This is a genomic window from Kitasatospora sp. NPDC023176 (genome assembly GCF_055560495.1).
In genome coordinates this window covers 1-198,745 of record NZ_JBVHIP010000015.1, presented here as the reverse complement: position 1 = coordinate 198,745, position 198,745 = coordinate 1, and the positions used below count along the sequence as shown (strand labels likewise).

Genomic DNA, 198,745 nt, shown 5'->3' with positions numbered 1-198,745 from the left:
TTCTCACCCCCCCAACCCCCCCGCCCCCCCCCCCCCCCCCCCCGGCCCCCCCCCCGGCACCCACCCACCCTCCCGAGAGCCCACCCCCACGAACACACCCCTTCACCGCGCAGCGGAAAACGCCAACGGCCCGCCACCCCCCAAAGGGCAACGAGCCGTCAGCCAGGACTTCTACCGCGCGTCAGCGCCTCCGCACACCCACCGCAAGCTCACCCGCAAGCGCCCGCACCGCACCCAACGCAGCCTCCTCGTCATCCCCCGCGGAGAGGATCCGCTTGACGAACGCCGACCCCACGATCACCCCGTCCGCGAACCGGGCGACCTCCGCCGCCTGCACCGCGTCGGAGACCCCGAGCCCGACGCACACCGGCAGATCCGTCGTGGCCCGGGTCCGGGCGACCAGGTCCTCGGCCAGCGAACCGACCGCTGACCGGGTCCCCGTCACCCCCATCACCGCGGCCGCGTACACGAACCCGCTGCCCGCCGCCGTGACCTCGGCCAGCCGCGCGTCCTTGCTGCTCGGCGCGACCACGAACACGGTGTCCAGCCCGTGCTCGTCCGCCGCCTTGCGCCACTCCCCGGACTCCTCGACCGGCAGGTCCGGCAGGATGCACCCCGCCCCACCCGCTGCCGCCAGGTCGGCCGCGAAGCGGGCCACCCCGTACCGGTCGACCGGGTTCCAGTAGGTCATCACCAGCACCGCCGTCCCGGGGTGCGCCGCGGCGACCTCCTGGACGGTCCGCAGCACGTCCTTGATCCGCACCCCGCCCCGCAGCGCGATGTCGTCCGCGGTCTGGATCACGGCCCCGTCGAGGACCGGGTCGGAGTGCGGCAGCCCGATCTCGACGACGTCGCAGCCGCCCTCGATCAGCGCGTTGACCGCCCGGATCCCGCCGTCGACCGACGGGAAGCCCGCCGGCAGGTACCCGATCAGCGCGGCCCGGTTCTCACCCTTGGCAGCCGCCAGACTGGCACTCAGCTTGCTGGCGCTCAGCTTCGAAGCCATGATCACTTACCCCCCTCGGCCGCGCCGCCGGCCGGCGAATCGTAGAGCCCGAAGTACTGGGCCGCGGTGTGCATGTCCTTGTCGCCGCGCCCGGAGAGCGAGACCAGGATGGTCGCCTCCGGCCCGAGCTCACGGCCCAGCTCCAGCGCCCCGGCGAGCGCGTGGGCGCTCTCGATGGCCGGGATGATCCCCTCGGTGCGCGACAGCAGCCGCAGCGCCTGCATCGCGGCATCATCGGTGACCGGCCGGTACTCGGCCCGCCCGCTGTCCTTCAGCCAGGCGTGCTCCGGCCCGACGCCCGGGTAGTCCAGGCCCGCCGAGATCGAGTGCGACTCGATGGTCTGCCCGTCCTCGTCCTGGAGGACGTACGTCCGGGACCCGTGCAGCACCCCCGGGTCGCCCTTGGTCAGCGTGGCCGCGTGCCGGGGGGTCTCAGCCCCCTCGCCGGCCGCCTCGCAGCCGATCAGCCGCACGCCGGCGTCAGGGATGAACTCGTGGAAGATCCCCATCGCGTTGGAGCCGCCGCCGACGCAGGCGACCACCGCGTCGGGCAGCCGCCCGGTCCGGTCGAGCACCTGCTGGCGGGCCTCGACGCCGATGACCCGGTGGAAGTCCCGGACCATCATCGGGAAGGGGTGCGGTCCGGCGACCGTCCCGAACAGGTAGTGGGTGGAGTCGACGTTGGCGACCCAGTCGCGGAAGGCCTCGTTGATGGCGTCCTTGAGCGTCCGGGACCCAGACTTCACCGCGACGACCTCGGCCCCGAGCATCCGCATCCGGGCGACGTTGAGCGCCTGGCGCTCGGTGTCGACCTCGCCCATGTAGATGGTGCAGTCGAAGCCGAACAGGGCGCAGGCGGTGGCGGTGGCCACCCCGTGCTGTCCGGCGCCGGTCTCGGCGATGATCCGGGTCTTGCCCATCCGCCGGGTGAGCAGTGCCTGGCCCAGCACGTTGTTGATCTTGTGCGAGCCGGTGTGGTTGAGGTCCTCGCGCTTGAGCAGGATCCGCGCCCCGCCCGCCTCGGCGGAGAAGCGGTGCACGTCGGTCAGCGGGCTCGGGCGCCCGGTGTAGTCCTTGAGCAGCCCGTCGAGCTCGGCGGTGAAGGCCGGGTCGGTCTTGGCCTTCTCGTACTCCTCGGCGACCTGCTCGACCGCGGCGACCAGCGCCTCGGGGATGAAGCGGCCGCCGTACGCGCCGAAGTAGCCGCGCGCGTCCGGCACCTGGGCACCGGGCAGGTAGTCCTTCTCGGACATGGTGGTTTCCCTTGGACGGAGATGGATGACGAACGACGTCTGATCGGCTGGTGTCAGCCGTGCGTCACGCGCCATCGCCGTCCCGGCACCTGTCCGGGCTCGCAGCCGATCACGTACCGCACCCGACGCCCCAGCACCCGGCGTGCGGGCGCGCGGCAGCCGCGCGGGCGGCAGCCGGGGGCGAGTCGGGTGGCGATCTTCATCTGGCGGCGTCAGTCCTTGTGCCGGACGGCGGGGTGGGCGCCGGCCGCGACCAGGTCGGCGACCGCGGCCCGCGGGTCCTTGCCGGTCACCAGCGACTCCCCGACCAGCACCGCGTCGGCGCCCAGGTTGGCGTAGTTGATCACGTCGAGCGGGCCGCGCACACCGGATTCGGCGATCTTGACGATGCCGTCCGGGATGGCGTGCACGACGTTCTCGAAGGTGTTGCGGTCGACCTCGAGGGTCTTCAGGTTGCGGGCGTTGACACCGATGATCCGCGCTCCGGCGTCCACCGCGCGCTTGATCTCGTCCTCGTCGTGCACCTCGACCAGCGGGGTCAGGCCGATCGACTCGGCGCGCTCGATCAGCGACACCAGGGCCGGCTGGTCGAGGGCCGCGACGATCAGCAGCGCGAGGTCGGCGCCGTGGGCGCGGGCCTCCCACAGCTGGTAGGCGGTGACGATGAAGTCCTTGCGCAGCAGCGGGGTGTCCACCTCGGCGCGAACGGCGTCCAGGTCAGCGAGCGACCCGCCGAAGCGGCGCTGCTCGGTCAGCACGCTGATCGCGGCGGCACCGCCGGCCGCGTAGTCGCGGGCCAGGGCCGCCGGGTCGGCGATCGAGGCCAGGGCGCCCTTGGACGGGCTGGAGCGCTTCACCTCGCAGATCACCCGGATCCCGTCGCCCTTGAGGGCGGCGACACCGTCCTTGGCCTCCGGGGCCTTGGCCGCGAGCGCCTTGAGTTCGTCGAGCGAGACCCGGGCCTGCCGCTCGGCGAGGTCCTCACGGACCCCTTCGATGATCGAGTCGAGCACACTCACTCAGGAGCCCCCATCATTTCTGCTGGTTCGCCAGCGCGAGCCGGACGGGCGGGGGCCCGTCGGCCCTTCGATGGTATCGGCACCCGGGTGCGCGCAGCGCATCCGCCCGGCTCGCGTCTCGCGGAACGGGACGCTCCGTACGGCGGCTCCCAACTGCGGCTTCACCGGCTCTCCACCGGGCGGGCCGCCCGGGCTCCGCGCCGGACAGGGCCGCTCAGACCACCGGCGGCGCCAGCCCGGCCCCCACCGGCAGGTTGCGCACCACCGCGAACACCAGCACCAGCAGGGCGATCAGCGCCCAGCGGCGGCCCCCCACCGACACCCGGACCGGCGGGCCGCCGGTCAGCGCGGCCCAGCCCCAGCGCAGCCAGAGCAGGGCCAGGACACCGAGCAGCAGGACGGCCACCGCGTTGTCGTGCAGCGCGCCGGTGAAGTCCCCGTGGGCCAGCGCGTGGACGCAGCGCAGGCCCCCGCAGCCGGGGCACCACCAGCCGGTGGCGGTCAGGAAGGGGCAGTCGGGGTAGTGCCCGGGGGCGTTCGGGTCCACCACCGCGACGTACCCGGCCGGGACGGCCACCGCCGCCAGCGCGGCCAGCGGCGGGCTCATCCGGCGCAGCACGGGCGGTGGGGCGGAGGCGGCGGGGGCGGCGTTCACGCCCCCGATTGTGCCGCGCCGGGCCCGGACAGAACGAAACGGCGGGCGTGGCGCGCCCGCCGTTCGGTTGTGCGAATACCCGCTGGTCAGGCGGCGACGGCGGCGGCGCGGGCCTCGATGACCGCCTTGCGCGCCGCGGCCTGCTCCTCGACCGACTTGTAGACGTTGGTGCTGGGCTGCTTGCCCATGCCGGCCATCGACATGGCCTTGCCGACGATGCCGCCCACCAGGACGACCGCCAGACCGGCCCAGACCAGCAGCGGGGACGGCAGGATCATCGCGACACCCGCGATGCCGAAGCCGACGAAGGAGATGACGACGCCGGTCCAGGCGGCGGGGTTGTGGCCGTGTGCTGCTGCTGCCATCGATGGTGCTCCTAGGCTCTCGGGGCCCGGCCGGGCCTGCGGGGCCGCCGGCGGGTTGACGGGTTCCATTGTGCCGGGCCACATACGGACGGCCCAAAGCGGGTGGCGGGTCTATCGCGTCACACCCGCCGTCCGGACCGGCGGACCGTCAGAGCGCGGTCGGGTCCTCGCCCCGGTCCAGGGCCTTCCACAGGTCAGCGGGGGTGTCGGTCTTCGCCGGGGCCTTGCGGGTCGGCGCCTCGTAACGGCTGCCCATGGCCGGCCAGCCACGGCCGTAGCGCAGGGTGATCAGCCCGGCCACGGCGAGCAGCAGCCCGCCGGCCAGGGCGATCCAGGGCCAGGCGGTGTGCGAGACCTCGGTGGCGGTCGAGCCGGCCAGCGCCAGCTTGCCGGAGGCGGCGGAGTCCAGGGCGGCGGTGTCCGAGGCCCCGGCCACCGAGGCGGCGGCCGCGCCCAGCCCGGCCAGCAGAGTCAGCGCGCCGACCGCGAGCCGGCCGACGCCGCGCACCGCGAACACCGCGACGGCCGCGGCCAGGCCCACCAGGGCCAGCCCGCCGGGCAGTTCGGAGATCCTGCCGCCGGTGACGGACACGTCCAGGGTGCCGGCCCGCCCCTCGGCCCAGACCCGCCCGGCCGCGGTCAGCACCAGCACCGCGCTCAGCACGGTCAGCAGCAGCATCACGCCGAGGGTGCGGCGGCCCGCCGTGGGCGTCGCGGGAGCGTCGGGGGCGGGGGTCTGGTCTGCAGCGGTCACCCGTCCACTATCCCCCGGGCCACGCCCTACGCCGTACCCGGGGTGGGGAACTCGTCCGTCCGCAGCACCACCGTGCGACCGCCCAGCGGCAGGAACAGGTCGTTGCCGAAGGGCACCCGCTCGGCCTCCCGGTACACCCCGCCGGGGGACGGCGCGGTGTGCACGGTGCAGACCGCGGCCGCCGGGTCGACCACCACGTACAGCGGCACGGCGCTCTCCGCGCAGGCCCGCGCCCAGGCGTGGTCCCGGCCCGGGTGCGACACCTCCAGCACCGCCTCGACGTCGGCGGCGGCGTACCGGCCCCGGGCGTGGTGGACGGCGTCCGGGGCGAGCACCGCCAGGTCCGGGGCGAGCGGCCCGTGGGCGGCCGGGAAGTCGACCAGGACACCGGACAACACCCGCCCCCGGACCCCGAGTTCACCCTCGACCTGGACGGCCGCGCCGAACACGACCCCCCAGCGCAGCTCGTCGTACGGCACCTCGGGCATCCCGGCCGCCTCCTCACGCCTCAGGACAGTTCCGGCCTCCGCAGCGTATTGGCGGTGGCGACGGCCCGCAGCACGGCGGCCGCCTTGTTGCGGCACTCGGTGTCCTCGCCGTGCGGGTCCGAGTCGGCGACCACGCCCGCGCCCGCCTGCACGAACGCGGTGCCGTCGCGCAGCACCGCGGTGCGGATCGCGATCGCGGTGTCCGAGGCCCCGGCGAAGTCCAGGTAGCCGACGCAACCGCCGTACAGCCCGCGCCGGGTGGGCTCCAGCTCCTCGATGATCCGCATCGCCCTGGGCTTGGGCGCGCCGGAGAGCGTCCCGGCCGGGAAGCAGGCGGTCAGCACGTCGAAGGCGCTCCGCCCCGGGGCGACCCTGCCGGTCACCGTCGAGACGATGTGCATCACATGGCTGTAGCGCTCGATCTGCATGAAGTCGACCACCTCGACGCTGCCCGGCTCGCAGACCCGCCCGAGGTCGTTGCGGCCCAGGTCGACCAGCATCAGGTGCTCGGCCCGCTCCTTGGGGTCGGCGAGCAGCTCGGCGGCCAGCGCCGCGTCCTCGTGCGGGGTGGCGCCCCGGTGCCGGGTGCCCGCGATCGGGTGCACCATCGCCTCGCCGTCGGTGACCTTGACCAGCGCCTCCGGGCTGGAACCGACCACGTCGAAGCCGCCCTCGGCGCCGCCGTCCGGGCCCGGGAAGCGGAACAGGTACATGTACGGGCTCGGGTTGGTGGTGCGCAGCACGCGGTAGACGTCCAGCGCGGAGGCCGGGCAGGGCGCCTCGAAACGCTGCGAGGGCACCACCTGGAAGGCCTCGCCGGCCCGGATCCGCTCCTTGATCTCCTCCACCGCCGCCCGGTACGGCTCCCCGCCGAACGGCGAGCGCACCTCGCCGGGGCCCGCCGGGGTGAACGTCGCCAGGCCCGGGTCGACGGGCTTCAGCAGACCGGCCTCCATCGCGTCCAGGCGCGCCACCGCGTCCGCGTACGCCTCGTCCACGCCACTGGCCAGGTCGTTGTGGTTGACGGCGTTGGCGATCAGCAGCACCGTGCCGTCCGCGTGGTCGAGCACCGCCAGGTCGGTGGCCAGCAGCATGGTCAGCTCGGGCAGCTTGAGGTCGTCCGGGTTGAGGTCGGGCAGCTTCTCCAGCCGGCGGACGATGTCGTAACCCAGGTAGCCGACCAGGCCGCCGGTCAGCGGCGGCAGGCCGTCGTCGGCGTGCCGCGGGGTGTGCAGCGCCTCCAGGGCGGCCCGCAGCACCTCCAGCGGGTCGCCGCCGGTCGGGATGCCCACCGGCGGGGTGCCCAGCCAGCGGGCCTCGCCGTCCGGGCCGGCGGTCAGCGCGGCCGCGCTGCGCACGCCCACGAAGGAGTAGCGCGACCAGCTGCCCTGCTCGGCGGACTCCAGCAGGAAGGTGCCCGGCCGCTCCTCGGCGAGGCTGCGGTACAGGCCGATCGGGGTGAGGCCGTCCGCGAGGAGCCTGCGGGTGACGGGGATGACCCGGGTGTCGACGGCGAGCTTGCGGAAGGCTTCGAGGTCCATGCGGGGCGGCACCTTCTGGGGTTGTGGACTGGGGGTCAGGAGGTCTGGAACAGCACGTCGGCGTCGAAACAGGTCCGGTCGCCGGTGTGGCAGGCCGCGCCGGTCTGGTCGACCTTCACCAGCAGGGTGTCGCCGTCGCAGTCCAGCGCGACCGACTTGACCGCCTGCGCGTGGCCCGAGGTGTCGCCCTTCACCCAGTACTCGTTGCGGCTGCGGCTCCAGTAGGTGCAGCGGCCGGTGGTGAGCGTGCGGTGCAGCGCCTCGTCGTCCATCCAGCCCAGCATCAGCACCTCACCGGTGTCGTACTGCTGCGCGATGGCCGGGAGCAGGCCGTCCTCGGTGCGCTTGAGGCGGGCGGCGATCGCCGCGTCGAGGGACGTGGTGCCGGGGGCGGCGGGTGTGGTGGACATGGGGCCATTGTGTCAGCCCCTCCGGGCGGCGAACCGTTCGCGGGCCGTTCGCAGGCGTCCCGTTCGGGCCCACTTCCGCCAACCACCTGCCGCGCGCGGCCCCCGTGGGCCATCCTCGGGCCATGACCTCCGAGCAGCAGCCGCCCGAAGCCGCCGCCACCCGTCCGCCCCGGAGCCTGGTGATCACCGTCGCCGCCGTGCTGGCCGTACTGCTCGCGGTGGTGGCCACCGTGCTGCTCTGGCCGGAGGACGACCGCAAGCCCGCCGCGGCCCCGCCCACCCCCACCGCCACCCCGACACCGACCCCGACCCCGACTCCCACGCCCACCCCGACCAAGCCCCAACCCCCGTACGCCTTCTTCCCGGTGGGCACCTGCTTCGACCACCCCCAGCTCAGCCCCGTCATCACCAAGGCCGAACAACGCCCCTGCACCGGCGACCACGACGGCGAGGCCATCGCCGACCTCAAACTCCCCGACAACCTCACCGGCGAGATCCCCATCGCCCTCGCCATGCGCGACGGCTGCAAGGACGCCGAAACCACCGCCAAGTCCCACCAGCCCGACGGCAAGACCTACTACCCCCGCCAGTTCGGCCCCGCCCTGGCCAACTACCAGCAAGGCTGGCGCGACTACACCTGCACCCTCACCGCCGGCAACAAGCCGGGCGGCCCCAAGCTCACCGCCCAGCTCCACCCCTGAGCCGACACCGGCCCGGCCACGATTGGCCGGGGCCGCCGAACCAAGAACAGCCAGCACTACAGCCAGCACTCCAACTCAATGGTCTTCCTCATCGGCCCGTCGCTTCTTCGGCAACGCCGAAGAAGCGACGAAACTACCTGCCGCCCTTTCTCTGCATGAGAATCGGCCATATCGACGCCCTATACAGAGAAAGAGACGGCCGCAAGGTTATTGGCGAGGGAATGCATCACGACGTGGGGCAGAAGAACCCTCGATCACCCCTACCATGAGTCAAGGGAGATGCTCGGACCGTTGTTGAGATATCCGAGCAGAGCTTCCCTGGTCGTGGAAACGAACTCCTCCGGTACGACGTCGACGCCGGTCCACGCAACATCCGAATGCTTCGCTGGTTCCCGGTTCACGAGTTCGCCGGACCACCGGTGGGCCGCGAAGACAACGGTCAGGAAGCCGTTGGGTGCCTCGACACCCCGAGCCCCATGGATGACGTGAACCAAGTTCAGGTCCCCGGGAGCTACGACGAGTCCGGTCTCCTCCTTGAGTTCGCGGACCGCCGTTTCGGTAATCGGTTCGCCAGGTTCGCTCTTGCCGACGGGCAGGTCCCACATGCCTTGCGCGAACTTGGCCTTGGGCCCTCGTCGGAGGAGAATGACGCGCCGGGCCTCGAGGTCGTGGACGATGACAGCGGCGACCAGCAGGGTCATCGACTCCGCAGCGGGCATGAGAGCGGCGGTCTGTTCGACGGTCGGTTGAGTCACGTCGGTCCGGTCCTTCCTGCGGTGTGGCTGCTATGTCAGTGCTCGCGTGCGCGGCGGTCCAGGTCAACGGCTCCCGGAACACCGCGTCTACGGTAGATCGCCAAGTGGGGGCGGATTGATGAGATCGCCTTTCTCGTCCGGTCCGAGGTCATGCCGTCCATGAGCTCGAGCGCGCGCCCCCAGGTCGCCACCGCTTCGTCCGCTCTGGCCTGCGCCGCCATGCTGTCCCCCAGGTCCGCGTAGGTGAGGGCGTGAACCCGCTTGTACCTCTCCGCGTCCCAACGGATCAGCGCGGCACGGTGCTGGTGTTCGGTTCCCGTGTGGTCTCCGAGGTCAGTGAGTGTGCGCGCCGTATGACTGGCGACGGTGCCGGCTGCCGGGCCGCTGACGAGTGAGAAGCCGGCCTGCGGGTCACCGTCCCGAACGAGGGCGTTCTCTGCGACGAGCAGTGCCCTGGCCGCGGCGGACTTGTCGAGGGTAGCCGCGAAGGCGCGGGCGTGGGTGATGTGAAGGAGCGCCTCGGTTCTTCCGTCCACCCGGCCGACGCTCCGGGCGAGTGCGTTCTCGATCAGCGCCACACAGTGGCGGGGCTGCTTGAGGCTGAGCGCCTGATGGGCCAGGGCCCGCATCATCCATCCGGCGTGGCCGTGTGGATCCGCCTCCACAGCGAGCTGATAGCCGACCTGATAGTAGCGCTGGGCCGCGCCCTCCTGGCCGAGATCGTGGTGCTTCCACCCGGCGAGGTAGGCGAGTTCAGCCACAGCTCCGAAGGCTCGCCGCCGCGTTCTTTCGTCGGGGAAGCGGCCGTTGAGCATCGGAGCAGCCGTATCGGCGAGGTATGCGGTCACCGTGGTCAGCCCGTGTCCACCACCGAGCCGTTCATCTGCCGCACTGAATACGGCAGTGATCTGCCTGACGACCTCGATCTCCTCGCAACCCACCCGCGCCATGCCGGTCCGAGCCCGCATCAGACGGGAGATCGGCTCGGGGTCGTAACGCAGCGGCATGGCCACAACTGCGGTAGTGAATGCGGCAACCGCGAGGAACGTGCGTCGTTCGACATCCGCGCGACCGAGGTTGGCAGCCGCCTCGACCGGATCACTGCTGGCCGCCAAGGACTCCTCCGGGGTGGCGAAACCGAGATCGGCGAGCGTGATCCGACGCCCCGAGCGGCGGGACAGCGCCTCCGCGACGTACTGGCCCACCTGCCCCGCGGGCTGCGCACCGCTGATCCAGTGAGCCACGGCGGACTTGTTGGTGAGCAGCGTCTCGCCGTTCTCCGCGCCGACGCGCCGCACGGCCTTGGCCAACGCTTCGTAGGTCCATCCGACAGTCGAAACCGCCTCTCTGAGGCGCTGGTTGGGCTCCCGGCGAATAGCCACGATCGATCCCCTGGGGTCGAGGTGTAAACCGCGTAAACCACTCTACGTATCAACAAGCCTACCGACAGTGCCGCCGGTCCCGGTTCACTGAACGTGAGCCGCCTGGAGCGTCACGCCCGGCTTCTCAGGGTCGGCCCGCCAAGCGGCCTTTCACCGCTTCACCGATCAACTCCTCAGCCTGGGAGGACTGATGAACACCGACGACTGCACTGCGCTCTCAAGGTGGAAGACATGGGACGTACAGCCGGAAACAGCCGCAGTGCGTTCCACCCGGCAGTCGATGGGTCGCACACTTCAAGCCTGGCCGGTACCGCTCTCCGAGGCATCGCTGCGGGACGTGGAGCTGTGCGCCGACGAGTTGCTGGCCAACGCCGTTGAACACACCGGGGAGCCCTGCCGGGTCACGGTCCGGTGGACCGGCGTGCGCCTGCGGGTCGAGATCGCGGACCGGAGTGCGCAGCCGCCGGCAAGGAACACGGTCGGCGACCTGGCCACCGGCGGCCGCGGCCTCGTCCTGGTGGAGGCGTTGGCCCACTCCTGGGGCTGGCACCCGGAGGGCGCGGGCAAGGTGGTGTGGTTCGAGGTCACGCCCGACCAATCCGTGACGGGGGACGCCCGGCTCGCCGCACTGGTCTTCGCGGCTCAGGTTCATGCCACCCCCTTCCCTGCGCCCCAGTACGAAGTCCGCCTGATCGACTGCCGGAGCCCCCACTTCCGCCTGCTGGAGTGCTGGGGGATCTACGACCATGAGCAGCACAAGTACATGCGCGTTCCTGGCTCCTCGGACCGGATCAGGCGCTTCTACACCAGGTCGGTCGCTGAGGCGCACCTTCGAGTCCTGTGCGCAGCCGACCTTCCTGCCCGCGCGGTTGCCGACGCAGAACCACCGATTGAAGGAGGAGTACGTTGCATGACCTGATCGCGAGTCCGTTCCTCGACTGCTTCGTTCTGCTGCGGCCGGGCCGGTTGGAGGGCATCAACCTGCCCGAGCGGCGGTTCCGGGAGCTGGAGCAAGCCCGCACTTCCAGGCGTGATCTTCCGTCCTGGCTCTCCGACGCCGCCCGCGCACGGTGGGGCGTCGAGCTGGCCCCTCGACGTGTCGACGAAACCGTTCTGATCCGCGACGCCCCCGTGTACGGGCACAGCCGGGCGAGCTGGGAGATCAATCTCGGCTGCGATCTGGACTGCGAACACTGCTACCTCGGGGAGAAGCGGTTCGCCGGCCTCAATGCCCTTGGCAAGCAGCGGCTGCTCCTGACCCTTCGGGACGCCGGAGTGCTGTGGCTCCAGATCACCGGGGGCGAGGCGCTGATCGACCCCCACTTCGCCGCCTCGTGCCGACTCGCGCACGACCTGGGGATGATGACCGAGGTCCTGACGAACGGCACCCGGCTGTCGAACCCCGCCACGCTGGAGGCACTCACCGTCGGCCGGCCGTACAGGGTCACCGTCTCCCTCTACGGGGCGACCGCCGAGACGTACGACTCGTTCACCCGCCGCCGGGGCGCCTTCAAACGGGTCGCGCGCGGCCTGATCGCCGGGATCGAGGCCGGCCTTCCCCTGCAACTGGCGTTGATCGTCACCGCGCAGAACGCGCACGAGCACCCCGGGATGCGCGCGATGGCCGGCCGACTCGGGCTCCCCTACAAGGAGTACACCCACATGTCGCCGACGATCTACGGCGGCGCCGAATCGCTGGCGTCCCAGTCGCCCACGCACCTGAAACCGCTTGAACGGTTCGCGGGGTGCAACGCCGGACACACCTTCCTGCACGTCGACCCGCACGGGCAGGCCTCGATCTGCAAGGTCGGCCGAGACGAGCAGATCGACCTCATGACTGAAGGCGTACCAGGCCTCGGCCGGCTCGGCGTGATCGCCGATCGCCTCATGCTTCGCACCGGTGGCTGCTCCGGCTGCCAGCTCTCCGAGAACTGCTCGGTGTGCCGACCGCTGGCCAAGCGCTACCAGGAGGCGAAGGCACCACTGAACACCTACTGCCAGCACGTACGGAAAGGAAGCGCAGGATGACCGCTGTCATGATCGAGATGACCGCCACCCGCACGAAGGACGACGAGGACGAGATCTCGTTCATCGACGACATGGAGGCCTTCGGCGCCGACGCCCTCCCCGGGTGCAGCGACGACAACCCGTACCGGTAGCGCACGACCTCGAAGGCCGACGGCCCAGTTGCCGTCGGCCTTCGAACCGACTCTGGGAGCCTGTAGGCCGTGACCACCATCCGCATCCATTGGGCGGACCTCCCCGACTCCGTGCACCGGGCCGTCGCCGCCCGCCTCGGCACACCAGTGGTCGCTACGGAGACCGTCTCGACCGGGTTCAACTCCGAGATCGCCGTCAAACTCACCACCTCCAAGGGCGCTGCCTTCGTCAAAGGGATGCGGTCGAGCCACCCGCGCGCGTGGACGCAGCGGCGTGAGGCCGAGATCAGCCCCCATCTGGCAGGTCTCGCTCCCGCACTGCTCTGGCACCTTGAGGTCGACGGCTGGAGCCTCGTCGCGTTCGAATACGTCGAGGCCCGCCACGCCGACTACAAGGCGCTCGGGGACTTGGAGCTGATGGTCGACGCCCTCAGCCGGCTCGCCCGTACCCCGTGTCCCGCGATCGCACTTCGTCACGCCGAGCAGCGATGGGCCGCCTACGTGGACGATCCGGAGATCCTGGCCCGGTTCGCCGGCGATTCGCTGCTGCACACCGACCTGAACGACGCGAACGTCCTGGTCCAGGGCGACCGCGCGCTACTGGTCGACTGGGCGTGGGCGACCCGCGGCGCCCCATGGATCGACGCCGCCCTATGGGTGATCTGGCTGATCGCCGCAGGCAACTACAGCCCGGCCACAGGGGAAGCCTGGGCGGCCAGGGTCCCCACCTGGGAGACCGGCGACCCGCTCATGGTGAACGCCTTCGCGCAGGCTCAGGCCCGGATGTGGGCCGACATCGCCGGAGACGATCCCGACCCCTGGACCGCCGAGCTGCACCGGGCGGCTCGACTATGGGCCGACTTCCGGTCCTGAAGAGCCAACCGGTCAGCCACCGAGCCTGCGCCCCACGGCGTCGGGCCGTGGGGCGCAGGCTCAACCCGCCTACGGGGTGAGCCGGTTGGGCCCGCGGAAGAGGAAGGTCGCCTCGCGGATCGAGGTCAGGCCGAGCAGGACCATCAGCACCCGGCCGAGGCCCATGCCGAGGCCGCCGTGCGGGGGGCAGCCGTAGCGGAAGGTGTTGAGGTAGTCCCGCATCGGTTCCGGGCTCATGCCCTTCTCGGCGGCCTGCTCCAGGAGTACGTCGTGGCGGTGTTCGCGCTGGGCGCCGGTGGTGACTTCCAGGCCGTTCCACAGCAGGTCGAAGCTCAGGGTCACGCTCGGGTCGTCGGCGGGCCGCATGTGGTAGAAGGGCCGGATGCCGACCGGGTAGTGGGTGATGAAGGCGAACTCGTGCCCGGTGGCCTCCTTGAGGTGGGCCGAGATGGCCCGTTCGCCCTCCGGGTCCAGGTCGACCTTGACCCCCTCCGGGTCCCAGCCGCCCTTGCGCAGGATGCGGTGCGCCTCGGCCATGGTGATGCGGGGGAAGGGCGTCGTGGGCACGGTGACCTCCACGCCGAAGTGCTCGGCGATCGCCTCGCCGTGGGTGTCGGCGACCTTGGCGATGGCGTGGGCGAGCATCTGCTCCTCGAAGGCCATCACGTCCTCGACGCCGTCGATCCAGGCCAACTCGACGTCGACGCCGGTGAATTCGGTGGCGTGCCGGGAGGTGAAGGAGGGTTCGGCACGGAAGACAGGACCGATCTCGAAGACCTTGTCGATGCCGGCCGCGATCGCCATCTGCTTGTAGAACTGGGGCGACTGCGCCAGGTACGCGCTGCGGCCGAAGTAGCCGAGCTCGAAGACCTCCGCGCCGGACTCCGAGGCGGTGCCCATGAGTTTGGGGGTGTGCATCTCGGTGGCGCCCTGCGCGTAGGCGTACTCGCGCATGCCCTGTTCCAGGGTGGTCTGCACGGCGAACACCAGCTGGGTGGCGGGGCGGCGGCGCACGTCCAGGAAGCGCCAGTCGAGCCGCTGTTCCAGGCCGGTGTGGTCGTCGATCGGCAGCGGCGTGGCGGCCGGGTTGAGGATCTCGACCGTCTCGGGGACGAGCTCCAGGCCGCCGAGCTTGACCTGTGCGGCGTCGACGACGCGGCCGGTGATCCGCACGGCGGACTCGGGGGTGAGGGCTTCGAGTCGGGCCTCCAGCGGCCCGCCGTCCCGCTTGTGGGTCACCTGCACCAGGCCGGTGGCGTCCCGCACGAGGACGAACTGCATCGTGCGCTGGAGGCGGAGGGTGTTCACCCATCCGCAGACGGAGACGGTACGGCCGAGGTGTTCTCGCAGTTCGGAGACACGGACGCGGCTGTGGATCATTGAGGTCCTCCGGAGGACATCGTCATGATCCCTTGGGAGTGCGGGCGAGAAGGGTGACTCGCGGTACCACCGCACTTTCGCCGCCACACAGGTGGCGGCCTCGTTCGGGCCCGGTGACGGGGGCCGGCCGGCGGGGCATTGGACCCGGGTGGGGTCGTTCCTCCCCGCGCTCGGGAGGGTCTTCGCCTCGGGGCGCGAGGCCGCCTTCACAGCTTCCGGCGGCTCTCTCTGCTCGCGTGATCCCTGGCTACTCGTCTCCGTCGACGCGTTGCCCAGCAGGATACGGAGTGTGTGGCGGCCACGGCAATCGAATAACCCCACACATGGGTGGGAGGACCTGCCGTGAGCTCGACCGTGCGAGTGACCGTGGCCGCCGGTCCCGAGGGACTCGCCGTGACGGCGAAGACGTGACCTGTGCCCGGAACCGCGCGCCCCGCCGGTGCGGCGGGGCACGCGGCACGGAGTCGATCAGTCCGACCGGGCCGGGGCCGCGCCGGCCCTGGGCAGCATGGGACCGAAAGCGGTCCGGACGTCGGCCATCGTGCGCCCGGCCTCCCGGAGTGCCCGCGGGAGGTGGTGCGCCACGGCTTCGACCAGTCCCCGGATGTGGTCACGGCCGACGTGCCGGGTGAGGGTGAAGCGCAGGCCCGACTTCTTCAGCGGCACGAGCGGGAAGGACGACTGGTTCACGTAGAACCCGTCGTCGAGCACGCGCCGCACCATGCCGTAACTCACCTCGGGCTCTCCGAGTCCGATGAAGTAGACCGGCGTCCTGGGGTCGGAGACGACGGGCAGGCCCGCCGCGGCGAGGAGCTCGTTGCAGTACTCCCGGCGCTCCGCCAGCTCCGCCTGGAGGGCCCCGATCCGGGCGGAGAGGTGGATCCGGGCCGAGGCGATCGCGGCCCCGAGCATCGGGGGCGGCAGCGGGTGGGAGTACATCAGTGGTCCACCGTTGACCTCCACCCGGTGGAACGCCTCCTCGGTGGGGAACACGGCGACGCCGCCGATGGTCCCGAAGCCCTTGGCGAGCGTCGTGACGAGCACCACGCGGCCACCCAGGTGCCGGCCGAGCTTCTCGAAGACGTAGCCCGCACCGTGCCGCCCGTACCAGCTCATGCCGTGCGCATCGTCGACGTAGAGGTGGAGCGCGGGGTACGCCGCCATCAGCCGGGCGAGGTCCTCGACCGGAGCGACGTCGCCGAACATCGAGTACACGCCGTCGATCAGGTACCAGACCCGCTCGCCGGTGCCCTCCGCACGCCGCAGCCTGCGCTCCAGCGCGCCGAGGTCGTTGTGCCGCACCATGGCGAGCTCGACCCCCTGCTGCCGCCCGAGCTGAGCCGCTGTCTGGACGCTGAAGTGGACCTGTTGGTCCAGCACGGCGAGGTCGCCGGCCCCGAGCAGCGCCGGCAGCACGGAGATGTGGCACAGCGAAGTCGACGAGTACACCAGCACGGGGTGACCGTCGTACATCTCCCGTAGCAGTCCTTCGAGTTCGAGGTTCAGGCCGGAGGCCACATACCCCCGTGAGACCGAGAACTGAACGCCGAAGCGCTCGGTCGCGTCCACGGCGCCACGCCGGATCTGCTCCTCCTGCTCGAGCGAGAGGTAACCGCAGGTACCGAAGTTGAGCAGGTCCCGGCCTCCGATCCGCAGATACGTGCCCGGCGGCGCGTCGAGCCCGGTCGCCAGATGGCTGGTGCCCTGCCTCATCGCTTCGGCGATCAGCCGCTCGGCGGTGTCGGCGGAACTCTGGTACGGCACGGTGGCCATAGTGCAATCCCCTCAGACCATGGGGTGGTCGGACCATGGGATAAACGCCGCAGGTCCGAGGAGGTTACGGGAGTAGGGGGCAGCGGCACCCTAGGCTTGCGGCATGTCGAACCATGCACTCGCCGAACGCCACCGCCTCGCCCAACTGCTCACCGACGCCGGGCCGGACGCGCCCACGCTGTGCGCCGGGTGGAGCACCCGGGACCTGGCCGCCCACCTGGTGATCCGGGAGCGCCGTGCCGATGCCGCGGCCGGGATCCGGGTCGGCGCCCTGGCCGGTCACACCCAGCGGGTGCAGGACGGGTACGCGGAGCGGCCGTACGAGGAGTTGGTGCGGCTGTTCCGGGCCGGGCCGCCGGTGTTCTCGCTGTTCGCGCTGCCCGGTGCGGACGAGGCCGCGAACACCGTGGAGTACTTCGTGCACGCGGAGGACGTCGCCCGGGCGGGCGAACAGTGGAGCGCGCGACCGGTGCCGCCCGGCCGGTCCGAGGCGCTGTGGCGACGGCTGCCGATGATCGCCCGCTTCGAGGCGGGCCGCCGCTCCCCCGTGCGCCTGGCCCTGACCCGCCCGGACGGGCAGTCGCTGACGGTCGGCCCGGCCGGCGCCCCGACCGTCCAGGTCACCGGCGAGCCGGGCGAGCTGGTCCTGTTCGTCTACGGCCGCGGCGCCCGCACCGACCTCACCGTCGACGGCGACCCGAACGCCGTCGAGGCCCTCCGGCACGTCCTGCCGCTCCCGTAGGCGACGTCGCCCCTCGACGCGCCGAGGCAAACGGAAGCGGACCGAGGCGCGCGAGGACCGGCCGGCCGGACGAGGCGCGCGCAGGTCCAGCACGAACCACAGCGCCAGGGCGGCGCCCCTACCGCCGGTCGACCGGGCCCTACCGCCGGTCGACCGGCCCGGTGCCGCGCTCCGGGTGGCGGACCAGCCACTCCCCCTCGCTGCCCGGCTCGGCCTCGGTGGCGCCCGCGAAGCCGTAGTGGATCGGCCCGCCGTCGCCGTCGCCCAGCCAGCGGGCGTCCGCGAGCTGCAGCGAGAGGGCGGACGGGCCGGCCGGGGCGGGCTGCTCCAGCACCAGCTCGTACGTGGTCTCGCCGGGCCGGAAGGTCACCGCGGTCTCGGTGCTGGGCCGGCGGTGGAAGGCTCCGTCCGCGTCCGACCAGTACGCGGCGACGGTGACGACGAGCGTGCCGTCCAGGCTGCCGGTGTCCGGCTGGACGTACTCCTCCTCGGGGACCCAGCGCGCGTGGTGGCGGAGCTCCTCGCCGGCCCGGCGTTCGTCCCAGCGCACCCAGTAGCCCGCGACCCGCTTGACCGTCATGCCCTCGCGGACGACCCGGACCGCCGTCCGGGCCGGGCCGACCGGGGCGAAGGCCGCGAGGGAGACCACCGTCACCTGCTCGTAGGTGACCTCGCCGTCATCGGCGTTCTGCTCCGTCATCGCTGAACCACCTTGCCGGATAGTCGAGTTCGTCCGCGGCTGCGGCCGCTTGGGACGAGCGTAGGACAGCGGCGGAGCACTCCGGACGATTGCGCGGTTCCGGCCCCGCGGGCCCGGGCGTCCGGCTACCCTGCCCGCCACCGGACCGGCCGTCCAGCCGTCCAGCCGTCCAGCCGTCCAGCCGTCCAGCCGTCCAGCCGTCCAGCCGGAGCGGAGCACGCGAAGCAGCCCCGCCCAGCCGCGCCCCGGCTGCGGATGCCGGTGCCCGGGTGCAGACTCGCAGGTGGCCGGGGAGGGGCGTGTGCGCGCCCGACGGAAGCGCCCCGGTCACTCTCCGTCGAAGGGGCACCACCTCATGCTCACCACCGACTTCCCCATCGGCTCGCCTTGCTGGATCGACCTGGGCAGCCCCGACATCGCCGCGACCGCCGCGTTCTACGGCAAGGTCTTCGGCTGGACGTTCCAGGAGGTCCCGGAGGCGATGGGCTACGGCTTCGTCCAGCTGAACGGCAAGACCGTCGGCGCGATCGGCCCGCTCGATCCGAGTGACCGGTCGTCCTGGACGACGTACTTCCGCACCGCCGACGTGGACGCGACGGTCGCCGCCGCCCAGCAGGCCGGCGGCAAGGTGCTGGTGCCGCCGATGGACGTGATGGCGGAGGGCCGGATGGCCCAGCTCGCCGACCCGCAGGGGGCGCGGTTCGCCGTCTGGCAGGCCGGGAACACCCTCGGGCTGGACGCCGTGTCCGAGGACAACACCCTGGTCTGGTCGGAGCTGCACACCCAGGACCAGGACGGCGGATTCTCCTTCTACCACGGGCTGTTCGGCTGGCGGATGGAGGACTTCGAGCCGTCCCCGGGCATGAGCTACCGGGTGATCTCCACCGCCGACGGGGACCAGCAGCAGACGAGCTTCGGCGGCATCGCCCCGACGATGCAGGAGGGCCAGCCCTCCGCCTGGACACCGTACTTCGCGGCCGGCGACGTGGACGCGCTGGTCACCAAGGCGACGGCGGCGGGCGGCACGGTGCTGATGCCGGCCGCGGACGTGGAGAACGTCGGCCGGATCGCCTGGCTGGCGGATCCGAACGGTGCGCCGTTCGCCCTCATCAAGGGCGAGCCGCGGGAGTCCTGAGCACGGAAACACGAGGTACGCCGTTCGCCCTCATCGAGGACGGGCCGCGGGAGTCCTGAGCACGGAAACACGAGGAGGGCCCGCCACTGGCCGAGGCGGGCCCTCCTGCACGTCCGACGGTCACCGCACCGGGTGTCCGGCCTCCCGCAGCGCGTTCTTGACCTCGCCGATCCGCAGGTCCCCGAAGTGGAACACGCTGGCCGCGAGCACCGCGTCCGCGCCCGCCTCGACGGCCGGCGCGAAGTCGCCGAGCCGCCCGGCCCCACCGGAGGCGATCACCGGCACGGAGACGGCCTTGCGCACGGCGCGGATCATCTCCAGGTCGTAGCCGTCCTTGGTGCCGTCCGCGTCCATGGAGTTGAGCAGGATCTCGCCCGCCCCCAACTCGGCCGCGCGGCCCGCCCATTCGACCGCGTCGAGGCCGGTGCCGCGGCGTCCGCCGTGGGTGGTGACCTCGTAGCCGGACGGCGTCTCGGCTCCTTCGGCGCACCGCCGGGCGTCGACCGAGAGCACCAGCACCTGCCGTCCGAACCGCTGGGCGATCTCGCGGATCAGCTCGGGCCGGGCGATGGCCGCGGTGTTGACGCCGACCTTGTCGGCGCCGGCCCGCAGCAGCTTGTTGACGTCGTCGACGGCGCGGATGCCGCCGCCGACGGTGAGCGGGATGAACACCTGCTCGGCGGTGCGGCGGACCACGTCGTAGGTGGTCTCGCGGTCGCCGGAGGAGGCGGTGATGTCGAGGAAGGTCAGCTCGTCGGCGCCCTCGGCGTCGTAGAGCTTGGCCATCTCGACCGGGTCGCCGGCGTCGCGCAGGTTCTGGAAGTTGACGCCCTTGACCACCCGCCCGGCGTCCACGTCCAGGCAGGGGATGACACGTACTGCGAGGGTCACGGCTGCTTGCCTTCCAGGGTCTTTGCCAGCCCGGTGCGGTACGCGTCGATCTCGACCTCGACCATCATCCGGGAGTCGATCAGTCCGTCGACCACCACCAGGGTGGCCACCGGCCGTACGGCGTCGAAGAGTTCGCGGTGGACCCGGCCCACCGCTTCGACGTCGCGGGCGTGGGTGAGGAACATCCGGGTGCGGACCACGTCGTCCGCCGTCAGGCCGTACGCGGCCAGCGCCTCCAGCGCGTTGCCGAACGCGACCCGGGCCTGCTCGTAGGGGTCGCTCTCGCCGTGGAGGACGCCGTCGACCAGCGCGCGGGCGCCCGCCACGTGTACATGGTCGCCGGCGGCGACCGCCTGCGCCGTGCCGATGACGTCCTCCCAGGGGGAGAATCCGATGACCCGACCGCGTACAACCTGACGTTCCGTCATCCGGAAACCGCCTCCAGGGCCTCTTCGAGGGTGAACTTCTGCTCGTAGAGTGCCTTGCCCACGATGGCGCCCTCGACACCCTCGCCGACCAGCGTGGCGATGGCGCGCAGGTCGTCGAGCGAGGAGACGCCGCCGGAGGCGACGACCGGGCGGTCGGTGGCGCCGCAGACGTCGCGCAGCAGCTGCAGGTTGGGGCCGGTCAGGGTGCCGTCGCGGTTGACGTCGGTGACGACGTAGCGGGCGCAGCCCTCGGCGTTGAGCCGCTCCAGGACGTCGAAGAGCTGGCCGCCGTCGCGGGTCCAGCCGCGGCCGCGCAGGGTGGTGCCGACCACGTCCAGGCCGACGGCGATCTTGTCGCCGTGCTCGGCGATGGCCTTGGCGACCCACTCGGGGGCCTCCAGGGCGGCGGTGCCGAGGTTGACCCGGGTGCAGCCGGTGGCGAGGGCGCGGGCGAGCGACTCGTCGTCGCGGATGCCGCCGGACAGCTCGACCTTGATGTCCAGCTGACCGGTGACCTCGCGCAGCAGCTCGTAGTTGCTGCCGGTCCCGAAGGCGGCGTCGAGGTCGACCAGGTGCAGCCACTCGGCGCCGGCGTTCTGCCAGGCGAGGGCGGCGGCCAGCGGCTCGCCGAAGGAGGTCTCGGTGCCGGAGGCACCCTTGACCAGGCGGACGGCCTGGCCGTCCCGGACGTCGACGGCAGGCAGCAGCTCAAGGCTCATCAGTAACAACTCTCAGACGGTCAGAGGGTGTTGACCCAGTTGGTCAGGAGGGCGGCGCCGGCGTCGCCGGACTTCTCGGGGTGGAACTGGGTGGCCCACAGCGGGCCGTTCTCGATGGCGGCGACGAACGGCTGCCCGTGGGTGGCCCAGGTGACCAGCGGCGGGTTGATCCGCGCGCTGTGGGTCTCCAGCTCCCAGTGCCGCACGCCGTAGGAGTGGACGAAGTAGAAGCGGGTGTCCTGGTCCAGGCCGGCGAACATCCGGCTGCCCTCGGGCACGTCCACGGTGTTCCAGCCCATGTGGGGGACGACCGGGGCGTCCAGCGGCTCGACGGTGCCGGGCCACTCGTCGCAGCCGGGCGTCTCGACGCCGTGCTCGACACCCTTCTCGAAGAGGATCTGCATGCCGACGCAGATGCCCATGACCGGGCGGCCCCCGGAGAGCCGGCGGCCGATGATCCAGTCGCCGCGGACGGACTTCAGCCCGCGCATGCAGGCCTCGAAGGCGCCGACGCCGGGCACGAGCAGGCCGTCGGCGGCCATCGCGGTGTCGTAGTCGGAGCTGACCGTGACGTTCGCCCCGGTCCGCTCCAGGGCGCGCTGCGCGGAGCGGAGGTTGCCGGAGCCGTAGTCGAGGACGACGACGTTCTTGCCCATGTTCAGGTGTCCAGTCTCTCTACGAAGCCAGGCGGATCTAGAGGCGCATGAGCCCGGAGCCCAGGCACATCACGGCACCGATGGCCAGCACCAGGATGACGCCCTTCGGCAGCTTCTGCTTCCAGAACGAGATCACTCCGCCGGCCAGGAAGAGGCCGACGAAGAGGAGGATCGTCGCGGTCTTGTTCACAGCGCGCCCTTGGTCGACGGGAGGATTCCGGCCGCGCGCGGGTCACGCTCGGCGGCGTAGCGCAGCGCCCGGGCCAGGGCCTTGAACTGGCACTCCACGATGTGGTGCGCGTTGCGCCCGTACGGGACGTGCACGTGCAGCGCGATCTGGGCCTGGGCCACGAAGGACTCCAGGATGTGCCGGGTCATCGTGGTGTCGTAGCTGCCGATCATCGGCGCCATGTGCTCGGGCTCGGTGTGCACCAGGTAGGGCCGGCCGGAGAGGTCGACGGTGACCTGGGCGAGCGACTCGTCCAGCGGCACCGTGCAGTTGCCGAAGCGGTAGATGCCGACCTTGTCGCCGAGCGCCTGCTTGAAGGCGGCGCCGAGCGCGAGGGCGGTGTCCTCGATGGTGTGGTGGGTGTCGATGTGCAGGTCGCCGTCGGTCTTGACGGTGAGGTCGAACAGACCGTGCCGGCCGAGCTGGTCGAGCATGTGGTCGTAGAAGCCGACGCCGGTGGAGATGTCGGTACGGCCGGTGCCGTCGAGGTCTATCTCGACCAGGACGGAGGTCTCCTTGGTGGTGCGCTCGACGCGTCCGATGCGGGACATGAGGGGTTACAGCTCCTGACTGGCAGCGCGTGCGGAGCGCGCTCGATCAAGGGTGGGGGTGGGAGACGGGAGGGCGGTGCGGACGGCGTCCAGGAAGGCGTCGTTCTCGGCGGGCGTGCCGGCGGTGACGCGCAGCCACCCGGGGACGCCGTTGTCACGGACCAGGACACCCTGGTCGAGGATGGCCTGCCAGACGGCGTGGGTGTCGGCGAAGCGGCCGAACTGGACGAAGTTGGCGTCCGAGTCGGTCACCTCCAGGCCCAGCGCGCGCAGCGCGTCGACCAGCCGGTCGCGCTCGTCCTTGAGCCGGCCGACGTACCCGAGCAGGGTGTCGGTGTGCTCCAGGCAGGCCAGCGCGGTGGCCTGGGTGACGGCCGACAGGTGGTACGGCAGCCGGACCAGCTGGACGGCGTCCACCACGGCCGGGTCGGCGGCCAGGTAGCCCAGCCGCAGTCCGGCGGCGCCGAAGGCCTTGGACATGGTGCGGCTGACCACCAGGTTGGGGCGGCCCTCGATCAGCGGCAGCAGCGAGGCGCGGTGCGAGAACTCGACGTACGCCTCGTCGACGACCACCAAGCTGGGCCGGGCGGCCTGGGCGGCCTCGTAGAGCCGCAGCACGGTGTCGACGGTGACCGCCGTCCCGGTCGGGTTGTTCGGCGAGCAGATGAACACCACGTTGGGCTTGTGCTCGGCGATCGCGTCGACGGCCGCGTCCACGTCGATGGTGAAGTCGTCGCGCCGCGGGCCGGAGATCCAGGCGGTGCCGGTGCCGCGGGAGATCAGCGCGTGCATCGAGTACGAGGGCTCGAAGCCGAGCGCGCTGCGGCCGGGGCCGCCGAAGGTCTGCAGCAGTTGCTGGAGCACCTCGTTGGAGCCGTTGGCGGCCCACACCTGCGCGCGGGCCACCGGGAAGCCGGTGGTGCGAGTCAGGTACGCCGCCAGGCCCTCGCGCAGCTCGACCGCGTCCCGGTCGGGGTAGCGGTTGAGCCCGCGGGCGGCCTCGGCGACCCGCTCGGCGATCCGGGCCACCAGCTCCTCGGGCAGCGGGTACGGGTTCTCGTTGGTGTTCAGCTGGACGGGGACGTCCAACTGCGGTGCGCCGTACGGGGACTGGCCGCGCAGCTCGTCCCGGATCGGCAGGTCGTCGATGCGCGTCTCGGCGGTCACGAGCCCGACACCGTCCAATCGCTGTGCCAGTTGCGTTCGTCTCCGACGAAACGTGCCTTGATGGCGTCCCCGTGCCCGGGGAGGTCCTCGGCGTTCGCCAGGTTGACCACGTGGGCGGCGACGTCCGCCAGCGCCTCCCGGTCGTACTCGACGACCTGGACGCCGCGCAGGAAGGTCTGCACCGACAGCCCGGAGGAGTGGCAGGCGCAGCCTCCGGTCGGCAGCACGTGGTTGGAGCCGGCCGCGTAGTCGCCCAGCGAGACCGGGGTCCAGCGGCCGATGAAGATCGCGCCGGCGTTGACGACCTTCGCCGCCACGGCGTGCGGGTCGCGGGTCTGGATCTCCAGGTGCTCGGCCGCGTACGCATTGACCACGGCGAGGCCCTGGGCGAGGTCGTCCACCAGGATGATGCCGGACTGCCGGCCGCCGAGCGCCTCGGCGACCCGCTCGCCGTGCTTGGTCCGGGCGACCTGCACGGCCAGCTCGGCCTCGACCGCGTCGGCCAGCGCCGGGGAGTCGGTGACCAGCACCGAGCCGGAGGTGGGGCCGTGCTCGGCCTGGCTGATCAGGTCGGCGGCGACGTCGGACGGCAGCGCGCTGTCGTCGGCGAGGACGGCGATCTCGGTCGGGCCGGCCTCGGAGTCGATGCCGATCCGGCCGGCGAACAGTCGCTTGGCGGCGGCCACGTAGATGTTGCCGGGGCCGGTGACCATGTTCACCGGCGCGCACTCCTCGGTGCCGAGGGCGAACATCGCGACCGCCTGGGCGCCGCCGACGGAGTAGACCTCGTCCACGCCGAGCAGCGCGCAGGCCGCCAGGATGGTCGGGTGCACCCGGCCGCCGCACTCCTTCTGCGGCGGCGAGGTCACCGCGATGCCCGACACGCCCGCCTCCTGGGCCGGCACCACGTTCATCACCACGGAGGACGGGTAGACCGCCAGCCCGCCCGGCACGTACAGGCCGACCCGCTCGACCGGCACCCAGCGCTGGGTGACCGTGCCGCCCGGCACCACCTGGGTGGTGTGCCCGGTGCGGCGCTGGTCGGCGTGCACGGCGCGGGCCCGGCGGATGGACTCCTCCAGCGCGGCCCGCACCTTCGGGTCCAGCGTCTCCAGGGCCTCGGCCAGCTGCTCGGCGGGCACCCGGGTGGACTCCAGCCGGACGCCGTCGAAGCGCTCGGTGATCTCGATCAGCGCCGCGACCCCGCGATGGCGTACGTCCTCGGCGATCGGTCGCACCTTCTCCAGGGCGGCCGCGACGTCGAACTCGGCACGGGGCAGCAGGTCACGCGGGTCGTCCAGCGAGCCGCGGAGGTCGATTCGAGAGATCACGCCACCCAGTGTAAGGAGTGGCCGGAACGGCTGGTCCCACATTTCAGTCCGTGATACGAAAGGCGAGACGACCGGGGGACGGGGGAAACCATGGCGGAGAGCGCCCCAGAAGGCTGGACCGACACGGAACGGGAGCTCTGGGAGGCCTTCCGGGAGGGCGAGGTCCTCGACCGCCGGTGTGGCCGGAACGACATCGACGACCCCTTCGGGGACACCCCGTGGGGGCCCGAGCGGACGGTCGGCGCCGACGTCCTCGCCCACCTGCTGCTGGCCGGCCCGCAGCCCACCGCCGGGCGGGTCGCCTCGCTGCGGATGAGCGGGGTGTACGTCACCGGCGCGCTCAACCTGGCCGGCGGCCACATCGAGCGGTACATCGAACTGCGCGGCTGCCGCTTCGAGCACAAGGTCCTGGTCTCGGAGGCCTCGGCCACCACCGTGCGCATGGTCGAGTGCGCGATCCCGCGGATCGAGGCCTCCCGGCTGTCCACCACCGGCGACCTCCACCTGGCGCGCTGCCGGATCCCCGAAGGCGTCCGGCTCACCGACGCCAAGATCGGCACCGACCTGCTGCTCAACCAGGCCGTCATCGGCGGCGACCGCTACGGCCGCGCCCTCTCCGCCGACGGGATGACCGTCCACCAGGACTTCGAGGCCGAACGCCTGGAGACCCGCGGCGAGTTGAGCGTCCGCACGGCCCGAATAGGCGGCCGCTTCTCGCTCCGCGGCGCCCAGCTGCACTGCGACCCGCAGAACAACCGCACCTGCCTCAACGCCGTCCGGCTCAACGTCGGCCACACCCTCTACCTGACCAGCTCCGCCGACGGCGGCTGGTTCGGCTCCCGCAGCTACTACGGCTCCGGCTACGGCCAGAACCCCCCGCCGGGCGCCCCCACCACCCCGTTCCGCGCCTTCGGCCAGGTGCGGCTCTCGGACGCCCGCTTCGACGCCGCCTGCCTGATCTCCGGGGAGTTCCACCTGGAGGGTGACGACGAGCTCTCGCTGCGCCGCATCCACACCCCCGAACTGCGCTTCACCTGCCGGGTCCGGCCCACCGGGACGGTCTCGCTCTCCCGCGCCCGGGTCGGCAACCTGGTCGACCGCCCGGAGTCCTGGCCGCGCGGCAAGCACCTGGGCCTGACCGGCTTCGTCTACGAGAACCTGCGCCCGGTCGACCAGTTCACCGTCCGGCAGCGGATCGCCTGGCTGGAGGGCTCCGCGGTGGACTTCCAGCCGGAGTCCTACGAACAGCTCGCCGCCGCCCTGCGCCGCGACGGCGCCGACGACGACGCCCGCGAGGTGCTGTACGCCAAGCAGCGCCGCCGCCGGGAGACCCTGCCGCTGCCCGCCCGGATCTGGGGCCTGGTCCAGGACGTCACCGTCGGTTACGGCTACCGCCCCGGCCGCGCGGGCCTGTGGCTGCTGCTCGCGTGGGCGCTGGGCAGCATCTGGTTCGCCACCCACCAGCCCGACCCGCTCAAGGCCGACGAACGCCCGCACTGGAACGCGGTCCTCTACACCCTCGACAAACTGCTCCCCATCGTCGACCTCAACCAGGGCGCCTGGAACCCCGGCGGCACCAGCCAGTGGATCGCCGCCGGCCTCGTCGTCGTCGGCTGGCTCCTCGCCTCCACCGTCGTCACCGGCGCCACCCGCCTCCTCCAACGCGGCTGACCCCGCCCGCCGCCTGATTGCGCAGGAAGCGGCCGCACCGACTTCCTGCGCAGAGTGCCCACAACTCCAGGGCCAAGCCCCGATGAGCCCCCAGGCGGCCCTACACCCAAAGGCGCGGGCCTACCCAAACACTCGCCGTCCCGCCCACCCCTGTCAGGAACCCACGATTCGGCGGCGGCCCCGGCCAAAATGGCCGGGGCGCACGAAAGACACTTACCGGAAAAGTGGAAACGACCCGAAGAAGGCAAGAAGGCAAGTACGGATGAGCGCAACCGAGTTCGAGGCAAAGATCCTCAACATCATCCCGGAGAAGATCCGCGCACTGCTGACCGAATCCGGGGCCGAGCACGTAGCCGACCGACTCCAGCGCCGCTACGTCTACGACATCCCGGGCCGGCCCGGGACATGGGTCCGACTGCGCGACACCGGCACTGAGGTCACGCTGTGCGTCAAGGAGATCCGCTCCGAGGCGATCGACGGCGTGACCGAGACGGAGACGACGGTCGGCGACTTCGACACCACGAACACACTCCTCGGCAAGCTCGGATACCGACCGAAGGCGTACCAGGAGAACCGCCGGTCCTCCTGGACGCTGGGCGGTGCAGCCATCGAGATCGACGAGTGGCCGCTGATCCCCCCGTACCTGGAGATCGAGGGGGAGAGCGCCGATCACGTCCACGCAACAGCGGCCTCACTCGGGTTCCCTGTCGCCAAGCTGACGAGCGAGAACACGACCAAGGTCTACCGCCGGTACGGGATCGACATCGAGGCGATTCCCCGGCTCACCTTCGACTAAACGAGAAACCGATGACCGTCACTTCGCCCCGTCGCCGCTTCGACGAGGCCGAAGCGGCGACGGCTACTTGCACAGAAAATCGGCCAGGCCGACCTCCTGTGCAGAGCAAGGGAGAACTGCGGCACTGTTGGACTCCGTTGGAATTGGTCCAGCTTCGTTTCGCTGCCCCGCCGGACAAAGCCGGCGGGGCAGCGAGCAAGAAGCGCCACATGCCCAGCGGACTCGGAAGGTCCGCGTGGTGTTCAGCATGGGAGCTCCTTTCCCAGTTTCCGACATTCCGTCGGAAACCGGGCGTGTTCGATACGGGTAGCATGCGGTCAACATCTCGTCAGATACGGGGAGTTGGCGTATGAGCACACTGGTGGTGGGGTCACGGGCCAGTCACTTGGCACGGGCCCAGGTCAGGGAGTTCCTGGCGCCGCTGCGGGAGCGCTTTCCTGACGTGGTCTTCCGCCAGCGGGTGATCACGGAGGCCGGCGACCAGGACCGCAGGTCGGCTCTCCGCGCCGTGTCGGAGCGCGGCGGCGGCTCGGCGTTCTCAGTGAACCAGGTGAACGCGCTCGTGTCCGGTCAGGTCGATGTGATCGTGCACTCCCTCAAGGACCTGCCGACCACGAACCCATCCGGCCTGATCCTCCTGCCCCCGCCCACCCGTGCGGATGTGCACGACGCGCTGTGCGGCAATACCCTCGCCGATCTCCCGCACGGCGGCAGGATCGGCACCTCCGCATCACGTCGGATCGCCCAGCTGCTGCACATTCGCCCGGACCTGGTGCCGGTGCAGATCCGGGGGAACGTCCCGACCAGGCTCGGCAAGCTCGAAACACAGCGGCTGGACGCCGTAGTCCTGGCGGCCGCCGGGATCAAGCGGCTCGGTCGCGGCGAGGAGATCAGCGAGATCCTGCCGATCGGGCTGTTCCCCCCGTCGCCCGGCCAGGGCGCCCTGGGCATCCAGATCCGCGAGGACGACGAGCTGGCCCGCGAGATCCTGGGCGGGGCCGGCGACCCGGTGACCGACGCGGAGGTACGGGCCGAGCGGGCGATGCTGGCCGAGCTCCACGGCGGATGCAGCGTGCCGGTCGGCGCGTTCGGCAAGGCCGACGGCGACGTACTGACCCTGCACGGGCAGGTCACCTCCCTGGACGGCAGCCGGCAGGTGGAGGCCCGCCTCTCCGGCCCGCTGGGCGAGCCGGAGAAGCTGGGCGTGCAGGTGGCCGACCTCCTGCTGGACCAGGGAGTGGAGGGGATCCTGGCGGAGGTCCGGCCCACCGCTTAGGCGCGCAGGCGGGCCAGTCCCAGGGCCGCGTAGGTGATGATCCGCTCGGCGCCGGCCCGCTTGAGCATGGTGAACAGCTCCGCCAGCGGGCGGAGGTCCCGCTGCCCGGTGGCCGGATCGAGCGGCGACGGGTGCCGCGCAGGAAGTCGACCGGACCGACTTCCTGCGCAGAGTGCCCGCAAGCCCAAGGCCAAGACCCGGTGAGAACCCAGGCGGGCCCGCACCCAAGGGTGCAGGCCCGCCCAAACACTTGATAGCCCGCCCACCCGCCCCTTCCACACACCCCAATGCGCGGTCGGCCTGGCCGTGAAACGGTCAGGCCGCCCGAATAAGAAGGAGATCCGAGAAAAACACTCTTCGGAACTCGCGAAATCCGATCAAGCGGTTTGCCCTGCAGATTCGGCGGCGGCCCCGGCCAAAATGGCCGGGGCCGCCGAAACAGGGCACACCTCGCCAGCCTTCTCCTCGAACACCACCGCCGCATCACCTCGGGTTCGTCTCGAAGTCGCTCGGATCAACACTGAGAGCGTCATGGCGGCGGGTTCCTCTTTGCGTTTGCGCTGCGGGCAAACTACGCCTCCGGCGGCACGCTGTATCGACTCAGGACGTCGTTAGCCGTGGACTTGTCCAACAGACGCAGCTCCCACGGCCCGGAGTTGACGTCGAAGTCCTTGCCGAAGCCGACCCACTTGCCAGCCATACGGCGGCCGGTCGGATCGACCAGCAACTGAATGGCGCCGTGGTACCTGGCCCCCTGGTAGTAGCCGTCCTGTGCGGTCTGTTCCACCCAGGAGCCCGTAACGACGTTTCGATCAACAGTGAGATCGAATGACAGCGGCGAGTCAGGGTTGGACGACGCACCGGGGAGGGATCGCCCCGTGATCCGGTTCCCGTTCTGGGACAGCACGACGTGGTGAAGGCCGGCGAACGTGTTCTCCCGGCTACTGCTGTAGAACTCGTAGTGGCTGACCCATACCCCCGAGTAGTCCTCACCCGTGGGCGCGGGCGCAGCCTGCACGGGCACGCCCGGTTCATCACTGGTCACGTCGTGCCCTCCCGTACCGTCCACGCTGACCCTTGGCGGCAACTGTGGCGAGTCGAAGCCGAGGCGGTCAACGGGAATCTTGGTGACAGCCTCAAGGGCTCGAACGTACACCGGGCGGGGAGACCTCACCTCCCCTGACTCCCAGCGCTGAACCAGGCGCTTGCTGGCGTCGTTCGGCTCCCCTTGGTCCTCCCCGACTGCCCGCAGCCGCTTCGCGAACTCGTCCTGGCTGAGGCGGAGCCCGAGGCGTACGGCCCGAAGGGTCTCGTTCGGCGTAGTCATGGCTAGACGATAGGCCCAAACGTCGCCTAACGACGCCGAAATGACGTCTTGTCAGGCCTCCGGAGTGACGCCTTCACGCCGTCGCAATGGTTCGCGGGGTCGGGGCACGATCGGCCTGCTGGCAGTCGGGGGACACGGGACCGGAGTCGGAGAGCGACAACGATGACACGCGAGGTACACGAAGCCGATCGGCACATCCGGCCCCCCGGCAAGCGCGCCAGCGCGGCCCTGATCGCCGCCTGTCGTGCCGAGTACCGGCAGGCCCGGGCCGAAGCCGCGAACAAGCCGACGGAGCCGTTCAAGTACGCGCCGCTGGATTGGGAGGAACCCCATGACGCAGCCTGACTGCGCCGTGTGCCACGCGTTCCGCCGGATCATGCGGGCAGAGCTGACGAGGAGGTACCCCGAACTCCGCTGCCCCGCCGTGGTACGGGAGATCCAAGCGCTTCGTACGCAGCACCGGCAGGCGTGCAAGGCGGTGGCCCGTGTCCCTGCATGAGATCGCCCGGCGAACGCCGGACAGGCCCGCGCCGGATGCCGACGACTGTCCCAGCTGCCTGTACTTCGATGGGCTCGACGCCGACCACATCGAACACCCGACGATTCGGCGCAAGATCGCCAAGTGGCGGGAGCAGCACATCGCTGACGGCGAATGCCTGGCGGTGACCGATGGGGAGTAACCCGAATGTCCCACCCCTGAGTTGGACTCACTTCCTCGGGGGGCCCGTGCCCTACGACGATGACCAGGGCGACGACCCGCCGCCGCTCGAACCCGTCGCCGAGTCGCTCGCGTTGCGGCGTCTGCGGCACGAGGTGTGCAAGGTCAACGACCGCCCGCACTACCTGCCGGCCCACAGCCGGTGCGAGAGGGCCCCAGAGGCGGGCGACGACCGCCGGATCCCGAACGGCCCGGAGGCGACCACCTGGACCCCCGTCCCGGCTGTCTGGGAATCCGGCCGGGGTGGGCCCGCAAGTGCACGACGGCGCGCGGAAGTTCCTCGTGCTGACTCAAATGAAGGGAACAGCAAATGACCAAGCGTTCCGACTTCGAGTTCGTCGCCATGGCGGCCTGCCAGAACACCGTCCGCAAGGCGTGCCCCGAGGTGGCCACCAACGTCCCCGGCATCGTCGCCTTGCGCGACAGCGAGCGGCCCGGTGAGGTGGTCACCATGACCCGCGAGGCGTGGGCGGAGTTCACCAGCGCCATCAAGGACGGGGAGTTCGACCTGAGCGCGTAGGAGACCCGTGGACTGTCCGCTGTGTGATCAGCCCATCGCGTTGGACCCGGAAGTGGGAGAGGCCTTCTGTTTCCGGTGCAACCAGTGGGTGACCCGCTATCCGGACCAGCCGGAGCCGTTCCGGTACACGGCGAAGGGCCGTCCCTACCGACCACGGAAGCACCGGCCCGACGGCGGACACGCCGGCGGGCAGTCCGCACCCGCATGACCCAACCAGCCCCGTCCGGGTGGAAGAAGTGCAGGCGTTCAAGGATGCCGTGGCGGCAACCGTGGCCCGGGCCACGGCTTTTCGCGAACTCTTCACACTCAGCGTGATTGCCGTGCTACGTTGCGCATCATCAACAGAACATAGTTGACCCCGGCGGTGCTGGAACACCCCGGGGTCCGGCACAGGAGCCAACACTCCCAATGCAGATTCATCGTAGCGCCCACGCGCGCGCTTTCACCGTGCTTCCCAACGGCCTGTTGCAGGACCGTCGCCTCAGCTACACCGCCCGAGGCCTCCTCGCCGACCTCCTCTCCCGCCCCAACGGATGGCGCGAGGACGGTCGCCACATGGCGGACACCAGCCCGCAGGGGCGCGGCGCCCTCCGCCGGGCGCTCAAGGAACTCAAGGACGCCGGGTACTACCGGGTCGACACCGTCCGGATGCCCGACGGGACCCTCCGCTCCGAGGCCCATGTCTTCGACACCCCGCAGCTCGCCCCGACTGTCCCCCGTCCGGCCTCCGGTGAGCGGGACACCGGCCGCGCTGCCACCCCTCCCGTAAAGGACCCGGGAGAAGAACCCACCCTCCCGGATGAACGGACCCGCGCCGCCGTGGCCGCGCTGTTCCGGGTGATTCGCCCCGAACCACGGCTGCGCCTCGGCGAGGCCGAGGCGCAGACGCTGGCCCCCCTCGTCGCCCGATGGCTCGAACGGGGCAACAGCGAAGCCGAGTTGGCCCACGCACTGCTGCCCGGACTGCCGCAGCCGATGCACTCCTCGGCGGCGATCCTGCGCGACCGCCTCCAACGCAAGATGCCACCCGTCCGAGCGCCACGCCCCGAACCCGCAGAGTGCGCCAAGTGCCACGACCCCGTGCCCCGGCCCGGCATCTGCCGCCCCTGCGCAGGTCTCGGTGACGCCAGGACCCCCGCGCTCGGCACGGGCGCCGCCGCCACGCCCAGCGGCGTCGCCCGCGCCCGCGCCGCCCTGCGCGGGCACCGCCTGCTCGCCCCCGCGTGAACACGGTGCGTGTCCAAAGATCGGCACTGCGGTAACCGCGCGACACGGGCGGGCCCCGGGGAACTACGCTGTCCGCCGTGACAGAACGGCTGCCGCTCTTCCCGCTGAACACCGTGCTCTACCCGGGCCTCGTGCTGCCCCTGAACGTCTTCGAGGAGCGCTACCGCCGTCTCGTCGCCGATCTGCTCGAACAGTCCGAGGACGAGCCGCGCCGCTTCGGCGTGCTCGCCATCAAGGACGGCCGCGAGGTCTCCCCGGTGCGCCCCGGGGAGGGCCCGGCCGGCCCGCTCGACGGTCTGGGCACCGTCACCGGGGACCCGCTGGAGGCGGTGTACCACGTCGGCTGCGTCGCCGACCTCTCCTCCGCCCAGGCCCAGCCCGACGGCCGCTACGAGCTGCTGGTCACCGGCACCACCCGGTTCCGGCTGCGCTCGGTGGACGTCACCGGCCCGTACCTGACCGGCGAGGTCGAGCCGATCGAGGAGAGCCCCGGCGAGGGCTCCGGCGCGCTCGGCGCCGAGGTCGAACGGGCCTTCCGGGTCTACCAGAAGCGCCTGGCCGGCGCCCGCGAGGCCAGCACCCACGGCCGCCAGGAACTCCCCGACGACCCCCAGGTGCTCTCCTACCTGGTCGCCGCCGCCTCGGTGTTCGAGACCGCGGTCAAGCAGCAGCTGCTCGCCTGCCCCGACACCGCCCAGCGGCTGCGCACCGAACTCGACCTGCTGCGCCGCGAGAGCGCCGTCCTCAGCTGGCTGCCCTCGCTGCCCGCGGTCGACCTCACCCGCCAGTCCTTCAGCCCCAACTGAGCCGAGGCACTCCCCCCATGGCCAAGAAGCCGAAGAAGGGCGGCCAGGGCACCCCCGCCACCGTCGCCCTGGAGACCGCCGCCGTCCCCTTCACCGTCCACGCCTACGCGCACGACCCGGCCGCCGCCTCCTACGGCGGCGAGGCCGCCGAGGCTCTGGGCGTGGCCGCCGAGCGCGTCTTCAAGACCCTGGTCGCCGACGTGGACGGCGCCCTCACCGTCGGCGTGGTCCCGGTGGCCGGCCAGCTCGACCTCAAGGCCCTGGCGGCGGCCGTCGGCGGCAAGCGTGCCGCCATGGCCGACCCGGCCGCCGCCGAGCGCAGCAGCGGCTACGTCCGCGGCGGCATCTCCCCGCTGGGCCAGCGCCGCCCGCTGCGCACCGTGATCGACGCCAGCGCCCTCACCCACCCGACCATCTACGTGTCGGCGGGCCGCCGCGGCCTCGAAGTGGAACTGGCCCCCGCCGACCTCGTCGCCCTCACCCGCGCCCACACCGCCCCCATCGCCCGCTGAGGTCGGCTGAGGTCGGCCGAGGTCGGCTGAGGCCACCCGTACAGACGGAATCCCCGCGCCCCGAGCGGGGCGCGGGGAACCACGCGGGGCGGAAGGCCCCGGCCTGTACCCGGCCGCCGACCTCCCGCCCCGCTCACGCAAACTCAGCCCTGCGGCCGGTCCTCCGTGGTCGGCACCACAGGAGCCGCGTCCACCGGAGCCTGCCCCGCAGGGTCCCCGTACGTCCCCGCCGGCACCCCCCAGTACGGCGGCGGGTCCTCCTCCCGCTTCCCGAACGCCGCCGACAGCGCCAGCAGCACCACCATCGCCGTCATCGGCCACACCAGCAGCGCCCCCAGCGCGCCGAGGTCGATGCTCGCGTCGAAGTGCCCGCCGTTGCCGACCCGCCGGGCCTCGGCGATCAGGTTGTCGCTCGGCCCGAGCCAGCGGCCGAGCTTCCAGGCCCCGTACGAGCCGAACAGTCCGCCGATCGCCAGCCCGAGCGCGACCGAGATCCCGCCGCCGCGCTTGCGGGTCACCAGGAAGGCGCCGAGCGCGGTGAGGATCCCGGCGCCCAGTCCGATCAGCACGAAGACCGCGTCGGCGCCGGCCCGCTGCTCGCCCTCGGGGTCCACGTAGAGGATCCGGTCCCCGTCCACGACCAGCGGCACCTTGGGCGCCAGCCAGGCCCAGAGCGCGGCCATCACCAGTCCGACCAGCAGGCACGCGAGCACGACCCCGGAGCCGATCCGCAGCTCGGCCGGCACCTCGCGCCCGCCGGTGGACGGCGCCGCCGGCAGACCGGCGGGCGGCTCCTCGGCGGAGACCGGCGGCGGTGCGAACGGGTCGGGTACGGTTCCCGGCTCGGCCGGCACGTCGGCGCGGGCGGGTTCCGGAGGTGTGTTCGGTACGGTCACAGGCCCCATCGTTTCACGACCGCCGTGCGAGCGGCCCCACCGCCCGGGCCGGACGGCGGCCGGAGAGGGCTACCGCGCGACGGCCCGCCGGTACGCCCAGGTGGCCAGGGCCAGCGACACCACGCCCACCGCCGCGCAGACCCCGAGGTCGGCGAGCACCATCCCCCAGTCCGGGTCGGGCGCGAAGGTCCGGGCGAAGGCCTCCACCCCGTACGTCGAGGGCAGCAGGTCGCGCAGCCACAGCACCGGCTGCGGCAGGTGGTCCACCGGCAGCACGCCGAGCAGCAGCGCCGCCGACATGCCGAGCTGCCCGAGCATGGTCGCGATCTCCTGCCGCGGCGCGAGCAGCCCGCAGGCCGCGCCGAGCCCGGAGAGGGCGGCCCCGGCGAGCGGCACGACGGCCAGCAGCACCCACAGCTGGCCGAGCGGCAGTCCGAACATCACCGCGCCGATGCCGGCCGTGACGAGCGTCCCGGGCAGGGTGAAGGAGGCGTACGCGGCGGCGGCGCCGAGCACCACGGAGGCGGCCGGCACCGGCAGCGTCGCGTAGTGGTCGAGGCCGCCGGTGGCCCGCAGCTTCCCGAAGTACTGGGCCAGCAGGTTGAGGGCGACGAAGGCCACCACCAGCACGCTGGACCCGGCGACCACCGAGCGGGCCGCCGAGGTCTGCCCGGCGTCCACGACGCCCCGCATCATCACCAGGATGCCGACGGACTGGAAGGTCGCCACGAACAGCAGCGGGATCCGGGCCACCTTCGCCCGGGTGAGCTGCGCCCGGTACACCGCGGCCAGCGCGGGCAGCAGCCGGGCGGCCGGGGCGAGCGGGGCGGCGGCCGTGGGCCGGCGGGTCTGCGGGGGCACCGAGAGCAGCGTCACTTGGCCAGTCCTCCGTGGCGGCCGCCCAGCTTGAGGTAGGCGTCCTCAAGGCTGGGGGTGGCGAGGGTGAAGTCGTCGAGGGCGGCGAAGGCCGGGCCGGTGGTGACGGCGGCGACCAGCTCGCGGGCCTGCTCGGGGGTGGTGCGGACGGTCCAGCGGCGCCCGGTGCGTTCGGCCCGCTCGGCCAGTTCGGCGACGGCGGGCACGCCGATCGGCGCCTCGTCCCGCCAGACCAGGTCGAGCCGGACGTCGCCGTCGACCAGCGCCTTGAGCCCGCCGGGCGTGTCGCAGGCGATCACCCGGCCCTCGTCGACCACGGCGACCCGGTCGAGCACGGTCTCCGCCTCGATCACGTTGTGGGTCACCAGCAGCACCGTCGTGCCGTGTTCGGCCCGCCGCCGGTCGACGGCCGACCAGACGGCCCGCCGGGCGACGGGGTCCATGCCGGTGGTGGGCTCGTCCAGGACGAGCAGCGGCCGCTCCCCCACCAGGGTGGCCGCGAAGCAGGCGAGCCGCCGCTGCCCGCCGGAGAGCTTGGCGAGCGGCCGCGCCGCGATCGGTTCCAGCCCGAGTTCGGTGAGGACGTCCGCGGCCGCGGCACGGGCCCCGGAACGCGAGAGCCCGCGCAGCCGTCCGGTGGTCTCGGCGGCGAGGGCGACGGTCAGCTCGTCCAGCGCGGTGGACTCCTGCCCGAGGTAGCCGAGCAGCCGGGCGGCCCGTTCCGGGTGGCGCACGATGTCGTGCCCGAGCAGTTCGACCGTCCCGGAGTCCGGACGCAGCAGCCCGGTGAGCTGGCGGACGAGGGTGGACTTCCCGGCGCCGTTGGGCCCGAGCAGCCCGAAGACCTCGCCCTGCCGGACAGTCAGGCTGATCCCGTCGTTGGCCCGGATCTCGGTGGCTGCGGCGCCGCGCCCGGTGCGGTAGGTCCTGACCAGGTCGCGTACGGCGACGCACGGCGGGGTGTCCTGGGGTGCTCGCCCGGCCGTCTCTTCCACGACCGGAGACTTTACGCGCTCACACGGGCGAACCGGACAACGGGGCCCGCTCGCCGCAACCCGCCGAAGACAGCTAGGGCCTGTCTTCACACTCCCGTCGTCCGCCCGGAGGGCGGGCGGGGCGGCGTTGGGGTGCGTGCATCGCAAGGCGGAGGAGGACGACAATGCAGCGCATTGGCAACCGACGACAACGCGGCGAGGTGCGTGCCCCAACGTCGCCCCGCAGGCGGGAGTGTGAAGACAGGCCCTAGTCGTCCACCACCATCGACCCGCCCGGCACCCGGAGCGCCAGCTCCTTCCAGAACCCCGCCCGGATGGCGTAGCGGTCGTGTTCGTCGATCTGGTCGTCCTTGTGGGCGAGCAGCCCGAAGCGGGCCGCGTAGCGCAGCAGCTCGCCGTCGACCCGGTGCGGGATGCGCGGGTAGTCGGGCCAGAGCAGGGTGAGGCGTTCGAGGTCGCCGAGCCGGTCGCTCCAGCGGCGGGCGAAGACCTGCCCGACCTCGTGGGCGTCGCCGCCGATGGTGGTGATGTCCTCCTCGCGGTCGGCCCAGCGCTGTTCGGCGGTGGTCAGCTGGGCCAGGGTCGGCAGGCCGTCCCCGGCGGTGGTGGAGGGCTCGGGGACGGGCCGGTCGACCCAGCCCCGGTCGGAGGACCAGCGCAGCACCGGCCCGCCCGCCGGGTGTCCGTTGGCGGCGTGGCCGTTCGCGTGGCCGTTGGCCGGTACGCCCGCCACCGGGGTGATCGGGGTGACGGCCGGGATCCGCCCGGCGAGGTCCTTCGGGGTGGGCACCACCCGCAGCGCCGCGGCCGGCTGCGGCCGCCCGTTGGCGGCGGATTCCTCGGCCGTCGCGGCGGCAGGCCGGACGGCCGGGGGCGCCACGCTCGGCGGGGAGGCCGGCGGGGCGGCGAGGATCTTGGCGATCTCCTGCCGGGCGCCGCCCGTACCGGGGGCGGGGAACACGGTGGAGTGGTCGCGCAGCGAGAAGGAGCCCTCGATCCACTCGCGGTCCAGTACGCGCCGTTCGTCGGCCTCGCCGACCAGGTCCTCGGACTGGTTGAAGTCCCCGTCAGCGGCCTGCAGCGCCCACAGGTGCACGGCCACGCCGTGTTCCTTGGCGGTCATCATGCCGGGCAGCAGGTCCCCGTCGCCGGTGATCAGCACGACGTCGGCGCAGGCCCGGTTGCGGGCGAGTTCGGAGAGTTCGGCGTGCATCGCGGCGTCCACGCCCTTCTGCACCCAGCGCCCCTCGGCCCGGGTGAGGGCGCCGAGCCGTACGGTGACCCGGGGCAGCACGCGCAGCCGGCGGTGCTCGGGCATCGGGCGGCGGTCGGGGGCCGCGTCGAACCAGTAGATCCGCAGCAGCGGCAGCCCGGTCTCGGCCTCGGCGCGTTCGCGCAGGGCGCTGATCAGCGCGGTGTGGTCGACGGTGACCTTGGAGCGGGACGGGTCGCCGGCGAGCAGACTGGCGGCAGCGCCCAGCAGGTATCCGGCATCCACCAGGACGACACAGCGGTCCATCCGCGCACCTCTTTCCGCTCGCCCTCGAAGGTCGGTCTGGGTGGGCGGTCCGCCCGTCGGCCGGACGTGTGGGGTGAGGGGCCCCCTTGTCCGCCCGATCGTTGGGTCACCTTTTCCCCCTGGTTCGCGGCCCGAACCTCGGCAGATGTCCCGGTCCCGCAACAGCGGCCCCAATGAGTCGCAAAGAAACACGAAGGCGGGCCCCGTTCAACGACGGGGCCCGCCAAACGTCACGTGACGCTACGCCGGGGTGCTCGGCCGGGGTGCCCGGCCGGGGTGTCAGCCCTTGAGCTCGGCGGCCACCAGCTCGGCCAGCTGGACGGCGTTGAGCGCGGCGCCCTTGCGCAGGTTGTCGTTCGAGACGAACAGCGACAGGCCGTTCTCCACCGTCTCGTCGACCCGGATGCGGCCGACGTAGCTCGGGTCCTGCCCGGCCGCCTGCAGTGGGGTGGGGATCTCGGACAGCTCGACGCCGGGGGCGGCGGTGAGCAGTTCGACGGCCCGCTCGGGGCTGATCGGGCGCTCGAAGCGGGCGTTGATCTGCAGCGAGTGGCCGGAGAAGACCGGGACGCGCACGCAGGTGCCGGCGACCTTGAGCTCGGGGATGCCGAGGATCTTGCGGCTCTCGTGGCGGAGCTTCTGCTCCTCGTCGGTCTCGTTGGAGCCGTCCTCGACGATGGAGCCGGCCAGCGGCACCACGTTGAAGGCGATCGGCCGCCGGTAGACCTTGGGCTCGGGGAACTCGACGGCGGAGCCGTCGTGGGCGAGGGCGGCGGCGCCGTCCACGACCTTGGCGGCCTGGTCCCGCAGCTCGGCCACGCCGGCCACGCCGCTGCCGGAGACGGCCTGGTAGGTGGAGACGACCAGGGCGGCGAGCCCCGCCTCCTGGTGCAGCGGGCGCAGCACCGGCATGGCCGCCATGGTGGTGCAGTTGGGGTTGGCGATGATGCCCTTGGGGCGGTCGGCGATGGCCTCCGGGTTGACCTCGGAGACGACCAGCGGGACCTCGGGGTCGCGGCGCCAGGCGGAGGAGTTGTCGATGACGACGGCACCGGCCGCGGCGGCCTTGGGGGCCAGGGCCTTGGAGGTGGAGCCGCCGGCCGAGAAGATCACGATGTCCAGGCCGGTGTAGTCGGCCGTGGCCGCGTCCTCGACGGTGACCTCGGTGCCCTGCCAGGGCAGCGTGCGCCCGGCCGAGCGGGCCGAGGCGAACAGCCGCAGCTGTTCCACCGGGCCGATTCCACCGGGAAGTCCAGCGCGCTCGGCCAGGATCTCGCGGACCACGCCGCCGACCTGGCCGGTGGCCCCGACAATGCCGATCTTCATTCCGACTACTCCTCTGAATGGTGCTGCCTACCGTCGCACTCTGCCCATCATGCCTTGTCACGGGTGTCGCACGACCTGCTGTTCCACGGTGTGAGAGCGCTTAGTGGTCCAGACCATTGACGAGGGCCAGCGCGGCCGCGACCTCCGCCTCCCCGGCCGGCAGCAGCGGCAGCCGCACATCCGGGGTCGGGATCCGGCCCTGGGCGTGCAGCACGCCCTTGGTCACCGTCGGGTTCGGCGCGGTGAACGCGGACAGCGCCAGCGCGGTCAGCCGGTGCCCGAGCGTCCGGGCCCGCTCGACGTCCCCGGCCCGCCAGGCCTCGTACAGCTCGACGAACCGGCCGGTCGCCAGGTGCGCAGAGGCGAGGATGCCGCCGGCCGCGCCGATCGCCAGCATCGGCGACAGGAAGGCGTCCTCGCCGGTGAGGAAGGCGAACCCCTCGGGGGCGTCGGCGAGCAGTTCGGCGGCCGTCTGGTCCAGCCCGCCGGTCGCGTACTTGACGCCCACCACGCCCTCGATCGCGGCCAGTTCGCGCAGCGCAGCGGTGGAGAGCTGCTGCCCGGTGCGGTACGGGATGTGGTAGACGACCAGCGGCAGCGGGCTGCTCGCGGCCAGCGCCCGGAAGTGCGCGACCGTCCCGGCCTCGCCGGCCCGGACGAAGGCCGGGGTGGTGACCAGCGCCGCCGCCTGCGGCACCCGCGCGCCGAGTGCGGCGAGCGCCTCGCCGACGGCCCGGGTGTCGCCACCGGAGGCGCCGACCGTCAGCTGCGCCCCGCGCGCGGCGCAGGCGGACGCGGCGACGTCGACGACCGCGTCCCGCTCCTCGGCGGTCAGCGCGGCGGGCTCGCCGGTGGTGCCGAGCGCGACCAGGCCGGCCACCCCGGCGTCCAGGACCTCGAGTGCGAGCTTCTCCAGCGCGTCGAGGGCGACGGAGCCGTCGGCGGCGAAGGGGGTGATCAGGGGGACGTGGATGCCCTTGGCTTCCATGCTCGTGAGTGGCATGGCAACGATCCTGCGGCCCGCCGATAGCACAGGTCCAGTTCACATTTCCGAAGCTTCTCGTAAGCTGAGCCGATGCTCGACGTCCGACGCCTGCGCCTGCTGCGCGAACTCGCCCACCTCGGCACCATCGCGGCCGTCGCCGAGGCGCTGTCCTTCAGCCCCTCGGCGGTGTCCCAGCAGCTGTCCGTCCTGGAGAAGGAGGCCGGCGTCCCGCTGCTGGAGCGCACCGGCCGGCGGGTCACCCTCACCCCGGCCGGGCTGGGCCTGGTCCGCCACGCCGAGGCCGTGCTCGCCCTGCTGGAACAGGCCGGCGCCGAACTCGCCCACGCGAAGCGGGGGTTGGCCGGGCCGCTGCGGATCGGCACCTACCCCTCGGCGGCCCGCGCGATCATCCCGGCGGTGCTCGCCGGCCTCGCCGCCTGGCACCCGGGGCTGGAACCGATGGTCACCGAGGTGGATCCGGCCGCCGTCGGCGCGGCGCTGCGCGCGGGCGAGCTGGACGTGGCGCTGGTCCACGAGTACGACCTCGTCCCGGCCGACCCCGAACCGGGCCTCGCCGTCACCCGCCCGGTCTTCACCGAACCGATGTACCTGGCCGCCCGCACCCCGGGGGTGCTCGCCGAGCAGAGCGGCGCGCCGTGGATCCTGTCCCCGCCCGGCACGCTCTGCCACACCATGGCCGTCCGCGCCTGCGAGGCGGCGGGGTTCGCGCCCCGGGTCCGGCACCAGATCGACGACTTCACCACGGTGCTCTCGCTGGTGGCCGCGGGCCAGGGCGTGGCGCTGGTCCCCCACCTGGGCACCGCCGGGCCGCCGCCCGGCGTCGTCCTCACCCGGCTGCCGATGTACCGCCGCACCCGCGCCGCGTTCCGGGCCGGCGCGGGCTCCCACCCGGCCATCTCGGCCTTCGTCTCGGCCCTGCACACGGCGGTCCCGCCGGGGCTGGGCAGCGGGGCCTGAGCACGCGGAAGGGCCCGGGGCGGCACACCCCGGGCCCCCGTCGGGACGGCTGACCGGCGGCTAACCCGCCAGGCAGCTCGGCCCGAGCAGCTGCTTGAGGTCCCCGAACAGCGCCGGGTCCGACTTCACCCGGTGCCGGTCCAGCCGCAGCACCGTGGTCTTGGTGCGGCTCTCCAGCCGCACCCGCACCTCGGTGGTGCCCTTGTGGTGGGTCAGCACCTCGCTGAGCCGGGCGATCAGCGGCGGGGTGACCTTCCCGCTCGGGATGTTGATGACGATCGGCGCCTCGGCGTGGGCGTTCGAGAGGTCCGGGATGGACAGCTCCATGCCCATCAGCCGCGGCACGTCCTCCCGCTTGTCCAGCTTGCCGCGCACGAACACCACGGCGTCCTCGACCAGTTGGGAGGAGACCAGCTGGTAGCTCGCCGGGAAGAACATGCAGTCGATCGAGCCCGCGAGGTCCTCGACGGTCGCGATCGCCCAGGCGTTGCCCTGCTTGGTCATCTTCCGCTGGAGGCCCGAGATGATGCCGCCGATGGTGACGATGCTGCCGTCCGGCCGCTCCGCGAGGTCCGCCACCGCGCAGTCCGACTTGTCGGCGAGCACGTGCTCGATGCCGTGCAGCGGGTGGGAGGAGACGTACAGGCCGAGCATCTCCCGCTCCTGGGTGAGCAGGAAGGACTTCTCCCACTCCTCCTCGGAGAACACGACGTCCAGCCCGAAGCTCGGCTCGTCCGAGGTGGTGTCGCCGCCGAAGAGGTCGAACTGCCCCTCGGCCTCCTTGCGCTTCACCCCGACGACGTTGTCGATCATCGGCTCGAACTGCGCGCTCAGGCCCTTGCGGGTGTGCCCGAGCGAGTCGAACGCCCCGGCCTTGATCAGCGATTCGACGGTCCGCTTGTTGCAGACCACCGACTCCACCTTCTCCAGGAAGTCCGGGAAGGAGGCGAACTTCCCCTTCGCCTTCCGGGTGCGGATCATCGACTCGACCACCGGCCCGCCGACGTTGCGGATGGCCGTCAGACCGAACCGGACGGTCTCGCTGCCGTGCGGCGTGAAGTCCGAGTCCGACTCGTTGACGTCCGGCGGCAGCACCTGGATGCCCATCTTGCGGCACTCGTTGAGGTAGACCGCCGACTTGTCCTTGTCGTCCCTGACGGAGGTCAGCAGGCCGGACATGTACTCGGCCGGGTAGTTGGCCTTGAGGTACGCCGTCCAGTACGAGACCAGCCCGTACCCGGCGGTGTGCGCCTTGTTGAACGCGTAGCCGGAGAAGGGGACGAGGACGTCCCACACCGCCTGGATGGCCGCGTCGGAGTAGCCGCGCTCGCGGCAGCCCTTCTGGAAGGGCACGAACTCCGCCTCCAGGATCTCCTTCTTCTTCTTGCCCATCGCTCGGCGCAGCAGGTCGGCCTGGCCGAGCGAGTAGCCGGCCAGGATCTGCGCGGCCTTCTGCACCTGCTCCTGGTAGACGATCAGGCCGTAGGTGGGCCGAAGCACCTCCTCCAGGGGCTTCTCCAGCTCCGGGTGGATCGGGGTGATCTCCTGCTGCCCGTTCTTGCGCAGCGCGTAGTTGGTGTGCGAGTTGACGCCCATCGGGCCCGGTCGGTACAGCGCCAGGACGGCGGAGATGTCCTCGAAGTTGTCGGGCTTCATCAGGCGCAGCAGCGAGCGCATCGGCCCGCCGTCGAGCTGGAAGACGCCGAGCGTGTCGCCGCGGGCGAGGAGTTCGTAGGTGGGCTTGTCGTCGAGCGGCAGCTCGAGCAGGTTGATCTTGACGCCCTTGTTCTTCTCGATCGCCTTGACGGCGTCGTCCATGATCGTCAGGTTGCGCAGGCCGAGGAAGTCCATCTTGAGGAGGCCGAGGCCCTCACAAGTGGGGTAGTCGAACTGCGTGATGGTGACGCCGTCGGTGTGCCGGGTCCAGACCGGGATGTGGTCGGTCAGCGGCTCGGCGGACATGATGACGCCGGCCGCGTGCACACCGGGCTGACGGATCAGGCCCTCGATGCCGCGCGCGGTGTCGATCACCTTCCGCACGTCCGGGTCGTTCTCGTACAGCGCGCGGATCTCGCCCGCCTCGCTGTAGCGGGGGTGACTGCTGTCCGTGATGCCGGACAGCGGGATGCCCTTGCCCATGACGTCCGGCGGCATCGCCTTGGTGATCCGGTCGCCCATCGCGTACGGGTAGCCGAGGACGCGCGAGGAGTCCTTGATGGCGGCCTTCGCCTTGATGGTGCCGTAGGTGACGATCATGGCGACCTTGTCGGATCCCCACTTCTCCGTCACGTAGCGGATCACGTCACCGCGCCGGCGCTCGTCGAAGTCGATGTCGACATCGGGCATCGAGATGCGCTCGGGGTTGAGGAAGCGCTCGAAGATCAGGCCGTGCGGGATGGGGTCGAGGTCGGTGATGCCCATCGCGTAGGCGACCAGCGAACCGGCCGCCGACCCGCGGCCCGGGCCCACCGCGATGCCCTGGCTCTTCGCCCACATGATGAAGTCGGCGACCACGAGGAAGTACGCCGGGAACCCCATCTGGATGATGGTGTCCATCTCGTACTCGGCGAGCTTCTTGTGCTCCTCGTCGTACCCGCCCGGGAAGCGCCAGTCCATGCCCTCCCAGACCTTGGACTTGAAGAAGTCCGCCTCGGACTCGAAGCCCTCCGGGATCGGGAACCGGGGCATCAGGTTCCTGAACTTGAACATGCCCTCGGTGTCGACCCGGGAGGCGACCAGCAGCTGGCTGTTGCGGCAGCCCTCCTGCCAGGCGTCCGAGGAGTCCAGCGCGTACATCTCGGCGGCGGACTTGATGTAGTAGCCGGTGCCGTCGAAGCGGAAGCGGTCCGGGTCCGAGAGGTTCTTGCCGGTCTGCACGCAGAGCAGCAGGTCGTGGGCGCCGGCGTCGGCCTCGGTGGTGTAGTGCGAGTCGTTGGTGACCACCGGGGGGATGTTCAGCTTCCGGCTGATCTCCAGCAGCCCGTCGCGGACCCGCTTCTCGATGTCCAGGCCGTGGTCCATCAGCTCCAGGAAGTAGTTCTCCCTGCCGAAGATCTCCTGGTAGTCGGCGGCGGACTTCAGCGCCTCGTCGAACTGCCCGAGCCGCAGCCGGGTCTGCACCTCGCCGGACGGGCAGCCGGTGGTCGCCATCAGACCGCCGGACAGCTCCGAGATCAGCTCCTTGTCCATCCGGGGCCACTTCACCAGCCAGCCCTCGGAGTACGAGCGCGAGGTCAGCTTGAAGAGGTTGTGCAGGCCCTCCTTGTTCCGGGCCCAGATGGTCTTGTGGGTGTACGCGCCGGACGCCGAGACGTCGTCCCGCTTCTGGTGCGGCTGGCCCCACAGGATGCGCTTGGTGTTCGAACGGGACTCGGGAGCGACGTACGCCTCAATGCCGATCACCGGGGTGATCCCGGCGTCGGTCGCCTGCCGGTGGAACTCGGCGGCGCCGTACATGTTCCCGTGGTCGGTCATCGCGACATGGGTCTGGCCCAGCCGCTCGACCTCCTTGAACATCTGCTTCAGCCGGGCGGCACCGTCCAGCATCGAGTACTCGGTGTGGACGTGCAGATGCGCGAACGGCTGGTCGCTCAAGGCGGGGCCTCCGGAGGCTCTGGTGCTGATCTGGTGGGCCGGCGAACGCTCGGGTCACAGGGGAGAAGCCCTGGAAATGAATGTGGCCCGGAACACCTCTCGGGGTCCGGACCATCACTCACGCGTTCACGCGTCCACTCTAGCCCTCTTCGAACAGCTCCCCCACGCTGTCGGAAGGCTCCCTAGGTCAGCCCGGCGAGTCGCTCCTCGGCGGCGTTCTTGACCCTCGACTCCTCGATCGGATCGTCCAGCAGGTACGCCAGCCGGGCCCGCACCTGGGCCGTGTCGGGGGCGTGCCGGGCCCCCAGCAGGCGGGCGTCCGCCTCGCAGTCCCAGAGCGACTCGGTGAAGGCCTGCTCCACGCCCGCCGACCCCAGCGCCGCCAGGGCCTCCAGGTACCCGGCCCGCTCGTACGAGTGCGGGGTGTACAGCCAGAACCGGCGCAGCAGCGACACCGCGCCGGCCGCCCCGGGGCCGAACCGGGCCAGCCCGCGGGCCGTCCGCACCGGGCCGCACCAGGTGCGGTCCACCCAGGCCCGCTCCAGCTCGGCGACCAGCGCCGGGACATCGGGCTCCTCGCCCCGCTCCGGCCCCACCAAGGCCTCGGGCTGCTCGACCTCCCGCGTCGGCTCGGACCCGTCCTCTTCGGACGACCGCTCCCGCACGACCTCCTCCAGGTCGCCCCACCACTCCCACGGCCAGGCCTCGGCCACCCACTCCAGGACGTTCAGCCAGTGCTCGCCCTCCCGGATGTACGCCCGCAGCGCCTCCCGGGCCTCGACCGAGCCGCCGAGCGCCAGCAGCTCCAACACCCGGGCCGCCCGCTCGCAGGCCTCCTCGCCCCCGGCCAGCAGCTCGACCACCGGCCCGAGCGGCAGCTCCAGGTCCCGGACCAGCCGGGCCAGGTACAGGTGCCGATCGTCGACGGTCGCATCCCAGCGCCACTCGTACCGGATGCACCCGTACACCAGCTCGGCCGCCGACGCGGGATCCTCCGCCGCCATCAGCGCCCCCAGCCCCCGGCCGCGCTGCAACAGCCCCGGAAGCGTCCCCGCCGGTGCGTACTCGTATCGCCGCTCTGCCATGACCCCCATCGTGCCGCACGGCGCAAGCACTCCGCTCTTGACCTCAAGTCGGCTTGAGGGACGAGGGTGATCCACATGACCGATGACACCGTCACCCTCCGGTGGAACCCCGCTGTACGTGATGTCCCGTACCGAGGACGGCCGCTGGCCGCTGCACGCCTGCCAGAACACCGGCGTGCAGGCGTCCCAGGCCGATCGCCGTGACACGCCCCGCGCGGGAAGTCGACCCCCGTCCGACTTCCCGCGCCGCCCGCCGGGCGCCCGCCTGCGCTCAACTCCCCTGGTAGTAGGCCTCGATCGGCACCCGCGCCGCCTCGAACAGCGCCGGCCCGTCCTCCGCCAGCACCGGCCACGCCCCCGCCTCCGGGTTGAGCTCGACCAGTTGCTCGGTCGCGAGCGCGTACACGACCCGCCCGATCCCCGACCGGACCAGCGCCCCCGCGCACATCCCGCAGGGCTGGCAGCTGGTGTACATGGTCGTGCGGGCGGCGGTCTCGCCGTCCAGCTCCCGGGCCGCCCAGCGGGCGAGCTTCAGCTCCGGGTGGGCCGTGATGTCGTCGTCGCGCCGGACGGTGTTGTGCGCCTCGGCCAGCACCGCGCCGTCCGGCCCGGCCAGCAGCGAGCCGTACGGCGCGTCGCCGAGCTCCACCGCCCGCGCCGCGATCCCGATCGCGCGTCGCAGCAGCGCCTCGTCCGCAGTCGTGATCACGACGTCCTCCTCCACTCCTCGGCCACGACCGTCAGTGCCCGCCACGCGGTCTCGGGGTGGCGGGTCTCCTCCGGGTCGGCCTGGTACGGGTCCAGCACCACGGCCTCGGCGCCGAGTCCGCGCAGTGCCCGCAGGTCACCGATGACCTGTTCCAGGGTGCCGACCCCAGCGGGCCGTTCCGGGTCGTCCAGCGGCCGGTCGGTCAGCCGCAGCGCGATCCGCGGGGCGAACCCCGGCAGGGCGTGGCTTTCCAGCACGGACCGCATCCGCCCGAGCGTCAGCCGCAGCGGGTGCCACGCGTCGCCGAACTCGGCGGCCCGCCGGAGCGCCGCCGCGCTGTGCCCGCCGACCCAGACCGGGGCGGCGGCGCCCTCCCCCTGCTGTCCCCAGGCCTCGCGGACCACGCCCAGGTACTCGTCGGTCAGCCGTCCCCGCGCGCCGAACGGCACTCCGAGCGCCTCGAACTCCTGCCGCGCCCAGCCGGCCCCGACGCCGAGCACGAACCGCCCGCCGCTGAGCCGGTGCAGGCTGCTCGCCATGCGCGCCACCAGCAGCGGGTTCCGGTACGGCAGCACCAGCACGGTGGTGCCCAGCCGCAGCCGCCCGTCGGTGACCCCGGCCAGCCAGGAGAGGGTCGCGAAGGGGTCGTAGAAGGGTTCGGGGTAGCGCTCGGAGACGTCCGCCGTCAGGGCGACGTGGTCCGAGACCATCAGCAGGTCGAACCCGAGGCCCTCCGCCACCCGTGCCCAGTCGCGCAGCATGCCGGGGTCGGTCCCGGGCCCGAAGTTCGGTACGTTGACGCCAAGTTGCATGCCACGAGGCTATTCCCGGGCGGATCCCGTACGGAACCCGATGCTCCCGGCAGAACCCCCACCCGGCCACGAATCCCCCGGTAATATCGCCGGATGGCCGCGAATCTCGACGACACCGACTGGGCGATCATCGACCAGCTCCAGCAGGAGGCCCGGATCTCGCTCAGCGAGCTGGGCCGCCGGGTCAACCTCAGCCCGTCCGCCACCACCGAGCGGGTGCGGAACCTGGAGTCGCTGGGCGTCATCACCGGGTACCACGCCACCGTCGACCTGGCCAAGGTCGGCTACCCGGTGCTCGCCGTGGTCCGGCTGAAGTACCCGGGCAACCGCCACCAGCCGCTGCACCTGCTGCTCGCCCAGCGCCGCGAGATCCTGGAGTGCCTGCGCACCACCGGCGACGACTGCTACACCCTCAAGGTGGCCGCGACCTCCATGGAGCACCTGGAGACCCTGGTGGACTCGCTCGCCGGCTTCGGCAGCACCACCACCAGCGTCGTCTACAGCCAGACCCTCCCCCGCCGCGGCCCGGCCCGCCCGTAGGCCCACCCGGAACCCGGACCGCTCGCGCTCCCCCCGATCACACTCCCCGATCGCCGCCGGCATGCGCCGGGATGCGTCCGTCGATCGTCCACCCGTCGAAGCAGAGTGCGCCGTCGCCGTCGAGCTCTGTCGACGACCCACCGTGCGGGCACGAAGTTCGGTCGTTCCCGGAGGCCCTCCGTCCGACGCATCGTGCCCGCACGGCCCTGGGCCGGCCGGTCAGGCCTCCAGGTCGGCGAGGAAGTCCAGCGCCGCCGCCCAGGCCCGCTCGGCGGCGTCCGCGTCGTAGTCGTCCAGGTCCGGGTCGGTGAACAGGTGCCCGGCGCCCTGGTAGCGGTGCACCTCGACCTCCGCGCCCGCCCGCCGCATCCGCAGGTACCAGGCGTTCAGCCAGTCCTCCGGCTCGAACGGGTCCGGGTCCGCCATGTGCAGCTGCACCGGGATCGCGGTTGCCGCGTCCTCACGCAGGTCGGAGGTGCCGTGCAGGAGCAGCAGCCCGCGGGCCTTCTCGTCGGCCAGCGCCAGGTTCTGTGCGATGGCGCCGCCGAGCGAGAACCCGGCGTACACCAGCCCGCCCTCGGAGAGCGGGGCGGAGGCGGCCACCGCGCGGCGCAGCAGCTCGTCCCCGCCGCCGGTCTCCTCCTGGTAGGCCTGCGAGGCCTCGTTGTCGTCGAAGGTGCGCCCCTCGAAGAGGTCCGGGGTGTGCACGGTGTGCCCGGCGGCGCGCAGCCGGTCGGCGGCGGCCTGGACGGCCGGGCGCGGGCCGTAGGCGGAGTGGAAGAGGACGATCTGGGCCACGGTTCGGGGTCCTTCGGCAAACGAGATCAGGGATACCCACCCATGATCCCGCACCCGCCGCCAAAGCCCCCGCCATAGCCCCCGCCACCCCCCGGCCGCCGAACCCCGCCCTCGGCCCCGACCCCGGCCGCCGGCCCCGGCCCCGGCCCCGGCCCCGGTCAGGCCTGCGGTGTCCAGGCCGCCACCAGCGCGAGGAGCCCGGGGAAGCGCGCGTCGAGGTCCTCGACCCGTACCTGGCTGCGCCGCTCCAGCCCGTACTGGCGCTGGCGCGTGATCCCCGCCTCGCGCAGCGCCTTGAAGTGGTGGGTGAGCGAGGACTTGGGCCGGTCGAGGCCGAACCAGCCGCAGGTGTGGTCGAAGTCCTCGGATTCCAGCAGGAGTTTGCGGACGATCGTCAGCCGCAGCGGGTCGCTGAGCGCGCCCAGCACGGTTTCCAGGCGCAGTTCGTCGATGCCCGGTTCGGGCAGCGGTTCGGGCAGGTCGGACGGCGCGGGAAGGATCTTGACGGCGGGCGCACCGGTCGTGGTCGCGGGCATGGGCGGCTCCTCAACTCCTCGTGGCGTCACATGACTTCAGCGCCTCGCGGCGATGCGACGCGACTTCGATTCTCAGTACGACTCCGATCGTACTGCATGCTAAGTTCGACTCGACTCGTACTGTCGCGGAGTCCGCGGCACACCTCGGGAGGGAACAGTCATGCCCGTCACCCGGACCACCCCCGTCCAGACCGCCACCCCCGGGCCGGCGGCCCGGGCCGCCGCCACCCCCCTGTGGTGGATCTGGCTGGCCGCCTGGCCCGTCACCGCGGTCTTCGTGCTGTCCAACGCCGCCACCCCGCTGTATGTGCTGTGGCAGCACGACATCGGCTTCTCCAAGGGCACCCTGACCGTGGTGTTCGCCTGCTACATCGTCGGCCTGATCGGCTCACTGCTGGTCTCCGGCGTGCTCTCGGACCGGGTCGGCCGCAAACCGGTCCTACTGCCCGCCCTGGCACTCGGCCTCGCCGCCTGCCTGATCTTCGGGACGGCCACCAGCGTCGCCGCACTGATCGTGGCGCGGCTGTTCACCGGCATCGCGGTCGGCGCCGTCGTCTCGGCCGGCATGGCCGCGGTCACCGATGTCGCCGGGCCCGAGCGCAAGCGGACCGCCGCCCTACTGGCGTCCTGCGCGATGGTCTTCGGCGCCGGACTCGGCCCACTGCTCGCCGGGGCACTCTCCGAACTGGCGCCCGCGCCGACCGGCACCGTCTTCGCGGTCGAGGCCGTGGTCCTGGCCAGCGCGGTGCTGGTGGTGCTGCGGATGCCGGTGCACCGCCCCGAGGCGCGCGCCGCCGGCTCCTGGGTCCGGGTGCCCGCCGTGCCGCGCGGCAGCGGCCGCCAACTCGTCCTCGGCATCGCGGTGTTCGCGCCCGGCATCACCGCGACCTCGTTCGTGCTCTCGCTCGGCCCCTCGCTGCTGTCCGGCCTGCTCGGCACCACCGACCGGATCGTGGCCGGCGCGATGGCCTTCGTGATGTTCCTCGCCGCGACCGGGGTGCAGTTCGCCGTCCAGCGGCTGCGCCGCCGCACCATCCTGACGGCGGGCGCGGCGGCCACCGCGCTGAGCATGGCCACCCTGATCGCCGCCGTGCACACCGAGGCGGTGGCGGTGCTCGTCCTCGCCGCCCTGCTGGCGGGCGCCGGCCAGGGCATGGGCCAGCTCGGCGGACTGTCGCTGCTCAACGCCGGCATCCCGCCGCAGCGCCTCGCCGAGGCCAACGCCGCGCTCAACGTGGGCGGTTACCTCCCGGCCGGCCTGCTCCCCGTCTCGGCCGGCTACCTCAGCGACGCGGTGGGCCTGACCGACGGCGCGACGATCTTCGGCGCCGTCCTGCTGGCCCTGGCCGTCCTCGGCGGCCTGGTGGCCCTCAGCGCCAGGCGCGAGGTGACGGACCCGGCCTGACGGGCCGCCGGCAGGCCGGGGGGCGGTGCACTTCGGTGCACCGCCCCCCGGTCGCGTCGCGCCCCACCGCCGCGCCCGACGACCGCGCCCGACCGCCGCGCGCCGCCCCACGCCCTCTCGCGCCGCTCCGCGCCGTTCACATGTTCGTAAGATTCCTTCCTTTAGGAATGTTTCTGGGCCTCGATCCGACGAGCGAGGACAAGCGCACTCCCTCCGAGAACGAAAGCCTTGCAACAACATTCCATCCCGATGGTATGTATGAGCTGACGTCAACCACGGAGGGCAGGAACATGGCAAAGCAGGAACGGGCGCGCCGCACCCGGGAGAAGGTCCTGACGGCCGCGGCCGAGATCTTCGCCGCCCAGGGCTACGAGAGCACCACCCTGAACACGGTGGCCGACCGCATCGGCATGACCAAGGGCGCGCTCTACGGTCACTTCCCCTCGAAGGGATCCCTGGCCCGCGCCCTGATCGACGAGTCCCGGACGGTCTGGACCAGCCTGCGCGCCGAGTACGACACCCCGGGCGCCGACGCCGCCGAGGTACTCCGGGGCGTCGTGGTGGGCTTCGCCGACCGGCTGCGCTCGGACGTCCGGCTGCGGGCCGCCCTCCGGCTGGCGGCGGACTGTCCCAACCTGACCCAGGCCCCCGCCGACGTCCTCGCCGAGATGCACGTCGCCCTGACCGACCTGGTCCGCCGGGCCCAGCGCGACAGCGGCTTCCCCGACCACTGCCCGCCGCTGGTCGCCGAACTACTGCTGATCGTGATCCGGGGACTGCTGAACACCCGCACCGAGTGCGACGACAGCACCCGCGCCCCCGGCGGGGAGCCCCTGTGGCGGCTCCTCTTCACGGCCCTGTCCGGCAGCACGACCCCGTCCACCGGCACGACCCCGTCCGCGGGCACGACGTTGTCCGGTAGTGCCGCCCACCCCGGCAGCCCCGCCCCGGCCGGGTGCACCGCCCCGAGCCCCGCCCACCCCTGAGCCCCCGCCCCCGATGCCCCGCTCCCGCTTCCACCCCGCTACGACACCACGTCCTTGCGCGCGAACCCGCGGAAGGCCAGGGCCAGCAGCACCACCGCGTACGACAGCGACAACGAGACCCCCTGCAGCATGCCGCCCCACTCCAGCTGCGGTTGCAGGGCGTCCGCCCAGGCGTACTGCCAGTGCGCCGGCAGCCATTCCCGCAGGCCCCCCAGCGCGGTGACGGCGTCCAGCACCCCGGTGATGATCGACAGGAACACCGCCCCGCCGACCGCCCCCAGCGGCGCGTCCGTCGCCGTCGACAGCCAGAACGCCAGCGCGGCGATCACCATTTCACTCAGGAACACGAACGCCACCGCGATCGCGATCCGGGGCAGCGCCTCCCCGGCCGGCAGGCTGGCCCCGGCGGGCAGCTTGAGGTCCCCCCACCCGTACGCCAGGGTCCCCACGACCAGCCCGATCGCGGGCAGCATCACGACCGCGACCGCCGAGAACGCCAGCCCGACCACGAACTTGCGGGCCAGCAGCCGCGCCCGTGGCACCGGCGCGGCCAGCAGGTAGCGCAGCGAGGACCAGCTGGCCTCCGAGGCCACGGTGTCCCCGCAGAACAGCGCGACGGGGATCACCAGCATGAAGCCGGTGCCCACGAACAGCATGGTGACGGCGAAGTTGGCGCCCGAGGCGGTGGCCAGGTCGATGAAGGTGGTCCGGTCGGGGCGCCCGGGGGTGCCGCCGAGCTGGAACGCCGCCAGGATGACGAACGGCATGGCGGCCAGCACCGCACCGATCACCAGCGTGCGACGCCGGCGCAGCTGCCGCATCGCCTCCACCCGCAACGGCAGGGTCCGGCGCGCCCGGTACCCCTCCGCGTGGTCCGCAGAGACGTGGTCCGCGGAGACGTGGTCCGCAGAGACGTGGCCCGCCGCGGCGCGCTCGCCCGGGCCGGGGTCCGTGGAAACGGCACTCACGCCGCACCTCCGATCAACGACAGGAACGCGTCCTCCAGGCGCCGCTGCGGTCCGGCGCTCTCCACCGGCACCCCCAGCCGCACCAGCTCCACCAGCAGTTCGCTCGCCGGCAGCCCGTCCAGCCGGACCAGCAGCCCGCCCTCGACGGCCTCCGCCGAGCCGACCCCGGCCAGCGCGCCGACCTTCTCGACGACCGACTCCGGGTCGCCGTGCGCGGCCACGCCGATCAGCAGCAGCTCGCCGGCGCCGACGATCTCGCCGACCGGCCCGGCCGTGACCAGCCGCCCGCGGTCCATCACCACCAGGTCCGTACAGCTCTGCTCGACCTCGGCCAGCAGGTGGCTGGACACGATGACGGTCCGGCCGGCGGCCGCGTACCGGATCATCACCTCGCGCATCTCGCGGATCTGCGGCGGGTCCAGTCCGTTGGTCGGCTCGTCCAGGATCAGCAGGTCCGGCATCCCGAGCATCGCCTGGGCGATGGCGAGCCGCTGCCGCATGCCCTGTGAGTACGTCCGCACCGCGCGGTCCAGCGCCTCGCCGAGCCCGGCGATCGCGAGCGCCTCGTCGAAGCGCGCGTCGGCCTCCGGCCGCCCGGTGGCCTGCCAGTACAGCCGCAGGTTGGCGCGCCCGGTGAGGTGCGGCAGGAAGCCCGCGCCCTCGACGAACGCCCCGACCCGCGAGAGCACCGGCGCCCCGGGGCGGATCAGGTGCCCGAAGACCCTGATCTCCCCGGCGTCCGGCCGGATCAGGCCCATCAGCATGCGCAGCGTGGTGGTCTTGCCCGCGCCGTTCGGCCCGAGCAGGCCGAGCACCTGGCCCCGCTCCACCCGGAAGCCCAACTCCCTTACGGCGTAACGGTCCTGGGAGCCCTTGTAGCGCTTGCTCAGCCCGCTGATGACCAGCGGCACCCCGGCCAGTGCCGGATCGAACGCGGGCCCCGCCGAGCCGCCCACCGCCGCACCACGTCGCAGCCGCCGCCGTACCAACGGCAGCAGCACCAGCCCGGCGGCCACCACCACGGCGCCCACCGGCAGCATCCAGGTCCGCGCGGGCAGCGGCGCCGCCTCCGTGACCAGCTCTGCGACGGTCGGCGCGGTGAGCGCCCCGGCCACCGCCACCCGGTAGGTGGCCGGGTCGGCCGGCGAGGCGTACGCCAGGTCGGTGGTGGCCAGCACCAGCCGCAGCCGGTGCCCGGCCGGGAAGTCGTGGTCCACGGCGGGCAGCCGTACGGTCACCGTCCGCCCCGCGTCGGCGCCCGTGACCCGCAGCGGAGCGGCGAGCTGCTGCGGCAGCACGGCCTTGCCGTCCGGCCCGACGTCGTACAGCTTCGCGAACAGCACCGCGTCCGGCCGGTCCGCCGTCACCCGCACCGGTACGGTCGGCTGTCCGGTGAGGTGCAGCGGCTTGTCCAGCGGCGCCGATTCGAAGGCGGCGTTCTGTCCGGGGAAGTCCAGCGAGAGCCCGGCCCCGAGCGAGGCCGCCTGGCTCAGCGCGCCGATGCCGGGCAGCGTCGAGATCCCCGGCGGCGCCCCGCCGGGCGGATTGGCGACGGCCTGCTCCCCGCCGGCCAGCTCGATCGAGCGGGTGGCCGTCCCCCCGAGCCCCGGGTACCGGTCGGCGTCGGCGCCGCGCAGCACGGCCTGGAAGCCGGTCGAGTCCACGCCGCCGGTCCGGGTCACCCGGAACTGCGGCCCGGTGTCGTCGCCGCGCCCCCGCAGGCCGCGATTCTTCAGGAAGTGGTCGAACCAGGCGGTCACCCGGTCGTCCACCCGGGCGCTGGTGTCCGTCCCGCCGTCGTGCCCGCCCGCGAACCAGTCCACCGAGACGGGCGCGCCGTTGGCCGCGACCGCCCGGGCGATCTGGTCGCCCTGGTCGAGCGGGAACAGCGAGTCCTGCTGCCCCTGCACCACCAGGGTGGGCGCCTTGAGCTGCGCCGCCACCGAGGACGGGCTCGACCGGTCCAGCAGCGCGACGGCCTCCGGGTCGGCGTGCCCGGCGGTCGCGACCCGGTCGTACATCTGGCAGAGCGAGTCCAGGAACCGACCGCAGCCGACCTGCCCGTCGGCCGGGGCGGCATCCGGCTTGGTCCCGTTGCGCGGCGCACCGCCCGAGGGCCCGAGACCGCCCGCCGAACCAGGGGCGGCCGAGCCGGTGGTGAAGAAGATCCCGGCCCACAGCTTCTTGAACACGCCGTCCGCCGCGCCCGAGCCCTCCACTCCCTGCGGGAACAGCGCGTCGGCCAGGTTCCACCAGGTGATCTGGGTGGCCACCGCGTCGATCCGGTGGTCGTACGCCGAGGCCAGCAGCGAGATCGCCCCGCCGTACGAGGCGCCGGTGATCCCGACCCGGGGGTCGCCGGGGCCGTCGAGCTGCACCTCGGGCCGCTGGGCCAGCCAGTCCACCAGGTGCTTGACGTCCTCGACCTCGCGGTCGGGCGCGTTCAGCCCGATCTTCCCGCCCGAGTGCCCGAAGCCGCGCGCCGACCAGGTCAGTACCGCGTAGCCCTGCCGGGCCAGCTGCTGGGCGCGGTCCCGCTCGCCCTCCTTGGAGCCGCCGAAGCCGTGCGCGAGCAGGACGGCCGGGCGCGGGCTGGTGCCGGTGGTGAAGAACGAGGTGTCCAGTCGGACCTGCTCGGGGCTCCCGGGCGTCTCCGGCATGCCGAGGAAACGATCCTCTTGATGGACCGCCTGCTCACCGTCGGACGCCACCGCCACTGTGCCGACCCCGGCCACCGCCACCAGGGCCACCACCCCGGCCAGCAGCCTGCGCCGCACCGACGTGCCCCGGCCGCGCCATCGACGCCATGCCCCACCGAACTCCATGGGGGCAGATCGTATCCGCCGCACGGGTAGGTGTCCGATAAAGCCATCACCCCTTTTCATCCGTTTCAGCCCGCTAAGCGCCGGTATCGTACGGCTCACCCGCCTCTCCCACCCCGAGAAGGTCTCCCGTGCCCTGGCCGCTGATCACCGTGCTCGCCACCGTCGCCGCCACCCTCGCGGTCGGCTGGATCGTCGACCAGGCCCTCCAGCGGATCAGCGCGGGCCACCCCGGGGCACCGGTCTGGGCGCTGCTCCGCCGCTGCCGGATCCCCCTCCAACTCGCCTTCGCGTCAGCCCTGTTGCTCGCCGCCGACCCACTCAGGCGGATCTTCCACATGCCCGACGACGAGGGCGCCCACCACCTGCTCCAGCTCTTCCTGCTCGCTTCTCTCGGCTGGCTCACCGTCCGTGTGGTGGGCGCCGTCCTGGAGGCGCTGCTCCGCCGCTACGAGACGATCACCGACGACCCGGCCCGGTTGCAGCGGGTGCGCACCCAGGTCGGCATGCTGCGCCGGGTGGTCGGCGCGGTGATCGTCGTGGTCACCGTCGCCGTGATGCTGCTGACCTTCTCCGCCATGCGCACCGTCGGCGCCAGCCTGCTCGCCTCGGCCGGCCTGATCGGCATCGTGGCCGCCATCGCCGCCCAGAGCATCCTGGGCAACTTCTTCGCCGGCCTGCAGATCGCCTTCGGCGACACCGTCCGGATCGGCGACACCGTGGTGGTGGACGGCCAGCAGGGCACGGTCGAGGAGATCACCCTCTCCTACCTGGTGGTCCGGCTCTGGGACTACCGCCGGCTGATCGTCCCGGTCTCCTACTTCGTCAACAAGCCTTTCGAGAACTGGACCCGCCGCGACCCCGGCCTGCTCGCCGCCGTCCTGCTCCACCTCGACCACACCACCCGGGTCGACGACCTCCGCACCACCCTGCACACCCTGCTGGAGCAGCACCCCCACTGGGACGGCGACGCATGGGCCCTCAACGTCACCGACACCACCCCCAGCACCATCGTCGTCCGCGCCACCATGACCGCCCGCACCCCCGACGACGCCGCCCGACTCCGCTTCGACATCCGCGAACAGCTCATCGCTTACCTCCGCGACGAGCGCCCCCACGCCCTTCCCCGCCTCCGCACCACCGACAGCTGACCCCCGCGCCCGCCCCCGCGCCCGCGCCCCAACAAGAATCCCCGCGCCCCGACAGGGGGGCGCGGGGAACCGCGCGAGCGGAAGGCCGAGACCCGCACCGACCTCCGACCGCGAAAAAACCCTACGAACCGCTACAGAAGCCTCGTCATCGTCCGATGCGGAATCCCGGCATCGTCATACACCGGCCCCTCCGCCACGTACCCCAGCCGCTCGTAGAACCCGAGCGCCTGCACCTGCGCGTGCAGCTCGACCTCGACGGCCCCGCGCTCGCGCCCCGCCGCCTCGATCGCCCGGACCAGCTCGACCCCGAGCCCGGTCCCCCGAGCCGCCGCGACGACGGCGAGCCGCCCGAGCAGCACCCGTCCCTCGGCGCCCCCGGTCAGCTTCAGCGCCTGGTCACCGAAGATCAGCCGCCCGGTCCCGAGCCCCGCGCCGTCCGTGCCCACGGCCAGCACGTGCACCGAGGTCGCGTCGTACTCGTCGTACTCCAGCTCCTCGGGCACGTTCTGCTCGACGACGAACACCTCGCGCCGGACGGCCCGCACCAGCTCCAGGTCGGCGTCGCCCGAAGCGACCCGCACGGAGACGGCCATCTCAGCTCTCCGAGGCGATGATGTCGAGCGCCTTCTGCAGGTCCGCCGAGTACTCGCTGCTGAACTCGACCCACTGTCCGTCCGACGGGTGCTCGAAGCCGAGCGAGACGGCGTGCAGCCACTGCCGGGTGAGCCCGAGCCGCTTGGCGAGCGTCGGGTCGGCGCCGTACGTCAGGTCGCCGACGCAGGGGTGGCGCAGCGCGGACATGTGGACGCGGATCTGGTGGGTGCGGCCGGTCTCCAGCTTGATGGCCATCAGGGAGGCCGCCCGGTACGCCTCGATCAGGTCGTAGTGGGTGACGGACGGCTTGCCGTCGCGGGTCACCGCCCACTTCCAGTCCGAGCTGGGGTGCCGCCCGATGGGCGCGTCGACGGTGCCGCTCAGCGGGTCCGGGTGGCCCTGGACGAGCGTGTGGTAGCGCTTGTCGGTGATCCGGTCGTGGAACTGCCGCTTGAGGTCGGTGTAGGCCCGCTCGGACTTGGCGACGACCATCAGGCCCGAGGTGCCGACGTCCAGCCGGTGCACGATGCCCTGTCGCTCGGCCGCGCCGGAGGTGGAGATCCGGTAGCCGGCCGCGGCGAGCCCGCCGATGACGGTGGGGCCGGTCCAGCCGGGGCTCGGGTGTGCGGCGACGCCGACCGGCTTGTCGATCAGCACGATGTCGTCGTCGTCGTGGACGATCCGCATGCCCTCGACCGGCTCGGCCACGATCTGCACGGGGGCGGCGGGGGCGGGGATCTCGACCTCCAGCCAGGAGCCGGCGGTCACCCGGTCCGACTTGCCGGCCACGGCGCCGTCGAGCGTCACCTTGCCCTCGGCGGCCAGTTCGGCGGCCTTGGTCCGGGAGAAGCCGAACATCCGGGCGAGGGCGGCGTCGAGGCGCTCGCCCTCCAGGCCGTCGGGAACGGGGAGGCTTCGGATCTGCGCTGCGGTACTCACCCGTACGAGTATGCCGGAAACGCGCGGCGCCCCCTCCCCCGCCGGGACCTGCCCGGTCCCGGCGGAGGGCGGCCCGCTACTTGTCGCCCTTCTCCGCCTGCTGGTGCACGGTCCCGTCCGGGTTGCTGCCGCGGAAGGAGAGCAGCACCACGAGGATGCCGCCGCAGACGATCGCCGAGTCCGCGAGGTTGAACACCGCGAAGTGCTGGACCGAGATGAAGTCCACGACGTGACCGCGGAAGACGCCCGGCGCGCGGAACAGCCGGTCGGTGAGGTTGCCGAGGGCGCCGCCGAGCAGCAGCCCGAGCGCGATCGCCCACGGGAGGCTGTACAGCCGGCGGGCGATCCGCCAGATCACCACGATGACGGCCGAGGCGATCATGGTGAACACGACGGTCAGCGCCTGCCCCATGCCGAAGGCCGCGCCGGAGTTGCGGATCACCTGGAAGGTGACGACGTCGCCGATCACCTTGATCGCCGCGTGGTTCTCCAGCTTGGCGACGACGAGCAGCTTGCTGGCCAGGTCGATCAGGAACGCGAGGACCGCGATGACCAGCAGCACCCCGACCCGGCGCCGGCCCTTGGGCGCGTCCATCGCCGTGGCCCCTCCCGCGGTGGCACCACTCGCGGGGACCGCCCCGTTCTCCGCGGAGCCCGCCCCGGAGGGCCCGGTGGGTTCGGCCACAACCGCCTCCGCGTCATCCGCGGGGTTCGGGACGGCGTCGTCCCGGGTCTGGGGGGAACCTTGCGTACTGATGATCCGCTCCGCTGCCGATGTGAGCCGATGAGGGCCTGAACGCGTCCGTACCGACGAGTCAGGCGACGTTACGGGGTCGAGCGTACGGCAAGCCCGACCCCCCGCGTCGCCCCGGTCGCCCGGCCCGGTCGCCCGGATGGCCCCCCGTCAGCGGCGTTCCTGCTTGGCCTTGCACTGCACGCAGAGCGTGGCCCGGGGGAAGGCCTGCATCCGGGCCTTGCCGATGGCCTGTCCGCAGGACTCGCAGGTGCCGAAGCCGACGCCCTCCAGGCGTTCCAGGGCGCGCTCGGTCTGGGCGAGGCTGTCCCGGGCGTTGTTGGCGAGGGCCAGTTCGCTCTCCCGCGAGATGTTCTTCGTACCGGCGTCCACCTGGTCGTCGCCGGCTCCGTCGTTGGAGTCGCGCATCAGCCCGGAGATGGCGGCCTCGGCGGCGTCGATCTCGCCGCGCAGCCGCTCCAGGTCGCTGATCAGTTCGTCGTGCAGCTCGTGGACCTCCTCGGAGGTCCAGGGATCCTCGCCCGGTCGGACCGGCAGGGTCGCCGGGTCGACCGACTCGGCTCCGCGCGGCACGGTGACGGTGTCGGTACTGGTGTTCTGAGGTGCGGTAGTGGTCACGGTCCCCTCCCCTGGGTCGGCCGCCACGGCCTTGCGTGCCCGCTTGGTGGCGGTACCCGCGCTGGTTGCCTTCTCAGCCATGGCTTCGACCCCATCTACGAACGAATCGAGCCGCCGGTTCCCGGCGGCTTCCAGTGCCGGAACGATAATCCCGATCAAAACCGGTCACAACCTGACATACCGACGCCTCACGATGATCCCACCCAGGCAGCCGCCCCGAGCGCCCCGCCCCGCGAGCTGAGAGACTTGTGCCCACCTCACCCCCGCCTAACCGCCCCCGCCGACCAGCCCGGACCACACCCCCGGACCGGCCTCCCCCGAAACCGTTTGGACAAACCGTCTCGCCCGGCCGATAGACTGACCCTGCAAGGCGCAGATGGGACGAGTACCGACGTACGCAGCCACCAGCGACCCGGGGACGGTGTGAGCCCGGGGGCGTGCACGACGGGAAGATCACCCCGGAGCCGCCGGAAGAACGGTCACCGCGCAGCCCGCGGCGGCCCACTAGACCCGGCAGCAAGCCCAAACAAGAGGGCCGCAGCGCAGTATCCGCGGCCAAGGAGGGTGGTACCGCGGGGCGGCCAGGCCGTCTCGTCCCTCCGGAGGATCCAGTCCCAGCATCCGCCGGAGGTAGACGCCCGCGATGAGCAGCTCCTACAACCCCGTCCCGGCGCAGGTGGACCTGCCTGCCCTGGAGCACCAGATCCTGTCGTTCTGGCAGGACAACAAGATCTTCCAGCGCAGTCTGGAGCAGTCCGAAGGCCGCCCCGAGTGGGTCTTCTACGAGGGCCCGCCGACCGCCAACGGCATGCCCGGCGCCCACCACATCGAGGCCCGGGTCTTCAAGGACGTCTTCCCGCGCTACCGGACGATGAAGGGCTACCACGTCGCCCGCAAGGCCGGCTGGGACTGCCACGGCCTCCCGGTCGAGCTGGCCGTCGAGAAGGAGCTGGGCTTCTCCGGCAAGCAGGACATCGAGGCGTACGGCATCGCCGAGTTCAACGACAAGTGCCGCGACTCGGTGACCCGCCACACCGACGCCTTCGCCGAGCTGACCACCCGCATGGGGTACTGGGTCGACCTGGACGAGGCCTACCGCACGATGGACCCGTCGTACGTCCAGTCCGTCTGGTGGTCGCTCAAGCAGATCTTCGACAAGGGCCTGCTGGTCCAGGACCACCGGGTCGCCCCCTGGTGCCCGCGCTGCGGCACCGGCCTCTCGGACCACGAGCTGGCCCAGGGCTACGAGACCGTGGTCGACCCCTCGGTGTTCGTCCGCTTCCCGCTGACCAGCGGCCCGCTGGCCGGCCGGGCCGCCCTGCTGGTCTGGACCACCACCCCGTGGACCCTGGTCTCCAACACCGCCGCCGCCGTCCACCCGGAGGTCACCTACGTGGTGGCCACCGACGGCGACGAGCAGCTGGTCGTCGCCGAGCCGCTGCTGGCCAAGGCGCTCGGCGAGGGTTGGGAGAGCACCGGCGAGTCCTTCACCGGCGCCGAGATGGAGCGCTGGGCCTACCGCCGTCCCTTCGACCTGGTCGAGATCGAGAACGCCCACTACGTCCTCAACGCCGACTACGTCACCACCGAGGACGGCACCGGCATCGTCCACCAGTCCCCCGCCTTCGGCGCGGACGACCTCGCGACCTGCCGCAAGTACGGCCTCCCGGTGGTCAACCCGGTGCTCGCCGACGGCACCTTCGCCCCCGAGGTCCCGCTGGTCGGCGGCCAGTTCTTCAAGAAGGCCGACGAGGCCCTGGTCGCGGACCTCAAGGAGCGCGGCCTGCTCTTCCGCCACCTGCCGTACGAGCACAGCTACCCGCACTGCTGGCGCTGCCACACCGCGCTGCTCTACTACGCGCAGCCGTCCTGGTACATCCGGACCACCGCCGTCAAGGACGCGCTGATCCGCGAGAACGAGGCCACCAACTGGTTCCCGGAGACGGTCAAGCACGGCCGCTTCGGCGACTGGCTGAACAACAACATCGACTGGGCGCTCAGCCGCAACCGCTACTGGGGCACCCCGCTGCCGATCTGGCGCTGCGAGGAGGGCCACCTCACCTGCGTCGGCTCGCTGGCCGAGCTGTCCGAGCTCACCGGCACCGACCAGAGCGGCCTCGACCCGCACCGCCCGTACATCGACGAGGTCACCTTCGCCTGCCGCGACTGCGGCGGCACCGCCACCCGCGTGCCCGAGGTCATCGACGCCTGGTACGACTCGGGCTCGATGCCCTTCGCCCAGTACGGCTACCCGTACCAGAACAAGGAGCTGTTCGAGAAGCGCTACCCGGCGCAGTTCATCTCCGAGGCGATCGACCAGACCCGCGGCTGGTTCTACACGCTGATGGCCGTCGGCACCCTGGTGTTCGACAAGAACAGCTACGAGAACGTCGTCTGCCTGGGCCACATCCTGGCCGAGGACGGCCGCAAGATGTCCAAGCACCTGGGCAACATCCTGCAGCCGATCCCGCTGATGGACCAGCACGGCGCCGACGCCGTCCGCTGGTTCATGGCGGCCGGCGGCTCGCCCTGGTCGGCCCGCCGGGTCGGTCACGGAACCATCCAGGAGGTGGTCCGCAAGACCCTCCTCACCTACTGGAACACCGTCGCCTTCCAGGCCCTGTACGCCCGCACCTCGAACTGGGCGCCCTCCGCGGCCGATCCGGCCCCGGCCGACCGCCCGCAGCTGGACCGCTGGGTGCTCTCCGAGCTGAACACCCTGGTCCGCGAGGTCGACGCGGCCTTCGAGGCGTACGACACCCAGCGCGCCGGCAAGCTGCTCTCCGGCTTCGTCGACGACCTCTCCAACTGGTACGTCCGCCGCGGCCGCCGCCGCTTCTGGCAGGGCGACGCCGCCGCGCTCGCCACCCTGCACGAGGCACTGGAGACCGTCACCCGTCTGATGGCCCCGCTCACCCCGTTCATCACCGAGCGGGTCTGGCAGGACCTGGTCGTCCCGGTCGCCCCGGAGGCCCCGGCCTCGGTGCACCTGGCGAGCTGGCCGGTGGCCGACGAGGCCCTGATCGACACCGAGCTCTCCCGGCACATGGCGCTGGTCCGCCGCCTGGTCGAGCTGGGCCGGGCCACCCGCGCCGAGTCCGGCGTGAAGACCCGTCAGCCGCTGTCCCGCGCGCTGGTCGCCGCCCAAGGCTGGGAGGAGCTGCCGGCCGACCTGCGCGCGCAGATCGCCGAGGAGCTCAACGTCTCCACCCTGGAGTCGCTGTCTGCGTCTTCCCCGTCCGGGGCGGGCGGCAGTTCACTGGTCGACACCAGCGCCAAGGCCAACTTCCGCGCGCTGGGCAAGCGTTTCGGCAAGGGCGTGCAGGACGTCGCCAAGGCGGTCGCCGCCGCCGACGCCGCCCGCCTGGCCGCCGAACTGCGCGCCACCGGCGAGACCTCGGTCGAGCTGGACGGCGAGACGGTCACCCTCTCCCCCGAGGAGGTGATCATCACCGAGACCCCGCGCGAGGGCTGGGCCGTCGCCAACGAGTCCGGTGCCACCGTCGCCCTCGACCTGGCCATCACCCCGGAGCTGAAGCGCCTCGGCATCGCCCGCGACGCCATCCGCCAGATCCAGGAGGCCCGCAAGAACTCCGGCCTGGACGTCGCCGACCGCATCGTCCTCCGCTGGCGCGCCACTTCGGAGGAGACCGCCGAGGCCATCGCCGAGCACGGTCCCCTGGTCGCCGAGGAGGTCCTCGCCACCGACTTCGCCGCCGGCGCGGCCGACTGGGAGTCCGAGACCTTCACCGACGAATCCCTGGGCCTCGCCTTCCAGCTCCGCAAGGCCTGACCCACCCCGAAGCCGCCGTCACCCCTCCGGGCGACGGCGGCTTCGCCGTACCCGCCCCACCCTCGGCTCCCCCGGCGCACCCGCCCCTGCCTTCCTCCCCTCCCCCACTCCCGCGCCCCGACAGGGGCGAGGAACTGTGCGCGGCGCAAGCCCCCGCCCCGCCTCTGCGCGCCCTCCCCCGATCCGGCCCTCGCCCCACCCCAACACCAAGAGGGCGCCCCCTCCCCGATCCGGAGATCAGAGAGAGGGCGCCCTCAAAAGGCCTTGCTACAACCTCAGTTGTCGCCGTCCTCGTCGATCAGGAAGCCCCGCATCGGCGCGGGAGCCTGCTGCATCGGCTGCGGCGGCTGCGGCCGGACGGCCGCCATCGGCTGGGTCATCCCGGCCGGCTGCATCTGCGGAGCACCGCTGTTGCCACCGCCGGCCTGCCCGCCGAAGCTCGGCGCCGGCACGTTCCCGCCGAAGGAGCTCTGCCCGCCGAAGGACGGCGAGTTGCCGCCGAAGGAGGGCTGGTTCCCGCCGAACGAGGGCGCACCGGAGGTCATCGCGCCGGCACCGGCCGGCGCCATCGACGAGGCCGCCGGGGGCAGCGACGCGGTGGCGGGGATCCGCGGCGGGGCGAGCGAGTCGTCCGCCTGCGACTCCAGCTGGCGCAGCTGGGTCTCCAGGTAGGACTTCAGGCGCGTGCGGTACTCACGCTCGAACGCCCGCAGGTCCTCGACCTTGCGCTCCAGCGTGGCCCGCGCGGACTCCAGCGACCCCATCGCGACGCGGTGCTTCTCCTGCGCGTCCCGCTCCAGGGCGTCGGCCTTGGCACGGGCGTCGCGCTCCAGACCCTCGGCCCGGCTGCGCGCCTCGCCGACGATCTTGTTGGCCTCGGAACGGGCCTCGGAGATCGCCTGGTCGGCGGTCTGCTGGGCGAGCGCCAGCACGCGGGCGGCGCTGTCGCCACCGGGGCCCTGCTGCTGCATCGGGCCGCCGAGCGGGCCGCCCATCTGCTGCTGCTGGCCGCCCATCTGCTGCTGGCCGCCCATGGGGCCACCCATCGGCTGCATCTGCTGCTGCTGGCCCATGCCCTGGCCCATCGGGTTGCCCATCTGCTGCGGGCCACCGGGACCGCCCATGGGCTGGAGCATCTGACCGCCCATCGGCTGGACCAGCTGCTGCTGGCCGCCCATGGTCTGGCCCATCTGCTGCTGCTGGCCGCCGGGGCCCATCGGGCCACCCGGGCCGGCCGGGAGCTGCGGCGCGCCGGAGGGCAGGCCGAGGGGCTGGTTGCCCATCTGCTGCTGCTGGCCACCCGGACCCATCTGCTGCGGACCGCCGGGGCCCATCTGCTGCTGGCCACCCGGACCCATCTGCTGCTGGCCACCGGGGCCCATCTGCTGCGGGCCGCCCGGGCCCTGCTGGCCGGGGACCGGCGGGCCGGATATGGCGGCCGGGACGGGCGCGGCCGGACGCTGGGCGTCCTGCGGCGGTTCCTTCCGCATGTTGGCCTGGTTCTGCGCGGCGGCGCGAGTCGCGGCGGCCAGCTTGGCCCGCAGGTCCTCGTTCTCCCGGAGGAGGCGGGTCAGCTCCGCCTCGACCTCGTCGAGGAAGGCATCGACCTCGTCCTCGTCATAGCCTTCACGCAGGCGGACGGTCGTGAACTGCTTGTTCCGAACGTCCTCGGGGGTCAATGGCATCTCTTCACCTCAACGTGATCGTCGGCACACCGGCATCCTGTCGCATCGCTCACCTACGACTAGGGGTGCACAAGCGAGATCAGGACATACACAATGATCATCAGTACGAAGAAGGACAGGTCGAGCGCCACGCCCCCGAAACGCAACGGCGGAATGAACCGCCGAAGAAGCTTGAGCGGCGGATCCGTGACAGTGTACGTGGCCTCCAGGACCAGGACCATGGCCTTGCCGGGCCGCCACGAACGCGCGAACTGGAAGACCCAGTCCATGACCAGTCGTACGAGCAGGAACACCAGGAAGACGGTCAGGGCGTAGTAGAGCACCGCCCACACGATGTCCATCGCGTTTTCCCTCTCCCCGGTCACGGGCCCTAGGGCCTGCCGCTCATCACCTGTCGCCAACCACTGTTGATCAGATCCACACGTAAAGTCGTGGCCGGGTCAGCTCTGGTTGAAGAACCCACCCTCGGCGATCCGAGCCTTGTCCTCCGCCGTGACATCGACGTTAGCAGGCGACAGCAGGAACACCTTCTGTGTCACGCGCTCGATACTGCCGTGCAGACCGAAGACGAGTCCAGCGGCGAAGTCTACGAGCCGCTTCGCGTCCGTGTCGTCCATCTCGGTCAGATTCATGATCACCGGGGTCCCGCCACGGAACTGTTCCCCGATGGTACGGGCCTCGTTGTAGGTCCGGGGGTGCAGCGTGGTGATGCGGTAGGGCTCTCGTTCGTTCACTACCTTGGGCATGATCACCGGGGCGCTCTTCTCCAGGTTGTGGCGGCGTTCGGGTGTGATGGACGACACGGGGGCCATCCTCGGGGTCTCCTGTCGGATCGGCACCGCCGCCGGGACCGGCTGCGGGGCGATCGAGGAGACCGGAGCGGGCGCGGGGGCGGCGGCCGGCCGGGGAATGTCCTCGGTCCGCTGCCCGGTACGGATCGGCTCGGGGTCCGCGTCGTAGTCGTCGTCGGGGTCGTACCCCTGGCCGTCGTACGTCTCGTCCTCCACGAGGCCGAGGTAGACCGCCATCTTGCGCATTGCGCCGGCCATGCTCCTGTCTCCTCCGCTCATGGCCACCTCGCTGACGCTCGGTGGCTGCTTCGCGAAACGTGCGCCTTCCGATGGTCGCTCGCTTCGCTCGCCCCTGAGGACCGTCCCCGGCGGCCGGGCCGTCGAGGGCCCCGCCTGCGGATTCCGCGATCCCCCCACGACGGCGCGTCAGGTCGACAACCTGTCAGAGTACGTGGAGTGGGGGCCGCGGAGCTGCGATCCACGGTTGGCTAGCGCTTCGGAAAGCTGCTAGCTTCTGTCCTATTTTGTCCTGCAGTCTGATCTACTACCCGGTGACGTTACCCGAGGGGTGACCTCACTCCGAGTACCGCCGTTCCGACGCGTACATGTGTCGCTCCGGCGGCAATCGCCTGCTCAAGGTCACCGCTCATGCCTGCGGAGACCATGGTGGCAGCCGGATGGGCCGCCCGTACGGCGGTTGCGATTTCCGTCAGCCGGTCGAAGGCACGGGCCGGGTCGCCGGCCAGCGGGCCGGCCAGCGGAGCGACCGTCATCACACCGTCCAGACGCAGTCCGGGCGTGTCGGCGATCGCGTCGGTGAGTTCCGCGACGTCCTCGGGGGCGACCCCGGCCCGGTGCCCGCCCTCCCCGTGCTCCTTGTCGAGCGCCACCTGCACCAGGCAGCCCAGCTCCGGGCGCTCGGACTTGAGCACGGCCGCGGAGAGCGACTCGACCAGCCGCAGCCGGTCCACCGAGTGCACGTGGTTCGCGTACCGGACCACCGAGCGGACCTTGTTGGTCTGCAGCTGTCCGACGAAGTGCCAGTCAAGAGGAAGGTTTCTGCACTGTTCCGCCTTGGGCGCGGCGTCCTGGTCGCGGTTCTCCGCGACATCCGTCACACCCAGTCCGGCCAGCAGCGCGGTGTCCTCGGCCGGGTAGGTCTTGGTGACGACGATCAGGGTGACGTCCTCGCGCGGGCGTCCGGCGGCCGCACAGGCGTCCACGATCCGGCGCTCCACCACGTCCAGATTGGTCCCGAGCTCCTCGTACCGGGCCCGCTGGCCCTCGGTCAGGGCCTCGGTGAACTCAGGGCTTCCCGGGAACGGTCCGTAGATGTCGTTCGTCATCAGTGATCAGAGCCCAACCAGACATAGCTCGCGAGCCGGCCCGTGCGCTGCTCGCGGCGATAGGAGAAGTGATCGGCGGATTCGAGGGTGCAGACCGGTGAGCGCACCAGGTCGGTGACGCCCACCGCGGCCAGCTGGGCCGCGACCCCCTCCGGCACGTCCAGCGCCGGGGTCCCCCAGGAGGTCTCGGCGAAGGCCGCCGGGACGGTTCCGGCGACCTCGGCGCGCAGTTGGGCCGGCACCTCGTAGCAGCGGCCGCAGACCGCGGGGCCGGTGGCGGCGGTGATCCGCGCCGGCTCGGCCCCCAGCGCGACCATCGCGCCGACGACCGCGGGCACCACTCCGGCCGCGAGTCCGGGCCGGCCCGCGTGGGCCGCGCCCACCACGCCCGCCACCGGGTCGGCCAGCAGCACCGGGGTGCAGTCCGCGGTCAGCACCGCGAGGGCGAGCGGGCGGTCGGTGACCACCGCGTCCACCGTCGGGGCCTCCCCGAGCGACTGGCGCTCGGTCACCACGGCCACCTCGGCGCCGTGCACCTGGTTCATCCAGACCACGTCGGCCGGGTCCAGCCCCAGCGCCCGGGCCGCGACGGCCCGGTTCTCCCGGACGGCCGCGGGGTCGTCCCCCACCGCACCACCGAGGTTGAGCTCCCCGTACGGCGAAGTGCTCACCCCGCCCCACCTGTCGGTGAAGGCGAAGTGAGCACCCGCGCGTACGGCGTGATCGATCACTTAAGGAAGTCCGGCACGTCGAGCTCCTCGGCCGGGCTCTCGACGAACGGCTGCCGGGCCGGCTGCACCTGCGGCGGCACCGGGGCGGCGGCCGTCGTGGTGGCCGAGGTCTCGGCCTGACGCGACGGGGTGGCCGAGGCCTCCGCCTCCGAACGGGACGTCACCGAGCCGATGTTCCCGTAGGACGGACGACCGGCCGGACGCTCCGGGGCGGCCGGCGGGGTGGCCGGGGCGGCGGGGGTGGTGGACTTCACCACCGGGTCGCGGACGATCGCCGGCGGCTGACCGCCGTCGAAGCCGGCCGCGATGACGGTGACCCGCACCTCGTCGCCGAGCGCGTCGTCGATGACCGCACCGAAGATGATGTTGGCCTCGGGGTGGGCGGCCTCGCTGACCAGCTGGGCCGACTCGTTGATCTCGAACAGGCCGAGGTCGGAGCCGCCCGAGATGGACAGCAGCACGCCGCGGGCGCCGTCGATCGAGGCCTCCAGCAGCGGCGAGGAGATCGCCATCACGGCGGCCGCCTTGGCGCGGTCCTCGCCGCGGGCCGAGCCGATGCCCATGAGCGCCGAACCGGCCTCCGACATGACGGACTTGACGTCGGCGAAGTCGAGGTTGATCAGACCCGGGGTGGTGATCAGGTCGGTGATGCCCTGGACGCCGGAGAGCAGGACCTGGTCCGCCGAGCGGAACGCGTCGAGCACGCTGACCTGGCGGTCCGAGATGGACAGCAGGCGGTCGTTGGGGATCACGATGAGGGTGTCGACCTCCTCGCGCAGCGAGGCGATGCCGTCCTCGGCCTGGTTGGCCCGGCGACGGCCCTCGAAGGTGAAGGGGCGGGTGACCACGCCGATGGTCAGGGCGCCCAGCGAGCGGGCGATGTTGGCGACGACGGGCGCGCCGCCCGTGCCCGTGCCACCGCCCTCGCCGGCGGTCACGAAGACCATGTCGGCCCCCTTGAGGACCTCCTCGATCTCCTCGCGGTGGTCCTCGGCGGCCTTGCGGCCGACCTCGGGGTTGGCGCCGGCGCCGAGGCCCCGGGTGAGTTCACGGCCCACATCGAGCTTGACGTCGGCGTCGCTCATGAGGAGGGCCTGCGCATCGGTGTTGATCGCGATGAACTCGACGCCCTTGAGACCGACCTCGATCATCCGGTTGATGGCGTTGACACCACCGCCGCCGATTCCGACGACCTTGATGACTGCGAGGTAGTTCTGCGGTGCTGCCACGTCGAAGGCCTCTCGCCTCGAATTTCCGGGTCGGCCCGGCCCGACGGGGGCCGTACCGACGGATGTCGATGGGTAGGGAGCCTGGTTTCTGACTGAATGTCCGAAATGCCGACCGCCGACCCCAACCCTAAACTTGACCTTTAGGGTTAGTTCTGTGTCTCCGTCACATCACCAATGGACACAGTCTGGTGACACAGGACACTAGGTGGCTCCGGGCACGCGTTTCAACGAACACGCCGAGCTTCCCTTTTTCTTTTGAGCCTATGTGATCATCGGCCGGCAATGGAAACCGGGGTGACCACCAAGGGTCGGGCCGACACTTCGAGGCGTCAACCCCTCCCTCGGGCACAGAATCTAGCGGATCAGCCGGACACCGCCGGCGCCTCAGGCGCCGTCACGTCGAAGTTGGTGCCCTTCTGCTTCATCAGCGCCAGCAGCACCCGGGCCTTCCGGTCGGTCTCCTCCGGGCTCCCCCAACGCACCGTCGCACCCCCGCTGAGCTGCAGTTCGATGTCGTCGTAGGAGTGCACCAGGACGGATCCGGCGCGCTTGGCGATCTCCGGCGGGAGCCCGGCGGCCACCGCCACCGCACCCTGCACCAACTGGGGCCGGGAGATCACTCCGTCCACGTCCTTCGCGGACTGACTGAGCCGCAGCTCCACCACCGGCACGCCCTGGGGCGGCGCCGCCTCGGTGGCGAAGCTCACGCCGGAGGCATCCACCTGGGTGAACTGTCCGTCATCCCCCTTGACGGCGGCGGCCGCCGTCCGCTGCACCACTTTGACCTGCAGGGTGTGCGGCCAGCCCCGCCACACCTCGGCCTTCGCCACCCGGGGGATCGCCTCCACCCGGTGCCGGACGCCGTCCAGGTCGACCCGGGCCAGCGGGCCGTCGGCCGTCCCGCCGATCGCCTGGCGGACCTGGTCCGACGTCAGCTTGTCGTCCGTCGCGCCCTGGACGGCGACGTCGCGCACGTCCAGCACCGAGGAGAAGAACACCACCCAGGCCAGCCCGCCCAGCACCGCGGCGCCGAGCACGCTCAGCACCACGATGCCCCGCCGGGAGAGCCGGAGGCGGGGAGCGGACTCCTCCTCCAGCTCCTCGTCCAGAGGGTCGGCGAGCCGGCCGTCAGCCACGTCGGCGACCACCCCGGTGGGCCTGGATCGCCTCGTACACCATGCCGACCAGCAGGTCGTCGGCGTCCCGGCGGCCGAACTCGGCGGCGGCCCGGCTCATGTCCCAGAGCCGCTGGGGGTCGGTGAGCACCGGCAGCACGTTCTGCAGCACCCAGTCCGTGGTCAGCTCGGCGTCGTCCACCAGCAGGCCACCGCCGGCCTTGACCATCGGCTGGGCGTTCAGCCGCTGCTCGCCGTTGCCGATCGGCAGCGGCACGAACGCGGCGGGCAGGCCGACCGCGGCCAGCTCGGCGACGGTCATGGCGCCGGCCCGGCAGAGCATCAGGTCGGCCGCGGCGTAGGCGAGGTCCATCCGGTCGATGTACGGCACCGGGCGGTACGGCGGCATCCCGGGGACGTCCGCGACCTGCGGCAGCTCGTTCTTCGGGCCGACCGCGTGCAGGATCTGCACGCCGTACTGCTGCAGCCGCGGGGCGATCGCGGTGACCGTCTCGTTGAGCCGCCGTGCGCCCTGGGAGCCGCCGGAGACCAGCAGGGTGGGCAGCCGCTGGTCGAGGCCGAAGTACTGGCGGGCCTCCGGCCGGGTGGCGTTGCGGTCCAGGGTGGCGATGGTCCGGCGCAGCGGGATGCCGATGTACCGGGAGTCGCGGAGCTTGCTGTCCGGGGTGGAGACCGCGACGAAGTCGGTGTAGCGGGCGCCGATCTTGTTGGCCAGGCCCGGGCGGGCGTTGGCCTCGTGCACCACGATCGGCACGCCGGCCCGCTTGGCGGCCAGGTAGGCGGGCATCGCGACGTAGCCGCCGAAGCCGACCACGGCGTCGGCGTTGACCCGCTCGATGATCTCCTGGGCGGCCCGCACGGTGCCGCGCAGCCGGCCGGGGACGGTGATCAGTTCGGGGGTGGGCTTGCGGGGCAGCGGGACGGCCGGGATGAGCTCCAGCTGGTAGCCGCGCTCGGGTACCAGCCGGGTCTCCAGCCCCTTCTCGGTGCCCAGGGCGGTGATCCCGATGGACGGGTCGTGCCTGCGGAGTGCGTCCGCGAGGGCCATGGCCGGCTCGATGTGACCGGCGGTCCCCCCGCCGGCGAGTACGACATGCACCGAAATTCACCGCTCCCTGCGTGCCGGCCCGGGGGCCGGGCGCGCTGTGGTTCGTCGTCGTGGCAGCACCCGGGCCAGTCGCTTCCTGATCCGGGAGTTCTTGCTCCGGGCGGCCAGGGCCGCCTTCGCGCCCGAAGAGCTGCGTGCCAGGCACAGCAGCACTCCGATCGCGGACATGGCCGACAGCATGGCGGAACCGCCGTAGGAGAACAGCGGGAGCGGGACGCCCGCGATGGGCAGCAGTCCCAGCGCCGACCCCAGGTTGATCATGGCCTGCGCCATGATCCAGGTGGTGGCGGCTCCCGCGGCGTACCTGACGAAGGGGTCCTTCGTACCGATGGCCACACGGATACCCGCGTAGCCTAGTGCCGCGAAGAGACCGATCACCGACAGCGTCCCCACCAGACCGAGTTCCTCGCCGGTCGCGGCGAAGATGAAGTCGGTGTGCGCCTCGGGCAGCTGGCCCCACTTCTCCACGCCGGCACCGAGGCCGGTGCCGAAGCCGCCGCCGAGGGCGAACGAGTACGCGCCGTGCAGGGCCTGGAAACAGGTGCCCTCCGGGTCGAGCTTGGTGACGCCGATGCAGCCCAGGCGCTCGGCCCGGTGCGGGACGGTGATCACCAGGGCGGTGCAGACCACGACCGCCACCCCGAGGGTGGCCACGAACAGCCGCAGCGGTGCGCCGACCATCCAGAGCAGCGCGAACACCATGGCCACCAGGATCATCGAGGTGCCCATGTCACCGCCGATCATGATCAGCGCGAGCAGCAGCAGGGCGCCCGGCACCAGCGGCACCAGCAGGTGCTTCCAGGTGGTGAGGGTGCCGGCCTTCTGCTTGCGGGCGAGCAGGTCGGCGCCCCAGAGCACCAGCGCGAGCTTGGCGAACTCGGAGGGCTGGAACTGGAAGAACCCGAAGTCCAGCCAGTTCTGGTTGCCGTTGATTCGCACCCCGATGCCGGGCACGGCGACCAGCGCGAGCGCGCCGATCACCCCGAACATCACCGGGTAGACGATCACCCGCAGCACCGCCACCGGGACGGAGGCGAAGCCGACCAGCAGGACCAGGCCGAGAATGGCGGCGATCAGCTGCTTGAGGAAGTAGTACTGCGCGGTGTGGTGCTGGTTCAGCGCCAGGATCTGCGAGGCCGAGAAGACCATCATCAGGCCGAGCACGACCAGCAGCAGGGTGGTGCCCACGATCAGCAGGTACGGCGTGAGCGGCCGGTCCAGCCAGTACCGGACGCGGGCCCGGAAGGCCTGCAACCGTCCCAGCGGACCGGCCGACTTGTACTTGGTCGTGGTGGCGGAGATCACTCGCCACGGCTCGGCGGCGTCCTGCTTCGTCGCACCGGAATCCGCCCTGCCCTGCCCCGCCACCGCTCCCCGCTCCCACTCTTGTGGCCCGTTCGCCTCCGGGCGCCCCGACCGGCCGCCGACGGGTCGTCGGCGCGGCCCTTTGGCTCACTCCCCTGCGGCCAGCTCCCGGACGGCCGCCGCGAACAGGTCGCCGCGCTCGCCGTAGTTGGTGAACATGTCCATCGAGGCGCAGGCCGGGGCCAGCAGCACCGTGTCACCCGATCGGGCGAGCGATGCGGCCGTTCGAACGATCTCGGTCATCGCCACCGCGCCAGTCTGGCCCTCGGCCGCCTCGATCACCGGCACATCCGGAGCGTGTCGCTCCAGCGCCTCGCGGATCACCGCCCGGTCCTGCCCGATCAGCACGACCGCGCGCAGCCGCTCGGCCGCGCCCTGGACGAGGTCGTCGAAGGTCGCGCCCTTGGCCAGCCCTCCGGCGACCCAGACGATCGGCCGGTAGGCCGCCAGCGAGGCCGCGGCGGCGTGGGTGTTGGTGGCCTTGGAGTCGTCGATGTACGTGACCTCGCGGACGGTACCGACCTCGGCGATCCGGTGGGAGTCCGGGCGGAAGGCCCGCAGGCCCTCCCGGACGGCCTTCGGCTCGACCCCGTACGCCCGGGCCAGCGCCGCCGCGGCGAGCGCGTTGGCGATGTTGTGCGGGGCCGGCGGGTTGACGTCCTCGACGGAGCCCAGTTCGGCCGCGTTCTTGGCCCGGTCCGCGACGAAGGCGCGGTCGACCAGCAGGCCGTCCACCACGCCGAAGTTCGACAGGCCGGGCGCGCCGAGGCCGAAGCCGACCGCCCGGCAGCCCTCCTCGACGTCGGCCTCGCGGACCAGCGCCTCGGTGGCCGGGTCGGCCAGGTTGTACACGCAGGCCACCACGTTGCCCTCGTAGATCCGGCCCTTGTCGGCGGCGTACGCCTCCATCGAGCCGTGCCAGTCGAGGTGGTCCGGGGCCAGGTTGAGGACGGCCGCCGAGTACGGGCGCAGCGAGGGCGCCCAGTGCAGCTGGTAGCTGGAGAGTTCGACGGCGAGCACGTCGTACGGCTCCTCGGCGAGCACCGCGTCCAGCACCGAGACCCCGACGTTGCCGACGGCGGCGGTGCGCTTGCCGGCCGCGGTGAGGATCGAGGCGAGCATCTGGACGGTGGTGGTCTTGCCGTTGGTGCCGGTGACGGCCAGCCAGGGGGCGGGCTCGCCGGTGCCCGGCAGCGGCTTGCGCAGCCGCCAGGCCAGCTCGACGTCGCCCCAGACGGGGACGCCGGCCGCCTCGGCGGCGGCGAACAGCGCGCTGTCGGGGGCCCAGCCGGGCGAGGTGACGATCAGTTCGGTGCCCTCGGGCAGGCTCGCGCCGTCGCCCAGGCGCACCGCGACGCCGAGTGCCTCCAGCTCGGCGGCGCGGGCCGTGAGGCCCTCACCGCTGCCGCCGTCGACCACGGTGACGCTCGCACCGAGCCCGTTCAGGACCCGCGCGGCGCTGATGCCCGAGACGCCGAGGCCGGCGACCACCACGGGCAGGTGCTTGAAGTCGAAGTTCGTCATCCGGTCCGGTATCCCGCGTAGAAGAGGCCGAGGCCGACGGCCACGCACAGGCCCTGGATGATCCAGAAGCGGACCACGACCAGGACTTCGCTCCAGCCCTTGAGTTCGAAGTGGTGCTGTAGTGGCGCCATCTTGAAGACGCGCTTGCCGGTCATCCGGAAGGAGCCGACCTGGATGATCACCGACAGGGTGATGATCATGAAGAGGCCGCCGAGCAGGATCAGCAGCAGCTCGGTGCGCGAGCAGATCGCCAGACCGGCCAGGGCGCCGCCGAGGGCGAGCGAGCCGGTGTCACCCATGAAGATCTTGGCGGGCGAGGTGTTCCACCACAGGAAGCCGAAGCAGGAGCCCATCAGGGCGGCGGCCACCACGGCGAGGTCCAGTGGGTCGCGGACGTCGTAGCAGGCGTTGGTGGCGGAGAGGAAGTAGGCGCAGCTCTGCCCGTACTCCCAGACGCCGATGAAGGTGTACGCGCCGAAGGCCATCACCGAGGCACCGGTGGCGAGGCCGTCCAGACCGTCCGTCAGGTTCACGCCGTTGGAGGTCGCCGCGATCATGAAGTACGCGAAGATGACGAACAGCACCGGGCCGATCGACCACTTGAAGTCGCGCACGAAGGACAGCGACTGGGAGGCCGGGCTGAGGCCGCGGTCGTCGTGGAACTGCAGCGCCAGGATGGCGAACACCAGACCGACGATCGACTGCCCGGCCAGCTTCGCCTTGGCCCGCAGGCCCAGCGAGCGGCGCTTGACGACCTTGATGTAGTCGTCCAGGAAGCCGACCAGGCCGAGGCCGGTGGTCAGGAAGAGCACCAACAGCCCGGAGGCGGTCGGGCTCTCGCCCGTTATCGCCTTGGTGCCGAAGTACGCGATCAGGGTCGCCAGGATGAAGGCGATGCCGCCCATGGTGGGCGTGCCCTTCTTGCTGTGGTGCGCCTTGGGCCCGTCGTCACGGATGTACTGGCCGTAGCCGCCCCGGGCGAGCAGCTTGATCAGGGCGGGCGTACCGACCAGCGAGAGGATCAGGCCGATCATCCCGGAGAAGAGGATCTGCTTCATCATCGGGCAGCACCATCCGTCAGGAGGGCCTCGGCCACCTTCTCCAGCCCCACCGAACGGGACGCCTTCACCAGGACCACATCCCCCGGCCGCAGCTGACTGCGCAGCAGTTCGACCGCCGCGTCCGCGTCGGACACCAGCACCGACTCCTCACCCCACGAACCTTCGTTCCTCGCGCCGAGTTCCATGCAGGCCGCCTCGCGTCCGCCGACCGCCACCAGCTTGGTGACGTCCAGCCGGACGGCGAGCCGTCCGATGGCGTCGTGCTCGGCCAGACTGTCCTCGCCGAGCTCCCGCATCTCGCCGAGCACCGCCCAGGTGCGGCGGCGCTCCGGACCGCGGCCGCCCATCGAGACCAGCGCCCGCAGCGCGGCCCGCATCGAGTCGGGGTTCGCGTTGTAGGCGTCGTTGACGACGGTGACACCATCGGCCCGGTCGACGACCTCCATGCGCCAGCGGGACAGCGCACCCGCCTCGCCCAGGGCTGCCGCGGTGTCGTCGACGGTCATCCCGAGCTCCGTCGCCACCGCGGCGGCGGCGAGGGCGTTCGAGACGTGGTGCTCACCGTACAGGCGCAGCTGCACGGGCGCGGAACCGGCCGGGGTGGTGAGCGTGAACGATGGCCGCCCGGTGGCGTCCAGGCGAACATCGGTCGCCCGGACGTCGGCGTCCGGGGACTCCCCGAACAGGACGACCTTCGCCTTGGTGCGGGACGCCATCGCGCGCACCAGCCGGTCGTCCGCGTTGAGGATCGCGGCGCCCTCGGCGGGCAGCGCCTCCACCAGCTCGCCCTTGGCCTCGGCGATCGCCTCCTGGGAGCCGAACTCGCCGACGTGGGCGGTGCCGACGTTGAGGACCAGGCCGATCCGCGGCGGGGTGATCGAGGTGAGGTACTCGATGTCGCCCTTGTGCCGGGCACCCATCTCCATCACCAGGTGCCGGGTGCCGTCCTCGACCCGCAGCGCGGTCATCGGGTGGCCGATCTCGTTGTTGAGCGAGCCGGGCGGGAAGACGGTCTCGCCGTGGCGCTGGAGCAGCTGAGCGATCAGGTCCTTGGTGCTGGTCTTGCCGGCCGAGCCGGTCAGCGCGACCACCGTGGTGCCCTCGGCGCGGGCGACCACGGTCCGGGCCAGCCGGCCGAGCGCCTCCACCACGCTGTCGACCAGGACGGCGGGCACGCCGACCGGGCGGGAGGCCAGCACCGCGACGGCGCCGGCGTCGACCGCCGTGGCCGCGTAGTCGTGGCCGTCCACGCGCTCGCCGACGAAGGCCGCGAACAGGCAGCCGGGGCTCACCTTCCGCGAGTCGACCTCGACCGGGCCGGTGACCAGGGTGTCCGGGTCGGCGCCGTCCAGCGTGCCTCCGACGGCGGCGGCCACCTCGGCGAGGGTCAGTGCGATCACTGCTGCTCTACTCCTCGGTCGCCCCGGTCGGCCGTGGCCCGCGCGATAGCTTCGCGCAGTACCTCCCGGTCGTCGAAGGGGCGGATCTCGTCTCGTACGTACTGGCCGAGCTCGTGGCCCTTGCCGGCCACCAGCACGGTGTCCCCCGCCAGGGCGCGGGCGACCGCGAGCCGGATCGCCTCCGCCCGGTCGGGGACGACCAGGACGGCACCGCGCTCGGCCTCGGGCACCGCGGCGGCGCCGGTCAGCATGCTGGCGAGGATCGCCAGCGGGTCCTCGCTGCGCGGGTTGTCACTGGTCAGCAGGGCGGTGTCGGCGAGCCGGGCGGCGATGGCGCCCATCGGGCCGCGCTTGTGCGGGTCACGGTCGCCGCCACAGCCGATGACGACGTGCAGCCGGCCCTTGGTGACCTCGCGCAGCGAGGCGAGGACGGCCTGCAGGGCGTCCGGCTTGTGGGCGTAGTCGACCACGGCGACGAACGGCTGTCCGCCGTCCACCCGCTCCAGCCGGCCCGGCACGCCGGGGACGGCGGCCACTCCGGCCACCGCCCGATCCAGCGGCAGTCCGGCGGCGACCAGCACGGTGATCGCGGCCAGCGCGTTGGCCACGTTGAACGGGCCGGGCAGCGGGACGGAGGCGTCGGCCTCGGCGCCGTCCGGGCCGACGACCCGGAAGGTGGAGCCGGCCGGTCCGAGCTGGACGTCCACGGCCCGCCAGTCCGCGCGGGCGTCACCGGTCGCGGAGAAGGAGGTCACCGGGATCTCGGCCTCGGCGGCGAGCCGGCGGCCGTACTCGTCGTCCAGGTTGACCACCCCGTGGCGGGACTTGCCGGGCTGGAACAGCCGGGCCTTCGCCTGGAAGTAGTCCTCCATGTCCGGGTGGAAGTCGAGGTGCTCGGGGGTGAGGTTGTTGAACAGCGCGACGTCGTACGCCACCCCGTCGGTGCGGCCGAAGACCAGGGCGTGGCTGGAGACCTCCATGGTCACCGCGTCCGCGCCGCGCTCGGCCATCACACCGAGGATCGCGTGCAGGTCGGTGGCCTCGGGGGTGGTGCGCTCGCTCTTGATCCGCTCCTCGCCGACCCGCATCTCGACGGTGCCGATCACCCCGGGGCTGCGCCCGGCGCCGCGCAGACCGCCCTCGACCAGGTACGAGGTGGTGGTCTTGCCGTTGGTGCCGGTCAGCCCGAGCATCAGCAGCCGCTCGGACGGGTGGCCGTAGACGATGGCGGCCAGCTCGCCCATCCGGGCCCGCGGCCGGTCCACGACCAGCAGCGGCAGGCCGGTGGGGGCGGCCAGCTCGGCGCCCGCCGGGTCGGTCAGCACGGCCACCGCGCCGGCGTCCGCGGCCTTGGCGGCGAAGGCCGCGCCGTGGTGGTTGGCGCCCGGGAAGGCCACGTACACGTCGCCCGGGCGCACCGCGCGGGAGTCGTGGGTGACGCCGGTGACGCTGCCGCCCTCGACGGGCGGCAGGCCCAGCCGGGCGGCCAGCTCGGCGAGCGGCAGGGCGGCGGCCCCGGTCGGGCGGGGCGGACTCACGGTGGTTTGATCGGGTTTCGGCACGGCGCGAAGGCTATCCGCCGAAGGGTGCCCAGGGCCAAACCGGGCCTTCGCCGCGCCGCCGTCCGCACCGGCCCGCTGGTTGCTCATCCTCGTTCACGGCTTCCACTCGACGGGCAGGTTCGGCGCCTGGCTTCCGCTCGGCGGGACCTGCATGGTCTTCAGGGTGAACTCCATCACCTGCTTGAACACCGGGCCGCACAGCTGGCCGCCGAAGTGCCCGTTGACCGGGCCCTGGAGGGTGCAGGAGACGGTGTAGCGGGGGGCGTCGGCGGGGGCGAAGCCGATGAAGGAGGCGGTGTAGCCGTCGTAGCCCTTGCCGTCGGCGGCCCCCCGGTTGGCGGTACCGGTCTTGCCGGCGACCCGGTAGCCGGGGATGGCGGCCTTGCCGCCGGTGCCCTGCTCGTCGTCGACGACCGACTCCAGCATCGAGGTGAGGGTCTTGGCGGTCTGCTCGCTGACCACCCGGCTCTGCTCGCCCGGCGGGGTCGGGGTGTACTTGCCGTCCGCCCCGGTGACGCCCTGGACGATGCTCGGCGCGACCCGCACCCCGCCGTTGGCGATGGTCGAGTACACCGAGGTGGCCTGCAGCGCGTTCATCTGCATCGGGCCCTGGCCGAAGGAGATGTTGTACTTCTCCGAGGCGACCAGGTCCTCCGGCTTCTTGAGCATCCCGGCTGTCTCCCCGGGGAAGTTCAGGCCGGTCGGCTGGGCCACGCCGAACTTGCGCATGTAGCTGTCGAGTACCTGGTTGGCCTTCAGCTGGTCGCCGTCGCCGAGGGTCTCGATCGCCTCGATGGTGCCGATGTTGGAGGACTTGGCGAGCACCCCGGCCAGGGTCAGGTACCAGGTGCCGTGCTCGACGTCGTCCTTGAACTGCTGCCCGGCCCGGACCAACGGGTACGGGACGGTCACCTTGGTGTCCCAGTTGGCCTTGCCGGAGTCGAGGACGGCGGCCAGGCTCATCAGCTTGGCGGTGGAGCCCGGCTCGTAGGCGTCGACCAGGGCCGGGTTGCCCATCTGGGACTGCTTGGCGAGGCTCAGGTCGTTCGGGTTGAAGCCGGGCGCGGAGGCCATCGCGATGACCTGGCCGGTCTTCACGTCCTGGACCACCACATAGCCCTTCTCCGCGCCGGAGTTGGCCACCTGGTCGGTGATCGCCCGCTGGGCGGCCCACTGGACGTCCCGGTTGATGGTCAGCTTGATGTCGCTGCCGGGCACGGCCGGGTCCATCGAGCCCCCGGCGGTGGGGACCAGCCGCCCGCCCGCCTGGGCGTAGCTGCTGTGGCCGTCCTTGCCGGCCAGCTGCTTCTGGTACTGCAGCTCCAGTCCGCCGGCGCCCTCGCCCTCGCCGTTGACGAAGCCGACCAGGTTGGCGGCCAGGCCCTCGGCCGGGTAGATCCGCTTCTGGGTCTCCCGGTTGAACACCCCGGCCAGCGGATTGGCGCACTCGTTGTCCACCCGGGTGCGCCCGCCCTGGTCGGCGGGCTTGCCGAGCAGCTTCTTCTGGGCCTGGCAGGTACGCGAGCCGGCCTTCTTCTCCAGACCCGCCTTGAGGTCGCTGATCTGGTTCTTGGCGGCCGGGGTCTGCTGCGCGGCGAGCCGCTTGTAGCGGGTCTTGGGGGTGTGCAGGTCGGCGGCGATCTTCTCCTTGGCGACGCCGACGATCGGCGACAGCAGGGCGGCCGCCTGCTCCGGCGCGTCCGGGATGCCGGTGGCCTCGGGGGTGAACATCGCCGGGTCGGCGGTGATGTCGTACGCGTCCACCGTGGCGGCCAGCGCGACGCCGTCGGAGGACGTTATCGAGCCGCGCTCGGCGGTGATCGGGATGTTCAGGTAGCGGTTGGTGTTGGCGTCGGCGGCCAGCGCGTCGGCGTCCACCAGCTGGAGCTGGACCAGGCGCCCGGCGAAGACCGAGAACACCAGCGACAGCACCACGCCGATCACCCGCAGCCGGCGCTTCGGCTCGGCCAGCCGCAGCGCCTTGGGGCGCAGCGGCAGGCGGGGCTTCGGGCGCGGCCGCACCGCCGCCTGGCTGCGGGCCGGCGGGCGGCCCTCGGGGCGGCGCTGCTGCGGCGCCCGCGGGGTCCGGGCGGCGGCGCCCTTGGCGGGCTGCGCCTTGGCGGACTGGCCGCGCGCGGTCGAGCCCTTCGCCGGCTGCGCCTTCGGCGGCTGGGGCTTGGCGCTCTGACCCTTGGCCGGCTGCCCCTTCGCGGGCTGGCCGCGCCCGGCGGCGGGCCGGGCCGTCCCCGGGCGCGGCGGCTGCCGGCGGCCGGCACCCGAACCGGAGCCTGACGGCTGACGAGGTGTCGTCATCGGGTACCACCCCCGTGCTGGGCCGGTGCGGATGTCACCGGGTTGAGCTGGATCACCGAGTCACCGGCCGAGGCCGCCGGGGTCGGCGGCGGCGCCTGGGTGTTCGGCTGCGCCGGAGGCTGGGCAGTGGGCGAGGCGCTCGGCGCGGCGCTCTGCTGGGCCGGGGCCTGCGCGCCGGGCGAGGCCTTCATCGGCCACGGCTCGACCGTCGACTTCTTCACCGGCGGGCTGTCCTGTGCCGGGCCGGGCGTGCCGATCACCTTGCCGCCGTTCGGCACGTCAAGGAAGGCCATCCCGCCGGCCGGGACCATGCCCAGCTCGGCGGCCCGCTTGGCCAGCGCATCCGGGGCCGAGCTCTGGTCGATCTCGTGCTGGAGGCTCTGCTGTTCGTCGGTCGCCTTGGTGGTCTGCTTCTGCAGCCGGGACAGCTCGAAGGAGCCCTCGTTGAGCGCCGTGTTCAGCGCCAGCAGCCCGAGCAGCCCCGCCGCCAGCAGCACCACGACGAGCACCGCGAACGGTGTGCGCCCCCGCACGGGGCGCCGCCCCGGCCGGACCGTGATCCGCGCCCTGCCCTGTCCGGGCAGTCCTCCCCGCCCCGCCCGGACCTCACCGGCCACCGGCCCCACTGCTCTCCTCCACCCTTCGGACCCCGCCGGACCGTTCCTCAGCCCCGCTTGCTTCGGTCCCTGATCCTCTCCGCCACCCGCAGCCGTACGGGCGCGGCGCGCCGGTTCTCCTCGATCTCCTCCTCGGTGGCCTGCTCGGCACCGCGGGTGATCAGTTTGAGCCAGGGCTGGTGCTCCTCCGGGATGAACGGGAGCCCCGGCGGGGCCGTGTTGGTCGAGCCGGCGGCGAAGTACTGCTTCACCAGCCGGTCCTCCAGCGACTGGTACGACATCACCACCATCCGGCCACCGATCGCGAGGACGTCCAGCGCCCCCGGGATCGCCCGGTCCAGGACCTCCAGCTCACCGTTGACCTCGATCCGCAGCGCCTGGAACGTCCGCTTGGCGGGGTTGCCCCCGGTCCGGCGGGTCGCCGCCGGGATGGCGTTGCGCACCAACTCGACCAGACGCGCGCTGTTGGTGAACGGTTCCTTCTCCCGCTCCCGCAGGATGACCGAGGCGATCTTCCCGGCGAACCGCTCCTCGCCGTACACCTTGAGGATCCGGGCCAGGTCGCCGTGGCTGTAGGTGTTCAGCACCTCCGCCGCGCTGATCCCCCGGGTCTGGTCCATCCGCATGTCCAGCGGCGCGTCCTGGGCGTAGGCGAAGCCGCGGTCGGCCTCGTCCAGCTGCATCGAGGAGACGCCGAGGTCGAACAGGACGCCGTCCACCTCGTCGATGCCCAGGCGCTCCAGCACCTCGGGGATCTCGTCGTACACCGCGTGCACCAGGGTGGCCCGGTCGCCGAAAGGGGCCAGCCGCTCGCCGGAAAGCTTCAGCGCCTGCGGGTCGCGGTCCACCGCGATCAGCCGCACCTCCGGGAACTGGGTCAGCAGCGCCTCGCTGTGCCCGCCGAGGCCGAGGGTGGCGTCCACCACCACGGCACCGGGGCGCGAGATCGCCGGGGCCAGCGCGTCCATGCACCGCTGCAGCATCACCGGAACGTGCTTGGGACCCGGTTCGTTGGTGGTCATGCGCGGTGGCGCCCTTCCTCGGTGCGGAGCAGCCCGACGACCGGGAGCTCCGACCATTCTCGCCCACCGCCCGTCGGCGCGACGACGCGGCCCGTGGTCCCCGCCCGCTCTGGGGGAAGGTCGTGGACGCCCGGCGCCGGGGAAGGTGCGCCAGGTGAACACGGAGCGGGTGGAGGCCACGAGCCGCATCGGCCGGGCCGCGCACCGGCCGGAACGGCCCGGTTGACGGGCTGCGGCGGGTGTGCTTCAACGCGGCGCAACTCTATCGCGCGGACCCTTCCAGTCAATGGTCCGCTCCGGCGCACCACCCGGGCGGCGGTACGGATCACCGCAGGTCGTGGCCGTCCGGGCGGTCCGGCGAGGGCACCGGCCGGGGGCCTTCGGCGAGCGCCACGCGCCCCCGTCGAGCGACCGGGTACGAACCCACCGCGGGACCGGCCCCGGCACCGGCCACAGGACCGCTCCGGGACGACTCCGGCACCAGTCCGGACAAACCCGCCCGTTGTCGCTATGCGCTCGATCACAGCGGTGCGTTCTGTAGCTCTCCGCCCCACCGCGGGGCCCCGGATCGCACTAACGTCGCCCCCATGACAGTGACCCCCGACCGGCCCACGCCGAACGCCGCTGCCGACTCCACCGGACCCACCATCATCGACCGCTTCGTCACCTCCAACCGCGAGTACGCGGTGACCTTCCGGGACGGCGGCATGGACGCCCGCCCCGTCCAGAAGATCGCCGTGGTGGCCTGCATGGACGCCCGTCTCGACCTGTTCGCGGCGCTCGGCCTCGAACTGGGCGACGCCCACGTCATCCGCAACGCCGGCGGCGTCGTCACCGACGACACCATCCGGTCCCTGACGATCAGCCAGCGCGCCCTGGGCACCCGCTCGATCGCCCTGATCCACCACACCGGCTGCGGCCTGCTCGGCCTCACCGAGGACTTCCGCCGCGAGCTGGAGCTGGAGGTCGGCCAGCGCCCGCAGTGGGCGGTGGAGGCCTTCGTCGACCTGGACAGCGACGTCCGCCAGTCCATGCAGCGGGTGCGCACCTCCCCGTTCCTGCTGCACACCGACGACGTCCGCGGCTTCGTGTTCGACGTCCACACCGGGCTGCTGCGCGAGATCCGGTAGCGCCGCCCGCTCGCCCGCCCTTCGACCCGGGGCGGGACCCCCACCACCTCCCCCTCCGGGCATTCGGAGACCGCCGAATGGTGACTTCTGGCCGCCGAACGGGGGAGAATGCGCCTGCCGGTCGGACCCCGAACCACCTGGGTCGGCCGGGCCGCAGGCCGCCCACCGGCGCCGGATCCTCCTTCGGAACCGCCCCCGGGACGGCCGCGTCAAGCATGGGTGGGGTCCGGCCTCAGGTGGGGCGGGCGCAGCGTGCCAGGGAGCGTAAACGGGTGACGAGCTACAACGATCAGGCCGGTCTCGGCAGTCCTGCGGGGGGCGAGCAGAGGGCGAACGGGTACCGTCCGGTCGGGCTCTCGGAGCTGGCCGCAGTGGTGGACCGGGTCCGGACCAACATCGAGAGCGTGATCGAGGGCAAGCCGGAGGCCATCCGGATCGCCCTGACCGTCCTGCTCGCCGAGGGCCACCTGCTGCTGGAGGACGTGCCCGGCGTCGGCAAGACCATGCTGGCCAAGGCGCTCGCCAAGTCCGTCGACTGCACCGTGCGCCGCATCCAGTTCACCCCCGACCTGCTGCCCTCGGACGTCACCGGCACCAACATCTACGACCAGCAGCGGCACGACTTCGAGTTCCGCCCGGGCGCGATCTTCGCGCAGATCGTGGTCGGCGACGAGATCAACCGCGCCTCGCCCAAGACCCAGTCCGCGCTGCTGGAGTCCATGGAGGAGCGCCAGGTCACCATCGACGGCACCAGCTACGAGCTGCCCTCGCCGTTCATGGTCGTGGCCACCCAGAACCCGGTCGAGATGGAGGGCACCTACCCCCTCCCGGAGGCCCAGCGGGACCGCTTCATGGCCCGGATCTCGATCGGCTACCCGAGCCCCGAGGCCGAGTTCGCGATGCTCGACGTGCACGCCGGCGCCAACCCGCTGGACGACCTCCAGCCGGTCGCGCACGCCGCCGACATCCTCAAGCTGGTCGAGCTGGTCCGCACCGTGCACATCGCCGACCCGGTCCGCCGCTACGCCGTCGACCTGGTCGCCGCCACCCGTACCAGCCCCGAGCTGCGGCTGGGCGCCTCGCCGCGCGCCACCCTGCACCTGGTCCGGGCCGCCCGCGCCGCCGCCGCGCTGGACGGGCGCGACTACGTCACCCCGGACGACATCCAGCGCCTGGCCGTCCCGGTCCTCGCGCACCGCCTGATGCCGACCGCCGAGACCCAGCTCGGCCGGCGCACCTCCGAGCAGATCGTGACCGACCTGGTCGCCCGGCTGCCGCTGCCGCGTCCGCAGGGCGGCCCGGCCGTCCGGAGGGGCTGAGGTGGCCTCATCCGACCCGACGGGCGGACTGCGGGCCGGACTGCGCGGCCTCACCACCCGGGGCCGCTCCTTCCTCGCCGCCGGTCTGACCGCGGTGGTCTGCTCCTACCTGCTCGACCAGGACGCGCTGCTGCGGGTCGGCGTGCTGCTCGCCGCGCTGCCGCTGGCCGCCGCCGTGGTGGTCGCCAACACCCGCTACCGGGTGGCCAGCGGACGCCGGCTCAGCCCGCACCGGGCGATCGCCGGCCAGGAGGCCCGGGTCCACCTGCGGGTGGACAACGTCTCCCGGGTGCCCACCGGGCTGCTGCTGCTGGAGGACAAGGTCCCGTACGTGCTCGGGCCGCGCCCGCGCTTCGTGCTGGACAAGGTCGAGCCGCGCGGCTTCCGCGAGGTCTCCTACCGGGTCCGCTCCGACCTGCGCGGCCGCTACCCGCTCGGGCCGCTGCAGCTGCGGCTGTCCGACCCGTTCGGGATGTGCGAGGTCAACCGCGCCTTCGCCGCCGCCGACGTGCTCACCGTCGTCCCCCAGGTGCAGGCGCTGCCGCAGGTGCGGCTCACCGGCGAGTGGATCGGCCAGGGCGAGAGCCACACCCGCACGCTGGCGCTGGCCGGCGACGACGACGTGATCCTGCGCGAGTACCGGCCCGGCGACGACCTCCGCCGGGTGCACTGGCGTTCCACCGCCCGGTACGGCGAGCTGATGGTGCGCCGCGAGGAACAGCCGCAGAAGGCCCGCGCCACCGTCCTGCTGGACACCCGCGAGGTGGGCCACCGGGGCATGGGCCCCGCGTCCTCCTTCGAGTGGGCGGTCAGCTGCGCCGCCTCCGTCGCCGTGCACCTGCTGGAGCGCGGCTACCAGACCCGGCTGCTCACCGACACCGGCCAGTGGGTGCCCGGGCCCGGCAGCGGCGGCCACAACGTCGCCGCCGACACCTCCGGGCTGATCCTGGACGCCCTCGCGGTCGCCGACCTGTCCGACGGCGCCGGGCTCTCCCGCGCCGAGGAGCCGCTGCGGTCCGGCGGTGAGGGCCTGCTGGTCGCCGTCCTCGGCGACCTGGACCAGGCGCAGACCGCCCGGCTGGCCCGGCTGCGCGGCCGTACCGGCGGGGCCGTCGTCTTCCTGCTCGACACCGGCACCTGGGCCGGTCTGCGGATGCTCGCCCCCGGCACCGGCGGGGACGCGTTCCGCGAGCGGGTCCGGGAGCTGCGCCAGGCCGGCTGGACGGTCCTGCCGGCCCGGGCCGGCGACTCCGTGCCGGACCTGTGGCGGGCCGCCGACGGCGCCAAGACCACCGCCCCCTACCGAGAAGAGGCCGGCGCGTGACCCCCCGGGCCAAACTGACCGTCTACTCGGCGCTGGCCACCGCCCTCGCCTCTCTGTGCATGCTGCCGCTGCTGACCACCCGCAGCTGGCTCACCCACGCGTTCCTGGTGATCGCCGTGGTCGCGGGGGTCGGCGCGGGCCTGCGCCGTTCGCCGCTCTACCGCTGGTCGGTGCCGGTGGCCCAGGTGCTGGTGCTGCTCCTGCTGATGCTGATCGGCTTCGCCGGCTCCGGGATGACCGCCGGCGTGCTGCCCGGGCCGTCCGCGATGCGGGTGCTCAGCCAGGTCTTCTCGGCCGGCGTCGACGACATCACCCAGTACGCCATCCCGGCGCCGCCGACCGCCGGCCTGCGGCTGATCCTGGTCTCCGCGGTCGGCCTGATCGCCGTGCTGGTGGACGCCATCGCGGTGACGTACCGGCGTTCGGCGCTGGCCGGGCTGCCGCTGCTGGCGCTCTACTCGATCGGCAACGGCCTGGCCGGGGAGCACAGCAGCTGGGTCTGGTTCGGCTGCGCCGCGGTCGGCTACCTGGTGCTGCTGTTCGCCGAGGGCCAGGACCGGGTCTCCCGTTGGGGCCGGGTCTTCCGCGGCGGCCCGCGCGGCACGGTGACCTCCACCCAGGTCGGCCTGGGCGGCCAGCAGGTCGGCGTCCTGGCGCTGGCCCTGGCGCTGCTGCTGCCGGTCTTCCTGCCGCGCTGGGACCTCGGGCTGTTCGACTCCGGCTCCGGCGGGTCGTCCGGCAAGGGCACCGCCGGGAGCCTGACGAGCCTCGACCCGTTGGTCAGCCTGGAGGCCTCGATCACCAAGCCGTCCGACACCGAGCTGCTCTCCTACAGCCTGGACAGCGACCTCGCCGACCAGACCTACCTGCGCACCGGCTCGCTGGACCAGTTCGACGGCACCTCCTGGAAGCTCAGCAGCACGGCGGTCATGAGCCTGCCGGTCACCATGCCCGCCCCCGAGGGTCTGCGGGACACCGACGTCGCCCGCTTCAAGGGCGACTTCCAGGTCAGCGAGAAGCTGGACAAGAGCTGGCTGCCGATGCCCTACCCGGCCGCCTCCGTCCAGGTCCCCAACCGCGGTGACTGGGGGTTCGACCCGATGACCCGCACCGTCCTGCCGGCCAACGACAAGGCGATGCGCGGCCTGCACTACACCGTCAGCGCGCTGGACCTGCGGCCCAGCGCCAACGAACTGCGCACCGCGCCGCTCGCCCCGCAGGACGTCCGGGACCACTACACCGCCCTCCCCTCCGACCTGCCGTCCGTGGTGGCCGAGCAGGCCAAGGCGGTCACCGCCGGCGCGCGCAACGACTACGACCGGGCGACGGCCCTGGTGAAGTGGTTCACCGGCCCTCAGTTCACGTACGACACCGCAGTCGAGGGCGGCACCGGCAGCGACGCCATCGCGGTCTTCCTACGCGACCGCAAGGGCTTCTGCGTGCACTTCGCCTCCACCATGGCCGCGATGGCCCGGGTGCTGAAGATCCCGGCCCGGGTCGCGGTCGGCTTCACCCCCGGCGACAGCAAGGGCGGTGGCACCTACTCGGTGACCGGCAAGATGTACCACGCCTGGCCGGAGCTGTACTTCTCCGGCTACGGCTGGCTGCGCTTCGAGCCGACCCCGAGCCGGGGCATCCCGACCAACTACAGCGAGGCGTCCAGCACCCCGACCACCGCTCCCACCCAGCAGCCGACCGCCGCGGCGACCAGCACGGCGGCCGTCCCGGCGCCGAGCAGCAGCTCCGACTGCACCGCCAAGCAGCACCAGCTGGGCGACTGCGGTCCCAAGAGCAAGACCGTGAGCACGGCCGCCGAGGAGTCCTGGCTGCTGTCCGGGCAGGTGCTCGGCACCCTGGCCGTGGTGGTCGCGCTGATCGCCCTGCTGCTCGTACCGATGTTCTGGCGGACGGCCGTGCGCCGTCGACGGCTCGGCGGCGGCGGGCGCCGCCGGCCGGGCGGGGACGGTCCGGTCGAGCTCACCGACGCCCAGGTGCTGGCCGCCTGGGACGAGCTGGTCGACTCCGCCTGGGACCTCGGAATTCCCCCGGACGAGTCACGCACGCCGCGCTCGGCCGCCCGTCGGATCACCGAGACGGCGGACCTGGACGCGGACGCGGCAGCCGCCGCCGGGCGGCTGGCCCTGGCCACCGAGCGGGTGCTCTACGCCCGTCCCGGGCAGGTCACCACGGCCTCGCTGGCCGCCGACGTCCGCGCCGCCCGGCGTGCCCTGTGGGCCCGCACCCGCCGGGCCGGCCGGGTCCGGGCACTGCTGCTTCCGCCGTCCTCGGCGCAGCTGTGGTGGCGGATCTCCGACACGGTGCGGGCGGTCCGGGCAGGCGCCGCCGCCCGGACCGGCCGGGCCGCCGAGGCCGTCTCCGGCCCGGTGCGCCGGGTGGTCATCCGCCGCAAGCGGTCCACCCCGGAGTCCTGACCCACACGAGAGCCGGGGCGGGCAGTCGATCGACTGCCCGCCCCGGCTCTCGTTCTCTCGTCCCTCGATGCGGCGCTGCGCCGCTACGGCTCAGAAGCCGCCGGCCTGCTCGTCCCGGCGGCGCTGCCAACGCTGCTCCACCCGGTCCATCATTCCGGCCTTGCGACGCGGGGCGGCGGCCTGGCGGGGGCCGGAGCCCTGGCTCGCGGGCCCGCGGCGCCAGCCGGTCACCGCGAACACCGCACACCCGAGCATCACCAGGAAACCGACGACGCTGACCCAGATCTGGTCCGGAACGACCATGCCGCCCATCAGCAGACCGATCCCCACCACGAAGCCGGCGACGGCCAGGTAGACCCGCCGGCGGGTGTAGGTGCGCAGCCCGGTTCCCTCAAGCGCTGACGCGAATTTGGGATCTTCGGCATACAGCGCTCGCTCCATCTGGTCGAGCAGTCGCTGCTCGTGCTCCGAGAGCGGCACGGAGTCCTCCTACTCGTCGGTCGCGGGTGCGACCGGTCCGCCACCCCGGTCGGGGAGGCCAGTCCAATCAGCCTTGGGCACACGGTCGGACGCCCGTGTGGGGGACCCGGCCCGTGTCGTCCATATGCCCCACGCATCCAGCTGTCATGCTTTCCGGCTTTACCCAGATCATACGGTCCGTGGGCCCGTTACGGAGTGGTCTGCGCCGCGTGGGACGGGCCACTTGGACGGGGCGGGGCCGCACCCGGCTCAACGCCGGACGGATCGGACAAGTGCCCGACCCGGTGGAATCGGTCCGGACCTGGGGAGCTTCCCGGTCCCACCCCGGTGAGGGGTCGGCGTCCGGCGGCCGACGGGCGGTCCGGAGGGGGCCCCGAGGGGGTCCCGAGGGAGGTCAGACGAGGGTGGCCAGCAGGTGCAGCTGGGTGGCCACGGCATGGAAGGCGGGCTGCTCGGCGGCGGCCTGCTCCAGCTTCAGCAGCGCCTCCGTCGCGCCCGGCTCGGCGTCCACCAGCACGCCGGGCACCAGGTCGGCGAAGACCCGGACGCCGTGCACCGACTCCACCCGCAGCCCCGCGCCCTCGGCCAGTCGGCCCAGCTCCTCGCCGGTGAAGCGGCGCGGCATCGGGTCCTGCTCGCCCCAGCGGCCGTCCTCGGCGGAGAGCGCCGTACGGGCCTCGGTGAAGTGGCCGGCCAGCGCGCGGGCCAGCACGGCGCCGTTGCGGTTGGCGGCCAGCAGGCTGACCAGGCCGCCCTTGCGCAGGGTGGCGGCCAGGCTGCCGAGCGACTCGGCCGGGTCGTCCACGACCTCCAGCACGCCGTGGCAGAGCACCGCGTCGACGGTGCCGGGGGCGACCAGCTCGGGCAGTGTCTGGGTGTCCCCCTGGACGGCCCGGACCAGGTCCGTCACCCCGGCCTCGGCGGCCCGGCGCTCCAGCGCGAACAGCGCGTCGGGGCTCGGGTCGACCACGGTGACCCGGTGGCCGAGCTTGGCCACCGGCACGGCGAAGTTGCCGGTGCCACCGCCGGTGTCGACCACGTCGAGCACCGGCTGGTCCAGCTCGGCCGCCCGCTTCTCCAGGGCTGCCCGCACCACCTCCCAGACCACGGCGGTACGCAGGGCACTGCGGGGACGCGTCGGGTACAAGGTGGGGCTCCTCGGCACGTGCAGATCGATCAGGTTGCCTCCACCTTAGGGCCTGTCTCCTGGGTCCGGTCGGACAGCCCGCGGCGTTGGGGTGCGTGCATCGCGCGGCGGAGAAGGGCGACGATGCGGCGCCTTGGCAACCGACGACAACGCGGCGAGGTGCGTGCCCCGAGGCCGCGGACCCGGCAGGGGCCCATGAGACGGGCCCTGCACCGGGCGGATCGCGGTGCGGTTCATGCCGGGGGCTCGTCGGCGTCGAGCGGCAGCCGGGGGGCGGGCGGGGCCGGGCGCAGGCCGAGCAGGCGCTCGACCAGGCGCAGGAACAGGGCGGAGTTGCGGATCAGGTCGTCGGCGTCACGGGCCGAGGCGGCGCCCCGGATCCCGGCCTCGGCGGCGGCCCGGCGGCGGGCGCCGGCCCCGTAGTAGAGCGCCCATTCGGCCAGTTCGGGCGCCACCTCGGGGAGCACCTCCCAGGCGCTGCGGATGGCCTTGCGCCGTCGCGGGTTCTTCTCCGGCCGGCCGCGGACGGCCAGTACGGCCGCCACCGTGCGCAGCGCGGCCAGGTGCGCGGTGGCGTAGCGCTCCAGCGGGTCCTCCAGCGCGCGGGCGCGGGCCAGCGTGCGGTGGGCGTCCGCGAGCAGGTCGAGGGCGGCGGGCGGCGCCGCCGTCCGGCGCGGCACGGGGTGGACGTCCCGCCCGGCCGGGGCGGGGGTGTGCGGCAGGGCGGCGGAGTGGAGGCGGGCGGTGACGGGCTCAGGGTGGCTGATGGTCATGGTCTCCCCCGGTCCGAGGCAGCGCGCGGACCGGGTGGTCCGTGCTCCTCCATCGTGAACGGCGCCACTGACAATCCGGCCCCGGGAACGGGCGTACCGGCGGCGGACGCGGTCCCCCCGGTCCGCGCCGCCGCCGTCTGCCGTCGCTCCGCCCACCCCCCACCGGGCGGCGGTGCGAACTTCCCCCGTTTCCCCCGTTCGGAGACCGGTCTCCCCCCGGCCCGCTCCGCCGCCCCGTGTCGGCGGTGCGGGGCCCGTGACCGGCGCCCGACGCGGATCCCGAACCACCGCCCCCCGAGCCTCCAGGCCGGGGAGCGGACGGGATCCGCCACCCGGGCGGCCGGCGCCCGACGCGCCGTCCTCCCGGGTGCCACCACTCTCCCGTCCCGGCAGGTCGGAGGCCATCCGCTGACGTACTCAACCGGGGATCTGAGTACCCGTACTCAGCCGGCCCGGTCCGGGCGGACCGGGAACCGCGGCGGTGACCGGTGACGTCCCGGGTCCGGGTACGGTACGGCGGGGCCGGGGCGGTCCCGACCGGGGTCGGGAGACCCGGGATAGCGAGGAGGGGGACGCGATGACGGTCCTGCCGCTGATCTTCACCAGCGGTCTGGCCAGCGGCATCAACGCGTACGCGGTGGTGCTGCTGCTCGGTCTGCTGGGCCGGTTCGCCGGGGCGGAGTCGGTGCCGCACGCGCTGGAGCGCACCGATGTGCTGATCGCGGCGGCCGTGCTGTTCCTGCTGGAGGCGGTGGCCGACAAGATCCCGTACGTGGACACCGTCTGGGACGCCGTGCACACCGTGATCCGGCCGATCGCCGGCGCCGTCGTCGGCGTGCTGATCGCGAGCAACGACCCGGGCTCGCTGAGCGAGGTCGCGGCCGGGGCGATGGGCGGCACCACGGCGCTGGTCACCCATCTGGTGAAGGCCTCGCTGCGGATGGCCGTCAACACCTCGCCCGAACCGTTCAGCACCATCGTGGTCAGCCTGGCGGAGGACCTCTCGGTGGCCGGCCTGGTCACCCTGGCGATCTTCCACCCCTGGGCGGCCGCCTCGATCGCCGCCGTCCTGCTGCTGGCCGGCCTGCTGCTGGTCTGGCTGGCGGTCAGCAGGATCCGGGCGTTCCGGGCCCGTCGGCGCGAGCGCAAGGCCGTCCGGGCGGCCGCTGCGGGATCGCCCGCAGGTCAGGCCTAGGATCGGGTCCCATGGCACGGATCGTCATCATCGGCGCAGGAATGAGCGGGCTCGCGGCGGCCTCCCGGCTGGCGACCCTCGGTCACCGGGTGACGGTCTGCGAGGCGAGCGGCACGTACGGCGGCATGGTCGGCCGGTACGAGCGCGACGGCTTCGCCTTCGACACCGGCCCCGGCCTGCTCACCCTCCCGGCGGTCTACCGCGACCTCGCGCTGAAGACCGGCCGGGAGCCGCTGGAGCAGCTGGTCGACCTGGCGCCGGTGGACCCGGAGAGCCGGCACCTGTTCCCGGACGGCGGCGACCTCACCCTGCCCAACGCCTCCCGCGGCGGCGTCGGACAGGCCCTGGACGCCGCCTTCGGAGCCGGCTCGGGCGAGCGCTGGAACGCCATGATCAACCGCGGCCGGACGGTCTGGGAGGCCACCCGCCGCCCGCTGCTGGAGGAGCCGCTCCCGGCCGACCCCACGCCGCTGCACGCCGACCCGTACCCCGTACCGCCCCGGCGCGGCCTCGCCCGACTGCGGCCCACCGGCCGGTGGACGCTCGCCGACGTCGCCGCCCGCGAGCTCGGCGGCCACCCGGGGCTGACCGCCCTGCTGCACGAGCACACGCTGCGCTTCGGCTTCGACCCGCGCCGCGCCCCGGCCTCGGCCACCGTGCTGCCGTACATGGAGCAGTCCTTCGGCGTCTGGTACGTCAGGGGCGGCCTGCGCGCGCTGGCGGACGCGGTGTACCGCCGCTGCGAGCAGCGCAAGGTCGAGTTCCGCTTCGACACCCGGTGCGAGGGGGTGCTCCCCGCGGACGGCCGCGCCCGCGGGATCGAGACCACCGCCGGCCCGGTCGAGGCGGACGTCGTGGTCTCCGCGGTGGACGCCGACGCGCGGCACCACGCGCCGGCGGGCACGGCCGAGACCCCGGACCACCGGCCGGCCCCGGCGAAGGACGCCGACGGCGTCCCCGGCCGGGTCGTGGTGCTGCTGGCCCTGCGCGGGGAACGCCCGGCGGGCACCGCGCACCGCACGGTCGTCCACGCGGCGGACCCGGCCGCCGAGCAGGCCGGGGCCTTCGACCGGGGCGCCCCGCTCGCCGAGCGCCCGACCGTCCAGGTGCTCCGCCCGGACGACCCCTCGCTGCACCCGGCGGGCCACCACACCGCCGTGCTGACCGCGACCGTCCCCTCCACCAGGGGCCACGACTGGACGGCCCCCGGCGCCGCCGACCGCTTCGCCGACCGGATGCTCGCCCACGCGGACGCGGCCGGCCTGGGCCTCGGCGAGCGCGTGCTGTGGCGGGTGGTCCGCACCCCCGCCGACACCGAGCGCGAGAACGGCTCCCGCTTCGGCGCCGTCCCCCGCCCGGCCCTGCCCGGCGCGCGCGGCGCCTACCTCCAGGCCGCCACCGAGGCGTACCCGGGCCACTACCTGATCGGCGGCGGCGCCCATCCCGGCGGCGGGCTCGCCCGGGTCGGCATGTCGGCGTGCATCACGGCCAACCTCATCGGCCCGGCCTGAGGCGTCCGTCGGCCCGTACGCGCCGCCGCGTCCGTCAGCCCTGGTGCCAGGTGTTCTGCTGCTGGTAGCCGTAGTTCTGGTCGTACGCCGGCTGCTGGGGAATGCCCTGGCCGTGCTGGTCCGGCTGGGGCTGCCACTGCTGCTGGTCGTGCTGCTGCTGGTCGTGCTGCTGGTGCTCGTGCTGCTGCCGGTGCTGGTCGTGCTGCTGGTGCTGCTGGGCGTTCGGGTCCCAGGCCTGCTGCTGGTAGCCCTGGTACGGGTCCTGGGGCTGCTGGTAGCCGCCGTACGGGTCCTGCTGCTGTTGCGGGTAGCCGCCGTAGGACTGCTGGTCGTAGGCGTAGGCGGGCTGCTGCTGGGTCTGCCACTGCTGCTGGTCGTAGCCGGGCTGGTAGGCCGGGGCGTACGGGTCCTGCGGCTGCGCGGTCTGCGGCTGCTCGTAGTAGGAGGGGGCGTAGACGCCGTCCTGGGCCAGCTCCTGCATCTCGAAGGCGGCGGTCTGCTCGACCTCCGGGGCCTCTTCGGCGGCCGGCTCCGGCATCGGGGCCACGGCCGGGGCCGGGGTCTCCTCGACCGCGCTGACCTCGCCGACCCGCTTCTCCTTCGCCGTCGCGGCGGCCGTGACCGCCGCGCCACCGGTCAGGGCGCCGAGCAGCGGCACCTTGGCGAGCGGGCCGGGCAGGCTGCCGTCGGCCTTCCGCAGGGACCAGCCGTTCTGGTAGCCGCGCTTGACCGAGAGGGTGACGAAGGCCTGGCCGACCGCGAACAGGCCCGCTCCGACGCCGATCACCACGACCGAGTCGAGGCCCATCCCGACGGCCACGCCGAGGAACCCCGCCAGGGCCAGCACCCGCCAGTGCACCGGCGCCCGGTTCTGCAGCAGCACCTCGGCGACCAGCCAGAGCGCCACCACCGCCAACGCGACGTACAGCAGCAGATATCCGATGCCCATCCGCCCGCTACCTCCAGTCGCGTGCCCGCGCGCGCCGCGCGTGTGCGGCGACTGTACCGGTTCAACGGCCGGGGTACCGCATCGCGTTCCCGCCGTCGGCGGCACCGGCCGCACACGACCGGGCCCGCCACCGCAGCACGGTGGCGGGCCCGTGAACAGCCGTGGTCAGCGGTGGTGCAGACCCAGGTTCTGGTAGATCTCCAGCGTCGCCGTGGAGTGGTTGAGCGTGATGAAGTGCAGGCCGGGCGCGCCCTCGGCGAGCAGCCGCTCGGCCATCGCGGTGGCGTGCTCCATGCCGATCGCGCGCAGCGCCGCCGGGTCGTCGATGGCGGCGCGCAGCCGGGCCTCCAGGTCGACCGGGAAGGCCGAGCCGCTGAGCTGGGGGAAGCGCTCCAGCTGCTTGGCGTTGGTGACCGGCATGATCTCCGGGATGATCGGCGTCTCGCAGCCCGCGGCGGTGACCCGGTCGCGGAACCGCAGGTAGTCGTCCACCTCGAAGAACATCTGGGTGATCGCGTAGTCGGCGCCGGAGCGGACCTTGGCGATGAAGTGCCGGATGTCCTCGTCCCAGTCGGTCGAGCGCGGGTGCCGGTTCGGCGAGGCCGCGACGCCGACGCAGAAGTCGCCGATGCCCTTGATCAGCTCCACCAGCTCGTACGCGTAGGTGACGCCGTCCGGGTGGCGGACCCACTCGCCCATCGGGTCGCCGGGCGGGTCGCCCCGGACCGCGAGGACGTTGCGCACGCCCTGGTCGGCGTACTGGCCGATGATGTTGCGCAGTTCGGCGACCGAGTGGTCCACCGCGGTCAGGTGGGCGACCGGGGTGAGCGTGGTCTCGGTGGCGATCCGGCCGACGATGTTGACGGTGCGCTCGCGCGAGGAGCCGCCGGCGCCGTACGTCATGCAGACGAAGTTCGGGTCCAGCGGTTCGAGCCGCCGGATGGCGTCCCAGAGCTTCTGCTCGCCGGCCTCGGTGCGCGGCGGCATGAACTCGAAGGAGAAGGAGCGCTTTCCGGCCGCCAGGAGTTCGCGGACCGTGAGCGCACGGTCCGGTCTCGTGGAAGCGATGCCGAGTGCCATGCTCGCAGGTTATCCGGCCCCCGAAGGGGCCGGACAACTCGGTTCCACGATTCGGGACAAGTAGTGGACGGGCTTCCGCTTCCTTCCCGCCGCCCCGCGTGCCCCGGTCGACCCGCTCGCACGGCCGTTCCCCGCCGCCCCGCTACGCTTGCTGCACCCCAGCGAACCAGCGGAGCCTCATCGTGACCTCGTCCAGCAACCGGCCGGCCAACCCCATGGACGTGGAGGACGTCCGCACCCGCGTCAACGCGGCCCTCGCCGCGTTCATGGACGGCCAGTCCGCGCTGCTCGGCAAGATCTCGCCGCACCTGGTGCCCGCCGCCGACGCCCTGCGGGACTTCCTGCTGGACGGCGGCAAGCGGCTGCGCCCGGCCTTCTGCTACTGGGGCTGGCGGGCCGCGGGCGGGCCCGCGGCCGGCGAGGGGATCGCCAACGCGGCGGCCGCGCTGGAGCTGCTGCAGGCCAGCGCCCTGGTGCACGACGACCTGATGGACCGCAGCGACACCCGCCGCGGCCTGCCCTCGGTGCACCGCCGCTTCGAGGCGCTGCACCGGGACAGCGGCTGGCGCGGCGACCGCGAGCAGTACGGCGCCTCGGCCGCGGTGCTGCTCGGCGACCTGCTGCTGATCTGGTGCGACGAGCTGTTCCTGCGCTCCGGCCTGGACCCGGCCGCCGTGCTGGCCGCCAAGCCGAGGTTCGACCTGATGCGCACCGAGGTCATGCTCGGCCAGTACCTGGACGTGCTGGAGCCGGTGGCCGGCGACTCCGCCGACGAGGGCGCGCTGGAGCGGGCGCAGACCGTCCTGCACTACAAGTCGGCGAAGTACACCATCGAACGGCCGCTGCAGGTCGGCGCGCTGCTCGCCGGGGCCGGGCCGGAGCTGGTCGAGGCCCTCGGCGCGTTCGGGCTGCCGCTGGGCGAGGCCTTCCAGCTGCGGGACGACCTGCTCGGCGTCTTCGGGGACCCGGCCGTCACCGGCAAGCCCGCCGGGGACGACCTGCGCGAGGGCAAGCGCACCCTGCTGGTCGCGCACGCGATGCGCGCCCTGCCGCCGGCCGACGCCCGGCACCTGGACGCCCGGCTCGGCGCGCCGGACCTGGCCGCCGACGAGGTCGCCGAGCTGAGCGGGCTGGTCGCCCGCAGCGGCGCGCCCGAGCTGGTGGAAGCCCGGATCGAGGAGCTGATGCGGCAGTCGCTGGCCGCGCTGGCGGCGGCGCCGCTGGCCGACGAGCGGGCCCGTACGGTGCTGCTGGCACTGGCCGAGGCCGCCACCGTCCGCAAGTACTGAGGGACGGCGACGGCCTCGGGAGCGGTCAGAGCGCCGCGCGCACCCGGCGGGCGAGCTCGGCGGCGGCCGCCCGCGGGTCCTCGGCCGCGGTGACGGCCCGGACCACGACGATCCGGCGGGCGCCGGCGGCCAGCACCTCGTCCAGGTTGCCGAGGTCGATCCCGCCGATCGCGAACCACGGCCGGTCGGTGGCCTGCTTCGCCGCGTACGAGACCAGGCCGAGGCCCGGCGCGTGGCGGCCCGGCTTGGTCGGGGTGGGCCAGACCGGGCCGGTGCAGAAGTAGTCCACGCCCGGCTCGGCGACCGCCGCGTCCACCTCGGACTCGGCGTGGCAGGACCGCCCGATCAGCACGTCCTCGCCGAGGATCGCCCGGGCGGCCGGCACCGGCAGGTCGTCCTGGCCGAGGTGCAGCACGTCCGGCCGGGCCGCGTGGGCGACGTCGGCGCGGTCGTTGACCGCCAGCAGCTTGCCGTGGCGGCGGCAGGCGTCGGCGAAGACCTCCAGGGCCGCCAGCTCCTGCTTGGCCTCCAGGCCCTTGTCGCGGAGCTGGACGATGTCCACCCCGCCGGCCAGCGCCGCGTCCAGGAACTCGGCCAGGTCGCCCTGCTCGCGCCGGGCGTCGGTGCACAGGTAGAGCCGGGCGTCGGCCAGGCGGGCACGCAGCGTGTCCGCCGCCATCAGATCAGCATCGCCTGGGCGCGGCGCTTGACCTCGGTGCCGCGGTTCTCCCGCAGCGCCTGGATCGGGCTGCCGGGCAGCGACGGGTCCTCGGTGAAGAGCCACTCCAGGATCTCCACGTCGTTGTACCCGCAGTCGCGCAGCAGGTTCAGGGTGCCGGACAGGTGCTTGACCAGCCCCGGGCCGTCGATGAACGCCGCAGGGACCTGCAGCGACTTGTTGGGGCCGCGGCGGACCGCGATCAGCTCACGCTTCCTGACCATGTCGCGGACCTCGGTGACCAGCACACCCCACTGCTCCGAGATGTCGGGGAGGTACATCCACTCGGGGACCAGGGCTTCAATCTTGCTTTCGATCTCGCTCACGCCACCAGACTGCCACCTCCGCGCCGTCCGGCGCTAAGCGGTGGCCCCCTTGAGCGGCACCGAGGGGTCCGCGGCGAGGGCCCGGTCGAGCACCGCGCCGCGTTCGATCAGCTTCCGGCCCTGGGTGAGGTCGCGCGGCCGGTCCACGGCCAGCAGCGCGCTCGGCACCCCGTCGCGCAGCCACAGCACCGTCCAGGCGGCGTCCTGCGGGCCGCCGCGCCACAGCGGTTCGTCGCCCTCGGCGTGCCGGCCGGCGTACTGGACCATCCGCCCGAACTGCTCGGACCAGAAATACGGCACCGGGTCGTACGGCGCGTCCGCCCCGAGCACGGCGGCGGCCGCGGCGCCGCCCGACTGCAGCGCGTGGTCCCAGTGCTGGACGGCCAGCCGGGCGCCGGAACGGGCCGACGGGTAGCTGACGCAGTCCCCGGCCGCGAACACCCCGGGCAGGCCGGTGCGCAGCCGCCCGTCCACCACGACCGCGCCGGAGGCGTCCAGCTCGACGCCCGAGCCGGCCAGCCAGCCCGTCGCGGGCCGGGCGCCGACGCCGACCACCACCTCGTCGGCGGGCAGGTGGGAGCCGTCCGCCAGCAGCACCGCCCCGGGCTCGACGGCGGCCACGCCGACCCCGCAGCGCAGCTCCACCCCGGCCTCGGCGTACCAGGCGGCCATCGCCGAGCCGATCTCGGTCGGAAGCGCCCCGGGCACCGGCGCCGGACCGGCCTCGACCACGGTGACCTCGCAGCCGGCCTGCCGCGCCGCGGTGGCCACCTCGGCGCCGATCCAGCCCGCGCCGACCAGCACCAGCCGCAGCCCGGGGCGCAGCAGCGCGCGCAGCGCAAGGGCGTCGTCCAGGGTGTGCAGCAGGTGGGCGCGCTCGGCCCCGGGAAGGGCGCGCGGGGTGGCGCCGGTGGCGATCACCAGCGAGTCGTACCGGAGGTCGCCGCCGTCGGTGTGCAGCACGCCCGGGGTGAGGCCGGTGGCGCGGCGGCCGGTGAGCAGCTCGATGCCGAGCCCGTCGTAGTCGATGTCCAGGGTGGTGGCGTCGGCCTTGCCGAGCAGCACGTCCTTGGAGAGCGGCGGCCGGTCGTACGGCGCGTGCGCCTCCTCGCCGACCAGCACGATCCGCCCGCGCCAGCCGCCCTCCCGCAGCTTCAGGGCGCACTGCGCCCCGGCCAGTCCGGCCCCGACGACGACCACCCGATCCGTTGCGCTCAGCTCTGCCACGCCCGTCACTGTACTCAGCGCCGCCTGGGCTCCCGCCGCCCGTCCAGCCGGTGTACGGCCCTTCGGCCGGGCCGACCCCCGGCGTTAAGGTGGGTGCACCACACGGGAGCCCGGCGTACCGGGCTGAGAGGCGGGCTGGCACGGCCCGCGACCGTCCGAACCTGATCCGGGTCATACCGGCGAAGGGAGAAGAGCAGCTTTGTCACGCTTGCCGACAGGCAGCCGCGCGGACGTGCTGGTGATCGGCGGGGGCGTCATCGGCCTCGCCGTCGCCTGGCGCGCCGCCCAGCGCGGGCTGCGGAACGTGACCGTGGTCGACCCCGACCACGGCAGGGGCGCGGCCGGGGTCGCCGCCGGGATGCTCGCCCCGGTCAACGAGCTGCAGTACGGCGAGGAGCCGCTGCTGCACCTCGGGATGGCCTCCAACCGGCGGTACGAGGGCTTCGCCGCCGAGCTCACCGAGGCGAGCGGCGGCCTGGACACCGGCTACCGCCGGTGCGGCACCGTCGCCGTCGCCCTGGACTCCGACGACCGCGAGGAACTGCGCGAACTGCACGACTTCCACCGGCGGCTGGGCCTGGACTCCGACTGGCTGACCGGCCGGGAGGCCCGCCGGCTGGAGCCGATGCTCGCCCCCGGTGTGCGCGGCGCCCTGCACGTCGCGGACGACCACCAGGTGGACCCGCGCCGGCTGCTCACCGCCCTGGTCGCCGCCGGCGAGCGGTCCGACGTGCGGCTGCACCGGGGCGAGGCCGTCGAGCTGCTGGTCGAGGGCGGCCGCGCGGTCGGCGCCCGGCTGGACACCGGGGAGACCCTGACCGCCGAGCAGGTCGTGCTCGCCGCCGGCCCGCACAGCCACCGGCTGCCCGGCCTGCCCGAGGGGGTGCTGCCCGCGGTGCGCCCGGTGAAGGGACAGGTGCTGCGGCTGCAGATCCCCGAGGCCTACCGGCCGTTCCTCTCCCGCAACGTGCGCGCGGTGGTGCGCGGTCGGCACCTGTACCTGGTGCCGCGCGAGAACGGCGAGCTGGTGATCGGCGCGACCACCGAGGAGCAGGGCTACGACACCACCGTCACCGCCGGCGGGGTGTACGAACTCCTGCGCGACGCGCATGAGTTGGTCCCGGGCATCACCGAACTCCCGCTGCGCGAGACGGCCGCCGGGCTGCGCCCCGGCTCGCCGGACAACGCTCCGCTGCTGGGCCCCACGTCACTGCCCGGACTGGTCGCCGCCACCGGCCACTACCGCAACGGCGTACTGCTCACCCCGGTCACCGCCGACCTGCTCGCCGACTACCTGGCGACCGGCGAAGTCCCCGACCTGGCAAGGCCGTTCACGCCCACCCGGTTCTCCCTCGCCGTCCCCCCGATGAAGGCCTCCGCATGACCGAGATCGCCCTGACCGTCAACGGCGAGCCCCGCCGGGTGCCCGCCACGACCACCCTCGCCGAGCTGGTGGCCACCGTCAGCGCCGCCAACACCGGTGTCGCCGCCGCCCTCAACGAGGCCGTGGTGCCGCGCAGTTCGTGGTCCGGAACGACGCTGGACAGCGGCGACCGGGTCGAGATCCTCACCGCCGTCCAGGGAGGCTGAACCATGGCCGACGACCTTCTGACCATCGCCGGGGCGACCTTCTCCTCCCGGCTGATCATGGGCACCGGCGGCGCGCCGAGCCTGGAGGTCCTGGAGCGCGCCCTGCTCGCCTCCGGCACCGAGCTGACCACCGTGGCCATGCGCCGGGTCGACGCCACCACCCAGGGCTCCGTCCTGGACGTGCTGACCCGCAACGGCATCCGGGTGCTGCCCAACACGGCCGGCTGCTTCACCGCCGGCGAGGCCGTGCTGACCGCCCGGCTGGCCCGCGAGGCACTCGGCACCGACTGGGTGAAGCTGGAGGTGATCGCCGACGAGCGCACCCTGCTGCCGGACCCGATCGAGCTGCTGGACGCCGCCGAGACGCTCGTCGACGACGGCTTCACGGTGCTCCCGTACACCAACGACGACCCGGTGCTGGCCCGCAAGCTGGAGGACGTCGGCTGCGCGGCGATCATGCCGCTGGGCTCGCCGATCGGCTCCGGCCTGGGCATCCGCAACCCGCACAACTTCCAGCTGATCGTGGAGGGTGCGGGCGTCCCGGTGATCCTGGACGCGGGCGCCGGGACGGCCTCCGACGTGGCGCTGGCGATGGAGCTGGGCTGCTCGGCGGTGATGCTCGCCTCCGCGGTGACCCGGGCTCAGGACCCGGTGCTGATGGCCGAGGCGATGCGGCACGCCGCCGAGGCGGGCCGGCTCGCCCACCGGGCCGGCCGCATCCCGCGCCGTTTCCACGCCGAGGCCTCCTCCGCGATGGCCGGCCGCGCCGACCTGGACACCCGGGAACGGCCGGCGTTCCAAGGCGTGTAGGCCGTGTCACAAGCCGGTCCCGGAGCGAAGTCCGCCGGGACCGGCGCCCGCCCGCCCCACTAGACTCGCCGGGTGGACATGGCATTGCACGACCCCCTGATCGGTACCGTGCTCGACAACCGGTACCGGGTCGAGCGGCGCATCGCCACCGGCGGGATGTCCACCGTCTACAAGGGCACCGACACCCGGCTGGACCGGGTGGTCGCCCTCAAGGTGATGCACCCCCAACTGGCCGGGGACGAGGGCTTCACCGCCCGCTTCATCCGCGAGGCCAAGGCGGTCGCCAAGCTCAGCCACCCCAATGTGGTCAACGTCTTCGACCAGGGCGCGGACGGCGGAAACGTTTTCCTCGCCATGGAGTACGTGCCCGGCCGCACCCTGCGCGACCTGCTGCGCGACCGCGGCGCGCTGTCCGTACGGGCCGCGCTGGACGTGCTGGAGCCGGTGCTCGCCGCCCTCGGCGCCGCCCACCGGGCCGGGCTGGTCCACCGGGACGTCAAGCCGGAGAACGTGCTGATCACCGAGAGCGGCCTGGTCAAGGTCGCCGACTTCGGCCTGGTCCGGGTGCTCGGCACCGCCGACGGCGCGCCCACCTCGACCAGTACCGCCACCGGCGGCACCGTCATGGGCACGGTCTCCTACCTGGCCCCCGAGCAGATCCTCCCGGACGCCCCCACCGACCAGCGGGTCGACGTCTACGCGGCCGGCATCCTGCTCTACGAGATGCTCACCGGCCGCCGCCCGCACACCGGCGACAACCCCGTCCAGGTCATGTACAAGCACCTGCACGAGGACGTCCCCGCCCCCTCGCTGGCCGCCCCCACCGTCGCCCCGGCGCTGGACGCCATAGTGGCCGGCGCCTGCGCCCGGGCCGCCGAGGCCCGCCCGTACGACGCGGTGGAACTGCTCGCCGCCCTCCAGCGGGTCCGCCGCACGCTCACCCCGGCCGAGCTGGACGCCGAGCCGCCGGCCTCCACCCGGCCCAGCCCGCGCTACCCCACCAGCGAGCCGACCTCGGTGATCCAGCCGCTGCCCCGGCCCACCGACGCCCCGGCGCCGGAGCGCACCAGCGTGCTGGACGTCCCGGCGGAGCTGATGGACCAGCTGCTGGTCGAGCCCCGCCCGTACGACGAGCCGACCCCGGTCCGGACGCGCCGGCCGGGCCGGCCGCGCCGCCTCCCGCGCAAGCCGCTGATCTGGACGGCCGCGCTGACCGCCCTGGTGCTGGCGGTGGGCGGTGTCACGTACGGGATCTCCGAGGGGCTGTACGGCTCGGTGCCGGGCGTGCTCGGCAAGGACCGTTCCGAGGCGCAGCGGGTGCTGGACCACGAGGGCATGCACGGCCGGTTCGTCGAGGTGTTCAGCGAGTCCGTCCCGGCCGGGCAGGTGATCTCCACCGACCCCGGGGTGGGGGCGCGCACCCGCAAGAGCGACGCGGTGACGGTCACCCTCTCCAAGGGCCCCAAGCGGATCGCGGTGCCGGACCTCGCCGGCAAGAGCTCGGACGACGCGGCCGCCGCGCTGGCCGGCGCCCAGCTGACCAGGGGCGGGGTGACCCAGACCTACAGCGACACCGTGCCGGAGGGCTCGGTGATCAGCAGCTCGCCGGCCGCCGGGCAGATGCTGCAGGAGAACGCGGCGGTCTCGCTGGTGGTCAGCAAGGGCATGGTGCCGGTCCCGGACGTCAGCGGGATGGGCCGGGACGACGCCCAGCGGGCGCTGCAGGCGGCGGGCTTCACCATGAAGGCCGCCACCGACTGGACGCTCGGCATGGGCAAGGTGAGCAGCCAGTCCCCGGCGGCCGGCGAGCGGCGGCCGCAGAAGTCCGTGGTGACGGTCAACTTCTCGCTGTTCTAACGGAGTTCGGGGCCCAATAGGGCTTCCGGGGCTTCCGGGCTCAGCGGAGCGGCCCGTCGCCCGGCTCCTCCTGGTAGGAGTAGCGCTGCTCGCGCCACGGGTCGGCCAGGTTGTGGTAGCCGCGCTCCTCCCAGAAGCCGCGCCGGTCGGCCCGCATGTACTCCACCGCGCGCACCCACTTGGGGCCCTTCCAGGCGTACAGCCGGGGCACCACCAGCCGCACCGGGAAGCCGTGTTCGGCGGTCAGCGGCTCGCCGTTGCGGTGGGTGGCGAGCAGGGTGTGGGGGTCGGCGAAGTCGGCCAGCCGCAGGTTGGCGCTGTAGCCGTACTCGGCCCAGACCATGACGTGGGTGACGCCGGGCGCCGGGGGCACCAGGTCGAGCAGGAGGGCCGCGGGCACGCCCGTCCACTCGTTGCCGAGGAGGGAGAACTTGGTGACGCAGTGCAGGTCGGCGACCACGGTGGTGCGCGGCAGGGCGTCGAAGGCCGCGAGGTCCCAGCTGTGCTTCTCGGCCGAGGCGGTGGCGCCGAACACCTGGAGGTCCCAGCTCAGCGGCTTGAAGCGGGGCACCGGCCCGTAGTGCAGGGCGGGCCAGCCGCGCTGCGCGCGCTGACCCGGGGGGAGGCTCGGGTCAGACGGCGGAAGCGGTTCTCGTTCGGACTGACCCATGGCTCCATGGTGACAGACGGCGGACGGGCCCCGCCGCGCGCCCCTTGGCCCCGGTTCACGCCCTGCCCGTACGGGCCAATGGTCGATCGCACACCCCCCATCAATGCCCAAATGGGATATTCCGCCACATGTCCTAGTGAGTGTGAACTTACTGGAATTTCCTCCCGATACGGTGCCAGGATGCCCAGCGCAGGACTCACCGCAGGACGTAACGCAGGGAGGCAGCACCATGCAGGGCGACCCGGAGGTCATCGAGTTCCTCAATGAGCAACTCACGGCCGAACTGACCGCGATCAACCAGTACTTCCTGCACGCCAAGATGCAGGAGAACTTCGGCTGGACGAAGCTCGCCAAGTACACCCGGCACGAGTCGTTCGACGAGATGAAGCACGCCGAGACGCTCACCGACCGGATCCTGTTCCTGGAGGGGCTGCCCAACTACCAGCGGCTGTTCCACGTCCGGATCGGCCAGACGGTCAAGGAGATGTTCGAGGCGGACCGCCAGATCGAGGTCGAGGCGATCGACCGCCTCAAGCGCGGGATCGTGGTGATGCGGGCCAAGAACGACGTCACCTCGGCGAACATCTTCGAGGACATCCTGGCCGACGAGGAGCACCACATCGACTACCTCGACACCCAGCTGGAACTCCTGGAGAAGCTCGGCGAGGCGCTCTACCTCGCCCAGCTGATCGAGCAGCCGGAGTCCTGAGGCCCGGCGCCCCGGCTCAGGCCACCCGCAGCGGGACCACCGGGGCGATCGGCGCCATCGGCGCCACCGGGCCCGGCTTCGGGGCGGCCGGCCCGGACACGTCCTGGACCTCCGGATCGGCGAGGCCGAGCCTGGCGGCCAGCCGGGCGGTCGGGCAGGGCCGGGCACCGTGCTCGCCGAGCAGCGCCTGGATCCGGCGGACGCAGGACCCGCAGTCCGTGCCGGCCTTGCAGCCCTTGGCTATCCGGCGCGGGGTGTCGGCGCCCCCGTCGATCGCCTTCTTCACCTGGTCCTCGGTGACCGCATGGCACATGCACACGTACATAGCGGTCTCTCCCGGGATGAAGCGCAGGTGAAGCGCGGAGTGGATCTTGACTAAGGCTTGCCTTAGTTCACTAAGCCTCACCTTACCCGGCGATCCGGGTACGAAAAAGCCCCTCCGGCTTCGGGAGTCCCGAATCCGGAGGGGCCTTCGTCACATCAGGGCCGGTGGATCACTGGCCGCGGTACATCTCCGCCACCAGGAACGCCAGGTCCAGCGACTGGCTGCGGTTGAGCCGCGGGTCGCAGGCCGTCTCGTAGCGCTGGTGCAGGTCGTCGACCATCACCTCGTCGCCGCCGCCGACGCACTCGGTGACGTCGTCGCCGGTCAGCTCCACGTGGATGCCGCCCGGGTGGGTGCCCAGCGCGCGGTGCACCTCGAAGAAGCCCTTGACCTCGTCCAGGACGTCGTCGAAGCGACGGGTCTTGTGGCCGCTGGAGGCCTCGAAGGTGTTGCCGTGCATCGGGTCGCAGATCCACACCGGCTTGGCGCCGGAGGCGGTGACCTTCTCCAGCAGGGTGGGCAGGTGGTCGCGGACCTTGCCCGCACCCATCCGGGTGATGAAGGTCAGCCGGCCGGGCTCGCGCTCCGGGTCCAGCTTCTCGATCAGGGTGAGCGCCTCGTCCACCGAGGTCGTCGGGCCGAGCTTGACCCCGATCGGGTTGCGGATCTTGGAGGCGAACTCGATGTGCGCGTGGTCCAGCTGGCGGGTGCGCTCACCGATCCACACCATGTGGCCGGAGACGTCGTACAGCTCGCCGGTGCGCGAGTCCACGCGGGTCAGCGCGGTCTCGTAGTCGAGGACCAGCGCCTCGTGCGAGGAGAAGAACTCGACGGTCTTGAACTCCTCCGGGGCCACCCCGCAGGCGTTCATGAAGGCCAGGGCGTTGTCGATCTCCCGGGCGAGCTGCTCGTAGCGCTGGCCGGCCGGCGAGTTGCGCACGAAGTCCTGGTTCCAGGCGTGCACCTGGCGCAGGTCGGCGTAACCACCGGTGGTGAACGCACGCACCAGGTTCAGCGTCGCGGCGGACGCGTTGTACATCCGCTTCAGGCGCTCCGGGTCCGGGATCCGGGACTCGGGGGTGAACTCGAAGCCGTTCACCGAGTCGCCGCGGTAGACCGGCAGGGTCACGCCGTCCCGGGTCTCGGTCGACTTCGAGCGCGGCTTGGAGTACTGGCCGGCGATGCGGCCGACCTTCACGACCGGCACCGAGGCCGCGTACGTCAGCACGGCGGCCATCTGCAGCAGGGTCTTCAGCTTGTTGCGGATGTGCTCCGCCGACACGCCGTCGAAGGCCTCGGCGCAGTCGCCGCCCTGGAGGAGGAACGCCTCCCCGCGCGCCACGGCGCCGAGCCGGGCGCGCAGCTGATCGCACTCTCCGGCGAAGACGAGCGGCGGATACGAGGCGAGCTCGGCAAGGGTCTTGCGCAGAGCCTCTTGGTCCGGCCACTCAGGCTGCTGCGCCGCGGGCAGGGACTGCCAGGAGTGGCCAGTCCTCGATGTCTCAGTCGTTGCGGTCACACGGCAAGGCTACGGGGTGGCGCGAGCGATAGGTGACCATTGCCCGAGGGATGAGACACGTCTCGGACATTGCACGTGAGCCGACTCACCCGCACGGCCCCATCCGCTACGCTCGACCCATGCACGCGCCCCACACCCACTCCTGGTGGTGGGCCTCCCCCCTGGGTGGCCCACAGATCGCGCGTTCCTAGACGAACACGACGGCCGCCCCTCGGGGCGGCCGTCGTGCGTCCGAGCAGACGGCCCTCCGGGAGCGGAACCAGCACCGCCCTCGCCATCCTCCCCGGAAGGAAGCCGTACTCGTGACCACCCCCGCCCCCGCTGAGCTGCTCGCACGTCTCACCGCACCCGGCGCCCCCGCCTTCGCCCTGCTGCACCGCCGCACCCCCCGGCACGCCCCGGACACCGTCGAGGTGCTGCTGGGCACCGTCGACAGCTACGCGCACCTCGCCGACCTCCCGGTCCGCTCCGGCATCCCGGCCGCCGGACCGGTCCACGACCTGCTCGCGCTGGTCCCGTACCGGCAGATCCGCGAGCGCGGCTTCGAGGCGCACGACGACGGCACCCCGCTGCAGGCCCTCGCGGTGACCGAGCAGTACGCCCTGCCGTTGGCCGAACTCACCACCGCCCTGCCGCAGCTGCCGGTCACCCTCTCCGACGGCGCGTTCGACGTGGACGACGAGGCGTACGCGGCGATCGTCCGCCGGGTGATCGACGACGAGATCGGCAACGGCGAGGGCGCCAACTTCGTGATCCGGCGCGACTTCCACGCCACCCTGGAGAACTTCTCGCCCGCCCTCGCCCTGGCGCTGTTCCGCCGACTGCTGGAGCAGGAGCGCGGCGCGTACTGGACCTTCCTGGTGCACACCGGGGAGCGGGTCCTGGTCGGCGCCTCCCCCGAGGTGCACGTCCGGCAGAGCGGCGGCACCGTCGTGATGAACCCGATCTCCGGCACCTACCGCTATCCGGCCGGCGGCTCCGACCTCGACTCGCTGCTCCGGTTCCTCCACGACCCCAAGGAGCTGGAGGAGCTGACCATGGTGGTCGACGAGGAGCTGAAGATGATGTGCACCGTCGGCGACCTCGGCGGCCAGGTGCTCGGCCCCCGGCTCAAGGAGATGTCCCACCTCGCCCACACCGAGTACGAGCTGCGCGGGCGCACCTCGATGGACGTGCGCGAGGTGCTGCGCGAGACGATGTTCGCCGCCACCGTCACCGGCAGCCCGGTGCAGAACGCCACCCGGGTGATCCGGCGCTACGAGCCGAGCGGGCGCGGCTACTACTCCGGCGCGCTCGCCCTGATCGGGCGCTCCGCGAGCGGCGGGCAGCTGCTGGACTCGCCGATCTGCATCCGCACCGCCGACATCGACCCGGCCACCGGGCGGCTGGTCGTCCGGGTCGGCGCCACACTGGTGCGCCACTCCGTCCCGGAGTCCGAGGTCGCCGAGACCCACGCCAAGGCCGCCGGGGTGCTCACCGCGATCGGCGCCCGGCCCGCCCCAGCCCGGCTGCCCCACCCCGGCGGGCCCAGGCTCGGCGACGACCACCGGGTGCAGGCCGCGCTGGACGCCCGCCGGGCCGACCTCGCCCCGTTCTGGCTGCGGATGCAGGCGCCGTCCACGATCACCGAAACCCGGCCGACCCTGGTCGTGGACGGCGAGGACACCTTCACCTCGATGCTGTCCCACCTGCTGACCTCGCTCGGCCACCAGGTCACCGTGGTCCGCTTCGACGAGCCCGGCCTGCGCGGACTGGTCGCGGCCCACCGCGGCCCGCTGGTGCTCGGCCCCGGCCCGGGCGACCCGGCGCTCGCCGACGACCCCAAGATGGCGGTGCTGCGCCCGGTCGTCGCCGACGCCCTCGCCGCCGTCCGCTCCGGCGCCCGGACGGCCCCGCTGCTCGCGGTCTGCCTCAGCCACCAGCTGCTCGCCGCCGAGCTCGGGCTCGCGCTGGGCCGCAAGGCCGTCCCCTACCAGGGCGCCCAGGAGAGCATCGAGCTGTTCGGCCGCAAGCGGACGGTCGGCTTCTACAACACCTTCACCGCCCGCTGCTCGGACGCCGACGCGGCCCGGCTCGCCGCCGGGGGCGTCGAGGTCGCCCGGGACGCCGCCACCGGCGACGTCCACGCGCTGCGCGGCCCCGGCTTCGCGGGCCTGCAGTTCCACCCGGAGTCGGTGCTCACCCGGGACGGCGTGGACATCGTCGCGGACCTGCTGCGGGAGGCAACGGCCGTACGGGGCTGAGGAGTTGGAACGGTCCCGGGCGGCGGCGCCCGGGACCGGCTCACAGCTCCTCGTCCAACCCCTGCTCGATCGCGTACCGGACAAGCTCCACCCGGTTGTGCAACTGCAGCTTGCCCAGGGTGTTCTGCACGTGGTTCTGCACCGTCCGGTGCGACAGCACCAGCCGGTCGGCGATCTGCCGGTACGACAGACCCTTGGCCACCAGCCGCAGCACCTCGGTCTCCCGGGTGGTCAGCTGCGGGACGGCCGGCGCCGAGGCCGGGGCCGGCTCGGCGGCCAGCCGGCGGAACTCGCCGAGCACCAGCCCGGCCAGGCCCGGGGTGAACACCGCGTCGCCGACGGCCGTACGCCGCACCGCGTCCAACAGCTCCTCCCGCCCGGCCGACTTCACCAGGTACCCGGTCGCGCCGGACTTCACCGCCTCCAGCACGTCCTGGTGCTCACCACTGGCCGACAGCACCAGCACCCGCACCGCCGGATCGGCCGCGACCACCTGGCGGCACACCTCGGCGCCGGACAGGCCGGGCAGGTTGAGGTCCAGCACGACGACCTGCGGCGTGCAGGCCCGGGCCCGGCGCACCGCCTCCTCGCCGTCGCCCGCCGTGGCCACCACGTCCAGGCCCGCCTCGGCCAGGTCGCGGGAGACGGCGTCCCGCCACATCGGGTGGTCGTCCACCACCATCACCCGCACCGGCCGGTCGGTCATCGGCTGATCGGTCATGGGCTGGTCGGTCATCGGGAGGCCTTCCTCGGAATGCGCAGTTCGACCTCGACGCCCTCCCCGGGCGCCGAGTACAGCTCGGCCGTACCGCCGAGATCCAGCACCCGGCCGCGGATCGACTGGGAGACGCCCAGCCGCCCGGCCCGCTCCGCCTCGCCGAGCCGGCCGGGGGCGAAGCCCGGACCGTCGTCGCGGATGCTGACCGTGACGGCCTCCGGCTCGTCCTCCACCAGGATCCAGGCCCGGGCCGGCTCCCCGGCGTGCCGGCGGACGTTGTCGACGGCCGCGCCGACCGCCGCGGCCAGTTCACGCGCCGCCGGACCGGGCAGCAGCACCGGGGTCCCGGGAGCGGAGAGCGTGATCCGCTCGTCGGCGTACGGGCGCAGCAGGGCGGTGAGGTCCTGCGGCCCGGCCGGGTCGGGCTGCTCGGCTCCGTCCGCCTCCGGCAGCCGCTGGGCCGGCAGCGGGCCGCCGGTCATCAGCGCCCGCAGCGCCCGCTCCTGCTCCCCGGCGAGCCGGCCCAGTTCGGCGAAGTCCGTACCGTCCCCGGTGCCGCCGCCCAGCTCCGCGCCCCGGCGCTGGACCAGTGCCAGCACCTGGAGCACGCCGTCGTGGATGTCGCGGGAGAGCCGCTCCCGCTCCCGGGTGGCCGCCTCGACCTGCAGCGCCCGGGTCAGGGTGGCCTCGCTGGCGCGGGCCAGCTCGATCACGTACCCGATCGCGCAGCCGGCCACCAGCAGCAGCACGATGTTGTGCACGTTGTCGCCGGTCGGGCCGCCGTGGCCGAGGATGTTGGCGACCCCGATCACCGCGCCGGACGCCGCCGCCGGACGCCAGCCGCCCCTGGCGGCGAAGCCCAGCACCGTGCCGGCGGCCCAGATGGTCGGCAGGGTGGGCGCGCCGTGGCTGATCCGGGCCGGGGCGTCGGTCATCCCGCTCATCACGATGCCGGTCACGGCCAGGGACAGGTCGAAGCCGAGGACGTACCAGGTGCAGCGCTGCGGGTCGGAGAAGGCCCGGGTGCTGGCCAGCGTCCAGAGGATCAGCGCGCCGAAGTAGATCCAGCCCGCGACCGGGTGCAGGAAGTGCAGGTACGAGTTGAAGTACCGGAGCAGGGCGTAGCAGAGGGCCAGCACCCGGAAGTAGGAGATCGCCTTCCACAGCGGGAGCTCGACGGACATGCCGCCGGCCGCCACCGCGCCGCCCACCACGCCGCCGCCCGTTCTCGCGCCCTCCGCCATGCCCCGGCTCCTCCCCCGGCCCCTCCCCTGGACCCGACCGGGTCGGTCAGGCCGACCCGGTTCCCTTCTGGTCTTGCTGGTCCGGCTGGTCCTTCACCGCGGCCTGCTCGGCTTCGGCGGCCTTCTCGGCCTCGGCCTTCTCCGCCTTGGCGGCGGCCCGGCGCTCGGCGTCGGCCTTCTTCTTCTCGTCGGCGATCTGCCGCTTGGCGGCGGTCGCGTAGACGTCCACGTACTCCTGGCCGGAGAGCCGCATGATCTCGTACATCACCTCGTCCGTCACCGAACGCAGGATGAAACGGTCGTTCTCCATGCCGTGGTAGCGGGAGAAGTCCAGCGGGCGGCCGATTCGGATGCCGGGGCGGATGCCGAAACTCGGGATCACCTGGCCGGGCGGCTGCACCTTCTCGGTGTCGATCATGGCAACCGGGATGACCGGGGCGCCGGTGGCCAGCGCGACCCGCGCCAGGCCGCCGACCTTGCCGCGGTACAGCTTGCCGTCGGGCGAACGGGTGCCCTCCGGGTAGACGCCGAACAGCTCGCCGCGGTCCAGCACCGCGATGGCGCTGCGGATCGCGGCCTCACCGGCGCCGCGCACGCCCGAGCGGTCCACCGGCAGCTGGCCGACGCCCTTGAAGAAGGCCGCGGTCAGCCGGCCCTTGAGGCCCGGGGTGTTGAAGTACTCGGCCTTCGCGATGAAGGTCACCCGGCGCTTGATCAGCGCGGGGAAGAAGAACGAGTCCGAGAAGGACAGGTGGTTGCTCGCGATGATCGCCGCACCTTCGGTGGGGATGTTCTCCTCACCCTCGATCCACGGCCGGAAGAAGATCCGAAGCAGTGGCGCGACGATCATCTTCATCAGTCGGTAGAACAACCCGGGCCTCCTGTTATGCGGACCGGTCGATCCTAATGCCCCGCGACCGTCGGCTGTGCCCGGGCCCGCCGTAGGGGGTGTACGTCCCGGCGCGGGGCGTGGGACGATGCGGATTCCTGCAGCTCCCCTCTCAGCGTCCTCTCCCCCAGCGCCACCCGCCCGCGAAGGAGTCCGCCATGTCGCTGCTGCCCGGTGCCGAACCGTACCGCCACCACGGCGGACCGGTCGGGGTGCTGCTGTGCCACGGCTTCACCGGGTCGCCGCAGTCGCTCCGGCCGTGGGCCGACGAGCTGGCGGCCGCCGGGTTCACCGTCTCGCTCCCGTTGCTGCCGGGGCACGGCACCCGTTGGCAGGACATGCAGGTCACCCGGTGGGAGGACTGGTACGCGGAGGTCGAGCGCGAGCTGCTGACCCTCGCCGAGGAGTGCGAGCAGGTCTTCGTCTGCGCGCTGTCGATGGGCGGCGGGCTGGCGCTGCGGCTGGCCGCGCTGCACGGCCCGACGGTGTCCGGGCTGGTGCTGGTCAACCCGTCGGTGCGCTCGGACAACCCCGCGGGTGTGCTGCTTCCGGTGCTCCGGCACCTCGTCCCGAGCATTCCGGGGATCGCGAACGACATCCACAAGCCGGGCGCCCACGAGGTCGGTTACGACCGGACGCCGCTGCACGCCGCCTGGTCGCTGGGCCGGCTGTGGCGAGAGGTCCAGCGGAGGCTGCCCGAGGTGACCCAGCCGGTGCTGCTCTTCCACAGCCCGCAGGACCACGTGGTCTCGCCGGCCAACTCGGAACTGGTGCTGGCCCGGATATCCTCGACCGACGTGACGGAGCGGCTGTGCCAACGCAGCTTCCACGTCGCGACGCTGGACCACGACGCGGCGGAAATATTCGCGGCGAGCCTGGACTTCATCCGACGGCTGGCTCCCGCGCACGCGGCGGGCGCCGACAGGGCCGAATCCGACGATCACCATGGCTGAAGGGCCGGAAGTGCACGAGAGCAGCACTGCGGGCAGCGGGGACGACAAGCCCCGTGAGGACGGCGCGCGGACGGACGGGGCGCGGACGGACGGGGCGGCGAAGGACGCCACCGCCCAGGGGGACGCCACCGAGGGGACCTCGACCGCCCCCGGGAACGCCACCGTCCACGGGGACGGCACCGTCCAGGGCGACCCGACGGCCTCCGGCCCGGGATCCGACGGCGCCGCACCGCCCGCGCCCGCCGCCGGAACCGCCCCCACGGCGGACGCCCCGGCACCCGTGGAGCCCCGACCGCGCCGCACCGCCCCCGAGCGCAGCCAGGCCGAGCAGGACGCGATCTTCGCCGCCCTGGTCGCCCAGTTCGACGATCCGGTCGACCTCACCAACCCCAACTGGCCCGAGGTCGAGAACCTCCGGGCGCAGAACGAGCTCAAGGGCGGCTTCAAGGACGGCTCCGGCCCCAAGACCGGCCAGGCCGGCCCGGACGACCTCGCCGACCTCGCCCCGCAGCCCCGCCCCCGCGCGGGCGGCCCCGTACTCCCGGCCGCGAGCCCGGGCCCGCGCGACTTCGAGCTGGCCGAGGACGCCGACGAGGGCCACTACGTCCCGCCGGAGCCCCCGCCGCTGCCGCCCGCCGACACCACCGCCAAGTTCGCCTGGCTGGCGGTGCTCGGCGGCCCGGCCCTGCTACTGATCGACGCGGTGGTGTGGCGGGAGATCTCCGGCTGGCCCGCCTGGGTCGGGGTCACCGCCTTCCTCGGCGGCTTCGTCACCCTGGTCGCCCGGATGAAGGACCGCGACGAGGACGAGCCGGAGGACCCGGACCACGGCGCGGTCGTCTAGGGCCTGTCCGGTCGGGCTCGGCGCGCCCGGCAAGACCGGCCGGGCAGGGCTTACGGCGCGTCCGAGGCCGCCGGCAGTTCCAGGACGGCCAGCACCGGCAGGTGGTCGGTCGCGGCCCGCAGGTCGGCCTCGGTGACGCCGGGCAGCCCGTGCGGCACCCCGCAGCCGAGGACGGTGATCCCGGGCGTCGCGAAGACGGCGTCGATCCGCTGGTAGGGGTTCTCCGGCACGGAGGTGAACTCGCCGCCCCAGGGCGCGGTCTGGTACCCGTCCCACATCCGCGAGGCCAGCAGCTGCCAGCCCGGCCCGTCCGGGTGTTCGTTGAAGTCCCCTGCCACGATGCCCTGTTCGGCGATCGTCAGCTGGTCGAGCAGCAGCTCGAACTGCCCGTACCGCTCCGCCGGGTCCAGGCTGAGGTGGCAGCTGGTGAGGGTGAACGGCGCGGCGCCGGGCAGTCGCAGCAGGGCGGTGGCGAAGCCGCGCGCGTGCAGGCCGCGGGTCTTGGGCAGCAGCCGGTCGTGCACGCCCAGGACGTCCACCGCGCCGGGCCGGCCGAGCAGCAGCGGGCCGGCGGCGGTGCGGCCGCCGCCGGCCAGGACGACCGTCCCGGTGTTCCGGGCCAGCCAGGCGGCCTGTCCTTCGGGGCGCCAGTAGCGCGGGGACTCCTGGACGCAGACCAGGTCGGGCGCGCAGGCCCGGATCACCCGGGCCAGTGCCCGCCGGTCGTCGCGCAGCGAGCGGATGTTGTAGCTGAGCAGGCGCAGTCGGCGCGGGCCGGCGGGCGGCGGTTCGATGGGCGCGGCGGTCATGGTCCTCCCCTGGTGCGACGGCACGTGCGGTGCCACCTGGGAAGACCGTAGTGCGACGGCGGCGGCGCGTCCGGGATTGGTCGGGGCCCGGTCGCTCCGCCGCCGGCGGGTCCGGCTCCCCCCTCCGTCGGCCGGTACCGGCGAAGGGGGTGTCACCCTCAGGTGCGGGCGAGGTCCGCCGCGCCGACGATGCCGGCCGCAGAGCCCATGGAGGCGAGCACGACCTCGGCGCGCGGGCGGTGCACCCCGCCGGTCAGGTAGTGCTCGAAGGCCTTGGCGACCGGGTCGAGCAGCAGTCGGCCGGAGTCGGAGACGCCGCCGCCGAGGACGAACACGCCCGGGTCGAACAGCGCGGCGAGGTCGGCCATGCCGCGGCCCAGCCAGTCGGCCAGCTCGGCGTAGCACTCCAGGGCGAGCGGATCGCCCGCCTCGGCCGCCTCGGTGATGTGGATGCCGCGGATGGTCTCGGCGACGCCGTCGTTGAGCTCCAGCATCCGCCGGCCGCGCACCGGGTCGGCCGCGGCCTTCTCCCGGCCGTAGCGGCGCAGCGCGCGCCCGGAGCCGTACTGCTCCCAGCAGCCCTTGCCGCCGCAGCCGCACGGCAGGCCGTCGGGGACCATGTTGAGGTGGCCGATCTCGCCGGCCACGCCGAAGCGGCCGCGGTGCAGCCGCCCGTCGAGCACGATGCCGCCGCCGATGCCGGTGCCGACGGTGATCAGCACCATGTCCTGGTGGTCGGCGGCCGCGCCGAAGCGGAACTCAGCCCAGGCGGCGCAGTTGGCGTCGTTCTCGACCACCGTGGACAGGCCGGTGAGCTCCTCGATCCGGCCGCGCAGCGGCTCGTTCTCCCAGTCGATGTTGGGCGCGAAGATCACCGTGGAGCGGTTGCTGTCGACGAAGCCGGGGGCCCCGACACCGACGGCGGTGACGCCGGAGTGCTGCTCCTTGAGTTCGCGCACGGCCTGCGCGATGGCGTCGACCGCCCACTGGGGGTCGGCCGGGGTGGGGACCCGGGTCCGGGCCAGGATCGCACCCGCATCGTCGACCACGCCTGCCGCGATCTTGGTCCCGCCGACATCGACGCCGATGGTCAGAGCCATGTGTCCCTCAGCTATTCACTCGTTCCCGCTGGACGGAACGGTACCGCCCAACCCTGCCCCCGTACACAGCCTCGCATACATTATCCGAAGACAATTCTGGGCCAGCCGGGCCGCGATGCTTCAAAAGTCGTATCGAAATTCCTTCTTCGTGACGTACGAGAGCAGCCTGCTCACGCTGCGGAGGTTACGGATTCACTGCTTGGCGGACGGCCCGTCAGCCGCGTCGGGGCCCTCGGTCCGGCCGGGTGCGTCGAGGTCGATCTTCTCCACCGACGCCCCGTCCCCGGCGGTCCAGCGCTGCTCGTGCCCGGCGACCGCGGAGCGGTAGGCGGCCAGCAGCTCGGCGCCGGCGGCGGCCAGCCCGGAGCCGGCCGCGGCGAGGTGGGTGTAGACCTCCGGCTGCTGGGTGCGCAGGCGGTCGGCCAGCCCGGAGAGGGTGATCAGGGTGGTGGCGCTGGTCTCCTGCGCCTTCTCACCGATGGCGGTGGCGAACCGTCGCACCTCGTCCACCAGCGGGCCCAGCTCCGGCCCGAACGGGTGGGACGGCCCGCTCCCCCGCTCGGTGCCGGGCTCGGTACGGTCGTCGGTGCTGGTCATCGCGGGCGCCTCCTCAGCCGTGGCCGCACCCCGCGGCCCCTCGGCCCGACGCTACCCGACCGGCCGTGAGCCCGGGCCCCGCTGATTCGGCCGGGGGCCGGAAGGCCCGTCAGCCCTGCGGCCAGAGCGACGGGTCGGGCGCGAACCGCACCGAGAGCACGCCCTCGTGCAGCCCCGCCCCGGCGACCGTGCAGCGGCGCAGCGCGGACGGCAGCGGCAGGACCCGGCGGTGGGCGCCGAGGCCGACCACCAGGTCGTCACCTCGGCGGACCAGGTCCAGGCCGGTGCGGTCGGCGCCGGGCAGGTCGAGGTGCCAGACCAGCAGGCCCTCCTCGGCGAGCCGGTCCTCGACGGCCCAGGGGCGCGCTTCGAGCCGCTCGGGGCCGGGCCCGTCCCCGTACAGGCGGTCCGCGACGGCCTCCAGGGTGCCCTCGGCCAGGCCGGTGACCAGCACCGGGACGTCGGTCCCGGCGATGAGCCGGTCCAGTTCCTCCTGGCGGCGGCGGGCCAGCTCGGCCAGCCAGGGGTCGGGCGAGGCGAGGGCGGCGGGCGGCAGCGCGCCGTGCACCACGACGGCGTCCGGCCGGTGCCCGTACAGCGCGAGCCCGGCCCGGGTCCGGCGCAGTTCCTCGTACGGGTGGCCGTCGGCCGGGACGACCAGGCGCACGCTGGTGCCCGGGTCGCTGATCGCGGCGCGGGACTCGGCCAGCACGGCGGCGGCCCTGGTGCGCCCCTCGTACAGCCACTCGGCGGGCATCGGGACGCCGGCCAGCCCGGCCAGCAGCGGGCGCAGCGCGCGGGCGGCCTGTCGCTGCTCGGGGACGAGCCGGTCCAGGTAGCGGCCGAGCTGCTCGGGCAGGGCGAGGGTGGAGATCAGTTCGGCGGGTGGCGGGGCGAGCACCACCAGGACGTCCTGGTCGGCGGCGGGCAGGGCGCGCAGCAGGGCGAGCCGGGCGATGCCGGGGAGGGCGGTCAGCTCCTCGGGGTCGAGCTGTTCGGCGCCGAGCAGGTCGAGGGCGGGCTTGAGCCGGCCGGAGAGCTCGCCGACGGCGTAGCGGAAGGCGGCCTGCTCGTCGATCCGGGAGACCGTCAGGCCCGGCGCGTGGTGGAGCGGTTCGGGCTCCAGGCGGGTGCCGAGCGCGGAGTCCAGGGTGCGGTGGGGGTCGTCGGCGGCGAGCAGCCAGGTGCGGTGGCCGCGCCGGGCGGCGTGCAGGGCGGTGGCGGCGGCCACGTCGGGCGCGCCCGCGTCGCCGCTGACCAGGATGGTGCGCGTCGCCGTCATGCCGTCAGCCCCCGTTCCGCCGTGCCGGCCCCGTCAGCCCTCGACGCGCTTCTTCAGACCGGCCAGCGCGCGGTCGATGATGACCTTCTCGGCCTTGCGCTTGATCATGCCGAGCATCGGGATCTTGACGTCCACGGCGAGCTGGTAGGTGGCCTCGGTGCGGCCGCCGGCCAGCGGGGCGAGGGTGTAGGAACCGTCCAGCGAGCGGAGCATCTGGCTGCGGACGAGGGTCCAGCTGACCTCGCGGTCGGCGTCCCAGGTGTAGGCGAGGGTGTGCTCGTCCCGGATGGCGCCGGCGTCGAGCAGCAGCCGAACCTGGGCGGCGCGGCCGTCCTCGCCGGTCTCCAGGACCTCGATCTCCTTGACCTCGCCGGTCCAGGCCGGGTAGGCGGCGAAGTCGGCGATCACGGCCATGACCGTGGCCGGGGTCGCGTCGATGGTGATGCTCGACCTGGTGTGCTCCGCCATGGAATGGCCCTCCGCGTCGTCCCTCTGCCTGCCGGTCCGGTCGAGGCGTGCTCGACCCGATCCGCCCGGAGCAGGCTATCGCGACCGGCGATCGGCTCGGCCGCGCGGGCACCGGCGTCGGTGGCCGGGGTCCGTGGTGGCGGGCCTTGCGGGCGGGCGGCGAGGCAGGCTACCGACCGGTCACCACCGGGCTGTCGTAGGGTGCCAGTCGAACGACCCGGTCACGGCCTGGTCCGACCCGGCCGGGTGTGACACTTCGAACACCGGGGCCGACCCCCTGGTCGAAGCTGCCTACCGGGCAGTAACGTCCTGCCGTCCCGCAGCGTCGCGAACGAGGAGCAGTCTTGCTCGACTTCAGCCTTCCGGCTCTCTACCAGGTACCGAGCGGCAGTAACCTCTCCGACCCTGTGCACCGGAACGCCGAGGAGCACCCGGACGTCGCGGTGCTCAGCCGGAAGGTGGACGGCCACTGGCAGGAGTTGACCTCGGTCCAGTTCCTCGCCGAGGTGCACGCCGCCGCGAAGGGCCTGATCGCCGCGGGCATCGAGCCCGGCGACCGGGTGGGCATCATGTCCCGCACCCGGTACGAGTGGACGTTGCTGGACTTCGCGATCTGGACGGCCGGCGCGATCACCGTGCCGGTCTACGAGACCTCCTCCGCCGAGCAGGTCGAGTGGATCCTCGGCGACTCGGGCGCGGTCGCCGTCCTCACCGAGACCGACCAGCACGTCAAGGTGGTCGCCGAGGTCCGCGACCGGCTGCCGGGGCTGAAGCACACCTGGCAGATCGAGGGCGGCGCGCTCGCCGCGCTGGCCGAGGCCGGCCAGGGCGTCCCGGACGCGACGGTCCAGGAGCGCCGCGCGATCGCCGGCCCCGACGACATCGCCACCATCGTCTACACCTCGGGCACCACCGGCCGCCCGAAGGGCTGTCAGCTGACCCACGGCAACTTCCTCGCCGAGTGCGGCAACGTGGTCGAGCGCCTGGCCCCGCTGTTCCGCACCGGCGACAGCTCCGTGCTGCTCTTCCTGCCGCTGGCCCACGTGCTCGCCCGGATCGCCGAGATCGCCCCGGTGATGGCCCCGATCAAGCTGGGCCACGTCTCCGACATCAGGGACGTCACCGCCGAGCTGGCCTCCTTCAAGCCGACCCTGATCCTGGGCGTGCCCAGAGTGTTCGAGAAGGTCTACAACACCGCCCGTGCCAAGGCCCAGGCCGACGGCAAGGGCAAGATCTTCGACAAGGCGGCGGACACCGCGATCGCCTACAGCCGGGCGCTGGACGCCGGCGGCGCGGGCCTGGTCCTGCGGCTCAAGCACGCCGTCTTCGACAAGCTCGTCTACAGCAAGCTGCGGGCCGCCCTCGGCGGCCGGGCCACCCACGCGATCTCCGGCGGCGCCCCGCTCGGCGAGCGCCTCGGCCACTTCTACCGGGGCATCGGCTTCACCGTCCTGGAGGGCTACGGCCTGACGGAGACCTGCGCGGCCACCGCCTTCAACCCGTGGGACAAGCCGAAGATCGGTACGGTCGGCCAGCCCGTCCCCGGCGCCTCCGTCCGGATCGCCGAGGACGGCGAGGTCTACTTCAAGGGCCCGCACGTCTTCACCGGCTACTGGAACAACCCGCAGGCCACCGCCGACACCCTCAAGGACGGCTGGATCGCCACCGGCGACCTCGGCTCGCTGGACTCCGAGGGCTACCTGACCATCACCGGCCGCAAGAAGGAGATCATCGTCACCGCGGGCGGCAAGAACGTCGCCCCGGCCGTGATCGAGGACCGGATCCGGGCCCACGCCCTGGTCGGCGAGGTCATGGTGGTCGGCGACCGCAAGCCCTTCATCGCCTGCCTGATCACCGTCGACCCGGACTTCTTCCCGAAGTGGAAGGAGCTCAACGGCAAGCCCGCCACCGCCACCGTCGCCGAGCTGGCCGCCGACCCGGACCTGCTGGCCGCCCTGCAGGCCGCGGTGAACGACGGCAACGCGGCCGTCTCGCACGCCGAGGCGGTCAAGAAGTTCCGCCTGCTGGACACCGAGTTCTCCGAGGAGAGCGGCCATCTGACGCCCTCGCTCAAGCTCAAGCGCAACGTCGTGCTCAAGGACTACGCGGCCGAGATCGAGGCGCTCTACCAGAAGTAGGCCGTCCGCAGACGTAGGCCGTACGCGGAGAGGGCCCCGGGACTCCCCGGGGCCCTCTCCCGTGCCGGTGTCAGCCCGCCAGCAGCGCGGTCAGCCGCCCGGCCAGCAGGTCCCAGCGCCAGGACCGCTCCACCCAGCGCCGCCCGGCCTCGCCGAGGCGGCGGCGCAGTTCCTCGTCCCGCAGCAGCCGGACGATCCGCTCCGCCGCCGCTCCGGCCGAGCCGCCCGGCACCACGTACCCGGTCTCGCCCTCCAGCACCGCGTCCGGCGCCCCGCCGGAGTCCCCCGCGACCACCGGCAGGCCGGTCGCCGAGGCCTCCAGGTAGACGATCCCGAGGCCCTCCACGTCCAGCCCGCCGCGCCTGGTCCGGCAGGGCATCGCGAAGACGTCCCCGGCCCCGTAGTGGGCGGGCAGCTCCTCCCAGGGCACCGAGCCGGTGAACCGCACCGAGGCCCGTACGCCCGTGGCGTCCACCAGCTTCTCCAGGTCCGCCCGGTACGGGCCGCCGCCGACGATCAGCAGCACCGCGTCCGGCACGTCCGCCAGGATCTGCGGCATCGCCTCGATCAGGGTGTCCTGGCCCTTGCGCGGCACCAGCCGGGAGACGCAGACCACCACCGGCCGGTCCGCCAGCCCCAGCCGCCGGCGCACCTCGGCGCCCCCGGAACCGGGGTGGAAGGTCGTCTCGTCCACGCCCGGCGGCAGCTGCACCATCCGGGCCGCGGCCTGCGGCCCGACCGCGGCGGCGATCCGCGAGCGGGTGTACTCGCCCAGGTACGTCAGCACGTCGGTGCCCGCGCCGATCCGCCGCAGCAACTGCCGGGAGCCCGGCAGCTGGGCCCAGGCGGCCTCGTGCCCGTGGGTCATGCCGAGCAGCCGCCCGGCCCCGGCCCGGCGCAGCGTCGGCGCCATCAGGCCGAGCGGCGCGGCGGCGCCGAACCAGACCGAGTCGCACTTCTCCGCGCGCAGGATCTCGGCGGCCCGCCGGGTGACCCGGGGTGTGGGAACCATCACCTTCGTACGGTCCCGGATCACCGGGAACGGCTGCTCGGCGTCGAAGGCCCGCACCTCGGTGCCGTCCCGCCAGGTCGAGGCGTACACCACGACGCTTCCGGCAGGCTGACGGACGGCCATGTTGTGCACGAAGGCCTGGATGCCCCCCGGACGGGGCGGGAAGTCATTGGTGACGATCAAGGTTCTGTGCATCAGGCCACGGCTCGCTCGGTCGGGGGGTGCTCGGTGTACCGCTGGGTGATCCGTACGATAGGTCAACACCATGACCCGCCGGGAACGGATCCGCCCACGGCAACCGTTTGACCCCCGGGCCTGTCCTAGTACCTAGGCCGCGGACGCGGCGGCCCGGGCGTCCGTCAGTTCGACGCCTCCGGTGAGGACGTCGAGACGAACGAGGGAGCGCAGTGGAGTTGGCCCCGGCCACCGAGTCCGGTTCTTCACGCGGCCGCCTCGGCCGCCCGCTCGGGGCGCTCGCCGCCCTCGGGGCGACCTGGGTGGCCACCCGCACCGTGCTGGTGCTGCTGATGACCGGCGTGCTGAAGTCGCCCGGCGGCGACGTCACCGCGGACGTCTGGATGATCTACCACGCCTGGTACGGCGTGCTGCAGACCGGCACCTTCCCGTTCGACGACGTCACCTGGCAGTACCCGCCGGGCGCCGCCCTGGTGATCCTGCTGCCGGGCCTGCTGCCCTGGTCGTACCTGACCTCGTTCTGGGTGATCTGCGGGATCGCCGACGCCGCCGCGGCCGCGCTGCTGATCCGCACCGGGCTGCGCAAGGGCCGGACGCTGACCGGCGCCTGGCTGTGGGTGGTCGCCGTGCCGCTGCTCGGCCCGATGATCTACAACCGCTTCGACCTCCTGGTCACCGCCCTCGCCCTGGCCGGTCTGCTCGCGCTGATCCGCCGCCCGGCCATCGGCGGGCTGCTGCTGGGCCTGGGCGGCATCGTCAAGGTCTGGCCGCTGCTCGGCCTGATCGGCACCCCGTCCGGCCGCCGCACCCGCCGCTCCTGGACGCTGGCCGCCGCCACCGCCGTCTCGGTGGGCTTCCTGCTCGCGGCCGGGATGAACGGCGCCTTCGGCTTCCTGGCCTTCCAGGGCGCCCGCGGCATCGAGGTCGAGTCGGTCGGCGCACTGCCGCTGCACCTGTCCCGGCTGGCCGGCGGCTGGGACGGCAAGGTCACCATGAACTACGGCTCCCCCGAGATGCTCGGGCCGTGGGTCAGCGTGATCAGCAAGGTGATGATGGCCGGCACCGTGCTGGGCTTCCTCTGGCTGCTGCTGTGGCGCTTCACCGCCCGCCGCCGCAACGCCGCCACCATGTACGACGCGGCGCTGTGCGCGCTGCTGATCTTCGTGGTGACCAGCCGGGTGATCAGCCCGCAGTACCTGGTCTGGCTGGTCGGCGTCGCCGCGGTCTGCCTGACCGTGCGCGGCACCAGCCAGCGGCCGGTGGCGCTGCTGATCCTGCTGGCCTGCCCGCTCACCCTGCTCGAGTTCCCGACGATGTTCACCCAGGTCCTCAACAGCGAGCCGCTGGCGGTCACCGTGCTGGGCCTGCGCAACCTGCTGCTGCTGACCGCCACCGTGCTCTCCTGCGTCCGGCTCTGGCGCTCCACCCGCGCCCCGGCGCCGCTGCCGCCCACCGTGGTGCTGGCCGAGCCGCCGGCGCTGCCGCCCGCCTCCGCCTACCCGGTGCGCCCGGGCATCGCGTACGAGCAGGACCTCCTGGACGGCATCGACCACCCGGCCGGCCGCTAGGCCCTGTCCGGCCCGGGGGCCTTCAGCCCTGGCTCTTCAGGGCTTCCACCTCGGCCAGCCAGAGCCCGGTGAACTCGGCCAGCCCGACGCCCAGTTCGCCGCGCAGCAGCCGGTCGACGCGGTGCTCGCGGTCCTCGCCCTGTCCGTCGCCCGCGCCGACCGCCCGGTAGAAGTCGACCAGCCGCCCGGTCCCGTACCGGCGGGCGATCAGGTCGCAGGCCAGCCAGGACTGCTCGTAGGCCTGGGCGATGCCGGTGGCGCCCGCGGCGAAGTCCCCGTCGGCGGGCAGCGCGGTGGGCAGCTTCCCGGCCGCGACGTCCCGGGCCAGCTCGGGAGCGATCTGCTGCGGGCGGCGGCCGGACTCGCGGTAGGCGGTCCAGTCGGCGACGCCCTCGGAGAGCCACAGCGGGGTCCAGGCCCGGGTGTCGGCCCGGGTGGCGACATGGGTGGCCTCGTGGGTGACGACCACCTGCCGGCCGAAGCCGCTGAGCCGCCCGAACGCCTCGGGGTTGATCACCACCCGGTCCGCCGGGGTGTGCCAGGGCGCGCCGGGGGCGGCCACGGTGACCGCCGCCATGCCCGTCCAGCCCGCCGGGTCGGCTTCCAGCAGCCGGGCGAACTGCGGCTCGGTGGCGGGCAGTTCGAGCAGCAGCCGGCCGGGCCAGGCACTGCCCCAGACCGCGTTGACGGCCGGCACGGCGCTGTCCCCCACCGCGACCAGCCCGGCCGGGTCGGGCCCGCCGGCGAGGCCGAGCACCAGGCAGTGGGCGCCCGGGGCGGTACGGGCCGGGCCGAGGTCCCACAGCGCCGGGGGCCCGCCGGTGCCCTCCTCCCGATCGACCCGCCAGCCGCCCGGGTCCCGGACCAGCTCGATCCGGCGCGGGTACACCACGGGGTACTCGTCGTACCCGCTGATCCGCACGGCCAGTTCGACGGAGCCGGTCAGCCGGTCCGGTCCGCCGGCCGGCGACAGCACCAGGTTGCGGTACGTCGCCTCGGCCCCCGTCAGCCCCGACCAGACGGGCAGCGAGCGCGCCCGCGCCGCCAGCAGCCCGGCGACCTCGCCCCGCAGGTCGCCGGCCCGCCCGTCGGGCACCGCCACCGGGGCGGCCGGCGGCAGCGACAGCTGGGCCAGTCCGCCGGCGGCCAGCAGCAGCGCACCGCGCCGGGACAGCACGCGGCGGGCCGGGTCTATCGGGTGGGGGCCGTCCGGCCCGGTGGGCGTCGCGCTCAGAGCCGGACCACTCCCGAGACCGGCATCGCGTTGACGCTCTCGTACCGGACCTTGGCACCCGGGTACGGCGCGTGCACCATCACCCCGCCGCCGGCGTACATCCCGACGTGGTGCATGTCCCGGTAGAAGATCACCAGGTCTCCCGGCCGTGCTTCGGAGAGGTTGATCCGCTGCCCGGCGTACGCCTGGGCCTGCGAGGTCCGCGGCAGGGTCACTCCGGCCTGCCGCCAGCTGTAGTACATCAGACCGGAGCAGTCGAAGGCACGGGGTCCGGTGGATCCGTAGACGTAGGGCGAGCCGATCATCCGCACCGCGGCGGCCAGCGCGGCGGCCCCGCGCTCGGAGGCGGCCGGGGCGCTGCCGAGGTCCAGCCGGTCGGTGCCGCGGGTGGCGCGCTGTTCGGCGTCCCGGGCGTCCTGGGCGACCATCCGGGTCCGCTCGGCGACGCCCAGGCTGTTGAGCAGCTTCTGGGCCTTGGTCAGCCGTTGCTGGATCTGCTGCTTGTTCTCGGCCAGCGAGCGGCGGGCCTGGTCCAGTTCGGCGAGCTTGGCCGCGGTCTCGGTGCGGCGCTGGTCGAGCCCGCGCTGACGGGTGACCAGCTCGTGCAGGGTCTCCTGCTGACGTTCGGCGGCCTGGCCGAGGGTCCGGGCGCGGGCGAGGTAGCCCTCGGGGTCGGTGGAGAGCATCAGCTGGGCGGTCTGGGCCATCCCGCCGCTCCGGTACTCGGCCCCGGCCACCGTGGCGAGGTCCCCGCGCAGCTGGTTGAGCTGGTCCTGGGCGGCGGCGACCTCGCCCTGCAGGATCGTGGTCTCGCCGAGGAGCCGCTTCTGCGCCTCCTGGGCGGCGTTGTACTTCTCCGACGCCTGCTCGGCCTCGTCGTACAGCTGCTCGACCTGGGCCTTGACGTCCTTGCGGTCGGGCGCGTCCGGCGCTCCGGGGGCGGCCTGGGCACTGCCGGCGGTCGCCACGCCCAGGGCCGTGGTGGCGGCCGCGGTCAGTACCAGCGCACGGGCGAGCAGTTGGGAACGACGGTGCACGGGCATGTCGGCAGCGGCTCCATTCCTGCGGCGCGGCCCCGCGGCCGCGCCCTGCTGGGCGGCCGTCGAGCGGGAGTCCGGTGGCAGACGTTAGCGAGTCCGGGCAAGCGAGTCCAAACCCCTCCGGACCCGAATATTTGACCCCTATTCGGACATCAGGCCGAGCCGCCGGAAAAGCCGCAGGCCCGGCCCCCCGTGGCGGAGGACCGGGCCCGTGAACCTTCGAGCGGGGATCAGACCCGGACGATGGAGGCCAGCGGCATGTTGGAGACGGCCTCGTAGCGGACCGACGCACCCGGCTTGGGAGCGTGCAGCACCTGGCCGTTGCCGGCGTAGATGCCGACGTGGTGGGCGTCGCCGTAGAAGATCAGCATGTCGCCGGGCTGGGCCTGGGAGATGTCCGAGCCGATCCGGGTGCCGGCGCCCGCCTGCTCCTGGGAGGTGCGCGGCAGCGACACGCCGGCCTGGTTGAACGCCCAGACCATCAGGCCGGAGCAGTCGAAGGAGCCGGGGCCGGTGGCGCCCCAGACGTACGGGCTGCCGACCTTGGTGGCGGCGGCGGCCAGCGCGGCCGCGCCGTGCGAGCTGCCCGGGGCGATCTTGACCGGCGCGGAGGCGGCGCCCGCGCCGATGTCGCTGCGGCTGCTGTCGCGCGAGGCGCGGTCCGAGCTGGCGGGCTGGGCGGCCTTCGCGGCGGCGTCCGCCTTGGCCTTGGCGTCGGCGGCGGCCTTGTCCTCGGCCGCCTTGATCGCCTGGCGCTCCTGCTCGGTCAGCGTGTTGAGCAGGTCCTGGGCCGCCTTCAGCTTGGTCTGGACCTCGTCCTTGGAGGCCTTCAGCTGGGTGGTGGTGGCCTCCAGCTCGGCGAGCTTGCCCTGGGCCTCGGTACGGTCCTGGTCCAGCTTGCGCTGCTGGTCCTGGAGCTGCTTCAGCTGGTTCTTCTGGGTGCTGCCGGCCTGGTTGAGCGCACCGGCCTGGCTGAGGAAGTTGTCCGGACTGGAGGAGAGCATCAGCTGGACGGTCGGGGATATGCCGCCGTTGCGGTACTGCTCGCCCGCGATCTCGGCGAGGCCGCCCTGGAGGTCGGTCACCTGCGCCTGCTGCCGGGCCACCTGGTCCTGCATGCCGGAGACCTGCTTCTCCAGCTCCTGCTGCTTCTCCTGGGCGGCGTTGTACTTCTCGGTCGCCTGCTCGGCCTGGTTGTTGAGCTGGTCGACCTGCTCCTTGACCTGGTCCTTGGTCGGCTGCGGGTCGGCGTGCGCGCCGGACTGCGCGGAGAGCGCGACGGCCGCGGCGGCGAAGCCGGTCAGGATCGAGACACGAGCGCGACTGGCGGGCTTGGGACGACGATGGGACGCCACGAAGGCGGGCTCCTTCTTCCTACGTCCGCCTACCGGGTGAGCTGACGGGTTCGGGCCGGAAGCATGCCCTACGACGCCTCACCGGCCTCACCTACGGCCGACCTGGCGCCGATTCACCCCGGAGGAACGTGGTTCCCCGGCTCCGCTCCGCAGCACCCCCGACTACTGGGCTCCCCTGTCGGGCAGTCGCTTCGACCTGCCCCGCTGTTTCGCGAACTCGGCGGTAACCACCGCCGCCACCCGGGCTGGGTGATCGACAGTGCGGTGGTTCGGAGCATGACCCTAGTAACTGAACCGTGATCCGTTCAAATCCTTGTCAGAAAAAAGACGGAAGATTACCCATGTTCTTTTGTGAAAATGACTGATGGTGATCAGTTCCGCACGCAAAGCTGATCAGGTCTCACGAGTCAGCCACGGAACGGACAAGCCGAAGCGCCACCCTCCGACCGGAGGGTGGCGCGGATCACACGGCCGGAACGGGCCCCGACGGCGTGTCGGCCCGTCAGATCCGGCGGATGGTGTTGATCGGCATCGCGTCGGCCTTCATCACCTTCACCACGTCACCGGTGTGCGGCGCGTGGACCACCATGCCGTTGCCGATGTACATCGCGACGTGGTGCATGTCCCCGCCGTAGATCACCAGGTCGCCCGGCTGAGCCGTGGCCAGCGTCACCGCGGTCCCGATGTGGCCCTGCTCCTGCGAGGTGCGCGGCAGCGAGACGCCGGCCTGGCCGTACGCCCAGACCATCAGGCCCGAGCAGTCGAAGGTGCTCGACCCGGTGGCGCCCCAGACGTACGGCGAACCCTGCTTGCTCATCGCCTTGGCCACGGCCACGGCCGCGTAGCCGCTGGCCGGCGGCAGGTTGCTGAGGTCGACCCGGTCGGCGCCGCGCGAGGCGCGGTCGTCCTGCTGCTGCTGGGCCCGCAGCGCGGCGCGGTCGGCGGCGCTGAGCGAGTTCAGCAGGTCCTGGGCGGCCTTCAGCTTCGTGTTGACGTCCGCCTTGGCCTGGTTCAGGTCCTTGGTGGTGGAGTCCAGCGAGGCCAGTACGGCGGCCGCCTCGGCCTTCTCCTGGTCCAGCCGGCGCTGCTGGTCGAGCAGGCCCTTGAGCGCCTCGGTCTGACTGGTGCTGGCCTGCTGGACGCTCGACGCCTTCTCCAGGTAGCCCGACGGGTCGGAGGAGAGCATCAGCTGGACGGACGGGTCGATGCCGCCGGTGCGGTACTGCTCGCCGGCGACCTGGGCCAGGCCGGTCTGCAGCTGACTCATCTGGTCCTGGCTGCGGGCCACCTGATCCTGCAGCTGGTCGGCCTGCTTGCGGAGCTGGTCGGCGCGCTCCTTGGCGCCGTTGTACTTCTCCGCCGCCTGCTCCTGGTCCTGCTGGAGCTGGTCGATCTGCGCCTTGACGTCGGTCGTGTTCGGCTGCGGCGCGGCGTGCGCGGCCACCTGAGCGGAGAGGGCGACCGCGGTCGCAGCGGCAGCGGTGAGCACGGAGACCCGCGCGCGGCTGGGCTGCCTGGGACGGCGGTGGGAGGCCAAGAGACCGGCTCCTTCTTCCAACGGACTCGCCCGATCGGGTGAGATACCGGAAAATAGGTTTGACGCCAGACCCTAGTGAAGATCTACCCGTTTTGCCACTCCCCCGAAGGCGTGAACTCCGGTTCTCCCGCTGACTTCACCGGATCCGCACACCCCCACGGCGACGGCACTGACCTGCCATCACGCCGCCCGGGCCCCCGATCAGGGCCGGGCCAGCCGGTTCAGCAGCAGCACCGAGGCCACCGGGCGCGCGCCCGCCTTCCGTACGCCCTCCGCGACCTCCCGGTCGGTGGAGACCACCACCACCGGACGGCCCTGCGGCTCGGCCCGGACCAGACGGCGGATCAACTCGTCCGCGGTCTCGCCGGTCCGACTGAACCGTACCCGCACCCCGCGCGGTGGCGCCATGATGACCGGGACGTCCAGGTCCTGCCCGTCGAACACACAGGTGACCTCCGCCTGGGTGCGCTGGGCCAGCATCGCCAGCCCGCCCAGCAGCCGGATCCGCTGCTGCTCCAGCGGCAGCGTCGGGTACCCGGTCTTGGTCACGTTGTAGCCGTCCACCACCAGGTGCACCTGGGGGATCGCCAGCAGCTGGTCCAGCAGCGCCGGGTCGTCGTCGGCCAGGCCGCGCCGGGCCACGTCGTGCGGCGAGGCCGCCCCCGGCACCACCGCCTCCACCAGGTCCGCCGGGCGGATCTGGGAGACCGGCAACGCCAGCTCGCGCTGCAGGCCCTGCGCCGACTGCAGCACGGTGTCCAGCAGCAGCCGCAGCCGCATGTCCTCGACGCTGCGCCCCTCCCGGGCCGAGCGGCGGCCCTGCTCGGCCGCGCTCTCCAGCTCGGACACCCGGTGCCGCAACCGCCGCGCCTCGCTCTCGGCCGCGCTGCGCTCACCCGCGGCCTGCGCCTTCGCGGCCTCCAGTTCCGCGGCCACCCGCCGGGTCTCGGCCTGCGCCCGGCGGGTGTCGCTCTCCAGCGACCGCACCTTCTTGCGCAGCGACTCGGCCTCCCGCCGGACGCCCTCGAACTCCGCGCGCTGGCGGTCCAGGTCCGCCCGGGCGGCGGCCCGCACCTCGGCCAGTTCGGCCTGCAGCTTCTCCACCAGCCGGGAGGCCTCCGCCACCGCGTCCTCGGCGCCGGCCCGCTCGGCCTCCTCGCCGGCCTCGGCGACCAGCCGGCTCCAGCCCGCCGAGCGCACCAGGTAGGCGGCGGCCGCGACGTCCATCGGATCGGCGGCGCCGGGGACGCTGCCCGACTCCAACGCCTTCACCAGGTCCGGCTGGCCCAGCCGCAGCCGCTCCGCTATCCGCACCCGGAAGGCCGGCTCGGACTCCAGCGCCGCCGCCAGCGCGGTGGCCGCGTACTTGGCCCGCCGCGCGGGGGTGAACTTGGCGTACTGACGCAGGCTCTGCGGCAGCTCCCCGGGCGGCAGCCCGCCCAGCGCGTCCGAGGCCAGCCCGACCACCCGCCGGCGCACGCCCTCGGGCAGCGGCCGGTCCAGCTTCTCGGCCGCGCGCTCCGCGGCAGCACCCGAGGCAGGAGTATCCGAGGCGGGAGTATCCGAGGCGGGAGTATCCGAGGCGGCAGCACCCGAAGCGGGAGTGCCCGAAGCGTCGGCGCCCCCGCCAGGGGTCTCGGACGGGACCGTCCCGGCCGCCGGCTCCGGTGCCTGCGCAGCGGGCTGAAGCCCCTGCGGTTCGCCGGGCTCCCTCGCTGCGTCCACCACGTCCTCGGCTCCGATCCTGATCCAGCGGGTACGGCCGCGGCCGCCCCTGTCGTCACGCTCCGTGCGTCTTGTCTGTATTGTCCCGTGCGGTGGACGGCCGCGTCGCGCACCACCCACCGCACCGGAGGGGTCAGCCCTGCGCGGCGGGGGCCTCCGCGCCCTCGGCACCCGGGCGGGCCACCAGCTCGACCTGGTCCACCGCGTTGCACCAGCGGCAGCGCACCGACTCGATCGTCTCGCTGTGCACCTCGGTCTCCTCGACCTTGGACTCGCCGGCCAGGTCGAAGTGCAGGAACTCGGTCACCCGCGCGGTGCGGGTCACGTCGAAGCGGGTGAGGTTGCCGCACAGCGTGCAGCGCCAGCGCGTCTCGGCGGTCAGTGCGGGGACGGTCATCGGGGATCCTCTCGGCTGGTCCCTGGGTGGGCTAGGCGCTCCCCCCGGAGCCCCGGCATCGGCGGCGGGAGGCGGGATGGCCCGGCCCAAGCCTATTGCCTGGGGCAACCATCAGGACCACCGGTCAGCTGAGATGACCGGAGCCCGTTCCGCCCCGCCGGACGGACCGGTAGTCCACCTGCCGTAAACCGCCGTGTCACCTGCCGCGCCCGGAGGGATGCTTGGCCGCATGGCACTCGCGGCCCCCGGCCACACCGACGCGTGGGACGGCCGCCCGGCGGTGCCCGCCCCGGCGGTCACCTACGCCCTGATCGCGGTCAACACCCTGGTCTTCCTGCTCGGCCCGGCGGCCGGCGTCAACCCGCTGTACGGCACCGGCCAGGCCCGGATCTGCGCCGAGCAGCGCTACGAGCAGCGCTGGGGAGCCGTCCCCGCCGAACTGCTGACCGGCCACCCGCTCACCGCCGGGCAACTGGCCGAGGCCCCCGACCCGGTCCCCGGCTGCCCCGCCGCCCCCACCACCGGCAAACACCCCGCGGTGTCCGCCCTCACCGGCCTCTTCCTGCACGCCGGCTGGCTGCACCTGCTGGGCAACCTGCTCTTCCTCCACGTCTTCGGCCCCACCGTCGAACGGCGGCTCGGCCGGGCCAGGTACCTCCTCTTCTACCTGGCCGCCGGCAGCCTGGCCTCGTACGGCTTCGCGCTCGCCGAGGCCCACTCGCCGGACTCCACCCGGGTCCTGATCGGCGCCTCGGGCGCGATCTCCGGCGTCCTCGGCGCCTACCTGCGCTTCCACCCGCGGGCCCGGGTCACCACCCTGGTCCCGCTGCTCCTCTTCCTCCCGCTGCGCTTCCCGGCCTGGCTGGTGCTCGGCCTCTGGTTCGCCCTGCAGTGGTGGTCGGTGCACTCGGCCGGGCCCGGGGTGGCCTACCTGGTGCACGTGATCGGCTTCTCGGCCGGCTTCCTGTACGCCTGCACCGTGGCCGGACACCCCCCGAGACGCCCCGGCTGAGGCCCGATACGCTGGCCGCACCCCATGAAGGAGCCCGCACAGTGATCACTGCCATCGTCCTGATCAAGACCAGCGTCGACCGCATCCCGGAGATCGCCGAGGCCATCGCCGCGATCGAGGGCGTCAGCGAGGTGTACTCGGTGACCGGCGGCTACGACCTGGTGGCGATGGTCCGGGTGCGCCGCCACGACGACCTGGCCGAGGTCATCCCGGGCCGGCTCAACAAGGTCCCGGGCGTGGCCCACACCGAGACCCAGATCGCCTTCCGCACCTACTCCCAGCACGACCTGGAAGCGGCCTTCGCCCTCGGCCTGGACGAGTAGTCCTCAGCCCTCGCGGCGGCTGTCGGCGACGCAACGGCCGCCCTCGTTGCGGTAGTTCCACGCCGCGCCGTCGGTGACCAGCTCGCGGACGGCGGTCAGGAAACGCTCGATGTGCTCGTCCGGCGTGCCCGCCCCGAAACTCACCCGGATCGCGTTCAGGCTGCGCTCGCCCGGCAGCGAGGGCTCGGGCGCCCCGCACTCGGACACGGCGACGTCCTCGTCCCCGAGCAGGGTCCGCACCAGCGGGTGGGCGCAGAACAGCCCGTCGCGCACCCCGATGCCGTACTCGGCGGACAGCGCGGCCGAGAAGTGCGAGCTGTTCCAGCCCCGGACGACGAAGGACAGCACGCCCACCCGGGCCGAGCCGGCGCCGAACAGGTTCAGCACCCTGACCTCCGGGATCTCCGCCAGCCCGGCCGTCAGCCGGTCGACCAGCTGCCGCTCCCGGGCCTCCAGCGCGTCGAAGCCGGCCTCGGTCAGCGCCCGACAGGCCGAGGCGATCGCGTAGGCCCCGATGACGTTGGGCGAGCCGGCCTCGTGCCGGGCCGGGCCGCTGTGCCACTGCACCGCCACCGAGCCGTCCAGCTCCCGGGCCACCGTGCGGGTCGCCCCGCCGCCGGCCAGGTACGGCTCGGCCGCGTCCAGCCAGTCGGCCCGCCCGGCCAGCACCCCGGCGCCGAACGGCGCGTACAGCTTGTGGCCGGAGAAGGCGATCCAGTCGACGTCCAGCTCGCGCACCGAGACCCGGTGGTGCGGGGCCAGTTGGGCGGCGTCCAGCACCACCCGGGCGCCGTACCGGTGCGCGGTCGCGGTCAGTTCGGCGACCGGCCACAGCTCGCCGGTCACATTGGAGGCGCCGGTGACGCACAGCAGCTTGGGGCCCTCGGGCGCGGCGGCCAGCGCGGCCTCCAGCGCCTCGACCGCCTCGGCCCGCGAGCGCGGCGCCCGCAGGTAGGCGACCTCCAGCCCGGCGTGCGCCCAGGGCAGCAGCGAGGCGTGGTGCTCGGTCTCGAAGGCGAACACCCGGGCGCCGGCCGGCACGGCGGCGGCCAGCAGGTTGAGCGAGTCGGTGGTGGCGCGGGTGAAGACCACCTGGTCGCCCTCGCGCAGGTCGAGGAACTCGGCGACGGTCCGGCGGCTCTGCTCGAACAGGTCGGTGGACAGCTGCGAGAGGTAGCCGGCACCGCGGTGCACGCTGCCGTAGTACGGCGCGTAGGCGGCGACGTCGTCCCACACCCGCTGGAGCGCCGGCGCGCTGGCCGCGTAGTCCAGCGCGGCGTAACCGACCTTCGCACCGCTGGCCAGCGGCACCTGGACGTCGTGGCCGAGAACGGCGAGCGGGGAGCAGAGGTCAACAGAGACCGACATGAGGATGCACTCCTTCTGGGGGTGAGGGACCCCCGGGAGTGCTAGTCATCGGGCGTCCGCGCTTGTCGCGCGGACGGCATGCCCGGCGACCCGGTCCTCACCCAGGGCACCCCGCCACGGACGGAGGGTTGCCGGACAGCCAGCTGGGGCTTGACGCTGTCACTCATGACCTGGCCAAGACTCTAGGTCGGGCGCGTCGGACGGTCAAACAGGTATCCACCATCCGGACTCTGCCTTCGCCCACCCGCCTCCGGGGCGCTCGGGCCCGGTGCCGACGCTCGGGGCACGAGAGCGGGCCCACGCGCGAGGGCCCGCACCGGAAAACCGGCACGGGCCCTCAACTACCGCCTCAGATCCGGCTGGTGGCCTCCGACCAGCGCCGCAGCAGGTCCTGCGCCCGGCCCGAGTCGATCGCCTCGGCCGCCCGCGCCATGCCCGCCGCGAGCTGCTCGGACAGCGGCGCGTCGCCGAGGTCGAGCGCGACCAGCGCCGCCGCGGTGTTCAGCAGTACGGCGTCCCGCACCGGCCCGCGCTCCCCGGCCAGCAGCCGGCGCGCGACCTCGGCGTTGTAGGCGGCGTCGGCCCCGCGCAGCGTCTCGATGCCGACCAGTTCGATGCCGACGTCCCGCGGGTCGAAGGCGGTCTCGGTGACCACCCCGTCGCGCACCACCCAGACCCGCGACGTGGTGGTGATGGTCAGCTCGTCCAGCCCGTCGTCACCGCGGAACACCAGCGCCGTCGCCCCGCGCCGGGCGAGCACCCCGGCGATCAAGCCGGACAGCCGGGTGTCGAAGCAGCCGATGGCGTGCGAGGTGACCTTCGCCGGATTGGTCAGCGGGCCGAGGATGTTGAACGCGGTGGGCACCCCGAGGTCGCGCCGCGCGGTGGCGGCGTGCCGCATCGAGGGGTGGAACCTCGCCGCGAAACAGAAGGTGAGTCCGACCTCCTCGGCCACCTCGGCCACCCGCCGGGGGGAGAGGTCCAGCGCCACCCCGAGCTTCTCCAGCACGTCCGAGGACCCGCTGGACGAGGAGGCGGCCCGGTTGCCGTGCTTGACCACCTTCGCCCCGGCCGCCGCCGCGACGATCGCCGACATGGTCGAGATGTTGACGGTCTTCGCCCGGTCGCCGCCGGTGCCGACGATGTCGACCGCCGGGCCGGGGATCTCCAGCGGCTCGGCGTGCTCGTACATCGCGTCCACCAGGCCGGCGATCTCGTCGACCGTCTCGCCCTTGGCCCGCAGCGCCACCATGAACCCGGCCACCTGGACGGGGGACGCCTCGCCGCTCATGATCCGGTCCATCGCCCACGCGGTGGACGAGCGGTCGAGGTCCTCCCCCTTCAACAGCGCCGCCAGGAGGTCCGGCCAGGTGCGGACCACCTGCGCGGGGTCGGTACCACCGTTCGCAGGGTTCACGTTCACCATGGCTGACTCCAGCTGTTGTCGGTTCCCCGCTCGGGGGGACGTCCGTACGGATGGAGCCAGCCTATCGAGCGGCGGGGTCCCTACGGCCCCGTCTTCTCTAGTACTGAGACGGCACTGTTCAACGCGTGGCGGGGGCCCGCTTGGCCAACCGGGCCCGCAGCAGGGTGGCGACCGCCTCGGCCAGCGCCACCGGGTCCACCGGGCGGGAGATCGCGGCATCGGCCCGGCTCCAGGCGGCGAGCCAGGAGTCCTGGGGCCGGCCGATCAGCACCAGCACCGGCGGGCAGCCGTAGATCTCGTCCTTGAGCTGTCGCCCGAGGCCGAGCCCGCCGGCCGGCACCGCCTCGCCGTCCAGCACGCAGAGGTCGACGCCGCCCTTCTCCAGCGCCTTGAGCACCGCGGGGGTGGTCGCGCATTCGAGGTAGGACAGCTCCGGAAGATCCTCGGCGGGCCGACGGCCGAGCGCCGTCAGCACCTGCTCGCGGGTGTTGCGGTCGTCGCTGTAGACGAGGACGGTGAGCGTCTCGTCGGTCGTGTACGCCATGGACCCTGCTCCCTCAAGTGTGATCCGGACCACGTTCACCTGATCCGGATGCTACCCCCGTTTCGCCCGTCGCCGGTCCCCCTCGCGCACGTTCCCCCTCAAGCCGCCGCGCCCACGGCTCACCCGCCCGGAGGACGGCCCGTCACCCGGGCCGGCCAGGTCCACCCGGACAGCCGATGGCGCACTCCCCTCCCCTACAACCCGACGCTGCGCCGACCGTGCAACGACGCGCCGGGCAAGGGGGTAGCGGGCCGTCCCGAGGAACCGTCAGAAAAGGGACACGCCGCTGACCGGCCGCCGTCCGGACACCCCGTCGGCCCTCAAGCGGGCATACCGCACGCACCGGACACTCCGAGGGACACCCCCCGACGTGAAGACGGAATAAGGGACCGACATAATGTCCGTCGTGGCGACAGCAACAGCAACAGAAACCGGGCACGCGCACGGATCGGTCAATCGACCGAACATGGTCAGCGTCGGAACGATCGTCTGGCTCAGTTCCGAGCTGATGTTCTTCGCGGCCCTCTTCGCGATGTACTTCACGCTCCGCTCCGTCAAGGGAGCCGAGTTCTGGGCCGAGAAGGCGCACGCCCTCAACGTGACGTTCTCCTCGATCAACACCACCGTCCTGGTGCTCTCCTCGCTCACCTGCCAGCTCGGCGTGTTCGCCGCCGAGCGCGGTGACGTGAAGAAGCTCCGCGGTTGGTTCATCCTCACGTTCTTCATGGGCGCGATCTTCATCGGCGGCCAGGTCTACGAGTACACCGAGCTGGTCAAGAACGACGGCCTCTCGCTGTCCTCCGACCCGTACGGCACGGTGTTCTACCTGACCACCGGCTTCCACGGTCTGCACGTGACGGGTGGTCTGATCGCCTTCCTGCTGGTCCTCGGACGGACGTACGCAGCCAAGCGCTTCACGCACGAGCAGGCCACCGCCGCGATCGTCGTGTCCTACTACTGGCACTTCGTCGACGTCGTGTGGATCGGCCTGTTCGCGACCATCTACCTGATCAAGTAACCAGCTGATCAGGTCGCTGGCCACCGGCAGCGGCCCCCGCCCTCACCGGCGACGGGCCGCTTCTGCCGGTGCCGACGCTCCCACCGACCGACCGCGCGCGCAGCCTTGGACAGGCAGCCTCGTGCCGGCCAGACCGGCAGCCGGGTGCACCCACCAGTCGACCAGATCCTGACACCGGGGTTATTCCGTGAAAAAGCTCTCCGCACGACGGCGCCACCCATTGGCGGCGCTGGTCGTCCTACTTCTCGCCCTGGCGGCCACCGGGGGGCTGTACGGCCTGTTCGCGCCCGCCGACAAGGCGCAGGCCGACGTCGCCGCGCAGTCGCTCGCGATCGATGAGGGCAAGAAGCTCTTCGCCGTGGGCTGCTCCTCCTGCCACGGCCTGAACGGCCAGGGCAGCAGTGACGGTCCGAGCCTGGTCGGCGTGGGCTCCGCCGCCGTCGACTTCCAGGTCGGCACCGGCCGCATGCCGGCTCAGCAGCCGGGTGCCCAGGTGCCGCGCAAGAAGGCCATCTACACCCAGGGCGAGATCGACCAGCTCGCCGCCTTCGTCCAGTCGCTCGGCCCCGGCCCGATCACCCCGGACGCGAAGCAGTACACCTCGACCAACCCTGACGACATCTCCAAGGGTGGCGAGCTGTTCCGCACCAACTGTGCCCAGTGCCACAACTTCGCCGGTCAGGGTGGTGCCCTGACCAAGGGCAAGTACGCCCCGTCCCTGGAGGGCGTGGACGCCAAGCACATCTACGAGGCCATGCAGACCGGCCCGCAGAACATGCCGTCGTTCCCGGACAGCACCATGCCCGAGGAGCAGAAGAAGCAGATCGTGGCCTTCGTCCGCCACACCACCAACGATGAGCCCAACCCCGGCGGTCTCACCCTGGGCAGCCTCGGTCCGGTGACCGAGGGCCTGTTCGGCTGGATCTTCGGCCTCGGCACGCTCATCGCGGTCGCGATCTGGGTCGCCGCCCACACCACCAAGGCCAAGAAGTCATGAGCCACGACATGTCAGAAGAGAAGCTTCCGGAGCCGCACGGCTCCGCCGGCGAGGTGGCCGACCACGGCAACCCGTTCGCCGACCCGGGCCTGCCGGCCCACGAGCCCCGTCGCACCGACATCGACGAGCGGGCCGCCCAGCGGGCCGAGCGTCAGGTCTCGCTGATGTTCGTGGTCTCGATGCTGGCCACCATCGGCTTCATCGCCTCGTACGTGGCCATCGACCCGGACAAGATCGTCTACATCTTCCCGCTGGGTCACGTCAGCGCGCTGAACTTCGCGCTCGGCCTGACCCTGGGCGTCGCGCTGTTCATGATCGGCGCGGGCGCGGTCCACTGGGCCCGCACCCTGATGTCGGACGTCGAGCTGCCGGCCGAGCGTCACCCGATCGAGGCCCCCGATGACGTCCGCGCGGACGTCATCGAGCAGTTCAAGACCGGTGCCGCCGAGTCCGGCTTCGGTCGCCGCAAGATGATCCGCAACACCCTCATCGGGTCGATGGCGCTGGTCCCGCTCTCCGGCGTGGTCCTGCTCCGCGACCTGGGCCCGCTGCCGGAGAAGAAGCTCAAGGAGACGGGCTGGAAGGAGGCCACTCCGGCCAGGCCCCTGCAGCTCGTCAACATGAGCACCCTGCAGCCGATGAAGCCCGAGGACCTCGTCATCGGCTCGCTGACCTTCGCCATGCCGGAGGGTCTGACCACGCACGACGAGGACTTCCAGCAGCGGATCGCCAAGGACGCCCTGATGCTGGTGCGCATCGCGCCGGACGACATCAAGGACGACAAGTCCAGGGAGCTGGGCTTCGAGGGCATCCTCGCCTACTCCAAGATCTGCACCCACGTCGGCTGCCCGATCAGCCTGTACGAGCAGCAGACCCACCACGCGCTCTGCCCCTGCCACCAGTCGACCTTCGACCTGGCGGACGGCGCGCGCGTCATCTTCGGCCCGGCCGGCCACCCGCTGCCGCAGCTGAAGATCACCACTGACGACAAGGGCAACCTGGTCGCCACCGGCGACTTCGACGAGCCCGTCGGCCCGAGCTTCTGGGAGCGTGCTCGATGAGTAGCGCGAGCAGCACCAAGACCGGTGCCGCCAAGCCCTCCAGCACGCGCGCCAATCCCGCCAACAAGTGGGAGTCCGCGGCTGACTGGACGGACGGCCGGCTGGGGATCTACTCCCTCGCCAAGGCCAACCTGCGCAAGATCTTCCCGGACCACTGGTCCTTCATGCTGGGCGAGATCTGCCTCTACACCTTCGTCATCATCATCCTGACCGGTGTCTACCTGACGCTGTTCTTCAAGCCGTCGATGGCCGAGGTCGTCTACAACGGCTCGTACGTGCCGCTCAAGGGCATCGGGATGTCCGAGGCGTACGCCTCGACGGTGGACATCAGCTTCGAGATCCGCGGCGGTCTGCTGATCCGCCAGATCCACCACTGGGCCGCGCTGGTCTTCGTGGCCGCGATGCTCGTGCACATGATGCGCGTGTTCTTCACCGGCGCGTTCCGCAAGCCGCGTGAGATCAACTGGGTCTTCGGCTTCCTGCTGCTGGTCCTCGGCATGTTCGACGGCTTCTTCGGCTACTCGCTGCCGGACGACCTGCTGTCGGGTACCGGTATCCGCTTCATGGAAGGCGCGATCCTCGCGGTCCCGCTGGTCGGCACCTACATCCAGATGTTCCTGTTCGGGGGCGAGTTCCCCGGCCACGACATCGTGCCGCGGTTCTTCACCATCCACGTGCTGCTGATCCCGGGCATCATGCTCGGTCTGCTGGTGGCGCACCTGATCCTGGTCTTCTACCACAAGCACACCCAGTGGGCGGGCCCGGGCAAGACCGAGAAGAACGTCGTCGGCATGCCGCTGATGCCGGTCTACATGGCCAAGGCCGGTGGCTTCTTCTTCCTGGTCTTCGGCATCATCGCCGCCATCTCGGCGATCGCCACGATCAACCCGATCTGGGCCTACGGCCCGTACCGTCCGGACCAGGTGTCGACCGACGCCCAGCCCGACTGGTACATGGGCTTCTCCGAGGGTCTGATCCGCGTCATGCCGGGCTGGGAGATCAGCCTGTGGGGCCACACCCTGAACCTGGGTGTCTTCATCCCGCTGATGATCTTCCCGCTGGTCCTGGTCGCCATCGCGGTCTACCCCTTCATCGAGGGCTGGATCACCGGCGACAAGCGCGAGCACCACATCCTGGACCGCCCGCGCAACGCCCCGGTCCGCACCGCCCTGGGTGCCGCCTGGATCAGCCTCTACCTGGTCCTGCTGGTCGGTGGTGGCAACGACCTGTTCGCCACGCACTTCCACCTGTCGCTCAACTCGATCACCTACTTCGTGCGTGCCGGCTTCTTCCTGGTGCCGGTCATCACCTTCATCGTCACCAAGCGCTGGTGCCTCGGCCTCCAGCGCCGTGACAAGGAGAAGGTGCTGCACGGCCGCGAGACCGGCGTCATCAAGCGCCTGCCGCACGGTGAGTTCGTCGAGGTGCACGCCCAGCTGCCGGCGAAGGACCTGCACACCCTCACGGCGCACGAGCAGAACCAGCCGGTCGAGCTGCCGGCCCAGACGGACGAGAACGGCGTGGCCCGCAAGGCCGGCGCCCTCACCCGCACCCGGGCCAAGCTCTCCCGCGGCTTCTACGGCGAGGGCAGCCAGATCCCCAAGCCCACCGCCGAGGAGCACCACGAGATCACCAGCGGCCACGGCCACCACTGATCCCGTACGCACCCCCGCGTCACCCCGAGGGCCGCTGACCAGAGTTCATCTGGTCGGCGGCCCTCGGGCTTTCCCGCCCCCGCACAGTCACCACACCGCCCCGCACCGCCCCGTATCGCACCGCATCGCCCCCAGGAGCCCTCCGTGCAGCTGTCCGTCGACCCCGCCGCCGCCACGCCCCCGTACGAGCAGATCCGCGCCCAGATCGCCGAGCAGGCCCGCTCGGGCGCGCTGCCGACCGGGCAGCGGCTGCCCACCGTACGGGCCCTCGCCGAGGAACTGGGGCTGGCCGCCGGGACGATCGCCCGGGCCTACAAGGAGCTGGAGGCGGACGGCGTGGTGGAGACCCACGGCCGGCGCGGCACCCTGATCGCGGCCACCGGGGACACCGCCCACCGGCTGGCCGCCGAGGCCGCCGCCGAGTACGCCGAGCGGGTGGGCCGGCTGGGCCTGTCCCACCCGGACGCCCTGGCCGCCGTGGTGACGGCCCTGCACGTGACCTATCCCGGGGCCTAGGGCCGGTTCAGAGCTCGGGGCGCGTCATGCCCGCGGCGGGGGCCTGGCCGGCCGGGGCGGTGGTGCTGAGGGGCTGTCCGAGGGCGCTGTGCTTGACCCAGTCCACCCAGGAGACGTTCCAGTCGCCGAAGCCGTTGCCGAAGGGCTCCATGGTGGCGCCGCGGCTGTTGACCACCGTCACCAGGTCCCCCACCCGGGTGTTGTCGTAGAACCACTTGGCGTTGTCGGTGCTCATCCCGGTGCAGCCGTGGCTGACGTTCTCGTAGCCCTGCGAGCCGACCGACCAGGGCGCCGCGTGGACGTACTCGCCGCTCCAGGTCACCCGGGTGGCCCACAGCACGTCGAGGTCGTACGCCTCGGAGCTGCCGGCCGCTATGCCGATCGTCTCGCCGTTCATCCGCACCGAGCGCTCCTGGCCGAGCACCACCTTGATGCCGTTGCGGGTGTCGAAGCCGGGCTTGCCGGTGGTGACCGGGATCCTCCGGACCACCTCGCCGTCACGCTTGAGGGTGAGTTCGTGAGTGGCCGCGTCGACCACCGACTCGACCCGCGCGCCGATCCGCAGCCGCAGCGAGCTGCGGTCGCCGCCGTAGAGGCCGTCCGAGATCCGGCTGCCGGTGCCGTCGAAGGCCAGTGCCACGGTCGTCCCGGCCGGCCAGTACTCCTGCGGGCGGAAGTGCAGGTTCTTGTCGTCCACCCAGTACCAGGCGCCGGTGACGGCCGGCTGGGAGGTCACCGTCAGGGCGCGCTCGACCTCCTGACGGGCCTGGGGGTCCTTCACCGCCTCGGAGAGCTGCGCGGTGAGCGGCTGGCCCACCCCGTAGACGCCAGTGCCGGAGGAGTCCGGCCCGAGCTTGACGTTCAGCAGGCGCTGGGCGGCCATGGTGCTGAAGGTCTGGGTGGTGTCGCCCCGGCCGTTCCGGCCGTCGTCGGCGGAGATCCGGACGGCGTACGCCGTGTCGGCCTTCAGCCGGCCGGTGGTCTGCCAGCTGTGCTGGTCGTCGGCGAGCGTGCCGGCCACCACCCGGCCGTCCGGGCCGAGCACGGTGACGTCGGTGAGCCGGCTGCCCCCCACGGCGGTCACGGTGACCGGCTTGGAGGGGTCGACCTTGCCCTCGGCCGAGAGGTGGACGAGCGGGGCCGCGTCGATCCGGTGCGGCCCGGTGGGCTCCTCGTCGCCGGATGAGCAGGCGGCCAGCGGGGCCAGTACTGCCAGGGCCAGCGAGATGCTGCTGATGCCTGCGATTCCGCGCCTGTCGGCCATGACCGCCTCCGAGGGGTTCGCACGATTCGCACGATTGATCAGATCGTAGGAACGCGTCGCATCGAGCGACATCCGAGCGACTCTCCGTTCACCCGGGTGAGTGAGGTCGTCACCCTCAGGACGCAGCAGGGCCGGTCCTCCCGTGCGGGAGGACCGGCCCTGTGGTGGGAGGCGGAACCTACTGGTTCTGGTTCTCGCCCCGGTAGAACTCGAAGACCCATCCGAAGATGCCGATCAGGATGATCGGAGCGGCCCAGAACATCAGCCACCAGCCGAAGATCACGCCCAGGAAGGCGAGCGCGCCACCGAGCGCCAGCGACAGCGGCTGCCAGCTGTGCGGGGCGAAGAAGCCCAGCTCACCGGCGTCGTCCGCGACCTCGGCCTCGGGGTTGTCACCCGCGCCGCTGTCCACCCGGCGGGCGGTGAAGGCGAGGTAGTACCCGATGAAGGCACAGAGGCCGAAGGCCAGGAACAGCGCGGTGGTACCGGCGGCCTCCAGGCCCGGGCCGTTGCTCGCGTGGCTGGTCCACAGGCCGTAGGTGATGGCCATCGCCAGTACGAAGACCGCCAGGCCCAGGAAGATCTTTCCCTGTTCCTTCATCAGGCGTCACCCTCCTGCTTGCCCTTGCCCAGCTTCGGGGCGTCGTACTTCGCCGGGGTCACACCGGCGAGGTGCTTGGCCGGCTCACCGTGGTTCTCCAGGTAGTCCAGCGCGGCGATCTCCGGGTGGTGGAGGTCGAAGGCCGGGGATTCGGAGCGGATCCGCGGCAGGGTGAGGAAGTTGTGCCGCGGCGGCGGGCAGGAGGTCGCCCACTCCAGCGAGCGGCCGAAGCCCCACGGGTCGTCCTGCTCGACCTTCTCGCCGTACTTGGCGGTCTTCCAGACGTTGTAGAGGAACGGCAGGATCGACAGGCCGAGCACGAAGGAGCCGATGGTCGAGACGGTGTTCAGCGTGGTGAAGCCGTCCGAGGCCAGGTAGTCGGCGTAACGGCGGGGCATGCCCTCCGCGCCGAGCCAGTGCTGCACCAGGAAGGTGGTGTGGAAGCCGAAGAACAGCGTCCAGAAGGTGATCTTGCCGAGGCGCTCGTCCAGCATCTTGCCGGTCATCTTCGGCCACCAGAAGTGGAAGCCGGCGAACATCGCGAACACGACGGTGCCGAAGACCACGTAGTGGAAGTGGGCCACGACGAAGTACGAGTCCGAGACGTGGAAGTCGATCGGCGGCGAGGCCAGCAGCACACCGGTCAGACCACCGAAGAGGAAGGTGACCAGGAAGCCGACCGTCCAGAGCATCGGGGTCTCGAAGCTCAGTGAGCCCTTCCACATGGTGCCGACCCAGTTGAAGAACTTCACACCGGTCGGGACCGCGATCAGGAAGGTCATGAAGGAGAAGAACGGCAGCAGCACCTGTCCGGTGACGTACATGTGGTGCGCCCACACCGTCACGGACAGACCGGCGATCGCGATGGTGGCCGCGATCAGACCGGAGTAGCCGAACATCGGCTTGCGGCTGAAGACCGGGATGATCTCCGACACGATGCCGAAGAACGGCAGCGCGATGATGTACACCTCGGGGTGGCCGAAGAACCAGAACAGGTGTTGCCACAACATCGCCCCGCCGTTGGCGGGATCGAAGACGTGGGCCCCGAACTTGCGGTCCGCCTCCAGGGCGAACAGCGCGGCGGCCAGCACCGGGAAGGCCAGCAGGACCAGCACCGAGGTCAGCAGGACGTTCCAGACGAAGATCGACATCCGGAACATCGTCATGCCCGGAGCGCGCATGCAGATGATCGTGGTGATGAAGTTGACCGCACCGAGGATCGTGCCGAAGCCGGAGAAGGCCAGACCCATGATCCACATGTCGCCGCCGACGCCGGGCGAGTGCACCGCGTCGGAGAGCGGGGAGTAGGCGAACCAGCCGAAGTCGGCGGCGCCGTTCGGGGTCAGGAAGCCACAGACCGCGATGGACGAACCGAAGAGGTACAGCCAGTACGCGAACATGTTCAGACGCGGGAAGGCCACGTCCGGGGAGCCGATCTGGAGCGGCATGATCCAGTTCGCGAAGCCCGCGAACAGCGGCGTCGCGAACATCAGCAGCATGATCGTGCCGTGCATCGTGAACGCCTGGTTGAACTGCTCGTTCGACAGGATCTGGGTCCCGGGACGAGCCAGCTCGGCACGCATGACCAGGGCGAGGATGCCACCGATCAGGAAGAAGGCGAACGACGTGCCCAGGTACAGGGTGCCGATCGTCTTGTGGTCAGTAGTCGTCAGCCACTTGATGATGGTCGAACCCGGCTTGCGGGTCCGCTGCGCCCCGACCGTGACGGCCTCGGCGCCCCCGCCGGCCGCGGCGGGCTCGTTGAGGATGGTCACTTCGCTTCACTTCCCATGGTGATGACGCCGGAGGGCACCGCGCCTTCCTGACCCTTCGCACGAAGCTCGGCCAGGTGCTTGTCGTAGTCGGCGCGATCGACGACCTTGACGTTGAAGAGCATGCGCGAGTGGTCGACGCCGCAGAGCTCGGCGCACTTGCCCCTGTACTCGCCCTTGACGGTCGGGGTGACCTCGAACTTGTTCACCACGCCCGGCACGACGTCCATCTTCATCATGAAGTTGACGGGCCAGAAGTCGTGGATGACGTCCCGAGAGGTGAGCCGGAACTGCACCGTCTCGTTGACCGGCAGCCAGAGCGTCGGAACGTCCTTGGGCGTACCGACGTCGTACGCGGCGTCCTTGTTGGCCGGGTCGGGGGTCTCGGTGTTCTCGTAGTTGAACGCCCAGCTCCACTGGAAGCCCACCACGTTGACGTAGTGCTGCGGCTTGGCGGAGACGGAGGTCAGCTTCGACTCGTCGCGGGCGACGAAGTAGAAGAGGACCGAGACGATGATGATGGGGACCGCGGTGTAGAGCGCCTCGATGGGCACGTTGTACCGGGTCTGCGGGGGGATCTCCACGCCGGTGCGCTTGCGCCGGTGGAAGATCACGCTCCAGATGATCAGACCCCACATCAGTACGCCGACCACCAGCGCCGCGATCCAGGAGCCCTGCCACATCTGGAGGACCATGGGTCCTTCCTTCGTGACCGGACTCGGGAGGCCAAGCCTGGGGAGGTCGTTGGCCGAGCAGCCGGTGGCGGTCGCGATGACGAGGCCCAGTGCCAGCGCCTGAGGCAGCTTCCGCCGCATCGTGCGCCGCGGCGAGCGGTCGGAGCCGTTGGGACTCACGTAGCGCCTTCCCGAAGTCTCGCCCGCCTTCGCGTCGCACCGGGAGGGGATTGTGAGCTCCTCCGGCGACCCGTCCACGGGCACGGTTTGAATGCTTATGCGGGCCAAACCCTACTCCAGCCTTATGCGCTCCTGACGGGCAGCCCCCGGTAACGCGCCGCCCGGTCGCCCGATCAGGCCCGGCAGGGGCTGCATCCCAGGTCATCGTAGGCATTCGAGGCCGTTACGCCCGATCGGGGGATGACCTCGAACAACGGGAGTGACGGCCCGTCGGTACCGGACGAAGCGGACATTCAGGGTGATCGACTGACGGTCGGTGAGCGATGCGGAGCGAGCGGAACGCTTCCGGGTGTGCCGTTAAATGTGACCGTGTACTTCGACGTGGCTTCGACGGCCCCTCTGCACCCCGTCGCGCGGCAGGCCCTGACCGCCGCCCTGGACGAGGGCTGGGCCGATCCGGCCCGGCTGTACCGCTTCGGCCGCCAGGCCCGGATGCTGCTGGACGCCGCCCGCGAGACGGTCGCCGGCGTCCTGGGCGTACGCGCCGACGAGATCTCCTTCACCGCCAGCGGGACCCAGGCCGTCCAACTCGGCCTGCTGGGCGGCCTGGCCGGGAACCGGCGGCGCGGCGGGCACCTGGTGCACTCCGCGGTGGAGCACTCCAGCGTGCTGCACGTCGCCGAGCGCCGGGAGACGGACGGCGGCGAGGTCTCGGTCGCCCCGGTGGACGGCGCCGGACGGGTGGACCCGGAGGCCTTCGGCGCCCTGCTGCGGACGGACACCGCGCTGGCCGCGCTGCAGAGCGCCAACCACGAGGTGGGGACGGTCCAGCCGGTCGGCGAGGTCGCCGCGCTGTGCGCCGCGGCCGGGGTGCCGCTGCTGGTCGACGCGGCGCAGAGCGTCGGACGGATGGACGTCCCGGCGGGCTGGTCACTGCTGACCGCGAGCGCCCACAAGTGGGGCGGGCCGCCCGGGGTCGGGATCCTCGCCGTGCGCAAGGGAGTCCGGTACGCCTCACCGCTGCCGGCCGACGAACGCGAGGGCGGACGGGTGCCCGGCTACGTCAACGTCCCGGCGATCGTGGCCGCGGCCGCCTCGCTGCGTGCCGTACGGGCCGAGGCCGAGCGGGAGAACGCCCGGCTGCACGCGCTGGTGGAGCGGATCCGCACCCGGGTGCCGCAGACGGTGCCCGAGGTCGAGGTGGTCGGCGACCCGGTGCGGCGGCTGCCGCACATCGTCACCTTCTCCTGCCTGTACGTGGACGGCGAGGTGCTGCTGACCGAGCTGGACCGGGCGGGCTTCGCGGTCTCCTCCGGTTCCTCCTGCACCTCCTCCACCCTGACGCCGAGCCACGTGCTGGCCGCGATGGGGGTGCTCACCGAGGGCAACGTCCGGGTCTCGCTGCCGTACAGGACGGCCGAGGCGGACGTGGAGCGCTTCCTCGCCGTGCTGCCGGAGCTGGTCGCCGGGGTCCGGGCGCCGCTCGGGCTGGACCTGCCCGCGCCCACGGCGGTCAGCGCCCCGACGGAGCTCACGCCGAGCCCCGAGGCGAGCGGGCGAGTGGCGCCCCGAGCCGAAGGGCGCGCCGGTGCCGAAAGCGGTGAGCGACCAGCGACCGACGTAGGAGGGAGTGCCGGAGCGAAGAGCGTCGGCACCGGGTCCGAGCGCCCGGAGGCGAGCGGGCGAGTCACAGTGATCGACGCCCTCGGCAAGCGCTGCCCGCTGCCGGTGATCGAGCTGGCGAAGCGGATCGGCGAGGTGCCGGTGGGCGGCACGGTCGCCGTCCTCGCGGACGACGAAGCCGCCCGGCTGGACATCCCGGCCTGGTGCGGGATGCGCGGACAGGAGTACGCGGGCGAGGCCCCGGCCGCCGACTACGGCGGTGACCGGGGCTCGGCCTACCTGGTGGTGCGCCGCTCCTGACCGGGGCGGGCTACTTGACCAGGTTCGCGCGGATCTCCGCGGCGGCCTCGGCGCCGTAGGCGTCCTCGAAGCGCTTCAGGAAGGCGACCGGGCGCAGCTCGTACTCCTGGGTGCCGACGGTCTCGATCACCAGGGTGGCGAGCATGCAGCCGAGTTGGGCACTGCGCTCCAGTTCGATCCCCCAGGACAGGCCGGCCAGGAAGCCGGCCCGGAAGGCGTCGCCGACGCCGGTCGGGTCGACCTTGGCGTCCTCCACCGGGCAGCCGACCAGGATCGGGGCCTCGCCCTTGCGCTCGATCCGGACGCCCTTGCTGCCCAGGGTGGTGACCCGGGTGCCGACCCGGGTGAGCAGTTCCTCGCCGCCCCAGCCGGTCTTGGTCTCGATCAGCGCGGCCTCGTACTCGTTGGTGAAGAGGTAGGCGGCGCCGTCCACCAGCTCGCGGATGTCCTCGCCTTCCAGGCGGGCCAGCTGCTGGGAGGGGTCGGCGGCGAAGGCGTAACCGCGGGTGCGGCACTCCTGGGTGTGGCGCACCATGCCCTGCGGGTCGTCGGCGCCGATCAGGACGAGGTCGAGGCCGCCGACGCGGTCGGCGATCGGCTTGAGCTCGATGTTGCGGGCCTCGGCCATGGCACCGGTGTAGAACGAGGCGATCTGGTTGTGGTCCTCGTCCGTGGTGCACATGAAGCGGGCGGTGTGCCGGGTCTCGGAGATGTGGACGGAGTCGCAGTCCACGTTGTTGCGCTCCAGCCAGCTGCGGTACTCGGTGAAGTCCGCGCCGGCGGCGCCGACCAGGATCGGTCGGAGCCCGAGCACACCCATGCCGAACGTGATGTTCGGCGCGACCCCGCCGCGGCGGATGTCCAGGGCGTCGACCAGGAACGACAGCGACACGGTGTGCAGCTGCTCGGCGACGAGCTGGTCGGCGAACCGACCGGGGAACGTCATCAGGTGGTCGGTGGCGATCGAGCCGGCGACGGCGATACGCACGGAGGTCTCCTCAGGATGGCAACAGGGCCAGCGGGGGCGGATGAACCCACTAACGGTACCGGTGCGGGGGCGGCGAGCCGGCATGCGTCCCGCAAGCTGCCGCCCGGCCCTCCCGGCCATGGTGGCACCCGAAGCCCTCGGACGTGTACTACCTCCGGGTAGCACTGGTGGGCCCACGGAGCCGCGCCTAGGGTCGGCAACGGGAACCCTGTCGGACGTGACGGGGCCCGTCGTCGACCGTGGCGGTGCGGCCACGGCCTGGATCGGAGCGATGCCCGATGATGCCCAACCACTCCCCGCTGCCCGCCCTTCGGTCCGACGCGGACGGCGAGACCCTCGACGCGCTGGTCAGCTCCTCCCGTCGGCTGCGCCGGTTCTGGCCGCAGGTGACGGCCGGTCCGGAGCCGGCCGCCCCCGCGTCCGTCGGCGTACGGGTCCCGTCCGGGGCCCAGCGACTGGTCGCCGGGATGGCCGAGTACGGCATGTGATCCGCCCGGGCCGAAGCGGAACCGGATCCGACCGGGGCACGTCACATCCGCGCGGAGCAGCCGAGGAGGCGGCGCCGCTGAGCCCTCGGGAGGATGTGCAGATGGATCTGGAGACGATGCCCCAGCGCGGTCGGCAGACGGTGGCCCTGGCGGTGGCCGCGCTGGCGGCGGTGGTGACCCTGGCCGGCTGCAACGGCGACGGCAAGGGCTCCGGGGATTCGGCCAAGAGCACCGCGTCGGCCACCGCGAGCGCCTCGCCCTCGGCGAGCGGCTCCCCGCAGGCCCCGGCGGACTCCGGCTCGCCGTCCGCGGGGGCCACCACGAGCGGCCCGCCGCCCGGCTGGTCCCCCACCCCGGCCGAGCCCGCCCCCGGGCGGCCGTCGGGAGCGGCCACTCCCCCGGCCAACGGGATCGCCCCCGGCGAGCCCGACCCGGCCGGTACCGGCAAGCCCAACCCCGGGGCGCGACCGCCGATCGGCTACCGGGTGGACGGCGGCAACACACTGACCGTCTACTTCTTCGGCGGGGTCTGCACCAAGTACGCGCTGAAGGCGGACGAGTCCCAGCAGGGCCAGGTCGGCGTCCAGGTCGTGCCGGGCCCGCCGGCCGTCCAGCCGGGACAGGTCTGCACCGCGCTGGCCAAGCGGCAGTCCGTCTCCGTCGACCTGCGCTCGCCGCTGGCCGGGCGGACGGTGGTCGACAAGTCGAGCAACCAGGACGTGCCGCTGGAGGGCGACTCGCACATGGGCCCCGACCCGGTGACTCCGGACGGCCCGGCGCGGTAACCCGGCAGGGCGCTGGAACGCGAAAGGCGGCCCGGGGGAAGGTTCCCCTGGGCCGCCTCGGCGTTCGAGGCCCGCTTCAGGCTTAGCTGAAGGAGTCGCCGCAGGCGCAGGAGCCGGTGGCGTTCGGGTTGTCGATCGTGAAGCCCTGCTTCTCGATGGTGTCGACGAAGTCGACGGTGGCGCCACCCAGGTACGGGGCGCTCATGCGGTCGGTGACGACCTTGACGCCGTCGAAGTCCTTGATCACGTCGCCGTCGAGCGAGCGCTCGTCGAAGAACAGCTGGTAACGCAGGCCGGAGCAGCCACCGGGCTGGACGGCGACGCGCAGCGCGAGGTCCTCGCGGCCTTCCTGCTCCAGCAGGGCCTTGACCTTGGCCGCGGCGGCATCGGTAAGGAGGATGCCACTCTCGACGGTGGTCTCGTCCTGGACGGTCATCTGCTTTCTCCCGGTCTTGACGACGGTCTGCCGCCAGTGCCAACCAACGACTGCCCGGTTTCATTTCCCGGACGGCGGTGGATTTCTGCGGTCAGTTCGACGGCTGGTTTTCCGTGGGCCGGGTGGGTCACCCAGGCCTCTACGCTCCCCATGCTCGCACAACCGGGGAGGACGGGGCACCGCCCGCGTCATGGATCCGGGTGAACGGGCCCCACGGCCGCCCCGCGGACGCCAGGATGGGCGGCATGATCCTTCGCCAGGTCAGGGACACCGCAGCGGACGCGGAGGTCGTCCAGGAACTGTCCCTCGCCGCGTTCGCCGACCTGTCGGACGACCCCGCGCGGGCGCCCGGACCGACGCCGCTGCAGCTGGCCCGGACCAGGCACCTGGCGCGCACCGATGCCGGGGGCTGCTGGGTGGCGGAGGCCGGCGGGCAGGCGGTCGGGGTGGTGCTGTCGATGCGCCGCGAAGGACTGTGGATGCCCTCGCTGTTCGCGGTCCGGCCGTCCGCGCGGGACCAGGGGGTGGGGCGGCTGCTGTTCGAACGGGCCCTGGCGCACGCCGGGGGCTGCCTGCGCGGCATGGTCTGCGTCTCCGGCTCCCCGGCGGCGGCCCGCCGCTACCGGCTGGCCGGGTTCACCCTGCACCCCGCGATGCGGCTGACCGGGCGGGTGGACCGGGAGGGGCTGATCGACCCGGGCGACATACCGGTGCACCGCGGCAACCTCACCCACCTGCACCTGCTGGACTCGGTGGACCGCCGGCTGCGCGGGTCCGCGCACGGCCCGGACCACGAGCTGATGCTCGGGCACTTCGAGGAGCTGCTGGTCGCCGACGCGCTGGCCGGCAGCGGCTACTGCTACCGGGACGGCGGCGTGGTGCGGCTGCTGGCGGCCACCAGCAAGCGGATCGCGGCCCGGCTGCTGCGCGAGGCGCTGGCCCGGGTGCCGGACGGGGTCGAGGCCCGGGTGGAGTACCTGACCGCCGAGCAGGAGTGGGCGCTGGACGTCGGCCTGGAGGTCGGGCTGACGCCGGAGACCGGCGGCTTCGTCGGGGTGCGCGGGATGCGGCCGCCGACCCCGTACCTGCCGAGCGGGGCGTTCCTCTAGGGCCTGGGCGTGCGGACGGCCCCACCGGGCGGGCCGGTGGGGCCGTACGGACGGACGGCGGGGCCTCGATCAGGCCATGGTGTCCAGGATCTCCCTGACCATCTCCATGGTCGTGCCCGGGTGCAGGAAGGCGAAGCGGGCGACCGTCTCGCCGTCCCAGCCGGTCGGGGTCACGAAGCCGATCTGGTCCGCGAGCAGCTGCTGCGACCAGCGGTAGTAGTCGTCGTTGGTCCAGCCGGTGCGCTTGAAGCAGACGGCGGAGAGCTGCGGGTCGAACAGCAGCTCCAGGTGCTCGGTGTCGCGGATCAGCTGGGCGGTGTCCCGGGCCAGCTGGAGGCCGGTCTCGACGGCGTCGGTGTAAGCCTGGACGCCGTGGACGGCCAGCGAGAACCAGAGCGGCAGGCCGCGGGCGCGCCGGGTCAGGTGGTAGGCGTAGTCGGTGGGGTTCCACTCGTCGCCCTCGGTGTGCAGGACGTCCAGGTAGGAGGCGTCCTGGGTGTGCACGGCGCGGGCGAGCTGCGGGTTGCGGTAGATCAGCGCGGCGCTGTCGAAGGGGGCGAACAGCCACTTGTGCGGGTCGACCACGAAGGAGTCGGCGTGCTCGATGCCGTTGTAGCGCTCGCGCACCGAGGGGGCGAACAGGCCCGCGCCGCCGTAGGCGCCGTCCACGTGGAACCACAGGTCGTGCTCGCGGGCGACATCGGCCAGGCCGGCCAGGTCGTCGATGATGCCCTCGTTGGTGGTGCCGGCGGTGCCGACGACGGCGATCACCGTCTCCGGGTGGGGGTCGGCAGCCAGGGCGGCGCGCAGCGCCTCACCGGTGAACCGACGGTTCACGGTCGGGACCTTGAAGGCCTCGACGCCGATGATGTTGAAGGTGTTCTTGACCGAGGAGTGCACCTGGTCGGCGACGGCTATCCGCAGCCGGGCCTCCGGGCCGACGCCGAGCTTGCGGCGCGCGGTGTCGCGGGCGACCACCAGGGCGGACAGGTTGCCCGCCGAGCCGCCGGAGACGAAGCAGCCGCCGGCCGAGGCGGGCAGCCCGGCCAGGTCGGCGATCAGCCGCAGCACCTGGTTCTCGGCGGCGATGGCGCCGGCCGCCTCCAGCCAGGAGATGCCCTGCAGCGAGGCGCAGGAGACGACCATGTCGAACAGCAGCGCGGCCTTGGTCGGGGCGCACGGGATGAAGGACAGGTAGCGGGGGCTGTCGGCGGAGATGACCGCGCGGGACAGCTCGTGGTCGTACAGCTTGAGCACGTCGGCCGCGTTGTTGCCGTCCTGGTTGAGCAGGCCGGCCAGCTGGGCGCGCAGGTGCTCGCCGTCACCGGGGTGGTCGAGCGGGACGGGGTCGTACTGCAGCCGCTCCCGCATGTAGTCGAAAACCAGGTCGACCAGTTCGTTGTCGGGCCGGTGCATGCGGTCGGGTGCTGCGGACACGGCTGTCCCTCTCGGCTGTGGGGGTCGGGGGGATCCGGTCGGCGGGACGCCTCACCGCAGTGACCGGACGTGATCAGCGTAGGCAGCGGGGGTGCTTCGCCGCGCGTCGGAACGCGGCTGGTCAGGCAGGTTTCGGGCGTCTTCGGACGGGTCCGCGCAGGATTCCTGCGTACCCGCCGCGGGCTCAGCCGATCAGCTGGGAGAGGACCACCGAGGAGCGGCTGCGCTGGACGCCGGGCTCGCGCCGGATGCGCTCGATGACGGCCTCCAGGTGGCGCATGTCGCCGGCCCGCAGGTGCACCAGGGCGTCCGGATCCCCGGTGACCGTCCAGGCGGCGACCACCTCGGGGAACTGGCGCAGGCTGGCGAGGATCTCCTCGGGGGCGGTGCGTTCGCGGCAGTAGACCTCGACGAAGGCCTCGGTCTGCCAGCCGAGCACGGCGGGGTCGAGCACCACGGTGAAGCCCCGCACCACGCCGCGTGCCCGGAGCCGGTCGATCCGGCGGCGCACGGCGGTGGCGGAGAGGTTCACCTGGAGACCGATCTCGGCGTAGGAGGCACGGCCGTCGCTGCCGAGGCGGGCGAGGAGCTGCCGGTCGGTCTCGTCCAGGTCCGCCCCGATCACCTCATGTGCTCGGCTGCTGGTCATCGGTGCGGGGCTCCACGGGTCGTGCGGTGGGGGTGAGGGGGCGTTCCGGACGGTGGGGCAGCGCTGTCGCGGCCGCTGCCACCACTGCCGAAACGGTTCGCCACCCATTCTGGCGGATGACCTGAACGAGTCCACCGCCGACGGATGACCGGCGGGCGGCCATCAGTCCACGAGCAGCACGATCTTCCCCCGGGTGCGGCCCTCGGCGCTGAGGGCCTGGGCGGAGGCCGCCTGGGCCAACGGGAAGGTCGAGGCGACGGTGACGGTGAGCCGGCCGTCGTCGGCGAGCGCGGCGAGCTCCGCGAGGCCCGACGCGTCCGGGCGGACCCAGACGTAGTGGCCGCCGAGGGCCTTGACCCCGAAGTCGGTGATCGAGGCGATCCGGGCCGGGTCGGCCACCAGGCCCGCCGAGATCTGGACGGCGCCCCGGCCGACCAGGTCGAGGGCGGCGTCCACGCCGTCCGGGGCGAGTTCGCGCACCCGCTCGGCCAGGCCCTCGCCGTAGGTGACCGGTTCGGCGCCGAGGCCGCGCAGGTAGTCGTGGTTGCGCTCGCCCGCGGTGCCGATCACCCGGGCGCCGCGGGCCCGGGCGAGCTGGACGGCCAGGTGGCCGACCCCGCCGGCGGCGGCGTGCACCAGCACGGTCTCCCCCGCGGCGAGCCGCAGCGCGTTCAGGGCCTGCAGCGCGGTGAGCCCGGCCAGCGGCAGGCCGCCGGACTGCGCCCAGTCCAGCGCGGCGGGCCGGCGGGCCAGGGTGCGGACCGGGGCGGAGACCAGTTCGGCGTACGTGCCGTGTTCGACGGCGTCCTTGCGGACGCAGCCGTACACCTCGTCGCCGGGGGCGAACTCCGTCACCCCGCCGCCGACCGCACGGACCACGCCCGCCACGTCCCAGCCCATGACCAGGGGGAAGTGCGCGTCCAGCAGGCCGTCCAGGGCGCCGTCCCGGACCTTCCAGTCCACCGGGTTCACCCCGGCCGCCCGGACCTGCACCAGCACGGAGTCGGGCCCGACCTTGGGATCGGGCAGGTCGGTGTACTCGACCACCTCGGGGCCGCCGTAGCGGTTGATCGCGATTGCCTTCATGGGCTCAGCCATACCCGGAGGCTTCGAAGTATCGATTCGGCCACGGCCGGAAGCATCCTTTCCGCCGAGCGGTTCTCGTCACATCGACAGGATGGCCATCGTCACTCTGACGCTAACCGGTTAGAATAGATAGTGTCAGATAGACGAAAAGGCCCCGCACGTTCGGCCGCACAGAAGGGCACCCGCCCGTGACCACCACCATCACCGAGACCTACGGCGTCGACCCCACTCCGACACCGCTCGCTCTGCTGCTGCTCGGCCGGGAGGCCGACCCGAACAGCGAGCGCGGCGTCGAGTGCCCCGGTGACCTCCCGCCGGCCTCCGACCCGGACCTCGTCGAGCGCGCCCGGGCGGCCAAGGCCGCACTCGGCGACCGCGTCTTCATCCTCGGCCACCACTACCAGCGCGACGAGGTCATCGAGTTCGCCGACGTCACCGGCGACTCCTTCAAGCTCGCCCGCGACGCCGCGGCCCGCCCCGAGGCCGAGTACATCGTCTTCTGCGGCGTGCACTTCATGGCCGAGTCCGCGGACATCCTCACCGGGGACCGGCAGCAGGTCGTGCTGCCGGACCTCGCGGCCGGCTGCTCGATGGCCGACATGGCCACCGCCGAGCAGGTCGCCGAGTGCTGGGACGTGCTGACCGACGCCGGCATAGCCGACGTCACCGTCCCGGTCTCGTACATGAACTCCTCCGCCGACATCAAGGCCTTCACCGGCAAGCACGGCGGCACCATCTGCACCTCCTCCAACGCCCAGCGCGCCCTGGAGTGGGCCTTCGAGCAGGGCCAGAAGGTGCTCTTCCTGCCCGACCAGCACCTCGGCCGCAACACCGCGGTGCGGGACATGGGCCTCTCGCTGGACGACTGCGTCCTGTACAACCCGCACAAGCCGAACGGCGGCCTGACCGCCGAGCAGCTGCGGGACGCCAAGATGATCCTCTGGCGCGGCCACTGCTCGGTGCACGGCCGGTTCAGCCTCGACTCGGTGAACGACGTCCGCGAGCGGATCCCCGGCGTGACCGTCCTGGTGCACCCCGAGTGCAAGCACGAGGTCGTCAGCGCCGCCGACATGGTGGGCTCGACCGAGTACATCATCAAGGCCCTGGACGCCGCCGAGCCCGGCTCCAAGTGGGCCATCGGCACCGAGCTGAACCTGGTCCGCCGCCTGGCCAAGGCGCACCCGGACAAGGAGATCGTCTTCCTGGACCGCGCGGTCTGCTTCTGCTCGACCATGAACCGGATCGACCTGCCGCACCTGGTCTGGGCGCTGGAGTCGCTGGTCGAGGGCCGGGTGCCGAACGTGATCAGCGTCGACCCGGAGACCGAGAAGTACGCCAAGGCCGCGCTCGACCGGATGCTGGCCCTGCCGTAACCCGGAGCCGGCTCGGGGCCGACGACGGCGAAGGGCGGGCCCCCTCCCATCGGAGGGGGCCCGCCCTTTCGTCTGGCAGCGGCCGCGCGGCTACTCGTACTCGGGGAACCCCGGGATGACGCCCTCGCCCTCGGACAGCAGCAGGGCCCGGACCTCGTCGAGGGTCGCCTCGGCACTCGGCAGGATCAGCTCGGACGGCTCCAGGGAGTCGTCCGGCAACCGGCTGCCGTACTGCTTCACGGCGTCCAGCAGCTTGCCGTAGGCCTGGCGAAAGGTGCCCTCGTCGCCCGACTCCACCGCGGTGAGCAACTCGTCGTCGAGCTGGTTGAGCAGGTTCAGGTGGTCCTCGCCCACCTCGTACTGCCCCTCACCCATGACCCTCATGATCATGCTGCGCTTCTCCTGGTTCGTGGGTGCGTTCAGCTCACTTGTTGTAGTTGATGCGCGGGGTGTCCTGCGGGTGCGACTCCTGCGGCTGCTGAGCCGGCTTGCCCTGCTCGATCGCGGCCGGACCGGCGGCGGGGCCACCGGACAGCTCGGCCTTCATCCGGGCCAGCTCCAGCTCGACGTCGGAACCGCCGGCCACCCGCTCCAGCTCGGCCTCGATGTCGTCCTTGCGGCCGAGACCGCTGGCGTCGTCGAGCGCGCCGGAGGCCAGCAGCTCGTCGATCGCACCGGCCCGGGCCTGCATCTGCGCGGTCTTGTCCTCGGCACGCTGGATCGCCAGGCCGACGTCGCCCATCTCCTCCGAGATGCCGGAGAAGGACTCGGCGATACGGGTCTGCGCCTGCGCCGCGGTGTAGGTGGCCTTGATGGTCTCCTTCTTGGTACGGAAGGCGTCCACCTTGGCCTGGAGGCGCTGGGAGGCGAGCGTGAGCTTCTCCTCCTCGGCCTGCAGGGCCTGGTACTGCGTCTCCAGATCGGTGATCTGGGACTGCATGTTGGCCTTGCGGGTCAGCGCCTCGCGCGCGAGGTCCTCACGGCCGAGGGACAGCGCCTTGCGGCCCTGGTCCTCGTACTTCGCGGACTGCTGCTGGAGCTGGGTCAGCTGGAGTTCCAGGCGCTTGCGCGAGGTCGCGACGTCCGCGACGCCACGCCGTACCTTCTGCAGCAGTTCGAGCTGCTTCTGGTAGGAGTAGTCGAGCGTCTCACGGGGATCTTCCGCCCGGTCCAAGGCTTTGTTCGCCTTGGAGCGGAAGATCAGCCCCATACGCTTCATGATTCCGTCGCTCATGGGCCTCGGGTGCCCCCTTCTCCGGCCTGCGGTCTTAAATCTCGTTACCAGACACGACGAGTGTATGTGCAGCGAGCCATTCGCCGCAGTGCACCTGCCTGCAACAAGACTGCTACAGCGACCAGGGGCAGATCCTCATCCCCCGGGTGGATCCGCCTCTCATCCTCTCCATACTCCATCCGACTGATCCCCTACGGGAAGGGGCCGGGCACCCCGGGTCGGATCGCGGCCGGACGGATCGATATGCGTTTGGGTCCGAGGGGACCCTTGGTCGCGGCGTCGCACCCCGTACGCTGGTGGTGTGTTCCGACGCCGTTCAGATGATGCCGCCTCCGCCACCGTGCTCGAGGACGAGACGCCCCAAGCCCGCCACCCGCAGGCCAAGAAGGGCCGCCCCACCCCCAAGCGCAACGAGGCCGAGGCCAACCGGCGCACCCGGGTCACGGTGCCCAAGGACCGCAAGGAGGCCTCCCGCCAGGCACGCGACCGGATGCGCACCGAGCGTGAGAAGCAGCGCCAGGCGCTGATCGACGGCGACGAGCGCCACCTGCCCGCCCGTGACAAGGGCCCGGTGCGCAAGTTCGCCCGCGACTACGTGGACTCCCGCTGGTCGCTGGCCGAGTTCTTCCTGCCGGCCGCCGTGGTCATCCTGGTGCTGAGCATCGTCAAGGTGCCCGCCCTGCAGCTGCTGTCCACGCTGCTGTTCCTGCTGTTCTTCGTGCTCGTCGTGCTGGACTTCGTCCGCCTCGGCCTGGGCCTGCGCAAGCAGCTGGCCGAGCGCTTCGCCGGGCAGAACACCCGTGGCGTGGTCGCCTACGGCATCATGCGCACCCTGCAGATGCGCCGGCTGCGCCTGCCCAAGCCGCAGGTGCGGCGCGGGGAGAAGCCCTGACCGCCGAACCGGTGGACTCCGGCTGGGCCCCGCCGTCCTGGGAGGGGCCCGGCCTCTACGCCCTTCCCGGACAGGGCGGCGCGCTCCCCGGCCAGGGCGACGGCGGCCACGACCGGCTCGGCCAGGAGCGTCGGCTGCCCTCCCGCAGCGGCTCCTTCGCCGGCGGCACCGGCGCCTGGCTGGACCGGCTCGGCGGGCTGCGCAACTTCGTCCGGCAGGAGCTCGTCTCCCGGCAGCTCGCCGAACAGCTGGCCGGCCGGAGCGCCCAGCGCGTCCTGGACATCGGCTGCGGACAGGGCACCCAGGCCCTGCGGCTGGCCCGGGCCGGCCACTACGTCACCGGGATCGACTCCGACCCGGTCGCACTCGGCGTCGCCCAGGGGGCACTCGCCGAGGAGGCGCCCGAGGTGCGCGGCCGGCTACAGCTGCTCAGCGGCGACGGCCACCAGTGCGGGCGCTGGTTCGGCCCGCGCAGCTTCGACGTGGTGCTCTGCCACGGCGTCCTGATGTACCTGCCCGACCCGGACCCGATGATCGCCTCGCTGGCCCGGCTGCTCGCGCCCGGCGGGCTGCTCTCGCTGCTCGTCCGCAACCGCGACGCGCTCGCGCTGCGACCCGCCGCCGCCGGGGACTGGCGGGCCGCCCTGCACGCCTTCGAGAGCGACCGGTACTACAACCGGCTCGGGCTGGCCGCCCGCGCCGACCGGCTCGCCGACCTGAGCGTCACCCTCTCCGAGGTGTCGGTGCCGGTGCGGCACTGGTACGGCGTCCGGGTCTTCACCGACAACGCGCCCGACGACGCGACCCCGCCGGTGGACGGGCGACAGCTGGCCCAGCTGCTCGAAGCCGAGGACCGGGCCGCCCGCACCGACCCCTACCGGCAGGTCGCGGCGCTGCTGCACGTGATCGGGGCCAAGTGAGCCCGGGGGCTCAGCCCTCGTGCAGGCTCATCCCGTAGACCTTGGCGCCGTCCTCCAGGAGGACCGCGGTGTCCACGCCCTCCTCGGCGAGCTGCTTCCAGCTCTCCCCGATCCAGGTCTCGGCATCGCCCTGGCCGGCGAACTCCTCCTGGCCGAGGCTCGACGTCACCGCGCTGCCGTCCGCCTTCTCGTACCGCCACGTCCAGACCATGCCCGGCTCCTCCCACTGACGCTGCCGTGTGTGCTGCGCACCATAGCCTGCCCGGCCCGATCTTCCGTATGCCTGTCGGGCAGGATGGGCGGCATGGCGACCCACCCCCCGCTCCCCCGCACACTGCTGCTCGGCGGCGCGCGCTCCGGCAAGTCCACCCGCGCCGAGCAGCTGCTCGCCGACCGCCCGGACGTCCTGTACGTGGCCACCGGCGGCACCCGGGACGGCGACGCCGAGTGGGCCCAGCGGGTCGCCCTGCACCGGGACCGCCGGCCGGCGAGCTGGCGCACCGCCGAGACCTGCGCGCTGGAGGCCGTACTGGCCGACGCCGAGGACCCGGCGCCGGTGCTGATCGACTGTCTGGCGCTGTGGCTGACCGCCGTGATGGACGAGTGCGACGCCTGGGACGACGCGGCCTGGACGGACGGCGGCGAGGCCGCGGTGCGGCGCCGCTGCGAGGCCCTGGCCGCGGCCTGGGCCGACACCCGGCGGACGGTCGTCGCGGTGAGCAACGAGGTCGGCATGGGCGTCGTCCCGGGCACCGCCGCCGGGCGGCGCTTCCGCGACACCCTCGGCCGCCTCAACATGGCCGTCGCCGACGCCTCGGAGCGGGTCCTGCTGGTGGTCGCGGGACAGGTTCTGACGGTCAAGCCGAGCCCGCACACCCACGGCGTGTAGCCTTCCGGACGATGGACACGACCGTGGATCTCGATACGTTCTCCTCGCTCGTCGAGCGCCCCGACGACAGCGCCCGCCGGGCCGCCGAGGAACGCTGGCAGGAGGCCGGGCCGCGTGGCGGCCTGGGCAAGCTGGAGGAGCTGGGCAGCTGGCTGTCGTCCGTACAGGGGCGCTCCCCGGTGCGGCCGGTCTCGGCGCCCAAGGTGCTGCTGTTCGCCGCCGACCACGGCGTGGCCGCGCTCGGCGTCTCCCGGCTGCCCGCCGACGGCGGCACCGCGGCCCGGGTGCGGGCCGTGCTCGACGGCAGCGCCCCGGTGGCCCGACTGGCCGCCCGCTACGGCGCCGAACTGCGGGTGGTCGACGTCGGCGTGGACACCGACCCCGCGAACTTCCCGGACGAGGTGGTCGCCCACCGGATCCGGCGCGGCTCCGGCCGGATCGACGTCGAGGACGCGCTCACCCCCGAGGAGACCGTCCGGGCCTTCCGGGCCGGCATGGCCGTGGCCGACGAGGAGGCCGACTCCGGCACCGACCTGGTACTGCTCGGCGACCTCGGGGTCGGCTCCACCACGGTGGCCGCCGTCCTGGTCGGCGCGCTGTGCGGGACGGACGCGGCCGCGGTCTGCGGGCGCGGCTCGGGCATCGACGACCGGGTGTGGATGGTCAAGTGCGCCACCATCCGGGACTCGCTGCGACGCGCCCGGCCGGTGCTCGGCGACCAGCTGGCGCTGCTCGGCGCCACCGGCGGGGCCGACTTCGCGGCGATCACCGGCTTCCTGCTGCAGGCCGCCGTCCGCCGGCTGCCCGTGGTGCTGGACGGCGTGGTCTCCTCGGCCTGCGCGCTGGTCGCCCAGCGGATCGCCTTCCGGGCGCCGGAGTGGTGGCGGGCCGGGCAGTCCAGCGGTGAGCCGGCCCAGGCGAAGGCTTACGACCGGCTCACCCTGACGCCGCTGCAGGACCAGGGCATCACCCTGGGCGAGGGCGTCGGCGCGGTGCTCGCGCTGCCGCTGCTCCAGGCGGCCGGCGACGCGCTCGCGGACGAGGCGCCGAGGCCGTTCGTACCGGCGGCGCCGAAGGAGCAGCCGAAGCTGCCGTCGGCGGCGGATCTGCTCAGGAAGCTGTAGCAGCGGCGGGAGTCCGGACGCTCTGACAGCTGACGGTCGGCGACCGGGCTTCCGGCCGGTGGCCTTCCGCTCCGCGCGGTTCCCCGCGCCCCTTTCGGGGCGCGGGGATTCTGTTTGTCGGGAGGCGGGGCGCGGGGCTCCGGTTCTCCGGGCTTCGGGCTTCGGGCTTCGGGCTTCGGGCTTCGGGCGAGCGCGGGGTGCGGGGTGAGTGCGGTTCGGTGCGGGTGGAGGAGTGGGAGCGATGGCCGGCGACGGTGGGCGGGCGACGTGGGGCGAGGGACTGCGGTTCGCGTTCGGGACGCTGTCCGTGCTGCGGGTGCGGGTGGAGCGGTGGGACCGGGCGGCGGCGGGCCGGGCGATGACGGCGGCGCCGGTGGTCGGGGTGGTGCTGGGCGGGATCGCCGCCGCGGCGGGCGCGGTGGTGGCCTGGCGGGCGGGCGGGCTGCTGGGGGCGGGGACGGCGGTGGGGGTGCTCGCCGCGCTGACCCGCGGGCTGCACCTGGACGGCCTGGCGGACGTCGCCGACGGGCTGGGCAGCGGCAAGCCGGCCGAGGACGCGCTGCGGATCATGAAGCAGTCCGACATCGGCCCGTTCGGCGTCCTGACCCTGCTGCTGGTGCTGCTGGTCCAGGTCGCCGCGCTGGCCGGCCAGTTCGGGCAGTCGCCGCTGCGCGGCGCCCTCGCCGTGCTCGCCTCGGCGGTGGCCGCGCGGTGCGCGCTCGCCTGGGGCTGTCTGCGGTCGGTGCCGGCCGCCCGACCGGGCGGGCTGGGGGCGATGGTGGCGGGCACCGTCACACCCGCCGGGGCCGTCATCGGGACGCTCGTCGCCGCACTGGCCCTGGCCGCGGCCGGACTGTTCGACGGATGGTCAGCCGTGCGTCTCCCGCTGGCCGTTGCGCTCGGGGCGGGCGGGGCCCGGTTGCTGCTCGGGCGGTGTGTCCGCCGGTTCGGCGGAATCACCGGGGACGTGCTCGGCGCGATGGCCGAGACCGCCGCGACCGGGACGCTGTTCGCCTTGGCGTTGCTGGGCTGACACCGGGCGGCGCGTGATCCCAGCATGCGGACTACCATGCCTGAAGCACCGCAGCCCTGCACCGTGGCAGGTCCTGCCCGCCCGGCGCGCACCGTGGAGCCGGGTCCTCTGGTGTTCGCGTCCGCCGTCGCGGCCGCGCGCACCAGGGGGCCCGGACCCGCTGGTCCCGCCGGCGGACAGCCTGGACGGCGGGCTGCGCCGGTTCGGCAGTCACGCCGCGACCGGCCGTGGACCGCGAAAGAACAGGACGCATTACGTGACTGCATTGTCTGTGAGCACCTCCTCCGCCGCCTCGCTGCGCGCGGACGCCCTGGTGGTCGGTGTCGCGAAGGGCCCCAAGGGCATGCTGCTGGCGCCCGGCGCCGAGGCCGTGAACGAGGCGTTCGAGGGCAAGCTGGCCGAGATCCTCGGCACCCTGGGCGCGACCGGCGCCGAGGGCGAGGCCGTCAAGGTGGCCTCCCCCGCCGGGCTGAAGGCCGCGCTCGTGCTCGCGGTCGGCCTCGGCGAGGCGGCCGAGGACGGCTACGAGCTGGAGGCGCTGCGCCGCGCCGGCGGCGTCGCCGCCCGCACCCTGGCCGGTGCCAAGAAGGCCGCGCTGGCCCTGCCGGCCGAGTCCGCGGAGCAGGTCGAGGCGGTCGCGCTGGGCGGCCTGCTCGGCTCGTACACCTACGGCACGTACAAGGCCAACGGCGTCGGCAAGGAGCCGGTCGGCGAGCTGGTCGTGCTGACCGCCCGCAAGGGCAGCAAGGACGCCAAGGCCGCCGTGGAGCGGGCCGCCGCGATCGGCGAGGAGATGAACCGCGCCCGCGACCTCGTCAACGCCGCGCCGAACGACCTGACCCCGAAGAGCTTCGCCGCGATCGCCCAGGCGGCCGGCAAGGAGCACGGCCTCAAGGTCGAGGTGCTGGACGAGAAGGCGCTGACCAAGGGCGGCTTCGGCGGTCTGCTGGGTGTCGGCGCCGGCTCGGCCAACCCGCCGCGGCTGGTGAAGGTGGCCTACACCCACCCGAAGGCGAAGGCCTCGCTGGCGTTCGTCGGCAAGGGCATCACCTACGACTCGGGCGGCATCTCGCTGAAGCCGGCCGGCCACAACGAGACCATGAAGTGCGACATGGCCGGCGCCGCCGCCGTGTTCGCCGCCGTGGTGGCCGCCAAGCGCCTGGGCCTGGCCGTCAACGTGACCGGCTGGCTGGCGCTGGCCGAGAACATGCCGTCCGGCACCGCGACCCGCCCGGGTGACGTGCTGCGCATGTACGGCGGCAAGACCGTCGAGGTCCTGAACACCGACGCCGAGGGCCGTCTGGTGCTGGCCGACGCGATCGTCAAGGCCGGCGAGGACGCCCCGGACGTCATCGTCGACGTGGCGACCCTGACCGGCGCCATGGTGCTGGCCCTGGGCACCCGCACCTTCGGTGTGATGGCCAACAACGACGAGCTGCGCGACAACCTGCACACCCTCGCGGGCGAGGTCGGCGAGCAGTCCTGGCCGATGCCGCTGCCGGCCGACCTGAAGAAGGGCATGACCGACTCGACCATCGCCGACCTGGCGAACATGGGCGAGCGGATGGGCGGCGGCCTGGTGGCCGGCCTGTTCCTGCAGGAGTTCGTGACCGAGGGCACCGACTGGGCGCACCTGGACATCGCCGGCCCGGCGTTCCACGAGAGCGCGCCGTTCGGCTACACCCCGAAGGGCGGCACCGCGAGCGCGGTGCGCACCCTGGTCCGCTTCGCGGAGCAGACCGCGGCCAACGGCAAGGCCTGATCCTCCAGGTCCCGGCCTCGACGGGGGCCCGGCGCGGGTGCGCCGGGCCCCCGTCGGCGTTCCCGTACGGGTTACCTGCGAGTAGCCCGGGACTCCCCACCGCACCCTTGTTCGCCACGGGCGAAACTTTGTTCCGCACTGCGGAAGAGGCGACGCCGAAGCGGGCGGAAGCCGCCCGTCCGGCGGCTGTCAACAAGGCCTTGAGCTGCGATGATGCCCTTCCGTCGGGGGTATTCCCGCCCCGGTGACCACTCCGCGGGACACCCCTGGGGTGGACCCGGACATCAGCCACCGCGAACAAGTGCGAAGATGTATTTCCGGCACGACTGGGCGCCCCACAAAGGCTTCCGACCCACCGGACCGCGACCGGCCCGGCGACCCACCCCATTGCATGGAGGACGTGACGTGGCGAACGACGCCAGCACCGTTTTCGACGTAGTCATTCTCGGAGGCGGAAGCGGCGGTTACGCCGCGGCGCTCCGCGCCGCTCAGCTGGGTCTGAGCGTCGCCCTGGTCGAGAAGGGCGAGCTGGGTGGCACCTGCCTGCACCGCGGCTGCATCCCGACCAAGGCCCTGCTGCACGCCGCCGAGATCGCGGACGAGACGAAGGAGGCCGCCGAGTTCGGCGTCCTGGCCACCTTCCAGGGCATCGACATCAACGGCGTCCACAAGTACAAGGACGACGTCATCGCCGGCCTGTACAAGGGCCTGCAGGGCCTGGTGGCATCCCGCAAGGTCACCTTCATCCAGGGCGCGGGCAAGCTCTCCTCGCAGACCTCGGTGGACGTGAACGGCCAGCGCATCGAAGGCCGCCACATCGTCCTCGCCACCGGTTCGGTGCCGCGCTCGATCCCGGGCCTGGAGATCGACGGCAACCGCGTGATCTCCTCCGACCACGCCCTCAAGCTCGACCGGATCCCGAAGTCGGCCGTCATCCTCGGCGGCGGCGTCATCGGCGTCGAGTTCGCCTCGGTCTGGAAGTCCTTCGGCGTCGACGTCACCATCGTCGAGGCGCTGCCGCACCTCGTCCCGCTGGAGGACGAGAACTCCTCCAAGCTGCTGGAGCGCGCCTTCCGCAAGCGCGGCATCAAGTTCGAGCTGAAGGCCCGCTTCTCGGGCGTCGAGTACACCGAGGCCGGTGTCCGCGTCTCCACCGAGAACGGCAAGCAGATCGACGCCGACCTGCTGCTCGTCGCCATCGGCCGCGGCCCGGTCTCGGCCGGCCTCGGCTACGAGGAGAACGGCGTCGCGATGGACCGCGGCTACGTCCTGGTCGACGAGTACATGCGCACCAACGTGCCCACCATCTCGGCCGTCGGCGACCTCGCCCCGACCCTGCAGCTCGCCCACGTCGGCTTCGCCGAGGGCATCCTGGTCGCCGAGCGCCTGGCCGGCCTCAAGCCGATGCCGATCGACTACGACGGCGTCCCGCGCGTGACCTACTCCAACCCGGAGGTCGCCTCCGTCGGCATCTCCGAGGCCAAGGCCGTCGAGCTGTACGGCAAGGAGAAGGTCGTCACCCTGAAGTACAACCTGGCCGGCAACGGCAAGAGCAAGATCCTGAAGACCGCCGGCGAGATCAAGCTCGTCCAGGTCAAGGACGGCGCCGTGGTCGGCGTCCACATGGTCGGCGCCCGCATGGGCGAGCAGGTCGGCGAAGCCCAGCTGATCTACAACTGGGAGGCCCTGCCGGCCGAGGTCGCGCAGCTCATCCACGCGCACCCGACCCAGTCCGAGGCCCTGGGCGAGGCGCACCTGGCGCTGGCCGGCAAGCCGCTGCACGCGCACGACTGATCGCGCCCACCACCCCCCTTTCCAGTACTTCCCGTACGCAAGACTTGATAGGAGTCGCTGAAACCATGGCGGTCTCAGTAACACTGCCCGCGCTGGGCGAGAGCGTTTCCGAGGGCACCGTCACCCGTTGGCTGAAGGCCGAGGGTGAGCGTGTCGAGGTCGACGAGCCGCTGCTCGAGGTGTCGACCGACAAGGTCGACACCGAGATCCCGGCTCCGGCTTCCGGCATCCTCTCCTCGATCAAGGTCGGCGAGGACGAGACCGTCGAGGTCGGCGCCGAGCTGGCGATCATCGACGACGGCACCGGCGCCCCGGCCGCCGCTCCGGCCCCCGTGGCCGAGGCCGCGCCCGTCGCCGCCCCGGCTCCGGTGGCCGCTCCGGCCCCGGCTGCTCCGGCTGCCGCCCCGGCCGCCGCTCCGGCTGCTCCGGCCGCCGCCGACGCCACCCCGGTGCTGCTGCCGGCCCTGGGCGAGTCGGTCACCGAGGGCACCGTCACCCGCTGGCTGAAGGCCGAGGGTGAGACGGTCGAGGTCGACGAGCCGCTGCTCGAGGTCTCCACCGACAAGGTCGACACCGAGATCCCGTCGCCGGTCGCCGGCGTCGTCGTCAAGATCCTGGTCGGCGAGGACGAGACCGCCGAGGTCGGCGCCCAGCTCGCGCTGATCGGTGCCCCGGGTGCCGCCGCCGCTGCTCCGGCTCCGGTTGCCGCTCCGGCCCCCGTTGCCGCCCCGGCCGCCCCGGCTCCGGTTGCCGCTCCGGCCCCGGTTGCCGCTCCGGCCCCCGTTGCCGCCCCGGCCCCCGTTGCCGCCCCGGCCCCGGTTGCCGCTGCTCCGGCTCCGGCCGCTGCTCCGGCCCCCGTTGCCGCCCCGGCTCCGGTCGCCCCGGCTGCTCCGGTGGCCGACGCCGGTGACGCCTACGTCACCCCGCTGGTGCGCAAGCTCGCCGCCGAGCACGGCGTGGAGCTCACCTCCGTCGCCGGCACCGGCGTCGGCGGCCGCATCCGCAAGCAGGACGTCATCGCCGCCGCGGAGGCCGCCAAGGCCGCTCCGGCCCCGGTCGCCGCTGCCGCCCCGGCCGCTGCGCCGAAGGCCGCCGTCGCGCCGTCCGCCCTGCGTGGCCAGACGGTCAAGATGACCCGCATGCGCAAGGTCATCGGCGACAACATGATGAAGGCCCTGCACGAGCAGGCCCAGCTGACCAGCGTGGTCGAGGTGGACGTCACCAAGATCATGTCGCTGCGCGCCAAGGCCAAGGACGGCTTCCTCGCCCGCGAGGGCGTCAAGCTCTCGCCGATGCCGTTCTTCGTGAAGGCCGCCGCCCAGGCCCTGAAGGTCCACGCGGTCGTCAACGCGCGGATCAACGACGCCGAGGGCACCATCACCTACTTCGACACCGAGAACATCGGTATCGCGGTGGACTCCGAGAAGGGTCTGATGACCCCGGTCATCAAGGGTGCGGGCGACCTCAACATCGCCGGCATCTCGAAGAAGACCGCCGAGCTGGCCACCAAGGTCCGCGACAGCAAGATCACCCCGGACGAGCTGTCCGGCGCCACCTTCACCATCAGCAACACCGGCTCGCGCGGTGCGCTGTTCGACACCGTGATCGTGCCGCCGAACCAGGCCGCCATCCTGGGCATCGGCGCCACCGTCAAGCGCCCGGTCGTCATCGAGGCCGACGGCGGCACCGCCATCGGCATCCGTGACATGACCTACCTCTCGCTCTCCTACGACCACCGCCTGGTGGACGGCGCCGACGCCGCCCGCTACCTGGTCGCGGTCAAGGAGATCCTGGAGGCCGGCGAGTTCGAGGTCGAGCTCGGCCTGTGAGACACCGCCGTTGAGGCAGCACAGCCGTAACCGGCTGTGACGGGCTGTCACCGGCTGACCGGAGCCCCGCGCCGTCCCCGGACGGTGCGGGGCTCCGGCGTTCCCGGGATGCGGATTCCGCCGGGTCATGGCATGCATGGAGACGACGGAACAGGGATGCTTGAGCAGTGATGGACGAGACCGACTTCTGGCAGATCATCGACGACACCTGGGAGGCCGCCGACGGCGATCCCGACGAACAGGCCGAGCGGCTGGTGGAGCGCCTCGTCCAGCTGACCCCGGACGACGTGATCGACTTCGCCCGGCTGTTCGAGGCCCGGTTCCAGCGCGCCTACCGCTACGACCTGTGGGGCGCTGCCCACCTGTTGCTGGACGGCGCCTCCGAGGACACCTTCGACTACTTCCGTTGCTGGCTGATCGGCCAGGGCCGGGAGATCTTCGAGGGCGGGCTGGCCGAACCGGACGACCTGGCGGACCTACTGCCGGAGTTCGACGAGGAGGAGGACGGCGAGGCCGAGGACCTCGGCTACGCCGCCGACGAGGCGTACGAGCAGCTGACCGGCCTGCCGCTGCCCGAGGTGGGCGGGCGGCAGGCGGGGCGGCCGGCCGGGGCGAGGCTGGACTTCGAGGACCCGGACGTCATGGCGAAACGCTTCCCCAAGCTCTGGGAGCGCTACGGGGACTGAGGCGGATCCGACGGGTCAGGCGGTGCTGCCGGGGGTGGCGGCGGTGCCGTCCTGCTTGACGCCCTTGAGGATCTGGTCCAGCACCGAGGGGTCCGGGGCGGCCGGGTCGTCGTCGACGCCACCCTCGAAGACGACGTAACCGCCGCCCTTGGCCGGGACGGCGGCCAGCAGGACGTAGCCCTGGGTGCCGTCCGAGGTGCGGATGTGCCAGCGGGTGGCGTAGCCGAGCACGCCGGCGACGGTGACGTAGCCGGAACCGGAGTCGGTGTGCGAGGTGATCCCGGTGAAGATCGTCCCGGCGTAGCCCGCCATGGTGGCGTCGGCGGCCGCCTTCGGGGTGTCGCCCTGGACGGTGTCCTTCTCGATCGAGAACTGGCCGCGGATGCAGGAGTTGCCGTCGGCGCAGGTGTAGCGGCCGCTGCCGAGGTAGACGGTGGAGTGTGCGGAGTTGGCCGCCGCGTCCCAGCCGTCGAACACCGGGACGGTGATCGCGTGCTGCGGGTCCGGGACGGTGCTCTTGAGGGACGGGACGGGCTTGGGGGCGGCGGTGGTCGGGGTGGGGCTCGGCGACGGGCGGTCGCTCTGGGTGACCGTGACCGTGGGGTTCGGGGTCGGGTCCGCCGTGGTGTCCTGGCCGCTGTTGACCACGAGCCCGGCGATGATCCCGCCGACGACCAGCACGGCGACCGAGATGCCGACGATCACCCCGGTCCGGTTCCTGCCGGGGCCGGCCGGTGGCGGGTAGCCGTAGGCCGCGCCCGGGTAGGACGCCTGGCCCGGATAGGACGCCTGGCCCGGGTACGGCGTCTGGCCCGGGTACGGCGTCTGGCCCGGGTAGCCGTAGCCGGGGTTCTGGGCCGCGTCCTGGGCCGGGTAGCCGTAACCGGGGGCGGACGGGCCGCCCTGCGCCGGGTAGCCGTAGCCGGGCTGCGGTGGCTGCGGGGTGGCGGGCTGCCACTGCTGGGTCGGGGCGTCGGCGAGCTGTCCGGCGCCGCCCTGGAGCGGCCGGACCTCGTTGGTCCAGGCGTTGCCGTCCCACCAGCGCTCGTGACCGGGGGTGCCGTCCGCACCGGGGACCGGGTACCACCCGGGAGGCGTCGAGTTGCTCACGGGCGTACGGTACCCGGCTCGGTGGCGGTGCAGACAGGTCAGGTACGTCACGACTCCGCAGCACCCGATCTGACGCCCCATCGGCTCCCGGGGCAGGTTCAGTCGGTGAGTTGGCGGGCCATCCAGACGTCGTCCACGAAGCGACCGTCGATCAGGAACTCCTCGACCAGCACGCCCTCGACCACGAAGCCGCAGCTCTCGTACAGCCGGCGGGCCGGGGCGTTCCAGCCGAGCACCCGGAGGGTCATCTTGCGGGCGCCGTCCGCCCGGGCCGCCGCGCAGGTGGCCTCGATCAGCCGGCGGCCGATGCCCCGGCCCCGCACCGTGTCGTCGACGGCCAGACCCTGGATCTGCCGCACATGCCGGTTGACGGCCAGTGGCGTCGCCGGGACCTGGCGGACGTAACCGACGATCCGGCCGTCCAGCTCGGCGAGCAGGTACTGCTCGGGGGTGTGCCGCTCGTCGAAGACGCCGTCCGCCGTGGGCGGCTCCGAGGCTACGTCGGACAGGGTGGACCAGGAGGAGCGGTTGAGCTCGGCGAGGCCGCGATCGTCCTCGGGCCGGGCCGGGCGGATGGTCGGATCGTCTTCACGGGTCATGCCGGCTGATGCTAGTGGGGCGCGTGCGAGAGGTGACAGGCCATAAGAACTGCGAGGATGGGCCCATGCGCATCGCTGTCACAGGCTCCACGGGATTGATCGGTTCGGCGCTCGTCCGCTCCCTGCTGGCGGACGGCCACGAGGTGGTCCGGCTCGTCCGGCACCGCTCCAGGACCGGGCCGCAGCCCGACGGCAGCACCGCGATCGGCTGGAACCCGCTGCTCGGCGAGGTCGACCGGGAGGGGCTCGCCGGGGTCGAGGCGGCGGTGCACCTGGCCGGAGCCGGGGTCGGCGACCGCCGCTGGACGGACTCCTACAAGCGGGAGATCCGGGAGAGCCGGGTGTACGGCACCGAGACGCTGGCCGTCGCGCTGGCGGAGCTCAAGGAGCCGCCGAAGGTCCTGGTCAGCGCCTCCGCGGTCGGCTGGTACGGGCAGACCGGCGACCGGGTGATCGACGAGGACTCCCCCGCCGGGGACGACTTCCTGGCCGAGGTGTGCCTGGAGTGGGAGTCGGCCGCGCGGCCGGCCGAACGGGCCGGGATCCGGGTCGTCCACCCGCGCACCGGGATGGTGCTCTCCGCCGCGGGCGGTGCGGGCGGGCGGCTGTTCCCGCTGTTCAAGCTGGGCCTGGGCGGGCGGCTCGGCAGCGGGAAGCAGTACTGGAGCTACATCTCGCTGGCCGACGAGGTGGCCGCGTTGCGCTTCCTGCTCGACCGGGACGACCTCTCCGGCGCCTTCAACCTCACCGCGCCGGAGCCGGCCACCAACGCCGAGCTGACCGCGGCGCTCGGGCGGGCGCTGGGGCGGCCGACGCCGTTCCCGGTGCCGGAGGCGGTGCTCAAGGCGGTGCTCGGGGAGCTGGCGGTCGAGGTGGTCGGCAGCCACCGGGTGGTGCCGCGGCGGCTGCTCGACGCGGGATTCCGGTTCGCGCACCCGGACCTGGACTCGGCGGTGCGGGCGGCGCTCTGACGCCTCCCGGTGATGCCGTGACGCCTCCGCGGGCGGCGGTCCGCGGCCTCCGCGGCCTCCCGGTGATGCCGTGACGCCTCCGCGGGCGGCGCTGTGACGGTCTGTTCTGCGTAGTCCCCGTACGGCATTCGCCCTGACCAGGGGCATATGCCGGGCGGGGGTCGGACGGGGCTCCGGGAGGGGGCGCACGGGAGCACACGGCGGGCGCGTCGCACGCCCCCGGTGACCGTGCGCGCCCGCCGACCCGGTAACCCGGGCGCCACGGCGCACTGTCCGTGACCACGCCCCCGCGCGGGGGCGCACCACCCCTCCCGAGCCCCGCATCCGGTCCACCGCACTTGTCTGATGCTCACACTGACTGGGCATCACCTTCCTCGGACCGTGTCCCGGCACCCCGCTGCCTGCGTCGGCCGGAGCCCCGGGACCAGGGAGGGAGCACCCCAGTGCCCACGTACGACTTCACCCGCCGCGCCCGTCGCCCGTCCGACCCGGACGTCGTCGTGGTCGGCGCCGGACTCGCGGGCCTGGCCGCCGCCCGCGCACTCACCGGCCACGGCCTCACCGTCCAGGTCCTGGAGACCAGCGACCGGATCGGCGGCCGGATGGCCACCCGCGAACTGGACGGCTTCCGTCTCGACGACGGCAGCCACCTGCTGAACACCGCCTTCCCCGAACTGCGCCGGGCGCTCGACCTCGACCGTCTGGACCTGCGCCCGCTCGCGCCCGGCGTACTCGTGCACAGCGCCGGCCGCCGCTACCGCACCGGGGACCCACAGCTCACCGCCGCCCGGCAGGCCGCCCTCCGGGCCCCACTCGGCAGCCCGCTGGACAAGGCCCGCCTCGGCAGCTGGCTCGGCCGGCTCGCCACCACCCCGGCCGCCCGGCTGCAGGCCCGCCCGGAGACCACCGCCGCCCGCGCGCTGACCGGCCACGGACTCGCCCCGCGCACCGTCGACGGCTTCCTGCGCCCACTGCTGAGCGCCCTGCTCGGCGACCCGGCCCTCGGCACCAGCAGCCGGATCGCCGACCTGGTGCTGCGCTCCTACGCCCGAGGCCGGCTCTGTCTGCCCGCCGACGGGATCGCGGCCGTGCCCGCCCAGCTGGCCGCCGCGCTGCCCGCCGGCACCGTACGGACCGGGGTGCGGGTCACCTCGATCGGCGCCGACGGCGTGGAGACCCTCGCCCACGGGCGGATCGGCGCCCAGGCCGTGGTGGTCGCCACCGACGCCCGCTCCGCCGCCGGACTGCTGCCCGGACTGCGGGTGCCGGACTTCCACCCCGTCACCACCTTCTTCCACGCGGCCGACCGCGCCCCGGTCGGCGAGGCCGTCCTGCTGCTCGACGCCGACCGGCCGAACGGGCACCCGCCGCTGGTCTCGCACTCGCTGGTACTCAGCGAACTGCACCCGTCCTACGCCCCGGCCGGGCAGGCGCTGATCGCCACCACCGTGCTCGGGCGGCGCTCCTTCGACGCGGGCGGCCCGGCCACGCTGGAACCGGCCGTCCGGGCCCGGCTCGCCGCGCTGTACGGCGTCCCGACGGCGGACTGGCAGTTCCTCAGCGTGCGGCACGTCCCGGACGCGCTGCCGGCGATGCCGCCGCCGCACAACCCGCGCCGCCCGGTGCGGCTGCTGGCCGGCCTGTACGTCGCCGGGGACCACCGGGACACCAGCACCGTGCAGGGCGCGCTGGTCTCCGGGCGGCGGGCGGCCCGGGCGGTGCTGGGCGACCTCGGGCTGCCGGCCGGTGCGCGGGAGGCCGAGGCGGCGGCGTGAGGCCGGCGTCGCGGGGGGAACCCGGGCCGAGGGTGCTCCGGCGGAGGCGCTCGGGCTGAGGCCGGTCCGGCGGGGGCGCTCGGGCTGAGGCCGGTCCGGCGGGGCCCGACTCGACGGTGCTCCGGCGGGGGGAACGGACACGCCAGCGGTCTGCCGGGGTGACAGACCGACGGCGTGCCAGGATGCCTCGCATGACCGCTCTGGCCGCTCATCGGATGATTCCACCGGCTTCGACCGTTCGGCCGTACGCCCGGTGAGCGTCTCCGCCCAGCCGGTGGCGCTGATCCTGATCCCCGCCGCAGCCGTCGCCGCGCCCCTGCTCGCCGACCGGCTGCTGCGGTGGATCGCCGTACCCACCGTGGTGTTCGAGATCGTGCTCGGCGTGCTGATCGGCCCGGACGTCCTCGGCTGGGCGCACGTCGACGACCGGGTGAACGCGCTGTCCCAGTTCGGCCTGGCCATGCTGATGTTCCTGGCCGGGTACGAGATCGACTTCGCCAAGCTGCGCGGCGGCCCGCTGAAACGGGCGGGCACCGCGTGGCTGGTCTCGCTCGTACTGGCCCTCGGCATCGGCGCCCTGGTCGACCGGGACCCGTGGAACGGCGCCTTCGCCGGGCTCGTGCTCACCACCACCGCGCTCGGCACGATCCTGCCGATCCTCCGCGACTCCGGCGAACTGCCCACCCCCTTCGGCTCGTTGGTGATGGCCACCGGTGCCGTCGGCGAGTTCGGGCCGATCATCGCGATCGCCGTGCTGCTCAGCGGCAACTCCCCGGCCCGGACCGCGATCATCCTCGGCGCCTTCGCGGTGATCACCGCCGTCGCCGTCCTCGGCGCCCGCCGGCCGCGCCCGGCCTGGGCCACCCGGCTGATCGAGCGCACCCTGCGCACCTCCGGGCAGTTCGCGATCCGGGCGGTGATCCTGGTGCTCGCCGTCATGGTCGCGGCCGCGCTCTGGCTCGACCTGGACATGCTGCTCGGTGCCTTCACCGCCGGGATCGTCTCCCGGCTGCTGCTCTCCGACATCCGGCAGGCCGAGGAGGAGGTGATCGAGGCCAAGCTGGAGAGCATCGGCTTCGGCTTCCTGGTGCCGATCTTCTTCGTGGTCAGCGGGATGAACTTCGACCTGGACGCGCTGCTGGACGACCCCGGCACGCTGCTGCTCGTCCCGGCGTTCCTGCTCCTGTTCCTCGCCGTGCGCGGCGTGCCGGCCGCGCTGCTCACCCCGCCCGGGTTCGGCGGGCGGGACCGTACGGCGCTCGGGATGTACGCGGCGACGGCGCTGCCGCTGGTCGTGGTGATCACCACGATCGAGGTGGAGGCCGGGCACCTGCCGTCCTCGACGGCGGCGGCGCTGGTGGGCGCCGGCATGCTGTCGGTACTGGTGTTCCCGCTGGCGGCGCAGCGGGTGCGGGGCGGGGTGCGACCGTCGGCGGCCGCCGACGGCGAGCAGCCGAGGGTCCGGGCCGAGAGCTGGTGAGCTCCCGGCCCTCGTACACCCGGTTCGGTCAGATCACGCCCGCCTGGCGGGCCGTCTCCTCGAAGGCGCGGGCCACCTGGCTGCCCCGGTAGGGGGTGAGGCGGCGGTGGAAGTCCCGGACGTACTCCAGCGAGCGGGCCGAGCGCATCTCCGCCGCCGCCCGCAGCGCGTCGGTGGCCATGGTGCAGGCCTCGTCGAGGTCCCCCATGCCGAGCCGGGCGGTGGCCAGCACCAGCCGGCAGAAGATCCGGCTGCGCGCGTAGGCGGGCGAACGCAGCCGCAGCGACTTCTCGGCGTGCTGCGCGGCGGTGCGCCACTGCTGGAGGTCGCGGTAGCAGTGGGCGAACTCGTCGGAGAGCTGGGCCTCGTCGAAGTACCGCGCCCAGGAGGGCAGTTCGTCGCCCGCACGGGAGGCAGCGAGCGAACGTTCGGCCCGGACCAGCGCGGTGGTGCAGGACCGGACGTCGCCCAGCAGGCCGTGCCCGCGCGCCTCCGCGGCATGCATCAGCGACTGGACCACCGGCGGGACGGCGGTACCGACGCCCTGCTGGGCGACCCGGGCGAGCTGGACGGCCTCCCGGCCGTGCCCCAGGTGGACGGCCTGCTGGCTCATCGTCACCAGGACGTAGCCGCCGAGCGCGCGGTCCCCGGCGGCCTGGGAGAGGCGCAGCGCCTGGACGAAGTAGCGCTGGGCGAGGCCGTGCGCGGCGATGTCGAAGGACGTCCAGCCGGCCAGCCTGGTCAGGTCGGCGACGGCGCCGAACAGGGCGCGGCCGATCTGTTCGCCGTAGCGGCCGCGCAGCATCGGCTCGGCCTCGCTCTCCAGGTAGCGGACCAGGGCCTGACGGGCGTGGCCGCCGCCGTAGGCGTGGTCGAGCGCCCGGAAGAGGTCGCCGACGGCGCGGATGGCGGCGATGTCGCCGCGGCCGACCCGCAGGGTGGGGCGGGCGTCGCGGGTCGGGTCGGTGTACGGCGGTTCGACGGCGGCGGGCGGGCGGCGGCTCTGGGTGGGCACCCGGCCGATGGTGGCGGCGGTGCCGGTCGTCCCGGCGGTGCTGCGGGCGCCGGGAGTGCCCGGGGTGCCGGTCGTGCCCGGGGTGCCGGTCGTGCCCGGGGCACCGGTGGGCTGGAGGCGCGGCGGGCCGGCGACGGGCGAGCCCGGACCGTGCGGACCCGGTGCGGGCCCGGTGGTGGCGCCCGGCGGGCCGGCGGCGGCGGCGTCCGGGCGGGTCAGGGTGGAGCCGTCCCGGGCGACCCGCTCGTCGGTGCGGCCGATCAGCCAGTCCCGGCTGGGGACGACCAGGCCCGCCGGGGTGAAGGCGATCCGGCGCAGCTCGGACTGGGGGCCGTTGTCCTTGCGCCACATGCTCGCCACGATGTCCACCGCCTCCTGCGGGGTCTCGGCGAACTCCAGGCCCGCGTAGACCGGGGCGCAGGCATCCAGGCCGAGGTCCTGGGCGGTGAGGCGGCGGCCGAGGCGGCGGGTGAAGACCTCGGCGATCAGCGCCGGGGTGGCGCCGCGGGGCTGCTGGCCGCGCAGCCAGCGGGTGACCGAGGTCTTGTCGTAGCGCAGGTCGAGGCCGTGCTCCAGGCCGAGCTGGTCGACCCGGCGGGCCAGGCCGGCGTGCGAGAACCCGGCCTCCTCGATCAGGGCGGCGAGCTGGCCGTTCTGCGGGGTCGGGCCGGAGTGGCCGGTGTGGCTGCCGTGGCCGCTGACGGTCGCGGGGGCGGGTGCGGCGGTGGCTTCGTGCCGGGCGGGTGTGGCCTGCGCGGGCAGCCGCAGTTCGTCGGCGGTCGGGGCGTCGGCGGTCAGGGCGTCGGCGGTCAGGGTGTCCGCGGTCAGGGTGTCCGCGGTCAACGTGTCGGCGGTCAGGGCGTCGGGGGCGTCCGGAAGGCCCCGACCGACCGGGCCTCGGCGCTGGCCGAGCGGGTCGAGCGGTCCGTACGCCGGGCTGTCGGTTACAGGCCGTTGGGGCATGTCAGTCAACACCTCTCGGACGTCGCACCGGGCTCCACCAGCAGTTCGGCTCGCCCGGGGCGGCGCCCCCTGTCGGGAATCGGCGTGAATGTAGCGAGCATTCGGGCGCTATGGGTGGATCTGACCGAGCAATCCTCCGAACGGGTGAAGCATCCGCGCCCATTGTGGGGAAGCGGGGCCACGATGGGTTTGGCCTTCCGGGGTCGAACCGTCAACCGGCACCGGTGGTGGTTGACGCCATGACGCACCGGGATGCTGTGTCGGCCTGCCACATGGGAGCCGCGCCGCCGGATTCCTACCGTTCTCGGCCATGGACACCTCTACTGCCCGCCCGCTCGACGGCCGCACGGCCCTGGTCACCGGGGCCGCCTCGGGCATCGGCCGGGCTTGCACCGAAGCCCTCGCCGGAGCCGGCGCCCGGGTCTACGTCGTCGACCTCGCGGCCGGCCCGGCGCGGGAACTCGCGGACCGGATCGGCGGACACGCAATCGTCGCGGACCTCGCCGACCCCGAGGCCGTGGACGCCCTGCCGGCCGACGCCGACATCGTGGTCAACAACGCCGGCCTCCAACACGTCGCGCCCGTGCACGAGTTCCCCGTCGAACGCTTCACCCTCATCCAACGCGTCATGGTCGAGGCCCCGTTCCGGATCCTGCGCCGCACCCTCCCCCACATGTACGAGCGGGAGTGGGGCCGGATCGTCAACATCTCCTCCGTCCACGGCCTGCGCGCCAGCGCCTTCAAGTCCGCCTACGTCACCGCCAAGCACGCCCTGGAGGGCCTCAGCAAGACCGTCGCCCTGGAGGGCGCCCCGTACGGCGTCACCAGCAACTGCCTCAACCCGGGGTACGTCCGAACTCCCCTGGTGGAGAAGCAGATCGCCGCCCAGGCGCTGGCCCACGGCATCCCCGAGGACGAGGTCGTCGAGCGGATCATGCTCGACCGCACCGCCGTCAAGCGCCTCATCGAACCCTCCGAGGTCGCCCAACTCGCCCTCTGGCTCTGCTCCCCCGCCGCCGCCTACATCACGGGCGCCAGCCTGCCCATCGACGGCGGATGGACGGCGCACTGAGACGGAGCAGAAGAAACGGAGCGGAGGAGGAGGACGTCACCGCGCCCTCCCCGTCTCGCGGCGGAGGCTTCTTGTGCAGCGGACGCTCCTGTGCACGGAAAGTCGGGCCCGTCGACTCCCCGTGCACCACCACACCGAGCGGCCCGCGCCCCAGACCCCGGGGCGCGGGCCGTCGTCCATTGGTCATGGAGCTGTTCGCCACCTGCCGCCCGGGGACTGTGTGGGTCGGTCACATAGGCGCTGGAGCGTGGGGTTCCTACCTTGTGGCGACATCGTCCCCCGTCTGGAAGTGGTGACCATGAACGCCCCCAACCCTGGTTCGTCGGCGACCAGTTCACTCCCGCGAGTGGTAGCCGCGAGTCTGATCGGCACGACGATCGAGTGGTATGACTATTTCGTGTACGGAACAGCTGCGGCGCTGGTGTTCGGGAAGGTGTTCTTCCCCCACAGTGATCCGCTGACCGGGACGCTGCTGTCGTTCCTGACGTGCGCGATCGGGTTCGCGGCGCGCCCGCTCGGAGCGCTGGTGTTCGGGCACTTCGGGGACCGGGTGGGGCGGAAGAAGCTGCTGGTGGTGAGCCTGCTGCTGATGGGCGGGTCGACGACGGCGATCGGGCTGCTGCCGACGTACGACTCGGTCGGGGTGGCGGCGCCGGTGCTGCTGACGGCGCTGCGGCTGGTGCAGGGTTTCGCGCTCGGCGGGGAGTGGGGCGGAGCGGTGCTGCTGGTGTCGGAGCACGGGGACCAACGGCGACGGGGGTTCTGGGCGTCCTGGCCGCAGGGCGGGGCGCCGGCCGGGAACCTGCTGGCGGCCGGGGTGCTGTCGCTGATGACGGCGGTGCAGTCGGAGAGCGCGTTCCTGGCGTGGGGGTGGCGGGTGCCGTTCCTGCTGTCTGCGCTACTGGTCGGGGTCGGGATGTGGATCCGGCTGGCGGTGGAGGAGTCGCCGCTGTTCCAGCAGGCGATGGCCGCGCAGAAGGAGAAGAAGAGCGGGCGGGCCACCGAACAGGCCCCGCTGGTGGGGGTGTTGCGGCACCACTGGCGGGAGGTGCTGGTGGCCATGGGCGCGCGGATGGCGGAGAACATCTCGTACTACGTGATGACGACCTTCGTGCTCACCTACGCCGTCACCCACGCCCACTTCGACAAGCAGAGCGCGCTGAACGCCGTCCTGATCGCCTCGGCGATCCAGTTCGCGCTGATCCCGCTGTTCGGCGCACTGTCCGACCGGGTCGGGCGCAAGCCGGTGTACCTGGTGGGTGCGGCCGGGGTCGGGGTCTGGGCGTTCGTGTTCTTCGGGATGGTGGACACCAGGTCGTTCGCGCAGCTGGTGGTCGCCGTGACCGTCGGCCTGGTGTTCCACAGCGCGATGTACGCACCGCAGGCGGCGTTCTTCTCCGAGCTGTTCGCGACCCGGCTGCGGTACTCGGGCGCCTCGATCGGGGCCCAGTTCGCCTCGGTGGTGGCCGGCGCGCCCGCCCCGCTGATCGCGACCGCGCTGCTCAAGGACTACGGCAGCGCCACACCGATATCGGTGTACGTGGCCGCCGCGGCGGCGCTCACCGTACTGGCGGTGCTGTGCGCGCGGGAGACCAGGGGCCGGGATCTGGCGGAGGTCGAGGAGGGCGAGTCGGCGGACGCCGCCGCGGTCGGAAAGCCCGCTGTGGCCTGAGGGTTGAGCCGATAGCATCGCGATTTCTCGGAGACGAGGGAGCGAGGGGACGAGGGAACGACCGGACAACGGAAGTGACAGGACGACGGAACGACCGAACGACCGAACGACCGAACCGCGGAACGACGGACCACCGAACCGACGCCGATTGGCGGCCCGCACCATGAACCACCCCGACGACAGCGCCGCGCCCGCCCTACGGCGGCTGCTCGACCTGCTCGCCTCCGGCGCCGCCACCGAGGACTTCGCCGAGGTGCTGGCCGACGCCCGCCGCCGCGGGGCGCCGGCCGGCGTCCTCGCCGAGATCGACGGCGCCACCTGGCAGGCCCTCCGGGTCCACCGCACCCTGCGTCAACACCGGCGCCGCGAGGCCGAGTTGACGGCCCTGTTCGACACCGCCGGAGACCTCGCCGCCTCCCGCGACCTGGACGCCGTGCTGCAGGCCATCGTCCGCCGGGCCCGGATGCTGCTCGGCACCGACACCGCGTACCTGACCCTGCCGGACGTCGCCGCCGGTGACACCTACATGCGGGTCACCGACGGCTCGGTCTCCGTCTTGTTCCAGACCCTGCGGCTCAGCCTCGGCGACGGCCTGGGCGGGCTGGTCGCCCAGACCGCCCGCCCCTACGCCACCCCCGACTACCGCACCGACGAACGCTTCCACCACACCGGCACGATCGACGCCGGGGTGCTGGACGAGGGCCTGGTGGCGATCATCGGCGTGCCGCTGCTGCTCGGCGGGGACGTCATCGGCGTGCTGTTCGCCGCCGACCGCTCGCCGCGCGCCTTCTCCCCCGACGAGGTCGCCCTGCTCTGCACCCTGGCCGCGCACGCCGCGATCGCCCTGGACACCGCCAAGTCACTGGCCGACACCCGGGCCGCGCTCGCCGAGCTGAACGCCGCCAACGAGCTGGTCCGGGCGCACTCCGCCGCCGTCCAGCGCGCCGAGCAGGCCCACGACCGGCTCACCGACCTGGTGCTGCGCGGCGCCGAGGTGCCGGACGTGGCCGCCGCCGTCGCCCACCTGCTGGGCGGGGAGATAGCGGTACTGGACGCCGAGGGCGAGCCGCTGGCCGGGCGGCCCGCCGCCGAACTCGCCGGGGCGGTGGCCGCCTCCCGCGCCGAGGGCCGGTCCGTACGGCACGGCGAGCTGTGGGTGTGCGCCGCACTGGCCGGGCACGACGCGCTCGGCACCCTGGTGCTTCGCGGCCGGCCCGACCTCGACGACGCCGACCGGCGGCTGTTCGAGCGGGCTGGCGTCGTGACGGCGCTGCTCCTGCTACTGCGCCGCTCGGTGGCGGAGACCGAGAACCGGGTCCGCGGCGAGCTGCTCACCGACCTGCTCACCGCCCCCGAGCGCGACCCGGCCGGGCTCACCGCGCGCGGCCGCCGGCTCGGCGTCGACCTCGCCCGGCCGCACCTGGTGCTGGCCGCGGAGCCCGCCGACGGCGGCGACCGGGGACGGCTGGCGGGCGCGGCCCGGCGGTACCTGTTCGGCTCCCGCGGCGTCAGCGCCGAGCACGGCGAGACGGTCGTCCTGCTGGTGCCCGCCGTACCGGACGGCACCGACGACCCCGAGGAGACCGCCCGGCGGGCCGCCGAGCGACTGGCCCGGCTCTCGGGCTTCCCGGTCACCGTCGGGGCCGGCCGCCCCGCCGCCGGCCCGGCCGCGCTGGCCGCCTCGTACGCCGAGGGCGTGCGCTGCGTACGGGCCCTGCGGGTGCTCGGCCGCGCCGGGGAGGGCGCCTCAGCCCGGGCCCTCGGCTTCCTCGGGGTGCTGCTCGGCGACGGCCACGACGTGGACGGCTTCGTCGGCGCCACGCTCGGCCCGCTGCTCGCCTACGACGCCCGGCGCGGCACCGAGCTGGTGCGCACCCTGCGGGCCTACTTCGACTGCGGCGGCAGCCTCACCCGGGCCAAGGACGAGCTGCACGTCCACGTGAACACGGTGGTGCAGCGACTGGACCGGGTCGAGGCGCTGCTGGGGCAGGACTGGAACCACCCGGAACGCTCGCTGGAACTGCAGCTGGCCCTGCGGCTGCAGCTGCTCGCCGGAGGCGGGGACGGGGACGGGGACGGCTGAACGGGACGACCGGACGGGACGGTCGAACGAGACAGCCGAACGGGACCGCCGAACGGACGAGACGACCGGACGGGACGGCCGAACGGGACGGCCGAACGGGACGGCCGAACGGGTGACGCGGGCGTGGGCGTACAGTGGCGAGGTTGGTCTCGAACGCCTGGCAAGGAGCGGCAGCGGTGAGCGAGAACGTACGTTTCGTTCGAATGGGCATAGGCGAGCAGGTCGTCCCGTACGAGGAGGCGTGGGAGGAGCAGCAGCGACTGCACGCGCTGCGGGTCGCGGACGAGATCCCCGACACCGTGCTGCTGCTGGAGCACCCGCCCGTGTACACCATGGGCAAGCGCACCAACCCCGCCGACCTGCCGCTGGACGGCACCCCGGTGGTCGAGGTCAACCGGGGCGGCGAGATCACCTGGCACGGCCCCGGCCAGCTGGTCGGCTACCCGATCGTCAAGCTGCCCGACCCGATCGACGTGATCGCGTACGTCCGCCGGCTGGAGGAGGCGCTGATCCGCGCCGCCGCCGACTTCGGCATCGGGACCACCAGGGTCGAGGGCCGCAGCGGGGTCTGGGTGCTCGGCGAGAACCTCCCGGACGCCGTGGTGGACCCGTCCGAGGTGGTGGACATCGGCAAGCTCACCCTGCGGATGGGCCTGCCGCTGGGCATCGACCCGCGACTGGCCGGGCCCGAGTACGCGCCGTCCAACGCCGGGCAGCGCGGCGGCGACCGCAAGCTCGCCGCGATCGGCGTGCGGGTCGCCCGCGGAGTGACCATGCACGGCTTCGCGCTCAACTGCGACCCGGACATGACGTACTTCGACAAGATCGTGCCGTGCGGCATCCGGGACGCGGGCGTCGCCTCGCTGGCCGGCGAGCTGGGGCGGGACTTCCCGGTGGGCGAGGCGGCACCGTCGGTCGAGCGGCACCTGAGGGACGTCCTCGCCGAGCTGCCGGAGCCGGCGCTCAGCCGCTGAGCCCTCCCGCCCATAGGGAATCTACTGGCCAGTAGCCGTGTTGCCCTGCGATTGCAGGGCGGCAGGCCCGGCATAGGCCGTACAACCACAGGCGTACCCTGGGGGTACCCCGTCTAGTTCTAGGAGTCGCACGTGTCCGCTGTCGCGCCCGACGGCAGGAAGCTGCTCCGCCTGGAGGTCCGCAACAGCGAGACCCCCATCGAGCGGAAGCCCGAGTGGATCAAGACCCGCGCGAAGATGGGCCCGGAGTACAACGCCCTCCAGTCGCTGGTGAAGAAGGAGGGGCTGCACACGGTCTGCCAGGAGGCCGGCTGTCCCAACATCTTCGAGTGCTGGGAGGACCGCGAGGCGACCTTCCTCATCGGCGGTGACCAGTGCACCCGCCGCTGCGACTTCTGCCAGATCGACACCGGCAAGCCCGCCGAGTTCGACCGCGACGAGCCCCGCCGGGTCGCCGAGTCCATCGTCACCATGGACCTCAACTACGCCACCATCACCGGCGTCGCCCGCGACGACCTGGAGGACGGCGGCGCCTGGCTGTACGCCGAGACCGTCCGCCAGGTGCACGCGATGACCGCCGAGCGCGCCACCGGCCGCACCGGCGTCGAGCTGCTCATCCCCGACTTCAACGCCGTCCCCGAGCAGCTCGCCGAGGTCTTCTCCTCCCGCCCCGAGGTGCTCGCGCACAACGTCGAGACGGTCCCGCGGATCTTCAAGCGGATCCGCCCGGCCTTCCGCTACGAGCGCTCCCTGGACGTCATCACCCAGGCCCGCGCGGCCGGACTGGTCACCAAGTCCAACCTGATCCTGGGCATGGGCGAGACCCGCGAGGAGGTCAGCCAGGCGCTGGCCGACCTGGTCGGGGCCGGCTGCGAGCTGATCACCATCACCCAGTACCTGCGGCCCTCGCTGCGCCACCACCCGGTCGAGCGCTGGGTGAAGCCGCAGGAGTTCGTCGAACTCCAGGAGGAGGCCGAGGAGCTGGGCTTCGCCGGAGTCATGTCGGGCCCGCTGGTGCGTTCCTCGTACCGGGCCGGACGGCTGTACCGGCAGGCGCTGGAGCGGCGCGAGCAGGCGGCGGTCTGACCTCGGCGTCGGCTTCCAGCCACGTGAACCATCGGAAGGGCGGAGCCGAGGCTCCGCCCTTCCGGGTTTCACCGTGCTTTGACTGCCTGGTCACGGACTGGTAACACGGGGTGGGGACGATGGACGCCTGGTAGGCGTTCGATTCTTCTCAGCCACGACCGGCCATGACGAGCTACGACCGGCCATGACCAGCACAACCAGCCACGACCCGTCGCGAGCGGTCGCGACCGTCGCGAGAGGAGCTGTTCGGGATGCAGATGCAGGCGCGGATCCGGTCGGTGGGGGCGGCGCTGCGGTTCGCCGAGAGCGTCCTGCTGGCACCCGGACAGCGGCACGCGCGCCGCAACGCCTGGGTGGCGGTATGCGAGAACCGCGAGCACGCGGCCGACCGGCGGCACGACGCGGGCGCCACGACCAGGGCTACGGACGGCCTCGGAGCACGCTCCGTAGGGCAGTGAGGCCCTGACGTCGCTGTGTGCGACGGCGCAGGTCGCTGAGCGCGACCGTACGCGGTCGCCCGGGTCACGGTTCGGACGAACGGGTACCCGGGCTTGGATATCCCGTACCCGTGCCACGTACCATGAGCGTTATGGCGAGGGAAACATCCGAGAACCCCGGGCGACTGAAGCAGATTCGCCTGGCATACACCATGACCAAGAAGGTCGACACCAAGATCGGCCTGATCATCGCCGGCGTCGGCCTGCTGACCTTCGGCGTGTTCCTCGCCATCGGCTTCGCAATCGACCACCCCATCTACCTGGGCATCCTGGGCTTCATCGTGGCCGTCCTGGCCATGGCGATCGTCTTCGGGCGCCGGGCCGAACGCGCCGCGTTCGGACAGATGGAGGGACAGCCGGGCGCCGTAGCTGCGGTGCTGAACAACATCCGGCGCGGCTGGAGCTCCAACTCCACCCCGGTCGCGGTCACCCGTAACCAGGACGCGGTCTACCGCGCCGTGGGCCGGGCCGGCATCGCGCTGATCGGCGAGGGCAACCCGAACCGGGTGCGCCAGCTGCTGGCCTCCGAGAAGAAGAAGATGGCCCGTGTGGTCGGCGACGTGCCGGTGCACGACATCGTGGTGGGCAACGGCGAGGGCGAGATCCCGCTGAAGAAGCTGCAGATCCACCTGATGCGCCTGCCCCGCGCCATCACCGCCGCCCAGGTCACCGAGACCAACGACCGCCTGCGCGCGCTGGGCGACCTGCTCTCCAAGGCGCCGATCCCCAAGGGCCCGATGCCCAAGGGCGCCCGGATGCCCAAGGGCGGCCAGGTCCGCTGACCGTCCCCCTCCGCTGACGACACCAGAACGGCCCCGCCCCGGATCTTCCGGGGCGGGGCCGTTCGACATTCTTGCGGTTGCGCGTTCTACGTTCTGCGCTCTGCGGGGCTGCTTCGGACTGCGGGGCCGCTTCGGACACCGGACTCCGGGTTCCGGGCTTACGGTTCCGGGCTTACGGTTCCGGGCTTACGGCTCCGGGCTTACGACTCCGGGTCAGATCCGGACCTCGACCGTGCCGACCGCCTTGTCGTGCAGGCCGCGGGTGTCGCGGTCCCAGACCAGCGGCGGCACCACCAGGCACAGCAGCACGGTGCGCAGCAGGACCTGCGGGATGGTCGCGCGGCGCCCGTCCAGGCGGACCACCCGGAGGCCGAACAGCCGCTTGCCGAGGGTCGTGCCGGTGGTGGCGAGCAGGACGGCCGCGACCAGGAAGAAGAGCGGGAGGGTCCACAGGTTGGCCTCGGCCGGGTCCCCCTTCGCGAGCAGACCGAAGGAGACCAGCGAGACCAGCCAGCCGTCCACGAACAGCGCGCCGATCCGTCGGCCGGGGCCGGCCATCGAGCCGGGGCCCTCCTTGGGCAGTCCGAGGCGCTCGCCGCGGTAGCCGAAGTCGGCGCCCATCTTCTCGGCGGCCGCCTTGGGGCCGTCGATCCACGATCCCAACGCTTCTCTGGTGTCCACGAATCCACACTAACCGGGCTCACGCCGCGGACCGGCACCGGCTCCCCTCCCGGCGCGGCGCGGACGAGGCCGGTAGCGGGCAGGCCCGGGGCTCCGCCACGACCGGGTGAATCCCGCTCGCCGGGCTTACCGAGTGGTCCAGACCACTTCTCGGACGACCCCCAGGTCGGCGGGGTGATTTGCCCTGTCCCGTAAGGCTTTGCCGCCCGTTCGGCGGTCGCGGTTAACATCTAGGAAACGAGCGGGTCACCGACTGGAAACGACCCATTCCTAGGGTGAGCCCAATTCGCACGCCGAGGAGGATGCTTTGTTCAACAACGCCGCCGAAGTGAAGCAGTTCATCCAGGACAACGACGTCAAGTTCGTCGACGTCCGCTTCTGCGACCTGCCGGGCGTCATGCAGCACTTCTCCGTACCCGCGGCGACCTTCGATCCGTCCGAGACCCTGATGTTCGACGGCTCGTCGATCCGCGGCTTCCAGGCCATCCACGAGTCCGACATGGCTCTCGTCCCGGACCTCGCCACCGCCCGCCTCGACCCCTTCCGGACCGAGAAGCACCTCAACATCAACTTCTTCATCCAGGACCCGGTCACCGGCGAGGCCTACAGCCGCGACCCGCGCAACGTCGCCAAGAAGGCCGAGGCCTACCTCGCCTCCTCCGGCATCGCCGACACCGCCTTCTTCGGGCCCGAGGCCGAGTTCTACGTCTTCGACTCGGTGCGGTTCGACACCAGCGCCAACGCGTCCTTCTACCACATCGACTCGGAGGCCGGCGCCTGGAACAGCGGCGCCGCCGAGGGCGACGTCCGCGGCTACAAGGTCAAGTACAAGGGCGGCTACTTCCCCACCCCGCCGGTCGACCACTTCGCCGACCTGCGCGCCGAGATGTCCCTGGAGCTCGCCAAGTCCGGCCTGGAGGTCGAGCGCCAGCACCACGAGGTCGGCACCGCAGGCCAGGCGGAGATCAACTACCGGTTCAACACCCTGCTGCACGCGGCCGACGACCTGATGCTGTTCAAGTACATCATCAAGAACGTCGCCTGGCGGAACGGCAAGACGGCCACCTTCATGCCGAAGCCGATCTTCGGCGACAACGGCTCGGGCATGCACGTCCACCAGTCGCTGTGGACCGAGGGCTCCCCGCTCTTCTACGACGAGCAGGGCTACGCCGGCCTCTCCGACACCGCCCGGTACTACATCGGCGGCCTGCTCCGGCACGCCCCCTCGCTGCTGGCCTTCACCAACCCCTCGGTGAACTCCTACCACCGCCTGGTGCCCGGCTTCGAGGCGCCGGTCAACCTCGTCTACTCGCAGCGCAACCGCTCGGCCGCGATCCGCATCCCGATCACCGGCTCCAACGCCAAGGCCAAGCGCATCGAGTTCCGCGCCCCGGACCCGTCCTCCAACCCGTACCTGGCCTTCTCCGCCATGCTGATGGCCGGCCTCGACGGCATCCGCAACAAGATCGAGCCGCTCGAGCCCGTCGACAAGGACCTCTACGAGCTCGCCCCCGAGGAGCACGCCAACGTCCCCCAGGTGCCCTCCTCCCTCCCCGCCGTCCTGGAGGCTCTCGAAGCCGACCACGAGTACCTCCTCGCCGGCAACGTCTTCACCCCGGACCTGATCGAGACCTGGATCGACTTCAAGCGCACCAACGAGATCGCCCCGATCGCCCTCCGGCCCCACCCGCACGAGTTCGAGCTGTACTACGACCTGTAGAGATCGCGGCTCCAGGAGGTGTGCCCGGTCGGAGCGCGATCCGACCGGGCACAGCCATGTCGTCAACCGGGTCGGCCGGTCCGGGCTGGGTGAGGATTGAGGCGGGAAAGCGGTTGATGGGGGCGTCTTCGATGGGGGGTTTCGGGGTGCCGGGATCGGGAGTCGATCGGACCTGCCGGACACCCACCACGCGCTGGACGACGCCCGGGAGCAGGCTGTGGGAATGGCTCGGACCCAGGCCCTAGCCGGGGGTGAGGGCGAGGACGGCGAGGTCGTCGGCGAGTAGGCCGGCGTACTGGTGGACGTCCTGGGCCAGGAAGGAGACCACCCGGTCGGGTGCGGTGCTGCCAAGGGCGGCGAGGCGCGGGGCGAGCGGGTAGAAGGAGCCGGTGGCGTCACGGGCCTCGCTGACGCCGTCGGTGTAGAGCAGCACGGTGTGGCCCGGGGGCAGGGCGACGGTGGTCGGCTTGGCGGGTTCGTCCTCGGGGCCGAGGTGGCTGAGGCCGAGCGGGAGTTCGTCGGCGCAGGCCACCGGGGCGATGGTGCCCCGGGCGAGCATCAGCGGGGTGGTGTGGCCGCGGTTGACGATTTCCACGCAGTCGGTGCCCGGGCGGTACTGGAGCAGGACGGCGGTGACGAACAGCTCGTCGTCGCCGAGGTCGGCGGCGTCGCGGAGGACCGCGCGGTCCAGCTGGTCGGCGAGCTCGACCAGGCCCGGGGTGTCGTGGGCGGCTGCCCGGAAGGCGCCGAGCACGTCGGCGACGGTGCGGACGGCGCCCAGGCCCTTGCCTCGGACGTCACCGAGCAGCACCCGGACGCCGAAGCGGGTGTCGCACACCTCGTAGAGGTCCCCGCCGACCAGGATGTCGGCCTGGGCCGGGCGGTAGAGCCCGGCCACCCGCAGGCCGCCGGCCCGCTCGGGCACCGGCCGCAGCACGGTGCGCTGCAGGGTCTCGGCGACCGTACGGGCCTGCAGCAGGTTACGGTTCTGCCGGGTGCGCTGCCAGGACAGGGCGGTGCCCATCGCCCCGGAGAGCACGGTGGCGATGTAGACCCAGACGTGGTGCTGCTCGTTGATGTGGCCGGCGCGCAGGGCCAGCAGCAGTTGGAGGCCCAGCGCGCCGCCGGTGGTGGCGGCGGTCAGCGCCGGGCCGTAGCTGAACGCGGCCACCACGGGCAGGGCGGTGAGCAGGAAGCCGGCGGCGACCGCGTCCGGGACGACGGCCTCCGCGATCAGGTCCAGGACCAGCAGGATCACCGGCAGCCAGGGCACCCAGCGCGGCACCCGCTGCTGCGCGACCGCGAGCTGCGGCGGGCGGGGTGCTGACACGGCGGGGACCTCCTGGCTGGCCGACCCTGGGGGATTCACGGGGAATGACCTGATTCGTCCCTCCATGCTCCCCCACGAACGGCTCAGTCACGAACGGCCGAACGTCCCGGCTTCCGGCGGTTCCGGTGGGAGGACCAGGCCCTCCCGGCCCGCAGGCACGCGGTCAGCGGGCCGTCACCGGATGATCACCGGACGATCACCGGCAGCGTCTCGTAACCGCGCAGCACCAGCCGGTCACGCCGGGTCGGGACGCCGCCCTGGGCGAGCCGGGGGAAACGGTCCAGCAGAGCGGGCACCGCGACCTCGGCCTCCAGCCGCGCCAGCTGGGAGCCCAGGCAGAAGTGGGTGCCGCCGCCGAAGCTGAGCGGCTGGCTGTCGGTGCGGGTCGGGTCGAACACCCCGGGGCGGTCGTACCGGGCGGGGTCGTGGTTGGCCGCGCCGATCAGCAGGTTCAGCGCGCTGTCGGCCGGGACGGGCAGGCCCTCGACCGCCAGGCCCTCCGCCAGGGCGACCCGCGCGGTGACCTGGACCGGGGAGTCGAAGCGCAGCACCTCGTCGGTGAACCCGGCCGGGGTGACGGCGCCGCTGCGCAGGCCGGCGGCCACCCCGGGGTGGCGGAACAGCAGGGCGAGGCCGTTGCCGAGCAGGTTGGTGGTGGTCTCGAAGCCGGCCACCAGCAGCAGCACCAGGTTGGCCAGCAACTCGACGCCGGAGAGCCGCTCGCCGTCCGCGGCGGCGATCCGGGCGAGGTCACTGACCAGGTCGTCCTGGGGGCGGGCCAGCCGCTCGGCGACCAGCGCGGTGAAGTACCCGGACAGCTCGTCGGCGGCCCGGTCGGCCTCGTCCAGTTCGTCGAGGTCCTGGACGAACTCCAGGGCGACGGTCAGGTCGGCGGCGAGCTCACGGAAGCGGTAGCGGTCCCGCTCGGGGACGCCGAGCAGCTCGCAGATCACCCCGACCGGCAGCCGGAAGGCGAAGGCGTCCATGAAGTCCACCGGAGAGCCGTCGGCGCCCTGCTCGGCCATCCCGTCCAGCAGCCGGTCGACCGCCACCGCCACGGCCGGGCGCAGCGCGGCGACCCGGCGGGCCGTGAACACCGAGGCGATCAGTGAGCGGACCCGGGGCTGATCGGGGGCGTTGCGCTGGAGGATCGAGCGGCCGAACAGGGCGAGCGAGGAGTGTTCGGCGAATTCCGGGGCGAGGCCGGCCATCATGTCGGCGGTCGCCACGCCGAAGGCGGGCGTGCGCAGCACCTTGTCGACCGCCGCGTAGCCGCTCACCACGAACACCCCGTCCCCCGCCGGGACCACCGGGCCGAGCTCGTGCGCCCGGGCGTAGAGCGGGTACGGGTCGGTCCTGACCTCCGTCGTCATCAGCTGCTCGATGATCGCGGCGCCGTCCATGCGGTGCTCCCCTCCGACGTCCTGCTTGCTGGTGCGTGAACCGCGGGTGGGCCGGCAGAGTTCCCGCCGCCGGGGCCCGGGCGGAGCCCCGATAGGCTGGCGGGCATGGAGATCTGGATCAACCCGCGCTGCGGCAAGTGCCGGACGGCCCTCACCGCGCTGACCGCCGCCGGGGTCGAGTACACCGTGCGCCGCTACCTGGAGGACCCGCCGACCGCCGCCGAGCTGGAGCAGGTGCTGGAGCGTCTGGGCCTGGAGCCGTGGGACATCACCCGCATCGACGAGCAGGTCGCGAAGGACCTGGGGATGAGGGAGTGGCCCCGGGAGGCGGGCGAGCGGGCGCGCTGGATCGGGGCGATGGCCGAGCACCCGGTGCTGATCCAGCGCCCGATCATCACCGCGGACGACGGACACGCCGTCGTGGCCCGGACCCCCGAGGCGCTCAAGTCCGTCCTGCCGTAGGACGTGACCGGCCGGTCAGTGGAGCTGGATGCGCTCCACCGGCCGGCCCGGGTGCCAGTTGAGCACCCACAGGGCCTCGCCCTCCAGGGCGGTGTGCACCACCTGCCGGAGGTCCAGCCGGAACAGGTGGAACGGGGTCGGCGGCGGCTCGGGCAGGTCGGCCGCGAAGGCGGCGAGCTCGGTCTCGTCGGTGACCTCCACCGCGCGGCCGGAGAGCTTGGAGTCCCCGCCGGCCATGGTCTCGTCGCCCGGGTGGGCGTGCAGCGCGAAGCGGGCGTCCCGCTGGAGATCGCGCGCCTTGACCGCGCCGTACATCGACCCGAGCCAGGCGTCGGCGCCGACGAAGTCGACCTCCGAGCCGCTCACCCGGGGTGAACCGTCCTTGCGCAGCGTCGCCAGGACGTGGTGCTTGTTGGCCTCGAACCGGGCGCGTACCAGGGCCGCGAGTTCGGGTGCCTCGTGCTCGAAATCCTGCCAGGTGACCATGGCGCCAGTGTGGCACCCGGCACCGACAACGGCCGGGTACGGACGGTGCCGGGCGGGCGGGTGAGCGCCGTCGGGCGCTGTCGGTGGCCGGTGCCACACTGGCCCGGTGACCACCACGACCACGTACATCGCGTTCCTGCGGGCCATCAACGTCGGGGGCCGGACGGTGAAGATGGAGCGGCTGCGGGCGCTCTTCACCGAGCTGGGGCTGCGGGACGTCCGCTCGTACATCCAGACCGGGAACGTCTTCTTCGGCACGGACGAACCGGACCGCGCCGCGCTGACCGCACGGATCGAGGAGCACCTGGAGCAGGCGCTCGGCTACCCGGTGCCGGTGCTGCTGCGGACGGTCGACGAGGTGGCCGCGCTGCTCGCCGCCGAACCGTTCCGGGGCGTCGAGGTGACGCCGGACGTCCGGCTGGTGCTCGCCTTCCTCTCCGAGCCGCTGCCGGCCGAACTCGCCCTCCCGCACCGCTCCCCGAAGGGCGACGTCGAGGTGATCGGCGCCGATCCGGGGGCCGCGTACGTCGTGGTGCACCTGCAGGACGGCAAGTGGGTCACCAGGGAGATGTTCGGCAAGCAGTACCGGGGGGCGGTGACCTCCCGGTTCCTGCACACCACCGAGAAGATCCTGGCCGCCGCCCGGAAGCGCTGACCTGCCGCGCGGGCCTTCTGACCAGCCGTCCGCCAGGCTGGAACCGGACGGACGGAACGGGCGTCTGTCGCTCAGTGACGCACGAAGTAATGCACGCAGTAACGCACGAAGTGATGTACGAAGCATGCGCCGGACCACCGCGTGATCTGGACAGTCGGAGCCGCTCGATCCGACAATCGGGCCATGACGCAGCCTGAACTCCCCACCGGCGCCGTCCGGCCCTCCGACGCCGAACGGGACCAGGCGCTCGGGGTGCTCCGGGACGGCGCGGGCAGCGGCCGGCTGTCGCACGACACCTTCCTCGGCCGGATGGACATCGTCCTGCAGGCCACCAGCCGCGGCGAGTTGGACGCGGCAGTGGCCGGGCTGCCCACCGGCGGGCCGGTCGAGCGCTTCGTGCTGCGGACGGTCGGCCGGGTGTCCGCCTTCGGCGGCCGGCTGAACCGGGCCTGGCGCACCGAGCGATTGCCCGGGCTGAGCCTGCCGCAGGCCGGGGCCGGGCCGTTGACGATCGGACGGATCCCCGGCTCGGGGCTGCGGCTGCACGACGCCTCGGTCTCCCGGCACCACGCCGAGCTGCGGCACGAGCACGGCGGCTGGGTGCTGTACGACCTCGGGTCGACCAACGGCACCCATGTGAACGGGCGTCGGATCGCGGGCGGGATCCCGGTGCGGCCGGGCGACCAGGTGCGGTTCGGGAACCTGGAGTTCCGGCTCGCCCCGCACTGACCCGGGGAAAGCGGCCCCGCTCCCCCGTCAGTGCGGGAACTGCCGGGGCGGGCGCTGCCGGGGCAGCTCGTCCCGGAACTCCTCGATCAGGGTGCTGATCTGGCGGGTCACCACGGTGTGCTCCAGCCGGTCCAGGTAGCGGTTCTCGGCGGCCAGCGCCTCGACCGTGACCCCGAAGTAGAGCGTCATCAGCGGATTGACGAAGAGCTTCTCGCCCTTGGTCCGCTCGGTGAACTGCACGTCGCCGAACTCGCCGCGCAGCGCCGCCGCCACCGAGCCGTTGACGATGCTGGGGTGCTTGGGGAAGGCGGCCCGGGCGTGCTCGACGGCGTCCAGGTAGAGCGCGCCCTCCCGGCTGCCGCGCGGGATGGAGAAGGCGCCGAGGTAGCCGCCCGCCCGGTCGAGCGCGGCGAGGTTCTCCAGCACCAGGGCGTGGTTGACGCCGTGGTGGGCGTCGACGCCGAAGCCCAGGCAGGCGACCAGCCGTTCGGGCACCTCCGTCAGGCCCGCCACCGCGGCCAGGCTCGCCATGTCCTCCTCGGGGGTGCCGAGTCCGGCCTCGTCGCCGCGCATCAGGATGTCGGTGCCGCCGTCCACCAGCAGGATCGCGTCCACGCCCAGGTGGGCGACCAGTCTGCGGTAGGCCTCGCGCAGCAGTCTCACGCCGACCGTCGGGAAGGCCCACACGGTGTCGGGCATCCCGTGCAGGCGCAGCCAGCGGGCCAGGGTGCGTTCCGGGAAGTAGCCCTCGGGAGCGGCGGTGTCGGGCCCGATCCTGGCGACGTCGGGCTCCTGCCATACCTCGCCGGGCAGGCCGTACAGATGGGTGAAGGAGAGGTTGGCCAGGTGCACCTCCTTGCCCGCGGCACGCAGGGCGAGGGCGATCGGCAGTCCGGCGTACACGTCGAAGCCGCCGCCGGCTCCGGCGATCAGGATGCGCTCGGCGGCCAGCAGCCGGGTGATCAGCGGGGGTTGCAGCAGAGAGGTCACCGGCGGACGGTAGCGCACCGGTCCGGACCGCGGGCCGGAATTTGTCAGTGGGGGGTGCGAGGATGCCGGCATGACCCAGGAGACGGCGCTCACCCCCGACGTGCTGCTCGAAGCCCAGGAGCGGGCTCGCGAGTTGATCCGGTGCGGCTTCCAGGAGCCGGACGAGATAGCCGAGTCCCTGGTCGAGGTCCTCGACGACCAGGGGCTGACTCAGGAGGAGGCGGAGCGGATCGTCGCTCCGCTGTGGACCGAGCGGCTGGCCGAGCAGGCCGACTGGCCGGAGCTCACGGACGTGGACCGGCTGGAGCAGGCCTTCGACCTGCTGGAGGATCAGGGCATCGTCGCGGCGATGGACTTCACCTGCTGCGCCGGTTGCGGCTACGCGGAGATCGGCGGCGAGGCCGACGAGGACTCGGTGGGCTTCGTCTTCTTCCACCAGCAGGACACCGAGGCGGCCGCGGCCGGGCTCGGACTGATGCTGCGCTACGGCACGTTCCGCACCGGGGAGGAGGCGGACGGGGAGCTGGACGAGGAGTCGGCGGCAGCGGCGGGGCGGCGGACGGTGGAGGTCGGCCGGGCCGTGGTGACGGCGCTGGAGCTGGTCGACCTTCCGGTGGAGTGGGACGGGTCGCCGCAGAAGGCGATCCGGGTCGCCCCGATGGAGTGGCTCAACCGGCTGCCGGAGTAGGGCCGGTACGGACTTCGGCCGCCCCTGGTCGCGCCCGTCCTCCGTTCCGCCGTCGCGCCGGGGAGCGCTGCGGGAGTACGGGCGGCGGGAGTGCGGCGTACGGGGGACGAGCTGCGGGAGTGCGGGCTGGCGGGCTGCGGACTGTGGTCATGGCTTCGACGGTGGGCGGCAGGCGGCTCCGCGCCATCGACCGTCGGCGGTACGCCTCCCCCGGCCCGGGCCTCGGGGCGGGACGGCCTCGACCTGGAGGCAGACGGGGCGAATCCCCCAGGGGCTGAACGGAGTTGGGCACTCCGCCGGGGTGTCGGCCGCGGCTGCGGCCGGGCATATGTCACCGACACATGCCACGCGCGTAGATCGACGGCCCGAAAAACGACCCGCCGCTCATTCGACCAGGCTCCCCAGGTCGCCGCCCACCGTCCCCCACAGCGGAGCGGTGCAGCGCTGGTAGGTCGCCTGCCAGTGCGGCCAGTTGCGGGCCACGTCGTCGTCGCACTCGGCCAGCAGCCGCTCGACCAGCACCGGGTCGACCCCGTCCAGCAGCCAGGCCAGCGCGTCCGGCGCGCCCGGGCCTTCCGCCGAGCGCAGCAGGTCGAGGAGTTCGCCGAGGCCGCCGAGCCGGGAGTTGTCGGTGACCACCCGCTCCATCCGGGGCAGCAACTGGCGCTCCTCGATCCGCAGGTGGGTCTCCAGCCGGGCCGCCAGGTCCTCCATCGCGTACGCGACCGGCCAGGCGCTGCCGGTGTCCCGGCTGGCGATCCGGACCAGCGTGGTGACCCTGGTGAACGAGTGGTCCAGGTTGTGGTGGTCGGCCTCCAGCCAGTTGAGCAGCAGTCGCAACTCGGGCGCGAAGCGCCGCACGATCGGCCAGATCCGGGTGTCCTGCTGCTCGTGGTGGCAGGTCAGCATCGCGGTCATGAACGTCCAGTGCCGCAGCATCGCCTCGCCCTTGTCCTCCTCGTCGGGCTGGAGCAGCCGGAGCGCGTTGGGCAGCCGGGCGAGGTCCCGGCGCAGTGCGGCGTGGACCAGCCGCAGTCCCGCGAAGCGGACAGTGAACGGGTCCTCGTCCGAGGCCGGGCCGTACGCGTCCGCGCCCCGGGAGTCGACTCCGGACTCCGCCTGGACGGGGACGGAGGCGGCGGGCTGAGGCAGCAGGTGGATCGGCATGACACTCTCTTCACGACGTGGTGAGGCGGACGGGGGCGGCCGGTGAGGACCGCCCCATCCAAGGTGCTCGCAGTCGATCAGAAGCGAATCAATGTCCGATTGACGCGCAGGTCACGGGCCTGCGCGCGGGTGAAGCGCCCTCTTCGCGGAGGGGGCGACGGCCTCCCTCCGCAGGAGGCGAAAGACCCCTTCGGCATGGGTCGAAGGGCACCTCCGCACGAGTGGCGCACCCACCCCCGGAACGGACGGAGGGCCCTCCACCCCGATGGGGGGAGAGCCCTCTCCGCGCGGGTCGCAACCCACCCGCGGTACGCCGTGCCAGCTCGATCCGTTGCCCGCTCGGTCCGCGCCGGCACGGTCAGTAGCGGCACGGCCAGCACCGGCACGATCAGTAGCGGCACGGCCAGTACCGGCTCGGTCAGTAGCGGCTCACTCCGAGGCCGGGCCCGCCAGGTTGGCGGTGAGCCACTCCAGGGTGTCCGGGATCATCTTCTTGAAGTCCGAGGTCAGGTGCTTGCCGCCGGGCTGCTCGTAGTACTGGATGGTCACCGGCGCGACGGCCTTGGCCACCCAGCTCTTGACCACGTCCTTCTCGTACCCGTTGGCGCCGCCCGCGGTGACGTACATCTTGACGTCGGCCTTGCCCTGGGTGATCAGCAGGTTGGGGTTGTTGGCCGCCTTCTCGGCGTCGTGGCCCTTCCACAGCCCGGAGTCCGGGATGAAGTAGCCGTCGATCGGCACGGCGGCCTTGTAGACGTCCGGGTACTGCAGGGCCATCTTGGCGCTGCAGAAGCCACCGGTGGAGGCGCCCATCACGCCCCAGCTGTCGCGGCCCTTCAGGGTGCGGAAGTTGGCGCGGACCCAGGCCGGGATGTCCTCGGCCATCCAGGTGGCCATCTTCGGCTGGCCCGGGATGTCGGAGCAGTCCAGCGCGTTCTTCTCGTCGCTGTTGAAGTTCTGCACCGGCATGATCATGATGAACGGGTGGGCCTTGCCCTGCTTGGCCAGCTGCTCGTCCACCTCCTGGATCGGCAGCTGGTTGTCGGTCCAGGTGTTGTAGCCGTTGCTCTGGCCGCCCGCGTAGAGGGTCAGCACCGGGAAGCCGGTCTTGGCGAACTTGGGGTCGTTGTACTCGGGCGGCAGCCAGACCCAGACCTGGCCGGTGACACCGGACTTCGGGCCGGTCACCTTGGTCATCATGATCGGACCGGCGCCGGTGTCCCGGACCTTGGTGAGGTTGGCGGCCTGGCCGGTCGGCATCAGGACCTTCCCGTTGGCCGGGGTGGGCTGCTCGGCGGAGGGCGTCCCGGTGGTGCCACCGGAGAGCGGGCTGCCCGTGGCGGTGGCCGCCGGGGTGCCGTCGGCCGAGGAGCCGCTCCCCTTCCCGCCGTCGGACCCCCCGCAGGCCGCGAGCGAGGCGGCCAGGGTGAGCACGGCGGCGCCGGTCAGGACGGCACGGGAACGGGACGACTGCCTAAGCACGGTGAGGACTCTCCGACCGATGTCGCGCCCGGTCCGTCTGACCGGGCGGCGGCCCCCCGGTGGGGCCGGACAGGCCCGGGGGCGCGGCGCTGTGCGGCCCCCGGAGCGATGGTGCGTCGACCCTCGCGGAAGCGCACCTTCCTGCGATCTTATGACGTGGCCCGGGTGCGGCCGGTTGCGAGGCGGCCACCGGAAATCCAATGTTTGTTCGCGATCAGGTAAAGGCCTTCACCGCTCCCGCCGGACGGCGGGGGCCGGACGACGGGGGGCACAGCCGGGGGTACAGCGGCCGACCTGCCGGGCCGTCCGGATTTTGGGCACTTTGCCCAGTGACGGCGGTCCGCACATCCGGAACGATCTCCTCAACGCGCCCGTCGGCAGTGTCCGGGCGGAGTGTGACCGCACCGGCACCGAGCCACCCCAGCCACCGAGCCACCGAGCCACCGAGGAGAGTCCCCCATGCTCGAACAGATCGCCGTCGTCACCGGAGCCGGGAGCGGCATCGGCCGGGCCGTCGCGGTCGAGCTGGCCGCGGCCGGCTGGCGGCTGGTGCTGGCCGGACGCCGCGCCGAGCAGCTGCGCGGGACGGCCGAGGCCTTTCCCTCCGGTGTGCTGCCCGCCGACGTGGTGCCGACCGACGTCACCGACCCGGCCGCCGTGGACGCGCTGTTCGCGACCGCCGCCGAACGCCACGGCCGGGTGGACCTGCTGTTCAACAACGCCGGGACGTTCGGTCCGGCCGTCCCGGTGGAGGAGCTGGCGGTCGAGGACTGGCGGGCGGTGGTCGACCTCAACCTGACCGGCGCCTTCCTCTGCGCCCGGGCCGCCTTCCGGCAGATGAAGGGCCAGGTGCCGCAGGGCGGCCGGATCATCAACAACGGCTCGATCTCCGCCCACGTCCCGCGCCCGCACTCGATCGCCTACACCGCGACCAAGCACGCCGTCACCGGCCTGACCAAGTCGCTGTCGCTGGACGGCCGCCCGTACCGGATCGCCTGCGGGCAGATCGACATCGGCAACGCGGCGACCGACATGACGGCCGCGATGGGCGCGGGGGTGCGGCAGGCGGACGGCCGGATCGCGCCCGAGCCGACCATGGACGTGGCGGACGTGGCGCGCACCGTCCGGCACATGGCGGCGCTGCCGCTGGAGGCCAATGTGCAGTTCGCCACCGTGATGGCGACGGCCATGCCGTACATCGGGCGCGGCTGAGACTCCCCCACCGGGCACTGCCTACTCGTCGTGCGAGTGCCGGTAGCGCAGCCCGCCGTCCGTCCCGTCCAGCCGGTAGACGCTGGTCGTCGGCCAGTACTCGCCGTCCTCGGCGACGGGCAGTCGGGCGCGCAGCACCATCCGCAGGGCGGGCGGCGGGGCGGCGGCGGGGACGCGCTTGCGGTGGCCGTCCCAACGGCCGCCGCACAGTTCGAGGTCCAGGACGAGGGGGGTGGTTCCCATCCCGCGATGGTGTCAGCGCCGCATCCCTGCCGGAGGTTTGGAACGGTGCGGCCACTCGCACGAGGGACCCCCGTCAGCCTTGGCTGACGAGGGTCCCGAGCGGCGGGCGTTACGAGCGGGCGCCACGAGCGGGCGCTACGAGCGAGCGCTACGGCCGCCAGGTGTCGTTCAGCGTGACGTTCCCCGAGGCCGGCGCGGTCGCCGTCCGGTTGGCGCCGGACTCCCAGGTCACCGCCCCGCTCGCGTCCTTGCGCAGGTACTTGTACTGGAAGGAGGTGCCGGCGGGCAGCGAGAGCGCGAGCGACCAGACCGGGTAGCCGGCCGAGGAGAGCGGCAGCGCCTTGGCCGGGTCCCAGCCGCCGAGCGCCGGGGCGTCGCCGGCCACGTACAGGTTCTGCCCGTACGCGGTGGTGGCGTTGACGTTGAAGGAGGCACCGGAGGCGCTCGTGCCGGGCTGGACGTAGAGCGCGACCGCGTCGCCCGCGCCGACCGTCGCGGTGAACTGCCCGTTGGCGCCGACCTGGTACGTCGGCCCGGTGCAGCCGCCGCCGGGCTGCGGGTCGCCGTGCTGGACGTCGCAGTAGGTGCCGGCCGGCAGTCCGGTCTGGAAGGTCTGGGTGATCGCGCTGCTCTCGTGGTTGATCGCGACGTAACCCCGGTTGCCGCGGCCGAAGGCGATCGCGTTGTTGCCGTTGGACCACCAGTCGGTCACCCCGGTGCCCGCGACCGCGTTGCGGAAGCCGACCATGTTGGCGATCTGCCGCCAGGCGTGGGTGCAGTTCCAGCCGTCCTGGTAGCAGGCGTTGACGGTGCCGCCGTTGGGCGGGCCGTCGTCGGTGCCGGTGAAGGAGTAGCCGGAGTAGACGTTGGGCGAGCCGTAGGTCGAGGCCAGCAGGAAGACGTTGGCCAGGGTGTAGGTGTTGCCGTAGGTGGCGTTGAGGGTGGAGCCGTTGCGCTCGGTGTCCCAGTTGTCGATGAAGCTGCGCGCCTGGTTGCTCGGCAGGTAGCCCCAGGAGGCGCCCCAGTTGCTGAGGCTGGCGAGCTTGTCGCTGGTGAAGACGCGCTTGAGGTCGGTGCCGACCCGGAACTCGTCGACGTCGCCGTTGCCGGTGTACTCGGACGGCTGGATCGGCTCGCCGGCGCCGTAGATGACCTCCTGCACCCAGTAGGCGTTGGGGTTGGCCGTCTTGGCCTTGATGGCGGCGAGTTCGGTGGCGGCGATGTGCTTGGCGGCGTCGATCCGGTAGCCGTCGACGCCGAGTGAGCCGAGGTCGTCCAGGTAGTGGGCGATGGTGGTCTGGACGTAGCTGCTGCCGGTGTCGAGGTCGGCGAGGTTGACCAGTTCGCAGGTCTGCACGTTGGTGCGGTCCTGGTAGTTGCTGATCGGCTGGCGGCAGGTGTGGAAGTCCTGGTCCTGGTACGTGCCGGGGTAGTTGTACTTGCTGTAGACGGTGCCGCCGGTGCCGGTGCCGGAGCCGGCCGTCATGTGGTTGACCACCGCGTCGGCGATCACCTTGACGCCGGCCGCGTGGCAGGTGTCGACCATGTTCTTGAAGGAGGTGCGGTCGCCGAGCCGTCCGGCGATCCGGTAGCTGACCGGCTGGTACGAGGTCCACCACTGCGGGCCCTGGATGTGTTCCTGGGGCGGCGAGACCTCGACGAAGCCGTAGCCCTTCGGGCCGAGGGTGGTGGTGCAGGCCTGGGCGACGGAGTCGAAGCGCCACTCGAAGAGGGTGGCGGTGACGTCCTTGCCGTTGTTCGCGGGTGGGGAGGCCTGGGCGGCCGGGGCGCCGAGGGCGGTGCCGAGTGACAGCGCGAGGGCCGCCGAGGCGGCGAGCGCGCCGGCCGTGCGGGCGGGCCGGCGGGTGGGGGTGGTGACCACGTCGTCTCCTGGGGGGTGGCTGGGGTGGGGGCAGCCGGGGGTGAAGCCTGCAGGAAGTTTCTGTAACTTGCCGGAAACTTGCAGCGCTGAACCTAGGGCGACGCGGAAGGGCCGTCAAGGTCCCTGGAGATACGTTTCTGCATCGACGGACGACCACCGGCGACACGACCAGTGAACCGGCGCACGACAGGCGTACGACAGGCGCACGACACGCGTACGACAAGGGCCCGGCAGCCGTAGCCGCCGGGCCCTCACCTGTCCTGGTTCACCGGCCCCTCAGGAGCCGGTGCGACCTCAGCCGGTCTGGACGGAGGTGTCGTCGATCACGAAGCTGGTCTGCAGCGAGGAGTCCTCGGTGCCGGTGAACTTCACGGTGACCGTCTGGCCCGCGTAGGCCGAGAGGTCGAAGGTGCGCTGCTGGTAGCCGGCGGCGGCGTCCACGTTGGAGTAGGTCTTCAGCGTGGTGCCGTTCACC

187 protein-coding genes, 2 pseudogenes and 3 riboswitches are annotated in these 198,745 nt (G+C 72.6%); of the genes and pseudogenes, 76 read left to right on the top strand and 113 right to left on the bottom strand.

The window, feature by feature from the left end; genetic code table 11:
• Window positions 1–181: 181 nt before the first annotated feature.
• The 10 genes from trpA to hisI all read right to left on the bottom strand — a co-directional run bounded on the left by trpA (window position 182) and on the right by hisI (window position 7,491).
• A complete protein-coding gene (trpA, locus tag ACZ3YL_RS21915) occupies window positions 182–1,006 on the bottom strand; it encodes a tryptophan synthase subunit alpha (RefSeq protein WP_188307474.1) in 825 nt (274 codons plus the stop codon).
• Between the two features lie 2 nt (window positions 1,007–1,008).
• Window positions 1,009–2,259 (bottom strand): tryptophan synthase subunit beta, encoded by a 1,251-nt coding sequence (trpB, locus tag ACZ3YL_RS21910; protein ID WP_188307475.1) that lies wholly within the window; start codon window positions 2,257–2,259, stop codon window positions 1,009–1,011.
• A gap of 53 nt (window positions 2,260–2,312) precedes the next feature.
• Window positions 2,313–2,462: a tryptophan biosynthesis modulator TrpM gene (gene trpM, locus ACZ3YL_RS21905; protein ID WP_167395798.1), complete on the bottom strand. Its 150-nt coding sequence runs from the start codon at window positions 2,460–2,462 to the stop codon at window positions 2,313–2,315.
• A 9-nt stretch (window positions 2,463–2,471) separates the two neighbouring features.
• Window positions 2,472–3,278 carry an indole-3-glycerol phosphate synthase TrpC gene (gene trpC, locus ACZ3YL_RS21900; protein ID WP_188307476.1) on the bottom strand — a complete coding sequence of 269 codons (807 nt, stop codon included), beginning with the start codon at window positions 3,276–3,278 and terminating at the stop codon, window positions 2,472–2,474.
• 214 nt (window positions 3,279–3,492) lie between these two features.
• Window positions 3,493–3,933, bottom strand: coding sequence for a DUF2752 domain-containing protein (locus ACZ3YL_RS21895; protein ID WP_317621286.1), 441 nt, complete (start codon window positions 3,931–3,933; stop codon window positions 3,493–3,495).
• 86 nt (window positions 3,934–4,019) lie between these two features.
• On the bottom strand, window positions 4,020–4,298 hold the full coding sequence (locus ACZ3YL_RS21890; RefSeq protein ID WP_188307477.1) for an HGxxPAAW family protein: 279 nt from the start codon (window positions 4,296–4,298) through the stop codon (window positions 4,020–4,022).
• A gap of 148 nt (window positions 4,299–4,446) precedes the next feature.
• Entirely contained in the window at window positions 4,447–5,052 is a 606-nt protein-coding gene (locus tag ACZ3YL_RS21885; RefSeq protein ID WP_465659194.1) for a TIGR02234 family membrane protein, read from the bottom strand.
• Window positions 5,053–5,078: 26 nt separating this feature from the next.
• Window positions 5,079–5,540, bottom strand: a complete 462-nt coding sequence (locus tag ACZ3YL_RS21880) for a Uma2 family endonuclease (protein WP_188302404.1) — start codon at window positions 5,538–5,540, stop codon at window positions 5,079–5,081.
• A gap of 20 nt (window positions 5,541–5,560) precedes the next feature.
• Complete coding sequence (locus tag ACZ3YL_RS21875) at window positions 5,561–7,081, bottom strand: anthranilate synthase component I (RefSeq protein ID WP_188302403.1); 1,521 nt, start codon at window positions 7,079–7,081, stop codon at window positions 5,561–5,563.
• Between the two features lie 35 nt (window positions 7,082–7,116).
• Entirely contained in the window at window positions 7,117–7,491 is a 375-nt protein-coding gene (gene hisI, locus ACZ3YL_RS21870) for a phosphoribosyl-AMP cyclohydrolase (protein WP_188302402.1), read from the bottom strand.
• 122 nt (window positions 7,492–7,613) lie between these two features.
• Between hisI and ACZ3YL_RS21865 the strand changes: the two genes are divergently transcribed.
• Window positions 7,614–8,192, top strand: coding sequence for a hypothetical protein (locus ACZ3YL_RS21865; RefSeq protein ID WP_188302401.1), 579 nt, complete (start codon window positions 7,614–7,616; stop codon window positions 8,190–8,192).
• Window positions 8,193–8,452: 260 nt separating this feature from the next.
• On the opposite strand, the gene ACZ3YL_RS21860 is transcribed toward ACZ3YL_RS21865, so the two are convergent.
• A complete protein-coding gene (locus ACZ3YL_RS21860; RefSeq protein WP_465659202.1) occupies window positions 8,453–8,911 on the bottom strand; it encodes an NUDIX domain-containing protein in 459 nt (152 codons plus the stop codon).
• 71 nt (window positions 8,912–8,982) lie between these two features.
• Entirely contained in the window at window positions 8,983–10,329 is a 1,347-nt protein-coding gene (locus ACZ3YL_RS21855; protein ID WP_465659191.1) for a tetratricopeptide repeat protein, read from the bottom strand.
• Window positions 10,330–10,519: 190 nt separating this feature from the next.
• Between ACZ3YL_RS21855 and ACZ3YL_RS21850 the strand changes: the two genes are divergently transcribed.
• The 4 genes from ACZ3YL_RS21850 (at window position 10,520) to ACZ3YL_RS21835 (ending at window position 13,361) form a co-directional block, all read left to right on the top strand.
• Entirely contained in the window at window positions 10,520–11,248 is a 729-nt protein-coding gene (locus tag ACZ3YL_RS21850; RefSeq protein WP_465659189.1) for an ATP-binding protein, read from the top strand.
• 47 nt (window positions 11,249–11,295) lie between these two features.
• Window positions 11,296–12,357, top strand: coding sequence for a radical SAM protein (locus ACZ3YL_RS21845; RefSeq protein WP_465659187.1), 1,062 nt, complete (start codon window positions 11,296–11,298; stop codon window positions 12,355–12,357).
• A complete protein-coding gene (locus ACZ3YL_RS21840) occupies window positions 12,354–12,488 on the top strand; it encodes a hypothetical protein (protein WP_465659185.1) in 135 nt (44 codons plus the stop codon). Before ACZ3YL_RS21845 ends, ACZ3YL_RS21840 begins: the two co-directional genes overlap by 4 nt.
• Before the next feature lie 69 nt (window positions 12,489–12,557).
• A complete protein-coding gene (locus ACZ3YL_RS21835; protein ID WP_465659183.1) occupies window positions 12,558–13,361 on the top strand; it encodes a protein kinase family protein in 804 nt (267 codons plus the stop codon).
• Window positions 13,362–13,430: 69 nt separating this feature from the next.
• Here ACZ3YL_RS21835 and aspS read toward each other — a convergent pair whose 3' ends face one another.
• Both aspS and ACZ3YL_RS21825 read right to left on the bottom strand, forming a co-directional pair.
• Window positions 13,431–14,741, bottom strand: coding sequence for an aspartate--tRNA(Asn) ligase (aspS, locus tag ACZ3YL_RS21830; protein ID WP_188302400.1), 1,311 nt, complete (start codon window positions 14,739–14,741; stop codon window positions 13,431–13,433).
• A 468-nt stretch (window positions 14,742–15,209) separates the two neighbouring features.
• On the bottom strand, window positions 15,210–16,514 hold the full coding sequence (locus ACZ3YL_RS21825) for an aminotransferase class I/II-fold pyridoxal phosphate-dependent enzyme (protein WP_465659180.1): 1,305 nt from the start codon (window positions 16,512–16,514) through the stop codon (window positions 15,210–15,212).
• A gap of 103 nt (window positions 16,515–16,617) precedes the next feature.
• On the opposite strand from ACZ3YL_RS21825, the gene ACZ3YL_RS21820 reads away from it, so the two are divergent.
• Window positions 16,618–17,256, top strand: a complete 639-nt coding sequence (locus tag ACZ3YL_RS21820; protein WP_188302398.1) for a TIGR03085 family metal-binding protein — start codon at window positions 16,618–16,620, stop codon at window positions 17,254–17,256.
• A gap of 139 nt (window positions 17,257–17,395) precedes the next feature.
• Here ACZ3YL_RS21820 and ACZ3YL_RS21815 read toward each other — a convergent pair whose 3' ends face one another.
• A complete protein-coding gene (locus ACZ3YL_RS21815; protein WP_465659178.1) occupies window positions 17,396–17,956 on the bottom strand; it encodes a hypothetical protein in 561 nt (186 codons plus the stop codon).
• A 355-nt stretch (window positions 17,957–18,311) separates the two neighbouring features.
• On the opposite strand from ACZ3YL_RS21815, the gene ACZ3YL_RS21810 reads away from it, so the two are divergent.
• Window positions 18,312–19,091, top strand: coding sequence for a VOC family protein (locus ACZ3YL_RS21810; protein ID WP_465659176.1), 780 nt, complete (start codon window positions 18,312–18,314; stop codon window positions 19,089–19,091).
• A gap of 120 nt (window positions 19,092–19,211) precedes the next feature.
• Here ACZ3YL_RS21810 and hisF read toward each other — a convergent pair whose 3' ends face one another.
• Genes hisF through hisD form a run of 8 tightly spaced genes read right to left on the bottom strand, consistent with a single transcriptional unit; the run spans window position 19,212 to window position 25,063 of the window.
• Complete coding sequence (gene hisF / locus ACZ3YL_RS21805; RefSeq protein ID WP_188302395.1) at window positions 19,212–19,982, bottom strand: imidazole glycerol phosphate synthase subunit HisF; 771 nt, start codon at window positions 19,980–19,982, stop codon at window positions 19,212–19,214.
• Window positions 19,979–20,410 carry a Rid family hydrolase gene (locus ACZ3YL_RS21800; protein WP_188302394.1) on the bottom strand — a complete coding sequence of 144 codons (432 nt, stop codon included), beginning with the start codon at window positions 20,408–20,410 and terminating at the stop codon, window positions 19,979–19,981. Before ACZ3YL_RS21800 ends, hisF begins: the two co-directional genes overlap by 4 nt.
• Complete coding sequence (gene priA / locus ACZ3YL_RS21795; RefSeq protein ID WP_188302408.1) at window positions 20,407–21,132, bottom strand: bifunctional 1-(5-phosphoribosyl)-5-((5-phosphoribosylamino)methylideneamino)imidazole-4-carboxamide isomerase/phosphoribosylanthranilate isomerase PriA; 726 nt, start codon at window positions 21,130–21,132, stop codon at window positions 20,407–20,409. Before priA ends, ACZ3YL_RS21800 begins: the two co-directional genes overlap by 4 nt.
• 17 nt (window positions 21,133–21,149) lie before the next feature.
• Window positions 21,150–21,785 (bottom strand): imidazole glycerol phosphate synthase subunit HisH, encoded by a 636-nt coding sequence (gene hisH, locus ACZ3YL_RS21790; RefSeq protein ID WP_465659173.1) that lies wholly within the window; start codon window positions 21,783–21,785, stop codon window positions 21,150–21,152.
• Between the two features lie 37 nt (window positions 21,786–21,822).
• Window positions 21,823–21,975 carry a hypothetical protein gene (locus ACZ3YL_RS21785; protein ID WP_188302392.1) on the bottom strand — a complete coding sequence of 51 codons (153 nt, stop codon included), beginning with the start codon at window positions 21,973–21,975 and terminating at the stop codon, window positions 21,823–21,825.
• Window positions 21,972–22,565, bottom strand: coding sequence for an imidazoleglycerol-phosphate dehydratase HisB (gene hisB / locus ACZ3YL_RS21780; protein ID WP_188302391.1), 594 nt, complete (start codon window positions 22,563–22,565; stop codon window positions 21,972–21,974). Before hisB ends, ACZ3YL_RS21785 begins: the two co-directional genes overlap by 4 nt.
• Window positions 22,566–22,571: 6 nt before the next feature.
• Window positions 22,572–23,732 carry a histidinol-phosphate transaminase gene (locus ACZ3YL_RS21775; protein ID WP_465659170.1) on the bottom strand — a complete coding sequence of 387 codons (1,161 nt, stop codon included), beginning with the start codon at window positions 23,730–23,732 and terminating at the stop codon, window positions 22,572–22,574.
• Complete coding sequence (gene hisD / locus ACZ3YL_RS21770; RefSeq protein ID WP_188302389.1) at window positions 23,729–25,063, bottom strand: histidinol dehydrogenase; 1,335 nt, start codon at window positions 25,061–25,063, stop codon at window positions 23,729–23,731. The genes ACZ3YL_RS21775 and hisD overlap by 4 nt, the downstream gene beginning before the upstream one ends.
• Before the next feature lie 90 nt (window positions 25,064–25,153).
• Between hisD and ACZ3YL_RS21765 the strand changes: the two genes are divergently transcribed.
• The 3 genes from ACZ3YL_RS21765 to hemC all read left to right on the top strand — a co-directional run bounded on the left by ACZ3YL_RS21765 (window position 25,154) and on the right by hemC (window position 28,806).
• Window positions 25,154–26,734: an oxidoreductase gene (locus ACZ3YL_RS21765; RefSeq protein WP_188302388.1), complete on the top strand. Its 1,581-nt coding sequence runs from the start codon at window positions 25,154–25,156 to the stop codon at window positions 26,732–26,734.
• Between the two features lie 262 nt (window positions 26,735–26,996).
• Complete coding sequence (locus ACZ3YL_RS21760) at window positions 26,997–27,530, top strand: class IV adenylate cyclase (protein WP_465659167.1); 534 nt, start codon at window positions 26,997–26,999, stop codon at window positions 27,528–27,530.
• Window positions 27,531–27,879: 349 nt separating this feature from the next.
• Window positions 27,880–28,806 (top strand): hydroxymethylbilane synthase, encoded by a 927-nt coding sequence (gene hemC, locus ACZ3YL_RS21755; RefSeq protein WP_465659165.1) that lies wholly within the window; start codon window positions 27,880–27,882, stop codon window positions 28,804–28,806.
• Here hemC and ACZ3YL_RS21750 read toward each other — a convergent pair.
• Together ACZ3YL_RS21750 and ACZ3YL_RS21745 are read right to left on the bottom strand one after the other, a co-directional pair.
• Window positions 28,803–28,994 (bottom strand): hypothetical protein, encoded by a 192-nt coding sequence (locus tag ACZ3YL_RS21750; protein WP_465659163.1) that lies wholly within the window; start codon window positions 28,992–28,994, stop codon window positions 28,803–28,805. The two genes, hemC and ACZ3YL_RS21750, sit on opposite strands and share 4 nt — an antisense overlap.
• A 383-nt stretch (window positions 28,995–29,377) precedes the next feature.
• Entirely contained in the window at window positions 29,378–30,133 is a 756-nt protein-coding gene (locus ACZ3YL_RS21745; RefSeq protein ID WP_465659161.1) for a helix-turn-helix domain-containing protein, read from the bottom strand.
• Between the two features lie 162 nt (window positions 30,134–30,295).
• Here ACZ3YL_RS21745 and ACZ3YL_RS21740 point away from each other — a divergent pair, with 162 nt between their 5' ends.
• The 6 genes from ACZ3YL_RS21740 to ybaK all read left to right on the top strand — a co-directional run bounded on the left by ACZ3YL_RS21740 (window position 30,296) and on the right by ybaK (window position 33,916).
• On the top strand, window positions 30,296–30,478 hold the full coding sequence (locus ACZ3YL_RS21740; protein WP_465659159.1) for a hypothetical protein: 183 nt from the start codon (window positions 30,296–30,298) through the stop codon (window positions 30,476–30,478).
• 140 nt (window positions 30,479–30,618) lie between these two features.
• On the top strand, window positions 30,619–30,813 hold the full coding sequence (locus tag ACZ3YL_RS21735; RefSeq protein ID WP_465659157.1) for a hypothetical protein: 195 nt from the start codon (window positions 30,619–30,621) through the stop codon (window positions 30,811–30,813).
• Between the two features lie 348 nt (window positions 30,814–31,161).
• On the top strand, window positions 31,162–31,371 hold the full coding sequence (locus ACZ3YL_RS21730; RefSeq protein ID WP_465659155.1) for a DUF397 domain-containing protein: 210 nt from the start codon (window positions 31,162–31,164) through the stop codon (window positions 31,369–31,371).
• 408 nt (window positions 31,372–31,779) lie between these two features.
• On the top strand, window positions 31,780–32,598 hold the full coding sequence (locus ACZ3YL_RS21725) for a hypothetical protein (RefSeq protein ID WP_465659153.1): 819 nt from the start codon (window positions 31,780–31,782) through the stop codon (window positions 32,596–32,598).
• 77 nt (window positions 32,599–32,675) lie between these two features.
• Window positions 32,676–33,404, top strand: coding sequence for an LON peptidase substrate-binding domain-containing protein (locus ACZ3YL_RS21720; protein ID WP_317620862.1), 729 nt, complete (start codon window positions 32,676–32,678; stop codon window positions 33,402–33,404).
• Window positions 33,405–33,421: 17 nt separating this feature from the next.
• Entirely contained in the window at window positions 33,422–33,916 is a 495-nt protein-coding gene (gene ybaK, locus ACZ3YL_RS21715) for a Cys-tRNA(Pro) deacylase (protein WP_465659150.1), read from the top strand.
• 143 nt (window positions 33,917–34,059) lie between these two features.
• On the opposite strand, the gene ACZ3YL_RS21710 is transcribed toward ybaK, so the two are convergent.
• The 6 genes from ACZ3YL_RS21710 to ACZ3YL_RS21685 form a co-directional block, all read right to left on the bottom strand.
• Window positions 34,060–34,812 (bottom strand): hypothetical protein, encoded by a 753-nt coding sequence (locus ACZ3YL_RS21710; RefSeq protein WP_188302378.1) that lies wholly within the window; start codon window positions 34,810–34,812, stop codon window positions 34,060–34,062.
• 69 nt (window positions 34,813–34,881) lie between these two features.
• On the bottom strand, window positions 34,882–35,688 hold the full coding sequence (locus tag ACZ3YL_RS21705; RefSeq protein WP_465659148.1) for an ABC transporter permease: 807 nt from the start codon (window positions 35,686–35,688) through the stop codon (window positions 34,882–34,884).
• Window positions 35,685–36,683, bottom strand: a complete 999-nt coding sequence (locus ACZ3YL_RS21700; RefSeq protein WP_188302376.1) for an ABC transporter ATP-binding protein — start codon at window positions 36,681–36,683, stop codon at window positions 35,685–35,687. The genes ACZ3YL_RS21705 and ACZ3YL_RS21700 overlap by 4 nt, the downstream gene beginning before the upstream one ends.
• A gap of 247 nt (window positions 36,684–36,930) precedes the next feature.
• Complete coding sequence (locus ACZ3YL_RS21695; protein ID WP_188307789.1) at window positions 36,931–38,202, bottom strand: NYN domain-containing protein; 1,272 nt, start codon at window positions 38,200–38,202, stop codon at window positions 36,931–36,933.
• Window positions 38,203–38,481: 279 nt separating this feature from the next.
• Window positions 38,482–39,528 (bottom strand): aspartate-semialdehyde dehydrogenase, encoded by a 1,047-nt coding sequence (locus ACZ3YL_RS21690; RefSeq protein WP_188307790.1) that lies wholly within the window; start codon window positions 39,526–39,528, stop codon window positions 38,482–38,484.
• Between the two features lie 100 nt (window positions 39,529–39,628).
• Window positions 39,629–40,531 (bottom strand): dihydrodipicolinate synthase family protein, encoded by a 903-nt coding sequence (locus ACZ3YL_RS21685; RefSeq protein WP_465659144.1) that lies wholly within the window; start codon window positions 40,529–40,531, stop codon window positions 39,629–39,631.
• A gap of 72 nt (window positions 40,532–40,603) precedes the next feature.
• Here ACZ3YL_RS21685 and ACZ3YL_RS21680 point away from each other — a divergent pair, with 72 nt between their 5' ends.
• Window positions 40,604–41,491 (top strand): LysR family transcriptional regulator, encoded by an 888-nt coding sequence (locus ACZ3YL_RS21680; protein ID WP_188309291.1) that lies wholly within the window; start codon window positions 40,604–40,606, stop codon window positions 41,489–41,491.
• Window positions 41,492–41,551: 60 nt separating this feature from the next.
• On the opposite strand, the gene dnaE is transcribed toward ACZ3YL_RS21680, so the two are convergent.
• The 4 genes from dnaE to ACZ3YL_RS21660 form a co-directional block, all read right to left on the bottom strand.
• Window positions 41,552–45,085 carry a DNA polymerase III subunit alpha gene (gene dnaE / locus ACZ3YL_RS21675; RefSeq protein ID WP_188309290.1) on the bottom strand — a complete coding sequence of 1,178 codons (3,534 nt, stop codon included), beginning with the start codon at window positions 45,083–45,085 and terminating at the stop codon, window positions 41,552–41,554.
• A 182-nt stretch (window positions 45,086–45,267) separates the two neighbouring features.
• Entirely contained in the window at window positions 45,268–46,170 is a 903-nt protein-coding gene (locus ACZ3YL_RS21670) for a hypothetical protein (protein WP_465659141.1), read from the bottom strand.
• Between the two features lie 271 nt (window positions 46,171–46,441).
• Window positions 46,442–46,879, bottom strand: coding sequence for a nucleoside deaminase (locus tag ACZ3YL_RS21665; protein ID WP_465659139.1), 438 nt, complete (start codon window positions 46,877–46,879; stop codon window positions 46,442–46,444).
• On the bottom strand, window positions 46,876–47,691 hold the full coding sequence (locus ACZ3YL_RS21660; RefSeq protein ID WP_465659137.1) for an LLM class flavin-dependent oxidoreductase: 816 nt from the start codon (window positions 47,689–47,691) through the stop codon (window positions 46,876–46,878). Before ACZ3YL_RS21660 ends, ACZ3YL_RS21665 begins: the two co-directional genes overlap by 4 nt.
• Before the next feature lie 93 nt (window positions 47,692–47,784).
• Here ACZ3YL_RS21660 and ACZ3YL_RS21655 point away from each other — a divergent pair, with 93 nt between their 5' ends.
• Window positions 47,785–48,231, top strand: coding sequence for an Lrp/AsnC family transcriptional regulator (locus tag ACZ3YL_RS21655; RefSeq protein ID WP_188309286.1), 447 nt, complete (start codon window positions 47,785–47,787; stop codon window positions 48,229–48,231).
• Between the two features lie 219 nt (window positions 48,232–48,450).
• Here ACZ3YL_RS21655 and ACZ3YL_RS21650 read toward each other — a convergent pair whose 3' ends face one another.
• Entirely contained in the window at window positions 48,451–49,029 is a 579-nt protein-coding gene (locus tag ACZ3YL_RS21650; RefSeq protein WP_188309285.1) for a dienelactone hydrolase family protein, read from the bottom strand.
• A gap of 158 nt (window positions 49,030–49,187) precedes the next feature.
• Window positions 49,188–49,565, bottom strand: a complete 378-nt coding sequence (locus tag ACZ3YL_RS21645; protein WP_188309284.1) for an ArsR/SmtB family transcription factor — start codon at window positions 49,563–49,565, stop codon at window positions 49,188–49,190.
• 160 nt (window positions 49,566–49,725) lie between these two features.
• On the opposite strand from ACZ3YL_RS21645, the gene ACZ3YL_RS21640 reads away from it, so the two are divergent.
• Together ACZ3YL_RS21640 and ACZ3YL_RS21635 are read left to right on the top strand one after the other, a co-directional pair.
• Window positions 49,726–50,970 carry an MFS transporter gene (locus ACZ3YL_RS21640; RefSeq protein ID WP_465659133.1) on the top strand — a complete coding sequence of 415 codons (1,245 nt, stop codon included), beginning with the start codon at window positions 49,726–49,728 and terminating at the stop codon, window positions 50,968–50,970.
• A gap of 290 nt (window positions 50,971–51,260) precedes the next feature.
• Window positions 51,261–51,956 carry a TetR/AcrR family transcriptional regulator gene (locus tag ACZ3YL_RS21635; RefSeq protein ID WP_188309282.1) on the top strand — a complete coding sequence of 232 codons (696 nt, stop codon included), beginning with the start codon at window positions 51,261–51,263 and terminating at the stop codon, window positions 51,954–51,956.
• Window positions 51,957–51,994: 38 nt separating this feature from the next.
• Here the strand turns inward: ACZ3YL_RS21635 and ACZ3YL_RS21630 are convergent, their stop codons facing one another.
• Both ACZ3YL_RS21630 and ACZ3YL_RS21625 read right to left on the bottom strand, forming a co-directional pair.
• Window positions 51,995–52,798, bottom strand: a complete 804-nt coding sequence (locus ACZ3YL_RS21630; protein ID WP_223243436.1) for an ABC transporter permease — start codon at window positions 52,796–52,798, stop codon at window positions 51,995–51,997.
• A gap of 122 nt (window positions 52,799–52,920) precedes the next feature.
• On the bottom strand, window positions 52,921–55,749 hold the full coding sequence (locus tag ACZ3YL_RS21625; protein ID WP_465659131.1) for an alpha/beta fold hydrolase: 2,829 nt from the start codon (window positions 55,747–55,749) through the stop codon (window positions 52,921–52,923).
• 128 nt (window positions 55,750–55,877) lie between these two features.
• Between ACZ3YL_RS21625 and ACZ3YL_RS21620 the strand changes: the two genes are divergently transcribed.
• Window positions 55,878–56,897 (top strand): mechanosensitive ion channel family protein, encoded by a 1,020-nt coding sequence (locus ACZ3YL_RS21620; protein ID WP_465659129.1) that lies wholly within the window; start codon window positions 55,878–55,880, stop codon window positions 56,895–56,897.
• 131 nt (window positions 56,898–57,028) lie between these two features.
• On the opposite strand, the gene ACZ3YL_RS21615 is transcribed toward ACZ3YL_RS21620, so the two are convergent.
• The 4 genes from ACZ3YL_RS21615 to ACZ3YL_RS21600 form a co-directional block, all read right to left on the bottom strand.
• Window positions 57,029–57,490, bottom strand: a complete 462-nt coding sequence (locus ACZ3YL_RS21615; protein WP_188309280.1) for a GNAT family N-acetyltransferase — start codon at window positions 57,488–57,490, stop codon at window positions 57,029–57,031.
• A 1-nt stretch (window position 57,491) separates the two neighbouring features.
• Window positions 57,492–58,430, bottom strand: a complete 939-nt coding sequence (locus ACZ3YL_RS21610) for an RluA family pseudouridine synthase (RefSeq protein WP_188309279.1) — start codon at window positions 58,428–58,430, stop codon at window positions 57,492–57,494.
• 76 nt (window positions 58,431–58,506) lie between these two features.
• Entirely contained in the window at window positions 58,507–59,190 is a 684-nt protein-coding gene (gene lspA / locus ACZ3YL_RS21605) for a signal peptidase II (RefSeq protein WP_317621452.1), read from the bottom strand.
• A gap of 144 nt (window positions 59,191–59,334) precedes the next feature.
• The gene (locus ACZ3YL_RS21600; protein ID WP_380407569.1) at window positions 59,335–59,802 is read right to left on the bottom strand and encodes a TraR/DksA family transcriptional regulator; all 468 of its coding nucleotides are present in this window, start codon (window positions 59,800–59,802) and stop codon (window positions 59,335–59,337) included.
• 643 nt (window positions 59,803–60,445) lie between these two features.
• Here ACZ3YL_RS21600 and ileS point away from each other — a divergent pair.
• Window positions 60,446–63,595 (top strand): isoleucine--tRNA ligase, encoded by a 3,150-nt coding sequence (ileS, locus tag ACZ3YL_RS21595; protein ID WP_465659125.1) that lies wholly within the window; start codon window positions 60,446–60,448, stop codon window positions 63,593–63,595.
• Between the two features lie 275 nt (window positions 63,596–63,870).
• Here ileS and ACZ3YL_RS21590 read toward each other — a convergent pair whose 3' ends face one another.
• From ACZ3YL_RS21590 to rsmH, 16 genes are all read right to left on the bottom strand, one after another.
• A complete protein-coding gene (locus ACZ3YL_RS21590) occupies window positions 63,871–65,280 on the bottom strand; it encodes a DivIVA domain-containing protein (RefSeq protein WP_188309276.1) in 1,410 nt (469 codons plus the stop codon).
• A gap of 59 nt (window positions 65,281–65,339) precedes the next feature.
• Window positions 65,340–65,621 (bottom strand): YggT family protein, encoded by a 282-nt coding sequence (locus ACZ3YL_RS21585; RefSeq protein WP_030282903.1) that lies wholly within the window; start codon window positions 65,619–65,621, stop codon window positions 65,340–65,342.
• Between the two features lie 99 nt (window positions 65,622–65,720).
• Window positions 65,721–66,329: a cell division protein SepF gene (locus ACZ3YL_RS21580; RefSeq protein WP_188309275.1), complete on the bottom strand. Its 609-nt coding sequence runs from the start codon at window positions 66,327–66,329 to the stop codon at window positions 65,721–65,723.
• A gap of 299 nt (window positions 66,330–66,628) precedes the next feature.
• Window positions 66,629–67,417, bottom strand: coding sequence for a YggS family pyridoxal phosphate-dependent enzyme (locus ACZ3YL_RS21575; protein WP_188309274.1), 789 nt, complete (start codon window positions 67,415–67,417; stop codon window positions 66,629–66,631).
• The gene (pgeF, locus tag ACZ3YL_RS21570; RefSeq protein WP_188309273.1) at window positions 67,417–68,148 is read right to left on the bottom strand and encodes a peptidoglycan editing factor PgeF; all 732 of its coding nucleotides are present in this window, start codon (window positions 68,146–68,148) and stop codon (window positions 67,417–67,419) included. The genes ACZ3YL_RS21575 and pgeF overlap by 1 nt, the downstream gene beginning before the upstream one ends.
• Window positions 68,145–69,377, bottom strand: a complete 1,233-nt coding sequence (gene ftsZ / locus ACZ3YL_RS21565; RefSeq protein ID WP_188309272.1) for a cell division protein FtsZ — start codon at window positions 69,375–69,377, stop codon at window positions 68,145–68,147. The genes pgeF and ftsZ overlap by 4 nt, the downstream gene beginning before the upstream one ends.
• 362 nt (window positions 69,378–69,739) lie before the next feature.
• On the bottom strand, window positions 69,740–70,513 hold the full coding sequence (locus tag ACZ3YL_RS21560; RefSeq protein WP_188309271.1) for a cell division protein FtsQ/DivIB: 774 nt from the start codon (window positions 70,511–70,513) through the stop codon (window positions 69,740–69,742).
• On the bottom strand, window positions 70,506–71,612 hold the full coding sequence (murG, locus tag ACZ3YL_RS21555) for an undecaprenyldiphospho-muramoylpentapeptide beta-N-acetylglucosaminyltransferase (protein WP_188309270.1): 1,107 nt from the start codon (window positions 71,610–71,612) through the stop codon (window positions 70,506–70,508). The genes ACZ3YL_RS21560 and murG overlap by 8 nt, the downstream gene beginning before the upstream one ends.
• A 6-nt stretch (window positions 71,613–71,618) precedes the next feature.
• Window positions 71,619–72,926 (bottom strand): putative lipid II flippase FtsW, encoded by a 1,308-nt coding sequence (ftsW, locus tag ACZ3YL_RS21550; RefSeq protein WP_465659122.1) that lies wholly within the window; start codon window positions 72,924–72,926, stop codon window positions 71,619–71,621.
• A gap of 147 nt (window positions 72,927–73,073) precedes the next feature.
• Window positions 73,074–74,510: a UDP-N-acetylmuramoyl-L-alanine--D-glutamate ligase gene (murD, locus tag ACZ3YL_RS21545; protein ID WP_465659120.1), complete on the bottom strand. Its 1,437-nt coding sequence runs from the start codon at window positions 74,508–74,510 to the stop codon at window positions 73,074–73,076.
• Window positions 74,507–75,568: a phospho-N-acetylmuramoyl-pentapeptide-transferase gene (mraY, locus tag ACZ3YL_RS21540; RefSeq protein ID WP_188309292.1), complete on the bottom strand. Its 1,062-nt coding sequence runs from the start codon at window positions 75,566–75,568 to the stop codon at window positions 74,507–74,509. Before mraY ends, murD begins: the two co-directional genes overlap by 4 nt.
• Window positions 75,568–76,971: a UDP-N-acetylmuramoyl-tripeptide--D-alanyl-D-alanine ligase gene (locus ACZ3YL_RS21535; RefSeq protein WP_188309267.1), complete on the bottom strand. Its 1,404-nt coding sequence runs from the start codon at window positions 76,969–76,971 to the stop codon at window positions 75,568–75,570. The genes mraY and ACZ3YL_RS21535 overlap by 1 nt, the downstream gene beginning before the upstream one ends.
• Window positions 76,968–78,620, bottom strand: a complete 1,653-nt coding sequence (locus ACZ3YL_RS21530; protein WP_465659118.1) for a UDP-N-acetylmuramoyl-L-alanyl-D-glutamate--2,6-diaminopimelate ligase — start codon at window positions 78,618–78,620, stop codon at window positions 76,968–76,970. The genes ACZ3YL_RS21535 and ACZ3YL_RS21530 overlap by 4 nt, the downstream gene beginning before the upstream one ends.
• A gap of 6 nt (window positions 78,621–78,626) precedes the next feature.
• Window positions 78,627–80,846 carry a peptidoglycan D,D-transpeptidase FtsI family protein gene (locus ACZ3YL_RS21525; RefSeq protein WP_465659116.1) on the bottom strand — a complete coding sequence of 740 codons (2,220 nt, stop codon included), beginning with the start codon at window positions 80,844–80,846 and terminating at the stop codon, window positions 78,627–78,629.
• On the bottom strand, window positions 80,843–81,379 hold the full coding sequence (gene ftsL / locus ACZ3YL_RS21520; RefSeq protein ID WP_465659114.1) for a cell division protein FtsL: 537 nt from the start codon (window positions 81,377–81,379) through the stop codon (window positions 80,843–80,845). Before ftsL ends, ACZ3YL_RS21525 begins: the two co-directional genes overlap by 4 nt.
• Window positions 81,380–81,510: 131 nt before the next feature.
• Entirely contained in the window at window positions 81,511–82,485 is a 975-nt protein-coding gene (rsmH, locus tag ACZ3YL_RS21515; RefSeq protein ID WP_465659112.1) for a 16S rRNA (cytosine(1402)-N(4))-methyltransferase RsmH, read from the bottom strand.
• Window positions 82,486–83,072: 587 nt separating this feature from the next.
• On the opposite strand from rsmH, the gene ACZ3YL_RS21510 reads away from it, so the two are divergent.
• From ACZ3YL_RS21510 to ACZ3YL_RS21495, 4 genes are all read left to right on the top strand, one after another.
• Complete coding sequence (locus tag ACZ3YL_RS21510) at window positions 83,073–83,615, top strand: beta-class carbonic anhydrase (protein ID WP_188305494.1); 543 nt, start codon at window positions 83,073–83,075, stop codon at window positions 83,613–83,615.
• A 272-nt stretch (window positions 83,616–83,887) separates the two neighbouring features.
• Window positions 83,888–84,934, top strand: coding sequence for an AAA family ATPase (locus tag ACZ3YL_RS21505; protein ID WP_411292971.1), 1,047 nt, complete (start codon window positions 83,888–83,890; stop codon window positions 84,932–84,934).
• A 1-nt stretch (window position 84,935) separates the two neighbouring features.
• Complete coding sequence (locus ACZ3YL_RS21500) at window positions 84,936–86,258, top strand: DUF58 domain-containing protein (protein ID WP_317621119.1); 1,323 nt, start codon at window positions 84,936–84,938, stop codon at window positions 86,256–86,258.
• Window positions 86,255–88,690 carry a transglutaminase TgpA family protein gene (locus ACZ3YL_RS21495; protein WP_465659109.1) on the top strand — a complete coding sequence of 812 codons (2,436 nt, stop codon included), beginning with the start codon at window positions 86,255–86,257 and terminating at the stop codon, window positions 88,688–88,690. Before ACZ3YL_RS21500 ends, ACZ3YL_RS21495 begins: the two co-directional genes overlap by 4 nt.
• A gap of 90 nt (window positions 88,691–88,780) precedes the next feature.
• Here the strand turns inward: ACZ3YL_RS21495 and ACZ3YL_RS21490 are convergent, their stop codons facing one another.
• The 3 genes from ACZ3YL_RS21490 to ACZ3YL_RS21480 form a co-directional block, all read right to left on the bottom strand.
• Window positions 88,781–89,170 carry a DUF3040 domain-containing protein gene (locus tag ACZ3YL_RS21490; RefSeq protein ID WP_188305497.1) on the bottom strand — a complete coding sequence of 130 codons (390 nt, stop codon included), beginning with the start codon at window positions 89,168–89,170 and terminating at the stop codon, window positions 88,781–88,783.
• A 394-nt stretch (window positions 89,171–89,564) separates the two neighbouring features.
• The gene (locus ACZ3YL_RS21485) at window positions 89,565–90,317 is read right to left on the bottom strand and encodes a methyltransferase domain-containing protein (protein ID WP_223242413.1); all 753 of its coding nucleotides are present in this window, start codon (window positions 90,315–90,317) and stop codon (window positions 89,565–89,567) included.
• A 233-nt stretch (window positions 90,318–90,550) separates the two neighbouring features.
• On the bottom strand, window positions 90,551–91,090 hold the full coding sequence (locus ACZ3YL_RS21480; RefSeq protein ID WP_188305498.1) for an SAV_6107 family HEPN domain-containing protein: 540 nt from the start codon (window positions 91,088–91,090) through the stop codon (window positions 90,551–90,553).
• A 577-nt stretch (window positions 91,091–91,667) separates the two neighbouring features.
• Here ACZ3YL_RS21480 and ACZ3YL_RS21475 point away from each other — a divergent pair.
• Window positions 91,668–92,285, top strand: a complete 618-nt coding sequence (locus ACZ3YL_RS21475) for a DUF4126 domain-containing protein (RefSeq protein ID WP_188305499.1) — start codon at window positions 91,668–91,670, stop codon at window positions 92,283–92,285.
• 11 nt (window positions 92,286–92,296) lie between these two features.
• A complete protein-coding gene (locus ACZ3YL_RS21470) occupies window positions 92,297–93,796 on the top strand; it encodes a phytoene desaturase family protein (protein WP_465659105.1) in 1,500 nt (499 codons plus the stop codon).
• Between the two features lie 34 nt (window positions 93,797–93,830).
• On the opposite strand, the gene ACZ3YL_RS21465 is transcribed toward ACZ3YL_RS21470, so the two are convergent.
• Both ACZ3YL_RS21465 and metF read right to left on the bottom strand, forming a co-directional pair.
• Window positions 93,831–94,745, bottom strand: coding sequence for a hypothetical protein (locus tag ACZ3YL_RS21465; protein ID WP_188303967.1), 915 nt, complete (start codon window positions 94,743–94,745; stop codon window positions 93,831–93,833).
• A gap of 165 nt (window positions 94,746–94,910) precedes the next feature.
• A complete protein-coding gene (gene metF, locus ACZ3YL_RS21460; RefSeq protein ID WP_465659102.1) occupies window positions 94,911–95,825 on the bottom strand; it encodes a methylenetetrahydrofolate reductase [NAD(P)H] in 915 nt (304 codons plus the stop codon).
• 182 nt (window positions 95,826–96,007) lie between these two features.
• Between metF and ACZ3YL_RS21455 the strand changes: the two genes are divergently transcribed.
• Window positions 96,008–97,114: a polyprenyl synthetase family protein gene (locus tag ACZ3YL_RS21455; RefSeq protein WP_465659100.1), complete on the top strand. Its 1,107-nt coding sequence runs from the start codon at window positions 96,008–96,010 to the stop codon at window positions 97,112–97,114.
• Window positions 97,115–97,139: 25 nt separating this feature from the next.
• On the opposite strand, the gene thiE is transcribed toward ACZ3YL_RS21455, so the two are convergent.
• Genes thiE through ACZ3YL_RS21440 form a run of 3 tightly spaced genes read right to left on the bottom strand, consistent with a single transcriptional unit; the run spans window position 97,140 to window position 99,394 of the window.
• Window positions 97,140–97,793 (bottom strand): thiamine phosphate synthase, encoded by a 654-nt coding sequence (thiE, locus tag ACZ3YL_RS21450; RefSeq protein ID WP_188303969.1) that lies wholly within the window; start codon window positions 97,791–97,793, stop codon window positions 97,140–97,142.
• Complete coding sequence (locus ACZ3YL_RS21445) at window positions 97,793–98,158, bottom strand: Rv2175c family DNA-binding protein (RefSeq protein WP_188303970.1); 366 nt, start codon at window positions 98,156–98,158, stop codon at window positions 97,793–97,795. Before ACZ3YL_RS21445 ends, thiE begins: the two co-directional genes overlap by 1 nt.
• A gap of 33 nt (window positions 98,159–98,191) precedes the next feature.
• Window positions 98,192–99,394, bottom strand: a complete 1,203-nt coding sequence (locus ACZ3YL_RS21440) for an NAD(P)/FAD-dependent oxidoreductase (protein WP_188303971.1) — start codon at window positions 99,392–99,394, stop codon at window positions 98,192–98,194.
• An 83-nt stretch (window positions 99,395–99,477) separates the two neighbouring features.
• Window positions 99,478–99,590: riboswitch (TPP riboswitch) on the top strand.
• A gap of 3 nt (window positions 99,591–99,593) precedes the next feature.
• Between ACZ3YL_RS21440 and thiO the strand changes: the two genes are divergently transcribed.
• The 4 genes from thiO (at window position 99,594) to pknB (ending at window position 103,642) form a co-directional block, all read left to right on the top strand.
• Window positions 99,594–100,769: a glycine oxidase ThiO gene (gene thiO, locus ACZ3YL_RS21435; RefSeq protein ID WP_465659097.1), complete on the top strand. Its 1,176-nt coding sequence runs from the start codon at window positions 99,594–99,596 to the stop codon at window positions 100,767–100,769.
• Window positions 100,766–100,975 (top strand): sulfur carrier protein ThiS, encoded by a 210-nt coding sequence (gene thiS / locus ACZ3YL_RS21430; RefSeq protein ID WP_188303973.1) that lies wholly within the window; start codon window positions 100,766–100,768, stop codon window positions 100,973–100,975. The genes thiO and thiS overlap by 4 nt, the downstream gene beginning before the upstream one ends.
• A 3-nt stretch (window positions 100,976–100,978) precedes the next feature.
• Complete coding sequence (locus tag ACZ3YL_RS21425; protein WP_465659095.1) at window positions 100,979–101,785, top strand: thiazole synthase; 807 nt, start codon at window positions 100,979–100,981, stop codon at window positions 101,783–101,785.
• A 78-nt stretch (window positions 101,786–101,863) separates the two neighbouring features.
• On the top strand, window positions 101,864–103,642 hold the full coding sequence (gene pknB, locus ACZ3YL_RS21420) for a Stk1 family PASTA domain-containing Ser/Thr kinase (RefSeq protein ID WP_465659199.1): 1,779 nt from the start codon (window positions 101,864–101,866) through the stop codon (window positions 103,640–103,642).
• Between the two features lie 40 nt (window positions 103,643–103,682).
• Here the strand turns inward: pknB and ACZ3YL_RS21415 are convergent, their stop codons facing one another.
• Window positions 103,683–104,312, bottom strand: coding sequence for a molybdopterin-dependent oxidoreductase (locus ACZ3YL_RS21415; protein WP_188303976.1), 630 nt, complete (start codon window positions 104,310–104,312; stop codon window positions 103,683–103,685).
• A gap of 229 nt (window positions 104,313–104,541) precedes the next feature.
• On the opposite strand from ACZ3YL_RS21415, the gene bfr reads away from it, so the two are divergent.
• Complete coding sequence (gene bfr / locus ACZ3YL_RS21410) at window positions 104,542–105,021, top strand: bacterioferritin (RefSeq protein ID WP_188303977.1); 480 nt, start codon at window positions 104,542–104,544, stop codon at window positions 105,019–105,021.
• Between the two features lie 16 nt (window positions 105,022–105,037).
• Here the strand turns inward: bfr and ACZ3YL_RS21405 are convergent, their stop codons facing one another.
• Both ACZ3YL_RS21405 and ACZ3YL_RS21400 read right to left on the bottom strand, forming a co-directional pair.
• Window positions 105,038–105,334 (bottom strand): (2Fe-2S)-binding protein, encoded by a 297-nt coding sequence (locus ACZ3YL_RS21405; protein WP_465659092.1) that lies wholly within the window; start codon window positions 105,332–105,334, stop codon window positions 105,038–105,040.
• 181 nt (window positions 105,335–105,515) lie between these two features.
• Window positions 105,516–106,865, bottom strand: coding sequence for a class II 3-deoxy-7-phosphoheptulonate synthase (locus ACZ3YL_RS21400; protein WP_188303979.1), 1,350 nt, complete (start codon window positions 106,863–106,865; stop codon window positions 105,516–105,518).
• A gap of 302 nt (window positions 106,866–107,167) precedes the next feature.
• On the opposite strand from ACZ3YL_RS21400, the gene ACZ3YL_RS21395 reads away from it, so the two are divergent.
• The gene (locus ACZ3YL_RS21395) at window positions 107,168–109,108 is read left to right on the top strand and encodes an anthranilate synthase family protein (RefSeq protein WP_465659090.1); all 1,941 of its coding nucleotides are present in this window, start codon (window positions 107,168–107,170) and stop codon (window positions 109,106–109,108) included.
• Between the two features lie 40 nt (window positions 109,109–109,148).
• On the opposite strand, the gene ACZ3YL_RS21390 is transcribed toward ACZ3YL_RS21395, so the two are convergent.
• The 3 genes from ACZ3YL_RS21390 to ACZ3YL_RS21380 are packed head-to-tail and all read right to left on the bottom strand — an operon-like array spanning window position 109,149 to window position 111,941.
• Complete coding sequence (locus tag ACZ3YL_RS21390; RefSeq protein WP_188304019.1) at window positions 109,149–109,814, bottom strand: response regulator; 666 nt, start codon at window positions 109,812–109,814, stop codon at window positions 109,149–109,151.
• Between the two features lie 26 nt (window positions 109,815–109,840).
• Window positions 109,841–111,070, bottom strand: coding sequence for a MacS family sensor histidine kinase (macS, locus tag ACZ3YL_RS21385; RefSeq protein ID WP_465659088.1), 1,230 nt, complete (start codon window positions 111,068–111,070; stop codon window positions 109,841–109,843).
• A gap of 46 nt (window positions 111,071–111,116) precedes the next feature.
• Window positions 111,117–111,941, bottom strand: coding sequence for a lysophospholipid acyltransferase family protein (locus ACZ3YL_RS21380; RefSeq protein ID WP_465659087.1), 825 nt, complete (start codon window positions 111,939–111,941; stop codon window positions 111,117–111,119).
• 176 nt (window positions 111,942–112,117) lie between these two features.
• Here ACZ3YL_RS21380 and ACZ3YL_RS21375 point away from each other — a divergent pair, with 176 nt between their 5' ends.
• Together ACZ3YL_RS21375 and ACZ3YL_RS21370 are read left to right on the top strand one after the other, a co-directional pair.
• The gene (locus ACZ3YL_RS21375; protein WP_188303981.1) at window positions 112,118–112,912 is read left to right on the top strand and encodes an alpha/beta hydrolase; all 795 of its coding nucleotides are present in this window, start codon (window positions 112,118–112,120) and stop codon (window positions 112,910–112,912) included.
• Window positions 112,905–113,756, top strand: coding sequence for a hypothetical protein (locus tag ACZ3YL_RS21370; protein WP_465659084.1), 852 nt, complete (start codon window positions 112,905–112,907; stop codon window positions 113,754–113,756). The genes ACZ3YL_RS21375 and ACZ3YL_RS21370 overlap by 8 nt, the downstream gene beginning before the upstream one ends.
• A 50-nt stretch (window positions 113,757–113,806) precedes the next feature.
• Here the strand turns inward: ACZ3YL_RS21370 and ACZ3YL_RS21365 are convergent, their stop codons facing one another.
• The 5 genes from ACZ3YL_RS21365 to ACZ3YL_RS21345 form a co-directional block, all read right to left on the bottom strand.
• Window positions 113,807–114,565 carry an endonuclease/exonuclease/phosphatase family protein gene (locus tag ACZ3YL_RS21365; RefSeq protein ID WP_465659083.1) on the bottom strand — a complete coding sequence of 253 codons (759 nt, stop codon included), beginning with the start codon at window positions 114,563–114,565 and terminating at the stop codon, window positions 113,807–113,809.
• 158 nt (window positions 114,566–114,723) lie between these two features.
• Window positions 114,724–115,665 (bottom strand): ROK family glucokinase, encoded by a 942-nt coding sequence (locus ACZ3YL_RS21360; RefSeq protein ID WP_188303983.1) that lies wholly within the window; start codon window positions 115,663–115,665, stop codon window positions 114,724–114,726.
• 192 nt (window positions 115,666–115,857) lie between these two features.
• The gene (locus tag ACZ3YL_RS21355) at window positions 115,858–116,262 is read right to left on the bottom strand and encodes a DUF5304 family protein (protein ID WP_465659082.1); all 405 of its coding nucleotides are present in this window, start codon (window positions 116,260–116,262) and stop codon (window positions 115,858–115,860) included.
• Window positions 116,263–116,371: 109 nt separating this feature from the next.
• Entirely contained in the window at window positions 116,372–117,544 is a 1,173-nt protein-coding gene (locus tag ACZ3YL_RS21350; RefSeq protein ID WP_465659081.1) for an ArsA family ATPase, read from the bottom strand.
• Window positions 117,545–117,577: 33 nt separating this feature from the next.
• Window positions 117,578–118,012, bottom strand: a complete 435-nt coding sequence (locus ACZ3YL_RS21345; RefSeq protein WP_188303985.1) for an SRPBCC family protein — start codon at window positions 118,010–118,012, stop codon at window positions 117,578–117,580.
• A gap of 344 nt (window positions 118,013–118,356) precedes the next feature.
• On the opposite strand from ACZ3YL_RS21345, the gene ACZ3YL_RS21340 reads away from it, so the two are divergent.
• The gene (locus tag ACZ3YL_RS21340; RefSeq protein WP_188303986.1) at window positions 118,357–120,150 is read left to right on the top strand and encodes an AMP-dependent synthetase/ligase; all 1,794 of its coding nucleotides are present in this window, start codon (window positions 118,357–118,359) and stop codon (window positions 120,148–120,150) included.
• 70 nt (window positions 120,151–120,220) lie between these two features.
• On the opposite strand, the gene ACZ3YL_RS21335 is transcribed toward ACZ3YL_RS21340, so the two are convergent.
• Window positions 120,221–121,357 (bottom strand): glycosyltransferase family 4 protein, encoded by a 1,137-nt coding sequence (locus tag ACZ3YL_RS21335; RefSeq protein ID WP_188303987.1) that lies wholly within the window; start codon window positions 121,355–121,357, stop codon window positions 120,221–120,223.
• 212 nt (window positions 121,358–121,569) lie between these two features.
• On the opposite strand from ACZ3YL_RS21335, the gene ACZ3YL_RS21330 reads away from it, so the two are divergent.
• Entirely contained in the window at window positions 121,570–122,925 is a 1,356-nt protein-coding gene (locus ACZ3YL_RS21330) for a glycosyltransferase 87 family protein (protein ID WP_465659079.1), read from the top strand.
• Between the two features lie 22 nt (window positions 122,926–122,947).
• Here the strand turns inward: ACZ3YL_RS21330 and ACZ3YL_RS21325 are convergent, their stop codons facing one another.
• The 6 genes from ACZ3YL_RS21325 to ACZ3YL_RS21300 all read right to left on the bottom strand — a co-directional run bounded on the left by ACZ3YL_RS21325 (window position 122,948) and on the right by ACZ3YL_RS21300 (window position 130,213).
• Window positions 122,948–124,102: a hypothetical protein gene (locus ACZ3YL_RS21325; RefSeq protein ID WP_465659078.1), complete on the bottom strand. Its 1,155-nt coding sequence runs from the start codon at window positions 124,100–124,102 to the stop codon at window positions 122,948–122,950.
• 53 nt (window positions 124,103–124,155) lie between these two features.
• On the bottom strand, window positions 124,156–125,202 hold the full coding sequence (locus tag ACZ3YL_RS21320; protein WP_188303989.1) for a C40 family peptidase: 1,047 nt from the start codon (window positions 125,200–125,202) through the stop codon (window positions 124,156–124,158).
• A 227-nt stretch (window positions 125,203–125,429) separates the two neighbouring features.
• Entirely contained in the window at window positions 125,430–126,554 is a 1,125-nt protein-coding gene (locus ACZ3YL_RS21315) for an NlpC/P60 family protein (protein ID WP_465659077.1), read from the bottom strand.
• Window positions 126,555–126,564: 10 nt separating this feature from the next.
• A riboswitch (cyclic di-AMP (ydaO/yuaA leader) is annotated at window positions 126,565–126,719 on the bottom strand.
• A gap of 337 nt (window positions 126,720–127,056) precedes the next feature.
• A complete protein-coding gene (locus tag ACZ3YL_RS21310; protein WP_188303991.1) occupies window positions 127,057–128,091 on the bottom strand; it encodes a C40 family peptidase in 1,035 nt (344 codons plus the stop codon).
• A gap of 201 nt (window positions 128,092–128,292) precedes the next feature.
• Window positions 128,293–129,594: an NYN domain-containing protein gene (locus tag ACZ3YL_RS21305; protein WP_188304024.1), complete on the bottom strand. Its 1,302-nt coding sequence runs from the start codon at window positions 129,592–129,594 to the stop codon at window positions 128,293–128,295.
• 355 nt (window positions 129,595–129,949) lie between these two features.
• Complete coding sequence (locus tag ACZ3YL_RS21300; RefSeq protein WP_188303992.1) at window positions 129,950–130,213, bottom strand: hypothetical protein; 264 nt, start codon at window positions 130,211–130,213, stop codon at window positions 129,950–129,952.
• A 229-nt stretch (window positions 130,214–130,442) separates the two neighbouring features.
• Here ACZ3YL_RS21300 and ACZ3YL_RS21295 point away from each other — a divergent pair, with 229 nt between their 5' ends.
• Both ACZ3YL_RS21295 and ACZ3YL_RS21290 read left to right on the top strand, forming a co-directional pair.
• Window positions 130,443–131,225 (top strand): rhomboid family intramembrane serine protease, encoded by a 783-nt coding sequence (locus tag ACZ3YL_RS21295; protein WP_465659076.1) that lies wholly within the window; start codon window positions 130,443–130,445, stop codon window positions 131,223–131,225.
• Window positions 131,226–131,266: 41 nt separating this feature from the next.
• Complete coding sequence (locus ACZ3YL_RS21290) at window positions 131,267–131,548, top strand: Lrp/AsnC ligand binding domain-containing protein (protein ID WP_030240061.1); 282 nt, start codon at window positions 131,267–131,269, stop codon at window positions 131,546–131,548.
• 3 nt (window positions 131,549–131,551) lie between these two features.
• On the opposite strand, the gene ACZ3YL_RS21285 is transcribed toward ACZ3YL_RS21290, so the two are convergent.
• The 3 genes from ACZ3YL_RS21285 to ACZ3YL_RS21275 all read right to left on the bottom strand — a co-directional run bounded on the left by ACZ3YL_RS21285 (window position 131,552) and on the right by ACZ3YL_RS21275 (window position 134,886).
• On the bottom strand, window positions 131,552–132,916 hold the full coding sequence (locus ACZ3YL_RS21285; protein WP_188303994.1) for an aminotransferase class V-fold PLP-dependent enzyme: 1,365 nt from the start codon (window positions 132,914–132,916) through the stop codon (window positions 131,552–131,554).
• A 53-nt stretch (window positions 132,917–132,969) separates the two neighbouring features.
• A riboswitch (SAM riboswitch) is annotated at window positions 132,970–133,087 on the bottom strand.
• Between the two features lie 178 nt (window positions 133,088–133,265).
• Window positions 133,266–134,342, bottom strand: a complete 1,077-nt coding sequence (trpD, locus tag ACZ3YL_RS21280; protein WP_188303995.1) for an anthranilate phosphoribosyltransferase — start codon at window positions 134,340–134,342, stop codon at window positions 133,266–133,268.
• A 118-nt stretch (window positions 134,343–134,460) separates the two neighbouring features.
• Window positions 134,461–134,886: a response regulator gene (locus tag ACZ3YL_RS21275; RefSeq protein ID WP_188303996.1), complete on the bottom strand. Its 426-nt coding sequence runs from the start codon at window positions 134,884–134,886 to the stop codon at window positions 134,461–134,463.
• Between the two features lie 397 nt (window positions 134,887–135,283).
• Between ACZ3YL_RS21275 and ctaE the strand changes: the two genes are divergently transcribed.
• The 5 genes from ctaE to ACZ3YL_RS21250 all read left to right on the top strand — a co-directional run bounded on the left by ctaE (window position 135,284) and on the right by ACZ3YL_RS21250 (window position 140,133).
• Window positions 135,284–135,904 (top strand): aa3-type cytochrome oxidase subunit III, encoded by a 621-nt coding sequence (ctaE, locus tag ACZ3YL_RS21270; RefSeq protein ID WP_188303997.1) that lies wholly within the window; start codon window positions 135,284–135,286, stop codon window positions 135,902–135,904.
• 187 nt (window positions 135,905–136,091) lie between these two features.
• Entirely contained in the window at window positions 136,092–136,901 is an 810-nt protein-coding gene (gene qcrC / locus ACZ3YL_RS21265) for a cytochrome bc1 complex diheme cytochrome c subunit (RefSeq protein ID WP_188303998.1), read from the top strand.
• Between the two features lie 8 nt (window positions 136,902–136,909).
• A complete protein-coding gene (gene qcrA, locus ACZ3YL_RS21260) occupies window positions 136,910–137,962 on the top strand; it encodes a cytochrome bc1 complex Rieske iron-sulfur subunit (protein ID WP_188303999.1) in 1,053 nt (350 codons plus the stop codon).
• Window positions 137,959–139,617 (top strand): cytochrome bc1 complex cytochrome b subunit, encoded by a 1,659-nt coding sequence (gene qcrB / locus ACZ3YL_RS21255; protein WP_188304000.1) that lies wholly within the window; start codon window positions 137,959–137,961, stop codon window positions 139,615–139,617. Before qcrA ends, qcrB begins: the two co-directional genes overlap by 4 nt.
• A gap of 144 nt (window positions 139,618–139,761) precedes the next feature.
• The gene (locus tag ACZ3YL_RS21250; protein ID WP_465659072.1) at window positions 139,762–140,133 is read left to right on the top strand and encodes a GntR family transcriptional regulator; all 372 of its coding nucleotides are present in this window, start codon (window positions 139,762–139,764) and stop codon (window positions 140,131–140,133) included.
• 7 nt (window positions 140,134–140,140) lie between these two features.
• Here the strand turns inward: ACZ3YL_RS21250 and ACZ3YL_RS21245 are convergent, their stop codons facing one another.
• From ACZ3YL_RS21245 to ctaC, 4 genes are all read right to left on the bottom strand, one after another.
• Window positions 140,141–141,397, bottom strand: a complete 1,257-nt coding sequence (locus ACZ3YL_RS21245; protein ID WP_188304002.1) for a L,D-transpeptidase — start codon at window positions 141,395–141,397, stop codon at window positions 140,141–140,143.
• Between the two features lie 178 nt (window positions 141,398–141,575).
• A complete protein-coding gene (locus ACZ3YL_RS21240; protein ID WP_188304003.1) occupies window positions 141,576–141,998 on the bottom strand; it encodes a cytochrome c oxidase subunit 4 in 423 nt (140 codons plus the stop codon).
• A complete protein-coding gene (gene ctaD / locus ACZ3YL_RS21235) occupies window positions 141,998–143,773 on the bottom strand; it encodes an aa3-type cytochrome oxidase subunit I (protein WP_188304004.1) in 1,776 nt (591 codons plus the stop codon). Before ctaD ends, ACZ3YL_RS21240 begins: the two co-directional genes overlap by 1 nt.
• Entirely contained in the window at window positions 143,770–144,624 is an 855-nt protein-coding gene (gene ctaC, locus ACZ3YL_RS21230; protein ID WP_188304005.1) for an aa3-type cytochrome oxidase subunit II, read from the bottom strand. The genes ctaD and ctaC overlap by 4 nt, the downstream gene beginning before the upstream one ends.
• A 369-nt stretch (window positions 144,625–144,993) precedes the next feature.
• On the opposite strand from ctaC, the gene ACZ3YL_RS21225 reads away from it, so the two are divergent.
• Window positions 144,994–146,547, top strand: coding sequence for an aminotransferase class V-fold PLP-dependent enzyme (locus tag ACZ3YL_RS21225; protein ID WP_465659069.1), 1,554 nt, complete (start codon window positions 144,994–144,996; stop codon window positions 146,545–146,547).
• Between the two features lie 10 nt (window positions 146,548–146,557).
• Here ACZ3YL_RS21225 and ACZ3YL_RS21220 read toward each other — a convergent pair whose 3' ends face one another.
• Window positions 146,558–147,535: a carbohydrate kinase family protein gene (locus ACZ3YL_RS21220; RefSeq protein WP_465659067.1), complete on the bottom strand. Its 978-nt coding sequence runs from the start codon at window positions 147,533–147,535 to the stop codon at window positions 146,558–146,560.
• Between the two features lie 278 nt (window positions 147,536–147,813).
• Between ACZ3YL_RS21220 and ACZ3YL_RS21215 the strand changes: the two genes are divergently transcribed.
• The gene (locus ACZ3YL_RS21215; RefSeq protein ID WP_188304007.1) at window positions 147,814–148,023 is read left to right on the top strand and encodes a hypothetical protein; all 210 of its coding nucleotides are present in this window, start codon (window positions 147,814–147,816) and stop codon (window positions 148,021–148,023) included.
• 101 nt (window positions 148,024–148,124) lie between these two features.
• The gene (locus ACZ3YL_RS21210; RefSeq protein ID WP_465659065.1) at window positions 148,125–148,808 is read left to right on the top strand and encodes a hypothetical protein; all 684 of its coding nucleotides are present in this window, start codon (window positions 148,125–148,127) and stop codon (window positions 148,806–148,808) included.
• Between the two features lie 82 nt (window positions 148,809–148,890).
• Here ACZ3YL_RS21210 and erpA read toward each other — a convergent pair whose 3' ends face one another.
• A complete protein-coding gene (gene erpA / locus ACZ3YL_RS21205; protein WP_049651846.1) occupies window positions 148,891–149,244 on the bottom strand; it encodes an iron-sulfur cluster insertion protein ErpA in 354 nt (117 codons plus the stop codon).
• A 245-nt stretch (window positions 149,245–149,489) separates the two neighbouring features.
• On the opposite strand from erpA, the gene ACZ3YL_RS21200 reads away from it, so the two are divergent.
• A complete protein-coding gene (locus ACZ3YL_RS21200; RefSeq protein WP_188304009.1) occupies window positions 149,490–150,353 on the top strand; it encodes a GNAT family N-acetyltransferase in 864 nt (287 codons plus the stop codon).
• A 69-nt stretch (window positions 150,354–150,422) separates the two neighbouring features.
• Here the strand turns inward: ACZ3YL_RS21200 and ACZ3YL_RS21195 are convergent, their stop codons facing one another.
• The 3 genes from ACZ3YL_RS21195 to ACZ3YL_RS21185 form a co-directional block, all read right to left on the bottom strand.
• Window positions 150,423–151,790 (bottom strand): pyridoxal phosphate-dependent decarboxylase family protein, encoded by a 1,368-nt coding sequence (locus ACZ3YL_RS21195; RefSeq protein WP_465659063.1) that lies wholly within the window; start codon window positions 151,788–151,790, stop codon window positions 150,423–150,425.
• A gap of 184 nt (window positions 151,791–151,974) precedes the next feature.
• Window positions 151,975–152,439, bottom strand: a complete 465-nt coding sequence (locus tag ACZ3YL_RS21190) for an Lrp/AsnC family transcriptional regulator (RefSeq protein ID WP_188304010.1) — start codon at window positions 152,437–152,439, stop codon at window positions 151,975–151,977.
• 162 nt (window positions 152,440–152,601) lie between these two features.
• Window positions 152,602–153,525, bottom strand: coding sequence for an NADP-dependent oxidoreductase (locus ACZ3YL_RS21185; RefSeq protein ID WP_465659061.1), 924 nt, complete (start codon window positions 153,523–153,525; stop codon window positions 152,602–152,604).
• A gap of 188 nt (window positions 153,526–153,713) precedes the next feature.
• Here ACZ3YL_RS21185 and nadA point away from each other — a divergent pair, with 188 nt between their 5' ends.
• Window positions 153,714–154,898: a quinolinate synthase NadA gene (gene nadA, locus ACZ3YL_RS21180; RefSeq protein ID WP_465659059.1), complete on the top strand. Its 1,185-nt coding sequence runs from the start codon at window positions 153,714–153,716 to the stop codon at window positions 154,896–154,898.
• A 90-nt stretch (window positions 154,899–154,988) separates the two neighbouring features.
• Here nadA and pspAA read toward each other — a convergent pair whose 3' ends face one another.
• On the bottom strand, window positions 154,989–155,288 hold the full coding sequence (gene pspAA, locus ACZ3YL_RS21175) for a PspA-associated protein PspAA (RefSeq protein ID WP_188304012.1): 300 nt from the start codon (window positions 155,286–155,288) through the stop codon (window positions 154,989–154,991).
• A gap of 34 nt (window positions 155,289–155,322) precedes the next feature.
• Window positions 155,323–156,132 carry a PspA/IM30 family protein gene (locus tag ACZ3YL_RS21170; protein WP_188304013.1) on the bottom strand — a complete coding sequence of 270 codons (810 nt, stop codon included), beginning with the start codon at window positions 156,130–156,132 and terminating at the stop codon, window positions 155,323–155,325.
• Between the two features lie 301 nt (window positions 156,133–156,433).
• Between ACZ3YL_RS21170 and ACZ3YL_RS21165 the strand changes: the two genes are divergently transcribed.
• Both ACZ3YL_RS21165 and ACZ3YL_RS21160 read left to right on the top strand, forming a co-directional pair.
• On the top strand, window positions 156,434–157,024 hold the full coding sequence (locus ACZ3YL_RS21165; RefSeq protein WP_188304014.1) for a DUF3043 domain-containing protein: 591 nt from the start codon (window positions 156,434–156,436) through the stop codon (window positions 157,022–157,024).
• A gap of 179 nt (window positions 157,025–157,203) precedes the next feature.
• The gene (locus ACZ3YL_RS21160; protein WP_188304027.1) at window positions 157,204–157,944 is read left to right on the top strand and encodes a class I SAM-dependent methyltransferase; all 741 of its coding nucleotides are present in this window, start codon (window positions 157,204–157,206) and stop codon (window positions 157,942–157,944) included.
• Between the two features lie 10 nt (window positions 157,945–157,954).
• Here the strand turns inward: ACZ3YL_RS21160 and ACZ3YL_RS21155 are convergent, their stop codons facing one another.
• Window positions 157,955–158,155, bottom strand: coding sequence for a hypothetical protein (locus tag ACZ3YL_RS21155; protein ID WP_380463789.1), 201 nt, complete (start codon window positions 158,153–158,155; stop codon window positions 157,955–157,957).
• 105 nt (window positions 158,156–158,260) lie between these two features.
• Between ACZ3YL_RS21155 and cobU the strand changes: the two are divergent.
• The 7 genes and pseudogenes from cobU to ACZ3YL_RS21120 form a co-directional block, all read left to right on the top strand.
• Window positions 158,261–158,833, top strand: a pseudogene (cobU, locus tag ACZ3YL_RS21150) (bifunctional adenosylcobinamide kinase/adenosylcobinamide-phosphate guanylyltransferase); the annotation flags it as partial.
• Window positions 158,834–158,844: 11 nt separating this feature from the next.
• Window positions 158,845–159,957, top strand: a complete 1,113-nt coding sequence (locus tag ACZ3YL_RS21145) for a nicotinate-nucleotide--dimethylbenzimidazole phosphoribosyltransferase (RefSeq protein WP_188304017.1) — start codon at window positions 158,845–158,847, stop codon at window positions 159,955–159,957.
• 241 nt (window positions 159,958–160,198) lie between these two features.
• Complete coding sequence (locus ACZ3YL_RS21140; RefSeq protein ID WP_465659055.1) at window positions 160,199–160,990, top strand: adenosylcobinamide-GDP ribazoletransferase; 792 nt, start codon at window positions 160,199–160,201, stop codon at window positions 160,988–160,990.
• A gap of 256 nt (window positions 160,991–161,246) precedes the next feature.
• Window positions 161,247–162,752 carry a leucyl aminopeptidase gene (locus tag ACZ3YL_RS21135; RefSeq protein ID WP_465659054.1) on the top strand — a complete coding sequence of 502 codons (1,506 nt, stop codon included), beginning with the start codon at window positions 161,247–161,249 and terminating at the stop codon, window positions 162,750–162,752.
• Window positions 162,753–163,157: 405 nt separating this feature from the next.
• Window positions 163,158–164,546 (top strand): dihydrolipoyl dehydrogenase, encoded by a 1,389-nt coding sequence (gene lpdA, locus ACZ3YL_RS21130; RefSeq protein ID WP_188305783.1) that lies wholly within the window; start codon window positions 163,158–163,160, stop codon window positions 164,544–164,546.
• Between the two features lie 65 nt (window positions 164,547–164,611).
• Complete coding sequence (gene sucB / locus ACZ3YL_RS21125; protein ID WP_465659052.1) at window positions 164,612–166,375, top strand: 2-oxoglutarate dehydrogenase, E2 component, dihydrolipoamide succinyltransferase; 1,764 nt, start codon at window positions 164,612–164,614, stop codon at window positions 166,373–166,375.
• Window positions 166,376–166,545: 170 nt separating this feature from the next.
• Window positions 166,546–167,061, top strand: a complete 516-nt coding sequence (locus ACZ3YL_RS21120; protein WP_188305781.1) for a DUF4240 domain-containing protein — start codon at window positions 166,546–166,548, stop codon at window positions 167,059–167,061.
• A gap of 15 nt (window positions 167,062–167,076) precedes the next feature.
• On the opposite strand, the gene ACZ3YL_RS21115 is transcribed toward ACZ3YL_RS21120, so the two are convergent.
• Window positions 167,077–168,171 (bottom strand): DUF2510 domain-containing protein, encoded by a 1,095-nt coding sequence (locus ACZ3YL_RS21115; protein WP_465659050.1) that lies wholly within the window; start codon window positions 168,169–168,171, stop codon window positions 167,077–167,079.
• 98 nt (window positions 168,172–168,269) lie between these two features.
• Complete coding sequence (locus tag ACZ3YL_RS21110) at window positions 168,270–168,770, bottom strand: GNAT family N-acetyltransferase (protein ID WP_465659048.1); 501 nt, start codon at window positions 168,768–168,770, stop codon at window positions 168,270–168,272.
• 65 nt (window positions 168,771–168,835) lie between these two features.
• Here ACZ3YL_RS21110 and ACZ3YL_RS21105 point away from each other — a divergent pair, with 65 nt between their 5' ends.
• From ACZ3YL_RS21105 to ACZ3YL_RS21095, 3 genes are all read left to right on the top strand, one after another.
• Window positions 168,836–169,741 carry a TIGR01777 family oxidoreductase gene (locus tag ACZ3YL_RS21105; protein WP_465659046.1) on the top strand — a complete coding sequence of 302 codons (906 nt, stop codon included), beginning with the start codon at window positions 168,836–168,838 and terminating at the stop codon, window positions 169,739–169,741.
• A gap of 443 nt (window positions 169,742–170,184) precedes the next feature.
• Window positions 170,185–171,516 (top strand): NAD(P)/FAD-dependent oxidoreductase, encoded by a 1,332-nt coding sequence (locus ACZ3YL_RS21100; protein ID WP_465659044.1) that lies wholly within the window; start codon window positions 170,185–170,187, stop codon window positions 171,514–171,516.
• Between the two features lie 253 nt (window positions 171,517–171,769).
• On the top strand, window positions 171,770–172,996 hold the full coding sequence (locus ACZ3YL_RS21095) for a cation:proton antiporter (protein WP_188306636.1): 1,227 nt from the start codon (window positions 171,770–171,772) through the stop codon (window positions 172,994–172,996).
• A 28-nt stretch (window positions 172,997–173,024) separates the two neighbouring features.
• Here ACZ3YL_RS21095 and ACZ3YL_RS21090 read toward each other — a convergent pair whose 3' ends face one another.
• Window positions 173,025–174,974, bottom strand: coding sequence for a regulator (locus ACZ3YL_RS21090; RefSeq protein ID WP_465659042.1), 1,950 nt, complete (start codon window positions 174,972–174,974; stop codon window positions 173,025–173,027).
• 310 nt (window positions 174,975–175,284) lie between these two features.
• On the opposite strand from ACZ3YL_RS21090, the gene ACZ3YL_RS21085 reads away from it, so the two are divergent.
• The 7 genes from ACZ3YL_RS21085 (at window position 175,285) to ACZ3YL_RS21055 (ending at window position 183,140) form a co-directional block, all read left to right on the top strand.
• Window positions 175,285–176,046, top strand: a complete 762-nt coding sequence (locus ACZ3YL_RS21085) for a 3-hydroxybutyrate dehydrogenase (protein ID WP_465659040.1) — start codon at window positions 175,285–175,287, stop codon at window positions 176,044–176,046.
• A gap of 298 nt (window positions 176,047–176,344) precedes the next feature.
• Window positions 176,345–177,718, top strand: a complete 1,374-nt coding sequence (locus tag ACZ3YL_RS21080) for an MFS transporter (protein ID WP_465659038.1) — start codon at window positions 176,345–176,347, stop codon at window positions 177,716–177,718.
• Window positions 177,719–177,881: 163 nt separating this feature from the next.
• Window positions 177,882–179,801, top strand: a complete 1,920-nt coding sequence (locus ACZ3YL_RS21075) for a helix-turn-helix domain-containing protein (protein ID WP_465659036.1) — start codon at window positions 177,882–177,884, stop codon at window positions 179,799–179,801.
• Between the two features lie 203 nt (window positions 179,802–180,004).
• Window positions 180,005–180,775: a lipoyl(octanoyl) transferase LipB gene (lipB, locus tag ACZ3YL_RS21070; protein WP_188302375.1), complete on the top strand. Its 771-nt coding sequence runs from the start codon at window positions 180,005–180,007 to the stop codon at window positions 180,773–180,775.
• Window positions 180,776–180,907: 132 nt separating this feature from the next.
• Window positions 180,908–181,861, top strand: a complete 954-nt coding sequence (gene lipA / locus ACZ3YL_RS21065) for a lipoyl synthase (RefSeq protein ID WP_188302371.1) — start codon at window positions 180,908–180,910, stop codon at window positions 181,859–181,861.
• Between the two features lie 251 nt (window positions 181,862–182,112).
• Window positions 182,113–182,319 (top strand): hypothetical protein, encoded by a 207-nt coding sequence (locus tag ACZ3YL_RS21060; protein WP_188302370.1) that lies wholly within the window; start codon window positions 182,113–182,115, stop codon window positions 182,317–182,319.
• 122 nt (window positions 182,320–182,441) lie between these two features.
• Window positions 182,442–183,140 carry a DUF4191 domain-containing protein gene (locus ACZ3YL_RS21055; RefSeq protein WP_411292870.1) on the top strand — a complete coding sequence of 233 codons (699 nt, stop codon included), beginning with the start codon at window positions 182,442–182,444 and terminating at the stop codon, window positions 183,138–183,140.
• Between the two features lie 213 nt (window positions 183,141–183,353).
• Here the strand turns inward: ACZ3YL_RS21055 and ACZ3YL_RS21050 are convergent, their stop codons facing one another.
• Window positions 183,354–183,821 (bottom strand): RDD family protein, encoded by a 468-nt coding sequence (locus tag ACZ3YL_RS21050; RefSeq protein ID WP_188302368.1) that lies wholly within the window; start codon window positions 183,819–183,821, stop codon window positions 183,354–183,356.
• A 307-nt stretch (window positions 183,822–184,128) separates the two neighbouring features.
• Between ACZ3YL_RS21050 and glnA the strand changes: the two genes are divergently transcribed.
• Window positions 184,129–185,541, top strand: coding sequence for a type I glutamate--ammonia ligase (gene glnA, locus ACZ3YL_RS21045; RefSeq protein ID WP_188302367.1), 1,413 nt, complete (start codon window positions 184,129–184,131; stop codon window positions 185,539–185,541).
• Window positions 185,542–185,782: 241 nt separating this feature from the next.
• Here glnA and ACZ3YL_RS21040 read toward each other — a convergent pair whose 3' ends face one another.
• Both ACZ3YL_RS21040 and ACZ3YL_RS21035 read right to left on the bottom strand, forming a co-directional pair.
• Window positions 185,783–186,871 (bottom strand): PP2C family protein-serine/threonine phosphatase, encoded by a 1,089-nt coding sequence (locus tag ACZ3YL_RS21040; protein WP_188302366.1) that lies wholly within the window; start codon window positions 186,869–186,871, stop codon window positions 185,783–185,785.
• A gap of 185 nt (window positions 186,872–187,056) precedes the next feature.
• The gene (locus ACZ3YL_RS21035; RefSeq protein WP_465659031.1) at window positions 187,057–188,274 is read right to left on the bottom strand and encodes a cytochrome P450; all 1,218 of its coding nucleotides are present in this window, start codon (window positions 188,272–188,274) and stop codon (window positions 187,057–187,059) included.
• Between the two features lie 105 nt (window positions 188,275–188,379).
• Between ACZ3YL_RS21035 and ACZ3YL_RS21030 the strand changes: the two genes are divergently transcribed.
• Window positions 188,380–188,736: an arsenate reductase family protein gene (locus ACZ3YL_RS21030; protein WP_465659030.1), complete on the top strand. Its 357-nt coding sequence runs from the start codon at window positions 188,380–188,382 to the stop codon at window positions 188,734–188,736.
• Window positions 188,737–188,751: 15 nt separating this feature from the next.
• Here the strand turns inward: ACZ3YL_RS21030 and ACZ3YL_RS21025 are convergent, their stop codons facing one another.
• Entirely contained in the window at window positions 188,752–189,222 is a 471-nt protein-coding gene (locus tag ACZ3YL_RS21025; protein WP_188302363.1) for a pyridoxamine 5'-phosphate oxidase family protein, read from the bottom strand.
• Between the two features lie 106 nt (window positions 189,223–189,328).
• On the opposite strand from ACZ3YL_RS21025, the gene ACZ3YL_RS21020 reads away from it, so the two are divergent.
• Window positions 189,329–189,877 (top strand): DUF1697 domain-containing protein, encoded by a 549-nt coding sequence (locus ACZ3YL_RS21020; RefSeq protein WP_465659028.1) that lies wholly within the window; start codon window positions 189,329–189,331, stop codon window positions 189,875–189,877.
• A 183-nt stretch (window positions 189,878–190,060) separates the two neighbouring features.
• Window positions 190,061–190,606, top strand: coding sequence for a DUF1707 and FHA domain-containing protein (locus ACZ3YL_RS21015; RefSeq protein ID WP_188302361.1), 546 nt, complete (start codon window positions 190,061–190,063; stop codon window positions 190,604–190,606).
• A gap of 27 nt (window positions 190,607–190,633) precedes the next feature.
• On the opposite strand, the gene ACZ3YL_RS21010 is transcribed toward ACZ3YL_RS21015, so the two are convergent.
• A complete protein-coding gene (locus ACZ3YL_RS21010) occupies window positions 190,634–191,596 on the bottom strand; it encodes a DUF1152 domain-containing protein (protein WP_188302360.1) in 963 nt (320 codons plus the stop codon).
• A gap of 70 nt (window positions 191,597–191,666) precedes the next feature.
• On the opposite strand from ACZ3YL_RS21010, the gene ACZ3YL_RS21005 reads away from it, so the two are divergent.
• Window positions 191,667–192,284, top strand: a complete 618-nt coding sequence (locus tag ACZ3YL_RS21005; RefSeq protein WP_188302359.1) for a DUF6891 domain-containing protein — start codon at window positions 191,667–191,669, stop codon at window positions 192,282–192,284.
• Between the two features lie 384 nt (window positions 192,285–192,668).
• Here the strand turns inward: ACZ3YL_RS21005 and ACZ3YL_RS21000 are convergent, their stop codons facing one another.
• Both ACZ3YL_RS21000 and ACZ3YL_RS20995 read right to left on the bottom strand, forming a co-directional pair.
• Complete coding sequence (locus ACZ3YL_RS21000) at window positions 192,669–193,451, bottom strand: hemerythrin domain-containing protein (protein ID WP_465659025.1); 783 nt, start codon at window positions 193,449–193,451, stop codon at window positions 192,669–192,671.
• A gap of 429 nt (window positions 193,452–193,880) precedes the next feature.
• Complete coding sequence (locus ACZ3YL_RS20995) at window positions 193,881–194,933, bottom strand: alpha/beta hydrolase (protein ID WP_317620861.1); 1,053 nt, start codon at window positions 194,931–194,933, stop codon at window positions 193,881–193,883.
• Between the two features lie 459 nt (window positions 194,934–195,392).
• Here ACZ3YL_RS20995 and ACZ3YL_RS20990 point away from each other — a divergent pair, with 459 nt between their 5' ends.
• Entirely contained in the window at window positions 195,393–196,145 is a 753-nt protein-coding gene (locus ACZ3YL_RS20990; RefSeq protein WP_188302357.1) for an SDR family oxidoreductase, read from the top strand.
• 21 nt (window positions 196,146–196,166) lie between these two features.
• Here ACZ3YL_RS20990 and ACZ3YL_RS20985 read toward each other — a convergent pair whose 3' ends face one another.
• From ACZ3YL_RS20985 to ACZ3YL_RS20975, 3 genes and pseudogenes are all read right to left on the bottom strand, one after another.
• Window positions 196,167–196,388: a hypothetical protein gene (locus tag ACZ3YL_RS20985; protein WP_188302356.1), complete on the bottom strand. Its 222-nt coding sequence runs from the start codon at window positions 196,386–196,388 to the stop codon at window positions 196,167–196,169.
• 148 nt (window positions 196,389–196,536) lie between these two features.
• On the bottom strand, window positions 196,537–198,270 hold the full coding sequence (locus ACZ3YL_RS20980) for a carbohydrate-binding module family 20 domain-containing protein (protein WP_188302355.1): 1,734 nt from the start codon (window positions 198,268–198,270) through the stop codon (window positions 196,537–196,539).
• A 294-nt stretch (window positions 198,271–198,564) separates the two neighbouring features.
• Window positions 198,565–198,745, bottom strand: a pseudogene (locus ACZ3YL_RS20975) (putative Ig domain-containing protein); the annotation flags it as partial.

What these genes read in the sequence shown, in the direction of transcription:
- trpA (WP_188307474.1), bottom strand. Translation starts at nt 1,006, where the DNA reads ATGGCTTCGAAGCTGAGCGCCAGCAAGCTGAGTGCCAGTCTGGCGGCT.
- trpB (WP_188307475.1), bottom strand. Translation starts at nt 2,259, where the DNA reads ATGTCCGAGAAGGACTACCTGCCCGGTGCCCAGGTGCCGGACGCGCGC.
- trpM (WP_167395798.1), bottom strand. Translation starts at nt 2,462, where the DNA reads ATGAAGATCGCCACCCGACTCGCCCCCGGCTGCCGCCCGCGCGGCTGC.
- ACZ3YL_RS21890 (WP_188307477.1), bottom strand. Translation starts at nt 4,298, where the DNA reads ATGGCAGCAGCAGCACACGGCCACAACCCCGCCGCCTGGACCGGCGTC.
- ACZ3YL_RS21880 (WP_188302404.1), bottom strand. Translation starts at nt 5,540, where the DNA reads ATGCCCGAGGTGCCGTACGACGAGCTGCGCTGGGGGGTCGTGTTCGGC.
- ACZ3YL_RS21875 (WP_188302403.1), bottom strand. Translation starts at nt 7,081, where the DNA reads ATGGACCTCGAAGCCTTCCGCAAGCTCGCCGTCGACACCCGGGTCATC.
- hisI (WP_188302402.1), bottom strand. Translation starts at nt 7,491, where the DNA reads ATGTCCACCACACCCGCCGCCCCCGGCACCACGTCCCTCGACGCGGCG.
- ACZ3YL_RS21865 (WP_188302401.1), top strand. Translation starts at nt 7,614, where the DNA reads ATGACCTCCGAGCAGCAGCCGCCCGAAGCCGCCGCCACCCGTCCGCCC.
- ACZ3YL_RS21860 (WP_465659202.1), bottom strand. Translation starts at nt 8,911, where the DNA reads ATGCCCGCTGCGGAGTCGATGACCCTGCTGGTCGCCGCTGTCATCGTC.
- ACZ3YL_RS21850 (WP_465659189.1), top strand. Translation starts at nt 10,520, where the DNA reads ATGAACACCGACGACTGCACTGCGCTCTCAAGGTGGAAGACATGGGAC.
- ACZ3YL_RS21840 (WP_465659185.1), top strand. Translation starts at nt 12,354, where the DNA reads ATGACCGCTGTCATGATCGAGATGACCGCCACCCGCACGAAGGACGAC.
- aspS (WP_188302400.1), bottom strand. Translation starts at nt 14,741, where the DNA reads ATGATCCACAGCCGCGTCCGTGTCTCCGAACTGCGAGAACACCTCGGC.
- ACZ3YL_RS21825 (WP_465659180.1), bottom strand. Translation starts at nt 16,514, where the DNA reads ATGGCCACCGTGCCGTACCAGAGTTCCGCCGACACCGCCGAGCGGCTG.
- ACZ3YL_RS21820 (WP_188302398.1), top strand. Translation starts at nt 16,618, where the DNA reads ATGTCGAACCATGCACTCGCCGAACGCCACCGCCTCGCCCAACTGCTC.
- ACZ3YL_RS21815 (WP_465659178.1), bottom strand. Translation starts at nt 17,956, where the DNA reads ATGACGGAGCAGAACGCCGATGACGGCGAGGTCACCTACGAGCAGGTG.
- ACZ3YL_RS21810 (WP_465659176.1), top strand. Translation starts at nt 18,312, where the DNA reads ATGCTCACCACCGACTTCCCCATCGGCTCGCCTTGCTGGATCGACCTG.
- ACZ3YL_RS21800 (WP_188302394.1), bottom strand. Translation starts at nt 20,410, where the DNA reads ATGACGGAACGTCAGGTTGTACGCGGTCGGGTCATCGGATTCTCCCCC.
- hisH (WP_465659173.1), bottom strand. Translation starts at nt 21,785, where the DNA reads ATGGGCAAGAACGTCGTCGTCCTCGACTACGGCTCCGGCAACCTCCGC.
- hisB (WP_188302391.1), bottom strand. Translation starts at nt 22,565, where the DNA reads ATGTCCCGCATCGGACGCGTCGAGCGCACCACCAAGGAGACCTCCGTC.
- ACZ3YL_RS21765 (WP_188302388.1), top strand. Translation starts at nt 25,154, where the DNA reads ATGGCGGAGAGCGCCCCAGAAGGCTGGACCGACACGGAACGGGAGCTC.
- ACZ3YL_RS21760 (WP_465659167.1), top strand. Translation starts at nt 26,997, where the DNA reads ATGAGCGCAACCGAGTTCGAGGCAAAGATCCTCAACATCATCCCGGAG.
- hemC (WP_465659165.1), top strand. Translation starts at nt 27,880, where the DNA reads ATGAGCACACTGGTGGTGGGGTCACGGGCCAGTCACTTGGCACGGGCC.
- ACZ3YL_RS21745 (WP_465659161.1), bottom strand. Translation starts at nt 30,133, where the DNA reads ATGACTACGCCGAACGAGACCCTTCGGGCCGTACGCCTCGGGCTCCGC.
- ACZ3YL_RS21740 (WP_465659159.1), top strand. Translation starts at nt 30,296, where the DNA reads ATGACACGCGAGGTACACGAAGCCGATCGGCACATCCGGCCCCCCGGC.
- ACZ3YL_RS21730 (WP_465659155.1), top strand. Translation starts at nt 31,162, where the DNA reads ATGACCAAGCGTTCCGACTTCGAGTTCGTCGCCATGGCGGCCTGCCAG.
- ACZ3YL_RS21725 (WP_465659153.1), top strand. Translation starts at nt 31,780, where the DNA reads ATGCAGATTCATCGTAGCGCCCACGCGCGCGCTTTCACCGTGCTTCCC.
- ybaK (WP_465659150.1), top strand. Translation starts at nt 33,422, where the DNA reads ATGGCCAAGAAGCCGAAGAAGGGCGGCCAGGGCACCCCCGCCACCGTC.
- ACZ3YL_RS21695 (WP_188307789.1), bottom strand. Translation starts at nt 38,202, where the DNA reads ATGGACCGCTGTGTCGTCCTGGTGGATGCCGGATACCTGCTGGGCGCT.
- ACZ3YL_RS21690 (WP_188307790.1), bottom strand. Translation starts at nt 39,528, where the DNA reads ATGAAGATCGGCATTGTCGGGGCCACCGGCCAGGTCGGCGGCGTGGTC.
- ACZ3YL_RS21685 (WP_465659144.1), bottom strand. Translation starts at nt 40,531, where the DNA reads ATGCCACTCACGAGCATGGAAGCCAAGGGCATCCACGTCCCCCTGATC.
- ACZ3YL_RS21680 (WP_188309291.1), top strand. Translation starts at nt 40,604, where the DNA reads ATGCTCGACGTCCGACGCCTGCGCCTGCTGCGCGAACTCGCCCACCTC.
- ACZ3YL_RS21670 (WP_465659141.1), bottom strand. Translation starts at nt 46,170, where the DNA reads ATGGCAGAGCGGCGATACGAGTACGCACCGGCGGGGACGCTTCCGGGG.
- ACZ3YL_RS21660 (WP_465659137.1), bottom strand. Translation starts at nt 47,691, where the DNA reads ATGCAACTTGGCGTCAACGTACCGAACTTCGGGCCCGGGACCGACCCC.
- ACZ3YL_RS21655 (WP_188309286.1), top strand. Translation starts at nt 47,785, where the DNA reads ATGGCCGCGAATCTCGACGACACCGACTGGGCGATCATCGACCAGCTC.
- ACZ3YL_RS21645 (WP_188309284.1), bottom strand. Translation starts at nt 49,565, where the DNA reads ATGCCCGCGACCACGACCGGTGCGCCCGCCGTCAAGATCCTTCCCGCG.
- ACZ3YL_RS21640 (WP_465659133.1), top strand. Translation starts at nt 49,726, where the DNA reads ATGCCCGTCACCCGGACCACCCCCGTCCAGACCGCCACCCCCGGGCCG.
- ACZ3YL_RS21635 (WP_188309282.1), top strand. Translation starts at nt 51,261, where the DNA reads ATGGCAAAGCAGGAACGGGCGCGCCGCACCCGGGAGAAGGTCCTGACG.
- ACZ3YL_RS21625 (WP_465659131.1), bottom strand. Translation starts at nt 55,749, where the DNA reads ATGGAGTTCGGTGGGGCATGGCGTCGATGGCGCGGCCGGGGCACGTCG.
- ACZ3YL_RS21615 (WP_188309280.1), bottom strand. Translation starts at nt 57,490, where the DNA reads ATGGCCGTCTCCGTGCGGGTCGCTTCGGGCGACGCCGACCTGGAGCTG.
- ileS (WP_465659125.1), top strand. Translation starts at nt 60,446, where the DNA reads ATGAGCAGCTCCTACAACCCCGTCCCGGCGCAGGTGGACCTGCCTGCC.
- ACZ3YL_RS21590 (WP_188309276.1), bottom strand. Translation starts at nt 65,280, where the DNA reads ATGCCATTGACCCCCGAGGACGTTCGGAACAAGCAGTTCACGACCGTC.
- ACZ3YL_RS21585 (WP_030282903.1), bottom strand. Translation starts at nt 65,621, where the DNA reads ATGGACATCGTGTGGGCGGTGCTCTACTACGCCCTGACCGTCTTCCTG.
- ACZ3YL_RS21580 (WP_188309275.1), bottom strand. Translation starts at nt 66,329, where the DNA reads ATGGCCGGCGCAATGCGCAAGATGGCGGTCTACCTCGGCCTCGTGGAG.
- ACZ3YL_RS21575 (WP_188309274.1), bottom strand. Translation starts at nt 67,417, where the DNA reads ATGACGAACGACATCTACGGACCGTTCCCGGGAAGCCCTGAGTTCACC.
- murD (WP_465659120.1), bottom strand. Translation starts at nt 74,510, where the DNA reads ATGACGAACTTCGACTTCAAGCACCTGCCCGTGGTGGTCGCCGGCCTC.
- mraY (WP_188309292.1), bottom strand. Translation starts at nt 75,568, where the DNA reads ATGAAGCAGATCCTCTTCTCCGGGATGATCGGCCTGATCCTCTCGCTG.
- ACZ3YL_RS21530 (WP_465659118.1), bottom strand. Translation starts at nt 78,620, where the DNA reads ATGAGCAACCAGCGGGCCGGTGCGGACGGCGGCGCGGCGAAGGCCCGG.
- ACZ3YL_RS21525 (WP_465659116.1), bottom strand. Translation starts at nt 80,846, where the DNA reads ATGACGACACCTCGTCAGCCGTCAGGCTCCGGTTCGGGTGCCGGCCGC.
- rsmH (WP_465659112.1), bottom strand. Translation starts at nt 82,485, where the DNA reads ATGACCACCAACGAACCGGGTCCCAAGCACGTTCCGGTGATGCTGCAG.
- ACZ3YL_RS21510 (WP_188305494.1), top strand. Translation starts at nt 83,073, where the DNA reads ATGACAGTGACCCCCGACCGGCCCACGCCGAACGCCGCTGCCGACTCC.
- ACZ3YL_RS21480 (WP_188305498.1), bottom strand. Translation starts at nt 91,090, where the DNA reads ATGACCATCAGCCACCCTGAGCCCGTCACCGCCCGCCTCCACTCCGCC.
- ACZ3YL_RS21475 (WP_188305499.1), top strand. Translation starts at nt 91,668, where the DNA reads ATGACGGTCCTGCCGCTGATCTTCACCAGCGGTCTGGCCAGCGGCATC.
- ACZ3YL_RS21470 (WP_465659105.1), top strand. Translation starts at nt 92,297, where the DNA reads ATGGCACGGATCGTCATCATCGGCGCAGGAATGAGCGGGCTCGCGGCG.
- ACZ3YL_RS21465 (WP_188303967.1), bottom strand. Translation starts at nt 94,745, where the DNA reads ATGGGCATCGGATATCTGCTGCTGTACGTCGCGTTGGCGGTGGTGGCG.
- metF (WP_465659102.1), bottom strand. Translation starts at nt 95,825, where the DNA reads ATGGCACTCGGCATCGCTTCCACGAGACCGGACCGTGCGCTCACGGTC.
- thiE (WP_188303969.1), bottom strand. Translation starts at nt 97,793, where the DNA reads ATGGCGGCGGACACGCTGCGTGCCCGCCTGGCCGACGCCCGGCTCTAC.
- thiS (WP_188303973.1), top strand. Translation starts at nt 100,766, where the DNA reads ATGACCGAGATCGCCCTGACCGTCAACGGCGAGCCCCGCCGGGTGCCC.
- ACZ3YL_RS21425 (WP_465659095.1), top strand. Translation starts at nt 100,979, where the DNA reads ATGGCCGACGACCTTCTGACCATCGCCGGGGCGACCTTCTCCTCCCGG.
- pknB (WP_465659199.1), top strand. Translation starts at nt 101,864, where the DNA reads ATGGCATTGCACGACCCCCTGATCGGTACCGTGCTCGACAACCGGTAC.
- ACZ3YL_RS21415 (WP_188303976.1), bottom strand. Translation starts at nt 104,312, where the DNA reads ATGGGTCAGTCCGAACGAGAACCGCTTCCGCCGTCTGACCCGAGCCTC.
- bfr (WP_188303977.1), top strand. Translation starts at nt 104,542, where the DNA reads ATGCAGGGCGACCCGGAGGTCATCGAGTTCCTCAATGAGCAACTCACG.
- ACZ3YL_RS21405 (WP_465659092.1), bottom strand. Translation starts at nt 105,334, where the DNA reads ATGTGCCATGCGGTCACCGAGGACCAGGTGAAGAAGGCGATCGACGGG.
- ACZ3YL_RS21390 (WP_188304019.1), bottom strand. Translation starts at nt 109,814, where the DNA reads ATGACCGACCGGCCGGTGCGGGTGATGGTGGTGGACGACCACCCGATG.
- macS (WP_465659088.1), bottom strand. Translation starts at nt 111,070, where the DNA reads ATGGCGGAGGGCGCGAGAACGGGCGGCGGCGTGGTGGGCGGCGCGGTG.
- ACZ3YL_RS21375 (WP_188303981.1), top strand. Translation starts at nt 112,118, where the DNA reads ATGTCGCTGCTGCCCGGTGCCGAACCGTACCGCCACCACGGCGGACCG.
- ACZ3YL_RS21370 (WP_465659084.1), top strand. Translation starts at nt 112,905, where the DNA reads ATGGCTGAAGGGCCGGAAGTGCACGAGAGCAGCACTGCGGGCAGCGGG.
- ACZ3YL_RS21365 (WP_465659083.1), bottom strand. Translation starts at nt 114,565, where the DNA reads ATGACCGCCGCGCCCATCGAACCGCCGCCCGCCGGCCCGCGCCGACTG.
- ACZ3YL_RS21360 (WP_188303983.1), bottom strand. Translation starts at nt 115,665, where the DNA reads ATGGCTCTGACCATCGGCGTCGATGTCGGCGGGACCAAGATCGCGGCA.
- ACZ3YL_RS21355 (WP_465659082.1), bottom strand. Translation starts at nt 116,262, where the DNA reads ATGACCAGCACCGACGACCGTACCGAGCCCGGCACCGAGCGGGGGAGC.
- ACZ3YL_RS21350 (WP_465659081.1), bottom strand. Translation starts at nt 117,544, where the DNA reads ATGACGGCGACGCGCACCATCCTGGTCAGCGGCGACGCGGGCGCGCCC.
- ACZ3YL_RS21345 (WP_188303985.1), bottom strand. Translation starts at nt 118,012, where the DNA reads ATGGCGGAGCACACCAGGTCGAGCATCACCATCGACGCGACCCCGGCC.
- ACZ3YL_RS21335 (WP_188303987.1), bottom strand. Translation starts at nt 121,357, where the DNA reads ATGCACAGAACCTTGATCGTCACCAATGACTTCCCGCCCCGTCCGGGG.
- ACZ3YL_RS21320 (WP_188303989.1), bottom strand. Translation starts at nt 125,202, where the DNA reads ATGCCCGTGCACCGTCGTTCCCAACTGCTCGCCCGTGCGCTGGTACTG.
- ACZ3YL_RS21300 (WP_188303992.1), bottom strand. Translation starts at nt 130,213, where the DNA reads ATGACCGTCCCCGCACTGACCGCCGAGACGCGCTGGCGCTGCACGCTG.
- ACZ3YL_RS21295 (WP_465659076.1), top strand. Translation starts at nt 130,443, where the DNA reads ATGGCACTCGCGGCCCCCGGCCACACCGACGCGTGGGACGGCCGCCCG.
- ACZ3YL_RS21285 (WP_188303994.1), bottom strand. Translation starts at nt 132,916, where the DNA reads ATGTCGGTCTCTGTTGACCTCTGCTCCCCGCTCGCCGTTCTCGGCCAC.
- trpD (WP_188303995.1), bottom strand. Translation starts at nt 134,342, where the DNA reads ATGGTGAACGTGAACCCTGCGAACGGTGGTACCGACCCCGCGCAGGTG.
- ACZ3YL_RS21275 (WP_188303996.1), bottom strand. Translation starts at nt 134,886, where the DNA reads ATGGCGTACACGACCGACGAGACGCTCACCGTCCTCGTCTACAGCGAC.
- ctaE (WP_188303997.1), top strand. Translation starts at nt 135,284, where the DNA reads ATGTCCGTCGTGGCGACAGCAACAGCAACAGAAACCGGGCACGCGCAC.
- qcrA (WP_188303999.1), top strand. Translation starts at nt 136,910, where the DNA reads ATGTCAGAAGAGAAGCTTCCGGAGCCGCACGGCTCCGCCGGCGAGGTG.
- qcrB (WP_188304000.1), top strand. Translation starts at nt 137,959, where the DNA reads ATGAGTAGCGCGAGCAGCACCAAGACCGGTGCCGCCAAGCCCTCCAGC.
- ACZ3YL_RS21245 (WP_188304002.1), bottom strand. Translation starts at nt 141,397, where the DNA reads ATGGCCGACAGGCGCGGAATCGCAGGCATCAGCAGCATCTCGCTGGCC.
- ACZ3YL_RS21240 (WP_188304003.1), bottom strand. Translation starts at nt 141,998, where the DNA reads ATGAAGGAACAGGGAAAGATCTTCCTGGGCCTGGCGGTCTTCGTACTG.
- ACZ3YL_RS21215 (WP_188304007.1), top strand. Translation starts at nt 147,814, where the DNA reads ATGATGCCCAACCACTCCCCGCTGCCCGCCCTTCGGTCCGACGCGGAC.
- ACZ3YL_RS21210 (WP_465659065.1), top strand. Translation starts at nt 148,125, where the DNA reads ATGGATCTGGAGACGATGCCCCAGCGCGGTCGGCAGACGGTGGCCCTG.
- erpA (WP_049651846.1), bottom strand. Translation starts at nt 149,244, where the DNA reads ATGACCGTCCAGGACGAGACCACCGTCGAGAGTGGCATCCTCCTTACC.
- ACZ3YL_RS21200 (WP_188304009.1), top strand. Translation starts at nt 149,490, where the DNA reads ATGATCCTTCGCCAGGTCAGGGACACCGCAGCGGACGCGGAGGTCGTC.
- ACZ3YL_RS21190 (WP_188304010.1), bottom strand. Translation starts at nt 152,439, where the DNA reads ATGACCAGCAGCCGAGCACATGAGGTGATCGGGGCGGACCTGGACGAG.
- ACZ3YL_RS21185 (WP_465659061.1), bottom strand. Translation starts at nt 153,525, where the DNA reads ATGAAGGCAATCGCGATCAACCGCTACGGCGGCCCCGAGGTGGTCGAG.
- pspAA (WP_188304012.1), bottom strand. Translation starts at nt 155,288, where the DNA reads ATGATCATGAGGGTCATGGGTGAGGGGCAGTACGAGGTGGGCGAGGAC.
- ACZ3YL_RS21170 (WP_188304013.1), bottom strand. Translation starts at nt 156,132, where the DNA reads ATGAGCGACGGAATCATGAAGCGTATGGGGCTGATCTTCCGCTCCAAG.
- ACZ3YL_RS21155 (WP_380463789.1), bottom strand. Translation starts at nt 158,155, where the DNA reads ATGGTCTGGACGTGGCGGTACGAGAAGGCGGACGGCAGCGCGGTGACG.
- ACZ3YL_RS21145 (WP_188304017.1), top strand. Translation starts at nt 158,845, where the DNA reads ATGGACACGACCGTGGATCTCGATACGTTCTCCTCGCTCGTCGAGCGC.
- ACZ3YL_RS21140 (WP_465659055.1), top strand. Translation starts at nt 160,199, where the DNA reads ATGGCCGGCGACGGTGGGCGGGCGACGTGGGGCGAGGGACTGCGGTTC.
- sucB (WP_465659052.1), top strand. Translation starts at nt 164,612, where the DNA reads ATGGCGGTCTCAGTAACACTGCCCGCGCTGGGCGAGAGCGTTTCCGAG.
- ACZ3YL_RS21120 (WP_188305781.1), top strand. Translation starts at nt 166,546, where the DNA reads ATGGACGAGACCGACTTCTGGCAGATCATCGACGACACCTGGGAGGCC.
- ACZ3YL_RS21110 (WP_465659048.1), bottom strand. Translation starts at nt 168,770, where the DNA reads ATGACCCGTGAAGACGATCCGACCATCCGCCCGGCCCGGCCCGAGGAC.
- ACZ3YL_RS21105 (WP_465659046.1), top strand. Translation starts at nt 168,836, where the DNA reads ATGCGCATCGCTGTCACAGGCTCCACGGGATTGATCGGTTCGGCGCTC.
- ACZ3YL_RS21090 (WP_465659042.1), bottom strand. Translation starts at nt 174,974, where the DNA reads ATGCCCCAACGGCCTGTAACCGACAGCCCGGCGTACGGACCGCTCGAC.
- ACZ3YL_RS21085 (WP_465659040.1), top strand. Translation starts at nt 175,285, where the DNA reads ATGGACACCTCTACTGCCCGCCCGCTCGACGGCCGCACGGCCCTGGTC.
- ACZ3YL_RS21080 (WP_465659038.1), top strand. Translation starts at nt 176,345, where the DNA reads ATGAACGCCCCCAACCCTGGTTCGTCGGCGACCAGTTCACTCCCGCGA.
- ACZ3YL_RS21075 (WP_465659036.1), top strand. Translation starts at nt 177,882, where the DNA reads ATGAACCACCCCGACGACAGCGCCGCGCCCGCCCTACGGCGGCTGCTC.
- lipB (WP_188302375.1), top strand. Translation starts at nt 180,005, where the DNA reads ATGGGCATAGGCGAGCAGGTCGTCCCGTACGAGGAGGCGTGGGAGGAG.
- ACZ3YL_RS21060 (WP_188302370.1), top strand. Translation starts at nt 182,113, where the DNA reads ATGCAGATGCAGGCGCGGATCCGGTCGGTGGGGGCGGCGCTGCGGTTC.
- ACZ3YL_RS21055 (WP_411292870.1), top strand. Translation starts at nt 182,442, where the DNA reads ATGAGCGTTATGGCGAGGGAAACATCCGAGAACCCCGGGCGACTGAAG.
- ACZ3YL_RS21035 (WP_465659031.1), bottom strand. Translation starts at nt 188,274, where the DNA reads ATGGACGGCGCCGCGATCATCGAGCAGCTGATGACGACGGAGGTCAGG.
- ACZ3YL_RS21030 (WP_465659030.1), top strand. Translation starts at nt 188,380, where the DNA reads ATGGAGATCTGGATCAACCCGCGCTGCGGCAAGTGCCGGACGGCCCTC.
- ACZ3YL_RS21025 (WP_188302363.1), bottom strand. Translation starts at nt 189,222, where the DNA reads ATGGTCACCTGGCAGGATTTCGAGCACGAGGCACCCGAACTCGCGGCC.
- ACZ3YL_RS21015 (WP_188302361.1), top strand. Translation starts at nt 190,061, where the DNA reads ATGACGCAGCCTGAACTCCCCACCGGCGCCGTCCGGCCCTCCGACGCC.
- ACZ3YL_RS21005 (WP_188302359.1), top strand. Translation starts at nt 191,667, where the DNA reads ATGACCCAGGAGACGGCGCTCACCCCCGACGTGCTGCTCGAAGCCCAG.
- ACZ3YL_RS21000 (WP_465659025.1), bottom strand. Translation starts at nt 193,451, where the DNA reads ATGCCGATCCACCTGCTGCCTCAGCCCGCCGCCTCCGTCCCCGTCCAG.
- ACZ3YL_RS20990 (WP_188302357.1), top strand. Translation starts at nt 195,393, where the DNA reads ATGCTCGAACAGATCGCCGTCGTCACCGGAGCCGGGAGCGGCATCGGC.
- ACZ3YL_RS20985 (WP_188302356.1), bottom strand. Translation starts at nt 196,388, where the DNA reads ATGGGAACCACCCCCCTCGTCCTGGACCTCGAACTGTGCGGCGGCCGT.